This window comes from Microbacterium sp. CSI-V, from assembly GCF_001984105.1.
In the GTDB taxonomy this organism is placed as follows: domain Bacteria; phylum Actinomycetota; class Actinomycetes; order Actinomycetales; family Microbacteriaceae; genus Microbacterium.
Genome location: NZ_MTQM01000007.1, coordinates 169,808 through 394,988 on the forward strand (window position 1 = coordinate 169,808; position 225,181 = coordinate 394,988).

Sequence of the window (225,181 nt, forward strand, 5' to 3'; positions counted from 1 at the left end):
CCGCACGCGCGCGGCATCCGCCGGATCGGCGCCGTCGCCGATCATCACCTTCAGCGCGACGGTACGCCCGAGGGACGTGTCGACGGCCTCGTAGACGCGCGCGTATCCTCCCGTTCCCAGCACACGGCCGAGGCGGTAGCGCCCATCGAAGAGGTCGGCGGCGGCCGGATCGGCCGGTTGCGTCGTATCGGTGTCGGTCATAGGGGTCCTCAGGGGTCGTACGCCCCCCGCGGAGAAGTCAGACGAGGTCGTCGTTCGACGACCGGGTGGTCGAACGGGTGACCTGCGCGCCGCCGACGCCCTCGGTGCGCGTCACCGTGTCGGTCTGCCGACGGCGGACGAGGAGCACCAGTCCGATGATGAAGACGACGGCCCCCGCGCCCATCATGATGTAGCCGATCGTCGTGAGGTCGACGTAGTCGTTCGGAAGATCCACGGCGAACGCGAGGATGGCGCCGATGACGATCAGCGCGATTCCGGCTCCGATGCTCATGACAGTCCTTTCGGGAGGGTGAAGTCAGGATGCCAGTCCCCCGCCGATCGGGCGGAAGGTCTTGACAACGGAGAGCGCGGCGGTCGGAGGCCCGACCCGCTGTCACACGGAAGCGTCGTAGTCGGCCCGGTCATGCGAGCCGACTACGACGCAGCCTTGCGGTGTTCTCGAAGCGCGCTAGCGGGCGATGAACGCGAGGATGTCGGAATCGAGTTCGTCCCGGAAGACGCCGTAGATGCCGTGCGGTGCCCCCGGGTAGACCTTCAGGCTCCCCTTCGCGACCAGGTCCACCGACTTCAGCGCCGCAGCGGCGATCGGGACGATCTGGTCGTCATCGCCGTGGGCGATGAAGATCGGCACGTCGAGCGCCCGGAGATCGTCGGTGAAGTCGGTCTCGGAGAACGCCGCGATGCAGTCGTAGGCGGCCGCGAGGTTCACGAGCATGCCCTGACGCCAGAAGTCGTCCTTGGCGCCCTGCGATACGGAGGAACCCTCGCGGTTCGCGCCGAAGAAGGGCTCGGTGAGGTCCTTGTAGAACTGCGAGGCGTCCTCGAGAACCCCGGCACGGATGCCGTCGAAGACCTCCCGCGGTAGACCACCCGGGTTGTTCTCGCTCTGGATCATCACCGGCGGCACGGCCCCGATCGTGATGACCTTCGCGACGCGGCCGACGCCGTGTCGGGCGGCGTAGCGCACGACCTCTCCGCCGCCCGTGGAGTGGCCGATCACCACGAGGTTCGTGAGATCGAGGTGGTCGACGAGTTGCGCGAGGTCATGGGCGTACGTGTCCATGTCGTTGCCGGTGAACGTCTTCGCAGACCGCCCGTGGCCCCGACGATCGTGAGCGATCGCGCGGTAGCCGGCGTCGGCGAGGAGCTTGACCTCGACCTGCCACGCGTCGGAGCTGAGCGGCCACCCGTGGCTGAGCACGACGGGCTGACCCTCCCCCTGGTCCGTGTAGTAGAGCTCGGTTCCGTCAGCGGTGGTGAAGTAGGGCATCGTGATCTCCTGGGTGTCTATCTGCGGGGTGTGGGAGGGAACGGAAGGGTCGTCGAACCGATCACGGCAGGTCCGCGAGCGCCTCGACGATCAGGTCTGCCACCGCACCGGGGTGCGACACCATCACCGAGTGGGAAGCGCCGTCGATCTCGACGGTCTTGCGCGATCCGCCCCGGTCCGCCATGAAGCGAAGCCCCTCGACCGGGATGTTCTTGTCGCCCGTGCCGAAGATGAACCAGGAGGGAAGGGTCTTCCACGCGGGGACCGCCGCCGGCTGGGGCTCGCTCAGCGCGAAATCACGGATCGCGCGTTGCGTGGCCGCGGCGAGCCTGGCGTCTTCGGCATCCACGTCTCCGGCGAACTGGTTCGGGAAGAGCTCCCGGTCGACGATCAGGTCGTTGGTCCCGTCGCCGAGGGGGTAAGAGCGGACGGTGTCGCCGAGCGTGCTGCCCGGAAATCGACCGGTCAGTCCGAGGGAGGTCTCGCCGTGTTCCGGCGCGAACGCCGCGACGTAGACGAGCCCCTTCACGACATCGCTGTCGACGGCCGCCTCCGAGATGACGGCGCCGCCGTACGAGTGGCCGACGAGGAGCACGGGCCCGCCGACGGAATCGACGGCGCGTCGGACGTTGTCGGCGTCGGTCGTGACGCTGCGCAGGGGGTTGGGGGTGGCGATCGCGGTCACGCCTTTCTGGTGCAGGGCCGCGATGACGCCGTTCCAGCTGGCGGACTCGGCGAAGGCGCCGTGGACGAGGACGACGGTGGTGTGAGTCATGTTCGTGCTTCTTTCTGTTTCGGGTGGGGGCGGAACGGGTGGGGTCAGGCGAACTCGACGACGAGTTCGACCTCGACGGGCGAGTTGAGGGGCAGAACGGCGACGCCCACGGCGCTTCGGGCGTGGACGCCCGCCGGTCCGAAGATCGCGCCGATGAGCTCGGAGGCGCCGTTGAGCACGGCGGGTTGGCCGAAGAACTCCGGATCGGAGGCGACGTATCCGACCACCTTGACCACGCGCGTGACGCGGTCCAGAGAGCCGATGACGGCCGCGACGGCCGCGAGCGCGTTGATCGCGGCGGTGCGGGCACACTCCTGAGCGTGTTCGAGGGTGATGTCGGCACCGACCTTGCCCGACCCGGTCAGTGCTCCGTCGATGAGCGGAAGCTGGCCGGCCGTGTGGACGAGGCTCCCCGTGGCGACCGCGGGAACGTAGATTCCCGCGGGGGCGGCGGCGCGATCCGGGATGGCCACGCCGAGTTCGGCGAGACGGTCGTCGATGAGGGACATGCGGTGGTCCTTTCGGTGGAAACGGGTGGGGAGCGGGAGTCGTGGAGATGGTCGGGACGCAGTGGCCGTCGGCCGGATCAGCGCGCGATGGCCAGGAGGATGCTTTGCACGACGGCTTCCGGCTCGGACACGGAGATGGCATGCGACGCCCCCTCGACGCGCGTGGTGCCACGCGAACGCGCTCGTTCCGCGCAGAAGGCGAGCGTGGCATCCGGGATGTTCCGGTCTTCGGTGCCGTACACGAACCACGACGGGATGCCGCGCCAACCCGGCGTGGTCGCCCGGAGTCCCTCGTTCACGGCCCGGCTGGAGATCGCTCGTTGCGTGGCAGCCATGATCGCCGCGGTCGAGTCGTTCACATCCGCACAGAACTGTCGCCGGAAGTGGTCGGGGCGAATGGTGAGATCGAGCTCGCCCGAACTGAGCGGGGTGCCGACCACGCTCTCGCAGAGCGTGCTGCCGGGGTGAAGGGTCGTGAGCTGCGCCGGGGACTCGCCCGTGTCCGGCGCGAAGGCCGAGACGTAGACGAGCGCCTCCACGTTGCTGACGAGTGCCGCGGCCTGGGTGTTGACGAATCCGCCGTACGAGTGGCCGACCAGAACCACAGGGCCGTCGATGCCGCGCACCACGTCGGCGATGTACTGCGCGTCGTCGGACACGCTGCGCAACGGGTTGGAGGCCGCGCACGCCCGAACTCCGTTCCGGTTCAGTCGCTCGACCACGCCGGTCCAACTGGAGTTGTCGGCGAATGCCCCGTGGACCAAGACCGCAGTGGTGTTGCTGAACGGTGACATGATCGCTTCTTCCTCTCGATCCGTGGAGGTGTGGGGACGGTGCGTCCATGAAGCGATCGTCATCCAGGCCATCGACTGACGGCATGAGTCGATCGACTCGTCCGAGTCATCGACGGGACACCGGCGCCCCGCGTGCTCAGCGGGAACCCGCGCGTCACACCGGATCGAGTCCTGACCCGGGGGGATCGCCGGTGATCGGGAATCTTCGTATGCTGGGGGCCCCGAACCCCAACGCGCCTGGAGGACGAGATGCCGGTGCCGTCGGCCCTCATCCTGCGACATGTCGAGGACCTGTACGGCGACCTCGAGGTGCCAGCGGAGGTCATCGCGCGCCTGTCGCGTCACGATCGCTGGCCCGACGTCCTCCCCAAACTCGGCGACCTCCCACCGGAGGGCCGCGACATCGTCACCGGCTTCCGTGCCCTGACTCCCGCCCTTCGCGGTCAGCTGCTCGCCCTCGCGCTGCAACGCGATGCGGGCGTTCTCGCTCTGGACCCCGCGACGGCAACCGCCAGCGGCTTCGTGGACGTCGAGCGGGGTGGGCTCATCACCTGGAATTCCGACGTGCACCGCCTCTCCGTCCTGGCCGGCGCCGAACGCGAGGACCATCTGCTCGCCGCGGAGGCGTGTTCGACGAGCCCGTCAGGTCGACACGGTGGCGCACTGCACCTGCTGCTGGCCGGGGAGCCGGTGGAGAGCACGGAGCTCGGCGCTGCGGCGGAGTTCTTCGTGGCCTCGGACCGCCCGTCGTGGGCCATGGCCTGTCTGGTTCGCGCGGGCGAGGCCGCCCCCACTCCCGACTACGCGGCGATGTACGCTTCGACCGCTGCCAATGTCGCCGCCTTCGAGGGGGACTTCACCGAGGCGGAGCGAGTCCTGCAGTACTTCACGCTCAGCGACACGAGAGTTCTCATTCGTGAGAGCGCCCCGACCAGAGCGCTCCGACAGGCCATCGTGGACAACAACACCGGGGCCGCACGCGCCACCATCGCGGCGCGCCTGGAGCAGCGGGATCTGACGCCGACCGCGGTGGGCGAAGCGCTCTCGGTGTATGCGCTCGCGAACATGATCGACGGCGACCCGACCGCGTGGGGCGATTTCCTCGGCGCGTGCTCGGCCGCGACGGTGGACCTGCACCCGTCGATCGCCGCGATCACCGCAACGATCGGAGCCCCGAACGCCGTCCTCGAAGCGCACTTGGACCCCGCACCCGGCGACGACAAGCGCGGGTGGGTGCAACTCGCCGGTTGCGTGGCGTCGGTCGTGCTCGCCTATCGCGATATGCGGCTGGCATCCATCTCATCGTCGGCCGAACTCGCGAGGCGCTCAGGCAACCGACTGATCCGGACCGTAGCGGCGACGTGGCTGTCCGTGATGCTCGCTCACAACCAGCACTGGGAGATGCTCGAATCGGTCACCGCCCTTGCGATCGAGACCACGCGGATCGTTCCGGCGCCCCTCATGCGACTCAACGCGGAGGCGTTGATCGCTTTGAGGGACGCTTTCCGAGGCGAGACCGAGAGCGCCCGCGTCCGGCTGGACCGCGTTCGGGCGGACCCGGTTCTGCGTCGGGCCTACCGGCTCCGGCTGGTGCTGGATTCCGTCGAAGTACTCATCGAGGGACCCCAGGGGAACTACGAGCATGCTCTGGCGCTCCTGTCCACGCGCGAACCGGACATCCTCGATCTCACCGTCGGCCCGTGCGGTCCGGTGGAACTGTTCGACTTCGTCGACTACGCGATTCTGCTGGGCCAGATCGAGGATGCCGCGGCGCGGGTGGAGCTCACGCGGGAGATCCTGCCCCCGTACGGATCCGAGCGCGCCGCCTTCGTCCTCTCGGCGTGCGATGCCGCCATCGCGGTCCGGACGTCTCTCGCGCCCGCCGAGGCGTTGCTCGCTCGTTCGCAGGCCGTCCCGTTCGTCTACGAAGCGGCTCGACTCCGGCTCGTCTATGCCGAGCGTCTGCGCCGGCTCGGGCGAACCGCCGAAGCGCGGCGCCACCTCCACCGTGTCGAAATCGATCTGAAGAGCGTCGACGCCGGCGCGTGGTTGGAGAGGGTGCGTCGGGAGCTTCGCGCCTGTCAGCGCGACGTGGTGGTGCGCGTCGCCGAGCTCACCGAGCAAGAGGCTCGGATCGCGGAGCTCGCCGCCGGTGGGCTGTCCAACAAGGAGATCGGGCACCAGCTCTATCTCTCGCCGCGTACCGTCGGCGGGCATCTCTACAAGGTCTTCCCCAAGCTGGGGATCACCACGCGGGCGCAACTACGGGACGCCCTCGCTGCCCACGCCGCGGGGAACGACGCGCAACCGTAGGTCTCGGATCGTCCCCGAAAACGACGAAGGACCGCGTGCCGTGCAGACCCGCGATCCTTCATCTGTATTGGTGCCCCCGACAGGAATCGAACCTGCGACCTTTGGTACCGGAAACCACGCAGATGTTCTTTCCTGACTTGCGATGGGTCACATCTGGACTGTAGCCTACCACTGTGAGCCACTACGGCCCACTGCGGGCAATCGAAATGGTTGCACCAGATGGTTGCACTCCAGAAGGGACCAAGCGGTGGCATACGTCGAACGCGCGAGAAGAAGAGAAGCGGTCAATGGAGCCCGCGCCCCCTTCTTCATCACCCTCTGACCACCGCCCCAGGAGTCTCCGCATGCCCGAGATTTTCAAGGACAGCCGCGGGTACTGGGCGGTCGCCATCGAGCTTCCCGCTGGGCCCGATGGGGGACGACGTCGCAAGTACATCCGGCGGAGGTCGAAGACGGACCTCGTAGAGGAACGTGATCGAGTGCTCGCCGCCCTGGATCGGAAAGGCGACCTGCGTACCTCGTCCCCATCTGTCGAGGCATGGGCGGACTACTGGATGACGGAGATCGTCGCGAAGACCCGCCGACCGAAGACCGTCGCCTCCTACCGATCCGTCATCGAGAACCACATCGTCCCCGTGATCGGGGGAACGAGGCTCGACAAGCTGAATGCGGCCGCGGTCCGGAAGGTACTCGCCCGGATGGAATCGGCCGGGCTGTCATCCACGTACCGCCGGAACGCCCATGGCGTCATGGCGGCGATGTTCGCCGACGCGGAGCGTGAGGAGAAGATCGACCGGAACCCCGTCGACCTCGTCCTCCGCCCCAGGAAGGCGGTAGCCGACCTCGAGGTGCTGTCCGTCGAGGAGGCGCAGCGTCTGCTCGAGGCGTTCAGCGCGTCACCCGACGCGTACATGTGGGCGACGTTCATCCTCACCGGCGCCCGCCGCGGCGAGGTCATCGGCCTCGAATGGGACCGCATCGGGGAAGACATCGACCTGTCCTGGCAGTTGCAGCGTCTGGAGTACGCGCACGGATGCCGCGGGCGGTGTGGACTTCCGCGGCCGTCTGAGTGCCCGAAGCGGCGGTTCATCGTGCCCGAGGGGTTCGAGCACCGCCACCTGCAGGGTGGCCTGCACCTGACCCGACCGAAGTCCCGCGCAGGGTGGCGCATCATCCCCCTCGTCGATCCGCTCCGGTCGATCCTCAACACGGCCCGGGAGGCCGCGACGGAGAACCCGTGGGGTCTCGCGTTCGTATCCGCGCGGGCCGGTGTGCCGGCCCCCATCGACCCGGATGAAGCGACGACACGGTGGAACGCGACCAGGGACGCCGCCGGCATCGAACGGCCAGTCCGGCTCCACGACCTTCGGCATACCACGGTCGACCTTCTCGATGCGGCCGGGGTGGACATGGACACGATCATGGACATCGTCGGTCACTCGACGCGGGCGATGTCTCGGGAGTACCGGTCGAAGGCGAACCGGGAGCGCATGCGTCAGGCTCTCCTCGCTATGTCCGGAAGCCTGGGCTACGACGCCTACTGAAAGAGAGGATTTGAGAGATGGGGGCATCATCCCGTGGCCGTACCGCAAAGACTCGCGGCGTCAACGATCACCTTCTCAAGAGTGATTCGCGCACGAAGCACGGTAACGCCGGTTCTGCGGGGACGCGAGTTTCAGCACCTACGCCGGAGGCGATGCGCAGCTATTTGGAAGCTCTGCTCTGCCCTTTCTGCGGATTGGGGCCGTACAAGATGCCTCTTGGTCACATCTCGCTGACGCACGGCCTTTCGGGTCCTGAGGTGAGAGAGATGGCTGGCCTTTCCCTCAAGGCCACGTTGACGGATGCCGAGTCCCACGCGAAGCGATCCGAGTGGTCTCGCGCGCAGGACTCCCCAGAGAAAGCCCGCGCACGTGCCCGGGCTGCCGTCGAGCGGCGGGCCGCGCATGGCCGCCGCCAGACGACTGCACTCAAGAAGGCTTCGACTGCTAGCCGGAATCTGGCCCGCGCCGCTCAAAGCGCACGTGCCAACGAGCTGAAGGCCGAGGTGAGGGAATTCTGGGAGGGAAGTTCGCAGACATGGTCCGCGATAGCGGAACTCGCGGAGAAGTTCGGGTTGACCCGCAAGTCTGCCCGGAGCTATGTCACCGGCCTGGGGTATGCCGTGGAGGACGGTCGGACGAATACCGACCTGAAGCGTAAGCCGAACGAGGAGAAGCGCTCCTGTGAAGTAGCCGGTTGCGAACGAGTCCATACGGCTCTTGGCCTTTGTCGATACCACTGGCAGCAGAAGCGCATCCAAGAGGGCAAGGTGCCGACATGCTCGGCAGAACTCTGCGCCCGCCCGATCGTTGCCAGGGGTCTATGCTCTCGCCACTATGACCAGCAACGTGCTGCGAGCAGGCCTATGAAGCCGGACGATCGTCCCTGACTAATCGTGAATGCGTCACCCTCCGGCAGAGAATCGGGTCGAGCTGCACACCTTCGAGCGAACCCGCGGCGTGGTTGAGCAGCTGGTAGTACCGGGCCGGTGCTAGTCCGAGCTCGTCGACGATCAGCATCTCTTTGTGGGACGTGTGTCTGGGGTGCTGGTTCTCGAAGGCGAACAGTTCGGGGACGGTGGGCATATGGATAGTGTTCGCCGGGGTTCCGACATCCGGCCTGCCGTCCCCGACCGGTGGCGGATAGGGTGCTGGTCATGAGCGACACGACGCCCTTCCTCACCTACATCGTCGGGTACCTGATCGGTGGGGGCATCTTCTTCGCGGTCCTGTTCTTCGTGGTGAGGTCGGCGGTCACGGAGGGGTTGAAGTACTACGTGTACTGGCGTGAGCGCACCGGCCGTGACACCCCGCCCTCGGACGGTCGCTGATCCCCAGCCTGGCGTGACTCTCCCGCCTCCGATCGCGTGCCCACGGTGCGGGACGGTGATCGCCGCGACGTGGTGCCACGTCTGCCGGGTCCACGTGATAACCCACCAGCGGCGGTGTGCGCCTCACTGACGCACGAAACGCCCCTCCCAGCACACGCAGTGCGGGAGGGGCAGTGATCGTGCCGGAGGGGGCGTCTACGGTTCGGGTTCATGGGTTCGACGAAGGTCACGGACGAGAAGCTCGAGCGGACGCTCACGCGGGTGGCGCCGTGCACACTGCCGCAGCAGGCGTTCGGACCTACCCCGGTCGAGTGGTTCACCGTGCCGCGGCCGGTGTGGGTGTGGGTGCAGTGGCGTGACCGGCCCGCGGAACGAGTCCCGGGTGTCGCGCGTGGTGCGAATGACAGGGTCGTGATTGTCGCGGTTGATGTGAACGGATACCACTGGGAACCGGTCGTGTGGCGCAACGCGGTGACCGTGCGCGAGTAGGAACGACGAAAACGCCCCCAGCATCCCCGTCATGGGGACGCCAGGGGCGTTTCGTTCAGATGGTCGAGAGTATCCATCCCAGCAGGTGTACGGCACCGCTGACCGATAGAGCTGTGACGCAGCCCACACCCAGCCAGTAGTCCAGCGCCGGCACCTCGTACGTCCTTCTCAGCAGACGTCTCATCAGACGGTGTTCTCGACGTCGTAGACCGAGAGGTCTTCCAACTCGACCGGTTCCGGGACAGCACCGGTCAGGCTCTTGGCTTCGTACTCCGCAGGAGCGACCTCGTAGACAGGATCTTCGCCGCCGAGCTGGTACGTGTCCGAGTGGATCGGAACGGTCGCCCCGTCGCCGTGACGCAGCTCCCAGTCGATGACGTACTCCCCGGCACCGTCGCTGTTCATGAGGGCACCGTAGGCGCCGACATCCCACTCGTTGCCGTAGTCGACCGTGACGACCGTCTCGAAGCCGTTCGGTCCGGTCACCACGCCGATGATGTCCCACCCGTCCGGGCGCTCGTCACCCTCGACCGTCCAGGACGCCATGACGCGCACATTCGGTCGGTCGAAGTCGGGCGCGTTCAGGCGCTCGATCTCGTACGTCGCCTGGAAGCCCTTGACGACTTCCTCCGCGGTGATGCTCATGCTCATGCTCCTATCAGGCGCTCGGGGTGAACGAGAGGGTCTTGAGCGATTCGCCGCGGGCCACAGCCGACGACACCAGCAGGATGCCGTGCTTCGTGACCGACGTGTGTTCCGCGATCGTCTGAGCGCCACCGAACAGGCTGGCCCCGTTGACGCGCACGTCGACGCTGCTGCCCAGCGGAACGACCTGGATCACGTCGTTCGCCGCGAGGGTGACGGACGGTGTGTACGCCACCTCGGACAGCGTCGTCGACACACGCTTCGACAGGCGAACCGTGCTGACCGTGGACGACCGGCGGAAGTCCACCGCGACGAAGTTGTTCGCATCGGTCACCCGCAGCACCAGGCTGAGCCAGAACTCCGACGGGTTACCCACCGTGGCCTCGAACAAGCCGTTCGAGCCGTCACCTTCACGCACCCACACGGTGCGAGGCGAGTTGCCGCCGGTGCCGTACGTGAGCACGCCACCGGACACGACCGCCGGGATCGCCGTCCCGGAGGAAACGATCGACGCCCACGGCGAGGGCAGGGCACCGTCCGCCATCGAAGCGAATTTGTACGAGAACCCGGGGACAGCGACCGGGACGGGGATCGTGAGGGTGGATGCCGACGCACCCGCCGTGCCGTCCCACGCACAGTTCGCCTGAGACCCGTCGATGTACGACCAGAGCTGACCGCCGCGCGTCGCGTTTGCCTTCGTCGCACGGAGCACGTCTCCCGCACCCCATGCCGACGTCCCCGACGCGCCGATCACCGCGGAACCCATGACCGTCTGACCGGCCGGGACCTGCACGGTGAACGACAGGCGCTGCACCGAACCCGTCGCACGGGAGATCGGGCCGGCGACCCACACTGCGGAACCACCGGTTCCGAAGCGTGCCGCGGGCTGGATCGACTTGCCTTGCGGGCCGATCGCGTAGATCGAGACGGTCCAGTTCTGCCCCGCCGTCACCGCGACGCCCGTGGACACGATGCGGGGGCTGCTGCCCGTCGCCGTGGCCGCAGCGTGCGGACCAAGATCCACACTGTCGACACCCGTGAACGACGCCGCGTACGCCAGCGTCGACGACGTCGGAACCCAGTTCGTCAGCGACGAATCCGGCACCGGGCGGGTCAACGGCATGTTCACCGTCGTCGGGTTGCCGGTGATCGCGATGCCCGTCTGGTCCGTGATCGTGTGCTCCTTGAGGAACGCACCACCGGACGAACCGTGCACGTCCAGCGTCATCGTCGGCGACTCGGTCTCCGCCGACCCGCGCAGCGCGAGCGCCCACCCCGTGTTGCCGAACACACGGCCCGTGATCTTGGGGCGCGTCAACGGCGAGTAGAACGACAGGCCGTCGCCGGCGTTGTCGTGGATGAGCGCGTCACGGATCTCGAGGCCGACGATCGGGTTCGTCGTGGATCCGAGGATGCCGGCGCCGCCATTCTCGTGAATGTGGGGGCCGCGGAACCGGATGTGGCGGCCAGGCCACGCGTTCGTGGTCGACCGGAACTCGACGCCCGGGCCCGTGTTGTCGTAGAGCTCGACGCCGTCGAACAGGTACGTGCCCTCGGCGTTGCCTTCGAGCGCGACACCCACCTTGTTGCCGTACGCGGTGAGGCCCTTCACCTGCCCGTCGATGCCGCCCTGCTCGGACGCGTTCGAGATACCCACCCGGTAGCCCGCGTACGTGTTGTACCGGGCGACAACACCGGTCGCCTGCGTGCCGCGGGTGCCGGTGTCGTTCATGCCGATCGCGTTGTTCTCGAGGAGCACGTTCGACACGAACAGGCCGGCGGCCTTGTACTGCGCTTCGGGCTGCCCAAGCTGCTCGCCGAAGATCCCCGATGCCCCGTTGTTCCGGGCGATGGAGTTGATGATGTAGATCGCTTCGGACCGCTTCTGCCCGAAGCCGATACCGAACCCGGAACCGGACCCGAAGCGGGTCTCCGGGTCGGGCTGGAACGTGGCCCGCGCGCGACCGCACGAGTCCGCGATGCACTCGATGAACCACACGTTGTCGGAGTAGTCGATGCCGAACCCGGTCGCGTGGGTGTTGAACACCTTCACGCGACGGAAGTACGTGTCACGGAAGTTGTGCATGATGAAGCCCTTGAGGCCCGCCACGTACGACGATCCGATCGGCTGCGCGGTCCCGTCGATCGTGAAGTCCTCGAAGAACATGTCCGACCACTGGAAGTCCGGGTCGCCCACGTTGAACTGGTTCATGCCCAGCCACGAGTTCGACGCGGACGTGAGGAACCGGGTGCGCCCCATGCCCTCACCGCGGACACCGAACTTGCCACCTGTGGGCGGTGTCAGACGCGCCGAGAACGCGTAGCGCCCAGCCGGCGCGAACGCCGTGTACACGCGTCCGTCGGAGGCGTACATCGTCGCGAGGTCGGTGAGCACCTGATCGAAAAGGGGCTTGGCGTCGCCGTTCTCACGGTTGGGGAGGCTGCTTGAGCTCACCCACTCGAGCAGGTTCACGGATCCGGTCGCCCGTGACGTTGCCGCAGGTGCCGCCGCGGCCGCGAGGAACTTCGCGTCAGCACCGGGCTTGCTGTAGATGCTCGTAGCCATCGGGGTCAACCTCCGAGGGTCAGGGTGCCGTCACCGTTGTCGATGAAGGCACCAGGGTTGAGGGTGAGCGTGCCGTCACCGTTGTCCACGAATCCGCCGCCGGCGCCCGCGGCGACGATCGCGCGCGTGACAGCCGCTCCGACTGGCGTGTCGGGGTTGTCCGCGTCAGCGGCCACCTCGGCGTACTGCTGGCCGAGGGTGTCGAGCTTGTCGGCGGTGACGGCCTTGGACGGGTCGCCATCGCGCCACTGCGGTGGAGTGAACGGCATGGACGCCTCCTACGCGGGGTGATGCCGACAGGGTGACGGCGAAGGTGAGGACGGGGTGGTGCGGGGTGACGCGTAGATCGTGAAGGCGGCGGCCGCGGTGATCAGGGTGATCGCGACCGCCGCCAGGAACCGGATCACTCGTTGTGCGCGCCAGGCGCCCGGTAGCGGGCCGTGTGCGGGTCGACCGCGTCCTGATACTCGGACCGCGTCACAGTCGACGGGTCGGGCGCGTACGCCGGCTGACGGGCGATCCCGAGCAGCCACCCGAACCGGGGGGCCACGTACAGCTCGAGCAGCCGCACCGCGACGTAGTACACGCCCTGGAACGCGGCCGTGATGACGAGGGTCAGCGCCACCTCGAACTGGTCGTCGAGGGTGATGCCGCTGGTCACCGCCCAGCCAATGACCGCGCCGACGATGATCGGCACGAGAGTGCGGACGATGGAGTCGAACAGAGCCTTCATGACGGGGTGTCCTTTCGTTCGCCGCGGCGGATCCACTGCGGCGGGATGGTGTCTTCGATCTCCGCGATGTCCACGGGATCCAGGTCGGGTCCGTGCGAACCCGGCCACTGGTCAGCGATCGCACGGAGAATGCGGGCGAACGCGGCCGACCGGCGCACGGCGAGCTTCTCCACCGAGTCGAGGCGTGCCCAGACCCGCTCGAGTTCGGTCTTCACTCGGGCGTCGATGCGGGCGTCGAGCGCGGTCTTCGCGTCGCTCTTCGTCTTCCCGCGGGTGCCGTAGTAGGTGACGACGATGCCGACCAGGCCGATCACGGCGACGGCGATGGTCACGATCTGCTGTGGTTCCATCAGATCTCGCTCTCGTCGTCGCGGCGGTCCTTGATCTCCTCGCCGAGGAGGTTCAGCCGGAACAGCGGGAGCGGGAGCGCGGTCAGAAGGACGAACACGATGAACCCGGCCGACGGATCGGGGTTCGTGCGGAACAGCATCACCGCGATCGCGTACCCGCCGAGGAGAGCAACGAGGATCACCTTCCCGGCGATCTCCACCTGCCACAGGCGAGGGAACGCGACGCCGAGGAGGCACACCACCGCCGCGACTGTGAGAGTCATGCCCATCGTGTCGATCGTGTTCTCGTCGAACAGCCGGTGCAGGATCGGCGAACCGAACGCTGTAGCCCAGATGCCCGCGAGGACCACGATCACGTCGTACGCGGGCAGCCAGACCCGTTTCAGGGATCGGAACTTCCACTCGTCCGGGGGGATCGCGTCGGGGTGCCAGATGCTCGCCCGCCACAGGCGAAGCCACACGGTCACTTCATCCGGTCGATCTGGTCACGCGCGAGGAACACCGTGCGCGCGCCCGTGTCCAGCAGCTTCTGCAGCTGGTCGCCGTTGATCCACTCGACCCGGTCACCGACGACCTGGTAACGGTCGCTCGCGCCGTCGAGAGGAACGACGATCTGCGCGGCCGCCCCGGTCGAGGTGTCGAACGCGGGGGCGGTGATCTGCCCGTACCGCTGCAGGACCTGCTGCAGCTCGTCGTTCTTCACCCGGGCGGCCTCTGCTCCGGTGGCCGCCGCGATACCCGCCCACTCCCGCGGGTCAGTCAGCAGGGTGACCTTCCCGCCAGGGACGGCCTGCACGGCGATCGTGCCGTTCTCGTCCTGCCATGCTGCGTTGATCATGGTGCGCTTCTTCCTCTTGGGAGGCTCGACAGGAGCCGGGGTGAAAGGGGTCGAACCGCCCACAGACGCGGGCTGGTTGCGGTGGTTGTCGCGGTCGCGGTCGTACTCGAGGTGCCAGCGCTCGACGAGCTGCCCGTTGCGGTAGACCGTCCAGAACCAGCCGTGGTCGTTCCAGACGCGCATCTGCCAGTCGGCGGTGTCGTCGGTGTCGACGGCGTATCCGACGCAGTGCACGGACTGGTCGGCGGGAAGCGCGATCGGCGCCCACGGGTTGTTGCGCGGGTCGCGGAGGTAGGCGAGGTACCGGGCGTAGTTCGCGTTCGCCTGCTCCGGCGACCGCCACGCCTCGTTGATGTCCGCCGGTCGACCGAGCGCCGCGTCCACTCGGGACAGTGACTCCGCGGCCTCCCGAGCGAGGCGACCACGGCCGTAGCCGATATCAACGGCGTCGTTCCAGGACAGCACCATGCGACGCCTCCTCAGACCAGCCGCTTGTCAGGCCAGGAGCCCGCGAGCCACAGCGCCAGCGTCCCCGTGAACGACTTCGACAACCGCGCCACCAGAACCCCGGACGGCTGCACCGTCAACTCGACGAGACCGTCGATGTTCGTGATCGCCGGTTGGATCAACGCGACCTTCGGAGCGAACGCCGCAGGGATCGAACCGATCGTGTACGGGTCGCCCGCGGTGAACGTCGCCGATGTTGACACGATGTTCCCCTCGGCGTAGATCCGCCCGCCCATGCCGAGCACCCGCGGGATGGTCCCGCCGGCGGAGTAGATCGTCGACCCGGTGTACGCGCCGATCTCCGGCTTCCCGGACACGTGGACCCACCCGATCGTCGACCCGAGGTACTGGTACCCGTTCGACGTGTCGAGACGCCACGCGAGCGCACCCACGTCCGGCACCCACGCCGCCATCTCCGATGCGTTCCGGAGCCACACGACACCACCCGGGGCGGCCGTGTACGGCACCGTCTGCGTGATCACGGCGGTCTGCGTCGCCAGATCCGACGACGTGACCCGCGCGGTCGCGAGCTCGAGCGCACCGGCCGGGATCGACGGCTTCGACGGGGACGCGTTCGCGACACCCTGCGTCACCCCGAACAGCGGTGCCGTGCCCGTGTCGCCGGCGAGGGGAAACAGGCACCGCACCCAGATCACGTCGATGCGGGAGTTCGACCCCGGCGCAGCGCTCGTGCTGACGGTCACCGCGGAGTCGTTCGCGACTCGCTCGGCGCCCGCACTGTTCCGCGCGGTGACCGCGACGAACGGGGCGATCTGGTACGTCATCGCGAGATCCGTCGTGCCCGTCACGATCGGGTCCGTCGTCCACGCGACGACACCCACACGGGGCACGCCCGCGGCGGAGCGGACAACCGAGCTCGCCTCGATGCGGCGATGCGCGGCCGCCGACAGCCCGGTGGGCGCCTCGGTGGGGAGGGAAGGGGTGAGCATGACGCCTCCTACGTGTGGCCGATGCGGTTGTCACCGCCGATCCAGGCAACGAACCGCCCGGACGTGCTGGTGAGGTCGGTGGTGAGCGCGGCGGGGATCTTGACCGTGCCGCCGGCCTGACCGATCGTGATGTCGGATCCAGCGAGAGCAGCTGCGACCTGGGCGGCGACGATGTCGTCGATGTTCTCGTCGATGAAGTCAGTGATCCGCTCGTCTAGGTCGCTGACGAGGATCGTGATCTGCTCCTGCTGGGCGATGATCGTGGTCTGCTGCTCCTGGAGTAGCGCGACAGCGGCCTGCAGCGCGGGCACTGCGTTGTACTGCTGCGTCCCGGACGGGGATTCGAGCGCATCCAACCGGCGAGACAGACGCGCGATCTCGTCGGCGAGCTGCTCCAGCCCACCCCGAGGAGGTGACGGGTCAGCCATCACGCCTCCTCGTCGTACGTCGCCCCGCAGGTCACCTCGATGAAGTCCGACCGCGACGACCCGGACAAGCCGACGATCCGGCGACGGTACGAGCCCGCGGGCAGGTAGTCGTAGATCGGGTCGAGTCGGGTGTCACCCGTCACTACACCCGGTCCGGTGAGCGTGCCAGGGCCCGTGAGGAGCCCGAGCTTGATCTGCTGCTGCTCCGACAGGAAGAGTTCCGCCAGGTCACCGCAGCCGTACTCGTACGGGAACGGCGACTGGTCACCGGACGCGTCGAAAGACCAGAACTCCCACGGCTTCCGCGCGGTGCGGAGGGTCTCTACGTTCGCCGAGTCGAGGGTGACAGCGTCCTTCGTCGTCGTGGACACGTCCGCGTCGAGATGCAGCAGCGGGAACCCGTTGTCGATGAGGTAGGGGTCGTACTGCATCCGCAGCAGCGTCGTGTCCGACGACCGGCCCGCTGACGCCCACGACACAGAACCCATCCGGGTCGGGTCGAGCTGCACGCCCACACCGGTCACGTCGTTCGGTTCCCACGTCAACGGGGCCTCACCCTGCAGACGGGGCTGTTCCTCCGTCCCGGACTCGTACACCCAGCCGAACGAGTCGGAGCTGGTGCGTTCGAGCCGGATCCGAATGTCGGGCCCGTTTTCCTGGTTCGACAGGTCCGTGAGTGCCGCGCCGATCTTCTTCCGCTCCACGGCGGTGTACGACTGCTGACGGGTGCCGGGACGGTCCGCGTGGAACCGGATGGGGATGTCCGCCCACCCGGGCCACAGGCACCCCTGCTGCACAAGCCGTTTACCGATCGTGCCGTGATCCACCCCGTCGATGATCGTGTCGAAACCCTCGGCGGGCTTCCCGTCCGGGGCTAGCCAGTCCGGAGCCGCAGCGGACAGCAGCCCCGGAGGAGGCGGCAGAACCGGCACCAGGTTGAGCATGTGACGGAACCCGCGTGCGGTGACCTTGAGCTTGCTCTCGTCCCGGTCGAAGTCCTGAGGGATGATCGGCCCGCCCAGCAGGTGCCCGCCGACGTCGACCGCGATCGAGTGCTTCCACGGGGTGAACAGGTTCCGCCAACCCCGCACACCGTCGACGAAGTGCGCGTTGATGGTCTCGGCGGTGTTCGACTGCTCCTGCCAGTCTTGCTCGCTCGGCTCGATCTCCTCGAGCAGCGCGCCCCCGCGCGTCTCGAAGACGTAGAACCGGGTCACCACCATGCGTGATCCACCTTCCCCGCCATGCGCGGCTCACCGACCGGCTCGGTCACGTCGAACTGGAACGTGCGCGAGAACCCGCCGGGGATCTCCGTCCACTCCCGGTATCGCAACCAGCGGGACACGTCCTGCCCGTCGAGCGTCGCCCGACCGTTCTCGATCACGACCGACGCGCCAACCGGGATCGGGCGGGCGAACCCGACCCGCGCGCCCGTCTCCACGCAGGTGATCAGCGCGGTCGAGAACCCGCCCGACAGCACGAACGACGGCGACGACGGGGCCTTCCCGTCATTCGGGAGCGTGATTCGCCCGCTCGACCCGCCACCGGGCCACACGGCCGGCCAGATGACCGGCCACACCAGACCCTGCCCCGCCGATGGTGGGGATGTCTCCACCCATTCCCCGGTCGCGTATCGACGGGGATCGGCAGCACGAAATCGCACCTGGTAGGCGGCCGTCTGACCGAAGACCAAGATCTTCGTGTCAGGTTCACCCACTCGGCGAACCCACGCCCACCTCGGACCGTCCGCTTCCGTAACCACCAACAGTCCGAGCTCCCCGCCGGCAAGAGCGCCGGAGAGAGCGTTGAGGTCAGCTGCTTGATCGCCGGACGAGTGGATCATCCCCTCGATGGTGATCAGCCGGCCGTTGAGACGCCCCTCGCCCTGGAACTCGCCGTGAGACTGGGGGCGCTTGGTGGTCGGGACCTCGGAGGAGACTCCCGACCACCAGCCCTTCAGCCCGTCCTCGCCGATCGTGTACGTCGCAGGACTGTCGGTGCCGTCCAGGACCAGCCCGCCCACGTAGACATGGACCATCAGCTGCTCCTCAACGCGAAGCTGATCCGCTCACCAGCGATCCGCCCCACCTCTTCCTCAGACATACCCGGAGTGGGGTAGATCTTCATGTCGATCGGACGCTGATCCGCGACCACTGCAGCAGCCGGAGCTCCACTGGACATGTAGGAGGCGATGTACTGCGGCCGGTGGTCTACGTACCCACCGCCCGCGTACCCACGGAGCGGGGGCATGTCGCCGCCCGCGTTCATGTGCTCCAACCACGCCCGGTTGCGGGGCTTCGCCACCACCCGGGAACGGGTCACGAACTCACCAGTCGCGAGGGCGTACACGACGTTGTCCCGATCCGACGGTGCGCCAGGGATGATGCCACCACCAGCACGCCCACCACGGATGCTCGTCGCGTCGAGCGAATCCGTCTGCGTGTTCAGCCGGATCGTCGTCCCGTTCCACTGGTTGTAGATCGCGGTGAGCTGAGCATTGACTCCCGAGGTGTCCACCTTCAGGTACGGCGTGACGTTCTCGATGCGGAGCTTGTACTCCCTCATGATCTGCTCGACCGTGGCCTGACCGCTGGCCAACTTGCCAGCGATCTCAGATGCGGCGCCCTGGCCGAGTTGCGCCGCCGCCGCCGCCACAATCGGTGACGCATTCGTCAGGGCGCTAGTGAAAGCATCCGTACCGCTCTTCGACCGCTCACCGAAAGCTTGCTCCATCACGGCCAGCTGTTCATCGCTGGCATTTACCAGCTCCGCGACTAGAGGAGCACCCTCCGGGCCGAGAGATGCCAGCTCAGAAAGGACACCTTCCGATACGCGGCCGGAAAGCAGAATCATGTTCTGCTCCCACGAGGTCTGAGCATCGATCTGTGTCTGCAACTCAGTGATGTAGTCGGCCAGATTGACCGAGAATCCGTCGTAGTAGTCCTTCCAGGAGTCAGAGGAATCCTCGGTCTTGGACGCGGTGTCCTCAGCCCACTCCCGCTGCTTGTCCTGCATTTTGGTTAGCGCGTCGCCGAAATTGATGAACTGCGAGTCCCCCCCGGAGAGGGTCTCCAGGTACTTCTTCTGCGCGTCGGTCAGCTCCTCGGTCGCCCCTGCCGCGGTCTCGGCCGCGCCAGCGATACCGCTCAACGAATCTGCACCCGTGTCGCTGGTTGAGGAAAGGTCAGACGTCGCGATCTCCAGGAGAGCAGATGCCCGCGCTGCGTCGTCCATCCCGGCCGTGTTCAGCCCCAGCTCGGTAGCCCGCTTGGTGAGCACACCCTCGAACTCGGGTCCCAAGGCAGCGAGCAGCCGGGACAGCGATTTCTGCGAACCGTCGGTCTCGGCCGCGAGCTCGTTGAACGCCCTCTGCGCCGCCGGAGCGTCGGAAGCCGCGAGCGTCGACAGCTCCTTACCGATCCGCTGGAGCGAGTCGATGGGGGCCGCCAGAGCGGCATTCTTCTGCAGGTTGAAGATGCCGCGCGCGAAGATGTTGTTGTTGAACTCGTCGATGTCGGCGAGCAGCTGATCCAGGTCCTGGAGCTGAGCCTTCGCGTCCTTGAAGAACAGGTTGAACTGGCCCGGTGCGGCGGTGTCCAGCACCTGCCGGCCGGATGCCGTCTGCAGGGAATTCTGCATCGATTCCGAGGTCGCCTCGGTCTCCTTCATGATGCGCTGGAACTCGCCCAGACCGATGCCGGCGACGATCAGTGCCGCACCCCACGGACCGTTCAGGAACGCCGCTGTGGCGCTCAGGGCCCTTCCTGTGCGGTTGATCCCGTTCGTGGTGAGTTCCGCCGCCCGAGCCACCCCCGGCATCTCGGATGCGCGGAGGATCGTGAGTTGCGCGTTGAAGGCCGCGATCTTCGGCACCGCGATCAGGAACGCCCCGCCCGCCAGTGCAGCCCCACCAGCGACGGTAGCGAGCAACGCCACCCCGAACTGGATACCCTCGGGAAGGTCGGAGAACCCCTTCGAAAGCGTGGTGACTGCCTCGGCCACAGCCTGAACGGCCGGGAGGAATGCCGACCCGTAGTCGATCGCGGCGTCCCGTGCGGCGTTCGCTGCGATCTGCAGCTTCGCCTCGGTCGTCTCGTACCGCTTGTTGGCCTCATCGGTCAGCGCGGAGTTCTCCTCCCACGCCTTCGACTGCAGGTCGAGCGAGTCGGTGAGGAGGTCCCCGGCACCCTTGAGCTGCAGCAGCACACGCTGCTCCTCGGTCGACTTGAACCCGAGGTCGGTGAGCGTCTTCACGACGTTCCCGCCCGACGCCTCGACCCCGTTCAGTCCCTTCGTGAACGTGTCGAGCGCGCGCACCGGGTCGTTCCGGAACTGGTCCGCGAACTCCTTCGACGTGACCCCGGAGACCTTCGCGAACGCGGCGAGCTGGTCGCCTCCCGTCTGCACGGCCGAGTACAGGTCCTGGAGCACCCGGGAAGCGACGCCACCACCGAGCTCCGCTGTGATGCCCATCGAGGCGAGGGCGTTCGCGAGACCGAGGACTTCACCCTCGGTAGCGCCGACCAGCTTCCCGGAACCCGAGATGCGCTGCGCCATCTGGACGATGTCGCGCTCCGTTGAAGCCCCCGCGTTACCGAGCGCCACGAGGGTCGCGCCGAGCCGGCCGACGTCCTCGGGCGCGGTCTGCATGACGTTCATCAGCTGCGCGATGCTCGTAGCGGCTTCGTCAGCGGAGAGGTTCGTCGTCTCCGACAGGTCGATCATCGTCTTCGTGAACGAGGCGATGTCCTGCCGCTTCACACCGAGCTGACCGGCAGCTTCCGCGACTCCCGCGATCTCCTCATGGGTGGCGGGGAGCACACCGGTCAGCGACCGGAGCTGCTCCTCGAGCGCGCCCATCTCCTCGGCGTTCCCGTCGACGGTCTTCGTGACCCCAGCCCACGCCGACTCCCAGTCGATCGCGGCCTTCACCGACAGAGCCGTCGCAGCCGTCGCGATCGCACCGGTCGCGAGGAGCTTGGTGCCGACCTGCTCCATCGCCTGGTGCTGCCGCTCGTAGGCGGCCATGGCGTCCTCGCCGGACTCCTTCAGCTTGACGTTCGCCTGGCGAGCCTTCTCGTAGTTCGCGAGGTAGTTGTTCACCTCGGCGGCGAGGACGACTTTGACGATGCGCTCCACAGTGGGCACCTCCGTCCTGATCGACGGCGGCGGTGATGCCTACCGTGTGACTCGCTGGACGTCGAAGAAGACGCCGTTGAGGTTGGCCCCGTCGCCGGATGCCTTCTTGTGCGCGTCCATCGCGTCGAGAGCGGCTCTGCGGGCGTAGTTCGTGTGCGGCCCGGTCGCGGCGTACGCGTAGTCGCTGCCGTAGCTGCTCGGCGCCGCGTCGTCCGACGTCGCCTCGGGAAGCCATTCGCCGAACTCGCCCGTGTTGCGCTCGACGATGATGAGCGCCTGCACGAGGTCTCGGGACTCGTCGTCCCACTCGCTCTCCGTCGTCGACGACACGACGCGGCCGTGCTCGTCGTGGACGTAGACGGTGGTGGGCTGCCAGCCCCAGTACCTCCGCGGGGAGATGCCGGCGCGAACGGCGGCAGCTACTTCGTTGCGGAGCGCCGCGCTGCCCCGAAGTCTTTTACCAGTGCGTCCAGTCGGCTCGCGGGCTCTGCTTCGTTGAGGGACCAGACGGCGTTCTGGACGTCGGTGACCTCGGACCCGGAGAGAACTGCGAACAGGCGTGCCCACTGCTCGAGCGTGAGGCGGTGTTCCTCGTCATCTTCGATTCGGAAGCCGTACGCGGTGTCGGTGTCCTGGTCGACGTACGCGGCGGCCGCGAGGGAGAGGGTGGAGATGTTGTACCCGTAGTGACGGTCGACGGGCACGTCAGCGCGGACCGGGTGGTGGAGGCTAAGCTCGCTCCACGCGTGGCCGGGGATGCGGTAGAACCGCAGCGTCACGAGAGACTCCATGGCACGCTCACGGAGGTCTTCGATCTGCGTCTTCAGTTCGGTGACCTTCGGGTTCTCCCCCGATGCGAGCCGCTGGTCCGTGGCCGCCTCGGCAGCGAAGTCGGTGATCTGCGCGCGGAGGCTGCTGATGCGCTCCGCGATGTCGCCGTCGAGGCAGACGTGGACGTCCTTGAACGCGCGGGGGCGTTGTTCGGATCGGGTGAGGAGCTCGTCGAAGTTCATGGTGTCCGCCGTTCTCCGCCGTGAAGGGGTGGACCGTGGGGGCGTCCGGCGGAGAACGCCCCCACGGGGTTGTGTCACGCCAGGGCGTGCTCGGCCGAGATGTAGTTCACGGCCACGGCCTGCTTCTTCGTGAACTTGCCGTCCTGGATGGGACCGGGGAGCTGCGCACCGAGGGTCACCGAGTAGGCGCGGACCTTCTGCGCCGCGGCGGCCAGGGTCGTCTGCGGCACGTTGCGACGCTCGACGAAGATCCAGTCGCCCGGGGTGAGGATGACCGAAGCCGACGACGCGTCCGTGGAGTCCACGTACGACAGGTCGGGGATCTCCTGCGTCACGGCCTGCAGCGACTGGCGCGACTGCGGCGACGTGAGGCGGGTGTCGGCGTTCTTGCCCTGCGAGGGGTTGGGGTTCCATCCACCCTGCATGAACGAGTACGTGATCCGCTTCGCGCTGGTCGCGGCGAGGTTGGCCGCGGTGATCGCGTCGGGGTTGACACCCGCGGTCGCGGCGGGGATGGCCCAGATGGTGAGGTTCCCGGTCTGGTCCACGGCGGGAGGTCCGCCGAATGCTTCTGCCACATCGGGCATGAGCGTTCTCCTTTCATCTCCCCGGCAACCGGGGGTTTCGGTTGACCCTCGGGGAGACCGAGGGGGTCGCTGAGACGATCAGGCCGAGCGGCTGCTGACCGTCTCGAAGTAGATGTCCTGGTAGAACAGGCGCGCGTTGGAGTCGTGGCGGGCTTCGTCCATGTCGCTCGTGAACGGGGAGCACGCGCGGCCGGCGACCTCGAGCCTCTGCCCGACGAACTGGGTGCGCAGCGCATCGACGAGGTCGACGAGCCCACCCGCGTCGACGGTGACGACCCGCCACTTGACCTCGACGCTGTAGTCACCTGCGACGTCCTCGGGGGCGGTGTTGCGTTCCCCGGCGTACCCGCGGATGGTGACGGTCAGCACGAGGTAGTTCCCAGCGACGGCCGTGGCGCCGCTGTCACGAAACACCTCGTAGACGTCGCCGGGGTCGATGTACTCGTGTCCGGCAGCGAGTGCCTTCGCGGCGTCGATGTGCGCGCGGAGCATCAGATGTCCGCGGCGTCGGTGCCGGCCATGAGGATGCCGCGGATGAACCCATCCTGGTTCGCCTTCGCGGCGAGGCGGGCAGCGTGTTGCGGCGACGTGCCGCGACTCGCGACGCCCTCTTCAAGGAACCCGAGCGCACCCTGACCCTTGGACGGGTCGGGACCGACCTCTGCGATCACACCGTCACCGGAAGATTCGATGTCGTAGCTCATGGAAGCGGGGTACCCGCGCGCATGCCGGCCGGATGAGGCCCGCGCGACAGCGCGCATGTCGTCGCGCACGTCCTGAGCTGACACCTGCACGGCTTTGCGGACGTTCTGGTGCAGGTGACGCGGCACGTCGCCCATGTCGGCGATCAGGCCGTTCACGTCAGTGAAGTCGAACGAAGCGCTCACGTCTGCTCCTTCACGGGGTAACGGTGGGCGGTCACCTGCCCCATGTCTGGGATGCCGGTCACCTCGAACGTGAGGCCAACGAGGGCAGGGTCCGACGTCGACCCGGTGACGTCGATCTCGTCTCCGTCGGTCAGCATCGGCGCGGCCACGGGAAGGTCGACGCGGAGGTCCTGTGTGGCGACGGCCTGGCTCGCGGAGTCGCGGTCGGAGACGGCGCGGCTGGCACCGTTCGCGACGCGGGCGATGCCCGAATACTTCTCGGTCACCAACACGCGAGTCGCCTTCCCAGAGACCGTGCGCATCGCCCACGTGCCGGCGACGACCGTCTCCGTCATCCGCTGCTCCGCACGCTCACGGCCACGCTGGAGCACGGTCGGGTCGTACGGCATCAGCTGCGCCCCAACCGGATCGTGAACGCCCCTGTGCGGCGCTTCACCAGTGGAACGAGCGCGTCAGCCTCCGCGTCGCTGATGAACAGCACACCCTCCTCCGACTCGCGTGCCCGCCGGCGGGTGAGGGACCAGTCGTCGAGCTGCTCCCGCTCCTCAGCCCACCCATCGGTGTTCTTGAGGAACCGTGCGACAGCGTCAGCGATCGTCGAGACGTACCGGCGCTCCCAGTCAGCGGACTCTTCCTCGGTGGGGAGCGACGGCGGCTGGTGGATGCCGCGGAGGCGCAGCGCTGTCCGGAGCTGCGCCCCCGCGTCCTCGATGCGAGCCTCGGCCACCGGGACCTCCGCAGTGGTGAGCGGTCGCCACCGTCCCACGATGTCGGCCGCGGTGACTTCAGGCCACGCCATTGTCACTCCACCGGGATGCCGGCGCCCTTGAGCGCGTCGATGATGTCGGTCTTCGTCGCGTCCGAGGGGATGTCGATCTCGAGACCCTGCGCCTTCGCGGCTTCGACGCCGTACGCCCGCCAGGCGTCCGCACCCGACCCGGCACCACCACGAGGGGGCAGCGACGGTGCGGGGGCGTCAGGCGAGCCGGTGTCGCCGCCTGCGGGCGGTTCCTCGGCCTTCGAGGACTTGGTGTCTTCGCTCTTGTTCGCGAGGACGTGGTCCCCCAGGTCGACGCCGTCGGGAACCTTGTCGCCCGCGACGAGGACGATGGGGTCGCCACCATCCGGGTCGTTGACGAGCACGGACCCGATGAGGTCCTTGCGGATCTTCGCCATGATGATCTCCTTGGTTCGGAGGTGCCGGCCCGACGTGAGCCGAGCCGGCACGCTCGAATGGGTCAGGCCAGCACCTTCGCCGCGAGGCTCAGGTCGGCGTTGGCGAGGACGGGCATCGCGATCGCGTCCGCGATGACCTCGGCGATCATCGGCGGCTTCTCGCCCCGGTACGCGCCAGCGACGATGCCGGGCTGCTCCGACTCCTCGATGCCGTAGCGCTCGTCGGTCGACGTGAGGGTCTGACCCCAGAACGTCGCGCCGAGCTCCGTGCCCTCCCAGTCGTCGGTGTTCTCGACCGGCGCGGGGAGCAGGAACAGCTTCGAGTCGTCGAGGACCTTGCCGGCCTTCGTACGACGGTCGTACTTGTAGATGGGCGGGAGTCCCGCTCCCTCGACGATGCCGCGGACGTCCGCCTCGGTGGCGGGACGCGAGGCGCCGTTGTTGAGCTGGATGCGGAACTGGTCCCCGGAGGCGAGCGCCGTGAACACCCGCGAGGAGAGCAGGATGGAGCCGGGCTCGACACCGTTCGTCGCGATGTACTGCTGCCGGATCGTCTCGAGGAACGCGAGGCGGTCGACGCTCGACGAAGCCCACAGCGATCCAGCGGTGACGTCGTGCGAGACGGAGCGGCCGAAAGAGTCGGCCGCGCCGATCTCCGGGATCGTAGCGATGCCGGTGCCGATGACGATGCCACGGAGGCGCTCGACACGGTCGGCGACCGCGCGGACGACCGTGCGGGTCGTCGCGAGGATCGACTTCTCCACCGCGTCGTCGGCGGCGTTGCGGTTGCGCAGCTGCTCGTACTCGGTGACGGGGATCTCGGTACCGACCGGCGGCAGCTCGAGGGTCGTGCGCTTGCGCGGCAGGCCCTTCGAGACCTCAATCTCGGCGTCGAACGCGCGGTAACGCGCCTCGTCGACGAGACCGGTCTGTCCCGCCATGAACCGCACGACGATGTCGGCGACCTCACGGTTGGGGAGCCAGCGGGCGAGGGTGCCGCGAGCCTGCTCGATCTCCTCGAGCGAGCGGCGGGCGTATCCGGTCAGTGTGGCCGGGTCGATGACGTCAGTCCAGAGTGCCATGTGTCAGCTCTCCTCTCTCGCTCAGACGAAGACGATGGTCGTGGCGGCGCGCTTGGCCGCGGCGGCGGGTGCCGCGAAACCGCCCGAGTAGGGCACCTTCGCGACGTTGACGCGACCGTGGTCGAGGATGGGCGCACCGAAGTCCGCCGTGCCCACGACCTTCTGGTCGGTGAGGAGGAACCCGGCGAGCACACCAGCGCCCGTCGTGGTTCCCTCGGTCTTGTCGTAGGGGACGTAGAGTCCGCCGACGAGAGCGACCGGGGTGCCGGAGGGGATGTACCCGTCCGGGTAGTGCGTGCTCTGGGTGAACGCCGAGATGTCGATGATCCCGGTCCGCGCGTTGCGGATGCCGTGAGTCGAACCGAGCCACGACATGTCACCGGAGCCGAAGGTCTCCTGCTGGAGCTTGGGCATGATGTCAGTCCTTTCCAGACTTCTTCTTGTGGGTTTCGTCGTAGAGGTCACGACCCGCCGAGACGCTTCCGCCGTTCGCTTCGCCGCTTCGCTGCCCCTGTCCGGGGATGGGACGGCGGCGCGGGTCGGGGGTCTCGATCTCCTTCGAGTTCTCCTCGACCCACTTCTTCAGCGCGTCCGCGTTGACGGTCTTGCCGTCGTCGTTCACGAACTGCTTCCGGTCCAGGTCGAACAGCTTCGATGCGGAGACCGTCCGGCCATCGAGCGCCTTGTCGAGCTGATCGCTGACACGCTCGAGAGCGAGTTCGAGGCGGTCCGCTGCGCGCGCCTCCTCGATGCGCTTGTCAACGTCCGCCTGCGAGAGCGGGGTCGACTTGCCGTCGTCGTCCTTCGGCTTCGGCTGCGTCACAGCACGGAACTTCTCCGCGTCGGACTTCAGGTCCTCGTAGTCGGCGAACTTCGCGCGCTCCTCCTCGCGAGCCTTCTGCTCGGCACGGCGGGCACGCTCAGACACGATCCGGTCGAGCTCTTCCTGCGACTCGACCGGCTTGAACTCCTTGCCGCCGCCCTTGTCGTCGTCGCCATCGGCGAACCGGAGGTAGGGGCTGCGGATGAGCTGGCCGAATGCGTTGCGCTTCATGGTGGGGTGTGACCTTCCGTTTATCGGGCCCGTCGGCCGCCGTTTATGGCCCGTCGGCCGTACCGCGACACGCTCGCGTAGCGCCTCCACCCGGGCGGGTGGGAAGTTCGTGTGGGCGGCGCCCGTAGACCGGGGAAGATATCGGCGGACGCCGCCCTGTCAGATGAGCCCGAGAGCCCGCGCCAGACGCCGCACAGACTCGGGTGTGCCGCGCTCCCCCAGCCGCCGTAACTCGCGCGCCAGATCACGCTCCAGCTCCGCGACCTTCGCCGCAGATGCCGGCAACGGTGAGGCGTACACGTCGGCGCTGCTGAGCCCGACACCGCGGGGGACGTTCCCGGTCGCCCGGACGTACTGGAGCCGGTAGTTCGCGTCGTACAGTCGCCGCTCCGCCGCGGTCATCGTCGCCCGGTTCAGCGGATCCCGCTGCCCGGATGCCGCAGCATCGAAGCGTGCGGCTCGGTTCGTGACGACCGTGCGTCCGCCGATCGTGACCGTCCCACGCCCTCGACCCGCGGCGAGGATCTGCTGGTCAGTGCGGACACCCGGCGCCAGCGACACCGCAGTCTGGCCGCGGTCGAGGATGTACCCCTCCTGACGCATCAGCCGGATCGCGTTCGTCCGTGTCCCAGCCCGCCGGTAGATGTCATCCACCGTCAGCCGGGAAGGCGCCCCGTACCGTCGCGCGCCGGCCGCAGTCGCGAGGCCACGCTGCGAGACGTTCACGACACGGTAGATGTCGGCACCGTCCCGGATGGCACGCGCCTCACTGCGACCGAAGACCTTCTCCTGCTGCTGCTCCGACATCGCCTGGAACGTCGCGTACGGGTCTGTGCGCTCATCGCCGACGACGTTCTCCGCACCGGGGATGTGCATACAGTCGCAGTTAGATACAATGAGACTGTTAGCTACGTGCCACCCTTCGGACGAATTGAGGCTGTACACATGCCCGGACCACTGAACGCTGCGCGCCTTGACCACGCGATCGAGCTCTACCTGGCCGGTGAGCCGTTCGAGAAGATCACGACCGACGCTGGCGTATCCGCTAGCCGTCTCCACCGTGAACGAGTCGCCCGGGGCATCCCACCGCGACGGGAGAGGGTTCTGCCCGCCGAAACCATCGTCCGGCAGTACGTCGAAGGAGCCTCCGAGTACGGCTTGGCGCGACAGTATGGCGTCTCCCGAGGCCCCATCACGCGCATCCTCACCGAGGCTGGAGTGCGGCGCCGCGGCATGAGCGAAGCGGGGAAGATCCGAAACGAATCGCTTACCGCTGACGAGAAACGCGCGCAGGTCCAGGCCGCCAACGCTGCCGCCCGCAAGCGTCGCATCCCGACGATCGAGAAGCTGCGCCGAGCGCTGACCGTCGAGCAGCAGGGTCGCACCGGGAGTCGCGGTGAGGAAGTGCTCCTGTCGATGCTGCGCGAGCGCGGACTCCAGCCCACCATCGAACGAGCCGTCGGCCCGTACAACGTCGACCTGGCCGTGCTGCCCGTCGCCGTGGAAGTCCTCGGAGGAGGATTCCACGCGAGCAAGGCCTCGCACGCTGAGCGCATCCCACACATCCTCGATGCGGGCTGGCACCTGGTCATGGTCTGGGACCACGACAGCGGCGGCGCCCTCGGAGCGGGTGCTGCGGACTACATAGTCACCTTCCTGGATGAGGTTCGCCGGAACCCACCCGCGACGTGTCAGTATCGGGTGATTTCCGGTGACGGGCAGCTCCTCGCCGCTCGCGGTCGTGAGGATCACGAGTTCCCCGTCGTACCAGCGTCGCGTAGCGCCCTCGGTAGCGGGACCTGAAACCACAACCCCAGCGGGGAAACAGCGCGGGTGACGCTGGAAGCCCGTGTTCCACCGGTACCAACGGCCCGCGAGGATCACGCACCGTCGGCACGAGGGCGGGTTCAGCATCCGCACGTACCCGGTGATGTCCGGGCGTTGCACGATGTCCGCGGAGTACACCTCACGCCGCGTGTCGGCCATGACCGTCAGCGACGTCATCGTGAGCCACCGGCGCCCGACCTGCAGGGCATCTACGGCGGAGGCCCCGCGGCTGACCGCGACCTTCGTCGTGATGACCGCCTCGTCCAGAAGCGTGCTCATCGACCGGCCGTCGGGAGCCGAAGACAGGAACACTGCCGGATCGAGCTCCCCCACCGGGCTGTCCGGCTGATTCGTCTCGGCGAGCACCGCGGCCGTGTACCCGACCGCGACGCCCACGGCTTCCGCTCGAGCGCCTTCGAGCGTCGACAGGATCCTCGGCTTCACCCGCGCCCAGGACGCGTCGAAGTCATCCCCCATCCGCGACCACTGCCGGCCCACGTCCGAAGCGGCCGCGACCGACAGCGCCTGCTGCTCGCGGTACTGGTCAGTTGCCGCCTGCAGCACCCTGGACCGGCCTTCCCGCGGCCGCGATCTGCGGGTCCAGGGTCACGTTCTCATCCCAGTCCCGCATGCGGCCCTGCTCGATGTCCGTGTAGCCGAGGTCCTTCCGTGCCTGCTCGATCGGGAGGATCGAACGGCCCGTGGTGTCCTTCGTCGTGACGAGCTTCATGATCGCGTCGGCTTTCTGCGCCACCGTCGGGGTCGACGGGTCACGCCAGATCGTCTCGATCTGCTTCGGGCGGGCGTCGACCTCTCGGCCCATGTTCATGAGCACGAGACGCTGCACCTGCTCCCACCGGGTTGACAGGGTCCGCTGCTTCCGCTCCGCACGCTTGACCAGCTGCGCCTCCGACGCGCGGATCGCGTCCGCCGAGGGCGGGTTGTCGCCCTTGAACAGCAGGTAGTCCGCGGGGATACCGAGTTGCATCGCGACGATCTGCATGAGCAGCTTGATGGACTCGTGGAAGTTAGACAGCGAAGCCTCGGGGAACTGCCCGAACGTGGCCTTGTCGTTCTCCGTCGACCACATGCGGCCGGCGATCATCGAGTACGTGTCGAGCGCCTGACCGGCCTCGTCGGTGAAGTCTTCCTCCTTGAGCCCGGTCGCGAAGCGCCGCGGCAGGGCATGGAACTCGGCCGACACCATCATGTCCGAGGCGAGCTTGTTCAGCGCGTCCAGAGGGCTGACGATCGGGTGGAACACGGAACGTCCGAGCCGCTGGTCGAACTTCCCCGGCCGGTTACGACCCAGGATCCGCGGGTCGTTCATCAGGGGGACGAGCGAGCACAGGTTGTTCCCGTTGTCGTCCTCACGGTCATCCTCGACCCACCCGCGGCCCTGCTGGAACCGCCAGGTGACCCACCCGTTCTGGTGGTGGAACGTCATCCACCGGGTCTTGTCGAGATCGGTCCACCGCTTCACGCCGTGCTTCACACGCTTCGTCTTCGGGTCGTCCTCGTGGATCGCGTCGAACGCGGACTCGAGCGTGATCACCGGAACGTCATCCGCGGCCTCACCGGGCCCCACGGTGGCGTAAGCGCGCCCCAGAGCGAGGCTCTCCCGGTGACCCTGCTGCGACAGGTCCGGGCCGTCGTTCTCCTGCCACACGTCCCACAGCTCGTCGTCGGCCTCGGCACCACGACCGATACGGAACCCTTCGACGTCGAGCCGGTTGTCGTACACGTCGACGGCGAACAGCGCCAGGTTCAGCACGATCGGCGACAGACGGTAGCCGAGCTCCTGCTGCAGCACCGGGGCGAGGAACTTCAACGGCTGCTCACCCTCGAAGTACAGGTCGTTCTTCTCGAGCATCGGCTTCTGCCGGCTGATCGCGCGGGACAGCCGCAGCGCCTCGTCGAGTTCCGTCACGGCAGCTCTCCTATCTGCTGCGCCAGACGCGCACCTTCGCTCTCGGTTTCGGGGGCGACCAGCCAGCGGCGAGCGAGTCGCGCACCGCGGCGTTCGCGAGGATCGAGCACATCGCGAGGTCGATCTTCTGCGTCTCGTTCGGCTTCCCGAGGATGTACTTCTGACCGGGCTTCGCGACCTTCTTCGCGTTGCCCATGTGCAGCTCCGTGATGGGGCACCCGTCGTTCGTGATGCGCCCGTTCGCGAGGTCCGCCTCGAACCGGCGGATCTCGTCGTACATGCGGCTGACGGAGTTGGTGGGCCACTCGATCACGTGCTCATCGCCATGACGCAGCGCCCACGTCTCGATGTCGGTGTTCCAGTCCTCCGGGTCGCAGTACATGCGCACCACCACGAACCGGTCGAACAGCTCGTCGACGGCAACATCGACCTCGCTGTGCGGGATACGGTCGCCGTGCTCCTTCGGATCCCAGAACGTGGGGGTCTCGAGGTCCGGTCCCCACCGCGGGGTGAACGCATACCCGGTCATCGTCTGGGCGCGGATGCCGGTCCAGTCGTTGTTGATGCTGCCGTCTAACTAGAACCCGATGCAGATGGCAGTGCCATCCGGCGGGTTCGGCAACCACGGTCGCTTCGTCGCCTGCATCGGGAACCTCCTCACCTGCCCGCAGGGGCACTCATGCAACTACGCGCCCCAGCGAGGCGTACGCGCCTTCCCACACCCCTTCGGGCAGCCACGTGCCCATACCGCGCACGAGCTTGTTCCCGTAGAACCGTTCCGCCTGCGCCGGGTCTTGCTCCAGCAACTCCGCGGCCTCAGCCTCGATCGAATCGAGGTCGACGTGCGCGGCACCGAAGTACACGAATGCGTGGATCTTCCGGCGGTCGCGCTTGTTCTTGTAGCTGAGGTTCTTCGGCGGCTGCCGGTAGAACTTGAACAGGTCAGCCGCGCGCGACTCGTACGTCGACCGTGCGGTGGACTCCTCAGCGGGGTCCCACGTGTTCGTCAGCTCGATACCGCGGCCACCCATGCCAGACGTGCCACGACGCATCGTCTGCGCCGTACCCATCAGCCCGTTCGACTTCGTGTAGATCCCCGTCTCGTCCTGAACGAATCCGGTGGTGGGGTTGCCCAGTCGGGACGACTCCGCAGAGGTGACCTTCTCGATCACGCCGTCATCGCCGATGCGCATGAATTTCTCACCCACACGGATGCGTTCGCTCAGCGGTCCCCGGAGGACCATCTGCTGCAGCGGACGCCACGTGTTGTTCACCTGATCCTCGGACGTCGCCATGAGCTGGATCAGCGGAGTCGGCCAGGGCATGCCCATCGGCTCGCCCGGCTCGTACTCGTACACGAACCCGCACTGACAGCCGTACCGCGCGCAGTCGTAGACGTCATCGTCGCCCGCCCACCCGGCGAACAGGTCCGGGCCAAGCGCCATCACCGCAGTCTCGGCCGCAGCCCACGGGCTCTTCCCGTACTTCTGCGGACCCACCACGAGAGAACGCCGGTACGCGAACGCCTGGTTCTTGATCGGGTCCTCGGGGCGCCACGGCGTCTCCGGGCGCACTCGACCGTGGTTCGCGGTGCACCACAGCTGCCAGTCCGACAGGATGAACGGCTGCCCCTTCCGGAACCCATCAGGGATCGGAAGATGCCACGCCATCCAGTCCGCCTGCAGGTAACCCAGCGTCGGCCACGTGACCTCGAACTCAGCGATCTGCTCCGACATCTGGCGACGCCTTCAGCCTTCCTCGCGATGACGGCACCTGACGCTTCGCAACCGCCGGTCGAGACGCCGACACCGTCGGGGCCTGCACCGGGTTCGTCGAGATCCGCAGCCCCGCGCTCAGCAGGACCCGGTAGTTGAGCAGCAGTTCGTTCTCCTGCCGCATCAGCACGCTCAAGATCGCCGACTTCGAATCCGGATCCTCAGCCTTCACCGACGTCCGCACATGGAACGCGACCGGCCGGAACAGAAGCTGCTCCTCCCACACGATCGCCTGCGGTTTCCGCCACATATCCGCCCACACCTCGAGCTCACGCTCCGACGCCTCCGACAACGGCCACTCCGGAACCGGGCCCGTCCGCTCCTTCGGCAGCGTCCGGATCGCACCTGCCTCGATACGCACTGCCTCCGACAGAGACGACGTATCAGGGGTACGCCCAGCACCCGCACGAGGACCACCACGAGGCATCCGGCACCCCCTCAGAAAACTCTTTGATTCCGGAAAGTTTGCGAGCCACCTCCCCGGCGGTCCTGGCTGAGGGGGGCCTTGGGGGGCCTCCCCCCACCCCCTTTGGGGTCGTCTCGGGGGCTGGTCTGGGGTGGTCGTGGGTGGGGCTGTGCGGCTGTCTCAGGCCGTGTCGCTCGTGGTGTGTGTGATGTGGTGTTCGAGGTCCTTCACGCGTTGTGTCCAGTGCGTGTGGCCTTGGTGGAGGCCGGGGAGTCGTTGGGTGAGGTCTTGGCCGCGTTCGGTGTTTTCGCGGTCGTGGTCGCTCATGTCGGCGTACTCGGTGAGCTGGGCTTCGAACATGGCGACGAGCATCTTCGCGGTGACGAGCTGCTTCGCGGGGTCGCGTTCGGGCTGGGCGTTCATCGGTGTGATTCTCTCTGCTGGTGAGCGGTGCGGCCGCCTTCGCTGCGGTTGCAGGCTTCGTGTTCGGGTCCGCGGTATCCGGTGCGGTCGGGGGTGTGGCCGAGGTCCCACGGCTCGCCGGGGTGGATGAACGGGTCGTCGGGTCGGGGGCAGTTCGGATTCGCGCATCGGACGCGTCCGGTTCGCACTTCGATTTCCCACGCGGCCCGGGTGCGTTCGTGTTCGGGCCCGTACCCGCGTTGCTGTCTCGTGCCGCGGCGGCGTTCCTGCTCGCGTTGGTGGAGTGTGCAGCGTGTGCCGGTGGTGAGGTTCGGGCAGCCGGGGTGCGCGCAGACCTTTCGGGCCATCAGGGGCGCACCTGGTACCCGGCGCGCATCAGGCGGGCGGTGATCTGACCGGTGAGGTCGCCGATGGCGTAGGCGAGGGGTTCGTGGTCGCCGAGGAGGTAGGTCCGTGCTCGAGAGTTCCATCCCGTCACGTTGTCGGTGAGGAAGAACAGTGCGGCAGCGTGCGTGGATTCGTGCGCGATCGTGCGAGTGGTGAGCTGCTCGGTCCAGAGCCGCATGACGACGATCGGGTACGGGTCGGGCTTCGGCCACCACCACCCGCCACGGAAAGCGACGCCGCCTGCTGTGTCCTCCTGGACCGGTATGCCCCTGTGCGCGGCGTGCGCGGCGGCGAGCTCTTGGCGGTCGGAGTAAATCAGGACCTGCACCTGTCGACGGTGGCCGGTCTGGGATGTCGCGACCCGGAAGCGGTGCTCGAACAAATCGCGGCACCTCCGGGGTTAGTCGTAGGAGCGGACGATCGACGGGAGGTCGTACTCGTCGCGGCAGCAGAACACGAGCGCCTTCTCGGATTCCCACGTGCGCTTGCAGTGGGGGCACTGGTACAGGCCGAATGCTTCGAGCTCGTCGGCGGTCATCAGCCCTCCAGCATGTGGGTGAGGTCGACGACAGTCGCGCCGGCGGCATGGAGGGTGGGGGTGTGCTGGTGACCGTGGTGGGCGCAGTACGAGAGTGTCCCGCCGTTGGGGAGTTGGACGTGGATGTAGGCGCGGGCGTTGCACTGGTCGCAGGACACGAACGGGTCAGTCATCGTCGTCACTGAGGTAGGCGGAGACGATGTCGCAGCACACGCCGATCGACACCTCACCGCAGACGGGGCAGGTGATCCAGGAGAACATCAGCGCTTCGGCTCGATGAACCAGAACTGGCGGGCTTCGATGCCTGCCCCGGACGGGTGCGGGTCGTGGATAAGTCCGTCCGGTCCCCACACGACGACGTGCTCGACACCGCGGGGTGACATGCCGATCGCGAGGCAGAGCCCGTCGACGTCGGCGGCACGCCGCGGGCGCACGATCAGGTCGCGGCCACCCAGCCAGAGCATGAACGCCTGATACCAGGCCCCCGGTGCGTCGAACAGGGCGAAGTGCGGGACGGCTTCGGTCGGCAGGTCGAGGAGTGACGCGACGGCGGAGCGCATGCAGTCGCCCGGGATGCCGCGCGGGTCGTTGACGAAGATCGTCTGCGTGTGGCGGATCATCAGTCGTCCCCTCGGGAGAACAGCCAGACGAGCGCGTACGGTGCCCACCGCTGCACGGTGATGGTGAGAGCAACCCCAGCGGCCAGGCCGGTCAGGGTGAGGATGGTGCGCATGTCGACTCCGTCGTCGAAGGGTGTGAGAGGCGCCGCCTGTAGGCCTGAGGCCAGGGGTCGGCGCCTCTCGTGGGTCGGTGCAGTTGCCCCTCCGCGAGATGAGACGCGGTCCTGGGGGCACTTGAGGCCGGGAATCACGGCCCGTGAACACCGAGCGTTCGCCCGCCGGCCTGACTCGGCCCCGTGCAAAAACTCCTGCGCCGGGTCGCGCTCCAGTACCAGGCCGCACCTTTGAGTGACTCGGTGGCGGCGGACGTTCATGGACCCAGCGGTGGGGACGAGCGGCACGGGCGGCTGTTCCAAGGCGCGCCAGGTGCATCGTCGGCTCGAACTCCCCACCGTGGGAGCGGGTGGCACGACAAAGGCCCCGGCGACCTGGTCAGGGTCTCTCTCGGGGCCTTTGTCGTGTTCCTGTCCTGTTCGACAGGTTTCTCTGATCTTGAAGTTAGGGGCGGCAAACGGGAAAGAGAGTCTAGGGCCGGTAAACGCGGCGTGTCGGGGTGTCAGGTTGCCCCTGGCGTGTCGTGTGCGGCTTCCTCGCGGCGTTTCTCGGCGCGGATGCGTTGCTGGACGATGGGGTCGTTCTTGAGCTTCTGACGCCACCAGGAGAGCAGCACCCGAAGCTCCACCACCCGCACCCGTTGCCCGTCCCGGAGCGCCCACATCATCGGCATGCCCTGCATCCTCCAATGGCGGATGGTTCGGCGCGACCGGTGGACGCGTTTCGCCGCTTCCCTGTAGGTGAGGAGAGGCACTGGCTACCCGCTCGGTTCTGGAGACGGATGCACGGGGCATTCGCGTGGGCGGACCCCGCAGACGCAGACGACAGCCGTGTGAGCCTGGCAGCCGCACCACTCGTGCGAGCAATCCCAGACGCAGGTGCATCGCGTACTCATCGTCACGACGTACCCCCAGACGACGGAACACTCGATTCGGTCGTGACGATGCCAGACCTACCTCCGTGGTGCTCCATGCGGTGGGCGTCGGCGGCATCCAGGGCCTCACGCATCGTGGCGTAGTCCGGTTGTTCGGTCTCCGAGTCGTTCCACCAGCAACGTTCGACGGGGCAGGTGAATCCGAATACTTCGGGTTCGGTCGGCGCGGGAGCAACCGGGGCGTCGAACCCGAACGCGAAGTAGTCGCATGCCTCTCTCGCGAGGCTGTGGATCCGGTTGAAGTGCGCCTGCGGCGATTTCGCTTTCTTCGCCATGAACACCTCCGTTGAGATCTCACTTGCGATCGCGGTGAGGCGCTCCTTGGTCTGCGGCTTCATCGCCGGATCCCTTCCGCTTGCTCGGGCTCCTGCACACTCGATCCGGTGCCCGACGTGACTCGCATCGACGGGCGGTCCGGGTCGGCCGTCGGACGCGGTGGGCGCGCGTCGTACGCCTGGATGTCCTCCCACGCCTGATCGAGGTCGGCCTCGGCGTGCCAGCCCAGGTCACCCGCGATGCTCGCGAGCGCCGCCAAACGACTGTCGGCGTCGCGGGCGTTCAGCACGAGCTGGTGCGTGTCTGCCGGATTGAACGGCGAAACGTTGGCCAGGTTGTAGAGGCGGCTCGACAGCCAGTTGCACATCTTGGCGCGAGAAGGTCGCTTGCTCATGCCGTGCTCCCGTTCGTGTGGTTCCACCCCATGCGGTCCTGGGTGCGGGACAGGGCACCCAAAGCCACCGGGTCGGGGGTGGGCTCCTGCGCACTCGACTCGAATGCGGCGATGCACGCGGCGATCGCCACGACGAGTTCACCCATGACGTCCTCGACGTCGGGGCGGACTCCTTCTCGGATCATGTGCGCGGGTATCTCCACCGATCCGTTCCGGTAGAAGGCCGTCAGGTCGTCGCTCCGCAGCACACGCCCCCACGAGTGCGAGTCGTCGGCGTACACGGTGACGTCGTACGGCTTCACGTGGTGTGCACCGTCCTTCCCGCCGTGTACGACGAATGTCCCGCTGATCCGCCCGTGCTGGTAGGTGAAGATCCGCCAGAAGCTGCTCATGTCCTGCGCTACGCCGCTCATCGCGTGCCCCGTTCTTCGTGGTTGGTGAGTTCGGTCATTCCGTTGGGTGTGCGGAGCATGCCGGCCATCCCCGCCTCGATCTGGTCGGCGAGGTCGTCGTACTCCGCAGCCCAAACGAGGTACGTGTCGGCCATGCGCATCGCGACGCTCTGACGGACCTCGCTGTTCCCGTAGTGGTATCCGGTGAACCGGCTGGGAAGCCCGCACGTCGCAATGCGATGCAACTCCCGTAGGTAGGCCGCCTCGTCGCGGGCGGCGCGCGCACGCTCTCGCTCGAGCTCGTAGGTGTGGATCGTCATCGGTTCTCTCCTTCGTCCTGTCTCTCGATGAACGTCTCCCCGCACGACCGGCACAGGCCCACACGAAGCACTCCCCCGCCCTTCACGTCCGTGTAGTCCCACTCGACCCGCCGGCGCCCGCACGTGTCACACAGCGTCGGACGCGGGTGCGGGTGGATGCCGTGAACCGCTTTGAGGCGGCGGACGGTGGAGAACAGTTCCCGTTCGTCCTCGACAAGCTGCAGGGTGTACGCGGCCGGGGTGTGGTGGATGAGCCAGCCGACAGTGAGCAACGCCGCGTCCTTCGCCGCCCCGGCGGTCGTGAGCGCCCCACCAGCGAGGTCCGGGGCATCCTCCCGGGACTCGGGTGCCTGCTCCCACACGGTCGCCGCGTACCCCGTCAACAACCCCCACAGGTACTGGGCGTCCCTCGTGAGGGTTTCGTCGATCGTGTCGCCCAGATCCCGGTGCTCATTCCCACCCGTGATCTGCAGGCGGTCGAACCTCGACCCACCCCTGGACACCCCGATCGTCGGCTGAGCAAGAGTGACGAGCATGGCGAGGACGTCGGGGATCTGCCCCAGGTGGTGCTCGAACTGGTGCACCCACCGGCGGTAATCGCGATCCGCCTGCTGCTCCGACGTAATACCCAGATCGGTCACGTCAGCACCTCGCATCCGCAGGCACCGTTCAACGCCCGCTCCATGAAGCACACGCCACACACGGGACGGGGTTGCGGGCACTGCACATGCCCCCACCCACCCTCACGCTTCATCACCCTCGTACCGGCCGGGAACGTCTCCTCACACTCGGGGCAGAACCCCGGATGCTGAGCCTCGATCACCGCGCTCATGCTGCGGGTCCTTCGAGGTCGAGGAGGTCGAGCAGGCCACCATCCACAGGCGTCTGCGCGATCGGGTGGAATGTGGGCACGGAGTGGAGCCACGTGACGGTGTGCGTCGGCTGCACGTCGCCGCCGGTGAAGAACACCGGGAACAGCGCCAGGACGTGCTCTACCCACGCGGGCGGGCAGCTGCGCTTGATCGTGAGCCAGTTCGGGGCGTACGCGTCGCCGTCGAGCATCTCCGCCCGGCAGAACGCGACGTCGCGGCCCGCGATCTTCTCCGACTCGGTCCAGAACTGCACGTACCGGGTCCCGCTGTCGGTGACGCCGGCGAGGATGATCGGCTGCTCGGTGGTGTTCATGCTCGTGCCGCCTTCCGCAGCTTCCGCAGTTCTCGTTCGGACTGGCCACCCCACACGCCGTACCGTTGGCCGGTGCGGAGGGCGTAGCCGAGGCAGTCGGCGATGACGGGGCAGTCGTTGCAGACCTGCTTCGCCGCGACGGCCCGGTCGCCGTGGCCTTTCTCGGGGAAGAACAGGTCGGCGTCGACCTGGGCGCAAAGGCTGTCCTGCATCCACGGTTCGGGGGTGATGAGGGATGCGGTGCCGGACCATTGCACGTGCGGGTGCACGTGGGTCACAGGGATCAATCTGGTCCATCGGTCTGTTTCTCCTGCTGCTTGATCTGCTCGATACGCGGCCTGACAGTCCTCGCAGTGAACGTCGGGCCAGTCGGCGGGTTTCGTGGTCTTCCGGCCGCAGTAGCCGCGGCCAGGGGCACCGGGCGCGCACACCCGGGATGACTCCGTGGTCACGTGCGCTCATGGGACCGGCTGTCCGGGCTGGAGGTGGCGTTGGCGGCGCGCCATGCGGCGATCACCCGGTCCACCTCGGACGGCATGAACCCCGGCACCGCGATCTGACCGAACTCCGTGATCGGCGCCGACGAGAACCCCAGCCCCCGGAAGTGCTCCAGGTCCTTTGCTGCCTCGGGTGCGGTGAGGTCGCGTTCCTCGTACTCGACGCCCGCGGCTTCGAGACGGAACTTCACCATGCGGCACTGCTGGCAGGCGGGCTTCGTCCACACGATCACGGCGCTCATGACCGCACCCCCGGTGCTTCGAGCGGGCCAGGGCAGGCGGACACCCGAACCGCGTTGCTCGTCGCCCGGGTCCCGCAGCGCGAGCACACGGGATCTCCGATCTGCTCGCTCCATCGCCAGTTGTGACTGAGCACGTTCGAGATGGATTCCTCAACTTGACGGCCGAGGGCATCGACCCGCTGGTCGATGTCGAACGCGTGTTGTGCGGTCCTGTGCGCCCGCTGCACGCCCGATTCCCCCGCAGCCTTCTCCGCATCCGCCGCGGCCTGGATGAGCTGCTGTGCGAGCGCACGCGCCGTCTCAGGCAGCATGTGGGTGCAGTGACCGTCCGGGGTGGGGAACGTGAGCAGTTCCACCTCCCCGTCATCCGTCCAATCCGCCTCAGCGATCGGAACCGTCTTCGACTCCTGGAGGATCATGCGGACGCCTCCCCGGAGTAGACGGGGGTCGCGACGAAAGCCTCGGACTGTTCGAGCCCCAGACCTTCCGAGACGTCAGCGCGCAGTGCACCGGTCTCCGGGTTGAACACCCAGAGCGCGATCGTGCCGCCGTTCTTGAACGGCTGGGGCTGGGACATGGCGATGAGGTTGGCGATGCGCTGCTGCTCGACGAGGGCGAGCGTCGCGTGTATCTGAGCCGCTCCGATGTACAGCGCGCCGACCGCCGGATCACCGGTGTTCGGGTGCTGGCTGAGGTCGGCGAGGCGAAGAGCCTCGGTGGCGTGGTCGATTCGTTCGGTCATTCCTTCGTCTCCTCGATGTCGATCCCGGCGCGCACAAAGGCACGGACGGCATTGCGGCGGTCGGCGCGGATCTGCGTCGCCGGGTTCTTGTACTCCGTGCTGTCGTGCTCCAGCGCACTCGCGCCAAGCGACAGAGCAGCGATGTGGTTCGCCAACCGGAGTTGCGCGGTGAGGTCGTCGATCGCGTCGACCTGCGTGCGCCTCGTGTTCGTTCCCATATCCCCTGATCCCTCTCCTAGAACTCGCCGGCCGGTTCCCACGGCCACTGCTGACCGCGCACCAGACGCGGCCACGATCGGGCGTCGCGGTCACCGCGCCACCTCACGAGCGAGTAGTGCGCCCGCCCGTTCACGAACCCGTCCTTGTCGCGACGAAGACCCAGACCGAACTCCGGCCACCCGAGAAGTGCCGAGGACCCACGGGGCCGCAGCTCGCGCTCCCCCGACGTCGACCGGGCATGGCCGGCGTGGACCTCGATGAGCATCGCCACGTCCCGCTCCCGCAGGCTGTCCAGCGCACGGAGCACCGGCTGCACGTCGTCGTCGTTGTTCAACGACCCTCGCGCCATGCGGTAGAGCGGTCCGAGCACGAGGAGGTCGGGCTGCGCCTCGTCCATCCACTTGTGCACCCGGCCGAGGTCGGATGCCGTGGTCAGGTCCATGACGTTCACGCAATGGAGCGCGACGTTCCCCCGCGGATCCCGCACACCTCGTTCCAGCGCGCGCTGCGCGAGGTCGCGAGTCGCGCGCCGCCACTGCCGCTCGCTGTTCTCCGCATCGACCACCAGCACCCGAGTCGGCTTCATCGGCTTGAACGCGAACGGGTGAATGCCAGCCGCCGAGAGAACCGCGAACTGCCGCATGAACGTCGACTTCCCGACACCCTCCGCGGCCGACAGCATCAGCCGGTCCTGCCGCTCGAGCACCCCGGGGATCACCCAGTCGTACGCGTCGTCCTCCTCGGGCACGTCGAGCACGTCCTGCAACCAGCGGACGTGGGCGTCCTCAGCGCCAACCGCAGCACGGTCGCGGAGCTCGTGAAGCTCGTTCAGAGCGGAAGCCAGGCGGACACCCGGCTCCCCTCCCCCGACCTGCAGGCGGTGCCCGATCTCCGTCAACCCGCGCACGGTCGACGCATCCTTCACGATCGCGGCGTAGTAGCCAGAGCTCGCCGCAGTCGGGACGACCGACGTGAGCAGGTGCACGTAGTCGGCGCCGCCGGCACGGGACACCTCACCCGTCTTGATCAGCTCATCGGAGACGGAGATCACGTCGACCGGCTCACCACGCCGGTGCAGTTCGGTGATCGCGTCGAAGATCAACTCGTGCTTGGGGACGTTGAAGTCCCCCGGCCGCAGCATCGTCAGCACCTCGGCGCACGCCTTCGGAGAAAGCATCATCCCGCCGAGCACCGACTGCTCCGCGAGCAGACCCGGATCTACATGGGCGGGCCCGTCGGCGTACGGATCCTCCGGCGGCATCTCGTCGAACTCGCTCACGCGGTCACCGCCCGCGTAGCCCGCGCAGCGAGTCGGCGCTGGGCGTCGAGCGCCGCACCGTCCACTGGCAGCGCGTTGCCGAACTCATCCGTCGGTGCGGCCAGCGCGGCACGGATCCGGTCGACGTTCGCGCGCACGTGCCCCGGCTCGAGATACACGCCGGGACGCTCACGGCGGTGCATTACGACCGCCTCGGACGCCTCCGCGTAGCCGAGGTCACCGATCAGCCCGTGCCAGTACCGCAGCGTCGCCTCGTCGACCCGGCGGTTGTCAATGACCTGCACCTCAGCGAGGAGCGTGCCCGTCTCCGTGACGTTCACGACGCACGCCCCGCGGCTTCGTCCTCAGCCTGCAGCCGACGACCTAGCTCGATCACCGAGGCCGCGCGCTCCGCCGGCGCCGGCGCCCGGGAGGCTTTCCGCTTCGCCTGAGCGACGAGGGTCGAGAACTTGTCTCGCAGGGTGGACATCGACCGGATGTTCGCCGACCAGAACTCGTCCGACGTCGACCAGCGGATCATCCACTCGATCTGCTCGGCGGAGTACCCGTCGAGACGCATCAGCCGGTCGCATGCCGACCACCACGTCTGGCCGACGACACTGACCTTGTGGCCGTTCGCGCGGACAGCGTCGGCGAGCATGTTGCTCAGCCGAACGACTTCACTCTCAGACGTCGGGAGGACGTCGACGACGTCCGACGTTGTTACGTCTGTTACGTCTATACGTCTATAAGAGGAGTGGTCGTCGCTGATGCCACCTTTCGACGGCTCGGATGCCACCTTTCGCGTCGCTGATGCCACCTTTTCGACAGGTGGCAAATCGCCACCCTTGCGCCACGGGACGACGATCGCGAACTCGTTCGGCCTCGCCCGCGACCCCTTCACCTGCTCGACCAGACCCCGAGCCCGAAGCCGAGCGATCACCCGGATCGCGGTGCTCCGATCGACACGCGCCTTCCGGGCGAGACCCGAGTAGGTGAGGTCGTCGTCGTCGGTCATGAACCGGCAGCGACCCATGTCATCGGCGACGTCGGCCAACGCGAGCATCAGGATCATGTCGTTGCCCGACAGGTCTGCCGTCTCGTCACCGTGCCATACCCAGCTCGACACCTTGACGCTCATGAACGACCACCGCCGACGCGGTTGTAGACGGGATTCTCATCGCGGATCGCGGTGTCCTCCGCGTCGAGCGCGAGTCGCTCATTCGCGAACCACTCGACTTCCTGCCGGTGGACGTCGCTCCACCAGATCCGCTTCTCATGCTGCTTGCGCCTGGCGTCCGGGTCGATCGCCTTACCGACGTACAGCAGCCGACCGTCTTCGTCGAAGAACCGGTAGACAGCGCAGCGGCGGGCGCGTGCCACGAGCCGATCGTTGGGAATGTCAGCCGGGATCGGCTCGTCGGGCAGGTCACGCACGCGCTGCGCCTCACGCAGAGCGGCGGCCATGTCGAAGTCGCTGTCGATCAAGTCGATCGCGACCATGATGTAGTCACGACGGTCGAAGCCGCGGCACCAGCCGATGCCGTTCTCCCCGAATCGTCCACCACTCATTCGTGCGTTCCTCTCGTTGTGGCTGCCGACAGCAGCCCGATCTCTTCCGCCCACTGGTCCCACTCGGGGCCGTAGACCTCCCGCATCCGCGCGTACGCGGCATCCGCGGTGATGGGGATGAACCCGCCCGTCGACGTGAGCAGGCACCACTGGCCGCGCGCCGCGTTGAACAGCGGCACGAGCCCCGGGTCCTTCACCCACGCGCGGACCTTCCAGCCGAAGACGAGCGCCCGCGTCTGGAGGTCGCGCTCGAACCGGCGGTTGCAGGTCGAGCACGCTGTCGCGAGCTCGTGCGGCGCCGGGCGGCGCTTGTCCCCACCCATGCCGACCCGCTGCCGGTGCTGCATCTCCAGCGGTGACGTCCGGGTCGTGCATGACACGCACTGCGACCCGTCCCGCAGGAGCACCTGACCGCGGACCCGCGGCGTCGGCGCGGCCATCAGGACCGCCCCATCTCGGCGCGGTAGGTCAGTTCGACCTGCTTCCCGATCGACTGCAGGCGACCGGTGTAATCCGCGAGGAGGTTGCCGACCCTGCGCGCCTCCTCCGCCGCGACGGTCGCACGGTCGTACGCGCGCCGCTCTTCGACGACAGCCAGCGTGACTCGCGCACTGTGCTCCCGCGAAGGATGCCCAGCGACATCGAGCACCGCCTGAGCCCGCGCCTCGTCCAGCTCACGCTTCCGCTCTCGCTTCAATGCCTCCGCCATCGCTGTGACCTTCGGCATCCGAGCTGCCCACCGTGACACCTCGACGAGCTGACCGATCACCCAGTCCGGAGTGCGGATGACCGCGTCATCCAGGGGGTGCGCGATCACACGGGCGTCCTCGGTGTAACCCTCGATGGACTCGACGTCGACGACCTCACCGTTCGGCCATGTCAGCGTCTCCACCTCAGCGAGATCGGTCATGCCGTCTTCCCCTTCCGCGCTTCAAGCGCGATCTGCAACTGCCGGTCCGGGCTGACCAGCCCCGACCACTTCTCCGGCCACAGCACCCCGCCGAACGTGTCCGTCCGCCGGTGCAGCCGCACCTCGTACGACCGCAGGTACTGGGCGAACCCCGCCGCCCACCCGTTCACCCGTCTCGCCTTACATCGAGGACCAGGACGGCCTCCATCTCCGGGCGCTGGTACTTGATCCGCTTGCCCGCGTCGGTCTCGACGGTGAAGCGGACGCGACCCTGATCGCCGGCGATCTCGACGACGCGGCCCTCCACGTCGGACACGCTCACTCGATCGCCGAGGCGCATCCGGCCGACGAAGATCCGACCGGGTACCGAACCGGCGAGGACCCGCCAGTCGACGTGATGCAACGCTCAGTGAGCGCCCGCTTCGAACGCGGTCCGTGCCCCGTCCGCATCCGAGACGACCCGCGGACCGTACGCGTAATCGACGGACGCGTCGTCGAGCGATGCGGTCAGAGCGTTCACGACGGCACCACCACGGGCGCGAGCTGCACCGCGAACAGGCGCGCCTGCTCGATCGACTCGAACACGTCCGACCGGGCACGATGCGGATTCGGATTCACCGGCTTCGAGTACGGCACACCGACCGCGTCGAACAGCATCTTCACCGCGGACAGGTCCAGGTGCCGGTGGTGGATCCGCTCGAGCGCCGCCTCGAACCCGGCAGCGTCGAGGAAGCCCCGGTCGAAGTGGACGCTGAACCCCGCGAGGTGCAGCGAATCGTGGTCCGGGAGCTCGTCAATGTCGGCCGCGAGGACATCGACGACACGGTGGATGTGCACCGGGGTCCCGTACGTCATCGCGGACAGCAGCCCGCTCTTCGTGTGCATGTCCCGCAGGAACACGTCGTCGCGGACCGCGGCGAACAGGTCACCCCACGTCTTCGGCTCGACGAGGAACGACCGCGGCGTGCCGATCACGTTGAACGCCTCGTCGGTGAACGCCCACGCCGCCTCGATGATCGAGTCGGACCCGGCATCCAGACCCGTGGTCTCGAGGTCGAGGAACAGGAACAGTCGCCCGCTCATCGCCCGGCCTCCGCTTCGATCTCGTCCTCGCACGACGGGCAGATCCCACCGTTCGGGTCGGTAGCTCCCGGCTGGCCGCACTGCACGCAGTCGTAGAGCGTCACCTCCGGCGTCACCGGCTCATTTGCCGCGCTCTCCCCGCCCTCCTGAGGTTCCGGGAGGGGGTCACGCTGAGCGGACCGCGTGCCGGGCTGCAGCGTCGGCGAGGCGCTGCCACGCGACCCGCGAGGAGCCGACTCGATGTCGAGGTGCTCCATCTCCTCCGTCACGTACAGACCCGACAGGTCCATCGGGAACGCCTTCCGCAGCGCCAGCGCCTCCGCACACTTCGCGAGCATGTTGTCGCCGCCCTTCTCCCACTGGGCGCCGAGGGTCTTCCGGCCGGTCTTCGACCCGTTCTGCCACTCGTCGTTCTCGACCTTGTAGGTGTCCCAGCGGGCGACCGCCGTCAGCGGCTCGTCGAAGTCCGCGCGGTACACCGTGACGCGGGCGGCCACGGGGTGCCCCGGTCCCACCCACACGTCGAACCACTGGTAGTCCTCGACCCAGACGATCGACCCGTCGCCCTCACGGACGATCGACCCGTCGATGTCACGCATCGGAGTGCGCGCCTTCGTCCCGTCCGTCCACTGCGCCTTGCTCTGCCCGCGGTACAGGCCCGAGCGCTGCGCGACGAGACGCATCCCGTCGATGGACACCTGGATGGTCCACTTCCCGCCGCGCTCGATCGCGTAGATCTGACGCGCGATCGGGTCCAGCCCGGTGCGCTCGCACTGCTGCAGGAACGCGACGACCGTCGACCGCGGCGCCGGCACGGGGTCGGCGTTCCGCTTGCGGATCACCAGCCCCGCGAAGTCGAGCAGCGCCTTCTGGTCTGCGGTCCATCCCGCCGGGTCGGCCGTCGTCGGCAGGGAGATCGCCTGCGCGGGGTTCAGCACCTCCACCGCGGCGCTCACAGCCACGCCTCCCCGGGTCGGTACATCTCGCCGATGACGAGCGCGTCCATCTCGGACTCACCCCGGGGCCCGTCCATCGCCTTCGCGACACCGACCGCGTGGAGGAACGTCGACCACACGTCATCCCCGCGCTCCATCTCGAGCACGTGATACCGCTCCTCCTCCAGATGGATCACCACGTGATCCGTGATCCCCAGGGACGACATCGGCACCTCACCCCCGGCGCCGTCGACGTAGAAGTCGGCACGCGCGTAGCCCTCGAGCTGCAGCGCCGTCTCCCCGTAGATCGCCTTCGACGTCTTGATGTCCGCGAGGAACACCCGCCCGGGGAACAGAGGGGACGTGAAGATCAGGTCGAACGTCCCCCCGTACGGCACTCCGAGGTTGCAGATCGCGGCCTCCGTGACGACCGGGACGACCTGCCACTCGTTCAAGAAGTCGACGTACCGGTCGACCTTCTTCGCGACCTCGTCGGGGATCCCCTCGACACGCTCCCCGTGCGCGAGCTTCTGCCCGAACGCGTGGACCGCGGTGCCCTTCACCGCAGCGGTGTTCCGGGTGCGCTCGTGCGCTCTCGACACCGTCTGGATGAAGTCCGAGTAGTTCGCCGTGGCGAGCTCGTCCTTCCGCTCCCACGCTGCCTTCGCAGCCTCCGAAGCGGCCCAGTTGATCAGCGCCGGCTTCGGCAGCCCGAGGCTGAGAACCTTCGTGACGGAGATGATCTTCTGCCCGTCGAGGAGGTAGCCGTGGTTCCGGCCGTAGTTCCGGCGGCGGAAGCGTCCAGCGCTGACACCGGCGATCGTCGCCGCCGAGGCGCGGCCGTCGAGCTCGTCGAGCATGTCCTGCGTTGCCTCGCCCATCAGTCCTCGTCCTCCATGTCGCCGAAGTCGAGCGCGCCCTCACCGGTCCGCGCCTTGTACTCCGCCGCCTGCAGCGCACGCGCCGCCTCCGCACGATCCGCGTCGAACAACGGCTCGATGTGCACCGGCGCGACGATCGGGTACTTCTCGTCCGCGACCTCGTCGTGCAGCACCTTCGGCACCTCGTACGTGACGATCGCGGTAATCCGCTCCCCCGCCTTCGCCGCGTCGATGAGACGCTCCTCACTGCCGAACATCCCGTTGCGTTCCGCCTTCGGCACCCCGTTCTTGAACGCGGTCGGCTTCAGTTCAGTGGTCATCGCTCTGATCCCTTCGTGGTTGGGTCGCTCGAGGTGCGACCAGTGCGTGCCACAGCGGATGCCGGACACGAGGCTTTGCGAGATGTGGAAGCGGGCCGCGATGGTCCGCTGATGGACGCCGGCGGCGAGGAGCTCGAGCACCGAGAGTGCGTCCGACTCGGTCAACCGGCTTCGTGGGTGAGCGGCGCCGCGAACATGGCGGCCGCGCGTGACTCGGTCCGCGGAGTTGTCCGCGTGCGTTCCGACGCGGAGGTGCGCGGGGTTGACACAGGGTGGGTTGTCACACGAGTGCAGGACGATGAGACCCGGCGGGACAGGCGAGCCCGTCGCCAGCTCCCACGCCACGTGCGTCGCGATGAGCGTCCGGCCCTTAGACCCGCCTTCGCTGATTGCGCCGTAGCCGCGGCGTCGACGAGGCCCTTCCCACTCCCAGCACTCGTCGGGCGCGCCGACCGTGAACATCTCGGCGAAGCGCTCGGCCAGCGGCAGACGGACGATGGTCATGACGCACCCCCGACCGGGGTGACGGTGACGTGCACGCCGGGCGCCTCGCCGTAGACCTTCGACGTCTGCACCTGCACGACCTGCGAGTCGTCGCCCCACACCTCACCCGAGTCGGTGATCCCGTCGAGCAGGGCACGTAGCAGCTTGTCCAGGTCTGGTCGGACGTGCGGGAACTCCCGCTTCACCGACGCCGGCCGGGCGAGCACGAACGACGCCTCCACCCGCACCGGACCCGCCAGCGCAGGTCGGTGCACCCACGTCGCCGCCGCCGCCTGTGCCACGGCCTCACGCCACGGCTTCAACAGCGCCGGGTTCTTGTCGACGATCACCGCACGCCCACCACGGACGTACGCCGTCTTCGACCCCTGCGGCTGCGGGACACCCGCAACGAAGAACACCCCGCTCACGGCCGCACCTCCCCGATGGGGCGGCGTCCGCGTCCCTGCTGCTCCTCACACATGTCACGAGCGAGCTGGTCCCGTTCATCCGCGATACGGAGCAGCAGGTCGAACTCGTCGGCGGTTACGCATACGAGAGAAGACCGAGCGGCCTGGTTCCGGACGCCACGTTCGCGCAGTTCCGCGAGGGTGCGGGCGTCGCTCTCGGCGCTCACGACCGGGCCTCCCAAGCGGCGTCATAGCCCGCATCGAACGCGGCGCGCAGGTCGTCCTCTTCCATCTCGGGATTGCGCCAGAACACTTCCCAAGCAGTGTTCTTCTCCGCGTCGGTCGGTTCGGTGAAGCGCGTGGGCTCGTAGTTCATGCCGTGCCCTTCGCGTCCACACGACGGGAGCGCCAGCCCATCGCCCTGCCACTCCGCGAAGCCGGTGTGCTGCTCAGGGCACCACTCGCACGGTTCGGTGACCGTCCCGCGCGGGTGGACCACGGCAGCGGCCGTGAGTGCGGCGCGCGTGCGGGTGCGCCAGAACTCGGCGTCGGTGGTTTCGGTGACCGTCCCGCGTAGGCGAACCTCGAGCCGGGGATCGGACAGAAGTGCTTTCCGGAATTCGCCCGGGGTTGCCACCCAGTGCCGCCGAATCACGTCGTCCAGTGCTTCGCGTACGTCGTCGGCGGGCGGGGAAGACAGGGCCACCATGAGGCCGTAGTCCGCCAGCTCAGCGATCAGCCGCTCAGCCTCGTACCGATGCCGCGTCCACCGCTGAATGCCCGCCTGAACCTCCTCAAGCGTCGCTGCCTTCGATCGCGTCTCGACTGCGCACATCGCCTGCGCCATCCGGTCACGCACGTCCTCGACGGCGCTCACAGGGTCACCGCCACGGCCACACCCAGCTCCACGACCACCAGGAACCCGAGAACCCCGACGAGGAAGATCAGACCCTTCGGTGCCGGAGACTCCACCACCTCGGTAACGGCATCGTCGCGGCGGACATCGTCCACCTTCACGGGGTTCACGACCGGCCACCCTTCGGCAGCACCACGAACAGGAACACGAACGGCGCCAGCAGGACCAGCAGGTCCGCACCGTTGAACCCCGGCACCGCAGCAGCCGGCGCGAGGACCACGGCAACCGCGATCACGGACAACCCACCGACCACACGGCGGATGGGGTGAGAACGAACTCTCATGAGGGATTCCTTCGAACAGCGGGCGCGACGAATAACGCCCAGAACAGGCAGGGAAGATCGGGGGGATCTACAGGTGAATCAGCGGGCGGACGTCATACGGCCGGCTCCGGCCAGATGCGGCGCGCGGACTCGATCGCGTCGTAGGTGATCGGGTAGGCGACGCCGTCGTTGTAGTAGAACTCGTCGCCGTACACCTGCACGGCACGCTCGTCGCCGACGTTGCGAGTGACGATCACCCACACTTCGCCGGGCTTGGCGTCGTGCCACGGCTTCGGCTCCGGGTGAGCATCGAAATACGCTTCGGCTGCTGCCCGCGCGTAGGGCCAGGTGTCGCCCCCACGGTCCAGACGGAAGCTCCCGTACTGCGGCTCGTCCTCGTTGAAGACGACGACCTCGTACGTGTTCTCCGTCGGGTAGCAGGTCCAGTTCGGGCTACCAGGGACACGCCACCGTCCCAGGCGGGCATCCTCCTCAGCCCGGAAGAACTCACGCAACGCCTGTGCGTAAACGTTCTCCGCCCGGCACGTGTCGCCGATGTAGAAGCCCCCAGCAGGCTGCTGGCACACGGTAATGCCATTGGATGCGGTGAAGTCGTTCACGACGCCACCGCCTCAAGCTCGAGCCCAACAATTTCCGGTGCCGCACCAAGCAGCTCACGCAGCGCATGGAGACCATCGACCGTTACTCGCACCTGCGGGGCGTCGAGGACCTCCTCGGCGGTACGAGGGTGACGGTGCGATCCCGCGACCTCTACCAGCAGACCGGCGTTGATCTTGTCCTGATAGCCCGTCCACACCCCGGCGCGGCGGAAGATCCACCCGGCCTCGTGCAGCTGGCCGAAAATGATCCGTGGTCCGGTCGCGGCACCACCCGATGCGAGCAGCTTCCCGGCCTCCGAGACGGTGTACGTGCCGGACGCATTCGCGAGCACATCCCACGAACGCGCCTTCGGAGCGACGATCGCTAGCTGCGCCCGAGCAGCATCCCGAGCCTCCACAGCATCCGCAGCCATCCGAAGCACGCTCGCGTGCGGCAACGCAGCGAGCATGTCCACGTCCGACCCGTACCGGCCCGTCTTGCGGATCGTGGGGAGCACGTCGTGCGTCAGCCACCACCGGAACTGCTTCGCCTCCGGACGGTCTGAGCGGAGGACGACCTGGTACATGCCCGGCTCGCTGACGATCGTCACGTTCGGGTTGCCGCGCTGATTACCCTCGGTCAGCCGTAGGGTATTCCGCTCGTCCTCGTCGAGCCGGGCAGCGACCCCGGACGGGTTCGCGATCTCGAGCACGCGGCACAGGTCCGCGAGGACGAACCAGGGCTCGCCGTCCACGAGCACGGTGCGCACCTGGTGTTCGCCGTACTGGAACACGTCGAGGGCAGTCATGATCTGAACCCCTGCACGCGCTCTTCCGGAAGCGACCGCAGGAACCGCTCGCCCTCCGTCACGGTGATCAGCGGCTTCGTGCCCGAGTAGCGAGGCACGAGTTCGTTCCGCTTGATGTGGTACCGGATCTGCTCGTCGGACAGCGACACTGCCTCCGCGAACTCCTGCAGGGTGTACGCGAGCTTCTCGAGCTTGGGAGGGTTCTTCACGCCGTCACCCCCGGGAACATGTCGGCGACGGTCAGACCACGAAGGCCGCCGGCGGTCAGGGCCTCTCGCACCGACACGTCCCCATCGCCGGGGAGTGACTGTGCGGAGTCGCCCTGACGGCCGGCGGCCGAGGGGGAGATCGGAGCATCTGCTCTTCTGAAAGTGTCCATGGATGGACGGTAACACTCCACCAGTGGGCGTTGCAACCATCTGAGGGCAATTGATGCCCACTGATGAACACCGAAATACCTAGACTGGTGTGCATGCCTCGCGACAAGAAGAGCCCCCACCCGTTCGACGTTGCCCTTGGGAGCGCGATTCGGTCGGCGCGCGTTCGACGACGTGTGACGCGCGAAGTGCTCGCTCAGCGCACGGCGATTCCCCTCTCGAATCTGCGTCGACGCGAAGACGGTCTGAACGAGACCACAGTCTCGGAGCTCGCTCGCATTGCCGCGGTTCTCGACATCCCGACGCGCGAGATCGTCGATATGGCGCTTGCGGATTTCAACGGCGGAGGAACCGCGGAGGACGGATTGCGCAAGCTCGTCGCATCGGTGTCGGAGCCCCCTCGTACGGTCGACCCCGAGGATGAGATCCCCTACATCGGACCCGTGGTGGCCGACCGCCGGCATGCGGCTTACACCGAGACCGAAGAGGCAGATCCGAGCACCGAGGACTGAACGGAACCCATGCGCGAGACCTTGCGGGCACTACTTGCTCACGCTGCCGGCCTAGGCGTCAGCGTCCACGTCGCCCACGTAGCTCCACCCGATCGCGGCTTCTACGACCACGAGCACCGGCGCGTGGTCTACGACTTCGACCTCCCCCCGATCGAGCGAGATTGCGTTCTGGCGCACGAACTCGGACACGCCTTCCATGGGCATGTCGGCCGGGGGAATCAGGCCGCCGAAGACGAAGCGAACGCCTACGCGGCGGCGCTGCTGGTCGACCCGGCCCGGTATGCGCGGCTCGAGCAGATCGGCCTGAACCCGGACGAGATCGCGGAGGAACTCGGGGTGAGCGAAAAGCTCCTCTGCGTGTTCGTCGAGACGCAGGTGACACGGATCCGGGGCGCCGCGTATTCGACGTCACGGATGGGTCAGGGGCAGTTTCGGCATGCCGCGTGGTGGGCGGTCTGATCGGGATGGTTGCACCGATGGTTGCACCAGAACGCTCGGAGGATCATCGATAGAACGAGAGAAGGGGCCGCGATCCCAGTGCGTGACTGGTGATCGCGGCCCCTTCTAGCTGTGCCCCCGACACGAATCGAACGTGCGACCTCTGGTACCGGAAACCAACGCTCTATCCCCTGAGCTACGGAGGCGGACCGGTCAAGGTTAGCATCGTGGCAGACGCGCCCCCGACCGGGGAGACGGGGTCACTCGTCGCCGATGACCCCGATGCCGGTGGCCTGGTGGTCGGCGTCCGGGTCGTCGCCGGAGGGCGCCTTCGACTGCTCGTCCACGTCGTTCGTCTGGCTGGGCGCCACCGTCTGGTCGTCGCCGAGGTCTTCGGCGTCGTCGGCCGGGCCGGTGTTCTGCGGATCGCTCATGGTCGTTCCCTTCGTAGACGGATCCCCAGAGTCGCAGGGTCGGCCGCACCGGCGCAGAGGCTTGACCCACCGGTGGAAGACCGTTCAGCGCCCGCCGCGCACCCACCCGTGGAGTCGGTCGGCGATCGGGCGGACCAACGACACGCGGCGCCCCGCGGCGGTGACGGTCAGCCGGTCGCCGTCGCTCACGGCCTCGCCGCGCACGAAGGCCGCGCCGACCGCGACGTAGGTCCGCAGCAGCATCGCCGCCTCCGCGCGCGTGGAGGTGGCGTCGTCGAGGCGCGCTCGGTGCCCGGAATCCACACGCACCGAGAACCACCGGGTGCCCGGGGTCGAGACGATCGCCCACCGTTGCCCCGCCGAAAGCCGCACGAACGCCTCTCCGTCGGACAGCCCCGTCTCCGGAGACAGGTCGGCGTACTCCGCGACCAGTTCTTCGAGAGCCGTCAGTGCCTCGGCGGCCGTGACGAAGTCCTCTCGCCCGGCGCTGAGCCCGCCCCATTCGAACTTGCGGTCGCGGGTCATGGCATCCCCCGAGAGTCGACGGTGATCGGCATGACGCGAGCGTAACCTCCGCCGCACCCCGGCGGACGCGGTCGTGCCCCTACGATGAGCGGCATGCTGACCTCCTCGCCGAACACCATTTTCGACCAGACGTCGATCTTCGCGCTGAACACCACCAACTCGCTCATCGGGCTGGCGATCTACGTCCTCGCGGTCGTCGCGCTGTGGCGCATCTTCACGAAGGCCGGATACCCGGGCTGGCTCGCGATCATCCCGATCGTCAACGCGATCTTCCTCGTGAAGATCGCCGGGTTCTCGGGCTGGATGTCGCTGCTCTACCTGATCCCGATCGTGAACATCGTCTTCCACATCATCGTCGCCATCCGCCTCGGGCGGGCCTTCGGCCACGGCGGGTTCTTCTCGTTCTTCCTCCTGGTGGTGTTCTGGGTCATCGGCTACCTCATCGTCGGGTTCAGCGACGACAAGTACCGTCCCGAGCGCATCTGATCGCCCGGCATCACCCGGCGGCCGCCGCCTTCTCGCGCGCTGACGCGCGCAGTCCCGCCGCCAGGCGTGCCGCCCGGGCGACGGTCAGCCCGGGCGCGTAGCAGCGCATCAGAGCGAGTCCGACGGCCGGGAGCTGCGCGGGGTCGGGGTACACCATCCACATCGGGGCGAACTCCGGCTGGAACTTCTTCTTGAAGTTCGCCAGCGACCGGAAGCCGTACGCGGGCTCCAGCAGGACGCTCAGCTGACGGAGGAAGCGCTCGACGGCATCCGACTCGGCATCCGCCCCGCCCCGGTGGAAAGCGAGGGGCGAACCCGACAGGCTCAGCACGGCGCACCCCTCGCCGCGAAGGCGTTCGACCACGGCGCCGATGACGAACTCCATCACGCCGTTCATCGCGTCGTGCCGGCGACGCATGACGTCCAGGGCATATCCCTGCACGAGGGATGCCGCATACACGGGGATCCAACTCGTCACCGCGACCACGCGGTGCTGCGCGTCGCGCGCGATCATGAGGCGGACCGCGGGATCGGTCATCTGCTCGACGCCGCCGAGGGTGAACTCCATCTCGGGAATGGTCTTGTCCGCGACCCACGCCTCCGAGATCTCGCGGATCTGCGCCCGGTCCCGGAACGAGAGCTCGGACCACCGGGTCCATTCCGCCCGCACGCCCTCCCGTGCGGCGCGGTGGGTGGCGGTGCGCACGTCCTGTCGCTTCTTGCCCGCGGGCGTCCAGGTCGCCGGGTCGAGGCGGGCCTCCTCGGCCACCTGGGTCCTCCTCCACCCGAGCTCGTCGAGGGTGGCGCTCTCGGCGTCGTCGACGCTGTAGAAGACCGGTGTCCAGCCGCGTTCGCCGCAGAAGTCCACGAACGCGCGGGCGACCCCCGGCTCGGTGCGGTCACGGCCGAACGCGCCGCCGAGCGTCACCGCGATACGGCCGCGGACGCGGTAGGCGATCGCGGCGTCGACGCCGGGGGCGAACCAGTAGGCATTGCCGGTCCACGTCGTCATGAACGACAGCGCCCCGCCACCGCCCCGCTCGAGCACCGCGCGCGCCCGCGCGCGATCACCCGCATGCGCCGCCGACCCGGGGCTCAGGACGAACCGCACGGAGGCGACGACGCAGACGGCCCAGAAGACCGCGGACGGCAGGTACCAGAGCGCCTGCGCCCACCCCGTCACGGGAACGAAGGCGATCGACTCGCTCGGCAGGAGCGACGGAGGGAGCAGCCGCAGGACGGTGGCGCGGAGCACGGCCCCGGCCCCGGGCTCAGGGCTGAAGTGGTGCGAGAACGCCATCGTCCCGACGAGCGACGTGACGAAGGTGCCGACACCGGCGAGACCGACGGTCCCCCGGAACAACGACCGTGCCCCGGGAGCGGACCCGATCCGCGCGGCCCGGCGGAAGACGAAGAGCGTCACCGCGACCGCGAGCGGCACGAGCGCGCCCACCGCCACCCCGACCAGGATCTGCCACACCGCCGACGCGGCATCCGCGTCGCGAGTGACCGCGAGCGCCGCCAGCGTGTCGGGCTCGGTGACGGCGAAGACGTACATCATTCCCGCGAACACCAGCAGGTTCACCGCGATCGCGATGCCCAGCGCGCCCCGGCGCCCACGGAGGATGCCCCAGGATGCCACGAGCAGCACCGCCAGCGGGAGCGCGGCGATCCATCCGGCGTTCGCCTGCAGCGGGCCGGTCGACCATCCCGCCGGGGAGCACGCGAGGAGCTCCGACCCCACGACGCACACCTGTCCGTCCACCACGGTGAGCGGGTCGTAGGACAGCCACCCGTAGACGGACAGCAGACCCGCCCCGCTCCCCCACAGCGTCGCGACCACCGGGCCGACGGCGGTCACCGCGGTCAGCGCGGCCAGAAGGACGCGCGTCTCGTGGTGCGAGCTGCGGTGGACGCGCAGCGTGACCGGGCGACCGCCGAGGAGGAGGCCCAGCGCGAGGCCGACCGGGAGGGCGAGGAGCGTGTACAGGTCGCTCGCCGACGCCGCGTACAGGAACAGGGTGAGGGCGATCACGGCGCTGGCCCACCGCACGCGCCGGCGCCACAGCGCGCCGACGAAGCCGCTCGCGGTCATCGCGACGACCAGGAGCGCCGCGATCGGAGGCGCTCCCGTGAACACCTCCGAGTTCAGCGGCAGGCCCGGAAGGACAGCGCTCTCGACGGCGCCGATCAGCAACCCCACCACGGACGTCGCCAGACCGCCGCCCACGAAGGCCACGAGCAGACGACGGGCCCCCAGGACACGCTCAGCGACACCTCCACCGACGAGGACGGCGACCAGCACGACCGGCAGCAGCACCGGCTGGTCGACCGTGAACAGACTCCGCACCAACTCCCGGACGTCGAACGGCCCGTCTCCGAGCAGGACGCTGCCGCGGAACTGCACCAGACTGACCAGCAGGATGACGGCCGCGAGCGCGGCACTGGCCCGTGGCATCCGGATGATCCGTCGCGGAGAGGGCGGCGCGCCGGCGGGAGAGGACGCCGACGCGCGGGACGTCGAGGGCGTCGCGATGACGGGCGGTGGTGAGGCGACGGCGGTCGGCGGCATGGGGCTCCGATCGGATGAGCGTCGATCGCGGGAGACGACCGGACGACTCATCGTCTCTTCGGCACCGGGCGGGCGTCATCCACCCCGGGGTGTATCCGCCCCCGCTGAGCGGCGGGGGCCTGTCGACGGGAGCGTCAGGAGGAGCGGAACACCTCGACGCCCGGCGCGCGATCGGTCGCGGCGGCCAGAAGCGCGACGACGCCGAGCCCGAGCGTGGGCGCGAGGGCGCTGACCCACCCGATCATCCCCACCGCCACGAGGACCCCCTGGTCGGCACCCGCGGCGCGAAGCGCCACCCACACGACCTGCACGAGCACGGCACCGCCCACGCTGATTCCGAGCGCCCACATCGGGGCCCAGCGCCAGCGCGCAGGCACGGCGCCCAGGCGCGCGATCTGGGTCGCTGCGATCAGACCGGCGGCGATGGACACCGCCGATCCCGTCCAGCTCACGGCAAGGGCCAGCCACCCGGTCGACGGCTCGGACGACATGACCTGCACCGGAGCGAGGTTGTAGGAGAGGTTCACGACGAGCGGCGCGAGGGCCAGCACGATCAGAGCGGTCAGTCCCAGTGGCCGCCGCGCGACGACGCTCCCGGCCCTGCGGAACCCGAAGGCGAACACCAGGATGCCGAGGGCCCACGCGACATCGATCAGGGTCTGGGTCAGCACCGGCGAGCCGGCCATCTGCGCGCCCCCGAGGCGCAGGACACCGCACACCCCGAGCAGGATTCCCCCGACGCGCCACGACGCGCTCCGCTTCCCCATGCCCTCCACCCTACGGGGAGCGTCGGGGACCGTTCGCGGCGTGCGTCAGGCCTGCGTGGGCTGGTCGAAGTCCCAGTCCACGGGTTCGTCCTCGTCCGATGAGACCGGCTCCACCGCGCGCAGCGCCGACCGCGGGAACAGCCGGTGGTTACGGAGATCCTCCGACCACGCCGCGAAGTCGGGCTCCTCGCCCGCCCATTCCACCGGAGCGGACAACACGTCGTTGCCGACCCCGATGACGAGTTCCGCCTGCGCGACCTTCTTGTCGTCCGTGACGATGGGGATGCTGACGGCCTCGGCCTGCCCCTCCTTCGCCACCGCGGCGGTCAGCTCCACGAGGGACGACGCCACATCGTCGGTGGTGATCACGGTCTCGCCGGCGTAGGTCACACATCTCATGCGTCCAGCGTCGCCGTTCGCGTCGCCGCGTGGAGGCGGGTTGCGCGAGGCGCGGCGAGTGGGATACGCACCTGTCAGTCGCGCCGCTGCGCGGAGCGGAACATCGCGGAATCGAGCTCGAACCACACCGCACGCACGGTGTCGAACTCGGCGAACCGCTCGGGAGCCGGTTCGTCGAGACTGAGGCGGTATCCGCGTGGGAGGTCATCCACGTGCTGTCCGTCGCGCGGTCCGCCGACGAGCACGTAGATCACGGCGCAGCTGCGGATCCGGCGTCGACAGCGACCCCGTCGACCGCGTCGCTCATACGGTGCAGGAAGTCCACGACGACCGCGGACTCTTCGGCCGACATGTCGATCACGGCCGAGAGCATACGGTCGTGCATGTTGCCGAGGGTCTGACGCACCTCGGCATGGGCGCGGTCGGTCGCCTGGATGAAGATGCTGCGACGGTCGTCGGGATTGGCCGTCCGCGTGATGTGACCCGATCGCTCGAGGCGGTCGAGGATCGCCGTCGTCGACGCGGTGGAGAGGCCGAGGTAGCGAGTGAGTTCGCCGGGACGCACCCGGCGGCCGGGCTCTCGCAGCAGATAGCGCAGGACGAGGAGTTCGTTCTCACCCATCGACATCGACTCGCGCGTGCGCCGACGCATCGCGAGTTCCGCCGCCCGGTAGACGCGCAGCGCCTCGAGCACGGCCTTGCTCCGAACCCGGCGGTCGGCGGGCTCGCCTCCGTACCAGTAGGTGCCCGAGTCACGGTCTCCGCCAGGAGAGAGGCTCTGCGACACCGCACGCATGTCCGTCATGGTGTACGCCCCTTGCTGTCGATCCCGTCATAGTACATCGAAACAAATAGTTCGACAAACTAGTTACTAAGCGAGTATGTTCTTCATGCAGCTAAACCAACGAAGGGAGTCCCCCATGGGTCACCTCTACTACGGCACGACGCCCGAGCCCATCCGGATCCCGGATCGCCTCCTGTCGCACCTCAAGGTGGTCGTCGCCACCAAGCTCCGTCGCAGCGAGAGCTTCACCCTGAGCTGGACCCACGTCGACGGCGCCCCCGGTCGTTCCACCCTGTGGCTGCAGCCGGCCATCCCCCTGCGCTTCGTCTTCGACAGCGCGGAACCGGAGCAGCTGAACGCGCAGACGCTCAAGGACATGGCCGACATGGCCAACTCCTCGGCCGGCCTCATGGTCGCCCTCGACGCCGAGATCCCCGCGGCGGCCGCGCCGGTGCGCACCCCCGCCCCCGCGCCCCGCCGCTCGACACTGCGAACGGCGGCCTGAGGATGGAGACACCCATGACGACAGTCGTCGCCCCGCGCACGGGCGTGCGGGTTCTCTGGGCCAAGGTCGACTCCGGCTTCTGGGTCGCTCACCGCGGCGGCGAGTACTTCGGGTGTGTGGACAGCGTGTCCGGGGGGTTCGTCTCGCGGGACGCTCACGGTGTCCCGATCGGTCGCTATGACACGCTCGACGGCGCCAAGGCGTCGCTGCGATCGACCACCGACCCGGTCAACACGGCGCGACGGCTCCGCGCCGAGCGCGCCACCGTCGTCCTGGCCACCGCCGCCGGCAGCGCCGCGCTCGCCTTCGCCCTCACCGCCGGCGCGCTCGCGCCGTACCTGTGAGCGCCGCACCGATCGTCGACCTCCGCGACGAGGCCGACGACGTCGAGGATGCCGCTCGCGCCGAGTTCGCGGAACGCTACGGCGTCTCCCCCATCTGATGCGACCCGGTCGCGACGCCACGCGCGACCTCTGCTCCACCACCCCCTGGACACCGCGCCGCACGTGTGGCACCGTCGCGCGAGTCGCCGAACTCCGGCGCTGACGAGGGGAGTCACCATGACCGACCACACCGCATCCGATCGTCCCGAGGACGACGCCGCGCCCGACACAGGATCCTCCGGCGCCGGATCGGAATCGCCGGAAGAGGGCGCCGCGGCCCAGCACGACGCCGACGACGCGGCGGACACCGACGCCTCGCCCACGGGCGAGATCGGCTGACCCGCCGGCGCGCGACCCCGCCGCGCGAGCACAGCCTCCGCTCGCGCCCGCCTAGGCGGGTGCGAGCTGGTCGGGGCGCGGGGCGAGGTCGGGGCGCAGGCGCGTGCCGAACTCGTGGCGGAGCGCACTGAGCGCCGCCTGCCACCCGGCGAGGCCGTGCACACCGGGGCCGGGGCTCGTCGAGGACGAGCACAGGTAGACCCCCGGAATCGGAGTGCGCCACGGTTCGGGGCTGTACACGGGACGGCCGACCAGCTGCAGCAGCGACGGCGCACCGGCCGAGATGTCGCCGCCCGGGAAGTTGGGGTTCCACGACGCGATGTCGACGGCGGTGCGCGAGGACGTCGCGAGGATCGTGTCGCGGAAGCCCGGCGCGAAGCGCTCGATCTGAGCGACGACCGCCGCCTCGCGGTCGGCCGTGCTGCCGGCCGGCACGTGCGTGTACGCCCACAGCACGTGGCGCCCCTCGGGCGCACGCGTCGAGTCGAACAGCGAGGGCTGCGACACCAGAACGTACGGGGCGTCCGGGAGCTCCCCCCGCACGACCGCGTTCTCCGCGGCGGCGATCTCCGATCGCGTCCCGCCGACATGCACCGTTCCCGCCAGCGCGACGTCCGGGTCGGCCCACGGCACGGGTTCCGACAGGGCGAAGTCGATCTTCGCCACTCCCCCGCCGTAGCGGAATCGCTCGAGCGCGCGGCGGTAGCCGGCCGGCATCCGTTCTCCGGCGAGGCCCACCAGGGCGCGCGGCGTGATGTCCAGGAGAACCGCCCGCGCGGCCGGAAGCTGACGGAGGTCGGTGATGTCGACGCCCGTGTGCACGACACCGCCATGCGCACGGAGGTCGGCGATCATGGCGTCGGCGATCGCCTGGCTGCCCCCGACGGGGATCGGCCATCCGCGGCCGTGCGCGTAGGTCTGCAGCACCAGGCCGGCACCGCCGGCCGGGAGGCTCGGCTGCGCGAGGATCGAGTGCGCGGACACCCCGGAGATCAGCGCGGGCGCGACCTCCTCGCGGAATCGCGCGTTCCACCACGGCCCACCCTGTTCGAGCGAGCGGATGGCGAAGAGGAAGGCCGCGAGGGGATCGCCCGGGATGCGGAGCAGAGCGTTGCCGGTGAAGTCGGCGACTCCGCGGAGGTGCGCGACGAGCGGTCCCATGAGGCGGGCGTAGGCCGCCCCGTCGCGGCCGATGGCCTCCGCCGCGCGGTCCAGGTCACGGTAGGCGAGGCCCGCTCGCCCGCCGTCCAGCGGGTGGGCGAACGAGACCTCCGGGACGACCAACGGCACGCGTCGCTCCAGACCGAACTCGCGGAAGAACCACGACTCGAGAGCGAGCGGGTGCACCGCCGATCCGAGGTCGTGATGGAAGCCGGGCAGCGTGAGCTCGCCGGTCGACGACGCGCCGCCGAGCGACGTCTGCCGCTCGTACAGGGCCACCGACAGACCGGACCGCGCCAGGGTGACGGCGGCCGCGAGGCCGTTGGGCCCCGATCCGACCACGATCGCGTCGTATCGCTCGCTCATCGCCGGACCGGTTCCTTCTCGGCGGTGGAGGCGTGGCCGATGGCGGCCGCTCCCCCGGCGGTCCCCGGCGCGCCACCCTCGGCGAGGTAGGCGAGACGGTGCAGGGTCTCGGCGTTGCGCCAGCGCGTGATGGCGTCGAACACCACGTCGGGGAGGAGCGTGGTGGGCCCGGTCACGGGCTCCTCCTGGAGTCGGACGACGCACGCATCGCCGCGCAGCTTGACGTCGACGGCCACGCGCGCGACGCCGATCGGCCCGCCGTGCGGCTCGAGCACCGCGCGTCGAGGCGGATCCCAGACGCGCATCACCGTCGTGTCGTTGACGAGTGCCGGCCACGAGCCGAAGGAGTGGTGGAGTTCCGCCCCCTCGTTCGGCCACTCGTCCGACACGTCGCGCATGCGCGACGCCCCGACCACCCACAGCGGATACAGCCACCCGTTCGCGAGCACACGGAAGACGTCGTCGGGCGTGCAGTGCAGCAGTCGCACGTTACGGGCCATCGGGGAGCACCTCCTGGTCGTCGGCCGGGGGGTGTTCGGCCGGGGCCCGGACTCCCGACCGGATGCCGACAACGCTACGGGTCGCCGCCCCCGCCGGTCACGGTGGTTGCGCGGGCGCACCGCGACCATTAGGCGCACCCGGCCCGCCGGTCAGGCCGCGACGTCGGAAGGGAGCACGACCCAGGCCCGCGTCCCCCCGGCGGGTGACCGGTCGAGTCCGATGTGTCCGCCGTGGGCGTGCGCGATCCGCCGGCAGGTCGCCAACCCGATACCCAACCCCGGGACCTCCGCGTCGTGTCCGCGCTGCATCGGCTCGAACATGCGGTCGCGGAGCGCCGGGTCGACCGCGTCGCCGTTGTCGTCCACCAGCAGGCGCCACCCGTCCGGCAGCTCCTGCACGGTGACGAAGACGCGCGGCTCGCGGCCCGCCGCGACCGTGAATTTCACGGCGTTCGCGATGAGGTTCTGCAGGAGGACGCGCAGAAGCGTGTCGTCGGCGCGGATGAGCGTCGACGCGTCGACGACGACCTCGGCGCCCGCACCCACCACCGCACCGTCCAGGTCCTCCAGCACCTCGTCGACGATCTCGCCGACGTCGACGCTGCCGAAGTGCGGTCGCGCTCCCCCCATGCGGGCGAAGTCGAGCAGATCGGTCACCATCGAGGTCATCCTCGAGGCCGCGGCCTCGGCGCGGGCGAGAGAGCGCGACGCTCGCGGGGCGTCGATCATCTCGGGGCTGTCCGCCGCGAGCTCCAGGAATCCCGACAGCGCGGTCAGCGGGTTGCGCAGATCGTGGCTCACCTGGGTCGCGAACTGCTCGAGCCGCGTGTTCGACTCCGCGAGACCACGCGTGAGGCGCCGGAGCTCGAGGACGTCGATGACCTGGTGCGCCAGCAGGTCGAGCGCGCGCGCGTCGGCATCCGTCAGGTCGCCGACCTCGTCGTCGAACACGCACAGCGTGCCGATCGCCACGCCCGACGGGGTGATGAGCGGACTGGACGCGTAGAAGCGCACGGATGCGATCACGCCGGTGACGAACGCGTTGTCGCGGAACCGCGGGTCTTCGCGCGCATCGGGTACGACCACGCGACCCGGGTCGACGAGCACCGCGGCGCACATCGAGTCCTCGACGGAACAGGATGCCGCCTGCACCCCCACGGCGGCGACCTGGTGCTGGGCGCGGTCGTCGATGATGTTGATGACGGCGGTCGACACGCCGCAGATGGTCGCCGCCAACTCGACCAGCCCCTGGAGATCCGGTTCGGGCAGCGCCCCCACGATGCGGTACTGGTCGATGGCTTCGCGGCGCGTCACCTCGTGGGCTGTGGACACGGCATCCCCTTGCGATCGGCTCCCCGAACGAGCCTATCCCGGCCGCTACACCCTGGCGCCGCGGATCGGTAGGCCCTCGCGGGACACGCGCACACCGCGAACCCTGGTCCCATGTCTCTCCCCACGCCTGAACCCATGGACCCGCCCACCGCCCCCGGCACGCCGGACCTCCCCACCATCCCGGGGGAACCGTCGCCCGACTTCCCGGCAGAACCCCTGGCCCCGGCCCCGGACGAGCCGATGGTGCCTCTCCCGCCCGAGCCCTCCCCCGACCCCTCCGGCGCCGACGAGGTCGACGGGCCGACGGGGACCGCCGAGCTCGAGGCGGACAACGACGTCGAACAGGACATGGTGGATGCCGTCGACCCGGGCGGTCGTCCCGACTGAGGTCGCCGCGACCGGACGACGAAGGGGCGGGCACACGTGTGCCCGCCCCTTCGTCATGCCCGTCGGATCACGGGTTGCCGCGCGTCCAGAGCAGCAGGATCGCGACGGCCTGTAGGACCAGGCATCCGACGAGGATCGCCGTGCGACGGCGGGGGGTCGACGACAGCCGGTCGTCGCCGAGGATCGGCGCCATCGGCATGAGCAGGCGGAACGTGCTCTGCTGCGGGAGGAAGACGGCGAAGATGTACACGCCGTAGCTGAAGGTGTAGGCGACGACCATGAGGCCGAGTCGGCGCACCGGACGCGACCACAACAGGGCCGCGAACGCCACGATCAGGGCGACGACCAGGATGATCCCCACCACACCGAGGTGTGTGCCCGCCTGACGGAACCACGGGGTGAACGGCGTGAACTCGTCGTTGCCGACGTAGTCCAGCCACCAGCCGAGTTCGGTGCGGATGTACGCGTTCTTGGTTCCGGTGACGTCCTGGGCGATGTGGCTCCACGACAGACCGGCGACCGCGATGGTGAGCCCGGTCGCCATGAGGGACGCCCACTCGCGCACCGGGAAGGGATCGACCCGCCGGCGGAAGAACCGCACCAGGAACAGGATGCCGAGCGCGAGGCCGAAGGCCAGCACGCCGGGGCGCGTGTACGCCGCGATCAGCCCGAGCGGCAGGATCCACAGGTACTTCCGCTGGATGGCCAGGAGCATGCCGCTGAACACCAGCAGCATGAACAGACCCTCGCTGTAGCCGAGCGCGAAGAGGAACGACATCGGCGCGAACGAGAAGAACACGACGGACCACCACGCGGCGCGCGGCTTCGTGACGGTGCGCATCAGGCGGAACAGCACCCACGTGGCGCCCAGGCTCGCGGCGAGGCTGATCAGGACGGCGACCGGCTGCCACCCGAGCCCCGTCGCCCCCGAGAGGGTGCGCACGAGGAACGGGAAGACGGGGAGGAACGCCCAGTTGTTGGGGAGGATGTCGCCCGACACGTTCATCGGCAACGACATCGGATAGCCCTGCGCCGCGATCTGACCGTAGCGGTCGGCATCCCAGCCCGTGAGGTAGTCGAAGAACGTCCCGAGCCGCTCGCTGTCGGGTCCGAAGCCCCAGCGCGCGGCCTTCGCGATCGAGTAGAAGCCCCAGAGCAGGCCGAAGTTCACCACGCGCGCGATCGCCCACATCAGCAGCACGCGCGTGAACGCGCCGCGCTCGATCGGCTCGACGCCCTGCGGGGCGCGCAGCACATCCTCGCCGTAGCGGCGCAGGGCCTGCCCGAGACGGGAGTCGAGCACACGACGTCCCCCCGCCCGCAGCGGCGCGAGGCGATCGTCGGTGGGGGCGGGTCGTACCGTGGGGACCAGCTCGCTCGGCGGTGCGCTCACTCGGAACCTTTCACACAGGGAGGAAGTGGGCTGCTGACGACGGTGTCCGGCCCGGACAAGTGCATTCGCCCAGAGCGTACCGGATGGATGCCAACGGCCTTCACGGTTGACATTCAGGAAATGCCCTGATCAGTGGGTGTCACTGACGATCTTCAGTCCCACCACGCAGCCGACGAGACCCAGGATCAGCAGGATCTTCACCACCGATACCGGCTCCGCTCCCCCGACCATGGCGACGACCACGGTGAGCGCCGCTCCGATCCCGACCCAGACCGCGTACGCCGTCCCCGTCGGGATCTCTCTCATCGCCCACGCGAGCCCGCCCATGCTGGCCACCAGCGCGACAGCGAACACGACGCTCGGCCAGAGCTTCGTGAAGCCCTCCGACCGGCCGAGCGCGGTGGCCCACACCGCTTCCAGGACGCCGGAGACGGCCAGAACGATCCACGACATGACGAACTCCTCGGCCAGTCTTGTCGCAGTCCGGGTACTGATCCCTCGTCCGGTGGTGCCGTTCGCACGCGTTCCACACGGTAGCAATCGCCCCTGTGCAGCGGCCGTGCACGGCATCCGTCCGTCCGGTCAGACGAGGAAGATCGACACCAGGCCGGGGTTGTGGGCGTGGACGAGGACGCCGAAGACGACGGCGTCGAAGAGCAGGTGCACGGTGACGATGTACCAGAGCGAGCGCGTGCGCAGGAAGAGGAAGCCCTGCACGAGCGCGAACGGGATCGTCAGCACGGGTCCCCACGCCTGATAGCCGAGCTCCCACAGGAACGAGACGAAGACGATCGCCTGCAGCACGTTCGCCGTCAGGTCGGGGAGGTGGCGCCGCAGCAGCACGAACACCGTGCACACGAAGAACAACTCGTCCCAGATCCCCACCGCGCCCACACCGACGAACAGGCGACCGATCAGCTCCGGAGTGTCCACGACGGGCCAGTTCATGTAGACGCCCGAGGTCACGAAGTAGAACGGCAGGATCAGCCATCCCAGCACGATGACGCCCGCGAGCCAGGCCCACTGCCACCACGCCCATCGCCCACCGCCGCGCCAGGGGAATCGGATCGCCCGATCCCGGAAGACGAACCGCGACAGGACGTAGGGCAGGACCACGGCCCCGCCGAGGCCGAGGGTGAACCGGACGAAGGCGGCGTCGTCGAGCTCGGCGTGGAGGGGGATGAGGCTCACGACGAACTGACCGAGCGCCACCAGGAAGACGTCGCGGGCGAGGCTCGGGACGGGTGCCGAGCGCGGCGCCGGAACGATCGGCGTCCCCGCGCGGAGGTCGACCAGGACCGCGGATGCCACGGCCACCGCCAGCACGATCCAGCCGAGCCACACGACCTGCGCGACGAACAGCACGGGCGCGGCCAGGCACACCAGCGCCGCCGGCACGAGCGCGGGCGTCCACGTGCGGCGGACGCGCTCGGGTGCGGCGGCGTGGGCGGTCATGGAGTGGCGCGGGTGTAGGTGAGGTCGCGGATGTCGCGACCGACGCGGATGCCCTTGCGCTCGAAGGCGGTGAGGACGCGACCGTCGAACCGCTCGGCCCACTCCCCCGCGAAGGCCCGTTCGAAGGCGGGCGCGGCGTCGAGCACGGCGCGCATCTGATCGGCGTAGTCCTGCCAGTCGGTGGCAAGGCGGAGGGTCCCCCCGGGCCGCAGCGCCTGCGCGGCGACGCGCGCGAACTCGGGCGCGACGAGTCGACGCTTGGTGTGCTTCTTCTTGTGCCAGGGATCGGGGAAGAACACCCACAGCTCGTCGACGGATGCCGCCGGCAGCAGGTGCTCCAGCACTTCGGGGGCGTTGGCCTCGACCAGACGCAGGTTGCGGACGCCGGCGCGGTCCGCGTCGAGCATGGTGCGCGCGAGTCCCGCGGAGAACACCTCCACGGCGAGGAAATCGGTGTCGGGATGCGCGGCGGCCGCCGACACGATCTGGTGGCCCTGGCCCGAGCCGATCTCGACGATCAGGGGCGCGCGACGCCCGTAGACCTCGGCCGGGTCGACCGCCGTTCCGGGCCGGACGCTGGTGGCCGCGGCATCCCGCTCCACCGACAGAAGGTAGAACGGCGACAGCTCGGCCCACGCGCGGTCCTGCGCCTCCGACATCCGGCCGCTGCGCCGGACGAACGACACCGGGCGATCGCGGTAGACGGGGGTCTCCATGGCATCCAGGGTAGGCGAGCCGTCCTCGGGCTCGCTCTGCCCGTCACGCGACTGGTCGCGGGGCTTCCGGCCGCTCACGGGACGGTCACGAAGTCGATCAGTTCCTCGACGCGGCCGAGCAGGGCCGGTTCGAGGTCGCGGAAGGTCGTCACGCGCGACAGGATGTGCTGCCACGCGCGGGCGAGGTCGGCCTGCTCCTCGGCCGGCCAGCCGAGCGCGCGACAGACGCCGACCTTCCATTCGATGTCGCGCGGAACCTGGGGCCACGCGGCGATCCCGAGCGCGCGCGGTGTGACGCACTGCCAGACGTCGACGAAGGGATGGCCGACGATCCGGACGTGGGCGCCGTGGCGGCCCCGCGCGATCTTCTCGGCGATCCGCGACTCCTTCGAGTGCGGCACGAGGTGGTCGACGAGGACGCCGTACCGGCGCTCGGACGTCGGAGGCTCGGCATCCAGGGTCTGTTCGAGGAGGTCGACGCCCTCGAGGAACTCGACGACGACGCCCTCGGCGCGGAGGTCGGCCCCCCACACCTTCTCGACCAGTTCGGCGTCGTGCTTGCCCTCGACGAGGATGCGGCTCGCCCGCGCCGTGCGGGCCCGCTGGTCAGGGGCGGCGAACGACCCGGACGCCGTCCGGGTGCGCCCCTTCGGCGCCGCCGCGGGCGCGACGAGCACGACGGGCTCACCGTCGACGAGGAACCCGCCCCCGAGGGGGAACAGGCGGCGTCGGCCGAGGCGGTCCTCGAGCTCGACGTGCATGCCGTCGAGGCGGGTCACCGCTCCGCAGAATCCGTCGCCGGCGACCTCGACGACGAGATCGACGGATGCCGCGACCTCCGCCGCCTTCTTGCGCCCGGCGTCGCGCCAGCCGCGGGCGAGCACATCGGTGCCGTAGCGATCGTCCATGGGGGTACCTCCGAACGCCCGAGCCTATGCGCCGCGCGCGTGCGCTCAGGGCGGACGCGCCGAGCCTTCCCGCGTGTCCGGGGGCCTTTATAGAGTGGGGACCTCAGCGCCGAAGGGGTATGCATGCGAAAGCCGAAGACGGCTGCGATCATGGCGGGTCTCGTGGTCGCGGCGGTGTCCGTCCTCGGTCTGGCGGCACCGGCGTGGGCCGTGCCGCCTCCGCCGCTCGGATCGAGCTACGTTCTCGACCAGGCCGACGTGCTGACCAACGCGCAAGAGGCCGAGGTGCAGTCGCGACTGCTGCGACTCTCGGAGCAGACCGGGCTCGACCTGTGGGTCGTCTTCGTCGACGACTTCACCGAGCCGACCTCCGCCGCGGACTGGGCCAACGAGACCGCCAACCGCAACAGCCTCGGCCCCCACCAGTACCTCCTCGCGGTGTCGGTCGACGGTCACGCCTACTACCTCTCGGGCGATGTCGACGACGGGACGCTGACCGCCGATCAACTGGCCGCGATCGAGCAGGAGCGCGTGCAGCCCGCGCTGTCGGCGGGCGACTGGGCCGGAGCCGCCGACGCCGCGGCCACCGGGATCACGGCCGCGGCGCAGGGCACGAAGCCCACTCCGCCCACCCCGGCCGGAGGGGGACCCGACATCGCGCTCATCGCGCTCGTGGTCTTCCTCGTGCTCGCGCTCGGCGGCGGACTGCTGTGGCTGTGGCTGCGCCGTCGACGCTCCGCCACGGCCGGTGCACCGGCGGCGGGCGAAAGCCTCGACGACCTCTCGCGCCGCGCCGGATCGGCGCTCGTCGCCACCGACGACGCGATCAAGGCCAGCGAGCAGGAGCTCGGGTTCGCGCGCGCCCAGTTCGGCGACGAAGCCGCCGCTCCGTTCGCCGAGGCGCTCGCGCAGTCGAAAGCCGACCTCGACCGCGCCTTCACCATCTCGCAGCAGCTCGACGACGATGTGCCCGAGACCCCGGAACAGCGGCGGGCGGGCTACGTCGAGATCCTGCGCCTGTGCGCGACGGCGGACGAGTCGCTGGATGCGAGGGCCGCCGCGTTCGATCAGCTCCGCGCCCTCGAATCCGACGCGCCCGGGGCCGTGGCCCGAGCCCGTGAGCGGCACTCCGCCGCGGTCGCAGCACTGGACGGGACCGCACGCGATCTCGCGGCCCTCCGCGAACGCTACGCCGACGAGGCGCTCGCCACCGTGGCCGACAACGTGGCGCAGGCGCGCGACCGGCTCGACCTCGCCGCCCGGCAGTTCTCGGCGGCGGATCAGGCGGTCGCGTCGGGATCGACCGGGGAGGCGGCCGTCGCGATCCGCGCCGGCGAAGCCGCGGTCGCCCAGGCCGAGGGCCTGGAAAAAGCCGTCGCCTCGCTGGCCGCCGACCTCTCGACCGCCGAGCGCCGTGCCGCCGACCTCATCGCCGAGATCGAGGGCGACCTGGTCGCCGCGGCAGCCCTGCCCGATCCCGACGGGCGCATCGCGGGCGCCGTCGCCACCGCGCGCGCCCATCTCGACGCCGGGCGCGCCGCCCTCGCTCCCCCGCGCACCGCACCCCTCCGCGCACTCGCCGCGCTCGAGCAGGGCAACACCGCGATCGACGCGGTCCTCAGCGCCGCGCACGACGAGGCCGAGAGGCGCCGCCGCGCCTCCTCGCAGCTGGACAGCGTCCTCGTGCAGGCGCGCGCCCAGGTCTCGGCGACGGAGGACTTCATCTCCGCGCGCCGCGGCGCGGTCGGACCGACCGCACGCACCCGACTGGCAGAGGCCGGCGCCGCCCTCGTCCAGGCCGAGCAGCTGCGCGCGGCCGACCCGGCATCCGCCCTCCAGGCCGCTCAGCGCGCCGCCGACCTCGCCGGCCAAGCCTCCTCGCTCGCCCAGAACGACGTCGGAGCCTTCGGCGGGAACCGCGGCGGGGGCGGCGGGGGCGACATGATGGGCGCGATCCTCGGGGGCATCGCCGTCAACGCGATCCTCGGCGGCGGCTCACGCTCGCGCGGAGGGTTCGGCGGAGGCGGACTCGGCGGCCTCGGCGGCATGCTCGGAGGAATGGGCGGACTCGGGGGCGGCGGGGGCGGCGGCTCGCGCTCCGGCGTGTCCCGAGGCCGTTCGGGCGGATCCTCGGCGGGATCGCGTTCGCGACGCGGAGGGGGCCGCTTCTGACGCCCCGCACCCGGCCCCCGAGGGCCGTCACAGAAAACTCGTAGAAACCGGCACCAGACTCGACAGGGTCGCCTCAGGAAGGAAATCCCGCATGGCCAAGCAGTCCATCTTCGGTCGGATCTCGACCCTCGTCCGCGCGAACATCAATGCGCTCCTCGACCAGGCCGAGGACCCGCAGAAGATGCTCGATCAGCTCGTCCGCGACTACTCCAACTCGATCGCCGACGCCGAGTCCGCGATCGCCGAGACCATCGGCAACCTGCGCCTGCTCGAGCGCGACCACCAGGAAGACGTCCAGGCCGCGGCGGAGTGGGGCAACAAGGCCCTCGCCGCCAGCCGCAAGGGCGACGAGCTGCGCGCCGCCGGCAACGTCGGCGAGGCCGACAAGTTCGACAACCTCGCCAAGATCGCGCTGCAGCGGCAGATCACCGCCGAAAGCGAAGCCAAGGCCGCCGAGCCCACGATCGCCTCGCAGACCGAGGTCGTCGACAAGCTCAAGGACGGCCTGAACGGCATGAAGACCAAGCTCGAGCAGCTGAAGTCCAAGCGCAGCGAGCTGCTCGCCCGCGCCAAGGTCGCCGAAGCCCAGAACAAGGTCCACGACGCGGTCAAGTCGATCGACGTGCTCGACCCGACCAGCGAGCTCGGTCGTTTCGAAGACAAGATCCGTCGCGAGGAAGCTCTCGCCGCCGGCAAGCAGGAGCTGGCGGCATCGAGCATCGACGCGCAGTTCAACGCGCTCGAAGACGTGGGCGAGCTGACCGAGGTCGAAGCGCGCCTGGCCGCGCTCAAGACCGGCGGCCCCCAGCGCGCCGCGATCGACGCCCCGAGCCCCGACCTCTGATCGACCCGGGAGCGCACCGTCCCCGCGGGCGGTGCGCTCCCCGACCCGACAGGCATGTCATGACGCGTTTCGTCATCGCCCCGCAGTGGCAGGGATCGTCGTCGTCCCGCGCGATGCAACTCATCGACGGCGCCGAAGCGATCGCGGGCGACCTGCCCCGGGCGGCCACGATCGCCCTCGACGCCCCGACCGAGGCGGGCGACGCGCAGGGGACGGCGGTGCTCCGGGCGAGCGCGCTCGCGCGCATGCGCGAGCGCATCTCCGACGCCGTCGCGTCGGCGGCACCCGGCGAGCACGCCGTCACCGTCGGCGGCGACTGCGGTGTCGCGCTCGGCGCGGTGTCCGCGGTCTCAGGCGACGACCTCGCGATCGTCTGGATCGACGCGCACGCCGACCTCAACACCCCCGAGTCCTCGCCGAGCGGCGCCTTCCACGGCATGGTCCTGCGCGCGATCCTCGGCGACGGCGTCGACCCTCTCCGGCTCGACCCCGGCATCCCTGCGTCCCGTGTCGTGCTCGCCGCCACCCGTTCTCTGGATGCCGAGGAGCAACGGTTCATCGACGAGCACGGCATCCGCGTGATCCCGGCATCCGCGCTGTCCGACCCCGATGCCCTCGCTGAAGCGGTCGTGTCGACCGGCGCCGCGCGCGTCCACGTGCACGTCGACCTCGATGCGCTGGACCCCTCCGAGATCACGGGGGTGTCCTTCGCCGAGCCCTTCGGTGCGGCCGCAGCCGATGTCGCGGCATCCATCCGCCGGCTGCGCGAACGGGTACCCCTCGCGGGTGCCACGATCGCCGAGTTCTCGCCCTCGTCGCCCGCGGCGGCCGTCGACGACCTCGGCACCATCCTGCGGCTGGTCGGAGCGCTCGCGTGAGCCCGCTCCCCCGCCCGCCGGCGGGCTGGCGCGAACGCGCCGACCGGGCGGTCGCCCGGGGCCGCCGGATCGACCGCCTCATCCCGCCGGTGCTCCTGGACTCGCCGATCAGCCGTGCCGGATTCTGGTACGGCCGCACGGTGGGCTGGGTATGGGGGTCGCTGTGGAGCACGGGCCGCATCGAGCGCCGGAGCGGGCTCTGGGTGTTCCGCGGGCTCCCGCCGTGGGCGTTCCCGCGCGGCGGCGTGTGCGTGGGCGACTGCTTCCTCACCGGCGACGTCCCGCCCACCGACGCCGTCCTCGGACACGAAGCCGTCCACGTGCGCCAATGGCGCCGCTACGGCTTCCTCATGCCACTGCTGTACTTCCTCGCGGGCCGCGACCCGCTGCGCAACCGATTCGAGATCGAGGCCGGTCTCGTCGAGGGGAACTACGTCCCGCGCGGAGCGTGACCGCCGCGTCAGCGGGCGGTGGTGATCCCGAAGCGTTCGGGCGTGTGGATGGCCGCCGCCTCCACGCCGTGGCGCGAGGTCAGTTCGTCGACGATTTCGGCGGTGCCGAGGTAGCCGCCCAGCAGGAAGATGCGCGTGGTGTCGTCGTCGCAGCACAGCATCTCGCCGGCCCACCCGGCGACCGCGCGCGTCAGGGCCTCGCCCGGCGCACACGCGCGACCGGTGCCGGGAGCACCGCCGCGCCGGGAGCGGTCGAGCCACGTCACCGTCATCCGGGCGGGAGCGGCGATCGGCGTGATCCACGACGCGTCGGGAACCTCGACGAAGAGGCGTCCGGTGGAGCAGATCGGCAACGTCGACAGCAACGCCTCCAGCTCGGCGAGGGAGGTCTCGTCGGCCGTGATGAGGTGCTGCACGCGCGTGTGGCGCGAGGCGCGGCAGGCGGCGTCGTTGTGCTCGGCGGGCGTGGACATGATGGCATCCACTATACCCGCGATGAAGGGTTGCCTAACCTGTGTAGCGCCCCAGGATGAGCCGAGCATCACTCGATGAGGGCCGCCCGCAGACGATCGAGCTCGGCGTCGGTGAGGCCGTGGGACAGGAGGAAGCCGGCCGGCGATCCGTACTCCGTGTCGAGCCGTTCGAGCAGGCCGCGCATCACGGGGGCCGGCGAGCGGGTGGCGAGCTCCTCCGCGTGCCGATTCTCGGGGTGCAGCGCCCGGATGCCGGCGAGCACCTGGCGGTTGCGCTCGGCGGGGAGCAGCCCCTCGGTGCGCGCGTAGTCGTCGATCACGGCGTCGCGGTCGACCCCCGCTGCGGCGAGCGCGATGGCGACGGTGACCCCCGTGCGGTCCTTGCCGACGGTGCAGTGGATGAGGACCGGCTGGGTGTCGATGATTCCCCGTACCGCCTCGACGATGCGCGCGGCCGAGCCCTCGACCAGTTCGCCGTACAGCTCGCCGAGGCTGACGTCGCGCTCGAAGAACGACTCCACCGACCCGAGGAAGAGCGGAACGCGCTGCACCTCGAGGTCGAGCCCGTCGATGCGGCTCGGCGCGTGGCGCACCTCGGCATCGTCGCGGAGGTCGATGATGCGGCGCAGCCCCAGGTCGTCCATCGTCCGCAGACCGTCGTCGTCGACGTGCACGAGATTGCCCGAGCGGTAGAGCACCCCGGGGCGGCTGCGCCCGGCACCGGCGGGGAGACCGCCGACATCGCGGAAGTTGGTCGCACCCGACACGAGCGAGCTCACGCGGCGCCTCCGTGGTCGTGCCCGGCCGTGGTCGGCGGCGGAGCGCCGTCGCCCGGCGTCGCCCCCGAGCCACGGGGAGGCACCGGATAGCGTCCGGCGATCGCCACGCGGTTGAACGCGTTGATGGCGACGAGGATCCAGCTGAGGGCGACGTACTCGTCCTGGCTCAGGATGCCGCCCGCGCGGTCGTAGACCTCGTCGGCGATGCCCTCCTCGTGGATGAACGTGAACGACTCGGTCAGCTCCAGCGCCGCGCGCTCGCGTTCGTCGAAGACGCCGGACTCGCGCCAGGTCGCGATCTGCGCGATGACATCGGCATCGACCCCGGCCTTGACCGCCCCGTCCACGTGCACGCGGACGCAGTAGGCGCAGCCGTTCAGCTGAGAAGCGTGGATCTGCACGATCTCGCGCAGGCGCGCATCGATCCCGGCAGCGGCCGCGATCCCGCCCACGACCTTCGAGAAGGACCGCAGCGCGGCGTACGCCTCGGGAGCACTCTTCGACAGGTGCACGCGTCGTTCTTCGCCCATGGCGACAGCCTACGGCGGACCCCGAATGCCGGGTCGGGCGGGGCGACATGTGACCGTCGGAGTCCGCCCGCTGGCGACCCCGAGGCGGCCGGTGACAGGCTGGCGTCATGCCCGAGACCGACGAGTTCTCCTTCCTGCCCGCTCAGGCCGCCGCCGCCGGCGTCGACGTCCCGCGCGTCGAGCGCGTCGGGCTGACCCTCCCGGACGGGCGCGCGCTCAGCGGCCTGCGCTGGGGCGAGGGATCCCCCCGCGTGACGCTCCTCCACGGGGCGGGGTTGAACGCCCACACCTGGGACACCACGCTGCTGCACCTGGGGGTGCCGGCGCTCGCACTCGACCTCGCCGGCCACGGGGACTCGTCGTGGCGAGAGGACGCGGCGTACGTGGGCCGAGTCCTCGCACCCGACGTCGCCACCGCTCTCGAGGCGTGGACGGATGGGCCGCAGGTCCTCGTCGGGCACTCGCTGGGCGGCCTCACGGCCGCGGCCCTCGCGGCATCCCGCCCCGACCTCGTGGACATGGTCGTGATCGTCGACATCACGCCCGGGATCGACCCGAGCGGCGGCCCGGCACAGCTGCGCGCGTTCTTCGCGGGTCCGACCGACTGGGCGAGCCGCGACGAACTGGTCGACAAGGCCCTGGCGTTCGGCCTGGGCGGTGCGCGTCCCGCCGCCGAGCGCGGGGTGTTCCTCAACACCCGGGTCCGCCCCGACGGTCGCATCGAGTGGAAGCACCACTTCGCCCACCTCGCTGCTGCCGCAGCCGCGGCGGGGGCGGACACGGCGACGCCGGATGCCGTGCGCGCGGTGCTCGCGTCGACCGGGTGGGACGACATCGCCGCCGTCCGCGCGCCGATCGTGTTGGTCCGCGCGGATCGCGGTTTCGTCAGCGCCGACGACGCGGACGAGCTCGTCCGTCGCGCCTCGGATGCGCGGGTACGGGTCGTCCCGACGGCGCACAACGTGCAGGAGGAAGACCCCGCGGGCCTCGCCTCGCTCCTGCGCGAGACCCTCGCGGCGGCGTGACGCCTCACGGCCGGGCGGTGTCGCCCGATGTCATGGTCGGCATCCCGCGCGCCGGGTGAAAGTAGGCTTTCCTCACCCCACTCCACGGCAGCACCGCACCCGGATGCCGTGGGCCTTGCGAAAGGACAACCCCGCAATGCTGCGCCGAACCGCCGTCGCCACGAGCGCGCTCCTCCTCGGAGCACTCCTGTTCACCTCGTGCACCGGCACATCGACCACGCCCGGCCCGACCGGCGCGCCCGACCCGAACGCCACGCTGACCGTCGGTCTCTCCCTCGAACCGTCGAACCTCGACATCCGGCGCACCAGCGGCGCCGCCCTCGAGCAGGCGCTCATCGACAACGTCTACCAGGGCCTCGTGACCCGCAACGGCGACGACGGAAACGCCATCGTCCCCGAACTCGCCACCGACTGGACCATCTCCCCCGACGGGCTCACCTACACCTTCACGCTCCGCCAGGGCGTCACGTTCCACGACGGCACAGCGATGACCGCCGACGACGTCGTGACCTCGCTGCAGACCGCCAAGGACGACGCCACCATCCAGAACAGTGCCGACCTGGCCGGAGTGGCATCCATTTCCTCGCCCGACCCGACCACGGTCGTCGTGACGCTCAGTCAGCCCAACATCGACTTCCTGTTCGCCCTCACGGGCCGCGCGGGTCTGATCTTCAAGAACAACGACACGACGAACTTCGAGACGACGACCAACGGGACCGGCCCCTTCACCGTGTCGGCGTGGAACACCGGCCAGAGCCTCACCCTCGCCCGCAACGACTCCTACTGGGGCGACAAGGCCGGCGTGGCCGAGGTCGTGATCGACTACATCCCCGATCGCACCGCCGCGGTCAACGCCGCCGTCAACGGCGATCTGGACGCGGCGCTCGAGGTCGATCCCGAGCTCCAGGGGCAGATCACCGGCACGGGCCGCTTCCAGATCGAATCGGGTCTGACCACCGACAAGGGCACGCTCGCGTTCAACAACGCCCGCGCACCCCTGAACGATCAGCGCGTCCGCGAGGCGTTGCGCCTGGCGATCGACCACCAGGCGCTCATCGACACCCTCGGCGGAGGGCAGCCGCTCTACGGCCCGATTCCGCCCCTCGACCCGGGGTACGAAGACCTCTCCGGCAGCATCTCGTACAACCCCGACCGCGCGCGCGAACTCCTCGCCGAGGCCGGAGCGGAGAACCTGACCCTCACCCTCACCATCCCGAGCGTGTACCCGTCCTCGATCGCCACGTTCCTCGTGTCGTCCTTCGCCGATGTGGGGGTGACGCTGAAGGTCTCGTCGGTGGACTTCCCGACCTGGCTGACGAGCGTCTACACCAACCACGACTACGACCTCAGCTTCGTCCGGCACGTGGAGGCGCGCGACTTCGGCAACTTCGCCAACCCGTCGTACTACTTCGGCTACGACAACCCGAAGGTGCAGAGCCTGTACGCGCAGTCCCTCGCGACCACCGACGAGCAGCAGTCGTCCGACTACCTCGCCGAGGCCGCGCGCATCGTCTCCGACGAGGATGCCGCCGACTGGCTGTTCCTCTCGACCCCGCTCACGGCCGTCGCGAACAACGTCGCGAACTTCCCGAAGAACTCCCTCAACGTGCGCCTGCCGCTGGCCGGTGTGACGGTCTCGTCGGAGTGATCCGCTACACGCTGACACGGCTGGGCCTTCTCGTTCTGGGCCTGGCCGTGTCGAGCGTGCTGATCTTCGCCTCCCTGCGCGTGCTGCCGGGTGACGTCGCCCTGCTCATCGGCGGCACGCAGGCCTCGCCGGAGCAGATCGCGGCCCTGCGCGAGAGCCTCGGGCTGACCCGACCGCTGTGGCAGCAGTACCTCGACTGGATCGGCGGGGTCCTGCGGGGCGACCTCGGCACGTCCCTGGTCACGGGCGTCCCCGTGGCGACCGAGCTGGCCGACAAGGCGCGGGTCACGGTTCCGTTGGCCGCGATGTCGCTGACGGTCGCCCTGGCGATCGGTCTGCCGTTCGGCGTGCTGTCGGCGCTCCGACGCGGTCGGGCCGACGGGACGGCGCTGAGCGTCGGGTCCCAGGCCCTCGCCGCCGTCCCCGTGGTGTGGGCGGGCATGATGCTCGTCGTCGTGTTCGCCGTGTGGCTCGGTTGGCTCCCCCCGCAGGGCTTCCCGCGCGGGGGGTGGCAGGATCCGTCGGCCGCGTTCCGGGCGCTCGTGCTCCCCGCCGTCACGATCGGCGTCGTCGAGGGCGCCATGCTCCTGCGATTCGTCCGGAGCGCCACCCTGCAGGCCGTGGGACAGGACTACGTCCGCACGGCGGCCGCGAAGGGCCTCACCCGCACACGGGCGCTCCTCTCTCACGGGCTCCCCAACGTCGGCCTCTCGGTCGTCACCGTCCTGGGGCTGCAGATCGCCGGCATCATCGTCGGTGCGGTCGTGATCGAGCAGCTCTTCACCCTCCCCGGGATCGGTCGGATGCTGGTCGCCGACGTCTCCGCCCGGGACCTCCCGAAGGTCCAGGGCGAACTGCTCGCCCTCACCGGCTTCGTGCTCGTCGTCGGGTTCCTGGTCGATCTGGTGCACCGCTTCCTGGACCCCCGCCAGAGGGAGGCCGCGTGAGAGCCCTGCGCCGGTTGTGGAGCATCGGCACGGGACGCTTCGGCATCCTGGTCGTCGCCGTCATCGCGCTCACCGCGCTCGTGTCGCTGTTCTGGACGCCGTTCGATCCCGCGAGCGTCGACGCCCGCGCACGCTGGAGCGACCCCTCCTGGCCGCACCTCCTCGGCACGGACGGGAACGGCCGCGACATCCTGAGCCTGCTCATGGCGGGCGCCCGCACGACCGTCGTGGTCGCCGTGGGCGCGGGGATCGTCGCCTCGCTGCTCGGGCTCGCGCTCGCGGCGCTCGGGGCCCTGACGACGCGCTGGGTGCGCGAGAGCGTCGCGGTGCTCGTCGACATCCTCGTCGCGTTCCCGGTGCTGATCATCGCCATGATGATCACCGCGGTCTGGGGCGGCTCCCTCGCCGTCGTGATCTGGTCGGTCGGCATCGGCTTCGGCGTGAACATCGCCCGCGTGACCCGGCCGGAACTCCGACGGGTGCTGCAGAGCGACTTCGTCGTGGCGGGTCGGGCGAGCGGCCTGAGCCCCGTGCAGAACCTGGTGCGCCACCTCCTGCCCAACGTGGCGCCGGTTTTCATCGTGCAGCTGTCGTGGGGCATGGCCGTGGCGGTCCTCGCGGAGGCGGGTCTGTCGTACCTCGGGTTCGGCGCCCCGATCACCCAACCCTCCTGGGGCGTGCTCCTCGGCGATCTGCAGGCCTACATCTCCGTCCACCCCCTCGCCGTGGTGTGGCCGGGCCTGGCGATCACGGTCACGGTGCTGGGCCTGAATCTCCTCGGCGACGCGCTGCGCGAGGCCGCCGATCCCACGCTCGCCGAGCGCACCCCGCGCGCGCGCACGCACCTGCCGGAGGTGGTCGCGTGAGCCTCGAGGTCGACGATCTGCGCATCGAGATCGGCGGACGGACGGTCGTCGACGGCGTGAGCTTCGCCGTTCCCGACGGCGCCCGCGTCGGCCTCATCGGCGAATCCGGCTCGGGCAAATCGCTGACCGCCCTCGCCGTGCTCGGCCTGCTCCCGGATGCCGCGACCGCCACGGGCAGCATCCGCTGGAACGGCCGCGAGATCCTCGGACTCCCCGACCGCGAGCTCGCACGCCTGCGCGGCGACGACATCGGCATCGTCTTCCAGGAACCGCGGACCGCCCTGAACCCCATCCGAACCGTCGGTCGACAGATCGGCGAGTCCATCCGCATCCACGAGGGCGTCCCGCGACGCGAGGCGCTGCGTCGGGCCGTGGCGGAGGCGGAGCGCGTCGCCCTCCCCGACCCCGCGCGCATCGTCGCGCGCTACCCGCATCAGCTCTCGGGCGGCCAACGCCAGCGCGTGGCGATCGCGATGGCGCTCGCGTGCCGCCCGCAGCTGTTGATCGCCGATGAGCCGACCACCGCCCTCGACGTGACGATCCAGGCCGGCATCCTGACGCTCCTGCGATCCCTGGTCCAGGATGCCGGGATGTCGCTGGTCTTCATCACCCACGACCTCGCGGTCCTCGCGCAGGTCGCGACGCACGCGGTGGTCCTCGAGCACGGACGCGTCGTCGAGCGGGGCGCCGTCGAGGATCTGCTGCGCTCGCCCTCCTCCCCGGTGACCCGGGCGCTGCTGCGGGACGCGACCGCGACGCTGTGGCATCCGGAGATCGGTCGCGACGAGGGGGACGCATCGTGAGCGACGTGATCGTGCACGCCCGGGGCCTCTCCCGCACGTACCTGACGCCGCGCTCCCGCGGGTTCGGCGGCCCCGAACGCACCGCGGGACTTCAGGACGTCGACCTCTCGGTCCGCACGGGCTCCGCCGTCGGGATCATCGGCGAATCGGGGTCGGGGAAGTCCACGCTCGTGCGACTGCTGCTCGGGTTGGACTCGCCGACCTCCGGCACCGTCGAGGTCGAGGGACGCGCCGTCGACGCCCGCGGCTCGGCCCGGTCGCTGCACTGGCTGCGGCGCAGCACCGGGATCGTGTTCCAGGATCCGTACGCGTCGCTGGATCCGCGGATGAGCGTCGGGCGCATCGTCGGCGAACCGCTGTGGGCGCTCGGGATCGAGGGCGACCGGCGCGCGCGGGTGCGTGACGTGCTCGCGCAGGTCGGCCTGGGCCCGGATGCCGCGGACCGCTTCCCGCATCAGTTCTCGGGCGGTCAGCGTCAGCGGATCGCGCTGGCGCGCGCGATCGTGCACCGCCCCCGCATCCTCGTCGGCGACGAGCCGCTGTCGGCCCTCGACGTCACGGTGCGCGCGCAGATCCTGCGGCTCCTCGCCGACCTCCGCGCCGAGCAGCAGCTCACCCTCGTGCTCGTCTCGCACGACATCGGGGTCGTCCAGAACGTGTGCGACGAGGTCGTGGTCATGAAGGACGGGCGCGTCGTCGAGCAGGGGCCGACCGAGAAGGTGCTCCTGCAACCCCAGGCCGCGTACACGCGGCAACTGCTGGCCTCGGTGCCGACGCTCCCCTGAAACGCGTTCTCCACAAGGGATTTCCCGTGTCGGTGGCCCGCGTTAGCCTCGCCCCATGACCCCCGGCATCGTTCCCCCCTTCCTTCTCGATCGGCTCGCCTCGACCGACGATCCGCGCCTCGCGCGCGCGGCCGCCGCGGCGCGCAAGACCCTCACCGTTCCGCGCCCGGCGCGCCACGTCCGCACGCGCCTGCGCCTCTCGATCGACGAAGGGGCGCTCGTGGCCGAGGCCGTCCCCGCGCCCGACCGGGTGATCTCCGACGCCGGGAACACCGAACGGCTGCCCGGCCGCCGCGTCCGGACCGAAGACGACGGCCCCACCGGCGACCGGTCCGTCGATGAGGCGTACGACGGGCTGGGAGCGACCTTCGACTTCTTCTGGGACGCCTTCTCGCGCGACGGCATCGACGGAGCGGGCGGTTCGCTGCTGGCGACCGTCCACTTCGGAGAGGACTACGACAACGCGTTCTGGAACGGCGAGCGCATGGTCTTCGGCGACGGCGACGGCGACGTGTTCATCGGGTTCACCCGGTCGCTCAGCGTCATCGCGCACGAGTTGGGTCACGGTGTGACCGAGGCCGCCGGGGGCCTGGAGTACCAGGGGCAGTCGGGTGCGCTGAACGAATCGCTGTCCGACGTGTTCGGGGCGTTGGCCGAACAGCACGCGCTCGGCCAGACGGCCGACGAGGCCACGTGGCTCGTGGGCGCGGGCATCTTCACGGATGCCGTCCAAGGCACGGCCCTGCGCTCGATGTCGGCGCCGGGCACCGCCTACGACGACGACGTGCTCGGCAAAGACCCGCAACCGGGTCACATGCGCGACTACGTCGAGACCTCCGACGACAACGGCGGCGTGCACATCAACTCCGGCATCCCGAACCGCGCGTTCTTCCTCGTCGCCACGCGGCTGGGTGGGTTCGCGTGGGAGCGGGCGGGACTCGTCTGGTACCGCACCCTCACCTCGGGAACGCTGTCCCCGACGGCCGACTTCGCCGCGTTCGCCGCGGCCACGCGCGCCACCGCGGCCGCGGAGTACGGTGAGAAGTCGGAGGAGGTCGACGCCGTCCGCGCCGCGTGGGCCGGGGTGGGCGTCGCAGAGGATGCCACAGCCTGAGACCGCGGACGACCGGTTGGTCATCGTCGTGGTGCGCTCGGGCGGCATCGCCGGTCTGACGAAGCAGTGGCGCACCGAGCCCGAGCCCGACCGCCGACCGCATTGGCGGAACCTCGTGGAGAAGTGTCCGTGGGACGCGTCGCCGTCGGCCTCGAGTGGCGCCGACCGGTTCCAGTGGCGCATCGAGGTGCTCGAGGGAGACTCCGCCGTGCACCGCGCGCAATTGACCGATGGCCAGGTGGCGGGTCCGTGGCGCGCGCTCGTCGACGAGGTACGCCAGTCCGCCGTACCGTCGCGCCCACGCTGACGGGATCGCGCCGACAGGCCCGCGCCGCGCGTCAGCCGAAGAGCTTCCGCTTCTTCTTCTTCGACGGGATGCTCTTCTGCAGGTACACCACGCCGAGCCAACGCCCGAACTTGAAACCGACCCGCCCCATCCGGCCGACCTCGGTGAACCCGAGCTTCTCGTGCAGCGCGATCGACGCCTCCGCACCCTTGTCGCTGATCGCCGCGACCATCTCGCGGATCCCCTTCTCCGCGCACGCGTCGATGAGCGCCTCGAGGAGGGCGCGCCCGAGCCCCTTGCCGGAGGCCGCCTGGCCCAGATAGATCGAGTTCTCGACGGTGTACCGGTAGGCCGACTTGGACTGCCACGGCTGCACCAGCGCATAGCCGAGGATCTGCCCGCTGGGTGCCTGGGCGACGAGGAACGGCAGGTCGATCTGCTTCAGCTTCGCGAACTTCTCGCGCCACTTCGCGATGGTCCACGGCTTCTCGTCGAACGTCACGACGGAGTTGCGAACGTAGTAGTTGTAGATCTCGCGGATGTCGGGGATGTCGCCCTCGGTCGCCGGGCGGATCTCGTACGAGAACGGCCGCTCGGGCTCGGGGGCCCGCCGCAGATGCATCGGCATCCGACGGCGGCTCTTCTCGTACTCCTCTTCCAGCACGGACGCCACTCTACGGGGACGCCGGTTTCCGGCGCGTAACCGCACCGGGGCCCCGGCCGGACGACGGCGAGACACCCGGGGCCGGGAGCGGACCCGTCGGCGGCTCAGTCGGGCAGACGCCAATCGACGGCGGCCGCGCCCTGCTCCTCGAGCAGCGCGTTCACGCGCGAGAACGGGCGGGAGCCGAAGAAGCCGCGACTCGCCGACAGCGGGGACGGGTGCGCGGAGGAGACGATGGCGGTGTCGCCGAGCAGCGGGGCGAGGTTCGCGGCATCCCTCCCCCACAACACCGCGACCAGGGGCGTTCCGCGCGCGACGAGGCTGCGGATGGCGTGCTCGGTGACGCGTTCCCATCCCCAGCCGCGGTGCGAGGCGGGAGCGCCCGGGGCGACGGTGAGAACCCGGTTCAGCAGCATGACGCCCTGCTCGGCCCACGGCGACAGGTCGCCGTGAGGAGCGGGCGGGATGCCGAGATCGTCCGTCAGCTCGCGGTAGATGTTGGACAGGCTCCGCGGCAGGGGGCGCACGTGCGGGTCGACGGCGAAGGACAACCCGATCGGGTGGCCCGGTGTCGGGTACGGGTCCTGGCCGACGATGAGCACGCGTACCACGTCGATCGGGGTGCGGAAGGCCCGCAGCACGAGGTCGCCCGCGGGGAGGTAGGGCTGACCCTCCGTCCGCAGCCGCTCACCGATCGCGGCGATGTCGCCCGCCACCGGCGCGAGCGGTTCCACCCATGACGCATCGATGAGGCCCGCGGCGGCGAGCTCGGCGAGCGACTTCGCCGTCACGCCGCGTCTTCCTCGTGCACCGACCCCTGGAACGACCACGGGAAGTCGATCCAGAGCGAGGTGTCCTTCCACGAGTAGTCCGGGGCGATGATCGTCGTGGGCTTCGTGTAGATCACGGCGGAGCGCGCGTCGGCTCCGTGGCGGTCGAGCAGCTTCACCGCGAGGTCGAGCGTGCGCCCACTGTCGGCGACGTCGTCGACGAGCAGGACCCGCCGCCCCTGCAGGTAGGACAGGTCGAGCGCGGGGGGCAGCACCTCGGGGGCGTCGAGCACGGTGCCGATGCCGGTGTAGAACTCGACGTTCAACGCGCCGCAGTTCTTCACGCCCAGGCCGTAGGCGATCGCGCCTCCCGGTAGCAGCCCTCCGCGGGCGATCGCGACGACCACCTCGGGGTGGAATCCGTCGGCGACGATCGCGCGGGAGATGTCGCGCGTCGCGTCCCCGAAATCGTCCCAGGTCAGTCGCTCGCGCTCGCCGGTCGTCTCCGCCACGCGGATCCCCTCTCTTCGTGTGCCTTTCACCCTAGGGTGTCTCCCGGATGCCGCCCCACGCGGTGCTAGCCTCGCGCCATGTCGCGCGTCTCGGGCGCGGTCGGCCGGGTGCGCGGGTCCGCACTCGGGGTGACCGCGGGACTCATCGGGTGGTTCGTGCTGGTCGAGCTGGCCAGCGGCATCCTGCAGGGGTACTACGTGCCGTTGCTGCCCGACATCGTCGTGCACCTCGGCATCCGGGATGCCGACGTCAACTGGTTCGAGGCGGCGCAGCTGCTGCTCTCCGCGCTGGTGCTGCCCATCCTGGCCAAGCTCGGCGACGTGTTCGGGCACAAGCGCATCCTGCTCGGCTCGGCGATCGCCACGGCGGCCGCGAGCTGGTGGCTCGTGTTCGCCGACTCCTTCCCGACGTTCCTCCTCGCGTGGGCGCTCCAGGGTTTCTACGTCGTGTGGCTCCCGTTGGAGATCGCCCTCATCTTCGACCGCGGCCGCCGGCAGAGCCGTGGCGTCTCGCAGACCCGCCGCGCGGCGGGGCTGCTCGTCGTCGGCCTCCAGGTCGGCGCCATCGCGGGCGCCCTCGCCGCCGGGCGCCTGTTCGCCGCCACCGGTGGCGATCTGCGTCTGGCCCTCACGGTCCCCGCGATCGCGGTCACCCTGGTGTGCGTCGTGATCTGGTTCGGGGTGCCGGAGTCGGAGCGGATGCCGGGGTCCCGCCGCCTCGACATCGGCGGGTTCGTCCTCCTCGCCGCCGCACTGCTGTGTCTGACGGGCGCGCTGTCGTTCGTGCGTCTCCCGGCGGGCCCGGGGCCCGCGGTCATCGTCCCGCTGCTCGTGATCGGCGCGGCTCTGCTCGTCGTGTTCGCGCGCTACGAGCTCCGCCGCCCCGACCCGGCGGTCGACATCCGCGTGCTGCGCCGGCCGGAGATGTGGCCGGTCCAGGTCACGTCGTTCCTCGTGGGCATCAGCCTGCTCGGCGCCCAGGGGCCGCTCGCGACCTACGCCGGCACCGATCCCTCGCTCGGCTACGGGCTGGGCCTGGATGCCACCGACCGTTCCAACGTCATCGGCGTGTACCTCGTCTCCCTGATCGTCGGCGCGATCCTGTTCGCCGTCACGTCGCGACGCGCGAGTCCCCGGGCGGTCCTCATCGGCGCGGCCGCTCTCGTCGGCGTCGGCTACCTGCTCCTGGTCCCCCTCCACACCGAGCTGTGGGAGGTGCTCCTGTGCCTCACGATCGCCGGCCTCGGCTCGGGCGCACTCGTCGCCGCGATGCCCGCCGCGGCCGCGGCGGCCGCTCCGCGGGGGCAGACGGGCGTGGCATCCGCGCTGACGAACACGACCAAGACCATCGGCGGCACGATGTCGTCCGCGGTGTTCGGGGTGGTCCTCGCCGGTGGCGCGGGCGCAGCGGTGGCGGCGACGGCCGCGCCGCTCGCCGGCTACATCACGGTGTGGTCGATCTGCGCGGCGGGCGGATTCGTCGCGGCGGTCCTGCTGCTGTTCGTCCCGAAGGTCGCGTTCGCCGACACCGCCGAGGCGGAGGCGGCGGCCGGCGCCGCCCGCGGCGACGTCGCCTGAGCCGCCCGCTCAGTCCCGCGCGTCGCGGACGCGCAACGGTCCGCGCGCGAGAAGGTGCTGCGCGGACTGGGCCACGGGACGCACCGTCACCAGGTCGAGGTTGACGTGGCCGGGCGCGTCGACGGCGTACGCGATGACGTCCGCGACGTCCTCCGCCAGGAGCGGGGCCTCGACGCCCTCGTACAGCTTGTCGACGCCGGACTGGTCTCCGCCCAGACGGTTCAGGGTGAACTCCTCGGTGCGGACCATGCCCGGCGCGATCTCGATGACCCGCAGAGGCTCGCCGTTCAGCTCCTGACGGAGGGCGGCCACGAGCATCGACTCGCCCGCCTTGGCGGCGTTGTAGCCGGCGCCTCCGGGGTACGCCGTCTGCGCCGCCGTCGACGTGACGAACAGGAGGTCGGCGTGTCCGACGCGTTCGGCCGCCCGCCGCAGAAGCGGGAGGAGGGATGCCACGAGCCGCTGAGACGACAGGACGTTCGCCTCGAACATCCACCGCCACTGCTCCGGGTCGCCGTCCTCGACGCGATCGGTACCGCGCGCACCCCCGGCGACGTGCACGAGCGCATCGACACCGCCGGTCTCTTCCAGCCACGCGGCGAGGGTCGCCACCGCGTCGCCGTCGGTGAGGTCGGCGACGTGCGCCACGACCCCGGTCTCGGCCTCGAGGGCGGTGAGGCGCTCGGCTCGGCGGGCCACGCCGACCACGTCCCATCCGCGCGCGCGCAGCTCCCGCGCCGTCGCCTCACCGATCCCCGAACTGGCCCCGGTCACCACCGCACGTCTCGTCATGGCATCCACGCTACCGGCGGGCGGCGACGGCGGCCGCGGTCGACGTTACGGCGCGTGTCCCCCCTGTTGTCGGTGCGACCGGGCATCCGTACGCTCGCTGCAGGCCGTGGCATCCGTCGCGGTCCCCGAAGATTTGAGGAGCAGCCGTGTCCGCACCCGAGAACTGGCGTTTCGAGACCAAGCAGATCCACACCGGGGCGCAGCCCGACCCGGTGACGAAGGCTCGCGCGACGCCGATCTACCAGACCACGTCGTACGTGTTCGACAACGCCGACCACGCCGCGAACCTGTTCGCGCTGGCCGAGTTCGGAAACATCTACACCCGCATCCAGAACCCCACGCAGGACGTCGTCGAGCAGCGCATCGCCGCGCTGGAGGGGGGCACCGGAGCCCTCCTGGTCGCGAGCGGTCAGGCGGCGGAGACGTTCGCGGTGCTCAACATCGCGCAGGCGGGCGACCACATCGTCTCGTCGAGCTCGATCTACGGCGGCACGTACAACCTCTTGAAGTACACCCTCGCCAAGCTCGGCATCGAGACGACGTTCGTCGAGAACCAGGACGACCCCGAGGCGTGGCGCGCGGCCGTCCGCCCCAACACGAAGCTCTTCTTCGCCGAGACCATCGGCAACCCGAAGATCAACGTGCTCGACATCCGCACGGTGGCCGACGTCGCGCACGAGAGCGGTGTGCCGCTCATCGTCGACAACACCATCGCGACGCCGTACCTCATCCGTCCCTTCGAGCACGGTGCCGACATCGTCATCCACTCGGCGACGAAGTTCATCGGCGGTCACGGCACGACCATCGGCGGCGTCATCGTCGACGGCGGCACGTTCGCGTGGTCCGAGAACGTGGACAAGTTCCCCGGCCTCACCGAGCCCGACCCGTCGTACCACGGCGCGAGCTACACCACCGCGGTCGGCGACGGCCTCGCCTACATCATCAAGGCGCGCGTGCAGCTGCTGCGCGACCTGGGTGCCGCCATCTCGCCGCACAGCGCGTGGCTGCTCATCCAGGGCCTCGAGACGCTGTCGCTGCGCATCGAGCGCCACGTGCAGAACGCGCAGGAGATCGCCGAGTGGCTCGAGGCGCACGACGACGTCGCGAGCGTGAACTACTCGGGGCTCCCCACCTCGCCCTGGTACGCCGCGGCGAACAACTACGCCCCCAAGGGCGTCGGTGCGGTGCTGTCGTTCGAGCTCAAGGGCGGTGTGGAGGCCGGCCGCGAGTTCGTCAACTCGCTCGACCTGTTCAGCCACCTCGCGAACATCGGCGACGTGCGCTCGCTGGTCATCCACCCCGCCTCGACCACGCACTCCCAGCTCACCCCCGAGCAGCAGCTCACCTCGGGTGTGACGCCGGGCCTCGTGCGCCTGTCGGTGGGTCTGGAGAACATCGACGACCTCAAGGCCGACCTCGACCAGGCCCTCGCCGCCGCGCGGCGCCTGTCCGAGGCCGCTCGCGCCTGACCCGCCCGTCCACGACGCCCCGCCCCGGTCCGCCGGGTCGGGGCGTCGTCGGGTTCGCTCGCGGGGTACGCACGGGAGGAGATCCGGCGACCGGAGGATGCCGCGCGGCCCAGGCATCCTCCCCTCCGCGTTTCTCCTCCGCTCGCCACCGGTCTCGCGCGGTCAGACCCGCTGCCGGGGGCGGAGGCTGCCGAGACCGCCGTCGACGCCGAGCACCTGGCCGGTGATCCAGGCGTTGGCCGGGTCGAGGAGGAACTCCACCGCGCGTGCGACGTCGTCGGGCTCGCCGAGCCGGCCGAGAGGATGCATCGCCTCGGACACCTTGCGCGACGTTTCACTCGCCGTGAGGCCCTCGGTCAGCCGCGTCTGCACCAGTCCCGGCGCGACGGCGTTGATGCGCAGGTCGCGCGCGGCGTAGCTCGCCGCCGCCGAGAGAGTCAGGCCGATGACCCCGGCCTTCGCCGCCGCGATGGCGTCGTGGTTCGACAGCCCCGCCAGCGCCGCGGCCGACGATGTAAGGACGACGGACCCTCCGCGGAGGTGCTTCCCCGCCGCCCGCACTGCCGCGAAGGACGTCGTGAGCGAGGCGGCGACGATGTCGTCGTACTGCTCCCGCGAGGTCAGGTGCGCGGGCTTGAGCAGCATCGAGCCCGCGAACACCGCGATGCCGTCGAGCTCCCCCGCGTCGGACACGGCCCGGTCGACGGCGTCGAAGTCGGTGGCATCCAGGATCATGTCGGGCTCGATCACCGACGTGTCGCGGGCGGTGGTGATCACGCGGTGGCCGGCGTCGCGCAGACGCCGAGCGGTTGCGGCGCCGATGTCGCTCGAGGCCGCGATGAGGAGGAAGTTCGCCATGCTCCGATCCTCGCCGCCGACGCCATCCCCGCGCCGGGGCTGGACAACGACGTCAGACGCCGGTGAGCGCCGTGATGAGCTGTTCGTTCTCCGCGAGCCAACCGGGGTCGTCCTCCCAGAGTTCCGCCAGCTCCCCCTCGGGTGATGTCGCGACGGCGATCGCCGACACCGCGAGCGCCACGACCCCGGCCGACGGCCGCGGGACACGGGCGAGGAAGGGCACGACCTCGTCCGAGAAGACCGGTCCGTCGATGCGGCCGAGGCCGCGGGCGACGACGTCTCCGGCGGCGATCGCGATCGCCGCCTGGTCCGCCTCGAGTTCCGACGGCGCGGCCTCGACCGCGACGCGCAGCGCGTCGCTGACGACATCCCAGCTCTCGGCGTCTTCGAGCTCGAAAGCCCAGTCCGCGGCATTGTCGTTGTCGAACGGCTTGGTGCCCCATGTCCCCATGCTGTGCATGCTAGACCGCGCCGCCGAGATCGCCGTAACAGTCCCTCCGGCCGCGCCCCGACCCGGGAGAATGGATGCCATGGACTGGCAGATCTCCGAAGACACGGTGCCCTCGGCGCCGATCACGGAGGCCGATGCGCGGTCCCTCCTCGGCCGACCGCCGACCACCGGCGCGTGGCGCGACGGCGACCCGGTCGGCGACCGGCGCTTCGCGGCGTTCGGCGAGTTCCGCACCGAGAACGGCGAACGCCTCCCCGGCTTCCGCTTGGCCTACGAGACGTGGGGCGAACTCTCCCCCGCGCGCGACAACGCGGTCCTGATCCTCCACGCCCTCACCGGCGACAGCCACGTCCGCGGCTCCGCGGGTCCGGGACACCCCACCGCCGGCTGGTGGGGCGACCTCGTGGGCCCGGGCGCCGCGATCGACACCGACCGCTGGTTCGTGGTCGCGCCGAACATGCTGGGCGGATGCCAGGGTTCGACGGGACCGGCCAGCATCGCGCCCGACGGCTACGAGTGGGCCGCGCGCTTCCCGTACCTCACGATCCGCGATCAGGTGGGCGCGCAGGCGCTGCTGGCCGATGCGCTGGGGATCGACCGCTGGGCGGCGGTCGTCGGCGGCTCGATGGGCGGGATGCACGCCCTGGAATGGGCGGTCGGGCACCCCGACCGGGTCCAGCGCGCCGCCATCCTGTCGTCGCCGCCGATCACGACCGCAGACCAGATCGCGCTCAACACCGTCCAGGCCGACACCATCCGGATGGACCCGCGTTTCGCGGGCGGGGCGTTCTACGACGCCGCCGACGGCGACGGCCCGCACCGCGGACTCGCTCTCGCCCGTCGAATGGCGATGCTGAGCTACCGCAGCCCGACCGAGCTGAACCAGCGGTTCCAGCGGTCGTGGCAGTCCGGTGTCAGCCCCCTGGGCCGCGGCGGGCGCTTCGCGGTGGAGTCGTACCTCGACTTCCACGGCAACAAGTTCACCCGCCGCTTCGACGCCAACAGCTACCTGACGCTCGTCGAGGCCATGAACTCCCACGACGTGGGCCGCGACCGCGACGGCGTCGAGGACGCGCTGCGACGGGTGACGGCGACGACCCTCGTGCTCGGGGTCGACACCGACCGGCTCTTCCCGGTGGACGGGCAGCACCGCATCGCCCGCGGCATCCCGAACACCCTCGATGGGGATCAGGCGGTGGTGCTCACGAGCGACTTCGGCCACGACGGGTTCCTCATCGAGACCGCGGCCGTCGACCACCACCTGCGGCGGTTGTTCGCCGTCTGACCCAGACGCCGGTTCCCGCGGCGCCACACCCGGAGTCGGCCGCGCGGAACCGGTGCGTCCGTCGAGTGTCCAGGACACGCGGACGCGAGCCCGCGGCATCCGCGTGTCTTGGACACTGAGGAGGGAACGCGAGCCGCGCGGAACCGATGCGTCCGTCGAGTGTCCAGGACACGCCGACGCGCGCCCGCGGCATCCGCGTGTCTTGGACACTGAATTCCGAGCGCGCGCGTCGGAAACGGCGGCGGACGCGTGCGACCGCGGGGATCAGCCCTGCGTCGGGATCGAACCGGTGATCGCCGTGGTCGCGGCCTCGGCGGCCGGCATCCGGTGGGCGGGGTGGTGTCCGCTGCGATCCTCCACACGGTAGGCGACGACCGCGACGACGAGACCGGCGAGGGCCAGTACCGCGCCCACCCAGGCCGGAGCGACCAGCCCGAGGCCCGCGGCGATGACCAGCCCGCCGAGGAGCGCACCCAGGCTGTTGCCCATGTTCAACGCCGAGTGGTTCAGCGCCGCGGCGATGGACTGGTTGTCCTCCGCGACGTCCATGAGCCGCGTCTGGATCGCGGGGCTGAGCGCCGCACCGCAGAAGGCGACGAGGAACGCGAACAACGCGAGGCTGAAGATCCAGCCGGCGGTAAGAGCCAGACCGATGGATGCCGCGGCCAGGGCGACCAGCCCGACGTGCAACCAGAATCGCAGGTCTTTGTCGGCGAGGCCACCGCCCACGATGTTGCCGATCGTCATCCCGACGCCCACCAGCACCAGGACGACCGACACCACCCACTCGGGCTGACCCGCGACGTCGGTGATCATGGGTGCGATGTAGCTGTACATCGCGAAGAAGCCGCCGAACCCGATCGCGCCGATGCCGAGCGCGAACCAGACCTGACCGAGGCGGAAGACCCGCAGCTCGTCGCGGAGGCGGCGTCCGGGCATCCCCGGATGGGCGGGCACGAAGAACGCGATGCAGACGGTGGCGAGCAGGAAGATTCCGGCCACGACGGCGAACGCGGCGCGCCAGCCGACCTGCTGGCCCAGCAGCGTGCCGAGCGGCACGCCGACGACGTTCGCGATGGTGAGCCCGGTGAGGACGAACGCGACGCCCTTCGCGCGATTGCCGGGGCCGAGCGCGTCGGCGGCGACGAGCGCACCGATGCCGAAGTACGCGCCGTGCGGGAGACCCGCGAGGAACCGGGAGGCCGCGACCAGCTCGAACGTCGGCGCGATCACGGTCAGCAGGGTGAAGAACGCGAGGGCCGCGGCGAGCACGATCATCACCCGGTGCCGAGGGAACCGGGCCACCGATCCCGCGATCGTCGGCGCACCGACGACGACGCCGAGGGCGTAGAGCGAGACGAGCCAGCCCGCCTGGGCGATGGCGTCGTCGGGGGAAGCGGCCCAGGCCGACGGGAGGAGGTCGCGCGCGATGTTGGGCAGAAGGCCCATCACGACGAACTCGGTCATGCCGATGCCGAAGCTGCCGATGGCGAGAGAAAGGAGCGCCCGCTTCGCCGCACCCTTCGAGGTCTTCGAAGAGGTCACCCGCTGATGCTAGTGGCCCGTACCCGGCGGTGTCGAATCGATTCGGCGCCCCGCGTGTCGGGATGCCCTACACGCGGAGCGCGCCGCGACGACGCAGCCCCGGCGCGATAAACGCGGTTCGCGCGCATAAACGCGAGGAGAACGCGTTTCTCGTCGTGAATCGTGTTTATCGCGGGATGCCACGGCTGGACGCCGCGGCCGGACGCCGCGGCTGGACGCCGCGCGCGACGCGAGACGCCGGGCCGCGCCGGACGCGGGACGCCGCGCCGCGGCGCCGCACTCAGCCCGCGTCGTCGATCGCGCGCTCGAGGCGCTCGATCTTGCCGTCGATCTCGCCCGTGCGGCCGGGGCGGATGTCGGCCTTCAGCACCAGCGAGACGCGCGAGCCGTACGGCAGCACGGCATCCGTCGCCCGCTTGACGACGTCGAAGACCTCGTCCCACTCCCCCTCGATCTCGGTGAACATCGAGGTCGTACGGTGGGGCAGCCCCGACGCGCGGACGACGGCCACCGCGGCGGCGACGGCGTCGTGGACGGATCCGTCGGCGTTCTCCGCGGAAGCGGTACCGACACCGGATGGGGCGACCGAGAACGCGATGAGCATGGTCCGAGCCTAGGTCGTCGTCTGCCGTGCCGGCACGGAACGTCGACCGAGCACCCACTCGCGCAGGTCGGCGGGGCGCGCGACGCGGTGCGTGGGCGCCTGCACGACGCGGACGATGGCCCAGACCATCAGCACGAGGCCGAGGAGGTTCCGCAGCTCCAGCAGGAACACCGGGAAGGGCGCCGGGTGGGTGGCCATGAGCCCGTCGTACACGAGCGGGTACACCCACTGCGTCACCCCCGCGATCGCGAGGGTCAGGGCGGCGAAGCCGTACCAGCGGCGCCGGTCGAGCAGCAGACCGATCACCACCGGCGGGAACAGCCAGACGTAGTACTGGGGCGAGCCGACCTTGTTGAGCGCGATGAAGGCGGTGACCAGCGCGAGCGCCAGCGGCGGGAAGACGCGGAGGAAGGTCGCGCCGAGCCACATCTTCCGGGCGCCGACGATCAGCACCGCCAGCATGACCAGCAGCATGATCGGCGTCATCGCGGCGATGACGACGTCGGCGCCGGGCCCGGTCACCTGGAAGGTGAGGACGCCGCCGTCGTAGTAGACCTCGGAGCCGGGCACGTAGAACGCGGCGAGGAACATGTAGAGCCCGCCGACGGGCGCTTCCATCTGGATGCCGCGGGAGGTCTGGTCCCCGACGAATCCGAAGACGTAGGGCGCACCGCCGAGAGCGACGACCGGGATGATCGTCGCGAGCGACACGGCGACCGCTCCCCACACGAGGGCGAGGCGTCGGCGGATGGCGACGAAACCGGCGGCCAGGATCGCCGCGGGCCACACCTTCATCCAGATCGCGACCGACAGGAGCACGGATGCCACGAACGGCCGCCGCACGAGCCAGAGCGCGCCGAGGATCGCGAACGGCACGGTGATGCCGTCGATGCGGTAGAGCCCGACCGGCCCGATGAGGAGGATCGCGGCGAGCCAGAACCAGGCGGCGAGGACGCGGCCGCGCGAACGACCGGAGCCGACGAGCACCACGAAGGCGACCAGGTTGAACAGCGACACCGTGATCGCCCAGGCCGGCGTGTACCCCACGGCCCACGCGAACACCCACGCGAACGTCATCGGCAGGAAGGCGAGCTGCGGGTAGATCCACTTCTCGGTGATCCCCGGCCACGCCCACGCGTCCGACCGCGTGCAGGAGGAGACGTCGATGCCGCCGAAGAGGGCGCAGCGCGACCACGGTTCGTACACCAGATACACGTCACCCATGGGCTCGTTGGGCTGCTGATAGCCCAGGATCCCCACCGTGACGTGGACGGCGACGAACGCCAGCAACAGAACGACGACACGCCTCACCACCGGATCATCCTAAGCGGGCGTCCCTGAGCGCCCCGGACGACGGGATGCCACGGGTGCCGACTCGACGCGACCTGGCGGGCTTCGCGACGGGCAACCGTTATGCGATCGAGTCCGTCATCCGGCGGTGAGCACCTCCGCGACCACCCTCGGCAGCGCCTCGGCGACGTCGAGAGCGGTGAGGGGGCCTCCCGCCCCTCCGTGACGGGCGGCGGCGACCGTGCCCGCGGCGCCGTGCAGCCACGCGGCCGTCGCGGCGCACGCCGCGAGCTCGTCGGGGGACGTGCGCCCCGCCGCGGTCGCGCCCGCGGCGACCGCCCCGAGTACCCCGCCGAGGACGTCGCCGGTGCCGGCGGTCGCCAGCCACGGCGTCCCGCTCCGGACGCGGCGCACCCAGCCGCCCGGCGCGGCCACGATCGTCACGGCACCTTTGGACAGGACGACTCCGCCGAGTGCCGCGGCGGTTTCGACCGCCTCCCGCTCGCGCTCGTCGTCGTCGGCCGCGTCCGAGGGACCGAGCCCCAACGCCGCGCGCAGCCGCGCCAGCTCACGCGCGTGCGGCGTCACGATCACCGGGGCCGACGCGGCCGACACCAGGTCCAGGGCTCCCGCATCCGCCACGACGGGCACCTCGCCCGACAGGATGCCGCGCAGCGCCGCGGTCTCCGCGGCGTCACGCTCGGCGGCATCCGTGCCCGATCCGATGACCCAAGCCTGCACGCGGCCGTCGGCCGTCACGGTCTCGGGCCGTCGCTGCAGCACGAGGTCCTGCGCCCGCGCGGGTCCGAGGTAGCGCACCATGCCCGTCCCCGTGCGCCACGCGGCTTCGACACCGAGCACCGCGGCGCCCGGGTACCGCGTCGATCCGGTGCGCAGTCCCACGACCCCGCGGGAATACTTGTCGTCGGCGTCCGTTGGCCTCCGAAGTGTGCGGGCCGCATCGTGCCCCGTCCAGTCCCTCGCCGTCATGGCGTCACCCTAGAACGAGAGAGGCCGACGTGAGCACCCTCTTCACGCCCCTGACCGTCCGCGGTATCGAGATGCGCAACCGCCTGTGGGTCTCGCCCATGTGCCAGTACAGCGCCGTCGACGGCATCCCGAACGACTGGCACCACGTGCATCTCGCGCAGTTCGCCGCCGGGGGCGCCGGCCTCGTGATCGCCGAGGCCACCGCGGTCTCGCCGGAGGCCCGCATCTCCCCCGACGACGTCGGACTGTGGAACAACGCGCAGGTCGAGGCCTGGACGCCGATCGTGGCCGCGATCCGGGCACGCGGCGCCGTCCCGGGCGTCCAGCTCGGCCACGCGGGGCGCAAGGCCTCGACGACGTCGCCGCTGACCGGCGGCCGCGGGTCCGTGCCCACGGCGGACGGTGGCTGGGAGACCGTCGCCCCCTCGGCGATCGCGTACCCCGGTTTCGCCGAGCCGCCTGAGCTCGACGCCGCGGGCATCGAGAAGGTCGTCGCCGATTTCGCGGATGCCGCCCGCCGGGCCGTCGCGGCCGGCTTCGAGGTCCTCGAGGTGCACGCGGCGCACGGCTACCTGCTGCACCAGTTCCTGTCGCCGCTGAGCAACCACCGCGACGACGAGTACGGCGGGTCGTTCGACGGACGCGTGCGCCTGCTCGAGCGGGTGACCGCCGCGGTGCGCGCAGCCGCTCCCGACGCGGCGGTGTTCGTCCGGTTCTCGGGAACGGATGCCGCCGACGGCGGCTGGGACATCGACGACACCGTCCGAGCCGCCGAGCGCGTCGCCGCCGCGGGCGCCGACCTCATCGACGTCTCCAGCGGTGGGCTGGTGCCGCACCAGAGCATCCAGCCGGGCCCCGGATACCAGGTGCCCCTCGCCGAGAAGGTGCGTCGCAAGACCGGCCTCCTCGTCGCCGCCGTCGGCATGATCGACGACGCTCACCTGGCGGAGTCGGTCGTCGCCGAGGGGCGCGCCGACGCGGTGCTCTCCGCGCGCGAGTGGCTCCGCGACCCGCACTACGCCCTCCGCGCGGCGGTCGAGCTCGGCGCCGAGCTCCCCGCGCCGGCCCAGTACCTGCGGGCCTACTGAGCGCGGGCCGGATGCCACTCCCCGCCGTCAGACGAACCGACGGCGGGCCGTGGCATCCTGCACTTCGCCCACGAGCTCTTCGATGACGTCCTCGAGGAACAGCACCGCGCGCACCTCGCCGGCCTCGTCGCGCACCTGGGCGAGGTGACGACCCGAGCGTCGCATGAGGGCCAGCGCGTCTTCGAGATCGGTCGACTCCAGCACCGACACCATGTGGTGGATGCGCTTGGTCGGGATCGGCCGCGCCATGTCGGCCTCGTCGTCGGGCCCCTCCGCCACCCGCAGGACGTCCTTGAGGTGGACGTACCCGGTCGGATGCCCGTGCGCGTCGACGATCACGTACCGCGAGTACCCGTGGACCGCCACCGCCCGCTCGATCTCGGCGGGCGTGGTCGTCTCGGGGAGTGTGACGAGATCGGCCATCGGGACGGCGATGTCGGCCGCTTTCTTCTCGGTGAACTCCACCACGGCGGTCACCGTGCCGGCCGCGTCGTCGAGGACCCCCTCGCGGCGGGACTGGTTCACGATCGTCGCGACCTCGTCGAGGGTGAAGGTGGAGGCCGCCTCGTCCTTCGGCTCGACGCGGAAGAGCCGCACGATGTGGTTCGCGGTCCAGTTGAGCGCCACGATGACGGGGTAGAACGCCTTCGACACCGCCACGAGCGGCGGGGCGAGCATCAGCACGGCCCGGTCGGGCAGCGAGAACGCGAGGTTCTTCGGCACCATCTCGCCGAAGACGACGTGCAGGTACGACACCACCAGCAGCGCCACGACGAACCCGGCGACGTCGACCGCCGTCTCGGAGAGTCCCGTCAGCCCGAGCGGCCCGGCGAGGAGGTGATGGATCGCGGGCTCCGACACGTTCAGGATCAGCAGCGAGCAGATCGTGATGCCGAGCTGGCAGGTCGCGAGCATCAGCGTCGCGTGCTCCATGGCGTACAGCGCGGTCTTCGCCGACCGCGACCCGCGCTCGGCGAGCGGCTCGACCTGCGAGCGTCGGGCGGAGATCACGGCGAACTCGGAGCCGACGAAGAAGGCGTTGGCGGCCAGCAGGACCACCAGCCAGGCGATTCCGGCCCAGTCGCTCATCGCTGGTCACCCCCCTTGGCCGCGCGGACGAGGTCGGCGACCCCCTCCTCGGACGGGGCGGGGGTGAACTGCACCCGGTCGACGCGACGACCGTCCATGCGGTGGACGGTGAGGACGCCGTCCTCGACCTCGACGGTGTCGCCCACCTTCGGGATGCGTTCGAGCTCGGCCATCAGGAATCCGCCCACGGTGTCGTAGACCTCTCCCTCGGGGACGCGCACGCCGGCGCGGTCGAGGAGCTCGTCGGGGCGGAGGTCGCCCGGGAAGGTGAGGGATGCCGCGGTGCGCACGACACCGGCGCGGGATCGATCATGCTCGTCGAGGACCTCGCCGACGATCTCTTCCACCAGGTCTTCCAGCGTCACCACACCCGCGGTGCCGCCGTACTCGTCGACGACGATCGCCATCTGGTAGCCGCGCGAACGCAGCTCGGAGACGAGGGTGTCGAGGTGGACGGTCTCGGGGACCCGCAGCGGCTCGGTGGCGAGGGCGGCGACGGGGACGTCGCCGCGTCGGTCGCGGGGCACCCCGACGGCCGCCTTCAAGTGCACGACGCCGATGATGTCGTCCATCGACTCGTCGTAGACGGGGAAGCGGCTGTGCCCGGTCCGGCGCGCGAGCTGGATGACGGCGTCGGTGGGCTCACCGGCGGCGAGCGCGTGCACGCTCGGTCGCGGGGTCATGACGTCGGCCGCGCTCAACCGGGCGAAGGTGAGGCTCCGGTCCAGAAGCGAGGCGGTGTCCTTCTCGAGCATGCCGGCGCTGGCGGAGCGGCGGACGAGGCTCGAGAGCTCCTCCGCCGTCCGCGCACCGGACAGCTCCTCCTTGGGCTCCACCCCCACCGCGCGCAGCACGCCGTTGGCGCTGCCGTTGAGGACGGCGACGGCGGGACGGAACACCGTGGTGAAGGCCACCTGGAACGGAATGACGAGCTTGGCCGCCTGACGCGGGACCGCGAGGGCGAAGTTCTTGGGGACGAGTTCGCCCAGGATCATCGACAGGATCGTGGCGATGGCGATGCCGAGCACGGCCGAGACCGGGCCGACGACCGCCTCGGGGATCGACCACGAGAGGAAGACGGGGCGCAGCAGGTTCGAGATCGCCGGTTCCATCGTGTAACCGGTGAGCAGCGTCGTGAGGGTGATGCCCAGCTGGGCGCTCGAGAGGTGGGTCGAGGTGATCCGCAGCGCGTCGATCGTCAGCGACAGTCGCGTCTCGCCCGCCGCGCGGCGCGATTCGAGATCGGCTCGGTCCAGATTGACCAGCGCGAATTCGCTCGCGACGAAGAGTCCCGTGCCCACCGTGAGAAGCAGCCCCACGCCCAACATGACGTAATCCATCACGCGTCACCCCCGCTCGGCGCGGGAGAGGGTCGTCGGGGCTCGGGTCTACAACTGGGAGGGTCGTCCATCGTGCCCCCGATTCTAGGGCCTCGCACGCCCGCCGGCACCGGGCCGACGGCATCCGTTCCGACCCTCCAGGATGGGGGCATGGATGCCACCCCTTCGACGCAGCAGCGCGCCGCAGCCGCCGAGGACGCGGTCATCACCGCGTACGTGCACCGGTACGGGCCCGTCGCGTGGGCCCACGCGGCGACGGCCGGCGACGGCGCCCGCACCTGGCACTACTGGTGGCATGCCCATCTGGTCCATGTGCTGGCCGAGGCCGAGCGGCACCGCCCGTCGGCCGCCCGACGACGACTGATCGGCGACCTCCTTCGCGGTATCACCGTGCGCACGGCCGGGACCTGGATCACCCCGTTCTACGACGACATCGCGTGGATGGGACTCGCGCTCGCCGAGACCCGCCCTCACGGTCGTGCCCGCGCGCGCATCGCGCGACTGCTCGCCGGGGCATTCGACCCCGCCGTCGGGGCGCTGCCCTGGCGCACGCGCAGCGTCCTCTACAACGCCCCCGCCAACGGACCGGCCGCCATGGTGCTCGCGCCCAGCCGTCACCGCGCCCTCGCCGAGCGGATGACGGCGTGGATGGCCGCGGTCCTCGACGATCCCGCGACAGGGCTCGTCCGCGACGGCATCGAGCACGGCGGCGTGCGTCCCGACCTGTGGACGTACAACCAGGGCGTCGCGATCGGGGCCGCCCTCGCCCTCGGCGACGGCACCCGCGCCGGCACCGTCCTGGAGGCCGTGGACCGGTGGTGCGCCGCCGAGGAGGGCCTGTTCCCCGCGGCCGGGGGCGGCGACGGCGGCCTGTTCGCCGGCATCCTGGCCCGCTACCTCGGGGTGGCCGCCTCCCGGATGGACGGCGAGGACGCGGACCGCGCGCGCCGCCTCCTCCGTCGCAACGCCGATGCACTGTGGGCGATGCGCCGCGACGGGGCGTTCCCGGCCGATCCGCGCCGACCCGCGCTCCCGACGGGCGATGACCGGGATCTCTCCGTCCAGCTGGGCGCCTGGATCACGCTCGAGGCCGACGTCACGGCGTCGGCGTCGGTCACCAGCTGACCGGCAGGGCCTTGCCCTCCTCGTAGCCGGCGGCCGACTGCAGTCCGACCCGGGCACGGTCGTGGAACTGGGCGACCGTCGCCGCTCCCGCGTAGGTGAAGGACGATCGCACCCCGGAGGTGATCATGTCGAGCAGGTCCTCCACCCCGGGCCGCTGCGGGTCGAGGTAGATGCGCGACGAGGAGATCCCCTCCGCGAAGAGCTCCTTGCGGGCGCGTTCGAACGGATCGAGGCCGCCGAACCGCCCCTGCACGGCCTTGGTCGAAGCCATGCCCCACGACTCCTTGTAGATCCGCCCATCGGCATCCCGCAGGAGTTGCCCGGGCGACTCGATCGTCCCGGCGAACCACGAGCCGATCATGACGGATGCCGCGCCCGCGGCGAGCGCGAGGGCGACATCGCGCGGATAGCGCACCCCGCCGTCCGCCCACACGTGCGCCCCGGCCGCCCGCGCGGCCTCGGCCGTCTCGAGCACGGCGGAGAACTGGGGCCGCCCGACCGCGGTCATCATGCGCGTGGTGCACATCGCCCCGGGGCCCACGCCGACCTTGAGGATCGAGGCTCCCGCCGCGGTCAGGTCGCGCACGCCGTCGGCGGTGACGATGTTGCCGGCCGCGATCGGGATGCCGAGGTCGAGCGCCGCGACCTCGCGGAGCGCGCGCAGCATCTGCTCCTGGTGGCCGTGCGCGGTGTCGACGACGAGGACGTCGACCCCGGCCGCGGCGAGCGCGCGAGCCTTCCCGGCGACGTCGCCGTTGATCCCCACCGCGGCCGCGACGATGAGCCGGCCGTCGGCGTCGACCGCGGGGCGGTAGACGGACGCGCGCAGGGCGCTGCGCGCCGAGAGCGTTCCGACGACGCGATCGCCGTCGATGACCGGGACGATGTCCACGGCCGCTTCGCTGATGAGCGCGAACACGGCCCGCGGATCGCCCACCTCGCCGACGCCGACCGCGGGGGCGTCGTGCCGCGCGATGTCGCCGAGGGTGGCATCCGGGAGGGCCGTCGCCAGGCGTGGAGCGGGAACAATGCCGTGCACGCGCGAGATGTCGATCGCGCCGTCCGGGCGCACCTCGGCCACCACGATGCCGCGCCCGGCGATGGGCGGAAGGATGCGGCGGGCATCGGCCACGGTCGCCTCGGGCGGGAGGACGAGCGGGGTGTCCCAGGCCACCGGTTGCGCCTTCACCCGGCCGACGGCGGCGACCAGGTCGGGGAGCGCCAGGTCCTGCGGCAGCACGCCGAGACCGCCGCGTCGCGCGAGCGTCGCCGCGAGCCGCGGTCCGGTCACCGAGTTCATGTTCGACGCGACCAGGGGAAGAGTCGCCCCGCTCCCGTCCCCCGGCGCGAGGTCCACGGCGAGGCGGCTGCCCACCTCGGAATGGCGCGGGACCAGGAAGACGTCCGAGTAGGTGAGGTCGACATCGGGCTGTGCACCGGAGAACTCCATGGCATCCACCTCACCACATCCGATCAATGGCAAGACCCCGGAAGGAGCCAGGAATCCTCGGCTAGGCTGGAACGAGTGCGCAACGAAGACGACTGCGTGCATCCACAGGAATCTTCATCGAGGAAAGCAGGCGATCGACTGTGTCGAGCCAGGTGACGGGCGTCGGTACTTCGAGCGAGGGCGAGTTCGGCGCGAACGAGTGGCTCGTAGACGAGCTCTACGAACAGTTCAAGGTCGACAAGCACTCCGTAGACAAGGCCTGGTGGCCGATCCTGGAGGCGTACCACCCGGTCGTCGACGGATCCGCCGCAGCCGCCCCGCCTCCCGCGGCGGCCCCGACGGAGCCCAAGCCCGTGACCGCGCCGATCCCGGTGGTCGGGCAGGCGCCTGTGGCCCGCACCACGGCCAAGCCCGCCGCACCGCAGCCGATCCCCGCGCAGGCCCCCAACGCCGTGCCGTCCGCGGGCTCGGAGAGCACCGAGGAAGACCGGGTCACCGTCCTCAAGGGCATGCCGAAGGCCCTCGCGAGCAACATGGACGACTCGCTCACGGTCCCCACCGCGACGAGCGTGCGCACGATCCCGGCGAAGCTGATGATCGACAACCGCATCGTCATCAACAACCACATGTCCCGCACGCGCGGCGGCAAGGTCAGCTTCACGCACCTCATCGGCTGGGCGCTCATCCAGGCGCTCAAGGAGTTCCCGAGCCAGAACGTCTACTACGCCGAGATCGACGGGAAGCCCTCCGTCGTGGCTCCCGCGCACATCAACCTGGGCATCGCGATCGACATGCCCAAGCCCGACGGCACGCGCGCGCTCCTGGTCCCCAGCATCAAGCGCGCCGACACGCTGTCGTTCGGCGAGTTCCTCGCGTCCTACGAAGACCTCGTGCGTCGCGCCCGCTCGAACAAGCTCACCCCCGGCGATTTCCAGGGCACGACGATCTCCCTCACCAACCCCGGCGGCATCGGCACCGTGCACTCGGTCCCCCGCCTCATGCGCGGGCAGGGCGCGATCATCGGGGCCGGAGCGCTGGAGTACCCCGCGGAGTTCCAGGGCGCGAGCGAGAAGACGCTCAACGAACTGGCCATCGGCAAGACCATCACGCTCACCAGCACCTACGACCACCGTGTCATCCAGGGCGCCGGCTCGGGCGAGTTCCTGAAGAAGGTCCACGAGCTGCTGATCGGTCAGCGCGGCTTCTACGACGACATCTTCGCGGCGCTGCGCATCCCGTACGCCCCGATCCACTGGGCCGCCGACATCAGCGTCGACCTGTCCGAGCGGATCGACAAGAGCGCGCGCGTGCAGGAGCTCATCAACTCGTACCGCGTGCGCGGCCACCTCATGGCCGACATCGACCCGCTCGAGTACGTCCAGCGCACCCACCCCGACCTCGAGATCGAATCGCACGGCCTGACCTTCTGGGACCTGGACCGCGAGTTCGTCACCGGTGGGCTCGGCGCCAAGCGCGTGGCGAAGCTCCGCGACATCCTCGGCGTGCTGCGCGACTCTTACTGCCGCACGCTCGGTGTCGAGTACATGCACATCCAGGACCCCGGCCAGCGCCAGTGGTTCCAGCGCAACGTCGAGGTCAAGTACACCAAGCCCGGCCACGACGAACAGCTGCGCATCCTGTCGAAGTTGAACCAGGCCGAGGCCTTCGAGACGTTCCTGCAGACGAAGTTCGTCGGGCAGAAGCGGTTCAGCCTCGAAGGTGGCGAGTCCCTCATCCCGCTGCTCGACCAGATCCTGCAGGGCGCCGCCTCCGCGGGCATGGACGGTGCGGCGATCGGCATGGCGCACCGTGGCCGACTCAACGTGCTCACCAACATCGCCGGCAAGACGTACGGCCAGGTGTTCCGCGAGTTCGAGGGCGCCGTCGCCGTCGGCAGCAAGCGCGGCTCGGGCGACGTGAAGTACCACCTCGGCACCGAGGGGACCTTCGTCGGCGATGCCGGCGACGAGCTGCCCGTCTACCTCGCCGCGAACCCCTCCCACCTCGAGACCGTCGACGGCGTGCTCGAGGGCATCGTCCGCGCGAAGCAGGACCGCAAGCCCATCGGCACGTTCTCGTGGCTGCCGATCCTCGTGCACGGCGACGCCGCCTTCGCCGGTCAGGGCGTGGTCGTCGAGACGCTGCAGATGTCGCAGCTGCGCGGTTACCGCACCGGCGGCACGATCCACGTCGTGGTGAACAACCAGGTCGGCTTCACGACCACCCCGACCGATGCCCGCACGTCGGTGTACGCCACCGACGTCGCGAAGACCATCCAGGCTCCGATCCTGCATGTCAACGGCGACGACCCCGAGGCCGTCGTCCGCGCCGCCGACCTGGCGTTCCTCTACCGCGAGGAGTTCCACCGCGACATCGTCATCGACCTCGTCTGCTACCGCCGCCGCGGCCACAACGAGGGCGACGACCCCTCGATGACGCAGCCGCTGATGACGAACCTCATCGAGGCGAAGCGCTCGGTGCGGCGTCTGTACACCGAGTCGCTCGTCGGTCGTGGCGACATCACCGAAGACGAGTACGAGCAGGCGAAGCAGGACTTCCAGAACCGCCTCGAGGTCGCCTTCGCCGACACGCACGCCGCCGAGACCGGGGCCAACCCGGTCGTCACGGCCGACGCGTCCGACGAGCCGGTCGTGGGCGCACCCGAGACCACGGGCGTCTCCCGCGAGGTCGTGCACCACATCGGCGACGCCTTCGTGAACAAGCCCGACGGCTTCACGGTCCACAACAAGCTGCAGCAGTTGCTCGACAAGCGTTTCGACATGAGCCGCAACGGCAACATCGACTGGGCCTTCGGCGAGCTGCTCGCCTTCGGTTCGGTGCTGATGGAGGGCACCCCGGTGCGCTTCGCCGGACAGGACTCGCGCCGTGGCACGTTCGTGCAGCGCCACGCGGTGCTGCACGACCGCGACAACGGCCAGGAATGGCTGCCGCTGGCCAACCTCAGCGAGAACCAGGGACGCTTCTGGATCTACGACTCGCTGCTCAGCGAATACGCGGCGATGGCCTTCGAGTACGGCTACTCGGTCGAGCGCGCCGACGCCCTGGTGCTGTGGGAGGCGCAGTTCGGCGACTTCGCCAACGGCGCCCAGTCGGTCATCGACGAGTTCATCTCGTCGGCCGACCAGAAGTGGGCACAGCAGTCCAGCGTGGTCCTGCTCCTCCCCCACGGCTACGAGGGTCAGGGACCCGACCACTCGTCCGCGCGCATCGAGCGCTACCTGCAGATGTGCGCGCAAGACAACATGATCGTGGCTCGTCCGTCGACGCCGGCGTCGTACTTCCACCTCCTGCGCCGCCAGGCGTACCAGCGCCCCCGCCGTCCGCTCATCGTCTTCACCCCGAAGGCGATGCTGCGACTGCGCGGCGCGACGAGCCCCGTCGAGGACTTCCTCGAGGGCAAGTTCGAGCCGGTGCTGGCCGACGACCGCGGCCTGGACGGCGGCGCCGTGAAGCGCGTGCTCCTGCACGCCGGGAAGATCCACTGGGATCTGCGGGCCGAACTCGACAAGAACCCGAACCCCGAGATCGCGCTCGTGCGTCTCGAGCAGTACTACCCGGCTCCCGTCGAGGAACTGAACAAGGTCCTCGAGCGCTACCCGAACGCCGAGCTGGTGTGGGTGCAGGACGAGCCGGAGAACCAGGGCGCGTGGCCGTTCATCGCGCTCGAGGTCGCCGATCAGCTGGGCGGACGCGGCATCCGTGTCATCTCGCGCGCCTCCGCGGCGTCGACGGCGACGGGCTCGCCCAAGGTGCACGCGAACGAGCACGCCGAGATCATGAAGGCGGCGCTCGCGCGCTGACGCGATACGACGGAGGGGCCCGGTCATCGCGACCGGGCCCCTCCGTCGTACGGGATCGGGTGCGGAAGGGCCTCAGGATGCCGGGGCGGCGAGCCCGAGCACGGGAGCCAGTGCCGGGATCGCGTAGGCCAGGCTGCCGTCGAGGGCCTCGCCGGTGTGCCCGGCTCCGTCGACGATGTGGGTGAGGACCGTGAATCCCGCCGCTTCCGCCGCCTGGGAGTTCGCGAGCTGGCCGGGACCGTAGGTGGTGTCGAGGCTGCCCCACGTGAAGACGGCGGTGTGCCCGGCATAGGTGCCCGGCACCGCAGCCGCCATGATGACCGACGGCTTGTTCGCCTGGAAGGCGCCGGCGTCGCCGCCGTACACGTCCGCCACGGTCTGGTCCACGTGTTCCGAACCGGGGAACTCGTTGCCCATGACGTCGAGCAACTGCCCCCACGTCTCGGGATACTTCGTGCCGTAGACGGCCGCGCAGGAGCCGCCGTTGGAGAAGCCGCCGATGATCCAGTACTTGTGGTCCTTGACGATGTTGAGGTTCTGCTCCGCCCATTGCGGAACCAGCTGGTTGATGTACGTCGCGACGGCACCGTACTTGCTGGAGTCGACGCACGCGGGGTCGCGGTCCGGGGCGGTGAGCTGATCGACGACGATCGCGATGGGAGCGAGACCCTTGTTCGTCGCCGCGAACGCGTCGAGCGCCTTCGCGAGCGAGGTCGGGTCGGGCGACCCGGGCTGCCCCATCATGAACACCAGGAGCGGCAATGCCGGCGGATTCGCGACCTGGGCCGCGGGGGGAAGGTAGAGCGAGGCGTCTCGCGCCGCATACTGCCCCGTCGGGATCCTGGTGCTGCCGGTGAGGGCGCTGACCGTCCCCTTCGCGGGCATGTCGGCCGGGGGTTCCCAGGTCTGGTAGAGCGTCGCGGGGTCACCCGCCGCGGCGTCCGGTTGCGGGAGGGATGCCGGGTCGAGAGCCTGCACGCCGAGGATGGCGGCGAGGTTGTGCGTCACCCCGTAGGACGCGTTCACGCCCAGCGCCGCGGCCAGCAGGGCCGCGAGGACGGTGACGACACCGCCGATCCGGCGCGCCCACGGCCGGCGGCAGATCCCGACGACGCCCACCGCGGCCGCGGCGACACCGCCGGCGGCCCAGAAGTCGGCCCCGGCGGGCAACGGTCCCTGGAAGACGTCGAAGTGCTCCAGCACGCGGGCCAGGACGTACATCACGACCCCGGCGCCCAGACCGACGAGGATCGTCCGGAGGATCCGTCTGGGCGGCCAGAGGACGACGACGAGGATGCCGAGCGCGGCCACGACGACGCAGATGACGAGCAGCGGCGAGTCGATGAGTTCGAACGACAGGAAGAAACGGTTCATCGGCGACCTCCCCAGGCCGAGCGGGCGAGGGCGACGATCTCCCGACGTGACGCATCGGGCAGGTAGGCCCGTCCGACCGCCGCCCCGATCGCCGGGAGATGCAGCGGATCGCGGTACGCGAGCGTCAGCTCCCGGTACCGGGGGCGGAACTTGCCCTTGAACCGGAAGAGCGAGGCGAAGCCGTAGGCGGGTTCCAGCACCTCCGCGAGCCAGCGCAGCAACGCCCGCAGCGCCGACGGGTCACCGTCGGCGGCGGCGTCCGGAGCCTCGGCGAGCGGTGCGCCGGACAGGCTGAGAACGGACGCGCCCTCCTCCTGCAACTGCAGGGCTGCTTTGGCGATGAGGAACTCCATCATCCCGTTCGGGCCGTCGGTCCGCCGCCGCATGAAGTCGAGCGTCCAGCCGGTGACCGCGCCGTCGGTCCAGCTCGGCATCCAGCTCGTGACGGCCTCGATGCGACCGTCCGGGCCGACCGCGAGCAGCAGACGGACATCCCGGTCGCGCAGTTCGTCGAGTGACCCCAGGGTGAAACCCATCTCGGGGAGGGCGCGGTCGGCGACCCACTCCTCGTCGATCGCGACGACCTGCGAGGCCTGCAGGACGGTGAGCTCGCGCCATCGGGTCCACACCGCGGTGTAGCCCTCGCGCTCCGCCCGCGTGAGCGGCTGCCGGACCTTCTGCCAGGCTTTGCCGGCGAACGAGAGGTCGGCCAGATCCATCACGGTCTCCACCCCGACGGGCACACGGCGCCACCCGAGGGCCTCGAGGTCGGCGGCGGTGTCCTCGTGCACGCTGTAGAACGCCGGTATCCAGCCGTGTTCGACGCAGAAGTCGGAGAACGCCCGCAGCGCCTCCGGTCGTCTCCCCTCGGGCGCGAGCGGGTCCGCCACCGCCAGCGCCACGTCGCCCACCAGCCGGTACGCCACCGCGCAGTCCCGGTCGTCGGAGTACCAGTGCCGGTTGCCGGCCCACGTGCCGAGGAATCCGAGGGTGTCGCTCCCCCGCCGCAGAAGCTCGCGGTAGACGCGCGCGTCACCGGCGTCGGGGCGCTGCACGCGGCGGAACAGCCAGAGGATCGCGGCGATCACGACGGCCCAGAAGAGAACGCCCACCCATTGGTAGGCGAAGAGCGCCGGCCCGTGGTGCGGGAAGTTCGCCGCCCCCGCGGGGTTGGTGTAAGCCGGTGGCAGGAACCGCCGGAGAGTGAGGAGAACGAGATCGCCCACCGAGGGGTCGCGTTCGAAGGATCGGCGGCCCAACGCCTCGACGGCGAAGAACGTGGTCGCGCACGCGACGAAGGCCACACCGATGACGACGGCCACGGTGCGGGCCGCGCGTCGTGTCGCCCGCACCGGGAAACGCCCCCGTGCGGCCACGAGGACCGCGGCGAGCACAAGCGGGATGACCACCGTCGCCACCGCCCACAGCACGTACTCGGCGCCGCTGCCGTCGACCCAGGGGTCGATGAGCAGGCGGCCGTCGAGCAACGAGATCACCGGGATGACGGCGGAGGCCACGAGGGTGAACACCGCGAGGAAGAGGGCGGAACGACGCCCGAGCCGCAGCCCCCACGCGGCCACGAGCATGAGCACGAGGGGGGTCACGGCCAGGAGGGCCGGACCCAGCCCGCGGGTCATGAGGAGCGCCAGCTGCTCGTCGCACACGGACGAGGACACCCGGGCGCATCGCGCCAGCAGCTCGTCGTCGTACTGCGTGTACGCGTCGACCACGAGCGACAGAGGACCGCGTCCCCCGCCGCTGATGAGCGCGACGAGCGGCCCGCTGCCGACGACGGCGACGACCAGCGCGAGCAGGGTTCGCGTCTCGCGCGTGGAGCTGCGATGCCAGGCGCGGCGCTCGCGGCCTCGGGCCAGTACCTCGCCGACGCCGAGACCGATCACGGCAGCGCTCAGGCGGTACCACGAGTCGGCGTCGCCGGCGTACAGCGCGAACAGCGCGAGGGCGGCGAAGCCCACGAGTCGCACGCGCCGGCGCCACAGCGTCGGCGCGAAGGCCGTCGCCGCCATCACGACGCCGGCGATCGGGGTCGTCGGGTCGAGGACGGGCACCTCGGCGGCCACGACCGGGCGGAGGTCGGTCACGGCCCAGGCGGCCGCGTGGAATCCGATGCCCGTCAGCAGACCCGCGAGACCCAGCGCGCCGAGGAGCACCGCCGTCCGACGCGAACCGAGCAACCGCTCCGCATACGCCAGCACCGAGACGGCCAGAGCCGCCGAGACGACCGCGTCGACCGTGGAGTCGGGGATCACGAGGGCCGTCACCAGCGTCCACCATCGCCCCGCGGCGAAGGTCGCGAGGGGTCCGGTGCCCCAGATCGAGGCGTCCTCTCCCCAGAGGGTGCCGGTGAGAGCGGCGGTCGAGAGGATCACGACCACCAGCGCGACCGACACCGGGTGCGTCGCGACGAAGCGACGAGCGGCCCGCGACAGCGCGGCGAGCCTTTCGCGGGCACGCCACGCGCGCCGCGGGGCGGCGGGGGCGGGTGCGGCGTCGGACATCGGCGGGATGCTACTCGGCGACTCTGTGGACGGCACTCAGTACCAGATGTCCAGGAGCGGCGCCGCGGCCGGTGCGAACGCGCCGTCCACCGCGCCGAGGTGCGCGGCGTCCCCGTGCACGAGTCCCGCCGTGGCGAGCTCGGTCGCACGCACGCCCCCGAGGAGGAGAGACGCGAGGGAGCCCACCGGCATCCGCACGTCCGGTTCGGCGTCGCTGCGCTCGACGGTGGCCTCCCCCGAGCCGTCGACGCGGACGCGCCACGCGCCGTCGGCGAACCCGAGCGGGTCGCTCACACCGAGGACCAGGTCGAGCGGGCCGGAATAGCGACGGGATGCCAGTGCGCCCGGCACATCGAGGACCCGCAGCCAGTGGTGGTCGGTGAGCGTCGCGGTGACCGCGCGACGGTCGGAGACCATCCACTGCACCGGCGGCACCGCCGGCTGGAGCTCGGCGGTCACGCGGCCGACCAGGTCGTGTTCGAGGGCGAACCGCCAGAGCGCGGCGAGCGCTTCATCGCCGTCGGCGAAGAGCGCCCGGATCTGGAGCTCGTGCTCCGTGTACTCCTCGCGCTCGGCGATCGTGTAGACCAGGATGCCGCGCTCCACCCCCTCGGGATCGCGGTACGCCACGGCACGGACCTTCTTGGCATCCGGCGCCTCCGGGGTGAGGCCCGCGATGCCGCGCCAGCGCCCTTCCCAACCGGGGACGGCACCGGGGCGGCGCACCCGCATCCGCTCGTGCACGGCGATGAGGCGCTCCGGCAGGCTCTCGCGCGGGACGAAGTCGAGACGGCCGGGGGCGACCGGACCCGTCCACCGCGCGCGACGCGTGTCCACGACCACGTGGGACGCCCAGGCGGCCGGGGAGAAGCCCCAGCGCCCGTAGATCGTGGCCTCGGTCACCGTGAGTCCCGCGAGCGCGTAGCCGGCGGCTGCCGCGGTCCGCAGCTCGCCCGTGAGCATCGCCGTCGCGATCCCACGGCGACGATGGGTGGGGGCGACCGTGACGGCGCTGATCGACCAGATCGGGAGGGTGCGCTCCGGCGACACCGTCAGCTCGCTGATCCAGGAGTCCACGGTCGCGACCGGGGCGTCCGGCTGCTCGCCGGCGCGGTCGAACACACCCGTCAGTCGTCGGGTCCGAAGCGCCGAACGCGAACTCTCGATCTGCTCGGGCGTCGGCTCCTCACCGAGGAACCCGCGCGCGACGGACGTCAGGAACGGAGGGAAACCGTCACCGTCCGGGTCGACGAGGACGTACTCGAGTCCGGTCCGGGCCAGCGCCGCCGAGGATTCGGCATCCAGAGGAAGTGTCGAGGTCTGCGATGGGGCCATGCCCCCAGCCTACGGACGGCGGGGCCTCCGGCGCCGGATGACGCGGGATCAGTGGGTGGCTTGCACCGAACGGAGGCGAGCCAGCACCTGATCGCGCAGCTCGTCGGGCGCCGTCTCCTTGCACGCCCGGGCCACGACCTCGGTCAGCGTGCGTGCCACGAGCGCCTCGTCCTGGCACCCGGGGCAGTTCTCGAGGTGCTCACGGATGTCGTTGTGCTCGGTCTTGCACACCTCGTTGCGGAGGTACTCCTCGAGGTCGCGTCGTGCCTGCTCGCAGCCGCAGTCGCTCATTTCTTCACTCCCGTCGCGGCCTGGATGCCGCGCTCCTTCGCGTAGTCCGACAGCAGGTCGCGCAGCAGCCGCCTGCCGCGGTGCAGACGGCTCATGACCGTGCCGATCGGTGTCTTCATGATGTCGGCGATCTCCTGGTAGGCGAAGCCCTCGACGTCGGCGAGGTACACCGCCATCCGGAAATCTTCGGGGATCGACTGCAGCGCGTCCTTGACGACGGACGCGGGCATGTGGTCGATCGCTTCGGCCTCGGCCGAGCGGGCGCTCGTGGCCGTGGTGGACTCGGCTCCGCCGAGCTGCCAGTCCTCGAGGTCGTCGATGGCGCTCTGGTACGGCTCGCGCTGCTTCTTGCGATACGTGTTGATGTACGTGTTCGTCAGGATGCGGTACAGCCACGCCTTGAGGTTGGTGCCCTGCGTGAACGACGACCAGGATCCGAAGGCCTTGACGAAGGTCTCCTGCACGAGGTCGGCCGCGTCGGCCGGGTTGCGCGTCATACGCATCGCCGCCGCATAGAGCTGGTCCATGAAGGGCAGCGCCTGCTGTTCGAACTGCGCGCGAGGCTCCGTCGCATCTGCCGTGTCATCCATCGACGGCAAGTCTACGTCGAGGGTATGTTCGGGCCATCGCAGCGCCGGGCGCTCGAGAAGTGCGGTCACGTGTCGTCCCCTTTCAGTAGGGTAGAAACCGATGAGCGACCACGGGTATTCCCCCCTTTCCCCGACCGCCGCGCCGCGCGGCGAATGGGGTGCGCCCGTGGCGCGCACCGCGGTGGATGCCACGGTCACGGTGCCCGGGTCGAAGTCCCTCACCAACCGCGAACTGGTGCTCGCGGCCCTTGCCGACGGCCCGGGCGTGCTGCACGCCCCCCTGCACTCCGACGACTCCGCCCGCATGATCGACGCCCTGCGGACGCTCGGCGTCGGGATCGAGGAGGTCGACGAGGGGTCCTCGTTCGGCCCCGACCTGCGGGTCACCCCGCCGTCCTCGTTCACGGGCGCCGCGACGGTCGACTGCGGCCAGGCCGGCACCGTCATGCGGTTCGTGACGCCGGTGGCCGGACTCGCGCGCGGCGACGTCTTCGTCACAGCCCACGAGAGCGCGCTGCACCGCCCCATGGGCGCCATGGTCTCCGCCCTCCGCGAGGTGGGCGTCGACATCGACGACGGCGGCAGCTGGACCCTCCCCTTCACCGTCCGCGGACACGGGCACGTCCGCGGCGGAGAAGTCGAGATCGACGCCAGCCAGTCGAGCCAGTTCGTGTCGGGGCTGCTCCTGGCCGCTCCCCGTTTCGACGTCGGACTCCACCTGCGCCACGTCGGATCGCGGCTGCCGAGCATCCCTCACATCGACATGACGGTGGAGTCCCTCGCGCACCGCGGCGTCCACGTCGAACGCCCCGCGGTCGGCGAATGGATCGTGCCGGCCGGACCGATCCGCGCGAAGGACGTCGCGATCGAGCCCGACCTCTCCAACGCGGCGCCGTTCCTGGCCGCGGCCATGGTCACCGGGGGCTCCGTGTCCGTGACGGGGTGGCCCGCCCACAGCACCCAGCCGGGCGCGCTGCTCCCCGAGATCCTGAGCGAGATGGGCGCACGCGTCAGCCGCCGCGGTGGCACGCTCACCGTGACGGCGGGCGACACCATCCTGGGCGCCGAACTCGACCTCTCGGCCGCCGGAGAACTGGCCCCGACGATCTTCGGCCTCGCGGCCTTCGCCGACGGCCCGACGACGCTCCACGGCATCGGGCACATCCGCGGGCACGAGACCGATCGGATCGCAGCCCTCGTCGGCAACCTGCGCGGGATCGGCGGCGAGGCGCACGAGCTCGAGGACGGCATCCGCATCGTGCCCGTCCCGCTCCACGGCGGCGGGTGGAAGGCGCACCATGACCACCGCATGGCCACCACCGGCGCCCTGATCGGTCTGCGCGTCCCCGGCGTCGTCATCGACGACATCGGCACGACCGCGAAGACCCTGCCGCAGTTCGCAGCACTCTGGCAGACGATGCTGGGCACGGATGCCACGGACTGACGCGTGAGCTGGCTCGACGACGCAGCCGATGACGACGACGACCTCGAATTCGACGAGTCGTCGGTCCGGGTCCGCCCGAACCCCAAGGCGAACCGGCCGCGGACCAAGCGCCGCCCCGCGCACGCCGACGCGCAGATCGCCCGGGTGCTGGGCGTGGACCGCGGACGCTACACGGTGCTCGTCGACGAGGACGGTCCCGACGAACGCCGCGTCCTCGCCACCCGCGCGCGCGAACTGCGCAAGCAGCCCATCGTCAACGGCGACCGCGCCCGGGTCGTCGGCGACCTCTCCGGCGACGACGGGACGCTCGCGCGCATCATCGGGATCGAGGAGCGCACGTCGCTGCTGCGCCGCAGCGCCGACGACACCGACCAGGTCGAGCGCGTCATCGTGGCCAACGCCGACCAGATGCTCATCGTCGTCGCCGCCGCCGACCCCGAGCCCCGCGAGCGCCTCGTCGACCGTTACCTCGTCGCGGCGCTGGATGCCGGCATCCGCCCGATGCTCGTCGTGACCAAGACCGACCTCGCCGACCCGAGCGAGTTCCTCTCGCACTTCGCCGGCGTCGACCTCCGGGTCTTCACGAGCGGCCACGAGGCGATGCCGCTCGACCGGATCGGCGAGGCGCTCGCCGGCCATTCGACCGTGTTCGTCGGCCACTCCGGCGTCGGCAAATCGACGCTCGTGAACGCCCTCACCGGCTCGGAGCGCGCCATCGGACACGTCAACGAGGTGACGGGGCGCGGGCGCCACACGTCGTCCTCGGCGGTGTCGCTGCGGTATCGGGGTCCCGCCGGATCCGGCTGGGTCATCGACACCCCCGGCGTCCGTTCGTTCGGGCTCGGGCACGTCGACCCCGCGAACGTGCTGGCGGCCTTCACCGACCTCGCCGAGATCGCCGAGGAATGCCCGCGCGGGTGCACGCACCTTCCCGACGCCCCCGACTGCGCGATCGTCGAGGCCGTGGCATCCGGTCGCCTGGGTCCGGGCGGTGCGGCCCGGCTGGACTCGCTGCAGCGGCTCCTCACGACGTTCCAGTCGATCGAGCGTTCTAGGCTGGAGGGGTGACGACCCTCGAAGCCGGCCAGGCCGCTCCCGATTTCACCCTGCTCGACCAGGACGAGCACCCCGTCTCGCTCAGCGACTTCCGCGGTCGCCGGGTGATCGTGTACTTCTATCCCGCGGCGCAGACGCCCGGGTGCACGACGCAGGCGTGCGACTTCCGCGACAGCCTCGCCTCGCTCCAGGGTGCGGGGTACACCGTCCTCGGCGTCTCGCGCGACACCCCCGAGAAGCTTCGGGCGTTCCGCGACAGCGACGGGCTGACGTTCCCGCTGCTGAGCGACCCCGACCACGCCGTGCACGAGGCGTACGGCGCGTGGGGCGAGAAGCAGAACTACGGCAAGACGATCACCGGCGTCCTGCGCTCGACCTTCGTGATCGACGAAGACGGCCGCGTCGTCGAGGCGCAGTACAACGTCAAGGCGACCGGTCACGTCGCGCGCCTGCGCAAGACGCTCGGTCTCGCGACCGCCTGATCCGGTCCGCGCGCCCGCGACGGCGCTCAGTCGTCGTCGCGGCGGCGCGGCGCGGACGCCCGCACGGCGAGGACGAGCAGGATCAGCCCCACGACGGCGGGCGCCGCGATGAGGAGGGCGATCCCGGGAGCCGCCCACTCCCCCGTCACCGCGCCGATCGCCACCGACAGGATCAGCAGCTGGGTGACGATGCCGCCCGATCGACCGGCGGAGACGTCCCGTGCGGTCGCGACGGCGAACGCTCCGATGATCGCCGCGCCGATCACGGTGAGCACGATGAGGGCGACCGAGCTGACGACCGAGTCGGTGTCTCCTCCGATGAGGGCGACGACCTGCCACCCGGCGAGCGCCAGCACGCCGATCGCCTCGAGCCCGACGACGAGCGCGGCCAGAAGACGAACCGGCATGACCCGCGATCCTTCCCGACGCATGTTTCCCCGGCGTTGCAACCTGGAAACCTGCCGGTTACCTCTTGATCGGCCGGAAGCGCTGTGGGAGCATGGAAAAAGCCGTGTGCTCCCACAGCGAAGTGGGGCGAGCAATCGCTCGCGTATCCCACAAGGGTACCGGACCCGAACCCCGGTGCCCGCCAACGAATATTTTTCTGCAACAAGGAGCACCCCTATGGATTGGCGCGACAAAGCAGCCTGCCTGACCGTCGACCCCGAACTGTTCTTCCCCGTGGGCAACACCGGCCCCGCGGTCGACCAGATCGAGAAGGCCAAGTCGGTCTGCGCACGTTGCACCGTCACCGAGGTCTGCCTGCAGTACGCCCTCGAGTCCGGCCAGGATTCGGGCGTGTGGGGCGGCCTCTCCGAGGATGAGCGCCGCGCCCTCAAGCGCCGCGCCGCGCGCGCCCGCCGCGCGTCCTGACGCCGCAGCGACGTCGAGGAGCCCACCCCTTTCGGGGGGTGGGCTCCTTCCGTTTCCGGGCACAGGCGCGCGCGCTCCGCGATCCGCGCCGGCTCAGTGATCCGCGTCGGATCAGCGCGCAGCCGCCGAGAATGGCTGAGGGTCCGCGGATCGCTGACGCTGCGCCGCGGTCAGGCGGTGACGCGGTCGATGTAGCGCAGCGGGATCTCGATCGTGACCTCGGTACCGCTGCCCATCAGGGTGTGCCAGTCGATGGTCCCGCCCAGTTCGCCCTGGATGAGCGTGCGCACGATCTGCGTGCCCAGGCCCCGGCCCACCTGTCCCTCGGGGAGGCCGACGCCGGTGTCGCGCACCCGCACCTCGAGCATCTCGTCGCCGCGTTCGGCGGCGATCTCCACGTCGCCCTCCTGACCCGCGAGCCCGTGCTCGACGGCGTTGGTGACGAGCTCGGTCAGCGCGAGCGCGAGCGGCGTGGCGTATTCGCTCGGAAGAGTGCCGAACCGCCCGGTGCTGCGGGTGCGCGCCCGGGTGTTGGGGGCGGCGGCGACCTCGGCGACGAGCTTCAGCACGCGCGCGAACACGTCGTCGAAGTCGACGTTCTGGGCCAGCCCCTCGGACAGCGTGTCGTGGACCACCGCGATCGCCGAGACGCGTCGCATGGCCTGGGTCAAGGCATCCCGGGCTTCGTCGGAGTGCGTGCGCCGCGCCTGGATGCGGAGGAGGGAGGCCACGGTCTGCAGGTTGTTCTTGACCCGGTGGTGGATCTCGCGGATCGTGGCGTCCTTGGTGATGAGCTCCTGCTCCTGGTGGCGGATCTCGGTGACGTCGCGGCTGAGCACGATCGCGCCGATGCGCGTCCCCCGGTCGCGGAGCGGGATGGTCCGCAGCGACACCTGCACACCGCGCGCCTCGATGTCCGCCCGCCACGGAGCGCGCCCCGTCACCACGATGGGCAGCGACTCGTCGACATCCTGACGCTTGGCGGGGAGGATGCGCTCGGTGACCTCGGCGAGAGACTCCCCCTCGAGCTCGTCGTCGAAGCCCATGCGGTTGAAGGCCGACAGCGCGTTCGGGCTCGCGAACGTCGTGATGCCGTCGACATCGAGACGGATGAGGCCGTCCGAGGCGCGCGGAGCGCCGCGGCGCGGGGAGGTCGGGGCCTTCAGGTCGGGGAATTCACCCGAGGAGATCATGCCGAACAGGTCGTCGGCGCAGTCGTTGAAGGTGATCTGCTGGCGCGAGGGCGTGCGCGTCTCGCCCAGGTTGGTGTGGCGGGTGAGCACGCCCACCGTCGTCACGGCGTGGCCGTCGCGCGAGAGCTCGCGGACGATGGGCACCGCGCGCACGCGCGTCGGCGTCTCCTCGAACCAGTCGGGGGATGCCGAGTCGACGATGCGTCCGCTCTGGAACGCCTCGCGCACCTGCGTGCGCCACTGGGGCCGCACCCGGTCGCCGACGATGTCGCGGTAGAACAGTGTCGCCGCTCCCCCGGGACGCGTGTGCGCGACGGCGACGAACGAGTCGTCCGGGGTCGGCACCCAGATCACGATGTCGGCGAAGGCCAGGTCGGCGAGCAGCTGGCCGTCGCCGGCGAGCCGGTGCAACCACTCGACGTCGGCCTCGCTGGAGCGGCCCTGGGCGTAGACGAGTTCGCTGAGTGTCGACACCCTCTCACCCTACGGGCACCGAGTCCGTCGGGAACGCCGTCGCCCCGGGTGCATGCACCCGGGGCGACAGCGTTCGGATCTCAGGCCTGCGTCACGCCCACCACGTAACTGACCTGCGAGGAGCGGTACGCGACGGCGCCGGTGGTCGTGCCGAAGGCACGCACCAGCACGATCGCGTTGGCCACCCCGCCGGTGATCGGCACGCTGGCGATCGTCGAGGTGACGAAGCCGTCCGCGTCGGGATCGAATTCGAGCACGGCGTTGTCGGTGAGGCTCACCGTGACGACCGTGCCGTCGGCCAGCGGCTTGCCTCCTTCGGCGACGTCGATCGACAGCGGGAAGGAGTCACCCGCTTCGACGTCGGAGATGTCGTAGGCACTGGCCGAGAGAGCTCCGGACGCGGACGCCGCGGGGGCGGCGACCGCGACCGCGATCACCGGAACGCTCCACGCGGCGGCCCTGGTGAACGAACGTCGCGTGACGCCGTGTGCAGGAGTGAGGTTGTCCATGATCAGCTGTTCCGTTCTGAGAGAGAGTCGATACCGGTGACGACGGTCATCGCGTCGCCGTGTAGGGCAGCTCGACGGTGTTCGCCCCCGAGGCGCCGGTGATCTCGACCGTCGCCGAACCCGCGGGGAGCGAGGTCAGCGCCGTCTTGAAGACGGCCTCGGTCGAGGCTCCGGGAGCCAGCGTCGCGACGGTCTTCGAGCCGTAGACGGTCTTGATCTTGATGGCGACGGTCTCGGTCGCGGTGTTCGTGACGCGGACCGTGAGGCGCGCCTTGCCGCTGACGATGCTCGTCGTGGCCGTACCGTCGATCGTCAGCGCGGGCGCCTTGGCCACCACCGTGATCGCGGGGAGCGACACCTTGGTGGCGAGCGGAGCACTGGCCGTGACCTTCACCGCACCCGCCGCCGAGGTCGTCACCGACGGTGCGGTGGCGAGTCCCAGTGCGTCGGAGACGACACGCACGCTCGTCTTGCCACCGGCGAAGGTGGCGGGACCCGAGACCTTGAACGTCACCGCGACCCCCGACAGTGCGGAACCGCTCGCATCCGCGACGGACACCGAGCCCGGCGCGACGGAGTCGCCCACGGTGACGGTGCGAGCCGTGCCGCGCGCGGTCAGGACCGGCGTCTGCGTGGTGTCGACCGACGCCAGCGACGTCGAAGCGACCGTCGAGACGTTGCCGGCCTTGTCGGTGGCGCGGGCCTCGACCGTGTGCGCCTTGTCGTCGAGCACCAGGGCGGCGGAGTAGGCCGTCCAGGCACCCCCGTCCAGGCGGTATTCGACCGAGGCGACACCCGCACCGGCGTCGGTCGCCGAGACGGTGACGGTGCGGCCGCTCACCGAGAGGCTGACGCGGGGAGCGTCGTGATCGACCGCGACCGTCACCGGGATGCGCACGATCGTCCCGCTCGGCTGCGCCCGCACGACGATCTCGCTGGCGGCCACGGCATCCGTGGGCACCGTCAGGGAGAGGCTCGCCGAACCGCCCGACACCGTCACCGGCGCGAACGACGCCGAGCTGCCGGTCCACTCGACCGACACCGTTGTGTTGGCGGGGCTGCCGAGCGACGTCAGGTCGAGACCCGAGACCGTGAGCGCGAGCGAGGAGGTGGCCGTGACGGGCGTCGACGGGACGCCCGTGACCTGGGCCGACCGTCGGGCGAAGTCGGGCGCGAGGCCCGGGTTCGCCTTGAGGTAGTCGATCCAGGCGTCGCGGTCGATCAGACCCGAGTCCTTCGTGCCCGTGCCCTGCGTGAAGACGCGGAAGTTGTCGCCGCCCTGCACGAGGAAGCTGAACGAACCGATCCGGTACGACGCGGTGGGGTTGATCGCGACGCCGTCGACCGTGATCGAGGTGATCCGGTCACCGGCCGCGCGGCTCGCGTCGAACGTGTACGCGACGTTCTTCGACAGGCCGAGCTTGAGGAACGGACGCGACGGCACGGTGCCGTCGGCGTTGGTCTGCCACTGCTGCTCGAGAAGAGTCTTGAACTGCGCGCCCGTGAGCGAGGTCGTCCAGAGGTTGTTCACGAAGGGCAGGACAGCGTTCGCCTCGGAGTAGGACACGACACCGTCGGGGGCGTAGAACAGCTCGGCGCGCAGGCCGCCCGGGTTCACGACACCGATCTGCGCCCCACCGCGGTCCGCTGCGCCGAGGCTGGTCACGAGCGAGTCCGCGACGAGGTTGCCGAGGGTCGACTCCTTCGAGCGGTCGTCGCGCGACCCACCGGTGTACACGCCGTTGGTGTAGGAGCCACCCGCGTACGCCGTGGTGATGTCCTTGGTCACCGATCCGACCGGCTGGTTGCCGATCTGAGCTGCGGCGGCCAGGGCGGCATCCGTGATGCTCTTGACCTGCGCGACGCGGGGGTAGGTGGCGACCAGGGTGTTCGTCGCGGTCTTGGTGCGCGCGACGTTGGCGCCCGTGTAGGACAGCACGTCACCGGTGGTGTCGGAGACCGTCAGGACGACGTTGCCGATGTTCTCGCCGTAGTTGCCCGTCTGGATGACGGGGCGCGTGCGGCCGTCGGTGGCGCCGGGGACGGGGGCGTCCCACGCGTAGGTCTTGTGCGTGTGACCGGTGAAGATCGCGTCGACCTTCGCCGAGGTCTGCGTCACGATCTTGGCGAACGGTCCGCCCGCGGCGATCTCCTGAGCGAGCGTCGCGCCGTCGGGAGTTCCGGCACCCGCGCCCTCGTGGTAGGCCGCGACGATGACATCCGCTTCACCGTTGGCGGGGTCGCCGTCGGTGAGCTGGGCGGCCACGCGGTTGGTCGCCTCGACGGGGTCGCCGAAGTCCACGCCGCTCACACCACCGGGCGAGACGAGCGCCGGGGTCTCCTGCGTGACGGTGCCGATGACGCCGACCCGCAGTCCCGCCACCGTGGTGATGGCGTACTCGGGCAGGGCAGGGGTCGTCGTGCCCTTGCGGTACACGTTGGCGCCGAGGTAGGCGAACTTCGCGTTGGGGCCGGTGCCGACCACGCGGTTCACGAGGTCGTCGAAGCCCTTGTCGAGCTCGTGGTTTCCGATGGCCGACGCCTTCAGGTCGAGCGCGTTGAGCACGTCGATCGTGGGCTGGTCGTTCTGCGACGCCGACGCGAACGGCGAGGCGCCGATGTTGTCACCGCTGGAGAGGAACAGCGTGTTGGCCTCCCCGTACTGCGCGCGCAGCTGCTCGATCGTTCCCGCGAACTGCGGGGTGTTGGCGTCGATACGACCGTGGAAGTCGTTGATGTCGACCAGGTTCACCGTCGCCGTGGGGGTGAGGTCCACGCCGACGAGCACCGGGTCGTGGTCGCTGGAGCGGAACGCCGAGGTGTCGTAGAAGTTGGTCGCGTTGTAGTTGTAACGGCTGTACTCCAGGGCGATGGACTCGCCGGAGTTGATGTTCCAGATGTCGGCACCGCGCACGCGCTGGTCCGCGGCGGACGACGCGAAGACGTGGTCGAGCGAGCCGCTCTGACCGCTGAACGAGTACGAGTACTTGCCCGACTTGGAACCCTGGTCGATGTAACCCGCGTCGGTGAGGACCTTGATCGGGTCCTCCTTCGAGTAGGCGTTGAAGTCGCCCATGAGGAACACCCGGTCGGTTCCCCACTCGCTCTTCAGCCCGTTCGCGAACGACACCAGGTCGCCGGCCTGGGCGACGCGCGACGCGTTCGAGGCGCCCTGCCCGTCACCCTGATCGGCGTTGGCGCCGGTGCCCGATCCCTTCGACTTGAAGTGGTTGGCGATCGCGATGAACGTGGAGTCGTCGCCCTTGCCCACGAGGCCGAACTTCTGGGCCAGCGGGCGGCGGGCGTTGTCGAAGGCCGAACCGGTCGTCAGGATGCGCGAGTCGCCCTCGGTGCGCACGGTCGCCTTCTTGTAGATGAAGGCGGTGCGGATGACGTCCTCGGACGCCGGCAGGGTCGACGGGGATGCCACGAAGGCCCACACGTCACTACCGGCAGCGGTGTTCAGCGCAGCGGTGAGGGTGCTGAGCGCGGAGTCGCGGTTCTTGCCGAAGACGGCCGAGTTCTCGATCTCCTCGAGGCTCACGACGTCCGCGCCCAGGGTGGTGATCGCCGTGACGATCTTGTCCTGCTGACGCTGGAGGCTCGTGGCGTTGGCGGCACCGCGGGCGTCGCAGCCGGTGTTGACCGTGATGGGGGTGCCGGCGCGGTCGGTGTAGAAGGAGCAGCCGGTGAGGGTGTCACCGGTCGTGGTGAAGTAGTTCAGGACGTTGAACGTCGCGACCTTGATGTCGCCGCCGACGGCGGCGGGCGCCGCCTGACGGACGTTGGAGAACGTGGCGGGCGAGACCTGTGCGTCGTTGTCCGCGGTCAGCTGCGCGGTGGGCTGGAGCTTCCAGGTGTTGTTGCGGTAGTCCAGCACGACGGGGCGCGTGAAGGTGGCCGCGGCGCCGACGGAGACCGTGGTCGTGGTCAGGTACGGCAGCGGGATGGCCTTGTTGGTGGCGCTGCCGAGGAAGTTGATCGAGGCGCCGTCGTCGAGCGTGATCCCGCGCGCGGCGTTGTCGGCGACCGCGGCGGTGTACTCGGCCGTGCCGGGGCGCGCGATCTCGGTCGGGGTGATCAGCGGAGTGGTGCCGGTGGCCAGTCCGATCTCGGCGTACTGGTTGGTCGAGTAGGTGTTGCTGACCGTGTACGCACCCTGCGGGGCGATCAGCATGCCCTCCAGCGACTCGCGCTGGGCGGCGTCACGCGGAACCGCGACGGTCGCGGGGGCGATGCTGCCGGTCCCCACCTTCGTCACGCCGCCCGAGGCCACGGTGAGCTGGGTCAGGCCGAAGTACTCGCCGACGGTTCCGGTGACCTGGACGACGTCGCCGACGGCCACCTGGCCGACGGTGCTGGGCGAGTAGACGAACAGGCCATCCGACGCGGTGTGGGAGGCGAAGTCGATCGCGCCGCCGGTGTTCTCGGTCTGCACGTAGTAGCCGGCGAAGCCCCCCGAGGGGTACGCGGCGGTGACCACACCGCGCGTGGTGGCGGTCTGGCCGTTCAGGGGCGACGCGTCGCCGGTTCCCTGGATCGCCGCGATGGCCGTGACGGATGCCGCGGGCGTCGTCGGCGACGGGCTCGGCGAGGCCGTGGGCGAGGTGGTCGGCGAGGTCGTCGGCGACGGGGAGGGCGACGGCGACGACGACGCGGAGTTCTGCGGCGTGATGGAGGCCGGGTGCGTGAAGTCGGTGCGGTTGTCGTCGGTGTCGGAGAAGCCCGTCCGTGCCAGCGAGTTCGGGGTGTCGTTCCCCCCGGTGACCGGCACCACACGGCCCTCGTAGGTGTTCGATGCGCCGTACCCGAGCAGGTCGGCGATGTTCTGGTTGCCCGTGACACTGCCGGTCGGCGAAGTGATCGCGCTCGTGGTCTTGGCCAGGATGAGCGTGCCCGTCGTGCCCGACGGCGTCACCTTGCCGGCAAGGTCGAGGTCGGGGGTCGGAAGCGCCGCGCCGGTCGAGCCGTTGCCGTTGAGCTGCACGAGGAAGTACGAGTGGGCCTTGATCGTCCCGCTGAGGGCGCCGACGCCGTTGGAGGCGCTCGTGCCGGTCGCCGACCGGTACTGCAGCGACCACGTGGACAGGTCGACGTCGGTGCCGCCCTGGTTGTACAGCTCGACGAACTTCTTCGAGTACGGGGCGTTCGCGCTCCCGCCCTTCAGGTACGCCTCGTTGATGATCACGCCGGTGCCGGCGGTGTCGGCCTGCGCCGGCGCGACCGCCGCGAGAGGGATCAGGGCGCCGACGATCACGGCGGCGAGGGCGCTGGACAGCGCCGACATGGACAACGGGCGCGCAGACATACGGATCTCCTTGGTAGACATGAGGAATCACCTGGGAACGTACGCATCCCCCGCCACTTCCCGCGGAGCGCGAGGTTAGCGAGGGGGAAACGGAGCGGCTCACGTCGATGTCCTCGCCGGCGCGTCGTCCCCCTCGGGCGCGACCACGCGACGCGGGGGTCTGCGGGTGAAGAAGGCGGGTGAACCGCCCACCCCGGCAACTCGGGGGACATGATGATCGCCCGCTCTAGGCACCGTCACCCCCTGACCGGTTCGTCCGCCGTCCTCCCCCGCACGGATGCCAGGGGCGGCGGCACGGTCGTCGTGACGGGCAATGCGATGGACCCGCGTCTCACCCCCGCGACCCCTGGTCTCCGGGGCGGCGCGCGGTTCGCTTCACCGCCTGTGCCGTCCTAGCGTCGTGCCACAGTCCCCCGGCACACACGAAACACGGAAGTTCCCCATGCCCGCTCCCCTCCTCCGCGGCTCGGAGCACGCCTCCGCCGCCGTCCGACCCGACGCGTTCTTCGCCCCGCAGCGCACCTCGACCGCGCACCTCCCCTCGGCGGAGGTCTTCACCCGCAACGTCGTCCGGGGTGTGCTCGAGGTCTTCGCGGGCGTTCGCGAGGCGGAGCAGCTCGCCCGATGGACGACGGAGGACGTCTACCGGGCCGTCGTCGTCCGCGCGGGCCTCGCTGCGCGGGCCCGCAGCGCCCGACGCATGCCGGCGCCCCGCGACGTGCACGAGATCCGGTCGGTGCACCTCTCCTCGCCCGCCGACGGCGTCGTCGAGGCCACGGTGATCGCCGCGGCGCGGACGCGCACGCGCGCCATCGCCCTCCGCATCGAGGGTCTCGACGGCCGGTGGCGGGTCACCGCCCTGGCGCTGCTGTGACGCCCTCTCAGGGTCGCCAGGACGCCAGGAAGTTGCCCAGCCGCTCCACGGCATCCGAGATCACCCGGGCCTCGGGGAGCGTGACGATGCGCACGTGGTCGGTGGCCGGCCAGTTGAAGCCCGATCCCTGGACGATGAGCACGTGCTCGGCGATCAGGAAGTCGTGCACGAACTTGGCGTCGTCGGGGATCTCGTAGACCTCGGGGTCGAACCGCGGGAAGGCGTACAACGCACCGCGCGGCAGGACGCACGAGACACCCGGGATCGCTTCGAGACCCTTCCACGCGGCATCCCGCTGCTCGTGGAGACGCCCCGTCGGCGCGACGAGCGCGTTGATGGACTGCACCCCCGACAGCGCCGCCTGAACCGCGAACTGCGCCGGCACGTTCGGGCACAGACGAGTGGATGCCAGCAGCGTGATGCCGTGCAGGAACCCCTCGGCGTGATCCTTGGGTCCCGTGATCACGAGCCACCCCGACCGGTACCCCGCCACGCGATACGTCTTGGACAGGCCGTTGAACGTCAGCACGAGCAGATCGGGCGCGACCGTGGCCATCGGAATGTGCACCGCGTCGTCGAACAGGATGCGGTCGTAGATCTCGTCCGACAGCACGAGCAGCGAGTGCTCGCGGGCGATGTCGGCGATGCCCTCGAGCACCTCGCGCGAGTACACCGCACCGGTCGGGTTGTTCGGGTTGATCACGACGATCGCCTTGGTGCGCGGCGTGATCTTCGCCCGGATGTCCTCGAGGTCGGGCTGCCACTCGCGCGATTCGTCGCAGAGGTAGTGCACCGGGGTGCCGCCCCCCAGGCTCGTCATCGCCGTCCACAGCGGGTAGTCCGGGGCCGGGATGAGGACCTCGTCGCCTTCATCGAGCAGCGCCTGCATCGTCATGGTGATCAGCTCGGACACCCCGTTGCCGAGGTACACGTGGTCGGGGTCGACGTGGGGGAAGCCGGGCTCCTGCTCGTAGCGCGACACGACCGCGCGGCGGGCCGACAGGATGCCGCGACTGTCGCTGTACCCGTGCGCGTGGGGCACCGACGCGATCATGTCGCGGACGATCTGGTGCGGCGCCTCGAAGCCGAACGTCGCCGGGTTGCCCGTGTTGAGCTTGAGGATCGAGTGCCCCTCGGCCTCGAGTCGATCGGCCTCGACGAGGGCCTCCCCGCGGATCTCGTAGAGGACGTCCTTCAGCTTCGACGACTGATCGAGGGGGCGCAGCGGGCTCATCGCCTCAGGATATCCCCGGGCCGAACCGGCCAATCGACCACCCGTGGCCTGTCCCGACGCACGGATGCCGTGCTCCCGCGCATCGGCGGGGGCACGGCATCCGTGAGGCGGGGTTACTTCTTCTTGCCGGCGGCGCGACGATCGGCGCGGTTGTTCGCCGCGGGCTCGGGGGCCGCCGTCCGCTGCCCGAAGGCGCCGCGCGGGCCCGAGGGGGCGGCCTCGGCCGCGGGGGCCGTCGCCTGGCCCGCCTGGCGCAGACGGTTCGTCGCCGCCTGCTGCACCTGGCCGCGCTCGTTGCGCACCTCGACCTCGCCGGCGTCGTTCGCGGCGGAGTACTCCAGGCGCTGACCCTCGACGGCCGCGGGGGCGAGGCCCTTCGCCTCGACCTGAGCGCCCTCGTCGCCGTCGCCCTTACGGACTTCGACCTCGAGGTTGTAGAGGAAGCCGGCCGACTCCTCCTTGATCTGCCCCATCATCGACTGGAACATCTGGTAGCCCTCGCGCTGATACTCGATCAGCGGGTCGCGCTGGGCCATCGCGCGCAGGCCGATGCCGTCCTTGAGGTAGTCCATCTCGTACAGGTGCTCGCGCCAGCGGCGATCGAGCACCTGCAGCACGACGCGACGCTCGAGTTCGCGCAGCGCCGGGGCGCCGAGCGTCTGCTCGCGGTTCTCGTAGGCGATGCGGGCGTCGGAGATGATCTCGCGCTTCAGGCCCTCGGGGGTGATACGGCCCTTGTTCCCCCCGGCCTCGGCGACGACCTCGTCGATCGTGACGCTCACCGGGTAGAGGGTCTTCAGCTCGGTCCACAGCGCGTCGAAGTCCCACGACTCGGTGTGACCGCTGCCGGTGTGGTCGTCGATGATGGCCGTGATGGCATCCTCGATGAAGTGCTGCACGCGGTCGGCGATGTCGTCGCCCTGGAGCATGTGGCGACGGTCGGCGTAGATCGCCTCGCGCTGGCGGTTGAGGACGTCGTCGTACTTGAGGACGTTCTTGCGCATCTCGGCGTTGCGGGCCTCGACCTGCGACTGCGCGCTCTTGATCGCGCGCGACACGAGGCCCGACTCGATCGCGACGTCGTCGGGGAAGTTCGTGCGGGCCAGGATCGCCTCGGCGGCCCCCGACTGGAACAGGCGCATGAGGTCGTCGGTGAGCGAGAGGTAGAAGCGGCTCTCGCCCGGGTCGCCCTGACGCCCGGAGCGACCGCGCAGCTGGTTGTCGATACGACGCGACTCGTGGCGCTCGGTACCGAGCACGTACAGCCCGCCGGCCTCGGTGACCTTCGCCGCCTCTTCGGCGACCGTGTCGCGGACGGCCTGGTAGACCGAGTCCCACTCGGACTCGTAGGCGTCGGGCGTCTCGACGGGGTCGAGGCCCTTCGCCTTCATCTCGGACACGGCGAGGAACTCGGCGTTCCCGCCGAGCATGATGTCGGTACCGCGACCGGCCATGTTCGTGGCGACCGTGACGGCGCCCAGGCGACCCGCGCGGGCGACGATCTCGGCCTCGCGCGCGTGGTTCTTGGCGTTGAGCACCTCGTGGCGGACGCCCTTCTTCGACAGCAGCCGCGAGAGGTACTCGCTCTTCTCGACGCTGGTCGTTCCGACGAGGACGGGCTGCCCCTTCTCGTGCCGCTCGGCGATGTCCTCCACGACCTGCGCGAACTTTGCCGTCTCGTTCTTGTACACGAGGTCGGGCTGGTCCTTGCGGATCATCGGCTTGTTCGTGGGGATGGGCACCACGCCGAGCTTGTAGGTCGACATGAACTCGGCCGCCTCGGTCTCGGCGGTACCGGTCATGCCCGAGAGCTTCTCGTACAGGCGGAAGTAGTTCTGCAGGGTGACCGTGGCGAGGGTCTGGTTCTCGGCCTTGACCGGGACACCCTCCTTCGCCTCGATCGCCTGGTGGATGCCTTCGTTGTAGCGGCGTCCGACGAGGATGCGGCCGGTGTGCTCGTCGACGATCATGACCTCGTCGTTCATGACGACGTAGTCGGTGTCGCGCTTGAAGAGCGCGATCGCCTTGATCGAGTTGTTGAGGAACGAAATGAGCGGGGTGTTGGCCGACTCGTACAGGTTGTCGATGCCGAGGTAGTCCTCGACCTTCTCGATGCCGGGCTCGAGCACTCCGATCGTGCGCTTCTTCTCGTCGACCTCGTAGTCGACGCCCGCCTCGAGGGTGCGCGCCAGCTTGGCGAACTCGGTGAACCAGCGGTTCGCCTCGCCCGACGCGGGGCCCGAGATGATGAGCGGGGTGCGCGCCTCGTCGATGAGGATCGAGTCGACCTCGTCCACGATGGCGAAGAAGTGGCCGCGCTGGACGAGGTCTTCCTTGCGCCAGGCCATGTTGTCGCGCAAATAGTCGAAGCCGAACTCGTTGTTCGTGCCGTAGCTGATGTCGGCCTCGTACTGCTCGCGGCGCACCTCGGGCGTCTGGCCCGAGACGACGGTGCCCGTCGTCATGCCGAGCGCGCGGTACACGCGTCCCATGAGTTCGGACTGGTAGCTCGCGAGGAAGTCGTTGACCGTGATGACGTGGACGCCCTTGCCCGCGATCGCGTTGAGGTAGGCCGGGAGCGCCGCGGTCAGGGTCTTGCCCTCACCGGTCTTCATCTCGGCGATGTTGCCGAGGTGGAGGGCCGCGCCGCCCATGATCTGCACGTCGTACGGACGCTGGCCGAGCGTGCGCTTGGCGGCCTCGCGGACGGCGGCGAAGGCCTCGGGCATGAGCTGGTCGAGGGTCTCGCCGGCTTCGTACCGCGCGCGCAGTTCGACCGTCTCGTTGCGCAACTCTTCGTCGGTGAGCTGCTCGTAGTCCTCTTCGAGGGCACCGGTCGCCTTCACGACGCCCTGCAGTCGGCGGAGGATGCGCCCCTCTCCGGCGCGCAGCAGTTTCTCGAGCGGATTGGCCACGAAGCATCTCCATCTATCGGGTGCGGCGCCCTCGTGGACGCCGGCCTGCGTACAGGCATACACGGTCATGCTATCCGTGTTATCCGTTCGTGACCTGCGAGCCCGCTGGCTTTCGTGCTCGCCGTGCGCGCCCGTAGCGAACACCCGGCCCGCTCCGAACAGCCCCGCTTAGGATCGAGCCATGGCCGGTTTCTGGGGTAAGAGGAAGCGCGAAGAGCAGGATGCCGCGGATGCCGATCTGGCACGCCGCGCCGAACTCGCCATCGTCGCCGCCGACGAGCGCGTGCGGCTCACCTCCGACGAACTGGACTTCGCCCGCGCCGAGCTCGGCGACAAGGCCACGGAAGACCTCGCGGCCGCCCTGGATTCGGTCAAGGTGCACCTCGCCGAGGCGTTCCAGCTGCACCAGCTGAACCACGACGAGATCCCCGACACCAAAGAAGAGCTGCGGACGCGGAACGCGCGCATCATCCAGCTCTCGAAGTGGGCCGAGGACCTCCTCGAGGAGCGCACGCTCGTCCTGCAGCCCAAGATCGACGCGGTACGCCGGGCGCCCGAGACGCTGGCCCGCGTCCGCGCCGATCGCGACCGGCTGGCCGAAAGGGTCCCGCACGCCCGCGAGATCGTCGAGCGTCTCGCCCAGCGCTACAGCCCGTCCGCGCTCCAGCAGGTATCGGGCAACCCCGACGAGATCCAGCAGCTCCTCGACTTCGCCGTCCACACCGCCGGGGTCTCCGAGCGCCGTCGCGAGGCCGGTCAGCGCGAGCAGGCGTCGGTGGCGCTGGAAGCGGCGACCGAGGCCGTGCGCCGCGCCGAGTCGCTCCTGGATGCCGTCGACACCTTCGAGATCGAGGCCCTGCGCGCCGAATCGACCCTCGCGGCCGTCATCGACGACTCCCGCGGCGATCTGGTGGACGCGCGGCGGGGCGCGCAGACGCCGGCCGTGCTCCAGGCCATGGCGACGCTCGAGCGGGAGCTCCACGCGCTGCCCACCGCGGGCGCCCGCACCGACCCGTTCAGCGCGCTCTCCTCGCTCCGTCAGGCCAACGCCGACCTGGATCTCGCTCGCGAGCGCGCGGCGCGACCCGTGCCCTCGCAGGAACAGGTCGAGCACGCCATCGACGACGCCGACCGTCAGCTCGCCGTCGCCCGCGGGCTCATCACGGGCCACCGCGGGTGGATCGGCGCCGACGCGCGCACGCGCTTCGTCGAGGCCGAGCGGCTGCGCGCCGGACTCCCCCTGGGCCCCATCGCGGAGGATCAGCGCGAGACGGCGCTCGCCACGGCACGACGCGCCGGCGGCCTGGCATCCGAGTCCCTCCAGCTGGCCCAGCGCGATATCGAGCAGTCCCGCCCCGACGACTGGGGCGGCAACGGCTACGGCCGCGGCGGTTACGGTCGCGGAGGCGGGATGGGCGGCGGGAACATGGTGGGCGGAATGCTCGGCGGCCTCGTCATCGGCTCGCTGCTGGGCGACATCTTCGACGGCTGAGTCGTCGGCGCACGAGAGCGGGGCCCCGTCCGATGGACGGGGCCACGCTCTCGTCGACGGTCAGGAAGCGACCGCGACCTCGGGCGAAGCCTGGGTGCCCAGGGCGATGACGCCGTAGTCCCAGCCCTTGCGGCGGTAGACGACACTCGGGTGGTCGGTGCGCGCGTCGATGAACAGGAAGAAGTCATGGCCGACCAGTTCCATCCGGTCGACGGCGTCTTCGACCGTCATCCACTCGGCGCCGAACTCCTTCTGCCGGATGACGACCGGGCAGTACTCCTCTTCTTCGGCGGCCTCCGCCTGCACGGGCACGGAACCCGTCGCCACCGCGCGGAGGACGTCCACCGAGGCGGGTTCGACGTCGATGCCGGCGAGCTCGCCGGTTCCCTTCTCGAACTTGGCACCGCGCGGGTGGTTGCGGGCGTCCACGCGCTTCTGCTTCGCGCGGCGCACCTGCTCCGAGATCTTGTCGACCGCCAGGTCGAGGGCGGCGAACTTGTCGGTGTCGGTCGCCTCCGCGCGGACCACGGGACCCTTCCCGTCGAGGGTGAGCTCGACCGTATCGTCCTCCATCCGGCCGTTGCGATAGGAGCGATGCGTCACCTTGACTTCGAGCGTGTTCGCGCGGGGCGCGAGGTGCTCGATCCGGCTGACCTTCTCTTCGACCACCGAGCGGAAACGGTCGGTGATACCGACTCCCACGCCCACGATGCTGGTGTCCATCCGTGACCTCCTTGTTCCGGGTTCCGCCGGTCTAAGGGCGGAACAGCCGTCGCCTTCAGTCCCCCTCACGGTAGTCGGGTGGACACCCCGATGTCACGTAATAATCACCTCCGATTCGCGTGTGGATCCGCCGCGTCTCGGCGTGTACGCGAGCGTGACGGCGACGATGCGGTCGACCCCCGCGTCCCGGAGCGCCGACACCGCATCCCGAAGGGTGGCGCCGGTGGTGACGACGTCGTCCACCACGACGACGGAGCCCGCGAGCGGGGCGCGCGCGGCGAAGAGACCCGCGACGTTGGCCCGGCGCGCGGCGCGGCCGAGACCACGCTGATCGGCGGAGGCGCGGCGCACCCGCACCAGCGGAACGGTCCGGGCCCCGGCCCTGCGCACGAGGAGGTCGACGGGACGGTAGCCGCGGCGCCGGTCGGCCGCGCGTGAGGCCGGGATGGTCGTGACGGTCGCCCCGGCCGGGGCGGCGGCGAGCGCCGCGGCGAGCGCCGGCCCCAGGGCGCCGGCGAGGCCCGTCCGGCCGTCGGACTTCATCGCGCGGATGACACGCGCGGCGACGCCGTCGAACTCGAGCGCGCTGATCACCTCGACATCGGGGAGCAGCGGGCGCCGGACGACCCGCGGGGCCAGGGCGGCGCGGCATCCCTCGCACACGTCGACGTCGAGCGCGCCGCACCCCGCGCACGCCACCGGGAACCAGAACGCCAGCGCGTCGACCACGGCCTCGCGAATGGCGCGCGTCCACACCGCCGGAAGAGGAGAGCCCATGTCTGCAGGATGGCGCCTCACCGCGTGCTCCCGCGGGGGCGGGGACCCCTTCCGGGGAGGGATCCGTCCCGACCCCGCCCGGGGAGGACGGGTCAAGACGTGGTGCCCTGCTGCACCGCGAGGACGCGGATGTCACTGGCGACGAGGGTCCACGAGCTACCGCGGCGACTGAAGAGGCGACCGGAGTCGTCGAGGATGCGCACGGTCGCACTGCCTCCGGCGATCGCCTTCGCGCTCTCGGGGACGGGCCCCACGGTCCCCCGTCCCCCGACGTTGAGCTCGTCGAGCCGCGCCGCGCCGTCGACCGACGTCAACACGCCGACGACGGTGTCGTCCAGCCACGCGAGATCGAACGCGCCCGGTTCCGAGAACGACAGCACGTGCGGCGGCCCGAGGCTGACCGCGTTCCCCTCGCGCACGATGCCCGCCAGCCACACCTCCCGGACCCCCGCGACGGTCACGATCGCCGCGACGCGCGTGCCGTCGCGCGAGATCTGGAAGGACACCACCTCGGAGGCATCCGGCCAGGCGTTGCCGATGTCGCGCGGAACCCCCTGCGGTGTGTACGCGCGCAGCTGCGAGGGAGCAGACCGCGGAACGCTCCAGATCTCGCCCGTCGCGTCGATGGACGGGGGCAGCAGACCCGCGCGGTCGTCGAGGAGGAACGTGCCGCCGTCGGCGAGCGCGCTCGCGACCGCCCCCTGCTGCGTGAGCACGGCGGCGAGGCTGCGGTCGGCCTCGAGTTCGACGCTCGTCGGGGCGAGCGACTCCACCGCGTCGGAGAGGGTGGGGATCGTCTCGACCGTCTCGCCGCTGAGCACCCCGAACGTCCCGTCCGTGGTCAGCACGGCCGGCGACGGGTCGACCCGGGTGACCTTCACCGGCAGCTCGGTCGCGGCGATCGGCGTCCCGTCGACCGTCATCTGCACCTCGCTGATCCCGGCCGTGGCGAGACTGCGGGTCAACTGCGTCTGCATGCGGTCGAGGGTGGTGCGATCCAGACTCAGCGCCGCCTGGGGCAGTTGCACCTGCGCGACGCCGCTCGAGGAGAGCGTCACCGAACGCCCCACCAGGGACAGCCCATCGGGGAAGGCGTTCTTCACGGCGCCCGAGAGCCAGGCGCTGGGCTGCCCGTCGACCAGGGCGGTCGTGACCCGGCTGGCCACGAGCGGGCGCGGGAACCACCGGACGTCGGGGACGATGAAACTCCACGTGGGGTCGAAGTACGCCACCGATGCCGCCTGATAGACGGTCGGGAAGACCTCCTCGTAGAGCACGACGCCGTCGGGGGCCGACGTGATCCGCCACTGGTCGTCGACACGCGCGAGGGTGAACGACAGGGTCTCGGTGGCCCCGCTCACCGCCGGAGAATAGGCGCCGTCGGCATCCACGCCGGCGATCGTCGAGAGTTGCACGCCCACGGACGTCCCGTCCGGAACGGCCGTCGCACGACGGTCGGCGAGGCGGTCGATCGTCACCCGGGCGCGCGGGTCCCACTGGGTGCCGGGCGCGAGGAAGAGCTTGGCCGTGGCCCAATCGTCGGCGGGGCCGGACCCCGCGCGCAGGAAGCCCTCGACGATCTCGGCGGGCGAGGCGTCTTCGAGGGGACCGTCCGGGACGAAGGCGAACTGCTGCGTCTGGTCGCCCTCCGGTCCGCGACCCGGGTTGACGTAACCCGTCGTGGGCAGACCGGTGCACGCGGAGAGGACCAGGACGAGCAGCAGGCTCAGGCCCGCGAATGCGCGCTTCATGAAGGCGTCCTCCCCGTCCGTCCGAGCGAGATCGGCTGCGTCAGTCCGAGCGCTTCGAGCGCGCCGCCCTGCTCGTCGTCCGGGACCAGGGGCAGCGGCGACCCGCCGAGCGGACGCCCGTCGCGCGGAAGTGTGAGCAGGAAGTTCGAGCCGTGGCCGAGTTCCGACCACACCGACAGCGTGCCGCCGTGGAGCCGCGCGTCGCCCAGGGCGATGGAGAGCCCGAGACCCGTCCCGCCGATCGTCCGCACGCGCGAGGGATCCGCGCGCCAGAAGCGGTCGAACACGCGCTCCACATCTTCGGTTCGCATGCCGAGGCCGAAATCGCGGACGCTGAGGGCGACGGCATCCCGGTCGCTGTCGACGGAGACGACGATCGGACGCCCCTCCCCGTGCTCGATCGCGTTGCCGAGGAGGTTGCGCACGATCCTGCGCACCCGCCTCCCGTCCATGTCGATGGGGGTGTAGCCGCCGGGCGCGACCAGGCGGACGTCGCTGCCGTGCTGGTGGGCGAGCTGCTCCATCGACGCGATGACGTCCTCCGCCAGGTGGGCCATGCTCGTGGGCTCGAGTTCGAGCTGCACCGATCCGGCGTCGTAGCGGCTGATCTCGAGGAGGTCGGTCAGGAGCACCTCGAAGCGCTGCACCTGCGCGTGCAGCAGCTCAGCGGCACGGGCCGTGGTCGGCTCGAACTCCGCGCGCTGGTCGTTGATCATGTCGGCGGCGAGGCGGATCGTCGTCAGCGGCGTCCGCAGCTCGTGCGACACGTCCGAGACGAACCTCTGCTGCACGAGCGAGAGGTCGGCCAGCTCCTTGATCTGGGATTCGATGCTGTCGGCCATCGCGTTGAACGAGCGGTTCAGGGTGGCCAGCTCGTCCTCGCCGCGGACGGGCAGGCGCACCCCCAGGTCGCCCGCCGCGAGCTTGGCGCTGGTCTCGGCGGCATCCGCGATCGGAGTCGTCACCGATCGGAGCACGACCCAGGCGATGGCCCCGATGAGCACGACGAGCACCAACCCGACCACCCACAGCAGCACCTGGACGAACGCGAGCGTCTGAGAGGCGCTGGAGAGGTCGTACCCCATGTAGAGCTCGTAGTAGTCGACCCCGTCCTGGGCGGGGAAACGCAACTGGTGACCGACCAGGATGCCGGGCACCTCGCGCCCGGTGTCGGAGGGCAACGCCACCGACTGCCACCACTGCAGGTCGGGGTTGGACTGCACCTGGGTCCGCAGGGCGTCGGTGACGATCCCCGAGTCGAACGCCGGCGAGATGAACGGTTGCGGCGCCAGAGGAGAAGCGGGACCGATGCGGTACAGGGCGATCAGGTCGCTCGAGGACTGCTGCGACAGGCGCGTGGCGATGCCGTTCATCAGCGTCTGCGCCGCCGCCGGATCGGTCGAGTCCACCGCGGCATCCAGAGTCGCCTGGGCCGCCGCCGTCGCGCGCTGGGCCTCGAGGAGCACCTGGTCCTTCCGGGCGGTGAAGAGCTCGTTCTGGATGACGAGCGCCATCGCCACGCAGGTGACGAGGATCGTCGCGGCCGTCAGCGCGACGGTGATGACGATCGTGCGGAACCGCAGCGATCGACGCCACAGGGTCGCCAGACGGTCGCGGATGCCACGCCAGTCGATGGGCCGCCTCACCCGGGAGATCGGGATCGTGCGCACCGCGCCCGTCATGAGGGTCTCAAGCCACCGCGCCGGCGCGATAGCCCACCCCGCGCACGGTGGTCACGATGCGGGGGTTGTCGGGGTCGGCCTCGACCTTGGCGCGCAGGCGCTGGACGTGCACGTTGACCAGGCGCGTGTCGGCCTTGTAGTGGTATCCCCAGACCTGTTCGAGCAGCATCTCGCGCGAGAAGACCTGCTGCGGTTTCTCGGCGAGGGCCACGAGGAGCTCGAACTCGAGCGGGGTCAGCGCGATCGGGCTCTCGCCGCGGCGGACCTCGTGCGCGGCGACGTCGACGACGAGGTCGCCGATCCGCAGCGTCTCGTCTACCGCCGCCGCGGCCGGACGCAGGCGCGTGCGGATGCGGGCGACGAGCTCTTTGGGGTTGAACGGCTTGACGATGTAGTCGTCGGCCCCGGATTCCAACCCCTTCACGACGTCGGCGGTGTCGGTGCGGGCGGTGAGCATGATGATCGGGATGCCGGACTCCGCGCGCACGCGCGTGCAGATCTCGATGCCGTCGACGCCGGGCAGCATGAGGTCGAGGAGGATCAGATCGGGACGCTCGGTGCGCCACGCGTCGACCGCCTGCGCGCCGTCCGCGCAGAACACGGTCTCGAATCCCTCGGTGCGCAGCACGATGCCGATCATCTCGGCGAGCGCGGTGTCGTCGTCGACAACCAGGATCCGTGAAGTCATCGGGTGTACGTCTTCCGTCTCGGCCCCGTTCGGGAACGGGTAACGCGCCGCGGGTGGGGCGCATCACCCCGAGCGTAGTCGACGTGTCCGGGATGAGGCCGAGCGTGTCCGGGGTGTGTGACACGATGAGGACACAGCCGACCGCCGAGGAGGCGTCATCGTGACCGCGTACCCCGCCTGGACGCCGGCCTCGCGCGCCGGGATCGTTCCGCTGCATCCGTACGGGTTCGGCACCATCCTGGGCCGCTCGTTCGTGGCGCTGCGCCACAACCCGCGCGTGCTGCTGGGCTTCGCCCTCGTCGTGCAGACCGTCGCCTACGTCATCGTCACGGCGGCCATCGCCGGGGTGGCGGTCGCGAGCTTCTCGCGCCTGGACACCCTCGTCGAGGGCAGCGACGCGTTCGATGCCGTCCTGACCGGGTCCATCGCCCTGACGGGCGTCGCCGCCCTGGTGCTCGGGGCTCTCGCCGGCGCTCTCGGCATCCTCGTCCAGGCCGTCGTCGTCACCGAGGTCGCCTCCGCGGTCGTCGCCGAGAAGCCGACGCTGCGCGAGGCGTGGCTGCGGGTGCGCCCCGTCTTCTTCCGCCTCCTCGGCTACGCCCTGCTGACCCTCCTGGCCTCGGTCGTCGTCCTCGCGATCCTCGGCGGGATCGCGGTCCTCGCGGGCTTGGCGGTCCTCCCGCTCGGGATCGTGCTGGGCGTCCTGTTCGCCCTCGGACTCATCCCCCTCTACGCCTGGCTGTCGACCAAGCTCTTCCTCGTCCCCTCCGCGATGATCCTCGAGGGCGTCGGCATCCGGCGCGCCATCGCGCGGTCCTGGGTGCTGACGCGACGGCGCTTCTGGTCGACGTTCGGCGTGATCGTCGTCATCTCCCTCGCCTTCGGCTTCGTCGCACAGGTCATCTCGATCCCGCTGAGCCTGCTCTCGGGTGGGATCTCCGCGATCATCGCGCCGACCGCAGCCGAGAACCCCAGCGCGATCGTGGCGTTCGTGGTGATCCAGTTCGTCGGGCAGATCGGCATCCTGCTGGTCCAGTGCATCGCGGTCGTGGTCCAGTCGACCTCGGCGGTCCTGGTGTACGTGGACGCGCGGATGCGCGTCGAGGGTCTCGACCACGACCTCTCCGTCTACGTCGAGGCGCGCGACGCGGGGGCGGCCGCACTGCCCGACCCCTACCGCGCCGGCATCGGCCGCACGATCGCGCCCGCTCCGGCGTGGGGGACGCCGCCTGCTCCGGGGTGGCCCGCGCCACCCGCCGGCGGCGCGGCCTGGCCCGCGCCGACCCCGACGACGGCGGCGCCGCCGACCGCGTCGCCCGCCACCACGCCCGCACCCCCCGCGGCCGCACCGCCGCACCCGCCCGTCCCGCCGTCCGATCCGACCGCATGGGCGGCCCCCGGCGGCCCGCCCGCGGGTTCGTGATCACGGCCCTCCGGGCGCTGGTGAGCGCCGTCCCGCTGCTCCCCGACCCGGACGAGGCCCGGGAGTGGGCCGAGCGCGAGCTCGCCGACCCGGTCTACCGCGCCGCCGAGCCGACGCCCTTCGACCGGGCGGCGCGGGCGGTCCTGGACTTCCTGGAGCGGCTGTTCACCGCCCCGGTGTCGGGCGACTGGGGCCCGTGGGCGTTCGTCGTGCTGGCCGTCCTCGTCATCGCCGCGATCATCGTGGCGCTGCTGATCTGGGGCCGTCCGCGCGTCACCGCCCGGGCCCGCCCGGCCGCGCGCGCCCTCTTCGACGAGGACGACGGACGGTCCGCCGCCGAGCTCCGCGCCGACGCCGCGGCGGCGGCCGAGCGCGACGATTGGGACGCCGCGACCGTGCTCCGGTTCCGCGCGTTCGCACGCGGACTCACCGAGCGCGGCATCGTGGACCCGCCGCCCGGCGCCACGGCGCGCGCGTTCGCCCGGTCCGCCGGCGACGCGCTCCCCGCGCTCGGCTCGTCCGGGCTCGCCGCGGCGGCGGTGTTCGACGACGTGCGGTATCTCGGACGCCCCGGCACGGCCGACGCCTATGCCCTCGTCCGTCGCCTCGACGAGACCGCCGTGGCATCCCGCGTCGGAATCCCGGATGCCGGGGCGGTCGCGCCGTGACGTCTGTCGCCGCAGCTCCCCTCCGGCGTCGCCGAACGGCGATCGGGTGGATCGCGCTCGTCGCCGTCCTGGCCGTCGTCGCACTCTTCGGCACGACCCTGGTGTTCGGCGGGTGGACGCAGCGCGATGCGCTCGACCCCGACTCCCCGGCGCCCGACGGCACCCGCGCCGTCGTGCGCCTCCTCGAGCAGCAGGGCGTCTCGGTCACCGTCGTCCGCGATCTCGCCGCCGCCGAACGCGCGCTCGACGCCGCGCCGAGCACGCTCGTGATGCGCGATGCACCGATGCTCAGCGACGCGGCACTGCGCCGCCTCACCGCGGACGCGGGCGACGTCGTGCTCGTCGAACCGCGCTCCCGCAGCCTGGACGTCCTGCTGAACGGTTCCGCGCTCGGACACGTCCTCGAGGATCGTTCGACCCCTCCGGCGTGCGACGTTCCCGCCGCCCGGGCCGCGGGCTCGGCGCACGTGGGCGAGCTGTACGTGCCCGGCGACGGCGTGACCGGCTGCTACCCGACGGACGGCGGGTTCGGCGTCCTCGTCCACGACCAGGGAGACAGGACGGTCGCGGCGGTGGACGGACTGTCCGTCCTCACCAACCGGGCCCTCCCCCTCGACGGCGACGCCGCCCTCGCCCTCGGTCTCCTCGGGCGCGCGCCGGCGCTCGTCTGGTACGTGCCCTCCCTCGCCGACGCCGACACCGGCACCGCCGTCCCCACGATCGGCGAGCTGACCCCCGGGTGGGTGACGCCGGCGATGGTGCTGCTGCTGATCGCCGGGCTCACGGCCGCGGTGTGGCGCGGACGCCGGTTCGGGCCGCTGGTGACCGAGCGCCTGCCGGTGACGGTCCGGGCGAACGAGACGACCGAGGGACGAGCCCGGCTCTACGCCGCCTCCGGGGACGCCGCCCACGCCCTCGACGAACTGCGCCGTGCCGCCCGTCGCCGGCTGGTGCGGCTGCTCGGCCTGTCGGCCCGGACGCCCGCGGAACAACTCGCGGACGCGGTGGCCGAGCGGCTCGGGACCGACCGCGCGATCGTGCGCGGCATCCTGATCGACGACCTCCCCCGCACCGACCGCGAGCTCGTCGCGGCCAGCGACCGACTGCGCGATCTCGAGACGAGCGTCCGCGCGACACTCCGAACGGAAAGGACCCCCCGATGACCGACAGTCCTCTCGGCTCCCCCGACCACGCCGCTCCCGCACCCGCGTCGGACGCGCCGCGAACGGGGGCCGACGACGCGGCCCTGCGTCAGGCGATGCACCGTGTGCGCACCGAGGTCGGCAAGGCCGTCGTCGGCCAGGACGGCACGATCACCGGACTGCTCATCGCTCTCCTCTCGCGCGGCCATGTGCTCCTCGAGGGCGTGCCGGGCGTCGCCAAGACCCTGCTCGTGCGGTCCTTCAGCCGGGCGCTCGGCCTCGACACGCGACGCGTGCAGTTCACCCCCGACCTCATGCCCGGAGACGTCACCGGTTCGCTCGTCTACGACGCCCGCTCGGGGGAGTTCGAATTCCGCGCCGGACCCGTGTTCACGCACGTGCTCCTCGCTGACGAGATCAACCGCACGCCCCCGAAGACGCAGGCGGCCCTGTTGGAGGCGATGGAGGAACGCCAGGTCTCGTCCGACGGCGTCAGCCGTCCGCTTCCCGACCCGTTCCTGGTCGCCGCGACCCAGAACCCGGTCGAACACGAGGGCACCTACACGCTCCCCGAGGCTCAACTCGACCGCTTCCTCCTCAAGCTCGTGGTCGATCTGCCGGATAGGGATGCCGAAGTCGACGTCCTCCGCCGCCACGCGGGCGGGTTCGATCCGCGGCGCCTGGGCGAGGCCGGAGTGGATGCCGTCGTCACGGCGCCGGAGATCCTCGCGGCGCAGCGCGCGGCGGCATCCGTCGCCGTCGCCGACGACGTGCTCGGTTACCTCGTCGATCTCGCCCGGGCCACGCGGCAGAGCCCGTCCGTGCTGCTCGGGGTGAGTCCGCGCGCGTCGACCGGACTCCTCGCCGCGGCGAAGGCGTGGGCGTGGCTCGGGGGCTACCCCGCCATCACGCCCGACCACGTGCAGACGATGCTCGTGCCCGTGTGGCGCCACCGTATCCGGCTGCGACCCGAAGCCGAGATCGAGGGCGTGTCGGTGGATGCCGTCCTCACCTCGGTCCTGCAGCAGACGCGCGTTCCGCTCTGATGCACGTCACCGGTCGTCTAGCCCTGCTCGTCGCCCTCGGCGTCCTCCCGCTGATCCTGCTCACCTCCGCGGGGGCCGGACCCTGGACCGTCGTCGGTGGCTGGCTCGCGGGGTGCGCGGGACTGACGGCGGCCGACGTCCTGCTCGCCGCGAGCCCCCGCGCGATCGAGATCACCCGGCGGCTCCCCGAACGCGCTCTGCGGGATGAACCGGTCGCGGGAGAAGTGCGGGTCCGCAACCTGGGCCGACGGATGCTGCGCGCCCGCGTGCGCGACGCATGGCAGCCCACGGCAGGGGCCCCACCCGAGCGGCTGCGATTCGTCGTGCCGCCGGGCGAGCGTCGAGGTGCCCCGCTGCCGCTGCGTCCCCGGCGTCGCGGCGAGCTGCGGAGCGAGTTCGTCGTCGTGCGGTCGGACGGGCCGTTGCGCCTGGCCGGGCGGCAGGCGACGATCCCGGCACCGGCGAGGCTGCGCGTGCTCCCGCCCTTCACGTCGCGGCGGCATCTGCCCTCGCGTCTGGCGCGTCTGCGCGAGCTCGACGGCAACACGACCCTCCAGGTGCGCGGTGCCGGAACGGAGTTCGACAGCCTGCGCGAGTACGTCCGCGGCGACTATGTGCGCTCGATCGACTGGCGCGCCACGGCGCGCGCGGGAACGACGATGCTGCGCACCTGGCGGCCGGAGCGCGACCGGCACGTCGTGATCGTCATCGACACCGGCCGAACGGCTGCGGCGCGGGTGGGCGACGGCACCCGGCTGGACGCCGCGATGGAGGCGGCACTGCTCCTCTCCGCCCTCGCGGTGCGGGCGGGCGACCACGTGCACCTGCTGATGTTCGACCGGGTGACCCGGGCCCGCGTCACCCGCGTCGACGGCTCGGGACTGCTTCCCGCACTCGTGGACGCGATGGCGCCCGTCGAACCGCAGCTCATCGACACCGACTGGGATGCCGCCTTCACCCAGGTGCGCGGTCTCACGCAGCGCCCGGCTCTCGTCGTGCTGGTGACAGCCGCCGACGATCCGGAGGCGGCGCGCGCGTTCCTCGCGTCCCTCCCCGCCGTGGCGGCGCGGTCGCGCCTGCTCGTGGCGACGGCCACGGACGGCCCCGGCGAGGCACCCGAGCTCGACGACGCCGCCGCCGTGTACGCCGCCGCGGCGGTGGAGCGTGCGCGGTCCGACGCCGATCGCGTGCGCGAGGCCGTCGTGAGGGCGGGCGGCGATGCCGTCTCGGCCTCGGCCGACGAGCTGCCCCCGCTCGTGGCCGACCGGTATCTCGCGCTCAAGGCGGCCGGGCGACTCTGATGACGCCGGTTCCCCGCCGCGGGTCGAGCCGCGCAGCGCGCGACGACACCGTCGCGGCCCCGTCGGGACGGCGACGAACTCGGCATCCGCTGGCGTAGCACACACTCCCCATGCAGCCGGTCGCATACGTCGCGGCTTATCCTGGGGGGTACCCTTCCAGCCGCCGGCGTGTCCCTCCGCGCGCGGCTCGGCCGTCTACGCACAGGATGCGGGAGCTCTCTTGCCAGGAAACGCCACCACTCGCTTCGACGATGTGGCCCTCGTCTCGGTGGCCAGCGTGCTGCCCAGCCGCGTGACCACCTCCGACGACATCGAAGAGAGGCTGGCGCCGGCCCTGTCGCGACTGAAGCTCAAGCCCGGACTTCTGCGACGCGTCGCGGGAGTGGTGGAGCGGCGCAACTGGGCCGAGGGAGAGTCATCCGACGAGGCGACGATCGCCGCGGGCAAGCAGGCGCTCGCCGAGGCGGGAGTCGATCCGAGCGAGATCGGCCTCATCATCAACACCTCGGTCACCCGCAAGCACCTCGAGCCGTCGGTGGCGGTGCGACTGCACCACGGGCTCGGGCTGCCGAGCTCGGCGATCAACTTCGACGTCGCCAACGCCTGCCTCGGATTCATCAACGGGATGAGCCTGGCCGCCGGGATGATCCAGTCCGGCCAGGTCAAGTACGCCCTCATCGTCAACGGCGAGGATGCCGACGAGATCCAGGTCAACACGATCAACCGCCTCGTGCGGGAGGACCTCGACCGGGATGCGTTCATGCAGGAGTTCGCGTCGTTGACGCTCGGCTCCGGCGCGGCCGCCGCGGTGCTCGGCCGCGCGAGCGACCACCCCGAGGGCCACCGGATCGTCGGGGGCGTGACGCGCGCCGCGACCCAGTTCTACGACCTCTGCGTCGGCAGTGTCGACGGCATGTTCACCGACGCGAAGGCTCTGCTCAAGGGCGGTCTCGACCTCGTCGTCTCGGCGTGGAAGGAAGCCCGGGGAGAGTTCGCCTGGACGGGCATGGACCGGTACATCACGCATCAGGTGTCGTCGGTGCACACCTCCGCGATCGTCCGGGCCGCCAAGCTCGACCGGGGCCGCGTCCCCGTCACCTACCCGCACCTGGGGAACGTGGGGCCCGCCTCCATCCCGATCACCCTGGCCGAGGAGCAGAAGACCCTGCGCCGCGGCGACCGCGTGCTGCTGATGGGAGTGGGCTCCGGGCTGAACACCGGGATGCTGGAGCTGGCCTGGTGACGGTCACCGGCCTGTCCGCGACCCTTCCCCCGGCCGGGCTCCCCGGCCTCGACCCCGCCCTGTCGCGCCTCGTCGAGGTGGAGGGCACCGCGGCCGACGTCGGCCACCGTCGCACGTGGCACATCCTCGACACCGGCGACGCGCTCGCCGATCGCGGGATCGTCGCGCAGGGAACGATCGTCGCGGTGCACGGCAACCCGACCTGGTCGTACCTGTGGCGCGCGCTCGTGAACGCGTCCCTCGCGCGGGCCGAGGCGGGGGCTCCCGCGTGGCGCGTCGTCGCCGTGGACCAGCTGGAGATGGGCTTCTCCGACCGGACCGATCTGCGGCGTACGCTCGCTCAGCGCATCGCCGACCTCTCCGGCCTGATCGAGGCCCTCGGCATCCCGGGTCCGATCGTGACCATCGGCCACGACTGGGGCGGGCCGGTGTCGCTCGGCTGGGCCGTGCGCAATCCCGCGCGCCTGGCCGCCGTCATCGCGCTCAACACCGCCGTGCACCACGCGGAGGACGCGCCGCTGCCGTTCCCGCTGCGAGTCGCGACCGCGCGCGGCGTGCTCGCCGCGGGCACGACGGGGACGACGGCGTTCCTCGACACGACGCTCGCCCTTGCCGACCTCGACCCCGCGGTGCGCGCCGCGTTCCGCGCACCATACGCCACCGTGGCGCGCCGACGGGGCGTCGGGGGATTCGTCGCCGACATCCCGGCCACGGCGGACGACGAGAGCACCCCGGCGCTGCGGAGCCTTTCGGCAGGGCTGCGCGACCTCGACGTCCCCGCCCTTCTGCTGCGCGGCCCGAAGGACCCGGTGTTCCTCGAGGCGCACCTCGACGACCTCGTCGACCGGCTGCCGCACGCCGACGTCCACCGCTTCGAGGGCGCGGGTCACCTGATGGCCGAGGAGCGCCCCTACGCCGACGCGGTGCTCGACTGGCTCGATCACCGCGTCTCGGCCGGCGTGGATGCCGCGTCCCCGGCGCCCGTCGACGACACCCCGGCGCCCGCGCCCCTGTGGGCGGCCCTCCAGGCGCGCCGCGCGGACGACGACGTCGCGGTCATCGACATGGCCACCGGCTCCGCCGACGCCCCGCTGCGGGTGAGCTGGCGACAGCTCGCCGCCCGCGTGGACGAGCTCGCCGCGGGTCTCGACGTCCTCGGCGTCCGCGCGGGCGACCGCGTCTCGCTGCTCGTCCCCCCGGGCCCCACGCTCACCGCCGTGCTGTACGCGTGCCTGCGCATCGGCGCCGTCGTCGTCGTGGCCGACCGGGGTCTCGGCATCCGGGGACTGTCCCGTGCGGTGCGCGGCGCCGTGCCCGACGTGGTGATCGGCGAGGTCGCGGGGCTCGCGGCCGCGCGCGCTCTCGGCTGGCCGGGACGCCGCATCGCGGCCGCGGCCCTCCCCGCCGCCGCGATGCGCACCCTCGGGGTCGAGGCGAGTCTCGCCGACATCGCCCGGGCGGGCCGCGGTCGGACGCTCCCCGTCCCACCGGACGCCGACGCGGATGCCGCGATCCTCTTCACGTCCGGGTCCACGGGACCCGCGAAGGGCGTCGTGTACACGCATCGCCAGCTCTCGTCGCTGCGGGACGCGCTCGCGGAGCACTTCGACGTCGGCCCCGACACCGGACTCGTGACGGGCTTCGCCCCCTTCGCGCTGTTGGGCCCGGCCCTCGGCACGCGTTCGGCGACCCCCGACATGGACGTGTCCGCGCCGCGCACGCTCACGGCATCCGCGGTCGCCGCCGCCGTCCGAGCCTCGGACGCGGGCATCGTCTTCCTCTCCCCCGCCGCCGTCCGCAACGTCGTCGCGACCGCCGACGCGCTGGGGTCGGACGAACGGGCGGCGCTCGACCGCGTGCGCACGTTCCTGTCCACGGGGGCGCCGGTCGGGACCCCCCTGCTGCGCCAGGCGCAGCGCCTCATGCCGAACGCGACCGCCCACACGCCGTACGGGATGACGGAGTGCCTGCTCGTCGCGGACGTCACGCTGCCCGAGATCGAGGAGGCCGACGCCTCCGCCGATCGCGGCGTGTGCGTGGGGGCGCCCATCGGTCGGGGCCGCGTCCGCATCGCGGCGCTCGACGCCCGGGGGCGCGCCACCGGAACCCCCACGACCGACGCCGGGGTCACGGGCGAGGTCGTGATCAGCGCGCCGCACCTCAAGCGCGGCTACTTCCGGCTCCACCTCACCGACCGCGAGGCAACACGCGACCTCGACGACCTCCGGGGCCGGTGGCATCGCACGGGCGACGTCGGCCACCTCGACGGGGCCGGACGGCTCTGGATCGAAGGGCGGCTCCCCCACGTCATCACGACGGCCGAGGGCCCGGTCACGCCGGTCGGCATCGAGCAGGACGTCGAGGCGGCACCCGGTGTCGTCCGCGCCGCCGCCGTCGGGGTCGGTCCGGTCGGACGCCAGGTGATCGCCGTGGTGATCGAACGGGACCCGGCCGTGCGGCGCCCGGGCGTGGCATCCGCGGGTCTGACCGAGGTCGTGCGGGCCGCGACCGCGCTGCCGATCGCGGCCGTGCTCGCCGTGCCCGCGCTGCCGACGGACATCCGCCATAACTCCAAGATCGACCGCTCGCGCCTCGCGCGGTGGGCCGAGCGCGTGCTCGCCGGCGAGAAGCCGACGGCGCCGTGAGAGTCCTCGCCACCGGCGCGTCCGGCTTCCTCGGTCGCGCCGTCGTCCGCGCGCTGCAGGACGCCGGCCACGAGGTCCGGACGCTGCAGCGGCGCCCGTCGGGGGTGCCCGGCGCCGAGGACCGCCTCGGCTCGGTGACCGACCCGGATGCCACGGCCGCCGCCGTCGACGGCGTCGACGCCGTCGTCCACCTGGCGGCGAAGGTGTCGCTCGCGGGCGACCCGGGCCAGTTCCACGCCGTCAACGTCGAGGGGACGCGGACGCTCCTCGACGCCGCCGCAGCCGCCGGGGTCACGCGCATCGTGCACGTCTCGTCGCCGTCCGTCGCCCACGCCGGGCACGCGCTGGCCGGCGTGGGCGCCGAACCCGCCGACCCGCTCGGCGCCCGCGGCGAGTACGCCCGCACCAAGGCCCGGGCCGAGCTGCTCGCCCTCTCGCGCGCCGGCGACTCGGCATCCCTCGTCGCGATCCGCCCGCACCTCGTCTGGGGTCCCGGCGACACGCAGCTCATCGCGCGCGTCGTCGACCGCGCCCGTCGCGGCCGGCTGCCGCTGCTCAACGGCGGCACCGCCCTGATCGACTCCACCTACGTCGACAACGCCGCGTCCGGGATCGTCGCGGCCCTCGAACACGTCGACGACGTCAGCGGACGCGCGTACGTGCTGACCAACGGCGAACCGCGACCCGTGGGCGACCTGCTCGCCGGGATCTGTCTCGCCTCCGGCGTGCGCCCGCCGCGGTTCAGCATCCCCGCCGGGCTGGCGCGCGCGGCCGGCGGTCTCGTCGAGCGCGTGTGGGCCGTCCGCCCCGGCGCCGATGAACCGCCGATGACCCGGTTCCTCGCCGAGCAGCTCTCCACGGCGCACTGGTTCGATCAGACAGAGATCCGGCGCGACCTCCGGTGGACGCCCGCCGTCTCGATCGACGAGGGCCTGCGCCGTCTCTCCCGCGCGTAGCCTCCCTGCGCGCCGCACTCTGCTGCGCGCCGCACCCCCCTCTCCCCGATAAACGCGATCCACGACGAGAAACGCCACGGCATCCCGTTTCTCGCCGCCAATCGCGTTTATCGCGCTGGTGCGGCGTCGCTCCGGCAACGGCAGCACCGGAACAGCGGCCGAGACAACGGCGGAAGGCCCGCCCCACGGGGGACGGGCCTTCCGGCGGATGTTGCGGGCACAGGGCCGCGCGGCGCGGGACTCAGACCAGGTCGAACCGGTCGAGCTCGGTGACCTTGCGCCACGCGGCGACGAAGTCGTGCACGAACTTCACCTTCGCGTCGTCGGAGGCGTAGACCTCGGCGAGCGCACGGAGCTCCGAGTTCGAGCCGAACACGAGGTCGACGCGCGTGCCGATGCCGACCTTCTCGCCCGAGCCGTCCTTCGTGCCCTCGAACGCGTGCTTGCCGGAGTCCAGCGGCTTCCACGTCGTGCCGAGGTCGAGGAGGTTCACGAACACGTCGTTGGTCAGCGCACCGGGGGTCGCGGTGAACACGCCCCAGTCCGAGCCGTCCCAGTTCGCGCCGATCGCGCGGAGGCCACCGACGAGGACCGTCGTCTCGGGCGCCGTGAGCGTCAGCAGGTTCGCCTTGTCGAGCAGCAGGTACTCGGCGGGGAGCCGCGTCTCGCGCGAGGCGTAGTTGCGGAAGCCGTCGGCGATCGGCTCGAGCCAGCGGAACGAGTCGACGTCGGTCTGCTCCTGCGTCGCGTCGGTGCGGCCCGGGGTGAAGGGCACCTCGACCTCGACGCCACCGGCCCGCGCGGCCTGCTCGACGCCGGCGTTGCCGGCGAGCACGATCAGGTCGGCGATCGAGACCTTCTTGCCGTCCGCCGCCTGCGCGTCGAACTCGGCCTTGATGTTCTCCAGGACCGAGAGCACGGATGCCAGCTGCTCCGGGTTGTTGACCGTCCAGCTCTTCTGCGGCTCGAGGCGGATGCGCGCGCCGTTGACGCCGCCGCGCTTGTCGCTGCCGCGGAAGGTCGAGGCCGCAGCCCACGTCGTGGTGACCAGCTGCTGCACCGACAGGCCGCTGTCGAGGATCCGCTGCTTCAGCGCCGCGGCGTCGGCCGCGTCGATGAGCGGGTGGTCGACCGCGGGCACGGGGTCCTGCCAGTCGAGCACCTCGGCCGGGACCTCGGAGCCGAGGTACCGGGCGCGGGGTCCCATGTCGCGGTGGGTCAGCTTGAACCACGCGCGGGCGAAGGCATCCTGGAACGCCGCCGGGTCCTCGGCGAAGCGACGCGAGATCTTCTCGTACGCCGGGTCGACGCGCAGCGCGAGGTCGCTCGTGAGCATGCGCGGCTCGCGGCGGCCCTCGGAGTGGGCGAGAGGAACGAGGCCCTCGCCCCCGCCGTTGACGGGACGCCACTGGTGCGCGCCGGCGGGGCTCTGGAAGAGCTCCCACTCGTAGGCGAACAGGATGTGGAAGAACTCGTTGTCCCAGCGGGTGGGGTGGTAGGTCCACGTGACCTCGAGTCCGCTCGAGATCGTGTCGTCGCCCTTGCCGGAACCGAAGTCGCTCTTCCAGCCGAAGCCCTGGTCCTCGATGTCACCGGCCTCGGGGTTGGGGCCGACGTGGCTGTCGCTGGCCGCACCGTGCGTCTTGCCGAAGGTGTGTCCGCCGGCGATGAGGGCGACCGTCTCTTCGTCGTTCATGGCCATGCGGCCGAACGTCTCGCGGATGTCGTGCGCCGAGAGCTGCGGGTCGGGGGTGCCGTTGGGGCCTTCGGGGTTGACGTAGATGAGACCCATCTGCACGGCGGCGAGAGGCTTCTCGAGGTCGCGGTCACCCGCGTAGCGCTCGTCGCCGAGCCAGGTGGTCTCGGGACCCCAGTACACGTCGTCGTCCGGCTCCCAGACGTCGGCGCGTCCACCGGCGAAGCCGAAGGTCGGGAAGCCCATGTCCTCCAGCGCGACGTTGCCGGCGAGGATCATGAGGTCGGCCCACGAGATCGACTGCCCGTACTTCTTCTTGATGGGCCAGAGGAGGCGGCGGGCCTTGTCGAGGTTGACGTTGTCGGGCCAGCTGTTCAGCGGCGCGAACCGCTGCATGCCTGCACCGGCTCCGCCGCGGCCGTCGGTGACGCGGTACGTGCCGGCGCTGTGCCACGCCATGCGGATGATGAGGGGGCCGTAGTGACCGAAGTCGGCGGGCCACCAGTCCTGCGACGTCGTGAGCGCCTGCTGGATGTCCTCCTTCACGGCATCCAGGTCGAGGGCTTCGAACGCGGCGGCGTAGTCGAAGTCGGCCCCCAGCGGGTCGCGCTTCTCGTTGTTCTTCGCGAGGATCTTCACGTTCAGGCTGTCGGGCCACCACACACGGTTGGCCGACCCGCGGGTCGGGTGGGGCAGGGCGCCGGCCGGCTCGCTGTCGGCGGGGGCTTCGCCCACCGGCAGCCGGTTGTCGTCGGGGGCGGCACCGTCGTGGAAGACGGGGCACCCGTTCAGAGCGTCGCTCATCGGGATCCTCTCGGTTTTTCGGCTTCGTTCGATGCTCGACAGTCGGGACAGACGCCCCAGAACGTCACCTCGGCGGTCTCGATGAGGAAACCGCTCCCCTCCGGCACGTGCAGGCACGGTGCGGCACCCACGACGCAGTCCACGTCGTCGACCCGACCGCAGCCGGTGCAGACGACGTGATGGTGGTTGTCCCCGACCCGCAGCTCGAACATGCCGGGGTGTCCGGCGGGCTCGATGCGCCGCGCCAACCCCGCGTCGGCGAAGTCGCCGAGGGCGTTGTAGACCGACTGCATGCTGGTTCCGGGCAGGGTCTCCCGGATGGTGTCGAAGACGTCGTCGGCGGTGGCGTGCGGGCGGGAGCGCAGGGCCCCCAGGACCGCGACGCGGGTCGCGGTGACCCGCAGCCCCGCGCCGCGCAACAGCGCGTCCGCGGTGGCATCCGTCCGATCATCGAGCATGCTTCCACCCTACGTAGTTTTGAGTGAATCAAAAATGACGCGCCGGGGAACGTCGAGAATCGCGGATGCCTCAGCCCGACGTCAGCGTCGGGGTGCCGGCCTCGTACTCGGTGACGTCGCCCGTCTCGCCCGCACGGTGAGCCCGGCGCCCGAGCACGAGCATGTAGGCGAGGAACACGCCGAGCGCGGCGGCACCGATCGCGATCTTCACCTGCCACGGCAGCGTGGACGGCGTCACGAACCCCTCGACCAGCCCCGAGAGTCCGAGCGCGAACACGAGCCCCACCGCCACGGTCGCCAACGACCGGCCACCGGCGGCGAGCGCCGCGGATCGCGTCCGGCGCCCCGGGGCGACCCAGGCCCAGAAGATGTGCAGACCCGCCGCGCCGGCGACGAAGATCGCCGTCAGCTCGAGCAGACCGTGCGGGAGGATGAACTGGAAGAACACGTCCGCCCGGTCGAAGGCGATCATGATGGCCGCCGACGACCCCACCCCGACGGCGTTCTGCATCAGCACCATCAACGGCCAGAACCCGGTCACCCCGAACAGCACGCACTGCGCCGCGATCCACGCGTTGTTCGTCCACACGGTGCCGGCGAAGATCGCGTTCGGGTTCTCGCGGTAGTACTGCACGAACTGTTCGTCGGCGTAGTTCTGCAGCTCGCTGCGCGTGCCGAGGGCGGCGACCGCGCGGGGATCGGACGAGATCCACAGCCCGACCAGCGTCGCCACCACCACGAAGGCCACCGCGACGGCGAGCGTCGTCCACCGGACGCGGTACAGCGCCGCGGGGAGCTGCAGGAGGAAGAACCGCGGCGCCTGTCGCAGGACGTTCTCGCGGACACCGGTGAGCCGCAGCCGGGTGCGGGCGAGCAGGATCGAGACGTAGTCGCCCTGCGGCGTGCGACCCGCGGACGTCTTGATGTCGGCGAGGTCCGCCGATGCCGCACGGTAGCGGGTGACGAGCTCGTCCACCTCCGGGCCCGTCAGGCGGCGCGTGCGCCCCAGTTCGTCGAGCCGAGCCCACTCCTGCCGTCGCGCGGCCGTGAGGGCGTCGAGGTCCATGTGGTCAACTGTACGCATGGCCTCCCCCGCGACCCCCTCTCCCCCCGGGGTCTCGCGCGCGCACCTCGACGCGGACGAGACGCTGACCGGAGAAGCCGTCGCGCTGGACGTCCAGCCGCTCGGCTTCTTCCTGCGGGCGGTGGGATGCCTCATCGACATGGTCGCGGGGATCATCCTGCTGATCGCAGGGTCGGTGTTCCTGTCCGTGCTCGTCGCCGGCGGCACCATCCCCGACAGCGCCTTCCGCATCGGCCTGATCACGCTCCTCGTCGTCGTCATGGTCGTGATCCCGGCGGCCGTCGAGACGCTTTCGCGGGGGCGGAGCCTCGGCCGGTGGGCGGTCGGTGGACGCATCGTGCGCGTCGACGGTGGTGCGGCCGGTTTCCGGCAGGCCTTCATCCGCGCCCTGGTGGGCGTGCTCGAACTGTGGTTCACGCTCGGCGGGATCGCCGCGATCGTCGGCATGTTCACTCCGCGCGCCCAGCGCCTGGGCGACCTGCTGGCCGGGACCGCGTCCGAGCGGACCCGCACCCGTCCGCTTCCCGCGGCGGCACCCGGCGTCCCGCCGGGGATGGAGGACTGGGCCGCGGTCGCCGACGTCTCGCGCCTGCCCGACCGTCTCGCGGCGCGCATGGCGCAGTTCGTCCGCGGCGCCGACGCCCTGGAGCCGGGCGCGCGGGCGCGCGTGGCCGCGGGTCTCGCGGAGGCGGTGGCGCCCTACGTGGCGCCGATCCCGGCCGCCGACCCCGAGACCCTGGTGCGCGCGGCTGCGGCGGTGCGTCGCGAGCGCGAGTACCGCGCGTTGATGATCGAGAACGAGCGCGCGGCCTCCCTCACCGAACGGGCGTGAGTCGCCAACATGTGTCGCCTCGCCACGGGATCAGGCGACAGATCGTGGCGACTCGCGCCTCTCGGCCGGAGTCAGGCGCGCAGCGTCTCGTGGCGCACGACGACCCACCCGCGCGGAACCGACAGGCGGTCGGCGTGCAGCGCGCACAGATCATGGGCGTGCGGGTCGCCCGCACGGCCGAGGGGTCCGAGGGCGGCCATCTGGTCGCCGTAGTCGTAGGTGAGGGTGCTCATCGCCTCGCGGGCGCATCCCACCTTCGAGCAGAGTCTGTCGCGCATCGCGGGTCAGCCTAGGCCGATGCCGTCGCCGGCCGGCGACGCCGCGCCGCGCGGCGCGCGAGCGCCGCGCAGGGTGCAGCGATGGGATGCCACGGCGGACCCGGCACGCGGGCCGAACGTAGGATGGGCCCATGCGTCGTCGAACCCGTGAGGCCCGTCCGGTCGCGCGCCCCTCGCGCCACGGCCGTCACGGCCGAGAGAACCGCAGTCCCGTGGTCCGACCGCCGCTCCCGCCGCTGGACACGCGCATCGAGCGCTTCGACATCGCGGTGAGCACCGCTGCAGAGTTCCTGCGCTCGGCCTGGAGCGATCTGCGCGACGTGTCGTTCGAGATCGGCATCATGCCGCCCGCAGCCACCGGCGCGATCCCCCGGTGGCAGGTGCTGCGCGAGCAGAAGCGCATCATCCTCTACCGCGTGCCCATCGAGCGTCTCGGACACCCTCACATCGACGACGACCTGCACCGCCGCATGATGATCGAAGGGGCCGTGTTCCGCGCGGCCGCCGAGTATCTCGACCGCGATCCGTGGGACCTCGGCCCCGAGCGCTTCCGGTTCCTCTGAGCCCCGGTCGCGCGGCTCAGGGCAGGACCGTGATCGCTCCCGCGGCGGCATCCGCCGGCCACAGCGGGTAACCGGCGAGCGCTCCCGGCGCCGAGTAGGAGACCGCGGCGGTGACGGGGCGATCCGGGCTCAGCTCGTAGACGCCCGCGTCGACCGGGACAGCCGCGGACCCGCCCGCAGGCACCGAGACGGTCACCGGGTCGCCGCCGGCCTGCGGCGTCAGCGTCACCGAGGCGGGCTCTCCGTCGGCATCCGCCGCCACCACGAGGGTCGCCCCCGCTCCGGGCGCGACCGCCACGAGACCGGATGCCGCGAAGGTCGGTGCGGGTGAATACCAGGCGAAGTCCGCGCCCTCGCCGAAGCCCGTCGTCGACCACGCGCCCCCGACGACGGGTTGGGTGGCGGCGATCGAGACGGTGTAGGCCCCGGGCGTCAGGTTCGAAAGGTCGAGGGACGTGGGGGTTCCGGCGGGGAGCTCCAGGGTCCGTGGATCCTCCGCGGGCGTGCCGCTTCCCACCGCGGTGATGGTCACGGTCGCGGACGCGGTCGTCCCGGGCGCGAGCAGACGGAGGACCGTACCGGCATCCCCGCCCGATCCGGCGACGACCTGGATGCCGGGGATCACGAGCGACGTCGACGCTTGCGCGAGCGGCGCGGCCTGGTCGCTCCCGCCGGGCAGGAGCACGCGCGTGAGGCTCGCCTGCAGGGACGCCCGCACGGGAGCACCCGTGGCGACCACGCGGACCACCGGGCTCTCTTCGCCCAGGAGCAGTCCCGCGAGGGGGATGACGCGCTGGCCGCCGGCGGGGACGACGATGCCGGTGCCCGAGGCGGGCGTGGCCACGCCCTGTGCGCCGTACACCGACAACTGCACGGTCGCGGCGACGTCGCCCGGGTTGCCGAGCACCACGAGGTCGTTCGCGCCGGTCGTGCTCGCGCCGGCCACGAGCCACGACTCGGCGAGCGGCGGTCGGCAGGCCGAGGCGCTGAAGCCGATCAGGTCGGGCGACGCGGCGGTCGCCGACCCGGCGGCGGCGTACGGGGCGGCGGTGCGGTCGACCGGCTGCGCGCGGAACACCGTGGCATCCCCCGATCCGTCCGAGGTCGCGCCGGACAGCGTCGACGTCTCCGCCTCGGTGGAGTCCGGACCGGAAACGGTGGTCTGAGGGGCGGCGACGCTCAGCGCACCGGCCGATTCGGCGGTGCGGCCGAGCGCGAAGACCGGCCCGTCGCACGCGAGCACGGTGTCGGAGGGCGCGGGCGTGACCTTCACGCGGACCGGCTCGGCGACGAGACTCGGCCACGGGGCGGCGATCCCGGCGACGGCGCCGACGACGACCGCCGCGGCCACGGCACCCCCCACGAGGACGCGGGCGCCGGTGGTGGCCACGCGGACCAGACGACGATCGCTCATCGGTTACCTCCCCGGACGAGGCCGACGGTGCGCGGGGTGCGCCGGGCGACGCGTCGCGACGCGGCCGTCGGGACGGCCAGGAGCAGCGCGATGACGAGCACCGCGATCCATGCGGCCGCCACGAGTTGCTGCAGGCGGGTCTGGTTGGCGTCCAGCGCCGCGCGGGGCTCGACGCCGGACGTGACGCGCCACAGGTCGCCGCGGGCGGTGGCCCCCACGGCGTCGAGCGAGTCGCGCTGGTCGAGCGATGTCGCCGCCGTCAGTCGCGCTCCGCGGATCACGTCGTCCTCGCCCCCGGGTCCGGGCTCCAGCAGCACGAAGCCGATGCCTCGCGCCGCGAGGGCGGCCACGGCATCCTCCGACGACGGCGTGACGAGGTCGGCGGCGAGGGCTGCCAGCTCCTCGTCGGCGGGTCGCGCCTGCGTGCGCGTGGCATCGAGGGTGCTCTGGCCGCCGAGCGTCGCACTCCCACCCCACACGACGTCGACGCGGAGGCCGTCCGCGCGGGGGTCGAGCACGATCGTCGCGACGGACGTCGAACCCCGCCCCTCCGCGGCGACGAAGGCGGGAAGGGTCGACACGGGGCCGTTGGTGAGCACGGCGCGCGAGGGGTCGGACGTCATCGCGGTGAGCGAGGGGGCCACGGCGACCGCGAGCGCCGCGAGGGTCAGCACGGCGGCGATCGGGCGCAGCACGCGGACGCGCTCGACGATCCCGGAGTCCAGCGCGGTGACGGCCGCCCCGACCACCCCGAGCCAGGCCAGGCTCAGCCCGGCCCCGGGCCAGAGAGGCACGGGTGTCGCATGGTCGAACGAGACGGCGACGCCGACGGCCGCGAACGCCGTGGCCAGGCCCGTCGCGGCGATGAGGAGCAGCCCGGTCGCGGTGAGCCATCGCGGCGTGAGGACGGCGAGCAGTGCCAGGACCGCGAGCGGCGCAGCGAGCAGGGCGATCCACCACACCGGTCCTCCGGTGAGCGCCGCCCATCCCCCGGGGTCGGACGTGGGGAAGCCGGCCGCGAGGAGGGCGCGACCGAGCGGGTCGGCGGTGGCTTCGTCCCCCGCGAACGGGACGCCCGGGTCGGCCAGGAGTCCCCACGGATTGCCGAGTCTCACCTGCGTCCACACGAGCGGTGCGAACACCACGATCGAGGGCACCAGGAGCCACACGACCCGGGCGATGCCCCGCGGCGCGACCAGTGCCACCACGACGAGCGCGGCCGACCACAGCACCACGACCGCCGGCGCGAGGGACGGGGCGCACGCGAGGACGGCGACGAGGAGGATGGATGCCGCCCCGGCGGGCGCCCATGATCGGTGCGCGACACTCGCGGCGAAGAAGAGCCAGGGCAGGAGCAGATGCAGGAGGAGCGGCGCGGGACGCCCCTCGACGAGGGCGGCCAGGAACGTGGGGGCGAGTGCCCAGGCGAGTGCGGCGGTGATGCGCAGCAGCGAGGACTCGGTCACGCGCGTCGCCGCGAACCACCCGCCCAGCACCGCGAGCGGCAGCGCCAGGATCCACAGCACGACGAGCGCGCGGGACGGTTCGGCCGGCGACAGCGAGCCGATGAGGGCGATCAGCGCCGAGAACGGGTCGGCGGGTCCCACGACGTCGAGACCGAGGGGACGGGCGCCCCACGCGGCGTCCTGCCACAGGCCCGCGACGGTCGCCCGCAGGGGCGCGAGGCCACCGCCTCCGAGCACCGGCCACGCGAGCAGCGGCGCGAACAGCAGCGCCGAAACCGCCAGCGCGCCGAGGACCACCCAGGCGCCGCCGCCGACGAAGAAGCGCAACTCCGACCGGACTGGCGCGTCGCTCTCGGCCGCATCGCCCTCCCACCGCAGCCGCATCTCCGATCGGGAGACGCGCAGCGGGGCGATGCGGGACCATCCCACCGAGCGGACCGCCCGGATGCGGCGTCGCGCACGGGCGACCGCGGCCATCCGCGCCATCACCAGGAGGGTCGCGCCCCACTCGGGGGCGACCTTGTGCGGGACCTTCCCCACGAGGTGGACGATGGTGCGCCACAGCGCCAACGGCAGGAACGAGAGCCAGTGCAGGACGACCGCGGCGGCCGGCGCGTACGCCAGACGGCGATGCAGCTGCGCGGTGCGCTCGGCGAACGCGCGGCGCCGTGCGCGCTTGCGCCCGCGGGCCATGGCGGCCACGCCGTCGCCGGCGACGGCGACACGGGCCGCGGGGACGAGAGACACGCGGTCGGCGGCGAGGCGGGCGCGGACGGCGAGGTCGAGCCCCTCGTCGGCACCCCCGAGCGCCGGGTCGAGGCCGCCGAGCGCCCGCCAGGAGTCACGATGGACGAGCATGCCGCGGACGTCGGCGCCCAGCACGTCCGCGTCCCCGTCGCGCTGACCCTGGTCCAGTTCGCCGGCGGCGAGCTCGACGGTGCGGCCGTACCGGGTCATGCTGACGCCGAGCGAGACGATCTCGGCCGGGTCGTCCCACGCGACGAGCTTGGGGGCCGCCACGGCGAGCGAGGACGAGAGTTCCAGCGCGCCGGCGAGACGCAGGAGGGCGTCCGGATCGGGAGCGGTGTCCTGCGCGAGGAGCCAGACCGCGTCTCCGGTCAGTCGGGGCGTCGCGAGGGCCGTGGCCGCGGCGAAGGTCGTGCCGGCGGAGGCCGTGATGACGCCCTCGGCACCGGATGCCGCGGCGATGCGCGTCAGTGCGGGGTCGTTCCCGCACAGCACGATCGTGAGCGCGTCCACGGGGCGCGTCTGAGCGGCCAACGCTTCGAGGGTGCGCGTGAGGTGGGGGGCGGCGGGGATGCGGCCCTCGGGGCGGACCACGAGGACGGCGTGTACACGGGCGGGCATGGCGTGGTCAGCCTAGGCGGGGCGCTCCGCGTTCGCGGACGCCGCGCCGATTCGCAGCGGATCCCTCAGGAAGCGGACCGAGGATGCCGGAGGTCAGGCGCGACGCTTGAGCTTGCGGCGCTCGCGCTCGCTGAGACCGCCCCAGATTCCGAAGCGCTCGTCGTTCTGCAGGGCGTACTCGAGGCACTCGGACTTCACGTCGCACGAGGTGCAGATGCGCTTGGCGTCGCGGGTCGAGCCGCCCTTCTCCGGGAAGAAGGCCTCGGGGTCCGTCTGAGAGCACAGGGCGTCGGTCTGCCAGGCGAGGGTGTTCTCTTCGACGGAGTCGATGTCGCGTCGGACACCCGGGACCCCCAGGTCGACCGGATCGACGAACCAGTTGTCCGGGACACCGGACCGGTACTGCGATGTCGCCATCTCGCCCTCCCCCTCGTTCGATCCCCTGACGCTGGCGCGTACCAGTAATTACACCCGTGTCATTCGGATTGGTCAAGTCGCGGATCGTAAACCCTCAACGGCGAGGTGAACCTTCACGACGCCCCATCGGCGTGTCGCGTCACTCCCCGGGCATCGCGACGAAGACCTCGCCGTGCTCGACCGACAGGGGCGACTCGTCGGGCGTGATCACCGCAGCGTGTCCCGGGCTCAGAGTGACGCTCGCCCCGGAGGCACCGGTGACGACGGCCTCTCCCCCCACCGCGAGGGCGATCGAGACGCCCGCGAGGGCCACCCTGCCCGACGCGTCGCCGGGCACGTGGGCGAGGGCGAAATCGGGGATGCCGGGGGCGAAGATCTCCGCGCCCGCCTCGCCGGGGCGGGGAGCGAGCACGGGGGGAGCGGCGGGACGGAATTCCACGAGCCCGAGGAGCTCCGGCACGTCGATGTGCTTGGGCGTCAGTCCACCGCGCAGCACGTTGTCGCTGGCGGCCATGATCTCCACACCGAGGCCGGCGACGTAGGCGTGCAGCACGCCCGCGGGGACGAAGATCGCCTCGCCGCGGCGCAGCTCGACGAGGTTCATCAGCAGGGCGACGACGATGCCCGGATCCCCGGGGTAGGCGGCATCCAGATCGCGGACGAGGCGGAGCTCCCCCGAGAACTCCTCGGACTCCACGGATGCCGCGGCCGAGACGATCTGCTCGATCGCCGAGGCATCGGCCTCACCGAGCGCCCACGCGATCGCCGCGCGGAGAGCGGCGGCCGGGTCGTCGGCATCCAGCAACCCGCTGAGGGTCCGCACACCGTCGCCCGTCCCGAGCGCGGCGACCAGACGACGCGTCGCGTCGATGTCGCGGAGCCCCGCGAGCGCGGTGAACGTGTCGCTCAGGGCGACGATGACCTCGGGCTTGTGGTTGTCGTCCTTGTAGTTGCGGTGACCGGCGTCGCGCGGCACGCCCGCTGCCTCTTCGCGGGCGAAGCCCGCGACGGCCTGATCCTTCGACGGGTGCACCTGGATCGACAGCGGCGCCCCCGCCGCCAGGAGCTTCAGCAGATACGGCAGCCGCGCCGGCACGCCCGCGGCGCCCGCGTGGGCGCCCAGCCACGCATCGAGGGTCCGATCGGAGCCGTCGTGCACGAGCGCCGGCGACCCGGGGTGGTCGCCGAACCACACTTCGGCCTCCGGGGAGCCGGACGGCGCCCGTCCCTCGAGGCCGGCGATGAGCGTGGAGCTGCCCCAGGCGTAGTCGCGGGGGGTGTTCGAGATCTCGATCAGCACGGGCGTCAGCCTAGCGTCGGCACCCTGGGCGCCCGTATCCGCGAAGGGTAGCCTGAGGACACCATGGCGATGTACACCAGTCACCCGGTCTCGGCCCTGCCGACGGCTCCGCCGCGCGAGACCACCGGGCACCTCCTCCTCCGCGCCTGGTGCGTCTTCGTGCTCTTCCTCGCCCTTGGCGGAGTCGGCGTGATCAACGCCGTCGGCCCGACCGTGGCGGGCGTCGTCGTGGTCGCGTCGGCGCTGGTGTCGGCCGTCGTCTGGACCGTCGTCCGCCCCCCGGTCGCCGTGCGGCGCCTGCCGTTCCTCGCGTTCGGGTACGTCGCGTGGGCCGGGCTCTCGATCCTGTGGAGCGCGTGGCCGGCGGCATCCGTGCTCACCTGGCTGCTGCTCGCCGTCACCACGTTCCAGGGCCTCTTCGTCGGCGCCGTCCTGACCTGGCGCGATGTGGTGGGGGCGGTGGCCTCGGCCGCCAAGTGGGTCGTGGGGCTCTCGCTGCTGTTCGAGCTGGCCGTGTCGATCTTCGTCCAGGGCCCGATCCTGCCCGGTTTCGTACGGCCCGAAGGCCGGATGGACCCCATCGTCTACTGGTCGCGCGACAACCTCTTCGACGGCGGTCGGATCCAGGGCATCTTCGGCAACGCCAACCTGCTGGGCGCGGCGATGCTCCTCGCGATCATCGTCTTCGCCATCCGCTACGCCGCGCGGGCCCCCCGCCGGTCGCTGCTGTGGGGCTGGATCGCGATCGCCGCATTCCTCCTCGTCCGGGCCGGCTCCGCCACGACCGTCGTCGCCGCGGCGTTCGTCGTGCTGGTGCTCGCGACGGTCCTGGTCATGCGCACGGCACGCCGCCCCGGCGAGCGCACGCGGTGGTACGTCCTCTACGCGCTCGTGGGTGTCGGCGGCGGGGCGGCTCTGTGGTTCGGTCGCGACAGCGTGTTCGGCGCGCTCGGGAGGGATGCCGATCTCACCGGGCGTGAAGGGATCTGGGCCGACGTGCTGGCGCGGGCCGATCAGCATCCGTTCATCGGGTGGGGGTTCTCCACGCCCTGGATCTCGTCCGAACCGCTCATCGACGGGTGGATCGTGGATCACGGGCAGACCGTGGTTCAGGCGCACAGCATGTGGCTCGACGCGTACTTCCAACTCGGCGGGGTCGGCGTCGTGCTCCTGGCTCTGGTGTTCCTCGCCTACGTGTGGAGATCGTGGTTCTTCGCGATCGACCGCCCCCGCTGGGATCTGCGCGCCGACCGGCCCTACTCCCCCCTCACCCTGCTCCCGACGCTCGTCGGCGCCCTCCTCGTCGTCCAGGGCCTCACCGAGTCGACCCCGCTGCTGTTGTGGGGCTGGATGCTGGTGGTGCTCTTCGGGTCGAAGATCAAGCAGTCGCCCCTGCTGGGCGTCGGACCTGCCGAGCAGAGCATCGCGATCGAACGCGGCGAACCCCAGAGATCGGGGACGTGAGCGACGCACGGCCCGCGATGCGTCCGGACCCCCGGACCCTCCTGGCCTCGGCGGAGCTCGCACGGGCGTTCACCCTCACGGTGTTCGCCGCGACGTTCGGCGCCCCGGCGATCCGCGGTGCCGCGGGCGACGTCACGTACGCGACGATCCTCGCGGCCCTCTGTCTGCTCGGCGGCGCGATGCTCGTCACCCGACGCCGCGAGATCGAGGTGCTTCATCTGGCACCGACCACGCTCGTCTTCCTCATCCTCTGGGCCGGCGCGAGCGTCCTGTGGAGCACAGACGCGCTCCGCAGCCTCGCCGGCTGGGCAGCGCTCCTGGGTGTCTCGTTCCTCGGCGTCGTCGTGGGGCACGTGCGCGACGCGCACCAGAGCGTGCGGGCGCTGGGCGACGTGCTGCGCTGGCTGCTCGCGGCATCCCTGGTGCTCGAGGTGCTCAGCGGCATCCTGTGGGACACCCCCATCCCGTTCCTCGGCATCCAGGGCGACATCGCCGAGCTCGGCCCCGTGCAGGGGCTCTTCGGCAGCCGCAACGATCTGGGCGTCGTGACCGTCGTGGCGCTGCTGACCTTCCTGGTGGAGTGGCGCACGCGTTCGGTCCGTCCCGCGACGGCGGTGTCCTCGGTGATCCTCGCGGCGCTGCTGGCCGTCTTGAGCGGCTCACCGACCGTCGTCGTCGTCGCTGCGGCGACGGCGATCGCCGCCGCGGCGCTCACGTCCGTCCGCGCGCTCCCCGCGCGCCGCCGCCGGGCCGTGCAGATCGGCCTCGGACTCGCACTCGTCGTCCTGTCCGCCCTCGCCTGGGCGCAACGCTTCGCGATCGCCGCCGCGCTGGACGGCCGCGCCGATCTGTCCGTGCGCACCGACCTGTGGGGCGAGATCCTCCGCCTCTCCGACGATCGGCCCGTGGTGGGTTTCGGCTGGTTCGGCCCGTGGGACCCCGCCGACGCTCCCTTCAGCACCCTCAACTTCACCCTCGGCCAGCAGCACGCTTCGGCATTGAACGCCTTCCTCGACGTCCTCCTGCAGCTGGGGTGGGTCGGCCTCCTCGTCTTCCTCGTCCTGTGCGCCCTCGCTCTCGCGCGGAGCTGGCTCGTCGCCGGCGAGCGGCGTTCGGTGGTCCACACGTGGGCACCGCTGACCCTCGTGGTCCTGCTGACGGTGTCCGTGTTCGAGAGCTCGGTGCTCTCGGGTGCGGGGCTGCTGCTGCTCGTCCTGTGCGCCGTCCGCGCCGGCCAGTCGCGCTCGTGGCGCGAGCGTCTGGAGCGCGTCCCCGAACCCCCGGACGGCCCGGCCCGCACTCAGGGGGGTCGGGAGAGCGCCGGGTAGACTGCGGGCTGGCCGCGACGGCCTGCGCCTCCGACGAAAGATCCCTTCGTGACGTACACCCTGCAGAACGCGGTGCTTCCGCTCGACCGCGATCCCGATCTCCTCCCCCTGTACGTCGACCCCGAGACGTGGTCGACCATCGACGAGGAGCCGGTCCGGGTCACCAACGTCGCGCAGCTGAGCAACGTGCTCGACCGCCACCGCGCCCGCATCGTCGCGGGCCGACGCGTCTCGTTCGGCACCTACTTCAACGCCTTCCCCGCGTCGTACTGGCAGCACTGGACGGCCGTGCGCGATGTACGCCTGACCGTTCGCACGTCGGGGGATGCCACGATCCTGGTGTACCGCTCCAACGGCGGGGGGACCAGGCAGCGGATCGAGACGCGCGAGGTCCGCGGCGAGGCCGCGACCTCGTTCGATCTGGTTCTCGACCAGTACAGCGACGGCGGGTGGATCTGGTTCGACGTGGCCGCCGACCGCACGGACGCGATGTTCGAGGGCGCGGAGTGGACCACCGAGCAGGAGCCCGTCCGCGCGGGCAAGGCCAGCATCGGGATCACCACGTACAACAAGCCCGACTACTGCGTGACGACGCTCGCGGCCCTCGCGGACGCGCCGGACGTCCTCGACGTGGTCGATCGCGTCTTCCTGATCGACCAGGGCACCGACCTCGTCACCGACCAGGCCGCGTACCCCGAGGTCGCGGAGCGGCTGGGCGAGACCCTGCAGATCGTGCGGCAGCCCAACCTCGGCGGGTCCGGCGGGTTCGCCCGCGCGATGGTCGAGACCCTCGCGCGCCCCGAGAGCGAATTCGTCCAGCTCCTCGACGACGACGTGCGCATCGAGCCCGAGTCGATCCGCCGCTCGGTCGTGTTCGGTCGCTACGCCTCGGTTCCCACGATCGTCGGCGCGCACATGTTCGACCTGCTCGACCGCCCCAAGCTCCACGCGTGGGCCGAGGTCGTCGACGACGAGCCGTTCATGTGGCGCGCCCTGTTCCAGGAGCGCCTGCCCCACGACTTCAGTGTCGCGAACCTGCGGCAGTCGCCCATGCTGCACATGCGCCTCGACGCCGACTACAACGGCTGGTGGATGTGCCTGATCCCGACCAGCATCCTGCGCGAGATCGGCCTGTCGCTCCCGGCGTTCATCAAGTGGGACGACGCCGAGTTCTGCGTCCGGGCACGGGATGCCGGCTACCCGACGGTCTCCATGCCCGGCGTGGCCCTGTGGCACGTCTCGTGGGTCGGCAAGGACGACTCGATCGACTGGCAGGCCTACTTCCACGCCCGCAACCGGATCGTCGCCGCGCTCCTGCACTCGCGGTCCCCCCTCGGAGGCACCCTGATCCGCCACAGCCGACGGGTCGACCTCAAGCACCTCATGATGATGCAGTACTACCCCGTCGAGCTGCGCCACCGGGCGTTGCGTGACGTGCTGTCCGGCCCTGCGCACATGCGCGAGACTCTCGCCCGCGCCATGCCCGAGGCCCGTCTCATCGCGCAGAAGCACCCCGAGACGCGCATCCACAAGGATTCAGGCGTCCCGCTGCGCTCCCGCCGCGGGCGCCAGGTCTTCAAGCGGCTCAAGAAGAACCAGTTCGACAGCCCCACGGGCCTGGCCCTGCGCACCTTCACGCTGCGCACCCTCGTGTCGCACTGGTTCCATACGCCCCGTCCCGAGAACGTCGCACAGCCCGAGGTGGAGTTCGGCAAGGGCGACGCCCACTGGTGGCGTATCCCGCTGTACGACAGCGCCCTCGTCAGCGCCGCCGACGGCTCCGGCAAGAACATCTACACGCGCGACCGCGCGCAGTTCCGCCGAATGCTGCTGGACTCCGTGCGCCTGCACCGACGGCTGCAGCGGGAGTGGCCGCGGCTCTCGCGCCAGTACCGTGACGCCCTCCCCGACCTCACGTCCGAGGCGCAGTGGCGCGCGACCTTCGAGGAGCGTGCGTGAGCGTGGCATCCTTCGATCCGGCGTCCGCGACCATCGTCGTCGTCACCTACAACCGCACCCCGCTCCTGACCCGACTGCTCGAGAGTATCGAGCGGATGTCGCCCGCACCGGGCCACCTCGTCATCGTCGACAACGCGTCGACGGATGACACCACCGCGGTCGTCGAATCGTTTCGCGACCGGCTTCCCACCGAGCTCGTGTACCGACGGCTCGAGACGAACACCGGCGGCTCGGGTGGGTTCAGCGAGGGCATGCGCGTGGCGTACGAGCTGGGTTCCGAGTGGATCTGGCTCATGGACGACGACGTGGAAGTGGTCTCCGACGGTCTGTCGCGCATGGGCCGCTGGGCCCCGCGGTTCCAGAGCATCCAGGGACGCCGCTACGACTACGACGGCAGCGAGTTCTACTGGCAGTACCGCGTCGCCGAGTCGATGGCGATCCCGATTCCCTTCGCCCCCGCGAGCTTCGACGACTCCGGCTTCAAGCCGATGAACTCCGGATGCTTCGAGGGCATGTTCATCCACCGTGACGTGGTCGCCAAGATCGGCCTGCCCGACCCCCGCTTCTTCATCTACTGGGACGACCAGCTCTACGGGTGGCTCGCCTCGCGGGTGACGGACTCCGTCATCGTGAACGAGTTCGTCCTGCGCCGCACGCGCGAGATCAAGCAGTGGGACATGGGCATCCGCCACATGAACGCCTCCAGCGACGCCTACCGCTTCTACATCATGCGCAATCGGGCATATCTCGCGAAGTACTACCGCGAACTCGGCGTCTACCGCGCGCTCCCGTTCACCGCCGGCACCGCGCTGACCTTCGTCAAGGAGCTCATCCGACTGGTCGTGGTCGAGAGGAAGCTGCGCGGCACGAGCCACCTGTTCCGCGGGCTGCGCGAGGGCCGGAAGATCTCGCGCGACGCGTCCTGGCGGCCGATGCCGCCGCTGGCGCCCACTCAGCCCGTCGCGTAGTCGGCGTTGTAGCGATCCAGAACCTGGGCGATCGGGGCGTCGAGCTTCAGCGCGCCCCCGTCGAGGTAGAGCCCGCGGGCGCAGAAGCGCCGCAGGTCCTTCTCGTTGTGGCTGACGAAGAAGAGCGTCCGACCGTCGGCGAGGAGTTCGTCGATCCGGCGGTAGCACTTCTCCCGGAAGGAGCGATCGCCGACGGCGAGCACTTCGTCCACGAGGAGGATGGGCTCGTCCAGCTGCGACACGACCGAGAAGGCCAGACGCACCTTCATCCCGTTCGACAGGTGCTTGTAGGGCGTGTCCACGAAGTCGCCGATCTCCGCGAAATCGATCATGTCGTCGAATCGGCGTGTGACCTCGGCGCGCGGCATCCCGTGCAATCCCGCCGTCAGCCGCACGTTCTCGCGCACCGTCAGGTCGCCGACGAACCCGCCCGTGATCTCGATGAGCGGCGCGACTCCCCCGTCGACCGCGACCCGACCCTCGTCGGGCAGCAACACGCCCGCGACGAGCTTGAGGAGCGTTGACTTGCCCTGACCGTTGCGTCCGACGACCCCGATCGCCTCCCCCGGCCGCACCGAGAAGGACACCCCCCGCAACGCCCAGAACTCGTCGGGTCGTGTCCGGCGGGCCGCGCCGCCGAAGAGGTCCTTGAGGGAGCGCCCACCGCGGCGGTTGCGGCGGAACCGGACGCCGAGGTCGTCCACCTCGATCGCAGCGCGCTCCATCACAGCTCCTTCAGGACCGGACGCTCGAGCCGCGGGAACACCGTGACGCCGATCACGAGGATGCCGACGCTCAGCGCCGCTCCCACGAGGACCGTGAGCGCGTCCCACTGATCGGGGAAGAACCCCACCCGGTAGAGCGTGATGATGCCGGCGAGCGGGTTGAAAGCGGCGAGGTCCGCGAACACGCCGGGGAGGTTGCCGACCCCGTAGATGATCGGCGAGGCGTAGAACAGGGCGCGCAGCACGAGGCGCGTGGTGCGCTCGAGGTCGCCGAACATCACGCACAGCGGCGCCACGATGAGCCCGAGGCCGACCAGTAGCGCGCTCTGCAGGAGGACGGCGACGGGGAACAGCAGCAGGCCCCAGGACACCTGTGCGCCCCCGAAGACCGCGAAGAGCACCAGCACGGGGAGCGAGAAGAGGAACTCGATGCCTTTGCTCAGCACGATGCGCGTGACCCAGATGGTGCGCGGGATCGACGTCGATCGCACCAGGCGCGCATCCTTCTTGAACGCCCTCGTGAAGTCGGTCACGGCGGAGTTGAACCACACCCAGGGCAGGAGCGCCGTGATGAGGAACACGATGTACGGTTCCTCGCCGACCGAGCGGTGGAACACCTGCGTGAAGACGAACCAGTAGATGCCGCTCATCACCAGCGGATCGAGCACCGACCACAGGTATCCCAGCGCGCTCGTGGAGTACCGGACGCGCAGGTCGCGCGCCGACAGCAGCCACAGCGAGTGGAGGGAGCGCCGCACCGATCCGGGGGCGCCGACGGCGGCGGGGGTCACCGGAGAATCCTATGCGCCCGCCCTCAGCCGAGGCTGGGGGGCAGCTGCTCGGCGAGCGAGGGGGCGAGCGTCGTGGCGTAGGTGCGGGAGAGGTGGTTGTCGTCGCGGTAGACGGCGACGTTCCCGACGACACCGGGGCAGAAGTCCTCGGGACAGATCCAGGGGGTGAGATCGACGAGGCGCACCCCCGGGCCGGCGAGTTCGCGCGCGGGGTTGACCTCGGCGAGGGAACTCGATCGCGGCACGGCGCAGTCGAGCGGGCTCTCGGTGTCCACGATGCACCCGAACATGTCGAACGCGAACCGCGGGTTGTCCCGCACGGCGATGACGTCCAGGTCGGCATCGGCCATGCGCTGGAGGAACCCCTCGATGCCGGGGCGCAGCGCCTCGTCGTCCTCGCCGGGATCGGAACGGGTGACCACCGTCATCACCGCCGCCGGCGCCAGCCGCTCGGCGTGGGCGATCGCGGTCTCGCGCCACTCGGGGCAGGAGGGATCCATGCCGGGCTCCTCGAGCCCCATCGAGCAACCGCCCTTGATGAGGAACACGACGCCCCAGCCGTTCTGCGCGGCGACCGGCAGGAGGGCTCCGGTCATCTGCTGGGCGTGCGAGTCGCCGATCACGACGATGGTCTGGTCGGCCCGCGGGGTGCCGCGCGTCTCGGAGCACGTGCCCTGGAGGATCTCGACCGCAACGGCCCGATCCCCCGAGCAGTCCTGGTCGAGGTACACCCACTCGTCCTCGAGCTGCGTGGGCAGCGGAAGGAGCACGGCGTCCGCGGGGGGTTCGGGGAGCGCGGGATCACGGAGCACGGCCGCGCCGGGGTTGTCGAGCAGCGCCCGCGCCTCGAGCTCGCGGTCCTGGATGGCGCTGGACACCTGCCACCCGGCGAGCGGGATGACGACGACGGCGGTGGCCACCACGAGCACCGCGACGGGCACGAGGGGCGAGGAGTCGGATCTCCGCCACGCGCGCACCGGTGCGTCCACCAGGGCCGTCAGGCCCCGAGCCAGCACCAGGGAAGCGGCGATCACCAAGGCTCCCCCGACCAGGCCGGCATCCGATCGCCCGGTCACCACGAGCAGGGTGATCAGGATCGGCCAGTGCACGAGGTAGAGCGCGTAGGCGTCGCGTCCGAGTGCCCCCAGGGGCCGGGATGCCAGCAGCCGGGCGGGTCCGACCGGGCGCGGCCCCGACCCGGAGAACACCACGGCGGCGGCGCAGAGGATCGGCCACAGCGCGAGGAAGCCGGGGAAGCCGCCCTGGACGTCCACGAGCATGCCGAGCGCGAGAAGCCCCACCAGGCCCGCCCACCCGAGCACGGCGCGCATCCTCTCACCCGCACGGACGGAGGGCAGGACGACGACCAGGAGCGAGCCGGCGGCGAACTCCCACAGTCGCGCGCCCGTGTCGAAGTACGCGGCCCGCTGGTCGGCGGCGGTGAGGATGACCGAGTACACGAAGGAGATCGCGAAGACCGCGCCGAACGCGACGCCCACGACACGGTCGGGAGACCAGCCGCGTCGGCGGACCAGGATCTGGCAGATCGCCAGGATCACCACCCACAGCAGGAACGCCTGCCCCTGAACCGACAGGGACCAGAAGTGCTGCAGCGGGCTGGGCGTCTCCGTGCGCGCGTAGTAGTCGACGGCATCCGCGGCCAGGACCCGGTTCTGGACGTACAGCAGGGACGCCCACGTCTGCTCCCAGACCGAGTTCCACACCGTCGGCGGATACACCGTGCGCACGAGCGCGAGCACGGCGACCAGGGTGATCGCCGCGGCCGGCAGGAGTCGGCGGAAGATCCCCAGCAGGTGCCGGAGCGGTCGCACCGGGTGCGGGCCCGGCATGCGGCGGACGAACCCGCGCGTCAGGAAGAACGCGGACAGCATGAGGAAGACGTCGACCCCGCCCGACACCCGCCCGAACCACACGTGGTACGTCACCACCAGCAGGACGGCGACGGCACGGAGCCCGTCGATGTCCGCCCGATACCCCCAGCGAGCGTCGTCCACCCCACCGGCGGAGGGCCGTGAGGTGCGGGACGCGGGGAGGGTCGCTCTCACGCCAGCTGGTTGTTCCACATGGACAGGGCCGAACCGATCGCCATGTGCATGTCGAGGTACTGGTAGGTCCCGAGACGCCCGCCGAAGAAAACGTCCTTCTCCCCCTTGGCCAGCTCGCGGTAGGCCAGCAGGCCCGCACGGTCATCCGCGGTGTTCACGGGGTAGTACGGCTCGTCCGCCCGTGTCGCGAACCGCGAGTACTCGCGCACGACGACGGTCTTGTCGGTCGGATACCGGTCCGCCCGCTCGGGGTGGAAGTGCTTGAACTCGTGGATGCGCGTGTAGGGGACGTCGGCGTCGGCGTAGTTCATCACGCTGGTGCCCTGGAAGTCGCCGATCGGCAGGACCTCCTGCTCGAAGTCGAGCGTGCGCCAGGACAGTTCGCCCTCGGCGTAGTCGAAGTAGCGGTCGACCGGGCCGGTGTAGACGACCGGCACCTGTCCGACGGTCGACTTCCGGTTCAGCGGCTGCGACTCGTCGAAGTAGTCGGTCGACAGCTTCACCTGGATGTTCGGGTGGTCGGCCATCCGCTCCAGCCACGCCGTGTATCCGTCGACGGGCAGGCCCTCCCACGTGTCGTTGAAGTACCGGTTGTCGTAGGTGTAGCGGACGGGCAGGCGGGAGATGACCTCGGCGGGCAGATCCTTCGGGTCGGTCTGCCACTGCTTGGCGGTGTAGTCGCGGATGAACGCCTCGTAGAGGGGCCGCCCGATCAGGGCGATCCCCTTCTCCTCGAGGTTGGCGGCGTCCTTCGCGTCGAACTCGCCCGCGAGCTCGTGCACGAGCGCCTTCGCCTGGTCGGGCGTGTACGCCGCCTGGAAGAACTGATTGATCGTGCCGAGGTTGATCGGCAGCGGGAAGACCACGCCCTTGTGCGTCGTGTAGACGCGGTGGACGTACGACGTGAAGTCGGTGAAGCGGTTGACGTACTCCCACACCGTCGGGTTGGAGGTGTGGAAGAGGTGCGCTCCGTACTGGTGCACCTCGATGCCCGTCTCGGGCTCGTTCGCGGAATACGCGTTGCCGCCGATGTGATGACGACGGTCGATGACCGTCACCTTCCGACCCGACGCAGCCGCGCGCTCCGCGATCGTGAGACCGAAGAAGCCCGAGCCGACGATGAGAAGATCCATGTGATGAGGCTTTCGTGTCGAGAGAGAGGGCACGAACCCGAGGGCAGACGCCCGCACGATACTACCCGGGGGCCACTCAGCCGGTAGCGTCACTCAGCGGCCGTGAAGAGACCGTCCGATACGATGGCATGTCGAATCGGCCGCGGACGGAGACGAAACTGCATGGGTGACTGGGTCAGCGCGATTCCGCCGTACCTCGTCGTCGCCGCCATTCTGGTGATACCCGGAGTAGCCGTGGTGGCCGCCGGATGGGGTTTCCGCAATCCACAGCGGCTTCTGCTGGCACCCGCGATCTCCGTGACGATCGCGGCATCGGCTGCCTGCCTCGCCCCGCTGGTCGGCCTGCGCTGGAACCTGATCCCGGTCCTCCTGGTCACCTTGCTCATCGTGGGGATCGCTCTGATCCTGCGCCGTTCGGCCGGGCCCGATGCCGCCCCGGCGCACCGGCGAACCGGAATTGTCGCCGCCGGCGCACTGGTTCTGGCCGCGACGGTGATGACGGTCCTCTACGCCCGCGCCTTCGGCTCCCCCGACAACATCGCGCAACGGTTCGACAACATCGTCCATCTGAACGCCATTGCCTCTGCGCTGCAGAACGGGAGCGCCTCACCGTTCCAGATCGGGTCGACCTCCGACATCGGGTTCTATCCCAACGGCTGGCACGCACTCACCACCCTGGCCGCCGAACTGACCGGATCCTCCGTTCCGATCGCGGTCAACGGAGCCAACCTCGCGATCGTGGCGATCCTGTGGCCGGCATCGACGATGGCGCTCGCCGGCGCGCTGTTCGCACAGCGGCGCACCGCGTACGTTGTCTCCGCGGCCCTGTCGACGGGCTTCGGAGCTTTCCCCGCGCTCTTCTTCAACTGGGGGGTGCTCTACCCGAATATCGTCGGCTATGCGATGCTCCCCGCCGCACTCGCCGCCATCGTCACCGCCCTCTCGGATCGCACTCGGACCGATCTCATTCGCTCCGCCCTGCTCGTCGCCCTGCTCGCGGGTGGGACGTTCCTCGGACACCCCAACGCATTCCTCAGCCTGCTCTTCTTCGCCGCGGCGGCAGTCGTCACGACCTTTGCCGTCCGGGCCGCAGCGGCTCGCGACCGCCGCTCCGCCCTGACCCTCCTCCTGTGGACCGCGGCCTTCACCGTGGCCGTGATCGCCACGGTGGCGGTCTTCCGCACGCCCGCCGACCACTCCGGTTGGGCGCCCTGGCAGAACATGGCGCAATCGTTCGGCGAGGCCGCGCTCGCCTCCCCGCGCGGATATGCGCCGACCCTACTGGTGTCGGCGCTCCTCCTCATCGCATTCATCGCGGTCGCGCGCCGACCGAAGCTCCTCCCGGCCATCGCTCCCTTCGCGGTCGCCGTCCTCCTCTTCGTCGTGTCGTCGGGGCTGCGCGCCGACCACCCGCTGCGTCAGCTGCTGACCAACCCCTGGTACAACGACTCGAACCGTCTTGCTGCGCTGCTGCCAGTGGCTGCCATTCCCGCCGCCACCCTCGGAGCCGTCGTGGTGGTCGACCTCGTTCGCCGGTGGGCTCGCACGCGCAGCCTGCCCGCGTGGTTCCCCGGTCTCGCATCAGCCGTCGGTGTGGTCGTGATCTTCTCGGTCGCCATCGGACCCAACGTCCGCATCGCGCTCGGGCAGGTGCAGGAGGCGTACGCCTACACCGACGCTTCCCTCATCCTCTCCTCCGACGAACGTGCCCTCCTGGACCGGCTCGACGACGAAACCCCGCCCGATGCGGTGATCGCCGGCAGCCCACGGACCGGCACATCGCTGGCTCTCGCCCTCGCCGACCGCACGGTGATGCAGAAGCACGTGTTCGGTTCCCCGTCCCCTGAGCTGCAGTACCTCAACGGTCACCTCCGCGACATCGAGAGCGACCCAGCCGTGTGCTCTGCGATCGATGACCTCGGCATCGACTACGTGCTCGACTTCGGAAGGCAAGACGTCATCGACCCGTCTGGCGCGGCGGCCTACGATGGCATCCAGAATCTGATGCCGTCCGAGCACCTGGTCCTCGTGGACTCGCAGGGACCCGCCGCCCGCCTGTTCCGCATCGAAGGGTGCTGACCGTGGCCGCGCCGGCGACCGTGGCGGTCGCGTACGACTGCCTGTTCCCGTACTCCACCGGGGGCGGGGAGCGGCAGTACCGCGCGTTCGCCGACGAGATCGGGGCGCGGGGGCTCGACGTCGACTACCTCACGTCCGTCCAGTGGGACGGGGCGGTGCCGTCGGAGGACAACTTCCGGATCGTCCCGGTCAGCGGACGCTTGTCCCTGTACTCCGCCGACGGAGTCCGCCGCATCCCCGCCGCCCTCGCGTACGCCGCCGGCCTGTTCCGGGCGTTGCGGCGCAGCCGCGGGCGGTACGACGCCCTCATCGTCAGCGGTCTGCCGATCTTCAACGTCTTCGCCGCACGGCTCGCGCTCCTCGGCACACGGACGCGCGTCGTGGTCGACTACCTCGAGGTCTGGCACCGCCGCCAGTGGGTGGAGTACTCCGGCGCGCTCACGGGCACGATCGCCTGGATTCTGCAGCGGTGCGCGATCGCCGTCACCCCTCTCGCGACGTGCCATTCGCAGCTGAGCGCGACGCGCCTCCGCCGGGAAGGGCTGCGACGCCCGCCGCTCGTGAGCCCCGGACTCATCGACGGTGCCGTGGATGCCGCCCCCACCTCATCGGCATCCCAGCCCCCGTACGTCCTCTACGCGGGGCGGCACATCCCCGACAAGCGCGTCGAGGCGCTCCCCGCCGCGGTCGCGGAGGCCCGCGCCGTCATCCCCGATCTGCGGCTGGTCGTGCTCGGCTCAGGTCCCACCTCGGCTCGGATCCGCGGCGAGGTCGACCGGGTCGGCGGCACGGACTGGACCGACTTCCCGGGCTTCGTCGACGACGACGAACTCGACTCCCTCATGCACGGCGCGCTGGCCCTGATCAACCCGTCCCGCCGCGAGGGCTACGGACTCGTGGTGGTCGAGGCGAACGCCCACGGCACGCCCGTCGTCCTCGTCGCCGACGAGGGCAACGCCGCCACCGAGCTGATCGACGAGGGCGTCAACGGCGTCGTCGCGCCCCGCACCTCCCCCACCGACCTCGCCCGGGCGATCCGGGCCGTCGCCGACGGCGGTGACGACCTGCGCCGCTCCGCGCGCGCCTGGTACGACACCGCCGTGGGCACCCGTACCATCCGACGCACCGTGGAGGGGATCCTGTCGGCGCTGCAGCTGCCGACAGCCCCCGCACCGCGGAACACGAAAGAAGACACGCCGTGACCTCTCCTTCCCCGAACGACGCCGTCGAACTGACGATCCTCATGCCCTGTCTCAACGAGGCGGAGACCCTCGAGGTGTGCATCCGCAAGGCGCAGGGCTTCCTCCAGCGCAGCGGCATCAGCGGTGAGGTCCTCATCTCCGACAACGGCAGCACCGACGGCTCGCAGGCGATCGCCGAGCGTCTCGGCGCCCGCGTCTCGCACGCCCCGCGCCGTGGCTACGGCGCCGCGCTCATCAACGGCATCGACCAGGCCCGCGGCGAGTACGTGATCATGGCGGACGCCGACGACAGCTACGACTTCGAGAACCTCGAGCCGTTCGTCGAGCGGCTCCGGGCCGGGGCCGACCTCGTCATGGGCAACCGCTTCAAGGGCGGGATCGCCCCCGGCGCGATGCCGCCGCTGCACAAGTACCTGGGCAACCCGGTGCTGTCGTTCATCGGAGAGCTGTTCTTCCGCCCCGGCATCCGCGACTTCCACTGCGGACTCCGCGGCTTCAACCGTGCCCGCATCCGCGAGCTCGACCTGCAGACCACGGGCATGGAGTTCGCCTCCGAGATGGTCGTGCGCGCTTCGCTCGCCCGCTACCGGATCGAAGAGGTCCCCACGACTCTCAAGAAGGACGGCCGCTCGCGCCCGCCGCACCTGCGCAGCTGGCACGACGGCTGGCGCCACCTGCGCTTCCTCCTGCTCTTCGCGCCCCGGTGGCTCTTCGTCTACCCCGGGCTCGTGGCGTTCTTCCTGGGGGCGATCACGGTGGGCGTCCTCGCCTTCGGCGGGGTCAACATCGGCGGCGTCGGCTTCGACGTCACCACGATGGTCTACGCCAGCGCCCTCTGCGTCATCGGCTTCCAATCGCTGCTCTTCTTCTGGCTGACCAAGCTCTACGCGACGCAGGAGGGCTTCCTCCCCACGAGCGAGAGATATCGGCGGATCGTGGCGAAGTGGTCGGCCGAACGCGGTCTGCTGATCGGTGTCGGGCTGTTCCTCCTCGGCGTCATCATCGGCATCGTGCAGGTCGCGATCTGGGGCAGCACCGACTTCGGCGCGCAGAACGCCGCCCAGGCGGTGCGCATCGCGGTCCCCAGCGCGCTGCTGATCATCCTGGGCTTCCAGACCGCCATGATGAGCTTCTTCTCGGGCGTGCTCACCACGCCCCGGCGCGAGCAGCGCCCCGAAGCCGTCATCGAGAGCTAGGACCGGCCATCGCCGAGTCCGCGCCCGACAGCCGTGCCACGCGCCGGAGGCTCCTGGGCTTCACGGTCCTTCCCGCCCTGGCCGCCGTCTCGCCCCTCGTCGTCCTGCCGTTCGTGTCGCGGGTGTCGGGGCCGAGCGGATGGTCGAGCGCGCTCGCGGGCGAGGCCGTCGGGACGTTCGCGGCGATCGCCCTGGCTTTCGGATGGACGACGGTGGGGCCCGCCCTGGTCTCGGTGGCATCCGAGGCCCGCCGGGGGCGGATCTATCGGGAAGCCCTGATCGTCCGCTCCCTCACCGCACTGATCGCCCTTCCGATCACGGCCGTGATCAGTGCCTCCCTCGCCTCCGAGGAGTATGTGCTGCTGGCGGTGCTGATGGGGCTGCAGGGCGCCCTCATCTCGCTGTCGTACACGTGGTTCGCCGTGGGTCTCGGCGATCCGTGGTCCATCGCCCTCTACGACGCGGTCCCCCGCGTGATCGCGGCCGTGTGCGTCGCCGCCGCGATCGGTCTCCTCGGCGCCCCGGTCGAGCTGTACCCGCTCTCCGGCATCGCCGTGACGGTGATCGGCACGACGCTCTACACCGTTCGGATCCTCCGGCGCTTCCCCGCGGCGTGGCCCGCGCGGCGGGAGGTTCCGGGACTGTTCCGCATCACCGCACCGGTCGCCGTCAACGAGGGCGCTCTCGGGCTGTACTCGTCCGTCCCCGTGCCGCTGGTCCAGGTCGCCGCGCCCGCCGAGGCGGCCGGGTACGCGTCGGGCGACAAGATGCTCAAGCTGGGGCAGTTCCTCCCGATCACGCTCGCCAACGCCCTCCAGTACTGGACGGCCGAGGTGAGCGGCGAGGCACGCGCGCGACGGCTGCGGCGGGCGCTCGGCCTGCACATCGCGATGGGGCTCCTCGGCTGGGCCGCCCTCGGATCCCTGGGGTCGTTCGTGAGCCTCGTGCTGTTCGGCGAGAGCACGGTCGCCCCGGTCGGAGTGGTGGTCGTGCTCGGTTTCGCGTTCGCGTGCTACTCGACGCGGATGTCGATGATCCGGCACTTCCTCTTCCCGGCGCACGCCGCCACCACGGTCATGATCGCCACCCTCGTCGCCAGCGCCGTCGGCCTTCCGCTCATGATCGCCCTCACCTACGCCATCGGCCCCGTCGGCACCGCGATCGGCTACGGCGCGACCGAACTGATCGCGACCGTCTGGATGATCCGCCGCACCCGGCGCGCCTACCGCGAGCTCGTCGCGGCGCCGGCCGCGACGGACGTCCCGGCCCGAGGCTTCATCGACCCCGACGATAGGATCGTTCCGTGACCCGTGTACTCGTCGATCTGCTGTTCTTCACGGGCAAGCAGGGCGGCACCGAGACCGTGGCGCGTCAGGTCTACTCGCGGCTCGCGGAGCGACCCGGCTGGGAGTTCGTGGGCTATGCGAGCAGCGAACTCGTCGCCGCCGGTGCGGAGTGGTTCCCCGGTCGCCTCATCGACTCGGGACTCCAGTGCGACAAGCGACCGCAGTGGGCGTGGGGAGAAGTGTTCGGGGTGTCCCGGGCCGCGCGGTCGGTCGGCGCCGACCTCATCCACTCCCCCGCGAACTTCGGGCCGCCGCGTCCCGGCGTGCCCCTCGTCCTCACCCTGCACGACATGCTGGCGTTCAAGCGCCCCGAGTTCCTGCCCAGCAAGGCCGGTGTGCTGCCGACGAAGCTCCTGATCTCCGGCGCCGCGCGCGCCGCATCCCGCATCGTCACGGACTCCGAGGCCGCGCGGGCCGACATCCTCGAGATCACCGGCCGGGATGCCGCGGACGTCACCGTCGTCTTCCCCGGGGGATCGGGCGTCCGTCGCGACGTCGACGAGCAGCCGCGTTCCGGGCTGTTCAGCCTCGGCAACCGCATGCCGCACAAGAACTTCCCCCGCCTGCTGGAGGCTCTCGCGCTCCTCCCCGAAGCGAGTCGTCCAGTCCTGACGATCTCCGGCAGCCACGGCGACGACCCGCTGCGCGCGGTCGCGGCCGACCTCGGCATCGAGAAGTGGGTGGATCTGCGCGGCTGGCTCACCCAGGACGAGGTCGAGAACCTCTACCGCACGTCCGCCGCGGTCGTGTTCCCCACGCTCTTCGAAGGCTTCGGGCTGCCCGTGCTGGAAGGCATGGAGCGCGGCTGCCCCGTCATCTGCTCGGACATCCCCGTGCTCCGCGAGGTCGGCGGCGACGCGGTGCGCTACTTCGACCCGCTCGATCCGGCCGACATCGCCCGGCAGATCGAGCGGACGCTCGCCGATCCCGCCGCCCGGGCGGCCATGGTGGAAGACGGCCGCGAGCGCGCCGGGCTGTTCACCTGGGATGCCACGGCCGAGGGCATGCTCGAGGCGTTCGGGCGCGTCACGCGCTGAGGTCGGGCGAAGTCAGGCGGCGCGATTCTCGCGCGCGGCGCGGCGCACCCGTGCGAGACGCTGCCAGATGGTGAGAAGCAGAACGGCGCAGAGCACGGCCCCGAGGACACCGAAGCCGATCAGCGCGGGCCCTATGGCCGGAAGGAAGGCGAAGAACACGGCCGCCTGAACCCCCACCGCGATGACGAGCACCACCGCCGCCGCTCGCGAGGCGTCCGAGATCAGCTGGATCAGGAGCCCCTGCAAGACGATCCAGGGCACATACGCGATCGCGACCGGCAGCAGCAGCGACTTCGCCTCCGCGTACGCAGACCCGTAGAGGACATCGACGAGGGGGCCGCCGATGAGGAGGAACACGACGACCACCGCCACGGCGGCCGCGGCGGAGGCCAGGAGCGAAACCAGGACCCCCAGGCGGGTCAGGTCCGCCTCGCCGCGGTTGCGCGCGAAACGCGGCAGGAGATACAGCGAGAGCGTCGACGGAAGAATGAACGACGACTTCACCAGCACCGCGACGGACGCGTAGGCACCGGCGAAATCAGGGGGTGTGAGCATCCGCATGAAGAAGACGTCGGAACTGGTGAGCCAGGCCAACGCGACGGTGATCACCATGATCGTCACGCCGTCCGCGGTGAAGATCGAGCGCGACGGCGCCGGGGCTCGACGTGCGGACACGGCTGCGCCGATCACGGCCAGCCCCGTCCCGGCGACGACCGCACCCGCAGCTCCCCCCACCCCGGCGCCGAGCACGAGAGCGGGGACCGCCAGCACGACCCGGAAGACGAGCGAGGCGGTGGACCATCCGACGGTCGCGGCAGCCCGGCCCGTTCCCTGAATACGTCCCAGGTAGGCGGCGAAGAGGAAGCTCAGCGGGACGGTGACGGCAGCCGTGAGGACGATGGCGGTGTTGGCATCCAGAGCACTCGCCAACAGCGGAGAGAGGACCGACACGAGCACACCGCCCGCGAGTCCGACCACCACCGCATCGAGTGGCAGGCGAAACCTCGACGGAGCGGCGCGAACGGCGCCGAGACGAGCGGTCTCGACGGCGACGGAGTTCTGCAGCGCGGAGCTCCCGATCGCGGCGACGTTGACGATGGACCAGAACGCCGCGAGGATGCTGAAATCCGCCGCCCCCAGGAACCGGGCGGTGACGACGTGGAATGCGAACGCCGCGATCGCGCCTATCGCGCTGGCCACTCCCACCGCGGCGAGCGCGACCGCGTGCGCGCGGACGTGTCCGCCGCGGCCGACCGCAGGCGTCATGCGTCCACCGGCGCGATACCGGTGGCGTCGGAGGAACGGCGCTCTCGCGCGGGGGGCCAGGCGACGGTGAGGAGGACGGCGATGGCCGCGGCGAACGCGAGCGTGCCGAACACCCAGACGCCCATCGGCGAGATGGGCGCGTTCCACCACCACTCGATGTCACGGTCGAGGTTGATGCCGACACGGTCGAGACCGGTCACGTACCGGCGCAAATTCACGTGGAGCGCGACGCTGTTGGCGACGATCAGTCCCACACCGGCCACGATCAACTGCGCGCGCCCGAGACCCAGCGATGCTCCCCGGAGGCCGATGAGGACGACCCCCGCGAACATGATCACGAGCGGGAAGCCGTACCGCGGCTGCACGCCGTTTCCGACGACGACACCGTCGTGCATGAGGAGGAAGAGAGGAACGGCGACGACTCCTGCTCCGACGGCCGCGACGACCAGCCACTTGCGCCACGACCCGACGCGCAGACCCCAGAAGACGACTCCCCCGAAGATCAGCATCGTCGTCACCCAGACGATCCCGGGCATGTAGGTGTCCAACCACCCGAGCCCCCACGTCCCCGTGAAGCCGGTGATCAGCTGCGGCAGTTGCTTGACGTTGATGAAGAGCAGCTCGCTGAACGTGTACGTCTGATTCTTCACGACCGTCGCGCCGCCGACCACCGCCGACTGCCCCGCGCTGAGGAACAGCGCGGCGGAGACGAGGACCAGCGCCACCGGAAGGAGCGACTCCAGAGCGAATCGCCGGTCGCGGCGGAAGGAGAGCGCGGCACCGACGAAGAGCGCGAGCATCGCGTAGGCCGCGGCATCACCGCGCGATCCCGCACCGACGACGACGAGCAGGACCGTCAGGACCGCGAGCGCAGCCTTCCGCCATCCTCGTTGCTGGAAGTACCCCCAGGTCGCCGCCCACAGCGCGGTCGCAGAGATGACGGCCCACGAACTCGGATTGACGCTGGCGACGAGGAACGCTCCGAGCGGGACCGCGGTGATCAGTGCCCCCCAGATCAGCGGCGCCCGCCCGGACCGCGGCAGCAGGAAGAACACGACCGCGATCAGCCCCACGTAGAGAAGGGCGTTCACAGAACGGATGAGGACGATGGATGCCGAGAGGTCGTCGCCCGCGAACAGGTGCATCGTCGCGTAGTAGACCGGCGGGTAAGCCTCGCCGTTCCAGTTGCCCCGCGTGCTGACGCGCGTTCCGGTCTCGTCGCGGGGGCAGGACGCCGCGGCGGTGGAATCGAACGCGAAGCAGCTCGCCGCGTCCAGCACGTCGGCGTGCAGCGTCCGCTCCTCGGACTGAGGAGTGGAGGAGCAGAGGTCCGTCGGGGCGGTCGTCGCGCACCAGATGGATGCCATGTGGTAATCGTCGTCCGGGCTGGAACCGGGGGGAGACGAGACCGCCCACGCCAGCAACGCCAGGAGCACAGCGGCGATGATCGCCGCCGGTCGAAGTCGTCGGACGGCGGATGGGAATCTCATCGGGCGCGGGCTCCTTCGTAGGATCAGCTGACGTCCACAGCGGCAAGAGGCTCTGCTTCGCCACGGACTAGGCTTGTCGGGTGTCCCGCAGCCCCGCTCCATGCTATCCGGCGCCGAGATCGCCCCATGCCGTGACGGCTGGGGCGCGCCGTCGGCCGGGGCTGCGATGAGCGCGTCGCCGATGCCGGTTCTGAGCGTGGTGATCCCCGCGTACAACTCGGCTCCCTGGATCTCTTCGACCGTCGCCGCCCTGTCGGAGGCGGTGCAGCGCGCGGGGCTCGACGTGGAGCTGATCGTGGTCGACGACGGCTCGATCGACGACACTGCCGGGGCCACCCGCTCGGCCACCGCGACCTTCCCCGGCCGCTCGGAGGTGATCACGCAGCCGAACGCCGGGCGCTTCGCCGCACGGCGTCGGGGCCTCGAGTCCGCGAGGGCAGACATGGTCCTCCTGTTGGATTCGAGAGTCCTCATCGGGCCCGACAGCCTCCGCGACGTCTGGCCGCGGGTCGCGAACGACGACCTCCGCGTGTGGAACGGGCACATCGTCATCGATCCGTCCACGCCGCTCGTCGGGCTCTTCTGGGAAGTGCCGACCCACTTGTTCTGGTCCCATTACCTCGCCGACCCGCGCCCCATGGTCCTGACCCCGGAGAACTTCGATCGGGCACCGAAGGGGACGACGATGTTCCTGGCTCCGCGGACGGTGCTGGACGAGGCGTTCCGTTTCGCCGCTCCGACAGTCGAATCCCCCCTCGTGTCCGACGACACCAAGGTGCTCCGTTGGATCGCCGGGCACGGCGGCATCCGGCTCGACCCCGTATTCCGGGCGACCTATCGCCCCCGTACGACCGTACGGGGCTTCCTCGCTCACTCCTTCGACCGCGGGACGCTGTTCGTCGACTCGTACGCCGGGACGACCCCACTGCGGTCGGTCGTCCTCCTCCTCCTCGCCGTCGCCCCCCTCGCCCTCGGCGCGATCTTCCTGTCGGCGGTTATCGGCGGACGCGCGCGGAGACTCCTCCCGATCGGCGGCTTGTTCGCCGCCGCCGTCGCCGCCGTGAGCGGAACCGCCGCGTCCCGGCGGTGTCCGCCCCGGTCGATCCGAGCCTTCCTGACATACCTGCTGCCGTTCGCGGCGCCGTTCTGGGCGGGGATCGTCCGGGGCATCGGAATCCATCGCGCCGCTTTCCTCTCGCGCGCACCGAAGGAGCACACGCCATGATCGTCTTCATCTACGGCACGACCGCAGAAGCCATCAAACTCGCCCCGATCATGCGCCGACTCGACGACCGCGGGGTGGCCTACCAGCAGTGGGTGACGTTCCAGCACACCGACGCCCTGCGGGCCGCCATGCCCGAACTGGGCCTGCGGGGTCCCGATCGGGTCATCGCCGACGGGTGGCGGGGTCGTCCGCTCAAGCGCCCCATCCAGATGGTCGGCTGGATGGCGACCGTGGGCGGGTGGGCGATCCGCCACTTGGGCGCTCTTCGCCGCGCTCCCCGCGGGGGCGTCGTGATCGTCCACGGCGACACGATGACGACGGTGCTCGGGACGTTCATCGGCCGTCTTGCCGGCGTTCCCGTCGCCCACGTCGAGGCCGGCCTGCGGTCGGGCGACTGGCGGCATCCCTTCCCCGAGGAGTTGGACCGGCGCATCGTCGGTCGCCTCGCCGCCATCCACTACGCCCCCACACCCGAGACTGCAGCCAACCTCGCCGGGCGGTCGAACGTCATCGTGACCCAGGGCAACACCGTGAAGGATGCCGTCCGCGACAGTGCCGCGCGCGGGCTCCGCACCGACGCGTCGTCATCCCCCTACGGACTCGTGCTGCTGCACCGGTTCGAGTTCATCTCGAACCCTCAACTCGTCGTCGAAACGCTGCGAACCCTGAACGACCACACCCCGGTCGACCTCAGGGTCGTCGTCGACTCATACTCGCGCGACGCGATCGAACGCGTCATCGGCGAACACGGGCTGTCGCGGTTGACCCCGACGGCCAAGCAGGAGCACGCGGCCTTCGTAGCCAGCTTGCAGGGCGCGCAGCTCGTCGTCACCGATTCGGGCGGTGTGCAGGAGGAGTCGGCCGTGTTCGGCATCCCGACCCTCATCCACCGCATGGCCACTGAACGCTCGGAAGGCCTCGGCACCAGCGCCCTGTTGTCCCACTGGGACCAGGACGTCGTCCGTCGATTCCTCGCCGATGCGGACACCCGGCGGGCTGCGGCCGATGCGGAGTCCGCCTCACCCTCCGACATCATCGTCGAAGACCTCATCGCCCGCGGGTTCGCCGGAACCGTCTGAGCGTCGCGTCCGCGGACACCGACTCAGTCGGAACGGTCGCCGGAGTTGTTCGCTCGCAAGTCGTCGACCTCGGCGCGGAGGATCGCGACCTCTTCGGCGACGCGGCGAATCTCTTCCTCGGCGCGCGAGAGTTCCCACGACAGATGGAGCGTCACTCCGGTCAGCAAGGCAACCGCGAGCGCGAAGAAGAGGTTCGCGGGAACGAGCACGCCCAGCAGCCCGGCCAACCCGCTGAGGAGGTCGGGGAAGAACGCGAGAACGAGCATCGCCGCTCCGATGAGCAGCCACATGACGGCGTACTTCTCTCGCAGATGGCGACGCATGAGCAGCACGACGATGATCGTGAGGATCACGAGCGCGAACGCGATGCCGACCGGAACGATCATGCGTGGGGCCTCCGGCGTAGGGCGCCTCGCATGAGCGCGAGCGAGATGGCGAACACGGAGCGCACGAGATACACCGTCGACCCCACGACGTTCTGACTCGGCTTGCCGTGCATGCGCGGCCGCATCGCCACCGGGACCTGCGTCACCGTCAGACCGGAGTGCAGAGCCTCCACGAGTGAGTCGAGGGTGTCGCCGAGGTACTCGGCCGGGTAGTAGCGCACGTACTGCTCGATGGCGCGCCGGTTCGCGGCGCGGAATCCGCTCGTGACATCGGTCAGCCGGACGCCGGAAACCCGCGAGACGATGGCAGCGAGGAACACCATCGCCCATCGTCGTGGACCGCTCACCTGATAGTCGCCGACGTCCGCGAACCGGGCGCCGATCGAGATGTCGGCCCGCTCGAGCCCGTCCAGGACCAGGCGGATGTGATCGGGGTTGTGCTGTCCGTCGGCATCCACCTGAATCGCCCGGGAGTATCCCCGGCGCGCGGCGAACGTGAAGCCCGTCCGCATCGCGCCGCCCACCCCGAGGTTGAAGGGCAGCACGAGAACTTCCGCTCCGGCGGAACGGGCAGCCTCGCTCGTCCCGTCCCAGGATCCGTCGTCGATCACGATGACGTCGTATCGGTCGTCCGCGGCTCGGATCTCACGAACGGTGTGGCCGACATTACGGACCTCGTTCCACGCCGGCACGAGCACGGCGACGCGATCACCCAGGTCCGTCATAACCAGGACAGTCTACTGCCCCGCCTGTGGCTCCTGCGGCAGCGGCGACGGCGGCGGATCGGGAAGTTCCTATACTTGACGGGTGCGGAGACGAGCCCGAGCGATTCTGCGTCGGGCGCGGTCGTCCTCAGTCCTGGCGCCCCTGGTCGTGGCGGCCGATCGATGGTGGTGGGCGCGCACGATCCGCCGTGCGGACGTCGTCGACCTCGAGTTCGTCGTCGCCCAGGGCGGACCCCCGACCGCGAGTCGCGCCGTCCGCGCCTATGTGCGGGGCGGCTTCCGATCCGGATTCGCGCTGAACCCGTTGTTCATGGAGCGACTGGTGTCATCGCAACTCCCGGACGCCGGGCGCGTGCCCGCACTCTACGCATATCTGGCGAACGACGTGCGCGGAATCGAAGCGAGCGTCGTGTGGGACGCGCCCGCCTACGCGACCCGCAACCCCGATTCCCCCGACGATCGCGGCAGCGTGCTGGGGCACGCGTGGCGCCGCGCCCGGCAGGAGGGCGTCCTCGAAGTCTCCGACGGCGAGCGGACGTCCTGGGACGTCCTGCATGCCTCCGCATGCGCGGCGGTGGCGGGAGCTCGAGGGGTCATTCCCCGCGTCCTCGACGCCCCCGCGGCCGTCGTGGCCCGTTTCGCCGATGACGAAGGGCTCCCGGCCACCCCTCTCCGGGAGACGAGGGACGCCGCCGATCGAATCGGCGCCGCACTGGTGCTGGCGCTCGGCGGTCCGGGGAGCGAAGTGGCCGCCGCGGCGGCCCAGATCGCCGCGACCCGGCCGCACACCGTCCTGGTCCGGGACACCGAGGACGTGGCGAGCCGCGTGGCGGCGACCCTCCCCACGGACGCGGTCGTCGTCGTGCGCGGCCCGCACGCCGAGATCTCCGCCGACGATCTCCTCGTGCTCGCACGGTCCGCCTCGGACGGCCCGGTCGCCCCGCTCTGGCTCGGATGGGATGGATCGGTGGCCTCCGCCGGCACGGGTGTGCGAAACGGACGTTCATACCGTCTTCTCGCCGGATTCCCTCGAGAGGACGCGATGGCGCTCGGGCCCGTCGTCCTCTCCTCGGAGGTGGATGGCACGACCTACGCGCGCCCTGTGGCGCCTTCGGACCGAGCGGCTCGTACCCTGACGGACGCGGTCGTGCGGGCCCCGGCTCTCCCGCGCGCGTCCTCGAGGCCCGTCGCGGGCCCCGACACGGACATCGCCGAGCTCGTGGCACCGCTCGGCTGGGTGGTCGAAGGCTGGACCTCCTCCGGTCCACGCTTCCGGCGTCTGGCCCGTGATACCGCGCTTCCGGGAGGACGACGCTCCCCCTCGCTTCGATGGGCGATCAAGATCGCCGCGCCCCCCGGACGTCCCGGCGAGGCCTGGGGCGACACCCACTTCGCACGCGGGATCGCCGACGCGCTGCGCCGACTCGGACAGGAGGTGGTGATCGACGCGTATGCGGCGCGGGATCGCTCGTCCTCCGCGCTCGATGAGGTCGTGCTGGCCCTTCGCGGCCCGGAGCCGCTCCTGCCTCAGCCCGGGGCGGTTTCGTTGCTGTGGGTGATCAGCCACCCGGACGAGCTGGACCGCGACGATGTCGCGGGCTTCGACGCGGTGTTCGCCGCGTCGGAGAGTTGGGCGCGCGCCAAGACGCGCGAGTGGGAGCGCGACGTTCATCCGCTCCTTCAGTGCACGGACACAGAACGATTCCGCCCGCACGGCACCCCCCGGGGCGACCGGTACGTGTTCGTCGGGACGTCGCGGGGAATAGCGCGGCCTTCGGCCGTCGAGCCGATCCGCGCGGGACTCCCCGTCGATGTCTACGGTCCGGATTGGCGCGGCTACATTCCGCCCTCGACGATCGTCGCCACACACGTCCCCAACAGCGAACTCCCGCGCTTGTATGAGGGTGCGCGCGCCGTGCTCAACGACCACTGGCCCGCTATGCAGCGCCACGGCTTCGTGTCGAACCGACTGTTCGATGTCGTGGCCGCTGGGGGCCGGGCCGTCAGCGACCAGGTGGACGGGATCGACGCGCTCTTCTCCGGTGCCGTCGCTACCTATGAGACGGTGCCGGAACTCCTCCAGACGCTGTCGAGCGATCCCGACGAAATGTTCCCCGACCCAGAGACGCTCTCCCTGATCTCCGAACGGGTGAGGCGCGAACACTCGTTCGACGCCCGCGCTCGGACCTTGCTCGACGCCGCACTCCAGCTCCGCGGCTGAGGTCGGGGATCGCGGTCAGCCCACGGTCACCGCGACGTCGGCGGTCGCCGTGCCCAGCGTGGGCTCGGGGGTCCGGACGCTGAAGGTCGCACCATGTGCGATCCCGTGCACCCCGCCCTCCTCGGGTGCTACGGCGTTCGCATGCACGTGATAGGTCCCCTCGCCCAGGTGCAGCGCGCCGACCCGGAAGTCGATCGAGAGCTCTCCGTCGATGGGGGGCAGGGGCGTGTGCAGAAGATCGGTGTTGGACGCGAACACCATGTGCCCCATCGGGGTGTTGATGCTGAACCCTGCAGCCCAGGGCGTGATCGGCCGCGCCGAGCGCAAGCCGAGTCGGATCGTGAGCGGCTCACCGGAGTCGAACGTGCGGTTTCGTTCGCCATCGACACCGAGGATCTCGACGCTCGCGACATTGATGGGTGCGGCACCGGCCGTCTCGCTGACCGTGGCGTCGTCGCGGCCTTCGAGAACGTCGCGGAGGACCCCGATTGCCTCATCGACGTCGCCGTCGTGCACGACCTCGCCCTTGCGAAGAACGATTCCACGGTCGCAGAGTTCCGCCACCTGCTGAGCCGAGTGGCTGACCAGAATGATCGTGCAGCCCTCCGCCCGGAACCTGGCGATCCGATCCATGCACTTGCGCTGGAACGCCTCATCGCCCACCGCGAGCACCTCGTCGACGAGCAGGATGTCGGGATTCGTGTGGATGGCGACCGAGAAGGCCAGGCGCACGTACATCCCCGAGGAGTAGAACTTCACGGCGGTGTCGATGAAGTCGGCGATCCCACTGAACTCCACGATGTCCTCGAACCGCGCGTCGACCTCCGCGCGGCTCAGCCCGAGGATCGCGGCATTGAGATAGATGTTCTCGCGCCCACTCAGATCGGGGTGGAATCCGGCACCGAGCTCGAGGAGCGCTGCCATCCGCCCGCGTGTCTGCACGGTTCCGGACGTGGGCGAGACGATTCCGCCGATGAGCTTGAGCAGCGTGCTCTTGCCCGAGCCGTTCGCTCCCATGAGGGCGACCGTCGTCCCGGCCCCGATCTCGATGCTGACGTCCTTGACGGCGACGAAATCCTCCCGGTGCGTCTTCCCCTGACGTCCCAGGTGCACGATGCGGTCTTTGAGGCTGTTGTCCTTGCGGACGCGGAAACGCTTGCGCACCTCGTTCAGGCGCACAACCACAGGGCCGAAAGCGTCGTCCATCACAGCTCCTGAGCGAAATTTCCTTGCAGGCGGGTGAAGACCCGGTGGGACACGAAGAGAAGCACCAGCCCGACGATCCCGGCGACGAGCATGCGGAGCTCGAGACCCGGAGGGTAGTCCTGCGGTGATCCCGCCCCCCAGAACGCCTTGTGGAAGCCGAGGATGGCGAGGGTGAGCGGGTTGGCGAGGTACACCTCGAGAATCCACGACGGGAGCGAGAATCGCGCGATCACGTCGCTCACCATCCGCCACGAGTAGACGATGGGAGACGCCCACATCGCGAGCATCAGCACGACCTCGGTGAGGTACTGGATGTCGCGCAAGTAGACGTTGACGGCGCTCAGAAGAAGCCCCACCGCCGTCCCGTACACGAGGACGAGGGCGAGCGAGGGGAAGAACCACAGCATCTCGACCGGGGTCGGAAGCGCCTGGAAGACCAGAGCGGCGATCACCAGCACGGAGAGCTGGACCAGGAACATGAACCCGGCGCCGCCGACGCTGGCGAAGGGGAATATCTCACGAGGGAGATAGATCTTCTTCACCAATCCCGAGTTCATCAGGATCGAGCCGGTCGCACCCGACACGGTGTCGTTAAAGAACTGGTACAGCGTCAGGCCGGCGAACAGGTAGATCGCGAAGTTCGGGATGCCCTCGGCGGCGCGCAGAAACTGACCGAGGACGATGAAATACATCAGGAACTGGATCAGCGGTCGAATGACCGTCCACAAGAACCCGAGGAAGCTGTCGCGATACCGCGCCTGCAGGTCCCGCCGGATCAGAAGGAACAGCAGGTCGCGACGAGACAAAAGTTCTCGGAGCTTGCCCCCGCGTCCGGGGAAGGACATGCCACGTGCATCCACCGTCGCGAACGGTAGAAGCGCGAGCGCGGCGAATCTCTCTGATTTTTCCAAGCCTGACCATCGTTCTTCGGGAATCATGATTCTAACGGGCGAGATCGACGGATCGCTCTGACGCGCCTCGACGCCCCCTGTGCGTTCAGCGGCGGGAGCGACGCAGGACCATGTCCCGCATGCGGCGCGGGGCGCTCACCAGTGCACGCACGCGTTCGAAGCGCGGGACCAGATCCGGTCGGTTGAAGCGCAGGTACATCCAGAAGAAGTCGGTCGCGCGCCCTGTGCCCATCCAGCCCGCACGGTGCAGGAAGAGCGTCTTGTCCCGGAGCGACCCGGGCAGGGTCGCGGCCATCTCATCGACCTTGAACTCCAGCGAGGTGTGGCTCAGCGCGGCGTACTCCGCGGTGAGGATCGTGCGGGTGTGAAAACCGTCCTCGGCCGCCGCGTACGACGGCATCCGTTCGAGCACGTGAGCCAGCCCGCCGTCCTTGTAGGCGTCCTTCCCCCCGAATTCCTCGTATCGCCAATCGCGTGCCGCGAGGATGCGCAGCGCACGCGGCCGCGCCGCGTACATCGAGCCGAAGGGCGCGAGCGGCGAGACGTTGTCGATGGGCACCGCGATCCCCAACTCCTCGGCGACCCGCTCGAATCGGGGGCGGTTCCCCCACCACGCATGCCCCAGCGTGCCGTGGCCGATATGGATCATCGGCGGGTAGGCAAGCCCGAGAGACTCGTCCCGTTGGAAGAGCGCCACCAGGTTGGCGACGTACCCGGCGTCCGGAAGCAGATTGTCGAGCTGCTGCCCCTTGAAGTGCTGCCCCACCGCGAACCCCTGCTGGGGAGTGCGCTTCGTGTGGACCTTGACGATGAGATCGTATTCGTCGCCGAGAATCACGTCGCGGCATCCGATCAGGAAGGCGCTCTGATCGCGTCCGTCGTTCGATGGGAGTACGCGGACCTCCGTGGTCCGCCCGGGGCGGGCTCGGGCCGCGAGGATCTCCTCGATCGCCCGCGCCCGTTCGGCGTCGGGCGTCGTGATGATCAGGTCGTAGTCGCAGGGCAACAGGTCCGCACGGTCGACCATCTCGTCGGTCATGTCCACGTAGAAGATGTGTGCGATGACGGCGATCCGCAACGGTCGATCCGCGTCGTAGGACACATCCACGCTCGGCAGGATCTCGAGCAGGCCGAGATCGGCGGTGAGGTCCCGCGGCGGAGCGTTACGTGTCAGATGGCTCCAGATCAGATCGGCGCTGTACCCGTAGGATTCGACCTTCTCGAGCAGCCATTTGCCGATCGACGCCTCGTGGTCCATCGTCACGGGCCAGAAGTAGAAGGGCTTCCGCTTGACGATGGGGCATCCGTCGTCGAGCATCTGCGAAGCATTGAAGACGGAGGGGTTCTCGGTGTCGTAACGGTCGTGAGCGAATCCGACGCGATGCGTGAACCCTCGTTCGGCGAAGTGCTCGGTGAAGGTCACCTCGTGCCGCGTGACGGCCTCCGTCCAGTCATCCAGGAGGGGCAGCTCGTCCCAGTACGTTCGCCACGCGGGCGAGGTGAACATCCGTTTCCGCACGGCGATCCAGAACGATTGCAGGTGATACGGGATCACCTCGCCGGTCCAGGACGCGCCCTGCTCGACCCGCGGGTGGTCGGTGAGCCCCCAGAAATCGATCTCGGCCTGTTCCATCGACTCGAAGACCGGCGCGAAGGGTCGCACCGGGCCGTACCAGGTGTCGTTGGTGAGGATGATCTCGTCGAAGGCGTCGAGTTGCCCCGCGAGGAGGTCGAGCCCCGCCTTGTGGCCCCAGATGTCCAACCCGACGTTCTCCCGCTGGAGAACGTCATCGGCGACCTCGGCGAGCCTCGCACGGCCCTCGGGAAGAAGTTCTCCGTTGACCACCGCGACGATCCGATCGGCGTGCTCTCGCAGGCCGCGCAGGGCGTGCAGCACGAAGTCTTCGATCCGGCCCCGGCGGTCGTAGATCACGTAGACGACGGCCCGCGAGCCGCCATCGGGGAAACGAGACGGGTGCGTCATGTCAACGCCTCCTTCCGGTGAGTCGGCCTTGCAGCCGTCGGGCGACTCTGACGGCGCTCGCGGCCCGCGCCACGACGGACCAGACCCGGGGATGCCGGTAGCGGAGCCACATGCGGGTGAAGTCCACGGCGCGGCCCGATCCGACGGGTCCGGCGCGGTGGAGAAGGTTGGTGTAACCGGCGGGATACCCGTACGACGTCATCGCCATGTGATCCCCGATGTACTCCAGGGAAGCGTGGCTCAGGCCCGCGTGCTCGCTCGTTGCGACGGTCCTGCTGACGAAGCCCGCCTCGCCCGCCGCGTACGCGGGCAGCCGCATGCACAGCTCGCCCGCCGCCACGTCGTGCGTCCACCTCACTGAAGAAAGTGCGCGTACCGCCTGCGGCCGCGCCATCCACATCCCCCCGATCGGCGCATGCGGGCTGGCCCAGTCGACGGGCACCGTGATCCCCAGCCGATCGAGGACGGTGAGAGCGGCGTCTCGATGCCCTGCCCACCCCTCGCCGAGGCTCGACATGCCGATATGCGGCGTCGGCGGGAAGACGAGACCGAGCGATGGGTCGCGGTCGAACAGGTCCACGATCTGCGCGAGGTGGGCCGGGCCGTGCCCCAGCAGGCAGTCGATCTGCTGGCGCCGGAAGTAATCGCGGGCGTTGCGCGTCAACCCCGAGGGCGTACCCGTGTGCAACGCGAGAACCAGGTCGACGTCGTCCGCGAGGAGCAGGTCCCGACATTCGTCGAACGCCACGACGGTGTCCGCTCCGACGCGAGACCTCGCCGGCCGGATTTCGTAGGGGAGATCGGTCGGCCCGGCAGCGTCCCAGATGTCGGTGACCACGTCTTCCGTCACGCCGTCCGAAAGGGTGAGAACAACGCGCTGGAGCGAGCGCACGCCGCTCAACCGGGCGACGACGTCCGTCAGCGCGTCGAGGTCTACGACGTGGATGATCGCGAGGATGCGGGCCGCGCGGGTATCGACTGCGGCACGCACCGGAGGGATGACTTCGAGCATGGCACCGGTGGTGTGCAGCCGCTTGGGCGCACATCGCTGTGCCAGGTCGGACCACATCGACGCGACGGGGTACCCGTGTTCGGCCATCGCCGCCGCGAGTCGGCGACCGATGATCGCGTGCTGGTCGAAGAACAGCGGGTATCCGTCGAATACGGCGCGAGGGACGGATGGACACCCGTCCTCGATGAGGAGATCCACGTTGAACATGTCGGCGTGTTCCGCGGGGTAGTCGTCGCTGGAGAATGCCGCCGAGAGACGGAACCCGTCCGCGGTCAGGACATCGCTGAAGCGGTTCTCGATCTCGCGCACGCGCCAGTCCTGGTCTGGTCGGGCCGGCAGCGATGACCAGAATTGCTTCCACGCCTGGGACTGCCGGACCCGGCGACGCGCGGCGAGCCAGTATGCACTGAGCCGGACGACGCCGTCACGCCCCTCGGAACGGTCGCCCCGCACGACGTCACGGCGATCGGTGAGCGACCACACATCCACGTAACGCGACTCGAGACGCTGGAGTACCGGACCCAGCGGCGACACCGGCCCGAACCACGCGTCGGAGGTCAGAACGATCTCATCGAAGGCTTCAGCCCGGGGACCCCACACCCGCAGAGCGTGGGCGTACGCCCACAATCCCTGGGTCTCCGGCCCGACCGTGACGATCTCGTCGGCGAGCGCAGACACCTGAGCGCGTCCCGTCGCGTCGAGCGGACCCGCGACCACGAGGACGTGATCCATTTCGGCTCTCAGACCGGCGAGGGTGTGCAGGGCGGCACCGCTCATCCGTCCGGATCGGGTCTGCACCGCGTACGCGACAGCGCGTGTGCCGCCGAGCGGGAATCGCGGCGGCACGCCGGGGTCAGCGGCCACGCGACTGTCCCTGGTCGAGGGCCTTGAGAAGGTACGCGCCGTACCCGCTCTTGACCAGAGGCTCCGCCAGTGCGCGCAACTCGTCGTCCGTGAGGAAGCCCATCCGCCACGCGACCTCTTCGGGGCAGCCGATGGACAGGCCTTGACGCTTCTCGACGGTGCGGATGAAGTCCGTCGCTTCGGCGAGGGAATCGAAGGTGCCCGTGTCCAACCAGGCGGTACCGCGTGGCAGGAGTTCTACGCGCAGCCGACCCTGCTCCAGATACGTGCGGTTGACGTCCGTGATCTCGAGCTCACCGCGTGGAGACGGCGTGAGCGCACGGGCGATCTCGATCACGTCGTTGTCGTAGAAGTACAGACCCGGAACGGCGTAGTCGCTCTTGGGGGATGCCGGCTTCTCCTCGAGCGAGACCACCCGCCCGTCGGCGTCGAATTCCACGACACCGTATGCGGTCGGGTCCGCCACACGGTATCCGAAGACGACGCCGCCATCGAGCTGCGTGTACTGGCGCAGCCGGGTGCCCATGCCCTGCCCGTAGAAGATGTTGTCGCCGAGCACGAGGGCGACCGGTTCGGACCCGATGTGCTCCTCACCGAGGAGGAATGCCTGGGCGAGTCCGTCGGGCGACGGCTGCACCTTGTAGGTGAGGGAGATACCGAAACGCGACCCGTCTCCGAGCAGCCGCTGGAACTGGTCGGAGTCCTGTGGAGTCGTGATGATGAGGATGTCGCGGATGCCGGCCAGGATCAGCGTCGACAGTGGGTAGTAGATCATCGGCTTGTCGTACACCGGGACGAGCTGCTTGGAGACGCCGAGCGTGATGGGGTGCAGTCGCGACCCCGTTCCGCCCGCAAGGATGATGCCACGCATTCCTCGATTCTCCCCGACCCACCCGGTCCCCGCCAATCCGTCGGCCGCCGTACGTCCCAGGTGAGCCCGGTTAGTCTGGCCGCATGGGTCGTCTTCTTGTCACCGGCGGTGCCGGGTTCATCGGTTCGAACTTCGTCCACCATGTGACCGCGCACACGGATCACTCGGTGACGGTGTTGGACAAGTTGACGTATGCCGGGAATCGGGGGTCGTTGGCGGGGTTGCCGGAGGATCGTGTGCGACTGGTCGTGGGCGACATCGCCGACGCCGCGGTGGTTGATCCGCTGGTCGCCGAGGCCGACGCGGTCGTTCATTACGCTGCGGAGTCCCACAACGACAACTCGCTGCACGACCCGCGGCCGTTCCTGGACACCAACATCGTCGGCACGTACACGCTGCTCGAGGCCGCGCGGAAGCATGACGTGAGGTTCCACCACATCTCCACCGACGAGGTCTACGGCGACCTCGAGCTCGATGACCCGGCCCGATTCACCGAGTCCACGCCCTACAACCCCTCCTCGCCGTACTCCTCGACGAAGGCGGGGTCGGATCTGCTCGTGCGCGCGTGGGTGCGGTCGTTCGGGGTGCGCGCGACGATCAGCAACTGCTCGAACAACTACGGCCCCTACCAGCACGTGGAGAAGTTCATCCCCCGTCAGATCACGAACGTGATCCGTGGCATCCGTCCGAAGCTCTACGGCACCGGGGAGAACGTGCGGGACTGGATCCACGCGGACGACCACTCCTCCGCCGTGCTGACGATCCTCGACAGGGGCGAGATCGGGCAGACCTACCTCATCGGCGCGGACGGCGAGAAGGACAACAAGACCGTGGTCGAGTTGATCCTGCAGACCATGGGCCAGCCCGCCGACGCGTACGACCTGGTCACCGACCGTCCCGGGCACGACCTGCGGTACGCGATCGATTCCACCAAGCTGCGCACCGAGCTCGGCTGGACCCCCACATACGGCGAATTCGAATCGGGCCTGGCCGCGACCATCGACTGGTACCGGCAGAACGAGGCCTGGTGGGCACCGGCGAAGGACGGCGTGGAAGCGTTCTACGCCAGCAAGGGACAGTGAGCGGCATGGCCACCGCGTTCGGCAAGACCCTCGCCACCGCCGAAACCCCCATCCCGGGCCTGATCCTGCTGGACCTGCCCGTGCACGGGGATTCCCGCGGCTGGTTCAAGGAGAACTGGCAGCGGGAGAAGATGACCGCCGAAGGGGTCGACCTGCCCGATTTCGGGCCGGTGCAGAACAACATCTCCTTCAACGACGCCGTCGGCACCACCCGCGGCATCCATGCCGAGCCCTGGGACAAGTACGTCTCCGTCGCCACCGGACGCATCTTCGGCGCCTGGGTCGACCTCCGCGAAGGCGACACCTTCGGCGCCGTGTACACCACCGAGATCGACCCGTCGAAAGCGATCTTCGTGCCGCGAGGCGTCGGCAACTCGTACCAGACCCTGGAACCCGACACCGCCTACACCTACCTCGTCAACGACCACTGGTCCCCCGCCGCGAGCTACACCTTCCTCAATCTCGCGGACGAGACCGTCGGCATCCAGTGGCCGATTCCCCTGGACAGCGTCGAAATCAGCGACAAGGACAAGAATCACCCGCGGCTCGCCGACGTCGTCCCGATGCCGCCGAAGCGGATCCTCGTCACCGGCGCGAACGGGCAACTCGGCCGTGCCCTCCGCGCAGAGTTCGGCGACCACCCCTGGATCGACTACACCACCCGCGACGACCTCGACCTGACCTCCGCCGACCTCGCGACCGCCCGCCGCTGGCGCGACTACGCCACCATCATCAACGCCGCCGCCTACACCAAGGTCGACGCCGCCGAAACACCCGAAGGCCGTACCCACGCCTGGGCCGCGAACGTCACCGCCGTCGCCGCCCTCGCCCGCATCGCCACCGACAACGGCATCACCCTCGTCCACGTGTCGAGCGACTACGTCTTCGACGGGACCAAGGACGGCGCCTACACCCCCGCCGACCCCGTCTCCCCCCTCGGTGTGTACGGGCAGACCAAGGCCGCCGGCGACGCCATCGTCTCCAGCGTCCCCCGCCACTACATCCTCCGCACCAGCTGGGTCATCGGCGACGGCGACAACTTCGTGCGCACCATGGCCTCCCTCGCCGAACGCGGCATCAACCCCCGCGTCGTCAACGACCAAACCGGACGCCTCACCTTCACCACCGACATCGCAGCCACCATCCGCACGCTGCTGGAGACCCGCGCCGCTCACGGCGTCTACAACGTCACCTCGGCGGGCGACCCGGTCTCCTGGTACGACATCGCGCGCGAGGTATACCGCATGACGGGTCACGACCCGGCACGCGTAACCGGGGTCACCACCGAGGAGTACTTCGCCGACGCGGCGGGACCGGTCGCACCGCGGCCCCGGAACAGCGTCCTCGAACTCGGCGATGGCACGTACGTGTGCGCGCCCCTCGGCCCGGACCGACTCCGAGCGTACGTGACAGCCTGATCGGGGAGGGCGTCGACGCAGGATCTCCGACGCCCTCCCCCATTCATCCGACCGTGACGGTCTGACAACCCAGGAACGTGTTCGGCCCCTCGACGTCATTGATCGGATAGACGCAGACGGTGTGCGAACCCTTCGCCGCGGGGACGCGCGCGGAGAACCCGTGACGGTCACCCATGCCGGGGAAAGCTGCCGCGATGTCCGCACGCGAAACGTTCGCGAGGATCGCCGTTCCGATCCCGTCCACGTAGACGTGAACGGCGATCGGATCGCTCGTGTCGGGGTCGAGAGCCCACCCGCCGACCGTGACGGCGCCCGCGGTCGCCCCGACCGCCTCCAGGTTGCCGATCGGGGGCCGCGAATGGTCGGCCACATCGACCGTCCGGCATCCGAGCGAGCTGTTACCCCCGGCGCCGTTGTTGATCACGTAGACACAGATCGAGGACGTGCCTGCGGGAACGGTGATGCGCTCGGCGAAACCGTGCCGCGATCCGACGAGGGGGTAGGCCGCCCCGACGTCGGGGCGATCCGAATCGGCCGTGTAGGCCGCTCCCCTGCTTCCGACGTAGATATGAACGGACACAGGCGAGGTCGTGTCCAGGTCGAGCGCCCATCCGCTGACGGTGGCCGTCATCCCGCTGACGCTCACGCCCTCGAGCATGCCGATGGGTGCCCGCCCGAGGTCGGGCACAGGGATGGTGATCGTCCGGCATCCCAGAGCGCCGTCACCGCCCTTCCCGTTGTTGACGGCGAAGACGCAGACGTCGTGCTTGCCCCCCATGAGGGTGAGGGAGGTCGCAAAGCCGTGATTCGGGCCGAAGGCCGGGTATGCCGCTCCGACGTCGGAACGCGGGAGGTCGGCAGACGAGGACGAGGACGCGCCCGAGGCCTCGATGCGGACCTGGATGGGCAGCGAAGTGTCCGGGTCGATGGCCCACCCGCTCGCTGTCACCCTCGTGCCTTGGACGACCACGGCGTCGAGGGCGCCGAAAGGCACGCGCCCCTGATCGACCGGTTGGCCGACGGTCACCGTGCGACAACCGAGCTGGACGTTCCCGCCGAGGCCCGTGTTGATCCCGTACGCGCAGACGGTGCGCGCCCCCGGTGCGGCCGGGAGGACGGCGCCGAATCCGTGCTTGGCTCCGTAGGCGGGGTAGGCGCCTGCGACGTCCGTGCGGGACGAGTCCGCCAGCAGGGCCGTGCCCACCCCGTCGACGTACACGTGCACGGCAATCGGCTGCGTGGTGTCGGGATCGATGGCCCAGCCGCCGACGGCGACGGCGCCCGCCTGCGCCGTCACCCCCTCGAGATTGCCGAACGGCGAGCCTGCCATGGCCGCGAGACGGTCGCACTTGAGCTGGGAGTCCCGCCCCTGGCCGACGTTGATCCCGATGACGCAGACGGTGTTGTCGCCCTCCTGCGCCGCGGGGACGGTGAGGGAGAAGGCGTGATTTCCGCCGAGCGTCGGATAGGCCGCGGCGACGTCTGCGCGATAGCCGTCAGCGGTCACGGTGCGTGTGGTCCCCTCCACCCGTACCTGGACACTGATGGAATTGGAGGTCTCGGGATCCGCGGTCCATCCCGACACCTGGAAACCGCCCGGTACCCGGGTGATGGCATCGACGGACCCGATCGGCCCATAAGGGTTCCCCATGTCCCGGGTCGACCCGAACCAGTCCGTATAGATGCGCCAGAAGTTGCGGTTGCCGTACGCCGAGCAGCCGTCACCCTCGCCGTAGAGGTTGCGGAGCGCCGCCGCGTTCGGCACGTACGGCGTGTAGATGTACAGCCCGGCCGTGGCGGCGTTCTCGATGTAGACGCGTTGCGTGCCGCAGCTGGTCGTGGGGTTGTAGAGGATGTTGTTCCAGCGCCCCGCCTGGTAGCCCCACCACGTCGGGTTCAGCCGGTAGATCTCGAACTGTCGCGCGGCGTAGTAGACCTGATAGAAGAACCCGGCCGTGGACGCATCGCACGGCGCGGTGTCGGGGCATCCCTGTCCGGTGGCGGCCTTGTACTGGAAGTCTTCGGGCCACGTCGAGGAGACCAGCCGCTGCTCCTTCTCGAGCAGCACGAGCATGGCCTTCTGGCTGATCCCGCAGGAGAGGCCCACCTTGGCGATGATCGTCGCGGCGCTCTCGTTCGCCGCGCCCGCGTATCCGTTGCAGTACTTGTCGGCCGGCCGGTCGTCGGTGTTCTGGCGGTAGTCCTTGAGACAGGTGTACCCGCTCCGGCAGTTCGGCACCTGCTTCTGCAGGAAGGCCTGGATGTCCGACGCGCTCAGCGCCGAGCCGTCGTAGAACAACGCGTCGTCGATGATGTTGCCGGGGTTCCAGTCGGCCGCATTCGCCGCGGAGGCGGATGCCACCGGCGCCACCGTGGCGGGGAGTGCCACCGGCAGCGCGACCAGGAGGGCTGCCGCGCACACCCAGGCGGCGAGGACGGCGAGGGCGGCGCGAGGGCGGGACCGTGCGGTCACGGCGCCGGCTCGACCGTGGAGACGGCCGACTCGGCGCGCGTGGAGGGAGATTCGTACCGCACCCGGAACTGCGGTGCGGTCGACGAATCGTCGACGGGGATCGACATGACTCCGCAGTAGGTCACGTCCTTGCCCTCCGTGCCAGTCACCGAGACCGTGCGGTCGGTGCCCACGAGTTCGAGCGTGCAGGTGCCGTCGTCTTCGGAAACCTTCGGCACCATCGCCGTGACTTCGAGGTTGCCGCCGACGATCTCGGAGGTGATGACGAGAACGTCTCCCGAGAACGGGGTGACGGAGGGCGTCGGCACCGCGGTCGGTGTCGAGGAGGCGCTCGGCTCGGGCGTCGACGAGATGGATGTCGACGGGGTGGGCGTTCCGGTGGACACCGCGCCTCCGACGGGTGTCGCGCAGCCGGCGAGGGCGAGAAGCGCGACGACGCCGACGGGCACGGCCCAGCGGCGACTCCTCTTCCCTGAGGGGGACGTCCGGGGGTGGTTCACGGGGATCACGCGATCATTGTGCGGGCTGCGCGCCGCGAACGGCGGCTGCCACGCCGCGGGCGGTCAGCCGCGGCCGACCCGGCGCCGGAGGCGTCGCAGGCGCGACCACAGCGGCTGGTGCGCATCGATCTCGCGTCGCAGGTCGTCGCGGATCTCGGCGCGCAGCCGCTCCGACTGCCGCGTCGACAGCTCTTCGAGGTGGGCGATGAGCTGCTGCTGCTGGGCGGCGAGGTAGAGCGGCAGCCCGTCTCCCTCCCGCCGCGTCCACTGCTCGAGCGCCCGATCGCGCACCAGCGCATCGTCGCGAGCGTGCGCGTCGGCGAGCGCGAACATGCTGTTGGCGGCGATGCCCGTGGCATCCGGTCGCTGTGTCCAGTAGGCGAGGGGCTCGCCCGCGACGAAGCCGAATCCGGCCCGGGCGAGCACGCGGAGATAGAAGTCCCAGTCCTCGACGGCCTCCAGCGACTCGTCGTACCAGCCCGCTTCCTCGTGGACCGCCGCCCGATAGAGGACGGAGATGGGCACCGCGCGATTGACGCTCAGCATCTCGCCCAGCGAGATCCGCTGCATCCCCGCCCAGAACGGGGCGCGACCGACCTCGACCCACCGCCCCTCGCGCTCCTCCTCGTAGACGATCTCGGTGCTCACCGACACCGCGGCATCCCCGGGGTGCGTATCGAGCCACTCCACGGTGCGGGCGAGGAAGTCCGGATGCCACCGGTCGTCGTCGTCGTGGAGGACCACCAGCTCGGTGGCCGCCGCGCGCACGCCGGCGTTCGCGGCGATGCACCGCCCGCCCTCCCCCGGCGGGATGTGCAGGACATCGGCGGTGAGGCCCGCCTCCGCCACGACCGACTCGACCTCGGGCGGATCGCCCCCGTCGTTCACGACGACGACGCGCCGGTCGGAGAACGACTGGGCGGCGATGTCGGCCAGGGCCCGACGGAGGAAGGCGGGACGTCGTCGGGTGCGGACGACGATTCCGACGCGCGCGGTCATGGGTTCGAGCATAGGTCCCGCCTAGAGTTCGGCGTGCAGAGCCCAGACGCGGTCGGCGGACGCCGCCCACGCGAACCCCTTCGCGCGATCACCGGCGAGCACGCGCAGGCGCTCGGCATCCTCTCCGAGAGCGCGCGCGACGGCGGCGGCGAGTCCGCTCTCCGTGGCGAAGGCGGCCGCGTCAGCGAGCACCTCGCGGTGGACCGCGGTGTCTCTCGCGACGATCGGGACGGAGAGGGCAAGGGCGTCCACGGCCCGCCACGGCCAGTCGGTCCGGGTGCTCGCCGCGATGAACGCGACCGCGTGGGAGAGCACCGCGGCGCGGTCCCACTGGTCGAGTGCACCGCGCGCGTGGACGCGCGCCTCGGGGACCCCCGCGGCGGACGCGAGCTCGACGACGGCCGGCTCCTCCCCCTCCGGCACGTCCAGCACCACGACGTCGCCGTCCCACGCCGACGCAAGGGCCGCGAAGGCGTCCGCGAGGCCGTCCGAGGCGGCGGAGCCGCCGGCCAGGGCGACGAACGACGAGGGCAGGTCGAGCGCGCGGAGACGGCCGACGGCATCGGAGGGCGCACGGAACCCGGCCGCCGGTGCCCCGCCGATCACGCGCACCTTGGCGACGAGCTTGGCCTTGGCCACCTCCGCCAGGCGCTCGGCCATGGCGTGCGAGGGCACGACGACGGCATCGGCGTGCTTGCCGATGCGCGACAGCAGCGCTCGGGTGCCGAGGACCTCGGCCCGGGGCAGCTCGTCCGGTGTCTCCCACGCGCGGAGGTCCCACAGCGTGACGACGATCTGGTGCGTCTCGTTGACACGGTCGTGCCGGACGAGCGGGGCGAGCGCGGTCGGCGAGTGGATGAGCCCGCGACCGATGCCGGGCGCCACCCCGAGCTGCCAGGATGCCGCCAGCTCGCGTCGGCGCATCGACAGGCGCGTCTCGGCGCTGAGACCCGTGACGCCCGCGTCGTCGGGGAGACCCGGCGCGGGAGTGATGGCCGCGACGTCGCAGCCGCGCGGGGCGGTGTCGACGAGAGCCTGGGCGAGCGACGCCGAGGCTTCCGCGAGGTCGCGGGAGGTCGGCGCGACGAGCTGGTCGAGGACGACGCGAAGGGTGACGGTCACGGCGCGGGGCTCTCCGTTTCGGTCGGGGGGTGGAGCTTGTCGCGCACGATCTGCTGCACCTGCGCGTAGTCCGGGTCGAACTCGTCGACGCCACCCTCGGGGGTCAATTCGATCGTCGTGACCGGCTGGCCCTTTGCCTTCAGCGCGAGGTCGACCAGCGTCGGGGCGATGAGACCCTGCGGGAGGTCGGTCTCGAGGATGTTCGTCCCCGCGGCGGCCACCTGCTGGAAGTGCTGGAGGACGTTCTGCGGGGTGAACTGCGCGAGGATCGCCTCCTGCAACTCGCGCTGGCGGCGCATGCGGTCGAAATCGCTCGTGGTGTACCGCGAACGGGCGTACCACTGGGCGGTGTCTCCGTCCATGTGCTGCTGACCGGGCTCGATCCAGCCGAAGGCCCAGTCGTCCACCGGCTGGCCGTCGTACGCAGGCCCGCCCTTGGGGAGGCGCTCCTGGACGTTGATGTCGACGCCGCCGAGCGCGTCGACGACGTCGGCGAAGCCCTTCATGTCGATCAGCACGTAGTACGGGATCTGGATGCCGAGGATGCCCTCGGCGGCATCCTTGGTCGCCTCGATGCCCGGTTCGGAGCCGTTGGCCTTGGCGTCGGGGTAGAGGGCGTTTCCGTCCTGGCACACCTCGACTTCGGTGCGGAGCTGGTTGATGCCGCTGCCCCAGCCGCAGGTCGGGTCGTACTTGCCCTGGTGTCCGTTCGGGTACAGGTCCTGCATGGGCCCGGGGGCGAAGGGGAAATTCGGCATGTCGCGCGGGATCCCGGTGATGGTCACCGCTCCCGTGGAGGCGTTGATCGAGACCACGGAGATGGAGTCGAACCGCATCGAGTCGCGCCCCTCACCCGAGTCGGCACCCAGGAGGAGGATGTTGTAGTAGCCGTCGGACGGCGGGACGACGGGTGCCGATTCGGCGAAGATCGACGCGAAGGCGTCCCTTGTCGTCCCGGCGGCCTGGGCGGCCCACGCGGCACCCGAGCCGGTGAGGACGAGCAGCCCCACCGACACGACCGTCATGATCCACCGGGCCACGGGCCCCGTCCGCACGAGTCGCACCAGCCGCAGGGTGTCGATCGTGAGCACGATCCACAGCACGATGTAGCCGACGAGGACGACCTGCACCAGGGTGAGCGGAACCCACCGGAACCACGACAGGAAGTCGGGGATGAACGAGCCCGTCGCGAGGGCGAAGAGACCGCTCGGCCAGAGCAACGCCGCCACCGCCGTGAGGACGAGGGCCGTCCAGAGGAAGAGCGTGGCGCCCAGGCCGAATCGGCCCAGGCGACGGTTGCCCGCGAGGATCTGCGCCGACCCGGGGATGAGCACGTTGAGCACGACGAGCCACCACCCGCGCCGCGTCATGACCTCGCGCGACGACGCGTCCGGATGACGCAGGGGCCGGGACTCCGTCAGCGACGGGCGGGCGCGCGGCCGCGGCGGGGCGGCGACGCTCACAACGACTCCTTGAGGCGGCGGTTCTTCTCCTCCACCTGGGACTCGAGATCGGCGGCGTAGCCCTCGACGCGGTCGCCGAGGGCGACGTCGGCGGCACCGAGGATGCGCGCGGCGAGGAGCCCTGCGTTCTTCGCCCCGTTGATCGACACCGTCGCGACGGGGATCCCGGCGGGCATCTGCACGATGCTGAGCAGCGAGTCGAGACCGTCGAGCGTGGCCAGCTGGACGGGGACGCCGATGACCGGGAGCGCGGTGACGGAGGCGAGCATTCCGGGGAGGTGGGCGGCCCCACCGGCTCCGGCGATGATGGCGCGCAGCCCCCGCGCCCGCGCCTCGCGGCCGTACCGGATGAGCTTGTCGGGCGTGCGGTGAGCCGAGACGACCTCCACCTCGTGGGGGATGCCGAATTCGGTGAGCACCTGCGAGGCGTCGCTCATCACGCGCCAGTCGGAGTCGGAGCCCATGACGACGCCGACCAGCGGCGTCTCGGAGGAATGCAGCGGCCGGGTCACCGGTCCAGGCTAGGGCGGGTCGCTGGAAGATCCCGGAACGGCACGCTCAGTCGAAGAATGCCGCCGCCGCGCGGCCCTCGTAGACGACGTCGTCCAGGTCGTCGCCGGCGACGTTGACGTGCCCGACCTTGCGCCCCGGACGCGGGTCCTTGCCGTACGTGTGGATCTTCGCCGTCGGGTGCGCGGCCATCGCGGGTGCGAAGCGCTCGGTCAGCCCGCCCTCGGCGGGCCCGCCGAGGATGTTGACCATGACGGTCCACGGAGCCGTGGCATCCGTCGATCCGAGCGGAAGGTCGAGCACGGCGCGCAGATGCTGCTCGAACTGGCTGGTGACGGCGCCGTCCTGCGTCCAGTGGCCGCTGTTGTGCGGCCGCATGGCGAGTTCGTTGATGAGGACGCGCTCGTCGGTCGTCTCGAACAGCTCGACGGCGAGCATGCCGGTCACCCCGAGCCCTTCGGCGACGGCGACGCCGATCGCGGCGGCCGCGCGCTCGAGCCGGTCCCCCGCACGCGGAGCGGGCGCGATCACCTCGGCGCACACCCCGTCGCGCTGCGTCGTCGCCACGAGAGGATACGCCCGCACCTCGCCGGACGGACGACGCGCGACCTGCTGCGCCAGTTCGCGCGTGAAGTCGACGAGTTCTTCGACCAGGAGCGCCCCGCCGTGGGCGTCCTCGGCAAGCGCGGCGAACCAATCGTCGGCTTCGGTCGCGGCCGAGACCACGCGCACGCCCTTGCCGTCGTACCCGCCGCGGGGGGTCTTCACGACGGCGCGTCCGCCGTGGGCGTCGAGGAAGTCCTGGAGCTGCGCGGCATCCGAGACGGCGGCCCAGTCGGGCTGCGGCATCCCGAGCTCGGCCATGCGCGCGCGCATGACGAGCTTGTCCTGGGCGACGGCCAGCGGGGCCGGGCCCGGGTGGACCGCGACGCCGGCGTCGACGAGCGCGGCCAGGACGTCCTGAGGCACGTGCTCGTGGTCGAACGTGAGCACGTCCACCTCACGCGCGAAGCGGAGCACGGTCTCGGCGTCGCGGTAGTCGCCCACGGCGGTGGCGGCGAGCCCCGCCGACATGCCCTCGGTCTCGGCGAGGACACGGATGTCGATCCCGAGCTCCTCGGCCGGCGCGATCATCATCCGCGCCAGCTGTCCTCCACCGACCACTCCGACTCGCAGCGCCATGCCGCTCCTTCCGTCCCGTCCATTGTGCTCCACACCGCCGCCGCACTTCCCGACCCCGGCGAGAGGCACGACGTCCGCGTCAGAACTCGACGGCGCCGGAGCCGTGCGCCTGCGAGTCGCGATGCGCGAGGATCTGGTTCACCTCGACCTGGTCGACCAGCGTCTCGTGCACGAGCACCGCGTGGGGGACGTTCTTCAGACGAAGGGGAGGTTCCACTCCGTTGGACAGCGTGAGGGTCCCCGCTCCCCACAGCCGTTGGAGGATGCCGCGCCTCATCTGGATCGCGTACCCGCGCACGTGCGAGATCTCGCGGCTGCTCGACCCGAAGAAGCCGGAGCGCTCGATGACGCGGCGGGTGGTGATCGTCCACGACCGGGAGAGCCACACGAAGTACGGCACGATCACCAGCAGCACCAGCGCGGCACCGGCCGCGGTCAACAGCATCCAGTTCTCGAACGGAGCCGGGAGATTGTCGTAGTAGTACGCGGTCGCACCGGCCACGGCGATCAGCACGAGGGCCGACCAGAACAACCGCCGGGCGTGACCGCGCAGGCGCGCGATGCGGCGCTCGGGCGCAGCCGCGCCAGGGGCCGGCGTGCGGGGACGGCCTCCGTAGGTGTCGGGCGGGGTCACGTACTCATTGTGGGGGCGGGAGCCGCCGGCGTCGCCCGCACACGCGGGACGGGCGCGGGTCAGCGCACGTGGACGACATCCCCGGCGGCGACCACCGTCTGGATCGTGCCCGATTCGACTACCAGGCGTCCCTCGGTGTCGAGCCGTTCCGCCCGGCCCTGGACGGTGGTGCCGTCGGGGAGGGACACCGACACCTCACGGCCCACGGTCGAACACAGCTTCTCGACGTCGCGGTGCACGCGGGCGACATCGCCCTCCGAGAGCGCGGCGAGCAGCGCGGCGAGGGACTCGAGGTAATCGGCGAGCAGGCGATCCTCGTCGACCTCGACGCCGAGGGCTGTGAACGAGGTGGCCGTCGACACCGGCAGATCCGCCCGGGTCATGCGCGTGTTGATCCCCGATCCGATCACGACCGTGTCGAGGGTGCCCGGAACGGCCTCGGCGAGGATGCCGCAGATCTTCCCCCCGTCCACGAGTACGTCGTTCGGCCACTTCAGCTGCGCGCTCGGACCGTGACCGGTCAGGCGGGAAGCGACGGCGCGCGTCATGGCCGCACCCGCGGCGAGGGGGATCCACCCGCGCATCCCCATCGGGATGCGCCCGGCGTCCACGACGACCGACACGGCGAGGGCGGTCCCGGCCGGAGCGGTCCACGTGCGGTCGAGTCGGCCCCGCCCGGCGCGCTGGTCGTCCGTGACGAGCAACGACAGATGCGGCCATCCGGCGGGGTCCGCTGCGACGGCGGCGACGACGTCGGCGTTGGTGGAGTCGGTGGTCTCGACGACCTGGAGGCGCGGGCTGAGCGCGGCGGTGAGCGGGTATCCGGCAGCGGGGATCGGCATGTGCACACCCTAGGCACGACCCGGGGGAATCGGCATCCCCGGGCCGTCCCCCGGCCTCGCACTCTCGCGCACGAATGGATGGATGCCACAGCGTCCCGACGAGGTGCTTGTGCGCACCCTCCAACATCGGCGTCGAACCGGTCGATAGGGTGGAAAGCGTGACCGACCAGCCCGATCTCTTCACCACCGCCGGCAAGATCGCGGACCTGCGCGCCAGGTTCCAGGACGCGGTCGTCGACGCCGAAGCCGCCGCGCGCACGAAACAGCACGCGAAGGGCAAGCTCACCGCCCGCGAGCGCATCGAGATGCTGGTCGACCCCGGCTCGTTCGTCGAGCTCGACGAGTACGTCCGCCACCGCACCACGGCGTTCGGCATGGACAAGTCGCGCCCCTACGGTGACTCCGTCGTCACGGGCACGGGCACGATCCACGGGCGCACGGTCGCCGTCTACGCGCAGGACTTCTCCACCTTCGGCGGCTCGCTCGGCGAGGTCGCCGGCGACAAGATCATCAAGGTCATGGAGCTGGCGCTCCGCAGCGGCATCCCGATCATCGGCATGCTCGACTCGGGCGGCGCGCGCATCCAGGAGGGTGTCGTCGCGCTCGGCAAGTACGGCGAGATCTTCCGCTTGAACACCGCCGCCTCGGGGGTCATCCCGCAGATCTCGATCATCATGGGACCCGCCGCCGGCGGCGCCGTGTACTCGCCCGCGCTCACCGACTTCGTCATCATGGTCGACAAGACGAGCCAGATGTTCGTCACCGGCCCCGACGTCATCAAGACCGTCACCGGCGAAGACGTCGGCATGGAGGATCTCGGCGGCGCCCACACCCACAACACCCGGTCTGGCGTGGCGCACTACCTCGCCGAGGACGAGGACGACGCGCTCGACTACGCCCGCACCCTCGTCGGATTCCTCCCCGACAACAACCTCGCCGAGATCCCGGTCTACGAGACGCCGTTCGAATTCGAGACGACGGATGCCGATCGAGCGCTCAACACCGTCATCCCCGACTCGCCGAACCAGCCCTACGACATCCACACCGTGATCGACGGCATCGTGGACGGGGCCGACTTCCTCGAGGTCCAGCCGCTGTTCGCCCCGAACATCGTCATCGGCTTCGGCCGTATCGAGGGCCGGACCGTCGGCATCATCGCCAACCAGCCCTCGCAGATGGCCGGCACGCTGAACATCGACGCGGGAGAGAAGGCCTCCCGCTTCGTGCGGTTCTGCGACGCGTTCTCCGTGCCGATCGTGACGCTCGTCGACGTGCCCGGCTACCTGCCCGGCACCGACCAGGAGTGGACCGGTGTCATCCGCCGCGGCGCGAAGCTCCTCTACGCCTACGCCGAGGCCACCGTGCCGCTGGTCACGGTGATCCTGCGCAAGGCCTACGGCGGCGCCTACATCGTGATGGGGTCGAAGCAGCTCGGTGCCGACATCAACCTCGCGTGGCCGACCGCCGAGATCGCCGTGATGGGCGGTCAGGGCGCGGTGAACATCCTCTACCGCGGTGAGATCAAGCGCGCCGAGGAAGCGGGCGAGGACGTCGCGGCGGTGCGCACCCGCCTCGCGAACGAGTACACCTATAACGTGGCATCCCCGTTCCTCGCGGCCGAGCGCGGCGAGCTCGACGGCATCATCGAGCCCGCGCAGACGCGCGTGTCGATCGCCAAGGCGCTGCGGGCACTGCGCAACAAGCGGGCGAGTCTGCCGGCGAAGAAGCACGGGAACATCCCGCTGTGAGCGAGACCGGTGACGGATCGCCCGAGACCGTCGGACGCATCGTGCGCGGCACCCCCACGCCCGAGGAACTCGCCGCGGCGATCGTCGTCGTGAGCGAGGCGTACGCCCGGGAGTCCGCCGATGCCACGGCACCGGAGACGTCGGCGCGCTCGCGCTGGGAGTTGTCCGCTCGCGGACTGCGGGCCCCGCTCGACCGCGACGCCGGCTGGAACGGATTCACGGGCTGACTGTCCCCCGAAATACCTACAGACGCCGCGAGAACGTTCGCGAATACTGGAGGAGCTGGAACGCATCACGCGTTCGGTCGGGCCGCTCCATCGAGCCGGTTCCGGCCACCGCGGACGGTTTTCGGGTAGCCGTTCGCATGGGTGAGGGGCAGGCGACATCGCCGCCCCTCACCCCTCACTTTTCGCACTCTTCCCCGGATGCAGATACCCGTTCTGGCCCCCGTCGGCGTTCGCGCCACGGGGGCCTCTCCTTCGCCGTCCGTGCGGGCGGCGCATCCTTCGCGTCAGTGCGGGCGGCGGATCTCGCGCCAGAGATCGACGTCGTCGTCGTCGGCCCCGGCGCCCGCAGCCGCCGTGCGACCCACGACGGTGACCGCCACCTCGTGGTGGGGCGAGGTCCGGATGATCAGACGCTCGGACGCGGCCTCCTCGACGATGCCCGCCAGCTCGGACCGAATGTCGCGCAGCGCCGACGCCGGCAGGTCTTCCAGGCCCCCCTCGTCAAAGAGCATGACGATCGTCCCGCGGCGACGCGCCGCGTCGATCTGTGCGCGCACCGCCTCGTCGAGGAGACGGGGGCTGCGCAACTCGTCGCGCAGGCTCTGCTCGGCGAGGCGCGCCGCGTTCTTCTCGCTCGGACGCAGGTTCCCACCCGTCTCGATCGTGCGACCGAGCACCGGACCGGCGACGTGAAGCGCCCGCTGCACGTGCAGCCGACGCTCGCGCTGACGCCCGCTCTGCGAGGCCTGCCAGGCGGATGCCGCCTGCTGCAGCTCCGACAGCTGCTCCGCATCGCGGGCGACCCGGTCGAGAGCGGTGGTGATGAGCTGGGCCACCGCCACCCAGACGAGCGAACCCACGAGCCCCAGGCTGAGCGCGGCGAGCGGGCCCAGCCAGACCGCCGCCGACACGGCCAGGAGGCCCGTGCCGATCCAGGCGACGACGGGTCGCCGCCGCACCATGACGACGGTCATGAGCGCGCCGATTCCGCCGATGACCCACGTGACGAACGGCTGCGACCGTCCGGCCTCGTTCACCGCCGCGAAGGCGGCGTTCGGGACGACCGCGGCGGCCAGCAGCGCGAGGCCGACGGCCCATCGCGGAGGCGCGAGCCGCGTGTCCGTGTCCGCGTCGTCCGGAGCCGCGACGCGGCGACGCGTCGGCAGGAGGATCCAGAGCCAGGTGATCGGGAGGTACAGCACGAGCGCAGCGATCAGCAGCCAGCCGCGTTCGACCGTGTCGGGCAGCGTCCACAGGAGGCTGCGCGCGGAGAGGTAGGCCGTGAAGGCCAGGCCGATGCCCGAGAGGATGGAGCGGACGGTCACCAGCGGTCCCCGCTCTCCCACTCGAGGGTCACCGTCGTGCCCGCGGGCGAGGAGTCCAGGGTCGAGCGTCCGCCGACCGCCGTGACGCGCGCGATGATGGAGCCGCGGATGCCGAGCCGATCGGCGGGGATCGCATTCACGTCGAAGCCGCGACCGGCATCCCGCACCCGGATCGTCACTCCCCCGGGCTCGGCGGAGCCGGTGACCTCGACGGTCAGGGCTCGCGCTTCGGCATGCTGCACCGCGTTGGCGACGGCCTGCATCGCGGCGAGCACGAGCGCCCGGGCCACCCGCCCGGGAACGCGGGGCGTGCCCTCCTGCACCCGTCGGGTCACCGCCAGTTCCACCCCGAAGTCGCGGGCCGAGGTCTCGATGTCGTCGGCGAGGGCCGCGGCATCCATCGGCTCGTCGCTGCCCTCGAGGGCGTCCTTCTCGGCGTTGGCCAGCCGCGTGAGGGCCTCGCGCGCCATGCTCACGGCGAGGGTGCGCTCCCGCGGGGTCGAGGCGCGTTCGGCCGCGAGCAGGGCGCCCAGGACGCTGTCGTGCATGAGTGCCGCGACGGCGACCCGCTCGTGCTCGGTCGCGGCGGTGGCCGCAGCCTGCGCGTAGCTGGCGACGGCCCGGGCGCGCGTCTCGTCGACGTTCGCCGCGATCGAGCGGTACATCCAGGTGAGAGTCACCAGGACCGCGCCCAGCATCAGCGCGAACGAGACGTCGAGCGCGACGGGCAGCAGGAACTCCGACCGTCCGCCCGCCTGGATGAGACGGACCACACCGAACAGCAGCGGCGCGGCCACCGTCCAGGCGATCTGCAGGGACAGCGGGAAGGCCACGACCGTGGCCACCGTGGCCACGTTGATGAGGTAGAAGATCCAGGGGTTCTCGGTGGGCGACGGGGACTGCTCGCCGCCGACGGTGGCGATCGGCCAGAGGGCGAGGGCGACCATGAACAGCACCGCGAACACGCCCGAGAACACCCTCGCGAACCGGTTGACGGCGCACGCCACGACCATCGCGACCAGCGGAACGAAGACGCCGATGACCAGGGGCAGATGCCACCCCGGGGCTTCGTCGCTCGGCCCGAAGGCGGCGACGAAGGCCTGCACCCCGAGGACGAGACAGGCCGGCCCGACCAGCAGGGTGATGACGCGCTCGATGCGCTTCTGCGTGAACGAACCGGGGTCGTCGCTCGTCTCGCGCGTGTGCGGGATCCGCCCCCACGCCTCGTCGAGGACCGACCGATCGACGTCAGGCATCTCGGGGCGTCTCGGGCGTCTCGTGGAGGATGCCGTCCTCCATCGCCCGTCGCAGCAGATCGACCTTGGTCGGGGCGGGGCGCCCCACCTCGACGTACTTCACGCGCACGCGCGTGATGTTCTCCTTGGCCGTGGAGTAGGCCACGCCCAGGCGCTCGGCGACGGCCTTGAGAGGGAGCCCGGCGGCGTACAGCCGGAGCACTTCGCGCTCGCGCGCGGACAGCTGCGCATCGGCGAACTCGCGGTCGCCCTCGACCGCGCTGGCCCACTCGACGTTGTCGAGCAGCTCGCCGCGGGCGACGGTCCCGATGGCCGCGAGTACCTCGTGCGTGGGAGACGACTTGCTCACGATGCCCGCGGCGCCGGCGGCGAGCGCCTCGCGCACGGCGGCCGGGCGGTCGGCGACGCTGTGGATGATGACGCTGGAACCGTCCCGCACGACACGGTCGACGTTCTCGGAGACGGTGGTGCCGTCACCGAGCGTGAGGTCGAGGACCACCACATCGGCGGGGGCCTCACCCGCGGTGCGGCGCCAATCGAGGTAGGCGGCGACGTTCGCGCCCGACAGGACCACCTGGAACGACTCGGTCTGCGCCAACGCCGCCTCGAGGCCGAGCCGGACCGATTCATGGTCATCGATGAGGGCGACGCGCGTCATCCCCACATCGTATCGGCGCGACCCCTCCCCCGCCGGGAGTGCACACCCGCCGATCGGCGGGTCATCGCCGGAGGGCGACGACCGCCTCGACGTGATGGGAATGGGGGAAGAGGTCGAGACCGTGCACGCCGCCCTCGACGCGGTACCCGTTCACGGCGAATGTCGCCAGGTCTCGCGCGAGCGCGACGGGGTCGCAGGCCACGTAGATCACGACCCGGGGATCGAGGCCCGCGATCCCCTCCACGACCTCCCGCCCGGCGCCCGAGCGCGGAGGATCGAGGACGACGACGCCGCGGGACAGGCGCTCGCGCTCGCGCGCGGAGGCGTCCGCCCGCAGCCGCGCGACGTACCGGTCGACCCGCGCCGTCTCGGCGCGGGCACCGACCCACTCGGCGAGGTTCTCCCCCGCGTGCTCGGTCGCGCGGGCGTCGCTCTCGACGCTGACGACCCGGGTGGACGCGCCGCCGATGTCGGCCAGCGTGGCGGCGAAGAGGCCCACGCCTCCGTAGAGGTCGAGGTGGACGGCATCCGGGTCCAGGTCGCCCGCGGCCTCACGGACGCGATCGCCGACCGCCTCCGTCAGGGCTCCGGCCGCGAGGCGGTGCACCTGCCAGAAGCCGCCCGCGTCGACGCGGAACACGCGATCGCCGACGCGTTCCTCGACGACTTCGGCGGTCCCGGTCGCGCGGGATCCGTCGGGACGCGGGAGGACGCGCACCCGCCCGTCGGCCGGCTGGACGAGGTCGATCCGGCCGGGAGCCGCGCCGCGCAGCTCCGCGGCCGCACGGGCGATCGCGTCCGTCGCGAGCGGGAGATCGGGCGTCTCGATCACCCGGTGCGAGCGCGGAGCGAACGGACCGACGCGTCCGGCCTCGTCCACGTGCAGGCTCACGCGCGTCCGCCAACGGGTGCCGTCCGGTGTCTCGTCGACCCCGGCCGGACCCACCGAGACGGGGAGTTCGAGGCGTCCGACGCGCTCGAGCGACTCGCGGATCACCCGCTCCTTCAGCGCGCGCTGGTGACTGAGTTCGATGTGACCGAACTCGGCTCCGCCCACGCGCTCGTCGGGCGAACGGTCGATGGCGGCCGAGGGCCACACGTGCGCGCGCCGCTCGGGCGCGGCCTCGAGGACCTCGACGGTTTCTGCACGCCAGAACGCCTTCTTGCGCGTATCGGTGAGCCGCACGCGCACGCGCTCCCCGGGGAGGGTGTCCGGGACGAAGACCACGCGGCCCTCGTGCCGCCCGACGAAGATGCCGCCGTGGGCGACTCCGGTGATGTCGAGATCGATGAGGTCGCCGTTCTGCATCCTCCGAGCCTGTCACACGGCGGTCCCGGCGGGTCGCGTCGTCGGTAGCGTGGACGCATGCGCGTGTGCCTGGCATCCACTTCCCCCGCTCGACTCATGCTGCTGCGGCAGGCCGGAATCGAGCCCGAGGCCCGGGCACCCCGGGTCGACGAGGAGGCGGTGATCGCCGAGGTCGAGGCGGCGGAGGGGCGCACGCTGCCGGCGCCGGAGCACGTCCTTCTGCTCGCGCGGCGGAAGGCCGAGGACGTGGCGCTCCGCCTGGCCTCCGACGGGTCCGGGTTCGACGGATTCGTGATCGGCGGCGACTCGATGTTCGCGCTCGGCGACGAGATCCTCGGCAAGCCCTACACCGCCGAGGCGGCGACCGCGCGCTGGCGCGACATGCGCGGGCGCACGGGCGTGCTGCATTCGGGGCACAGCGTCTTCCGGGTCGCCCCCGGCCACGAGCCCCGGGAGGCGTTCGCCGTGGCCGAGGCGTCGGTGACCTTCGCCGCCGACGTCGCCGATGAGGAGATCGCGGCGTATGTCGCCAGCGGCGAACCGCTGCTCGTCGCGGGCGCGTTCACCGTCGATTCCCTGGGCGGCGCGTTCATCGAGCGCGTCGAGGGCGACCCCTCCACGGTGGTGGGGATGTCGCTGTCGACCGTGCGTCGCCTCGTCCGCGATCTCGGCGGATCGTGGACCGATCTGTGGAACCGTTCGTAGACTCCCCCACACGTTTTTCGGCGTTTCTTGTGGAGGAGGGTCAAAAGACCCGCACGACCCCTCGCTAGGCTGGGAGGATGCCGAAGATCGCCAAGGTACTCGTCGCCAACCGCGGCGAGATCGCCGTCCGTGTCATCCGCGCCGCACGCGATTCGGGCAAAGCCTCCGTCGCGGTCTACGCCGACCAGGACCGGGACGCCCTGCACACCCGCCTCGCCGACGAGGCGTACGCGCTCGAGGGCGCCACCAGCGCCGACACCTACCTCTCGATCGAGAAGATCCTCTCGGTCGCCCGCCGTTCCGGCGCGGACGCCGTCCACCCCGGATACGGATTCCTCGCCGAGAACGCCGACTTCGCCCGCGCCGTCATCGACGCGGGCCTCGTCTGGATCGGCCCGTCGCCCGCGGCGATCGAAGCGCTCGGCGACAAGGTCACCGCGCGCCACGTCGCCGAGAAGGTCGGGGCCCCCCTCGCCCCCGGCACCCCCGGGCCGGTGGCCGGCGCCGACGAGGTCATCGCCTTCGCCGAGCAGGTGGGCCTGCCCATCGCGATCAAGGCGGCGTACGGCGGCGGCGGACGCGGCCTCAAGGTCGCGCGCGAATTCGACGAGGTCGCCGAGATGTTCGAGTCGGCGACCCGCGAGGCCGTCGCAGCCTTCGGTCGCGGCGAGTGCTTCGTCGAGAAGTACCTCGACAAGCCCCGCCACGTCGAGACCCAGTGCCTGGCGGATGCCGCGGGGAACGTCGTCGTCGTCTCCACGCGCGACTGCTCTCTGCAGCGCCGTCACCAGAAGCTCGTCGAGGAGGCCCCGGCGCCGTTCCTCAGCGACGAGCAGAACGCGATCCTCTACTCGGCATCCAAGGCCATCCTCCGCGAGGTCGGCTACGTCGGGGCCGGGACGTGCGAGTTCCTCATCGGCGCCGACGGCACGATCTCGTTCCTCGAGGTCAACACCCGCCTGCAGGTGGAGCACCCGGTGTCGGAAGAGGTCACCGGAATCGACCTGGTGCGCGAGCAGTTCCGCATCGCCGAGGGCGAGGAGCTCGGCTACGACGACCCCGCGCCCACCGGCCACTCGATCGAGTTCCGCATCAACGGCGAAGACCCCGGCCGGAACTTCCTCCCGCAGCCGGGCCCGATCCACGTCTTCAAGACCTTCGGCGGCCCGGGGCTGCGCCTCGACTCCGGCGTGACGGCGGGCGACAGCGTCTCCGGCGCCTTCGACTCGCTGCTGGCGAAGATCATCGTGACCGGGCGCGACCGCGCCGAGGCTCTGGAGCGTTCGCGCCGCGCGCTCGACGAGTTCGAGGTCGCCGGACTCCCCACCGTTCTCCCGTTCCACCGCAAGGTCGTCCGCGACCCCGCGTTCACGGCCGAGGACGGCACGTTCGGCGTCTACACCCGCTGGATCGAGACCGAGTTCGCAGGCGGCATCCCCGCCTGGGACGGCGAGCTCGAGCCCCCCGTCGAGGCGCCCGGTCGACACACGGTCGTGGTCGAGGTCGGCGGCAAGCGACTCGAGGTGAGCCTCCCCGACCGCATCGCCGCGCCCGCAGCGAAGCCGGGCCGACCGGCCGTCGCACCGCCGTCGCGTCGGTCGCACGCCGCATCGCCGACCGCCGGGGCCACCGGTGACGCGGTGAAGTCGCCGATGCAGGCCACGGTCGTCAAGATCGCCGTCGAGGAGGGCCAGCAGGTCGTCAAGGGCGACCTCGTCGTCGTGCTCGAGGCGATGAAGATGGAGCAGCCCATCCAGGCGCACAAGGACGGCACCGTCGCCGGCATCGACGCCAGTCCCGGCACCACCGTCTCGGCGGGTCACCAGCTGCTGCTCATCAGCTGAGGCACCCTCCTCGCCTCCGGCGCCGCGTCCCTCCGGGGGCGCGGCGCCGTCGCGTTACGGCGGGTGCGCGCTGCGGCGGGTGCGCGCTGCGGCGGTGCGGCGGTGCGGCGGTGCCAGCCACGCATAAACGCGATCCGCACGCATAAACGCGAGCACACCGCGTTTCCACGCGCCGGAAGCGTTTATGCGTGAACGCACACCCCACGGAACCACCGAGCAGGATGGATGCCGCTCACCCGCGGCATCCCGAAGCTCAGTCCTCGCCGGGATCGTCGCGGTCGACGATGTGCATCGCGCGCGCGGCATCCGTGATGCTCGACGTGAGCGACGGGTACACCGCGAACACGCGGGCGACCTGATCGACGGTGAGGCGGCGCTCGACGGCGATCGCGATCGGGTAGATGAGCTCCGAGGCGCGGGGAGCGACGATCACGCCGCCCATGACGGTTCCGCTGCCCTGACGGGCGATGAGCTTGACGAAGCCGTCGGTGATGCCCTGCATCTTGGCGCGCGGATTGGCCGACAGCGGCAGCTTCTTCACGACGCCGGCGATCTTGCCGTCCGCGATGTCCTGCTCGCTGAAACCGACGGTGGCGATCTCGGGCGCGGTGAAGATGTTCGCGGTGATCCGGCGGGTCTCCAGCGGGATCACGACGTCGCCCAGCGCGTGGAACACGGCCTGACGACCCTGCATGGATGCCACGGACGCCAGCGGGAAGAAGTTCGTGCAGTCGCCCGCGGCGTAGATGTTCGGCACCGATGTGCGGGCGACGCGGTTCACGCGGATGTGGCCCGACGGCGTCATCTGCACGCCCGCCTGCTCCAGGCCGATCCCGGCGGTGTTGGGGATGGACCCCACCGCCATGAGGCAGTGGCTGCCCTCGATCGTGCGTCCGTCGGCGAGCGTCACCACGACGCCCTCTCCGGTGTTCACGACGGAGTCGGCGCGCGCCTTCGACAGCAGCGTCATGCCGCCGCGCTGGAAGACGCGCTCCAGGACGGCCGCGGCATCCTGGTCTTCGCCCGGGAGCACCTGGTCGCGGCTGGAGACCAGTGTGACCTTCGCGCCGAGGTTCATGTACGCCGAGGCGAACTCCGCGCCGGTGACACCCGAGCCGACGACGACGAGGTGCTGCGGCACCGACTTCATGTTGTAGAGCTGCGTCCACGTCAGGATGCGCTCGCCGTCGGGCTGCGCGGACGGCAGCTCGCGCGGCGACGCGCCCACGGAGACGACGAGCGTCTCGGCCTCGATGCGGTCGAAATCGGTGCCGCCCGCCTCGGTCGAGACGACCACGGCGCCGGAACCGTCGAGGCGGCCGTGACCGGAGATGATGCGGACGCCCGCGTCGAGGAGCGACGAGCGCATGTCGTCGGACTGCTGCCGCGCGAGCGAAAGGAGCCGCTGATTCACCGCCGCGAGGTTGATCGCGACCTCGGGGGTCAGCGGCTTGCCACGGTCGTCCTTGGCGAACAGCTGCACACCCAGCTCGCTGGCGCTGCGAATCGCCACGGCCGCGTCGGCGGTCGCGATGAGCGTCTTCGAGGGGACGACGTCGGTGATGACGGCCGAGCCGCCCACGCCCGCCCGCTCCACGAGAGTCACGTCGGCGCCCAGCTGGGCGGCGGAGAGAGCCGCTTCGTAGCCGCCGGGGCCACCGCCGACGATCGCGACGGACTGCTTGCGCTCGAAGCTCTGCACCATGGCATCCATTCTTCCCTAGTGCGACGCGCGGCCCGTGCGCCTGGCCCCGGATGCCGCGGCTTTCTAGAGTGGGTTCATGGCACACAGCAACTCTCACCCGCTCGACGACCCGGCGGCCGACCCGTTCGAGATCGCCGCAGCGGCGGCCTCCGACATCGCGCGCCTGTCCGGTGTCGAGCATCACGACATCGCGGTCACCCTCGGCAGCGGCTGGGGCCGCGCCGCCGAGCTCATCGGCGAGGAGACCGCGTCGTTCCCCGCGACCGAGGTCACCGGCTTCTCCAAGCCCGCCCTCGAGGGGCACGTCGGAACCCTCCGCAGCGTCCGCACCCCCGGCGGCAAGAACGTCCTCGTGATCGGCGCGCGCACGCACTACTACGAAGGCCACGGCGTCCGCCGGGTCGTGCACAGCGTCCGCACCGCCGCGGCCACCGGCGCGACCACGATGATCCTCACCAACGGCGCGGGCGGCATCCGCGAGACGTGGAAGCCCGGCCAGCCCGTCCTCATCAGCGACCACATCAACCTCACCGCCGACTCGCCCCTCGAGGGCGCGACCTTCATCGACCTCACCGACCTGTACTCGCAGCGCCTGCGCGACCTCGCCCGGTCGATCGATCCGACCCTCGACGAGGGCGTCTACACGCAGTTCCGCGGTCCGCACTACGAGACCCCGGCCGAGGTGCAGATGGCCAAGACCATCGGCGGCCACATCGTGGGCATGTCCACCGCGCTGGAGGCCATCGCCGCCCGGCAGGCCGGCATGGAGATCCTCGGCTTCTCGCTCATCACGAACCTGGCCGCCGGCATCCAGAAGACGCCCCTCAGCCACGCAGAGGTGCTCGAGGCCGGGCGCGAGGCCGAGCCGGTGATCTCCGCACTGCTGGCCCGTGTGATCGGCGCGCTGTGAGCGAGTACGTCGCCGCCGCGCGCGCCTGGCTCGCCCAGGACCCGGATGCCACGACCCGCGAAGAGCTCACGTCGCTCATCGAACGCGTCGAGGACGGGGATGCCGAGGCGGCCGCCGACCTGGAAGACCGTTTCGCCACCCGTCTCGCCTTCGGTACCGCGGGGCTCCGCGGCACACTCGGGGCCGGGTCGAACCGCATGAACCGGGTGCTCGTGGCGCAGGCCGCAGCGGGCTTCGCCGCGTACCTGCGCGAGAAGCAGCCCGCCGGGACGCCGACCGTGGTCGTCGGGTACGACGGACGCCGCAACTCCGACGTCTTCGCGCGCGACTCGGTCGAGATCTTCGCCGGGGCGGGGCTGCGCGCCATCCTGCTCCCCCGGATGCTGCCCACGCCCGTGCTCGCGTTCGCGGTGCGGCACCTCGGCGCCGACGCGGGTGTCATGGTCACCGCGAGCCACAACCCGCCGGACGACAACGGGTACAAGGTCTACCTCGGCGGCGCCGACGACGGCGCGCAGATCGTCTCGCCGGCGGATGCCGAGATCGCCGCGCACATCCAGCGCGTGGCCGATGCGGGTGACGTCACCGTCCTCCCCCGCTCCGTCGGGTTCGAGAACGCCCCGGAGGCGCTCGTCGAGGCGTACGTCGCCGCGACCGCCGCCGTGGCCCCCGCGCCTGCCGGCGCCGACGGGCTGCGGTGGGTCTACACCGCGATGCACGGCGTCGGGTGGGAGACGGTGTCCCGCGTGCTCGCCGAAGCCGGGTATCCCGCGCCGACGGTCGTCGAGGCGCAGATCCACCCGGACGGCCGCTTCCCCACTGTGGCGTTCCCCAACCCGGAGGAGCCGGGGGCGATGGACCTCGCCTTCGAGACCGCCCGCTCCGCCGACGCCGAGCTCGTCATCGCCAACGACCCGGATGCCGACCGCCTCGCCGTCGCGATCCCCGACCCCGAGGTCGAGGGCGGCTGGCGTCGCCTGACCGGCAACGAGATCGGCCTGCTCCTCGGCTGGCGCGCCGCGCGCACGGCATCCGGTGGCTCCCTCGCCTGCTCTCTGGTGTCGTCGCCCGGGCTGCAGGCCGTGGCCGAGCACTACGGCCTGGACTTCCACGCGACCCTCACGGGCTTCAAGTGGATCTCTCGCGCGCCGGGCATCGTCTACGGCTTCGAGGAGGCCCTGGGCTACCTCGTGAACCCCGAGACCGTGCGCGACAAGGACGGCGTCTCCGCCGCCGTCGCGTTCCTCGGGCTCGCCACCGCCGCACGCGCCGAGGGCCGCACCGTGGCCGACCTGCTGCAGGAGTTCCGCGACACCTTCGGCGCGTTCGCGAGCGACCAGATCTCGGTGCGCGTCACCGACCTGAGCGAGATCGGCGCGATCATGGCATCCCTCCGCGCCCAGCCGCCGTCCGCGGTGGGCGAGGTCGCGGTGTCGAGGATCGACGACCTGCTCGAGGGCGTCGACGGGCTGCCCCCGGGCGACGTGCTGCGCATCTGGCTCGAGGACGGCTCGCGCCTCATCGTTCGGCCCAGCGGCACCGAGCCGAAGCTGAAGCTGTACCTCGACGTGCGCGGCTCGTCGGCGAAGAAGGCCCGTCGCCGCCTCGAGGCGCTGCACGCCGGTGCCGAGGATCTGCTCGCGACGGTGCGCTGACGCGGGGCCGGGGCGCCGGTGCGCCGGGGTTTGGGGCGGATTCGGTGCAATGGGGCGGTCATCGTCCGCCCCATTGCACGAACTCAGCCCCGATGTCGCACGTCGAACCGTTGCTCCCCCGGACGATGGATCGTGATGCCATCCACAGAGGGGGCGGGGACGGCGCCCGTGCCCCGAACTCCCGCGACACAGTGGGGTGATGAACACCGCTGCCGTCGCTCTGATCCGGCGTTCGCAACTCGCGGAACACGGGTGGCACTCCCGCCGTGTCCGTCTCGAGGTGGAGAGGGGGTATCTTCGCCACATCCGCCCGGGTGTCTACGCCCGGGGTGCGGACGTCGACGGGCTCAGCCCCGAGCACAGGATCGTCGTGCGCGCGAAGGCACTGGTTCTCGTGAGCGCGAACCGTCCGACGTTCTGCGGCGTGACCGCCGCTGCGATCCAAGGACTTCCGTGCCTTCGCGATGACGGCCTGCTGCACGTGCTCTGCCCGGAGGCCCGACCGAGCGGTGCATCAGGCGTTGTACGTCATCGCGACCTTGCACGCGACCCGCACTACGTGGAACTCGACGGCCTTCGATGCACACCCCTCTCCCGAACGGTCGCCGACGTCGCCCGGATGGAGTCGCGCGATGTGGCGGTGACCGTCGCGGATGCCGCCCTTCGTGAGCGCGCGTTCACCCCTCCGGGCAGCTATGACCTCGACGAGGCAGAACGGTTCCGCGAGGAAGCGATGAACTGGACGCGACTCGCCACACGCGGACGCCACGCGGCGGAACGGGCGCTGACACTCGCGGACGGCCGGGCACAACTCCCCGGCGAGAGTGTGAGCCGATTGCGCCTGTTGGACTTGGGGTTCGCACCTCCGGCCCTGCAGGTTCCCGTCGCCGGCCCCCGGGGCAACACGTACTGGATCGACTTCGGGCTCGACGATGTCGGGGCGTGGGGCGAGTTCGACGGGATGCTGAAGTATCGGAGACTCGCGACGGACGCGGGCAGAAGCCCGCAGACGGTCGTCGAGGAGGAGAAGCGCCGTGAGGATTGGATTCGCGGCACCACCCAACGACGATTCGCCCGGTGGGGCTGGGAGCACCTGACCGATGCTGCGACGCTGGGTCGCCGCCTCTCCGCCTTCGGCATCACTCCCGGGTGAGCCGCCGCGCCGGGGCGCGATCCGTCCTCTCAAGCGCCGGGGCGCGATCCGTGCACCGGGGCGCGCAAGGACCGCCCCGCTGCACATCCTCCGCCCCAAAGCACGGGATGGGCGCACGCCCACAGAGCGTCAGCCGTCGATCACCGCGACCAACTCATCGAGGAACGCCGCGAAGTCCGTGCCACGCCGGACGATGCGCTGCACGCTGTCGCGCTCGCTGAACACCTCGACGAACTGCTCGAACACGGTCTGGAACGCCTCGCGGTCGGTCTCGCTGAACGCCACGAGCGCCACCACCTGCACGCGCCCCTCGCCCCACGCGATCGAGGGATCGGCGATGCCGATCGCGATGCGGGTCTGGGTCGCGGTCATGCCCATCGCGTGCGGCACGGCGAGCGCGTCGGTGAACGCCGTGGACGAGATCGCCTCTCGCTCCACCGCCCGAACGACGTAGTCGTCGTCGATGACGCCCTCGTCCACCAGCAGCCCGCCGAGGCGCCGGATGACACCGGCCTCGCCGCCGTCGGCATCCAGCCCGCGCACGAACGCATCGGGCGAGAAGTACGTCTCGAGTTCGGCGCGCAGCCGCGCGAGGCGCCGTCCGCGGCGCACCCGCGACGCCGCCGCCTGGACGCGCTCGACGTCGGCGTCGGTCAGGAACGGCTGGATGCGGACGAACCGGTCGCCGGGACGCGGCGGGTCGATCGTGGTGAGCACGAGGTCGGTGTCGATCGAGTCCCACGCCGGATCGATGCGCGTCTCGACGCCGACGACCTCGATGGCTTGACCGAGGGACCGGTCGACGCTCGAGCGCAGGAGCTCGTGCAACTCGTAGTACCCCGGGCACACGATCGTCGCGGTCAGCAGCTGGTCGGAGCGTCGGCTGCGCTCGAGCCGGCCGCCGACGTGCATCGCGATGTAGGCGATCTCGTCGTCGAGGATCGGGATGCCGAGGGCGTCCTGCAGGCCGCTGGCGATGTACACGGCGACCTCGAAGATCATCGGGTACGTGGACTTGAGCGAGCGGGTCAGCGGGTTGCGGGACCACGCCTGTTCGCGCGAGCGATGCAGCAGGTTCTGCACGTGGAGCGCCAGGCGCAGGACGAAGTCGTCGTGCGCGATGTCCACCAGATACTGGGATGCCGCAGCCTCCACGACCGCGCGCACCGCCGCCTCGACCGCGGGGTCGAGGCGCGAGCGCACGTCGTCGGCTGCGGGTGCACCGGGCGCGACGATACGGGTGAGGACCAGCGTGGCGAGGTGCCGCAGGTCGCCCGCACCCAACTGCACTCCGATGTGCTTGAGGGTCAGCCGGTCCAGCAGCTCGGCGACGGCGTCCGCGGCATCCGAGGACTCCCCCGCGGCGGCGCCGAGGCCCCGGTCGCGCGTGACCCGGTCGGCGGCGATCGCGATGTGCATGACCACGTCGCCGATGCCGATCTCGTTCACGAAGTAGCCGAGCGACCCGAGTTCGGCGACGAGCTCGGCCTTGAACGGTCCGAACGCGCGCGCGCCGACCGACCTCTCGCCGAGCGTGCGCCGGAGAGCGTCGAGGTCGAACATCCCGGCATCCATCTCGTCGTGCGCGAGCTTGGACAGCAGCCTCCGCTGAGCGACCTCGGTTCCGCGGAGGCGGGCGGTGGATGCCGAGCGCTCCAGGGTCAGTTCGGTCCCGCCGAGCAGCCCGCGCACGCGCGCGAGGTCGGCCTCGAGGGTCGCGGCGCTGACGTGCAGCGAGTCGGCGGTCTCGTAGACGTCGATGCCGTCGGCCGCGTCGAGGAGCCGCCGCACGAGCGTGTGCAGGCGATCGCGCGGGGTGCCGGTGTCGGCCGGCGAACCGGCGCGCAGCGCGAGGGCCGCGTCCGTGCCCGCGCGGTATCCGAGCGGGCCGGACTCGATCGCCCCGCCGCCGGCGACGCGGGCGTTCACCGCGGTGACGTACGAACGCACGCTGCGGGGGGTCACGCCCAGCGCATCCGCCAGCGACGCGGCCGTGGACCACTCCGCGTCCCGCAGCAGCAGGGCCAGCAGGCGGTCTTGGCGAGCTTTCGTCGTCACGATCCGTCCTCCGCGCCGCCCCCGGAATGGCAGCGCTCCCTCCATCCAACCACGCGCTTCCGCCCGCGGCGCCGGGGCGCGGCATCCGCGTTCCGGGGGGTGGGAAACGAACCTGGTTGTCCGCTGTGAACGCGGTGCCGAGAATCGAGGAGAAGGAGGCGGGTCGATGAGGATCCTCGTGGTGTGCGGCGCTGGTGCGTCCAGCACGTTCGTCGCACAGCGTGTTCAACGCGCCGCCCATGATCGCGGCCTCCCCTACTCCGCTTCGGCGGGGACCGCGAGGTCGCTCCCGATCGACCTCGATCAGGCCGACGTCGTGCTCGTCGGCCCGCACCTGGCCCCCGACCTGGAGCGGATCCGACAGGATGCCGCGACACGGGGAGTGCGGGTCGCGCTGCTGCCTGAGGACGTCTTCACCGACCTGACCGGAACCCGCACCCTCGCTCTCGTGGAAGAGGCGATGGGTGCGCGGGAATCCGCGGACACCGTCTGACCCGCCGCCGGAAAGGAACACCCATGCCCCAGATCACCCGGACGGTCCGTATCGGCTCGTCGCACGGCCTCCACGCCCGCCCCGCGAAGCTCTTCGCCCAGGCGGCGAAGGAGTCCGGCATCCCGGTCACCATCGCCAAGGACGCCGGCAGCCCGGTGAACGCCGCGAGCATCCTGGGGATCATCGCCCTCGGCCTGGAGCAGGGCGACTACGTCACCCTCACCGCCGACGGCGACAACGCCGAGGCGACGCTGGAGCGCCTCGCCGAGCTTCTGACCACCGACCACGACGCCGAGTAAAGGAATCACAGGAACATGACGGAACTTCGCGGAGTCGGAATCGGACTGGGCGTCGCCCAGGGACCCATCGCGCGCATGGCCGAGCCCCTGCCCGCTCCGAAGGACACGCCGAGCGACCGGTCGGTCGAGGACGAGACGGCCCGCGTGCGCGAGGCCGTATCGGCCGTCGCCCGCGAGCTCGAGGCGCGCGGGGCTCAGGCCGGCGGCGCCGCCCGCGACGTGCTCGAAGCCCAGGCGATGATCGCCGAGGACCCGACCCTCGAGGCCGAGGTGGACTCCCGCCTGGCCGCCGGCAAGAACGGCGAGTTCGCCGTCCACGACGCCTTCGCGTCGTTCCGCGAGCAGCTCGTCGCCCTCGGCGGCTACCTCGGCGAACGCGCCGCCGACCTCGACGACGTCGCCCAGCGTGTGATCGCGCGTCTCCGCGGCGTCGCCGCCCCCGGCATCCCCGACCCCGGTCACCCGTTCGTGCTGGTCGCGAAGGACCTCGCCCCCGCCGACACCGCGCTGCTCGACCTGGACAAGGTCCTCGCGCTGGTCACCACCGAGGGCGGCCCGACGTCGCACACCGCGATCCTCGCGCGGGAGAAGTCGATCGTCGCCGTCGTCGGCGCGAGCGGAGCGAAGGACCTCGTCGACGGTCAGACGGTGATCGTGGATGCCGCCGCCGGCGTCGTCACGGTCGACCCGAGCGACGACGACCTGGCGCGGGCCAAGAACCGCGCCGATGCGCGCGCGGCGGCCTCCTCCGCCCCGATCACCGACGGCGCCCTGTCGGACGGCACGAAGATTCCGCTGCTGGCCAACCTCGGCAAGCCCGGCGGTGCCGCCGAGGCCGTCGAGCTCGGCGCCGAGGGCGTCGGCCTCTTCCGCACCGAGTTCCTCTTCCTCAGCTCCAGCTCCGCCCCCACGGTCGAGGAGCAGCGCACCGCCTACATCGAGCTGCTCAGCGCCTTCCCCGGCAAGAAGGTGGTCGTGCGCGTGCTCGACGCCGGTGCCGACAAGCCGCTCCCCTTCCTCAACGACGCGCACGAGGAGAACCCCGCGCTGGGTCTCCGGGGCCTGCGCGCCCTCCGCGCGAGCGAGGACATCCTGCGCGAACAGCTCACGGCCCTCGCCGAGGCGGATGCCGAGACACGGAAGTCCGAAGCCGGCCCCGCCGATCTCTGGGTGATGGCACCCATGGTGTCGACCGTCGAGGAGACGCGGTACTTCACCGCCCTGGCCAAGGACTACGGGCTGAAGACCACGGGCGTCATGGTGGAGGTGCCCTCCTCGGCACTTCTCGCCGATCGCATCCTGCAGATCGCCGACTTCGCATCGATCGGCACCAACGACCTGACGCAGTACACGCTCGCCGCCGACCGGCTGCTCGGTTCGGTCGCGTCGTTCCAGGACCCGTGGCATCCGGCCGTCCTGCGCCTCATCCGCGAGGTCGGCGCCGCAGGCCGGGCGAACGGAAAGCCCGTCGGCATCTGCGGCGAGGCCGCCGCCGACCCGCTTCTCGCGATCGTCCTCGTCGGACTCGGCGCGACCACGCTGTCGATGGCGCCCACCGCGCTCGCCGACGTCCGCGCCTCGCTCCTCACCCACTCTCTCGACGATGCCTGCCGCATCGCCGAGGCAGCCCTGGCCGCGGACGACGCGGCCTCCGCCCGAGAGGCCGCGCAGGCAGCCTCCGCCACCACCGCGGCCTGAGCCGCGCGACACCCCGCGGCCCCGGTCGCATCCACAACAAGGAGACACAGCAATGACGACGGCGTCTACAGCCAAGAAGCCGGGAGGTGCACGGGTCGCGGTCCAGCGGTTCGGCACGTTCCTCTCCGGCATGATCATGCCCAACATCGCGGCGTTCATCGCGTGGGGCTTCATCACCATGCTCTTCATCCCCGCCGGATTCTTCGGCGCGAAGAGCCCCTTCGGGTGGCACTGGGCCCCTGTGGCCGAGATCATCGGCGGCGGCGGCGACGCGGCCACGATCGGGTGGCCGGGGGCCGCGACGGCGCTCACCGCCAACGCGGACGGCAGCACCTACCAGGGCTACGTCGGCCTGGTCAGCGTCATGATCACCTACCTCCTGCCCCTCCTCATCGCCAACACCGGCGGCCGCATGGTCTATGGCGCGCGCGGTGGCGTGGTGGCGACCATCGCCGTGATGGGTGTCATCGTCGGAACCAACATCCCGATGTTCCTCGGCGCGATGATCATGGGTCCGCTCGCGGCCTGGATCACCAAGCAGATGGACAAGCTGTGGGACGGCAAGATCCGCCCCGGCTTCGAGATGCTGGTCAACAACTTCTCCGCCGGCATCCTCGGCATGATCCTCGCGATCGTCGGCTTCTTCGCCTTCGGTCCCGTCTTCCTCGGCATCAGCGCGGTCCTCGGCAGCATCGTCGCGTTCCTCGTGCAGTTCAACCTGCTGCCCGTGCTGTCGATCATCGTCGAGCCGGCGAAGGTGCTGTTCCTCAACAACGCCATCAACCACGGCGTCTTCACCCCGCTCGGCATCGAGCAGGCTGCGGAGTCGGGCAAGTCGATCCTGTTCCTCATCGAGGCCAACCCCGGCCCCGGCCTGGGTCTGCTCCTCGCCTTCACCTTCTTCGGTGTCGGCGCGGCGAAGGCCTCGGCGCCCGGTGCCATCGTCATCCAGTTCCTCGGTGGCATCCACGAGATCTACTTCCCGTACGCGCTGGCCAAGCCCATGACGATCCTCGCGCTCATCGCGGGTGGCGCCGCGGGCGTCACGACGAACATGATCTTCAGCGGCGGCCTGGTGTTCCCGGCGGCCCCCGGCAGCATCATCGCCGTCACCGCCGCGGCGATCGGCGCCGGCCCCGGCAACCTCCTGGTCGTGTACCTCTCGGTGGCCGTCGCCGCCGTGGTCACGTTCCTGATCGCCGGTGTGATCCTGCGTGCCTCGCGCAAGCGCGACCTCGCGGCCGAGGGCGGCGACGACGCGTTCGCCGCGGCGATCGACCAGACCGAGGCCAACAAGGGCAAGGAGTCCTCGGCCCTGGGCGGCCTGCGTTCGCGCACGTCGAGCGACGTGACCGCGTCCGCCGACCACGACGTCGAGGGTGCCCTCGGCGGCCTCGGGGGCGCCGTCGCCACGAAGCAGCTGAACAACATCGTGTTCGCCTGCGACGCCGGCATGGGCTCCTCGGCGATGGGCGCGAGCGTCCTGCGCAACAAGATCAAGAAGGCCGGCATCGAAGGGGTCACGGTCACCAACCAGGCGATCGCGAATCTCGACGGTACCGCCGACCTGGTCATCACGCAGAACCAGCTGACCGACCGCGCGAAGGCGCAGAACCCCGACGCGATCCACGTCTCGGTGGACAACTTCATGAACTCGCCGAAGTACGACGAGGTCGTGGAGATGGTCCGCAGCCAGCACGAGGCGAAGTAACCCCCGCACGCCAGGGGCTGGGGCACAACCCCGGCCCCTGGCGTCTTCCCGTTCGGCCCGCGTTTTGCCAGGCTGGACAGTACGACGAGAAAGGCGAGAACCATGTCGGACGTCCTCCGCATCGAATCCGTTCGCATCCACCCCGGAAGCGCCACCCGCGAGGAGGCGATGAAGGAAGCCGCCGATCTGCTCGAAGCCGCCGGCTCCGTCACCGGCGAGTACTTCGCCGCCATGCAGCAGCGCGAGGAGACCGTGTCCACCTACATGGGCAACGAGCTCGCCATCCCGCACGGCACCAACGAGACCAAGCAGGCCATCCTCACCTCCGGCCTGTCGGTCGTCCGCTACGACGGGGGCGTCGACTGGGGCGGGGAGCCCGTCACCTTCGTCATCGGCATCGCCGGCAAGGGCGATGAGCACCTCGAGATCCTGTCGCAGATCGCCATCCTCTTCTCCGAGGAGGACGACGTCGCACGTCTGAAGGCCGCCTCCTCCCCCGAGGAGCTCTTCGAGGCCCTGTCGGGTTCCGTCAACGCATGAAGGCCGTCCATTTCGGCGCCGGCAACATCGGTCGCGGCTTCGTCGGTCTGCTGCTCCACGAGGGCGGCTACGAGCTCGTCTTCTCGGACGTGTCCGCTCCGCTCGTCGCGGCGATCAACGCGGCATCCGAGTACACCGTCCACGAGGTGGGCGAAGGCGGCGTCGACAAGACGGTGACCGGTTTCCGTGCCATCGACAGCTCGACGGATGCCGAGACCCTCGTCGACGAGATCGCGACCGCCGACGTCGTGACGACCGCCGTGGGACCCACGATCCTGAAGTTCGTCGCGCCGCACATCGTCGCGGGCCTCGCGCTGCGCGACCCCTCGCTCGCGCCCCTGCAGATCATGGCGTGCGAGAACGCGATCGGAGCGACCGACCAACTGCGCGAGCACGTGGTCGACATCGCCGGCGATTCCTGGGACGCCCTCGAAGCGCGCGCCGTCTTCGCGAACACCGCCGTCGACCGGATCGTCCCGGCCCAGGCCGTCGGCGGCGTCGACGTCACGGTCGAACCGTTCTACGAGTGGGCGATCGAGCGGGGGCCGTTCGGCGACACCCCGCCGCACATCCCGGGCGCGCACTTCGTCGACGACCTCGAGCCGTACATCGAGCGCAAGCTCTTCACGGTCAACACCGGACACGCCACCACCGCGTACTTCGGCGCGCAGGCCGGCATCGAGCGCATCTCCGACGCGCTGGCCGATCCGGCGATCGCGGCGAAGGTCGAGGCGGCGCTGCAGGAGACGAGCGCCCTCCTCGTGCAGAAGCACGAGCTGGACCCCGAGGTGCAGGGGCAGTACCGCGAGACGATCCTGCGGCGCTTCCGCAACCCCGCGCTCCCCGACACCGTGTGGCGCGTCGGCCGGCAGCCGCTGCGCAAGCTCTCCCGTCACGAGCGCTTCGTCGGCCCCGCCGCCGAGGCGATCGAGCGGGGCCTGCCCGTCGACGCACTCGTGGCCGCGATGGCCGCCGCCCTGGAGTTCCAGGATGCCGAGGACGCACAGGCCGTGGAGTTGCAGCGGTTGCTCGGAGAGCTCGACGCCGCCGCCTTCACCGGCCAGGTGACCGGTCTCCCGCCCGAGCACCCGCTGTTCGCGCCGATCGCGGAGATCGTCTCCGCACGTCAGGCCGCATTACGCTCGTGAGGTGACCGACACCAGCCCGTCCGCCGACGGGGCGCCCCGAGCGCCCCGTCGGCGTTTTCGTGTCCTGCGCTGGATCCTCGCGGGCCTCGGCGCCCTCGTGCTGCTCCTCGTCGCCGGCACCCTGATCTACAGCCAGGTCGGGGTCATGGGCGCGGAACCCGACCCGCTCGCCGAGGCACGCGCGAATCCCGGGCTCACCATCACCGAGGACTCCACCGCGGTGATCCTGACGCCGGTCGCCGGTGACACCGGCCGCGGACTCGTGTTCATCCCGGGCGCGAAGGTCGACGCCCTCGGCTACGTCGCGACGTTCGAAGACACCGTGGTCGACGACGGCGTGACGGTGGTGATCACCCGGCCGTGGCTGAACCTCGCGTTCTTCGACCCGCGCCGCCTCTCGACCTTCACCGACCTCGCACCGGATGTCTCGGCGTGGGCCGTCGGCGGACACTCGCTGGGCGGCGTCCGCGCCTGCCAGCTCGCCGGCGACGCCGACGCCCTCGTGCTGTTCGCGTCGTACTGCGCGAACGACCTCTCCGGGTCGGGGCTGCCGGTGCTCAGCCTCTCCGGCTTCGAGGACGGTCTCTCCACACCGCAGAAGATCGCCGACGCGGCGAAGGAGCTCCCCGCCGACGCGGTGTTCGTCGAGATCCCCGGCGCCTCGCACGCCTCTTTCGGCGCCTATGGTCCGCAGGCCGGCGACGGCACCCCGACCGCCGATCCCGCCGAGGTCGACCGCGTCATCGCCGAGCAGCTCGCGGCGTTCCTGCCGACGCCCTGACGCTGTGCCGTAGCCGTGGCCCCACGCGGCCGGGTTCGGCGTCCAAGACACGCGGATGCGACGACCGTGCATCCGCGTGTCCTGGACACTCGCGGCGCAAACAGCGCGGAATCGTCGCCCCGCGCCCCGTGCGGCGCGTCAGCGCTGGAAGCCCTCGGCGATGATCTCGATGAGCTCCTCGCGCTCCTCGACCGGCAGGAACGCACCGGCCGCGGCGTTGAGCTGGAAGGCCTCGAGGTCGTCGAGGTCGTAGTCGAACGCCTGCGCCAGCAGCCCGAGTTCTCGGGTCAGCGTCGTGCGGCTCATGAGGCGGTTGTCGACGTTCACCGTGACGGAGAAACCCAGCTGGTAGAGCAGATCGAACGGGTGGGCGTCCATCGTGTCGCCCCAGGCCGTGACCGCGCCGCTCTGCAGGTTCGACGTCGGCGACAGCTCGAGCGTGATCTCGCGGTCGCGCACCCAGCGCGCCATGTCGCCGAAAGTGACGAGCACCTCCTCGCCCTCGCGCGACACGACGTCGAGGTCGTTCGCGATCCGCACACCGTGGCCGAGGCGCACGGCCCGGCCGTCGATGAGAGCGGAGCGGATGGATGCCAGCCCCGCGCCCTCACCGGCGTGCACCGTCGTGGGGAAGAACTGCTCGGCCAGGTAGTCGAACGCCGCGCGATGGTTCGACGGAGGGAAGCCGTCCTCGGGACCGGCGAGGTCGAACCCGACCACGCCGCGCCCGCGCCACGCCACCGCCAGTTCGGCGATCTCGCGGGAGCGCGACCCCTGGCGCATGGCCGTGAGCAACTGCCCCACCCGGATGTCCTTGCCGCGGGCGTCCGCGGCATCCTCGCCCTCTTCGATGCCCTCCTGCACGGCATCCACGACGTCGTCCAGGCTCAGGCCGCGCGTGAGGTGCTGCTCGGGAGCCCACCGCACCTCGGCGTACACGACGCCGTCGTCGGCGAGGTCCTCGACGAACTCCTTCGCAACGCGCACGAGCCCCTCGCGCGTCTGCATCACGCCGATCGTCGCGTCGAACTTCTCGAGGTAGTCCTCGAGCGATCCTCCGTCGATGTGGTCCGAGAACCACGCCTCGAGACCCTTCGCGTCATCGGCGGGGAGGTCGAGGTCGATCTCATCGGCCAGTTCCAGGACGGTCTGCGGACGGAGCCCGCCGTCGAGGTGGTCGTGCAACGACACCTTCGGCAGATTCTTCAGCTTCTTGCCCTGGATGCGGACGTCGTCGGTGGCCATGGTGCTCCTCGGGTCGGATGCCATCACGCGGTGATGCGCTCGCGCACGAGCGGGGTGCGCGCGGGAGCGCTGTCGCCGATCTCCCACGCGCCCTCGACCGCAGCGAGGGCGCGATCGAAGCGCGTCTCATCATCGGCCGAGAGGGTGAACAGCGGCTGACCGGCCGCGACGGAGTCGCCGACGGTGACGTGGAGGTCGATCCCGGCTGCGTGCACCACGGCGTCCTCGGCGCGGGCGCGTCCGGCGCCCAGGCGCCACGCCCCGATGCCGAAGGGCAGCGCCTCGACGAGGGTGACGACGCCGGAGCGATCCGCGACGACCGTGTGGGTCTCGCGCGGGGTCGGGAGCG

Annotated in this window: 230 protein-coding genes, 1 tRNA gene and 1 riboswitch (2 of these 232 cut by a window edge); of the genes, 73 read left to right on the forward strand and 158 right to left on the reverse strand. The window is 70.4% G+C overall.

Features of this window, described 5'->3' with window-relative positions; translation table 11 throughout:
- From CSIV_RS04810 to CSIV_RS04835, 6 genes are all read right to left on the reverse strand, one after another.
- Positions 1–201 carry the start of a serine/threonine-protein kinase gene (locus CSIV_RS04810; protein WP_077050274.1) on the reverse strand. 936 nt of this gene lie to the left of the window's left edge, so only the first 201 of its 1,137 coding nucleotides appear in the window; it begins with the start codon at positions 199–201; its stop codon lies off the left edge, out of view.
- Positions 202–238: 37 nt separating this feature from the next.
- Positions 239–493 carry a DUF6458 family protein gene (locus tag CSIV_RS04815; protein WP_077050275.1) on the reverse strand — a complete coding sequence of 85 codons (255 nt, stop codon included), beginning with the start codon at positions 491–493 and terminating at the stop codon, positions 239–241.
- 177 nt (positions 494–670) lie between these two features.
- Positions 671–1,492, reverse strand: a complete 822-nt coding sequence (locus tag CSIV_RS04820; RefSeq protein WP_077050276.1) for an alpha/beta fold hydrolase — start codon at positions 1,490–1,492, stop codon at positions 671–673.
- A gap of 61 nt (positions 1,493–1,553) precedes the next feature.
- On the reverse strand, positions 1,554–2,267 hold the full coding sequence (locus CSIV_RS04825; RefSeq protein WP_077050277.1) for an alpha/beta fold hydrolase: 714 nt from the start codon (positions 2,265–2,267) through the stop codon (positions 1,554–1,556).
- A 44-nt stretch (positions 2,268–2,311) separates the two neighbouring features.
- Complete coding sequence (locus CSIV_RS04830) at positions 2,312–2,776, reverse strand: RidA family protein (protein WP_077050278.1); 465 nt, start codon at positions 2,774–2,776, stop codon at positions 2,312–2,314.
- 77 nt (positions 2,777–2,853) lie between these two features.
- Entirely contained in the window at positions 2,854–3,570 is a 717-nt protein-coding gene (locus tag CSIV_RS04835; RefSeq protein WP_083735026.1) for an alpha/beta fold hydrolase, read from the reverse strand.
- Between the two features lie 255 nt (positions 3,571–3,825).
- On the opposite strand from CSIV_RS04835, the gene CSIV_RS04840 reads away from it, so the two are divergent.
- Together CSIV_RS04840 and CSIV_RS04845 are read left to right on the forward strand one after the other, a co-directional pair.
- On the forward strand, positions 3,826–5,883 hold the full coding sequence (locus CSIV_RS04840; protein ID WP_175627554.1) for a helix-turn-helix transcriptional regulator: 2,058 nt from the start codon (positions 3,826–3,828) through the stop codon (positions 5,881–5,883).
- A gap of 344 nt (positions 5,884–6,227) precedes the next feature.
- Positions 6,228–7,427, forward strand: a complete 1,200-nt coding sequence (locus tag CSIV_RS04845; RefSeq protein WP_274519540.1) for a tyrosine-type recombinase/integrase — start codon at positions 6,228–6,230, stop codon at positions 7,425–7,427.
- An 861-nt stretch (positions 7,428–8,288) separates the two neighbouring features.
- On the opposite strand, the gene CSIV_RS04850 is transcribed toward CSIV_RS04845, so the two are convergent.
- Positions 8,289–8,510: a DUF3263 domain-containing protein gene (locus CSIV_RS04850; RefSeq protein WP_077050282.1), complete on the reverse strand. Its 222-nt coding sequence runs from the start codon at positions 8,508–8,510 to the stop codon at positions 8,289–8,291.
- 71 nt (positions 8,511–8,581) lie between these two features.
- On the opposite strand from CSIV_RS04850, the gene CSIV_RS18240 reads away from it, so the two are divergent.
- A complete protein-coding gene (locus CSIV_RS18240) occupies positions 8,582–8,755 on the forward strand; it encodes a hypothetical protein (protein ID WP_175627556.1) in 174 nt (57 codons plus the stop codon).
- Between the two features lie 210 nt (positions 8,756–8,965).
- Positions 8,966–9,244: a hypothetical protein gene (locus CSIV_RS04860; protein ID WP_077050284.1), complete on the forward strand. Its 279-nt coding sequence runs from the start codon at positions 8,966–8,968 to the stop codon at positions 9,242–9,244.
- 183 nt (positions 9,245–9,427) lie between these two features.
- Here CSIV_RS04860 and CSIV_RS04865 read toward each other — a convergent pair whose 3' ends face one another.
- From CSIV_RS04865 to CSIV_RS18300, 65 genes are all read right to left on the reverse strand, one after another.
- The gene (locus tag CSIV_RS04865) at positions 9,428–9,889 is read right to left on the reverse strand and encodes a hypothetical protein (protein WP_077050285.1); all 462 of its coding nucleotides are present in this window, start codon (positions 9,887–9,889) and stop codon (positions 9,428–9,430) included.
- Between the two features lie 13 nt (positions 9,890–9,902).
- A complete protein-coding gene (locus tag CSIV_RS04870; protein ID WP_077050286.1) occupies positions 9,903–12,455 on the reverse strand; it encodes a right-handed parallel beta-helix repeat-containing protein in 2,553 nt (850 codons plus the stop codon).
- A 5-nt stretch (positions 12,456–12,460) separates the two neighbouring features.
- Entirely contained in the window at positions 12,461–12,724 is a 264-nt protein-coding gene (locus tag CSIV_RS04875) for a hypothetical protein (protein WP_077050287.1), read from the reverse strand.
- A 134-nt stretch (positions 12,725–12,858) separates the two neighbouring features.
- Entirely contained in the window at positions 12,859–13,188 is a 330-nt protein-coding gene (locus CSIV_RS04880) for a hypothetical protein (RefSeq protein WP_077050288.1), read from the reverse strand.
- On the reverse strand, positions 13,185–13,538 hold the full coding sequence (locus CSIV_RS04885; protein WP_077050289.1) for a hypothetical protein: 354 nt from the start codon (positions 13,536–13,538) through the stop codon (positions 13,185–13,187). Before CSIV_RS04885 ends, CSIV_RS04880 begins: the two co-directional genes overlap by 4 nt.
- Positions 13,538–14,005: a hypothetical protein gene (locus CSIV_RS04890; RefSeq protein ID WP_077050290.1), complete on the reverse strand. Its 468-nt coding sequence runs from the start codon at positions 14,003–14,005 to the stop codon at positions 13,538–13,540. Before CSIV_RS04890 ends, CSIV_RS04885 begins: the two co-directional genes overlap by 1 nt.
- Entirely contained in the window at positions 14,002–14,844 is an 843-nt protein-coding gene (locus CSIV_RS04895) for a hypothetical protein (RefSeq protein WP_077050291.1), read from the reverse strand. The genes CSIV_RS04890 and CSIV_RS04895 overlap by 4 nt, the downstream gene beginning before the upstream one ends.
- Before the next feature lie 11 nt (positions 14,845–14,855).
- Complete coding sequence (locus tag CSIV_RS04900) at positions 14,856–15,833, reverse strand: hypothetical protein (protein WP_077050292.1); 978 nt, start codon at positions 15,831–15,833, stop codon at positions 14,856–14,858.
- Positions 15,834–15,841: 8 nt separating this feature from the next.
- A complete protein-coding gene (locus tag CSIV_RS04905; RefSeq protein WP_077050293.1) occupies positions 15,842–16,261 on the reverse strand; it encodes a hypothetical protein in 420 nt (139 codons plus the stop codon).
- Complete coding sequence (locus CSIV_RS04910; RefSeq protein ID WP_077050294.1) at positions 16,261–17,484, reverse strand: hypothetical protein; 1,224 nt, start codon at positions 17,482–17,484, stop codon at positions 16,261–16,263. The genes CSIV_RS04905 and CSIV_RS04910 overlap by 1 nt, the downstream gene beginning before the upstream one ends.
- A complete protein-coding gene (locus CSIV_RS04915; protein WP_077050295.1) occupies positions 17,475–18,299 on the reverse strand; it encodes a hypothetical protein in 825 nt (274 codons plus the stop codon). The genes CSIV_RS04910 and CSIV_RS04915 overlap by 10 nt, the downstream gene beginning before the upstream one ends.
- Complete coding sequence (locus tag CSIV_RS04920; RefSeq protein ID WP_077050296.1) at positions 18,299–21,400, reverse strand: phage tail tape measure protein; 3,102 nt, start codon at positions 21,398–21,400, stop codon at positions 18,299–18,301. The genes CSIV_RS04915 and CSIV_RS04920 overlap by 1 nt, the downstream gene beginning before the upstream one ends.
- A 39-nt stretch (positions 21,401–21,439) precedes the next feature.
- Positions 21,440–21,730 carry a hypothetical protein gene (locus CSIV_RS04925; protein WP_077050297.1) on the reverse strand — a complete coding sequence of 97 codons (291 nt, stop codon included), beginning with the start codon at positions 21,728–21,730 and terminating at the stop codon, positions 21,440–21,442.
- Positions 21,731–21,819: 89 nt separating this feature from the next.
- Complete coding sequence (locus CSIV_RS04930; protein ID WP_077050298.1) at positions 21,820–22,413, reverse strand: hypothetical protein; 594 nt, start codon at positions 22,411–22,413, stop codon at positions 21,820–21,822.
- 74 nt (positions 22,414–22,487) lie between these two features.
- The gene (locus CSIV_RS04935) at positions 22,488–23,000 is read right to left on the reverse strand and encodes a phage tail tube protein (protein ID WP_077050299.1); all 513 of its coding nucleotides are present in this window, start codon (positions 22,998–23,000) and stop codon (positions 22,488–22,490) included.
- A 78-nt stretch (positions 23,001–23,078) separates the two neighbouring features.
- Complete coding sequence (locus tag CSIV_RS04940) at positions 23,079–23,492, reverse strand: hypothetical protein (RefSeq protein WP_077050300.1); 414 nt, start codon at positions 23,490–23,492, stop codon at positions 23,079–23,081.
- Positions 23,492–23,887, reverse strand: coding sequence for a hypothetical protein (locus CSIV_RS04945; protein ID WP_077050301.1), 396 nt, complete (start codon positions 23,885–23,887; stop codon positions 23,492–23,494). The genes CSIV_RS04940 and CSIV_RS04945 overlap by 1 nt, the downstream gene beginning before the upstream one ends.
- On the reverse strand, positions 23,884–24,276 hold the full coding sequence (locus CSIV_RS04950) for a DUF6093 family protein (RefSeq protein ID WP_077050302.1): 393 nt from the start codon (positions 24,274–24,276) through the stop codon (positions 23,884–23,886). The genes CSIV_RS04945 and CSIV_RS04950 overlap by 4 nt, the downstream gene beginning before the upstream one ends.
- Positions 24,276–24,686, reverse strand: coding sequence for a hypothetical protein (locus CSIV_RS04955; protein WP_077050303.1), 411 nt, complete (start codon positions 24,684–24,686; stop codon positions 24,276–24,278). The genes CSIV_RS04950 and CSIV_RS04955 overlap by 1 nt, the downstream gene beginning before the upstream one ends.
- 2 nt (positions 24,687–24,688) lie before the next feature.
- Entirely contained in the window at positions 24,689–25,063 is a 375-nt protein-coding gene (locus CSIV_RS04960; protein WP_077050304.1) for a hypothetical protein, read from the reverse strand.
- Positions 25,064–25,125: 62 nt separating this feature from the next.
- Positions 25,126–26,145 carry a major capsid protein gene (locus CSIV_RS04965; RefSeq protein WP_077050305.1) on the reverse strand — a complete coding sequence of 340 codons (1,020 nt, stop codon included), beginning with the start codon at positions 26,143–26,145 and terminating at the stop codon, positions 25,126–25,128.
- A gap of 21 nt (positions 26,146–26,166) precedes the next feature.
- Positions 26,167–26,559 carry a hypothetical protein gene (locus CSIV_RS04970; RefSeq protein ID WP_077050306.1) on the reverse strand — a complete coding sequence of 131 codons (393 nt, stop codon included), beginning with the start codon at positions 26,557–26,559 and terminating at the stop codon, positions 26,167–26,169.
- A 4-nt stretch (positions 26,560–26,563) separates the two neighbouring features.
- Entirely contained in the window at positions 26,564–27,199 is a 636-nt protein-coding gene (locus tag CSIV_RS04975) for a hypothetical protein (RefSeq protein WP_077050307.1), read from the reverse strand.
- A 159-nt stretch (positions 27,200–27,358) separates the two neighbouring features.
- Positions 27,359–29,590: a Hint domain-containing protein gene (locus CSIV_RS04980; protein ID WP_077050308.1), complete on the reverse strand. Its 2,232-nt coding sequence runs from the start codon at positions 29,588–29,590 to the stop codon at positions 27,359–27,361.
- Positions 29,571–30,956 carry a phage portal protein gene (locus tag CSIV_RS04985; protein WP_077050309.1) on the reverse strand — a complete coding sequence of 462 codons (1,386 nt, stop codon included), beginning with the start codon at positions 30,954–30,956 and terminating at the stop codon, positions 29,571–29,573. The genes CSIV_RS04980 and CSIV_RS04985 overlap by 20 nt, the downstream gene beginning before the upstream one ends.
- A gap of 10 nt (positions 30,957–30,966) precedes the next feature.
- Complete coding sequence (locus CSIV_RS18245) at positions 30,967–31,485, reverse strand: terminase (protein ID WP_202969666.1); 519 nt, start codon at positions 31,483–31,485, stop codon at positions 30,967–30,969.
- A gap of 148 nt (positions 31,486–31,633) precedes the next feature.
- On the reverse strand, positions 31,634–32,692 hold the full coding sequence (locus CSIV_RS18250) for a terminase (RefSeq protein WP_077050310.1): 1,059 nt from the start codon (positions 32,690–32,692) through the stop codon (positions 31,634–31,636).
- A complete protein-coding gene (locus tag CSIV_RS05000; RefSeq protein WP_175627558.1) occupies positions 32,673–33,158 on the reverse strand; it encodes a hypothetical protein in 486 nt (161 codons plus the stop codon). The genes CSIV_RS18250 and CSIV_RS05000 overlap by 20 nt, the downstream gene beginning before the upstream one ends.
- A gap of 159 nt (positions 33,159–33,317) precedes the next feature.
- Positions 33,318–33,560, reverse strand: a complete 243-nt coding sequence (locus tag CSIV_RS05005) for a hypothetical protein (protein WP_077050312.1) — start codon at positions 33,558–33,560, stop codon at positions 33,318–33,320.
- A gap of 346 nt (positions 33,561–33,906) precedes the next feature.
- Complete coding sequence (locus CSIV_RS05015; protein ID WP_139340601.1) at positions 33,907–34,275, reverse strand: hypothetical protein; 369 nt, start codon at positions 34,273–34,275, stop codon at positions 33,907–33,909.
- 72 nt (positions 34,276–34,347) lie between these two features.
- Positions 34,348–34,485, reverse strand: a complete 138-nt coding sequence (locus tag CSIV_RS18255) for a hypothetical protein (RefSeq protein WP_175627559.1) — start codon at positions 34,483–34,485, stop codon at positions 34,348–34,350.
- Entirely contained in the window at positions 34,485–34,658 is a 174-nt protein-coding gene (locus tag CSIV_RS18260; RefSeq protein WP_175627560.1) for a DUF7455 domain-containing protein, read from the reverse strand. The genes CSIV_RS18255 and CSIV_RS18260 overlap by 1 nt, the downstream gene beginning before the upstream one ends.
- A gap of 87 nt (positions 34,659–34,745) precedes the next feature.
- A complete protein-coding gene (locus CSIV_RS05020; RefSeq protein WP_077050314.1) occupies positions 34,746–35,105 on the reverse strand; it encodes a hypothetical protein in 360 nt (119 codons plus the stop codon).
- Between the two features lie 616 nt (positions 35,106–35,721).
- Positions 35,722–35,892, reverse strand: coding sequence for a hypothetical protein (locus CSIV_RS05025; protein WP_238592333.1), 171 nt, complete (start codon positions 35,890–35,892; stop codon positions 35,722–35,724).
- A gap of 224 nt (positions 35,893–36,116) precedes the next feature.
- The gene (locus CSIV_RS05030; RefSeq protein WP_077050316.1) at positions 36,117–36,491 is read right to left on the reverse strand and encodes a hypothetical protein; all 375 of its coding nucleotides are present in this window, start codon (positions 36,489–36,491) and stop codon (positions 36,117–36,119) included.
- Complete coding sequence (locus CSIV_RS05035) at positions 36,488–36,823, reverse strand: hypothetical protein (protein WP_077050317.1); 336 nt, start codon at positions 36,821–36,823, stop codon at positions 36,488–36,490. The genes CSIV_RS05030 and CSIV_RS05035 overlap by 4 nt, the downstream gene beginning before the upstream one ends.
- A complete protein-coding gene (locus CSIV_RS05040; protein WP_077050318.1) occupies positions 36,820–37,236 on the reverse strand; it encodes a hypothetical protein in 417 nt (138 codons plus the stop codon). Before CSIV_RS05040 ends, CSIV_RS05035 begins: the two co-directional genes overlap by 4 nt.
- Positions 37,233–37,535, reverse strand: coding sequence for a hypothetical protein (locus CSIV_RS05045; protein WP_077050319.1), 303 nt, complete (start codon positions 37,533–37,535; stop codon positions 37,233–37,235). Before CSIV_RS05045 ends, CSIV_RS05040 begins: the two co-directional genes overlap by 4 nt.
- On the reverse strand, positions 37,532–38,119 hold the full coding sequence (locus CSIV_RS05050; protein WP_139340602.1) for a hypothetical protein: 588 nt from the start codon (positions 38,117–38,119) through the stop codon (positions 37,532–37,534). The genes CSIV_RS05045 and CSIV_RS05050 overlap by 4 nt, the downstream gene beginning before the upstream one ends.
- A gap of 244 nt (positions 38,120–38,363) precedes the next feature.
- Positions 38,364–38,720 carry a hypothetical protein gene (locus tag CSIV_RS05060; RefSeq protein WP_077050322.1) on the reverse strand — a complete coding sequence of 119 codons (357 nt, stop codon included), beginning with the start codon at positions 38,718–38,720 and terminating at the stop codon, positions 38,364–38,366.
- Complete coding sequence (locus tag CSIV_RS05065) at positions 38,717–38,998, reverse strand: WhiB family transcriptional regulator (RefSeq protein ID WP_274519541.1); 282 nt, start codon at positions 38,996–38,998, stop codon at positions 38,717–38,719. Before CSIV_RS05065 ends, CSIV_RS05060 begins: the two co-directional genes overlap by 4 nt.
- A 170-nt stretch (positions 38,999–39,168) precedes the next feature.
- Complete coding sequence (locus CSIV_RS05070) at positions 39,169–39,459, reverse strand: glutaredoxin family protein (RefSeq protein WP_077050323.1); 291 nt, start codon at positions 39,457–39,459, stop codon at positions 39,169–39,171.
- Entirely contained in the window at positions 39,456–39,878 is a 423-nt protein-coding gene (locus tag CSIV_RS18265) for a hypothetical protein (protein WP_077050324.1), read from the reverse strand. Before CSIV_RS18265 ends, CSIV_RS05070 begins: the two co-directional genes overlap by 4 nt.
- Positions 39,875–40,201: a hypothetical protein gene (locus tag CSIV_RS05080; protein ID WP_077050325.1), complete on the reverse strand. Its 327-nt coding sequence runs from the start codon at positions 40,199–40,201 to the stop codon at positions 39,875–39,877. Before CSIV_RS05080 ends, CSIV_RS18265 begins: the two co-directional genes overlap by 4 nt.
- Positions 40,198–40,419, reverse strand: a complete 222-nt coding sequence (locus tag CSIV_RS05085; RefSeq protein WP_077050326.1) for a hypothetical protein — start codon at positions 40,417–40,419, stop codon at positions 40,198–40,200. The genes CSIV_RS05080 and CSIV_RS05085 overlap by 4 nt, the downstream gene beginning before the upstream one ends.
- Positions 40,420–40,436: 17 nt before the next feature.
- Positions 40,437–41,699, reverse strand: a complete 1,263-nt coding sequence (locus CSIV_RS05090; RefSeq protein WP_077050327.1) for a DnaB-like helicase N-terminal domain-containing protein — start codon at positions 41,697–41,699, stop codon at positions 40,437–40,439.
- On the reverse strand, positions 41,696–42,019 hold the full coding sequence (locus tag CSIV_RS05095; RefSeq protein WP_077050328.1) for a hypothetical protein: 324 nt from the start codon (positions 42,017–42,019) through the stop codon (positions 41,696–41,698). Before CSIV_RS05095 ends, CSIV_RS05090 begins: the two co-directional genes overlap by 4 nt.
- A complete protein-coding gene (locus CSIV_RS05100; protein ID WP_077050329.1) occupies positions 42,016–42,819 on the reverse strand; it encodes a MarR family transcriptional regulator in 804 nt (267 codons plus the stop codon). The genes CSIV_RS05095 and CSIV_RS05100 overlap by 4 nt, the downstream gene beginning before the upstream one ends.
- Entirely contained in the window at positions 42,816–43,181 is a 366-nt protein-coding gene (locus CSIV_RS18270) for a GIY-YIG nuclease family protein (RefSeq protein ID WP_175627561.1), read from the reverse strand. The genes CSIV_RS05100 and CSIV_RS18270 overlap by 4 nt, the downstream gene beginning before the upstream one ends.
- Positions 43,182–43,246: 65 nt before the next feature.
- Positions 43,247–43,690, reverse strand: coding sequence for a hypothetical protein (locus CSIV_RS18275; RefSeq protein WP_077050331.1), 444 nt, complete (start codon positions 43,688–43,690; stop codon positions 43,247–43,249).
- Positions 43,690–44,160: a hypothetical protein gene (locus CSIV_RS05115; RefSeq protein WP_077050332.1), complete on the reverse strand. Its 471-nt coding sequence runs from the start codon at positions 44,158–44,160 to the stop codon at positions 43,690–43,692. The genes CSIV_RS18275 and CSIV_RS05115 overlap by 1 nt, the downstream gene beginning before the upstream one ends.
- Entirely contained in the window at positions 44,157–44,330 is a 174-nt protein-coding gene (locus CSIV_RS18280) for a hypothetical protein (protein WP_175627562.1), read from the reverse strand. The genes CSIV_RS05115 and CSIV_RS18280 overlap by 4 nt, the downstream gene beginning before the upstream one ends.
- Positions 44,327–44,476, reverse strand: a complete 150-nt coding sequence (locus CSIV_RS18285) for a hypothetical protein (protein ID WP_175627563.1) — start codon at positions 44,474–44,476, stop codon at positions 44,327–44,329. The genes CSIV_RS18280 and CSIV_RS18285 overlap by 4 nt, the downstream gene beginning before the upstream one ends.
- A gap of 200 nt (positions 44,477–44,676) precedes the next feature.
- Positions 44,677–45,243, reverse strand: coding sequence for a hypothetical protein (locus CSIV_RS05125; protein WP_077050334.1), 567 nt, complete (start codon positions 45,241–45,243; stop codon positions 44,677–44,679).
- On the reverse strand, positions 45,240–46,199 hold the full coding sequence (locus CSIV_RS05130; RefSeq protein WP_077050335.1) for a RecT family recombinase: 960 nt from the start codon (positions 46,197–46,199) through the stop codon (positions 45,240–45,242). The genes CSIV_RS05125 and CSIV_RS05130 overlap by 4 nt, the downstream gene beginning before the upstream one ends.
- Positions 46,196–47,059: a hypothetical protein gene (locus tag CSIV_RS05135; RefSeq protein WP_077050336.1), complete on the reverse strand. Its 864-nt coding sequence runs from the start codon at positions 47,057–47,059 to the stop codon at positions 46,196–46,198. The genes CSIV_RS05130 and CSIV_RS05135 overlap by 4 nt, the downstream gene beginning before the upstream one ends.
- Entirely contained in the window at positions 47,059–47,883 is an 825-nt protein-coding gene (locus CSIV_RS05140; RefSeq protein ID WP_077050337.1) for an HNH endonuclease signature motif containing protein, read from the reverse strand. Before CSIV_RS05140 ends, CSIV_RS05135 begins: the two co-directional genes overlap by 1 nt.
- On the reverse strand, positions 47,880–48,290 hold the full coding sequence (locus tag CSIV_RS05145; protein ID WP_077050338.1) for a RusA family crossover junction endodeoxyribonuclease: 411 nt from the start codon (positions 48,288–48,290) through the stop codon (positions 47,880–47,882). Before CSIV_RS05145 ends, CSIV_RS05140 begins: the two co-directional genes overlap by 4 nt.
- A 202-nt stretch (positions 48,291–48,492) precedes the next feature.
- On the reverse strand, positions 48,493–49,146 hold the full coding sequence (locus CSIV_RS05155) for a hypothetical protein (RefSeq protein WP_077050340.1): 654 nt from the start codon (positions 49,144–49,146) through the stop codon (positions 48,493–48,495).
- Complete coding sequence (locus CSIV_RS18290) at positions 49,143–49,295, reverse strand: hypothetical protein (protein ID WP_175627564.1); 153 nt, start codon at positions 49,293–49,295, stop codon at positions 49,143–49,145. The genes CSIV_RS05155 and CSIV_RS18290 overlap by 4 nt, the downstream gene beginning before the upstream one ends.
- Positions 49,292–49,468: a hypothetical protein gene (locus tag CSIV_RS18295; RefSeq protein WP_175627565.1), complete on the reverse strand. Its 177-nt coding sequence runs from the start codon at positions 49,466–49,468 to the stop codon at positions 49,292–49,294. Before CSIV_RS18295 ends, CSIV_RS18290 begins: the two co-directional genes overlap by 4 nt.
- Positions 49,469–49,560: 92 nt before the next feature.
- A complete protein-coding gene (locus CSIV_RS05160) occupies positions 49,561–50,067 on the reverse strand; it encodes a hypothetical protein (protein WP_139340604.1) in 507 nt (168 codons plus the stop codon).
- Positions 50,064–50,840 (reverse strand): BRO family protein, encoded by a 777-nt coding sequence (locus CSIV_RS05165; protein WP_175627566.1) that lies wholly within the window; start codon positions 50,838–50,840, stop codon positions 50,064–50,066. The genes CSIV_RS05160 and CSIV_RS05165 overlap by 4 nt, the downstream gene beginning before the upstream one ends.
- 11 nt (positions 50,841–50,851) lie before the next feature.
- The gene (locus tag CSIV_RS05170) at positions 50,852–51,064 is read right to left on the reverse strand and encodes a hypothetical protein (RefSeq protein WP_077050343.1); all 213 of its coding nucleotides are present in this window, start codon (positions 51,062–51,064) and stop codon (positions 50,852–50,854) included.
- Positions 51,061–51,234: a hypothetical protein gene (locus CSIV_RS18300; RefSeq protein ID WP_175627567.1), complete on the reverse strand. Its 174-nt coding sequence runs from the start codon at positions 51,232–51,234 to the stop codon at positions 51,061–51,063. The genes CSIV_RS05170 and CSIV_RS18300 overlap by 4 nt, the downstream gene beginning before the upstream one ends.
- A 93-nt stretch (positions 51,235–51,327) precedes the next feature.
- On the opposite strand from CSIV_RS18300, the gene CSIV_RS05175 reads away from it, so the two are divergent.
- Both CSIV_RS05175 and CSIV_RS05180 read left to right on the forward strand, forming a co-directional pair.
- Positions 51,328–51,744 (forward strand): helix-turn-helix domain-containing protein, encoded by a 417-nt coding sequence (locus tag CSIV_RS05175; RefSeq protein WP_077050344.1) that lies wholly within the window; start codon positions 51,328–51,330, stop codon positions 51,742–51,744.
- 9 nt (positions 51,745–51,753) lie between these two features.
- Positions 51,754–52,203, forward strand: a complete 450-nt coding sequence (locus CSIV_RS05180; protein WP_077050345.1) for an ImmA/IrrE family metallo-endopeptidase — start codon at positions 51,754–51,756, stop codon at positions 52,201–52,203.
- 112 nt (positions 52,204–52,315) lie between these two features.
- Here CSIV_RS05180 and CSIV_RS05185 read toward each other — a convergent pair.
- The 3 genes from CSIV_RS05185 to CSIV_RS05190 form a co-directional block, all read right to left on the reverse strand.
- A tRNA-Arg gene (locus tag CSIV_RS05185) sits at positions 52,316–52,388 on the reverse strand.
- 54 nt (positions 52,389–52,442) lie between these two features.
- A complete protein-coding gene (locus CSIV_RS18305; protein ID WP_160897472.1) occupies positions 52,443–52,616 on the reverse strand; it encodes a hypothetical protein in 174 nt (57 codons plus the stop codon).
- A gap of 84 nt (positions 52,617–52,700) precedes the next feature.
- Positions 52,701–53,141, reverse strand: coding sequence for a hypothetical protein (locus CSIV_RS05190; RefSeq protein WP_077050346.1), 441 nt, complete (start codon positions 53,139–53,141; stop codon positions 52,701–52,703).
- A gap of 93 nt (positions 53,142–53,234) precedes the next feature.
- Here CSIV_RS05190 and CSIV_RS05195 point away from each other — a divergent pair, with 93 nt between their 5' ends.
- On the forward strand, positions 53,235–53,627 hold the full coding sequence (locus tag CSIV_RS05195; RefSeq protein WP_175627568.1) for a DUF5684 domain-containing protein: 393 nt from the start codon (positions 53,235–53,237) through the stop codon (positions 53,625–53,627).
- A 10-nt stretch (positions 53,628–53,637) separates the two neighbouring features.
- Here the strand turns inward: CSIV_RS05195 and CSIV_RS05200 are convergent, their stop codons facing one another.
- The 5 genes from CSIV_RS05200 to CSIV_RS05220 all read right to left on the reverse strand — a co-directional run bounded on the left by CSIV_RS05200 (position 53,638) and on the right by CSIV_RS05220 (position 58,170).
- Positions 53,638–56,085, reverse strand: coding sequence for a bifunctional lysylphosphatidylglycerol flippase/synthetase MprF (locus tag CSIV_RS05200; protein WP_077050347.1), 2,448 nt, complete (start codon positions 56,083–56,085; stop codon positions 53,638–53,640).
- Between the two features lie 248 nt (positions 56,086–56,333).
- Positions 56,334–56,966, reverse strand: a complete 633-nt coding sequence (locus CSIV_RS05205) for a hypothetical protein (RefSeq protein ID WP_077050348.1) — start codon at positions 56,964–56,966, stop codon at positions 56,334–56,336.
- A gap of 45 nt (positions 56,967–57,011) precedes the next feature.
- Positions 57,012–57,365: a hypothetical protein gene (locus CSIV_RS05210; protein ID WP_238592334.1), complete on the reverse strand. Its 354-nt coding sequence runs from the start codon at positions 57,363–57,365 to the stop codon at positions 57,012–57,014.
- A gap of 74 nt (positions 57,366–57,439) precedes the next feature.
- Positions 57,440–57,577 carry a hypothetical protein gene (locus tag CSIV_RS18310; protein WP_175627569.1) on the reverse strand — a complete coding sequence of 46 codons (138 nt, stop codon included), beginning with the start codon at positions 57,575–57,577 and terminating at the stop codon, positions 57,440–57,442.
- 38 nt (positions 57,578–57,615) lie between these two features.
- The gene (locus tag CSIV_RS05220) at positions 57,616–58,170 is read right to left on the reverse strand and encodes a MarR family transcriptional regulator (RefSeq protein ID WP_083734996.1); all 555 of its coding nucleotides are present in this window, start codon (positions 58,168–58,170) and stop codon (positions 57,616–57,618) included.
- A gap of 115 nt (positions 58,171–58,285) precedes the next feature.
- On the opposite strand from CSIV_RS05220, the gene CSIV_RS05225 reads away from it, so the two are divergent.
- From CSIV_RS05225 to CSIV_RS18315, 3 genes are all read left to right on the forward strand, one after another.
- Entirely contained in the window at positions 58,286–58,654 is a 369-nt protein-coding gene (locus CSIV_RS05225) for a DUF7882 family protein (RefSeq protein ID WP_077050351.1), read from the forward strand.
- A gap of 14 nt (positions 58,655–58,668) precedes the next feature.
- The gene (locus tag CSIV_RS05230) at positions 58,669–58,998 is read left to right on the forward strand and encodes a hypothetical protein (protein ID WP_077050352.1); all 330 of its coding nucleotides are present in this window, start codon (positions 58,669–58,671) and stop codon (positions 58,996–58,998) included.
- 216 nt (positions 58,999–59,214) lie between these two features.
- Positions 59,215–59,376 (forward strand): hypothetical protein, encoded by a 162-nt coding sequence (locus CSIV_RS18315; RefSeq protein WP_160897473.1) that lies wholly within the window; start codon positions 59,215–59,217, stop codon positions 59,374–59,376.
- A gap of 51 nt (positions 59,377–59,427) precedes the next feature.
- Here the strand turns inward: CSIV_RS18315 and CSIV_RS05235 are convergent, their stop codons facing one another.
- The 3 genes from CSIV_RS05235 to CSIV_RS05245 all read right to left on the reverse strand — a co-directional run bounded on the left by CSIV_RS05235 (position 59,428) and on the right by CSIV_RS05245 (position 62,735).
- On the reverse strand, positions 59,428–60,903 hold the full coding sequence (locus CSIV_RS05235; protein WP_077050353.1) for a phytoene desaturase family protein: 1,476 nt from the start codon (positions 60,901–60,903) through the stop codon (positions 59,428–59,430).
- On the reverse strand, positions 60,900–61,403 hold the full coding sequence (locus CSIV_RS05240; RefSeq protein WP_077050354.1) for an SRPBCC family protein: 504 nt from the start codon (positions 61,401–61,403) through the stop codon (positions 60,900–60,902). Before CSIV_RS05240 ends, CSIV_RS05235 begins: the two co-directional genes overlap by 4 nt.
- A 150-nt stretch (positions 61,404–61,553) precedes the next feature.
- A complete protein-coding gene (locus CSIV_RS05245) occupies positions 61,554–62,735 on the reverse strand; it encodes a sensor histidine kinase (RefSeq protein ID WP_077050355.1) in 1,182 nt (393 codons plus the stop codon).
- A gap of 135 nt (positions 62,736–62,870) precedes the next feature.
- Between CSIV_RS05245 and CSIV_RS05250 the strand changes: the two genes are divergently transcribed.
- Positions 62,871–63,122: a hypothetical protein gene (locus CSIV_RS05250; protein ID WP_077050356.1), complete on the forward strand. Its 252-nt coding sequence runs from the start codon at positions 62,871–62,873 to the stop codon at positions 63,120–63,122.
- A 67-nt stretch (positions 63,123–63,189) separates the two neighbouring features.
- Here CSIV_RS05250 and CSIV_RS05255 read toward each other — a convergent pair whose 3' ends face one another.
- The 5 genes from CSIV_RS05255 to CSIV_RS05275 form a co-directional block, all read right to left on the reverse strand.
- Complete coding sequence (locus CSIV_RS05255; RefSeq protein ID WP_139340607.1) at positions 63,190–64,515, reverse strand: mannosyltransferase family protein; 1,326 nt, start codon at positions 64,513–64,515, stop codon at positions 63,190–63,192.
- A 129-nt stretch (positions 64,516–64,644) separates the two neighbouring features.
- Complete coding sequence (locus CSIV_RS05260; RefSeq protein ID WP_077050357.1) at positions 64,645–64,968, reverse strand: DMT family transporter; 324 nt, start codon at positions 64,966–64,968, stop codon at positions 64,645–64,647.
- 9 nt (positions 64,969–64,977) lie between these two features.
- Positions 64,978–65,041: riboswitch (guanidine-III (ykkC-III) riboswitch) on the reverse strand.
- Between the two features lie 56 nt (positions 65,042–65,097).
- Positions 65,098–65,970 carry a CPBP family intramembrane glutamic endopeptidase gene (locus CSIV_RS05265; protein ID WP_077050358.1) on the reverse strand — a complete coding sequence of 291 codons (873 nt, stop codon included), beginning with the start codon at positions 65,968–65,970 and terminating at the stop codon, positions 65,098–65,100.
- A complete protein-coding gene (gene trmB, locus CSIV_RS05270; RefSeq protein WP_077050359.1) occupies positions 65,967–66,686 on the reverse strand; it encodes a tRNA (guanosine(46)-N7)-methyltransferase TrmB in 720 nt (239 codons plus the stop codon). The genes CSIV_RS05265 and trmB overlap by 4 nt, the downstream gene beginning before the upstream one ends.
- 74 nt (positions 66,687–66,760) lie before the next feature.
- Positions 66,761–67,594 (reverse strand): DUF3097 domain-containing protein, encoded by an 834-nt coding sequence (locus CSIV_RS05275; RefSeq protein ID WP_077050360.1) that lies wholly within the window; start codon positions 67,592–67,594, stop codon positions 66,761–66,763.
- A gap of 123 nt (positions 67,595–67,717) precedes the next feature.
- On the opposite strand from CSIV_RS05275, the gene CSIV_RS05280 reads away from it, so the two are divergent.
- The 4 genes from CSIV_RS05280 to CSIV_RS05295 all read left to right on the forward strand — a co-directional run bounded on the left by CSIV_RS05280 (position 67,718) and on the right by CSIV_RS05295 (position 71,940).
- Positions 67,718–69,766: a TPM domain-containing protein gene (locus CSIV_RS05280; protein WP_077050361.1), complete on the forward strand. Its 2,049-nt coding sequence runs from the start codon at positions 67,718–67,720 to the stop codon at positions 69,764–69,766.
- Positions 69,767–69,857: 91 nt separating this feature from the next.
- Positions 69,858–70,610 carry a PspA/IM30 family protein gene (locus tag CSIV_RS05285; RefSeq protein ID WP_077050362.1) on the forward strand — a complete coding sequence of 251 codons (753 nt, stop codon included), beginning with the start codon at positions 69,858–69,860 and terminating at the stop codon, positions 70,608–70,610.
- Positions 70,611–70,669: 59 nt separating this feature from the next.
- A complete protein-coding gene (locus CSIV_RS05290) occupies positions 70,670–71,488 on the forward strand; it encodes an arginase family protein (protein WP_077050363.1) in 819 nt (272 codons plus the stop codon).
- The gene (locus CSIV_RS05295) at positions 71,485–71,940 is read left to right on the forward strand and encodes a Fe-S oxidoreductase (RefSeq protein ID WP_077050364.1); all 456 of its coding nucleotides are present in this window, start codon (positions 71,485–71,487) and stop codon (positions 71,938–71,940) included. Before CSIV_RS05290 ends, CSIV_RS05295 begins: the two co-directional genes overlap by 4 nt.
- An 8-nt stretch (positions 71,941–71,948) precedes the next feature.
- Here the strand turns inward: CSIV_RS05295 and CSIV_RS05300 are convergent, their stop codons facing one another.
- From CSIV_RS05300 to CSIV_RS05310, 3 genes are all read right to left on the reverse strand, one after another.
- Positions 71,949–72,413 (reverse strand): SIP domain-containing protein, encoded by a 465-nt coding sequence (locus CSIV_RS05300; protein WP_077050365.1) that lies wholly within the window; start codon positions 72,411–72,413, stop codon positions 71,949–71,951.
- Positions 72,414–72,481: 68 nt separating this feature from the next.
- Positions 72,482–73,192, reverse strand: coding sequence for a tyrosine-protein phosphatase (locus CSIV_RS05305; protein ID WP_077050366.1), 711 nt, complete (start codon positions 73,190–73,192; stop codon positions 72,482–72,484).
- The gene (locus tag CSIV_RS05310; RefSeq protein WP_083734998.1) at positions 73,189–73,722 is read right to left on the reverse strand and encodes a carboxymuconolactone decarboxylase family protein; all 534 of its coding nucleotides are present in this window, start codon (positions 73,720–73,722) and stop codon (positions 73,189–73,191) included. Before CSIV_RS05310 ends, CSIV_RS05305 begins: the two co-directional genes overlap by 4 nt.
- Positions 73,723–73,829: 107 nt before the next feature.
- On the opposite strand from CSIV_RS05310, the gene CSIV_RS05315 reads away from it, so the two are divergent.
- From CSIV_RS05315 to CSIV_RS05350, 8 genes are all read left to right on the forward strand, one after another.
- Positions 73,830–74,747, forward strand: coding sequence for an alpha/beta fold hydrolase (locus CSIV_RS05315; RefSeq protein ID WP_077050367.1), 918 nt, complete (start codon positions 73,830–73,832; stop codon positions 74,745–74,747).
- A gap of 136 nt (positions 74,748–74,883) precedes the next feature.
- Positions 74,884–76,395: an ABC transporter substrate-binding protein gene (locus tag CSIV_RS05320; protein ID WP_077050368.1), complete on the forward strand. Its 1,512-nt coding sequence runs from the start codon at positions 74,884–74,886 to the stop codon at positions 76,393–76,395.
- Positions 76,392–77,342 carry an ABC transporter permease gene (locus tag CSIV_RS05325; protein ID WP_077050369.1) on the forward strand — a complete coding sequence of 317 codons (951 nt, stop codon included), beginning with the start codon at positions 76,392–76,394 and terminating at the stop codon, positions 77,340–77,342. Before CSIV_RS05320 ends, CSIV_RS05325 begins: the two co-directional genes overlap by 4 nt.
- Positions 77,339–78,208, forward strand: coding sequence for an ABC transporter permease (locus CSIV_RS05330; protein ID WP_077050370.1), 870 nt, complete (start codon positions 77,339–77,341; stop codon positions 78,206–78,208). The genes CSIV_RS05325 and CSIV_RS05330 overlap by 4 nt, the downstream gene beginning before the upstream one ends.
- The gene (locus CSIV_RS05335) at positions 78,205–79,011 is read left to right on the forward strand and encodes an ATP-binding cassette domain-containing protein (protein WP_077050371.1); all 807 of its coding nucleotides are present in this window, start codon (positions 78,205–78,207) and stop codon (positions 79,009–79,011) included. Before CSIV_RS05330 ends, CSIV_RS05335 begins: the two co-directional genes overlap by 4 nt.
- Positions 79,008–79,796: an ABC transporter ATP-binding protein gene (locus CSIV_RS05340; protein WP_139340608.1), complete on the forward strand. Its 789-nt coding sequence runs from the start codon at positions 79,008–79,010 to the stop codon at positions 79,794–79,796. Before CSIV_RS05335 ends, CSIV_RS05340 begins: the two co-directional genes overlap by 4 nt.
- Before the next feature lie 55 nt (positions 79,797–79,851).
- Positions 79,852–80,910 carry a M4 family metallopeptidase gene (locus tag CSIV_RS05345; RefSeq protein ID WP_077050372.1) on the forward strand — a complete coding sequence of 353 codons (1,059 nt, stop codon included), beginning with the start codon at positions 79,852–79,854 and terminating at the stop codon, positions 80,908–80,910.
- Entirely contained in the window at positions 80,897–81,217 is a 321-nt protein-coding gene (locus CSIV_RS05350) for a protealysin inhibitor emfourin (RefSeq protein WP_139340609.1), read from the forward strand. Before CSIV_RS05345 ends, CSIV_RS05350 begins: the two co-directional genes overlap by 14 nt.
- 31 nt (positions 81,218–81,248) lie before the next feature.
- Here the strand turns inward: CSIV_RS05350 and CSIV_RS05355 are convergent, their stop codons facing one another.
- The 3 genes from CSIV_RS05355 to CSIV_RS05365 form a co-directional block, all read right to left on the reverse strand.
- Positions 81,249–81,860 carry a GNAT family N-acetyltransferase gene (locus tag CSIV_RS05355; RefSeq protein WP_077050630.1) on the reverse strand — a complete coding sequence of 204 codons (612 nt, stop codon included), beginning with the start codon at positions 81,858–81,860 and terminating at the stop codon, positions 81,249–81,251.
- 104 nt (positions 81,861–81,964) lie between these two features.
- Complete coding sequence (locus CSIV_RS05360) at positions 81,965–82,651, reverse strand: uracil-DNA glycosylase (RefSeq protein WP_077050374.1); 687 nt, start codon at positions 82,649–82,651, stop codon at positions 81,965–81,967.
- Positions 82,648–83,142 (reverse strand): phosphoribosyltransferase, encoded by a 495-nt coding sequence (locus tag CSIV_RS05365; protein WP_077050375.1) that lies wholly within the window; start codon positions 83,140–83,142, stop codon positions 82,648–82,650. The genes CSIV_RS05360 and CSIV_RS05365 overlap by 4 nt, the downstream gene beginning before the upstream one ends.
- Before the next feature lie 78 nt (positions 83,143–83,220).
- On the opposite strand from CSIV_RS05365, the gene CSIV_RS05370 reads away from it, so the two are divergent.
- Entirely contained in the window at positions 83,221–84,720 is a 1,500-nt protein-coding gene (locus CSIV_RS05370; RefSeq protein ID WP_077050376.1) for an MFS transporter, read from the forward strand.
- A gap of 9 nt (positions 84,721–84,729) precedes the next feature.
- On the opposite strand, the gene CSIV_RS05375 is transcribed toward CSIV_RS05370, so the two are convergent.
- Positions 84,730–85,512: an SDR family oxidoreductase gene (locus CSIV_RS05375; RefSeq protein ID WP_175627570.1), complete on the reverse strand. Its 783-nt coding sequence runs from the start codon at positions 85,510–85,512 to the stop codon at positions 84,730–84,732.
- Between the two features lie 146 nt (positions 85,513–85,658).
- Between CSIV_RS05375 and CSIV_RS05380 the strand changes: the two genes are divergently transcribed.
- A complete protein-coding gene (locus CSIV_RS05380; protein WP_077050377.1) occupies positions 85,659–86,981 on the forward strand; it encodes a bifunctional o-acetylhomoserine/o-acetylserine sulfhydrylase in 1,323 nt (440 codons plus the stop codon).
- Positions 86,982–87,143: 162 nt separating this feature from the next.
- Here CSIV_RS05380 and CSIV_RS05385 read toward each other — a convergent pair whose 3' ends face one another.
- Positions 87,144–87,839 carry an SDR family NAD(P)-dependent oxidoreductase gene (locus tag CSIV_RS05385; RefSeq protein ID WP_077050378.1) on the reverse strand — a complete coding sequence of 232 codons (696 nt, stop codon included), beginning with the start codon at positions 87,837–87,839 and terminating at the stop codon, positions 87,144–87,146.
- A 52-nt stretch (positions 87,840–87,891) separates the two neighbouring features.
- Complete coding sequence (locus CSIV_RS05390) at positions 87,892–88,290, reverse strand: DUF4259 domain-containing protein (protein WP_077050379.1); 399 nt, start codon at positions 88,288–88,290, stop codon at positions 87,892–87,894.
- Between the two features lie 79 nt (positions 88,291–88,369).
- Between CSIV_RS05390 and metX the strand changes: the two genes are divergently transcribed.
- Complete coding sequence (metX, locus tag CSIV_RS05395; RefSeq protein WP_077050380.1) at positions 88,370–89,575, forward strand: homoserine O-acetyltransferase MetX; 1,206 nt, start codon at positions 88,370–88,372, stop codon at positions 89,573–89,575.
- Positions 89,576–89,839: 264 nt separating this feature from the next.
- Here metX and CSIV_RS05400 read toward each other — a convergent pair whose 3' ends face one another.
- The 4 genes from CSIV_RS05400 to CSIV_RS05415 all read right to left on the reverse strand — a co-directional run bounded on the left by CSIV_RS05400 (position 89,840) and on the right by CSIV_RS05415 (position 94,004).
- The gene (locus CSIV_RS05400) at positions 89,840–91,120 is read right to left on the reverse strand and encodes an MFS transporter (RefSeq protein WP_077050381.1); all 1,281 of its coding nucleotides are present in this window, start codon (positions 91,118–91,120) and stop codon (positions 89,840–89,842) included.
- Positions 91,121–91,400: 280 nt separating this feature from the next.
- Positions 91,401–91,724 carry a thiamine-binding protein gene (locus CSIV_RS05405; RefSeq protein WP_077050382.1) on the reverse strand — a complete coding sequence of 108 codons (324 nt, stop codon included), beginning with the start codon at positions 91,722–91,724 and terminating at the stop codon, positions 91,401–91,403.
- 9 nt (positions 91,725–91,733) lie between these two features.
- Positions 91,734–93,038, reverse strand: a complete 1,305-nt coding sequence (locus CSIV_RS05410) for a glycosyltransferase family 87 protein (protein ID WP_077050383.1) — start codon at positions 93,036–93,038, stop codon at positions 91,734–91,736.
- A gap of 114 nt (positions 93,039–93,152) precedes the next feature.
- Complete coding sequence (locus tag CSIV_RS05415; protein ID WP_077050384.1) at positions 93,153–94,004, reverse strand: ADP-dependent NAD(P)H-hydrate dehydratase; 852 nt, start codon at positions 94,002–94,004, stop codon at positions 93,153–93,155.
- A 29-nt stretch (positions 94,005–94,033) separates the two neighbouring features.
- Here CSIV_RS05415 and CSIV_RS05420 point away from each other — a divergent pair, with 29 nt between their 5' ends.
- Positions 94,034–95,092 (forward strand): NADH:flavin oxidoreductase/NADH oxidase, encoded by a 1,059-nt coding sequence (locus tag CSIV_RS05420; protein ID WP_077050385.1) that lies wholly within the window; start codon positions 94,034–94,036, stop codon positions 95,090–95,092.
- Between the two features lie 27 nt (positions 95,093–95,119).
- Here the strand turns inward: CSIV_RS05420 and CSIV_RS05425 are convergent, their stop codons facing one another.
- Positions 95,120–96,181 carry a hemolysin family protein gene (locus CSIV_RS05425; protein ID WP_077050386.1) on the reverse strand — a complete coding sequence of 354 codons (1,062 nt, stop codon included), beginning with the start codon at positions 96,179–96,181 and terminating at the stop codon, positions 95,120–95,122.
- Positions 96,178–97,521 (reverse strand): hemolysin family protein, encoded by a 1,344-nt coding sequence (locus tag CSIV_RS05430; protein ID WP_077050387.1) that lies wholly within the window; start codon positions 97,519–97,521, stop codon positions 96,178–96,180. Before CSIV_RS05430 ends, CSIV_RS05425 begins: the two co-directional genes overlap by 4 nt.
- A gap of 150 nt (positions 97,522–97,671) precedes the next feature.
- On the opposite strand from CSIV_RS05430, the gene CSIV_RS05435 reads away from it, so the two are divergent.
- Positions 97,672–98,646 (forward strand): glycoside hydrolase family 76 protein, encoded by a 975-nt coding sequence (locus CSIV_RS05435; protein WP_077050388.1) that lies wholly within the window; start codon positions 97,672–97,674, stop codon positions 98,644–98,646.
- On the opposite strand, the gene CSIV_RS05440 is transcribed toward CSIV_RS05435, so the two are convergent.
- The gene (locus CSIV_RS05440) at positions 98,636–100,096 is read right to left on the reverse strand and encodes a GuaB1 family IMP dehydrogenase-related protein (protein WP_077050389.1); all 1,461 of its coding nucleotides are present in this window, start codon (positions 100,094–100,096) and stop codon (positions 98,636–98,638) included. The two genes, CSIV_RS05435 and CSIV_RS05440, sit on opposite strands and share 11 nt — an antisense overlap.
- Positions 100,097–100,236: 140 nt before the next feature.
- Between CSIV_RS05440 and CSIV_RS05445 the strand changes: the two genes are divergently transcribed.
- Complete coding sequence (locus CSIV_RS05445) at positions 100,237–103,917, forward strand: multifunctional oxoglutarate decarboxylase/oxoglutarate dehydrogenase thiamine pyrophosphate-binding subunit/dihydrolipoyllysine-residue succinyltransferase subunit (protein WP_083735000.1); 3,681 nt, start codon at positions 100,237–100,239, stop codon at positions 103,915–103,917.
- A gap of 72 nt (positions 103,918–103,989) precedes the next feature.
- Here CSIV_RS05445 and CSIV_RS05450 read toward each other — a convergent pair whose 3' ends face one another.
- Genes CSIV_RS05450 through CSIV_RS05470 form a run of 5 tightly spaced genes read right to left on the reverse strand, consistent with a single transcriptional unit; the run spans position 103,990 to position 110,026 of the window.
- Positions 103,990–105,291, reverse strand: coding sequence for an alpha/beta hydrolase (locus tag CSIV_RS05450; RefSeq protein WP_077050391.1), 1,302 nt, complete (start codon positions 105,289–105,291; stop codon positions 103,990–103,992).
- Complete coding sequence (locus CSIV_RS05455; protein WP_077050392.1) at positions 105,288–107,810, reverse strand: bifunctional lysylphosphatidylglycerol flippase/synthetase MprF; 2,523 nt, start codon at positions 107,808–107,810, stop codon at positions 105,288–105,290. Before CSIV_RS05455 ends, CSIV_RS05450 begins: the two co-directional genes overlap by 4 nt.
- Before the next feature lie 36 nt (positions 107,811–107,846).
- Positions 107,847–109,145 (reverse strand): GNAT family N-acetyltransferase, encoded by a 1,299-nt coding sequence (locus CSIV_RS05460; RefSeq protein ID WP_077050393.1) that lies wholly within the window; start codon positions 109,143–109,145, stop codon positions 107,847–107,849.
- A 48-nt stretch (positions 109,146–109,193) separates the two neighbouring features.
- A complete protein-coding gene (locus CSIV_RS05465) occupies positions 109,194–109,436 on the reverse strand; it encodes a zf-HC2 domain-containing protein (protein WP_077050394.1) in 243 nt (80 codons plus the stop codon).
- Positions 109,433–110,026, reverse strand: coding sequence for a sigma-70 family RNA polymerase sigma factor (locus tag CSIV_RS05470; RefSeq protein WP_077050395.1), 594 nt, complete (start codon positions 110,024–110,026; stop codon positions 109,433–109,435). Before CSIV_RS05470 ends, CSIV_RS05465 begins: the two co-directional genes overlap by 4 nt.
- Positions 110,027–110,126: 100 nt before the next feature.
- Here CSIV_RS05470 and aroA point away from each other — a divergent pair, with 100 nt between their 5' ends.
- The 3 genes from aroA to bcp are packed head-to-tail and all read left to right on the forward strand — an operon-like array spanning position 110,127 to position 113,008.
- Complete coding sequence (gene aroA / locus CSIV_RS05475; protein WP_077050396.1) at positions 110,127–111,470, forward strand: 3-phosphoshikimate 1-carboxyvinyltransferase; 1,344 nt, start codon at positions 110,127–110,129, stop codon at positions 111,468–111,470.
- A gap of 3 nt (positions 111,471–111,473) precedes the next feature.
- Positions 111,474–112,538, forward strand: a complete 1,065-nt coding sequence (gene rsgA, locus CSIV_RS05480; RefSeq protein WP_077050397.1) for a ribosome small subunit-dependent GTPase A — start codon at positions 111,474–111,476, stop codon at positions 112,536–112,538.
- Positions 112,535–113,008 carry a thioredoxin-dependent thiol peroxidase gene (bcp, locus tag CSIV_RS05485; protein ID WP_077050398.1) on the forward strand — a complete coding sequence of 158 codons (474 nt, stop codon included), beginning with the start codon at positions 112,535–112,537 and terminating at the stop codon, positions 113,006–113,008. Before rsgA ends, bcp begins: the two co-directional genes overlap by 4 nt.
- Before the next feature lie 26 nt (positions 113,009–113,034).
- Here bcp and CSIV_RS05490 read toward each other — a convergent pair whose 3' ends face one another.
- Positions 113,035–113,415 carry a histidine kinase gene (locus CSIV_RS05490; RefSeq protein ID WP_077050399.1) on the reverse strand — a complete coding sequence of 127 codons (381 nt, stop codon included), beginning with the start codon at positions 113,413–113,415 and terminating at the stop codon, positions 113,035–113,037.
- A 217-nt stretch (positions 113,416–113,632) separates the two neighbouring features.
- On the opposite strand from CSIV_RS05490, the gene CSIV_RS05495 reads away from it, so the two are divergent.
- Positions 113,633–113,881, forward strand: a complete 249-nt coding sequence (locus CSIV_RS05495) for a WhiB family transcriptional regulator (RefSeq protein ID WP_013583608.1) — start codon at positions 113,633–113,635, stop codon at positions 113,879–113,881.
- Positions 113,882–114,051: 170 nt separating this feature from the next.
- Here the strand turns inward: CSIV_RS05495 and CSIV_RS05500 are convergent, their stop codons facing one another.
- The 3 genes from CSIV_RS05500 to CSIV_RS05510 all read right to left on the reverse strand — a co-directional run bounded on the left by CSIV_RS05500 (position 114,052) and on the right by CSIV_RS05510 (position 121,365).
- Complete coding sequence (locus CSIV_RS05500; RefSeq protein ID WP_077050400.1) at positions 114,052–115,548, reverse strand: sensor histidine kinase; 1,497 nt, start codon at positions 115,546–115,548, stop codon at positions 114,052–114,054.
- 80 nt (positions 115,549–115,628) lie between these two features.
- A complete protein-coding gene (locus CSIV_RS05505) occupies positions 115,629–116,057 on the reverse strand; it encodes a hypothetical protein (protein ID WP_077050401.1) in 429 nt (142 codons plus the stop codon).
- Between the two features lie 46 nt (positions 116,058–116,103).
- Positions 116,104–121,365: an ExeM/NucH family extracellular endonuclease gene (locus CSIV_RS05510; protein ID WP_238592335.1), complete on the reverse strand. Its 5,262-nt coding sequence runs from the start codon at positions 121,363–121,365 to the stop codon at positions 116,104–116,106.
- A gap of 442 nt (positions 121,366–121,807) precedes the next feature.
- Here CSIV_RS05510 and CSIV_RS05515 point away from each other — a divergent pair, with 442 nt between their 5' ends.
- Positions 121,808–122,239 carry an Rv3235 family protein gene (locus CSIV_RS05515; RefSeq protein ID WP_077050403.1) on the forward strand — a complete coding sequence of 144 codons (432 nt, stop codon included), beginning with the start codon at positions 121,808–121,810 and terminating at the stop codon, positions 122,237–122,239.
- A gap of 7 nt (positions 122,240–122,246) precedes the next feature.
- Here CSIV_RS05515 and CSIV_RS05520 read toward each other — a convergent pair whose 3' ends face one another.
- The gene (locus CSIV_RS05520; RefSeq protein ID WP_077050404.1) at positions 122,247–123,473 is read right to left on the reverse strand and encodes a pyridoxal phosphate-dependent aminotransferase; all 1,227 of its coding nucleotides are present in this window, start codon (positions 123,471–123,473) and stop codon (positions 122,247–122,249) included.
- 113 nt (positions 123,474–123,586) lie between these two features.
- Positions 123,587–126,388 (reverse strand): preprotein translocase subunit SecA, encoded by a 2,802-nt coding sequence (gene secA, locus CSIV_RS05525; protein WP_077050405.1) that lies wholly within the window; start codon positions 126,386–126,388, stop codon positions 123,587–123,589.
- A gap of 181 nt (positions 126,389–126,569) precedes the next feature.
- Here secA and CSIV_RS05530 point away from each other — a divergent pair, with 181 nt between their 5' ends.
- Positions 126,570–127,880: a hypothetical protein gene (locus tag CSIV_RS05530; RefSeq protein WP_077050406.1), complete on the forward strand. Its 1,311-nt coding sequence runs from the start codon at positions 126,570–126,572 to the stop codon at positions 127,878–127,880.
- 60 nt (positions 127,881–127,940) lie between these two features.
- Here CSIV_RS05530 and hpf read toward each other — a convergent pair whose 3' ends face one another.
- The 5 genes from hpf to mtrA form a co-directional block, all read right to left on the reverse strand.
- Positions 127,941–128,603, reverse strand: a complete 663-nt coding sequence (gene hpf, locus CSIV_RS05535; protein ID WP_077050407.1) for a ribosome hibernation-promoting factor, HPF/YfiA family — start codon at positions 128,601–128,603, stop codon at positions 127,941–127,943.
- Positions 128,604–128,696: 93 nt separating this feature from the next.
- Positions 128,697–129,380: a ComF family protein gene (locus tag CSIV_RS05540; RefSeq protein ID WP_077050408.1), complete on the reverse strand. Its 684-nt coding sequence runs from the start codon at positions 129,378–129,380 to the stop codon at positions 128,697–128,699.
- 92 nt (positions 129,381–129,472) lie between these two features.
- Positions 129,473–131,131, reverse strand: coding sequence for an LpqB family beta-propeller domain-containing protein (locus CSIV_RS05545; protein WP_077050409.1), 1,659 nt, complete (start codon positions 131,129–131,131; stop codon positions 129,473–129,475).
- Positions 131,128–132,813, reverse strand: coding sequence for an MtrAB system histidine kinase MtrB (gene mtrB / locus CSIV_RS05550; protein ID WP_077050410.1), 1,686 nt, complete (start codon positions 132,811–132,813; stop codon positions 131,128–131,130). The genes CSIV_RS05545 and mtrB overlap by 4 nt, the downstream gene beginning before the upstream one ends.
- A gap of 7 nt (positions 132,814–132,820) precedes the next feature.
- Positions 132,821–133,501, reverse strand: coding sequence for an MtrAB system response regulator MtrA (gene mtrA / locus CSIV_RS05555; protein WP_077050411.1), 681 nt, complete (start codon positions 133,499–133,501; stop codon positions 132,821–132,823).
- 160 nt (positions 133,502–133,661) lie between these two features.
- Between mtrA and CSIV_RS05560 the strand changes: the two genes are divergently transcribed.
- From CSIV_RS05560 to CSIV_RS05595, 8 genes are all read left to right on the forward strand, one after another.
- Positions 133,662–134,924, forward strand: coding sequence for a glycerophosphoryl diester phosphodiesterase membrane domain-containing protein (locus CSIV_RS05560; RefSeq protein ID WP_077050412.1), 1,263 nt, complete (start codon positions 133,662–133,664; stop codon positions 134,922–134,924).
- Positions 134,888–135,592: a DUF4129 domain-containing protein gene (locus tag CSIV_RS17995; protein WP_139340610.1), complete on the forward strand. Its 705-nt coding sequence runs from the start codon at positions 134,888–134,890 to the stop codon at positions 135,590–135,592. Before CSIV_RS05560 ends, CSIV_RS17995 begins: the two co-directional genes overlap by 37 nt.
- Complete coding sequence (locus tag CSIV_RS05570; protein WP_077050413.1) at positions 135,589–136,755, forward strand: DUF4350 domain-containing protein; 1,167 nt, start codon at positions 135,589–135,591, stop codon at positions 136,753–136,755. Before CSIV_RS17995 ends, CSIV_RS05570 begins: the two co-directional genes overlap by 4 nt.
- Complete coding sequence (locus tag CSIV_RS05575; protein ID WP_442922940.1) at positions 136,752–137,780, forward strand: AAA family ATPase; 1,029 nt, start codon at positions 136,752–136,754, stop codon at positions 137,778–137,780. The genes CSIV_RS05570 and CSIV_RS05575 overlap by 4 nt, the downstream gene beginning before the upstream one ends.
- On the forward strand, positions 137,780–139,081 hold the full coding sequence (locus tag CSIV_RS05580) for a DUF58 domain-containing protein (protein WP_077050414.1): 1,302 nt from the start codon (positions 137,780–137,782) through the stop codon (positions 139,079–139,081). The genes CSIV_RS05575 and CSIV_RS05580 overlap by 1 nt, the downstream gene beginning before the upstream one ends.
- Before the next feature lie 220 nt (positions 139,082–139,301).
- Positions 139,302–140,324: a 3-oxoacyl-ACP synthase III gene (locus tag CSIV_RS05585; protein ID WP_077050415.1), complete on the forward strand. Its 1,023-nt coding sequence runs from the start codon at positions 139,302–139,304 to the stop codon at positions 140,322–140,324.
- Positions 140,321–142,969, forward strand: coding sequence for an alpha/beta fold hydrolase (locus CSIV_RS05590; RefSeq protein ID WP_077050416.1), 2,649 nt, complete (start codon positions 140,321–140,323; stop codon positions 142,967–142,969). Before CSIV_RS05585 ends, CSIV_RS05590 begins: the two co-directional genes overlap by 4 nt.
- Complete coding sequence (locus CSIV_RS05595) at positions 142,966–143,925, forward strand: NAD-dependent epimerase/dehydratase family protein (RefSeq protein WP_077050634.1); 960 nt, start codon at positions 142,966–142,968, stop codon at positions 143,923–143,925. The genes CSIV_RS05590 and CSIV_RS05595 overlap by 4 nt, the downstream gene beginning before the upstream one ends.
- A gap of 241 nt (positions 143,926–144,166) precedes the next feature.
- On the opposite strand, the gene katG is transcribed toward CSIV_RS05595, so the two are convergent.
- From katG to CSIV_RS05610, 3 genes are all read right to left on the reverse strand, one after another.
- Positions 144,167–146,425: a catalase/peroxidase HPI gene (gene katG / locus CSIV_RS05600; RefSeq protein ID WP_139340611.1), complete on the reverse strand. Its 2,259-nt coding sequence runs from the start codon at positions 146,423–146,425 to the stop codon at positions 144,167–144,169.
- The gene (locus CSIV_RS05605) at positions 146,422–146,883 is read right to left on the reverse strand and encodes a Fur family transcriptional regulator (protein WP_077050417.1); all 462 of its coding nucleotides are present in this window, start codon (positions 146,881–146,883) and stop codon (positions 146,422–146,424) included. Before CSIV_RS05605 ends, katG begins: the two co-directional genes overlap by 4 nt.
- Before the next feature lie 70 nt (positions 146,884–146,953).
- Positions 146,954–147,949 (reverse strand): stage II sporulation protein M, encoded by a 996-nt coding sequence (locus CSIV_RS05610; protein WP_077050418.1) that lies wholly within the window; start codon positions 147,947–147,949, stop codon positions 146,954–146,956.
- Between the two features lie 16 nt (positions 147,950–147,965).
- On the opposite strand from CSIV_RS05610, the gene CSIV_RS05615 reads away from it, so the two are divergent.
- Positions 147,966–148,799 (forward strand): RDD family protein, encoded by an 834-nt coding sequence (locus tag CSIV_RS05615; protein WP_077050419.1) that lies wholly within the window; start codon positions 147,966–147,968, stop codon positions 148,797–148,799.
- A gap of 71 nt (positions 148,800–148,870) precedes the next feature.
- On the opposite strand, the gene CSIV_RS05620 is transcribed toward CSIV_RS05615, so the two are convergent.
- Positions 148,871–149,077: a DUF3499 family protein gene (locus CSIV_RS05620; protein WP_022878762.1), complete on the reverse strand. Its 207-nt coding sequence runs from the start codon at positions 149,075–149,077 to the stop codon at positions 148,871–148,873.
- Between the two features lie 131 nt (positions 149,078–149,208).
- On the opposite strand from CSIV_RS05620, the gene CSIV_RS05625 reads away from it, so the two are divergent.
- The gene (locus tag CSIV_RS05625) at positions 149,209–149,640 is read left to right on the forward strand and encodes a hypothetical protein (RefSeq protein WP_202400981.1); all 432 of its coding nucleotides are present in this window, start codon (positions 149,209–149,211) and stop codon (positions 149,638–149,640) included.
- Positions 149,641–149,656: 16 nt separating this feature from the next.
- Here CSIV_RS05625 and CSIV_RS05630 read toward each other — a convergent pair whose 3' ends face one another.
- The 4 genes from CSIV_RS05630 to manA all read right to left on the reverse strand — a co-directional run bounded on the left by CSIV_RS05630 (position 149,657) and on the right by manA (position 155,605).
- The gene (locus CSIV_RS05630) at positions 149,657–151,054 is read right to left on the reverse strand and encodes a DUF5719 family protein (RefSeq protein ID WP_077050420.1); all 1,398 of its coding nucleotides are present in this window, start codon (positions 151,052–151,054) and stop codon (positions 149,657–149,659) included.
- The gene (locus CSIV_RS05635) at positions 151,051–153,888 is read right to left on the reverse strand and encodes a glycosyltransferase (RefSeq protein ID WP_077050421.1); all 2,838 of its coding nucleotides are present in this window, start codon (positions 153,886–153,888) and stop codon (positions 151,051–151,053) included. The genes CSIV_RS05630 and CSIV_RS05635 overlap by 4 nt, the downstream gene beginning before the upstream one ends.
- Before the next feature lie 93 nt (positions 153,889–153,981).
- Complete coding sequence (locus CSIV_RS05640) at positions 153,982–154,305, reverse strand: WhiB family transcriptional regulator (RefSeq protein ID WP_077050422.1); 324 nt, start codon at positions 154,303–154,305, stop codon at positions 153,982–153,984.
- A gap of 139 nt (positions 154,306–154,444) precedes the next feature.
- Positions 154,445–155,605, reverse strand: a complete 1,161-nt coding sequence (manA, locus tag CSIV_RS05645) for a mannose-6-phosphate isomerase, class I (RefSeq protein ID WP_077050423.1) — start codon at positions 155,603–155,605, stop codon at positions 154,445–154,447.
- A gap of 63 nt (positions 155,606–155,668) precedes the next feature.
- On the opposite strand from manA, the gene CSIV_RS05650 reads away from it, so the two are divergent.
- The 4 genes from CSIV_RS05650 to CSIV_RS05665 are packed head-to-tail and all read left to right on the forward strand — an operon-like array spanning position 155,669 to position 161,324.
- A complete protein-coding gene (locus CSIV_RS05650) occupies positions 155,669–157,069 on the forward strand; it encodes an O-antigen ligase family protein (protein ID WP_077050424.1) in 1,401 nt (466 codons plus the stop codon).
- Positions 157,066–158,397: an O-antigen ligase family protein gene (locus CSIV_RS05655; protein WP_238592336.1), complete on the forward strand. Its 1,332-nt coding sequence runs from the start codon at positions 157,066–157,068 to the stop codon at positions 158,395–158,397. The genes CSIV_RS05650 and CSIV_RS05655 overlap by 4 nt, the downstream gene beginning before the upstream one ends.
- Positions 158,398–158,445: 48 nt before the next feature.
- A complete protein-coding gene (locus CSIV_RS05660; protein ID WP_077050425.1) occupies positions 158,446–160,356 on the forward strand; it encodes a glycosyltransferase in 1,911 nt (636 codons plus the stop codon).
- A 2-nt stretch (positions 160,357–160,358) separates the two neighbouring features.
- Entirely contained in the window at positions 160,359–161,324 is a 966-nt protein-coding gene (locus tag CSIV_RS05665; protein ID WP_077050638.1) for a glycosyltransferase family 2 protein, read from the forward strand.
- Here CSIV_RS05665 and CSIV_RS05670 read toward each other — a convergent pair.
- Genes CSIV_RS05670 through glf form a run of 4 tightly spaced genes read right to left on the reverse strand, consistent with a single transcriptional unit; the run spans position 161,309 to position 166,039 of the window.
- The gene (locus CSIV_RS05670; protein WP_077050426.1) at positions 161,309–162,049 is read right to left on the reverse strand and encodes an ABC transporter ATP-binding protein; all 741 of its coding nucleotides are present in this window, start codon (positions 162,047–162,049) and stop codon (positions 161,309–161,311) included. The two genes, CSIV_RS05665 and CSIV_RS05670, sit on opposite strands and share 16 nt — an antisense overlap.
- Complete coding sequence (locus tag CSIV_RS05675) at positions 162,049–162,840, reverse strand: ABC transporter permease (RefSeq protein ID WP_077050427.1); 792 nt, start codon at positions 162,838–162,840, stop codon at positions 162,049–162,051. The genes CSIV_RS05670 and CSIV_RS05675 overlap by 1 nt, the downstream gene beginning before the upstream one ends.
- Before the next feature lie 23 nt (positions 162,841–162,863).
- Positions 162,864–164,906 (reverse strand): acyltransferase family protein, encoded by a 2,043-nt coding sequence (locus CSIV_RS05680; RefSeq protein ID WP_077050428.1) that lies wholly within the window; start codon positions 164,904–164,906, stop codon positions 162,864–162,866.
- A complete protein-coding gene (gene glf, locus CSIV_RS05685; RefSeq protein WP_077050429.1) occupies positions 164,903–166,039 on the reverse strand; it encodes a UDP-galactopyranose mutase in 1,137 nt (378 codons plus the stop codon). The genes CSIV_RS05680 and glf overlap by 4 nt, the downstream gene beginning before the upstream one ends.
- Before the next feature lie 162 nt (positions 166,040–166,201).
- Between glf and CSIV_RS05690 the strand changes: the two genes are divergently transcribed.
- From CSIV_RS05690 to CSIV_RS05710, 5 genes are all read left to right on the forward strand, one after another.
- On the forward strand, positions 166,202–168,118 hold the full coding sequence (locus CSIV_RS05690; RefSeq protein ID WP_077050430.1) for a DUF6541 family protein: 1,917 nt from the start codon (positions 166,202–166,204) through the stop codon (positions 168,116–168,118).
- A gap of 2 nt (positions 168,119–168,120) precedes the next feature.
- Complete coding sequence (locus tag CSIV_RS05695) at positions 168,121–169,320, forward strand: glycosyltransferase family 4 protein (protein WP_160897480.1); 1,200 nt, start codon at positions 168,121–168,123, stop codon at positions 169,318–169,320.
- Entirely contained in the window at positions 169,317–170,516 is a 1,200-nt protein-coding gene (locus tag CSIV_RS05700; protein ID WP_238592337.1) for a glycosyltransferase family 2 protein, read from the forward strand. Before CSIV_RS05695 ends, CSIV_RS05700 begins: the two co-directional genes overlap by 4 nt.
- A gap of 122 nt (positions 170,517–170,638) precedes the next feature.
- Positions 170,639–171,823, forward strand: coding sequence for a hypothetical protein (locus tag CSIV_RS05705; protein ID WP_077050432.1), 1,185 nt, complete (start codon positions 170,639–170,641; stop codon positions 171,821–171,823).
- Positions 171,820–172,899, forward strand: a complete 1,080-nt coding sequence (locus tag CSIV_RS05710; RefSeq protein ID WP_077050433.1) for a glycosyltransferase family 4 protein — start codon at positions 171,820–171,822, stop codon at positions 172,897–172,899. Before CSIV_RS05705 ends, CSIV_RS05710 begins: the two co-directional genes overlap by 4 nt.
- A gap of 12 nt (positions 172,900–172,911) precedes the next feature.
- Here the strand turns inward: CSIV_RS05710 and CSIV_RS05715 are convergent, their stop codons facing one another.
- Both CSIV_RS05715 and CSIV_RS05720 read right to left on the reverse strand, forming a co-directional pair.
- A complete protein-coding gene (locus tag CSIV_RS05715; protein ID WP_077050434.1) occupies positions 172,912–174,165 on the reverse strand; it encodes a hypothetical protein in 1,254 nt (417 codons plus the stop codon).
- Positions 174,162–175,655, reverse strand: a complete 1,494-nt coding sequence (locus CSIV_RS05720) for a DUF2142 domain-containing protein (RefSeq protein WP_077050435.1) — start codon at positions 175,653–175,655, stop codon at positions 174,162–174,164. Before CSIV_RS05720 ends, CSIV_RS05715 begins: the two co-directional genes overlap by 4 nt.
- A 166-nt stretch (positions 175,656–175,821) precedes the next feature.
- On the opposite strand from CSIV_RS05720, the gene CSIV_RS05725 reads away from it, so the two are divergent.
- A complete protein-coding gene (locus tag CSIV_RS05725) occupies positions 175,822–176,880 on the forward strand; it encodes a glycosyltransferase family 2 protein (RefSeq protein WP_175627571.1) in 1,059 nt (352 codons plus the stop codon).
- Positions 176,877–177,959, forward strand: coding sequence for a UDP-N-acetylglucosamine 2-epimerase (locus CSIV_RS05730; RefSeq protein ID WP_077050437.1), 1,083 nt, complete (start codon positions 176,877–176,879; stop codon positions 177,957–177,959). The genes CSIV_RS05725 and CSIV_RS05730 overlap by 4 nt, the downstream gene beginning before the upstream one ends.
- A 23-nt stretch (positions 177,960–177,982) precedes the next feature.
- Here CSIV_RS05730 and CSIV_RS05735 read toward each other — a convergent pair whose 3' ends face one another.
- Complete coding sequence (locus tag CSIV_RS05735) at positions 177,983–178,345, reverse strand: DUF2304 domain-containing protein (RefSeq protein WP_077050438.1); 363 nt, start codon at positions 178,343–178,345, stop codon at positions 177,983–177,985.
- A complete protein-coding gene (locus tag CSIV_RS05740) occupies positions 178,342–179,070 on the reverse strand; it encodes a glycosyltransferase family 2 protein (protein ID WP_077050439.1) in 729 nt (242 codons plus the stop codon). Before CSIV_RS05740 ends, CSIV_RS05735 begins: the two co-directional genes overlap by 4 nt.
- Before the next feature lie 82 nt (positions 179,071–179,152).
- Here CSIV_RS05740 and CSIV_RS05745 point away from each other — a divergent pair, with 82 nt between their 5' ends.
- Positions 179,153–181,291: a glycosyltransferase family protein gene (locus CSIV_RS05745; RefSeq protein ID WP_139340612.1), complete on the forward strand. Its 2,139-nt coding sequence runs from the start codon at positions 179,153–179,155 to the stop codon at positions 181,289–181,291.
- A 15-nt stretch (positions 181,292–181,306) separates the two neighbouring features.
- Here the strand turns inward: CSIV_RS05745 and CSIV_RS05750 are convergent, their stop codons facing one another.
- The 5 genes from CSIV_RS05750 to rfbA all read right to left on the reverse strand — a co-directional run bounded on the left by CSIV_RS05750 (position 181,307) and on the right by rfbA (position 188,139).
- Positions 181,307–182,497 carry an ABC transporter ATP-binding protein gene (locus CSIV_RS05750; protein ID WP_077050441.1) on the reverse strand — a complete coding sequence of 397 codons (1,191 nt, stop codon included), beginning with the start codon at positions 182,495–182,497 and terminating at the stop codon, positions 181,307–181,309.
- Complete coding sequence (locus CSIV_RS05755; RefSeq protein WP_238592338.1) at positions 182,497–183,357, reverse strand: ABC transporter permease; 861 nt, start codon at positions 183,355–183,357, stop codon at positions 182,497–182,499. The genes CSIV_RS05750 and CSIV_RS05755 overlap by 1 nt, the downstream gene beginning before the upstream one ends.
- A gap of 136 nt (positions 183,358–183,493) precedes the next feature.
- Positions 183,494–185,392, reverse strand: coding sequence for a rhamnan synthesis F family protein (locus CSIV_RS05760; RefSeq protein WP_077050443.1), 1,899 nt, complete (start codon positions 185,390–185,392; stop codon positions 183,494–183,496).
- 1 nt (position 185,393) lies between these two features.
- Entirely contained in the window at positions 185,394–187,268 is a 1,875-nt protein-coding gene (locus tag CSIV_RS05765; RefSeq protein WP_077050444.1) for a rhamnan synthesis F family protein, read from the reverse strand.
- Positions 187,258–188,139: a glucose-1-phosphate thymidylyltransferase RfbA gene (gene rfbA, locus CSIV_RS05770; protein ID WP_077050445.1), complete on the reverse strand. Its 882-nt coding sequence runs from the start codon at positions 188,137–188,139 to the stop codon at positions 187,258–187,260. Before rfbA ends, CSIV_RS05765 begins: the two co-directional genes overlap by 11 nt.
- An 83-nt stretch (positions 188,140–188,222) precedes the next feature.
- On the opposite strand from rfbA, the gene rfbB reads away from it, so the two are divergent.
- Positions 188,223–189,221, forward strand: coding sequence for a dTDP-glucose 4,6-dehydratase (gene rfbB, locus CSIV_RS05775; RefSeq protein WP_077050446.1), 999 nt, complete (start codon positions 188,223–188,225; stop codon positions 189,219–189,221).
- A gap of 5 nt (positions 189,222–189,226) precedes the next feature.
- Complete coding sequence (locus CSIV_RS05780; protein ID WP_077050447.1) at positions 189,227–190,639, forward strand: sugar nucleotide-binding protein; 1,413 nt, start codon at positions 189,227–189,229, stop codon at positions 190,637–190,639.
- Between the two features lie 43 nt (positions 190,640–190,682).
- Here the strand turns inward: CSIV_RS05780 and CSIV_RS05785 are convergent, their stop codons facing one another.
- The 9 genes from CSIV_RS05785 to CSIV_RS05825 form a co-directional block, all read right to left on the reverse strand.
- Positions 190,683–193,112, reverse strand: a complete 2,430-nt coding sequence (locus CSIV_RS05785; RefSeq protein WP_077050448.1) for a hypothetical protein — start codon at positions 193,110–193,112, stop codon at positions 190,683–190,685.
- Entirely contained in the window at positions 193,109–193,621 is a 513-nt protein-coding gene (locus tag CSIV_RS05790) for a hypothetical protein (protein ID WP_139340613.1), read from the reverse strand. Before CSIV_RS05790 ends, CSIV_RS05785 begins: the two co-directional genes overlap by 4 nt.
- A 54-nt stretch (positions 193,622–193,675) precedes the next feature.
- Entirely contained in the window at positions 193,676–194,611 is a 936-nt protein-coding gene (locus CSIV_RS05795; RefSeq protein WP_077050640.1) for a glycosyltransferase family A protein, read from the reverse strand.
- Between the two features lie 21 nt (positions 194,612–194,632).
- On the reverse strand, positions 194,633–195,733 hold the full coding sequence (locus CSIV_RS05800) for a glycosyltransferase (protein WP_077050450.1): 1,101 nt from the start codon (positions 195,731–195,733) through the stop codon (positions 194,633–194,635).
- On the reverse strand, positions 195,730–197,196 hold the full coding sequence (locus CSIV_RS05805) for an LCP family glycopolymer transferase (RefSeq protein ID WP_083735008.1): 1,467 nt from the start codon (positions 197,194–197,196) through the stop codon (positions 195,730–195,732). The genes CSIV_RS05800 and CSIV_RS05805 overlap by 4 nt, the downstream gene beginning before the upstream one ends.
- Positions 197,193–197,660, reverse strand: coding sequence for a 5-(carboxyamino)imidazole ribonucleotide mutase (purE, locus tag CSIV_RS05810; protein WP_077050642.1), 468 nt, complete (start codon positions 197,658–197,660; stop codon positions 197,193–197,195). Before purE ends, CSIV_RS05805 begins: the two co-directional genes overlap by 4 nt.
- A 94-nt stretch (positions 197,661–197,754) precedes the next feature.
- The gene (locus CSIV_RS05815; protein ID WP_077050451.1) at positions 197,755–198,888 is read right to left on the reverse strand and encodes a 5-(carboxyamino)imidazole ribonucleotide synthase; all 1,134 of its coding nucleotides are present in this window, start codon (positions 198,886–198,888) and stop codon (positions 197,755–197,757) included.
- 79 nt (positions 198,889–198,967) lie between these two features.
- On the reverse strand, positions 198,968–199,522 hold the full coding sequence (locus tag CSIV_RS05820) for a PH domain-containing protein (RefSeq protein ID WP_077050452.1): 555 nt from the start codon (positions 199,520–199,522) through the stop codon (positions 198,968–198,970).
- Positions 199,523–199,581: 59 nt separating this feature from the next.
- The gene (locus tag CSIV_RS05825; protein ID WP_077050453.1) at positions 199,582–200,364 is read right to left on the reverse strand and encodes a biotin--[acetyl-CoA-carboxylase] ligase; all 783 of its coding nucleotides are present in this window, start codon (positions 200,362–200,364) and stop codon (positions 199,582–199,584) included.
- A gap of 158 nt (positions 200,365–200,522) precedes the next feature.
- On the opposite strand from CSIV_RS05825, the gene CSIV_RS05830 reads away from it, so the two are divergent.
- Both CSIV_RS05830 and CSIV_RS05835 read left to right on the forward strand, forming a co-directional pair.
- Positions 200,523–202,112 carry an acyl-CoA carboxylase subunit beta gene (locus CSIV_RS05830; protein ID WP_283287906.1) on the forward strand — a complete coding sequence of 530 codons (1,590 nt, stop codon included), beginning with the start codon at positions 200,523–200,525 and terminating at the stop codon, positions 202,110–202,112.
- Entirely contained in the window at positions 202,109–202,339 is a 231-nt protein-coding gene (locus CSIV_RS05835) for an acyl-CoA carboxylase subunit epsilon (RefSeq protein WP_077050455.1), read from the forward strand. The genes CSIV_RS05830 and CSIV_RS05835 overlap by 4 nt, the downstream gene beginning before the upstream one ends.
- 284 nt (positions 202,340–202,623) lie before the next feature.
- On the opposite strand, the gene CSIV_RS05840 is transcribed toward CSIV_RS05835, so the two are convergent.
- The 4 genes from CSIV_RS05840 to CSIV_RS05855 all read right to left on the reverse strand — a co-directional run bounded on the left by CSIV_RS05840 (position 202,624) and on the right by CSIV_RS05855 (position 206,887).
- Entirely contained in the window at positions 202,624–203,664 is a 1,041-nt protein-coding gene (locus tag CSIV_RS05840) for a hypothetical protein (protein WP_083735027.1), read from the reverse strand.
- On the reverse strand, positions 203,661–204,920 hold the full coding sequence (locus tag CSIV_RS05845; protein WP_139340614.1) for a sensor histidine kinase: 1,260 nt from the start codon (positions 204,918–204,920) through the stop codon (positions 203,661–203,663). Before CSIV_RS05845 ends, CSIV_RS05840 begins: the two co-directional genes overlap by 4 nt.
- On the reverse strand, positions 204,913–205,578 hold the full coding sequence (locus tag CSIV_RS05850) for a response regulator transcription factor (protein WP_077050456.1): 666 nt from the start codon (positions 205,576–205,578) through the stop codon (positions 204,913–204,915). The genes CSIV_RS05845 and CSIV_RS05850 overlap by 8 nt, the downstream gene beginning before the upstream one ends.
- Positions 205,579–205,639: 61 nt before the next feature.
- Positions 205,640–206,887 (reverse strand): class I SAM-dependent RNA methyltransferase, encoded by a 1,248-nt coding sequence (locus CSIV_RS05855; RefSeq protein WP_077050457.1) that lies wholly within the window; start codon positions 206,885–206,887, stop codon positions 205,640–205,642.
- A 57-nt stretch (positions 206,888–206,944) separates the two neighbouring features.
- Between CSIV_RS05855 and CSIV_RS05860 the strand changes: the two genes are divergently transcribed.
- Positions 206,945–207,592 carry a Maf family protein gene (locus tag CSIV_RS05860; protein WP_077050458.1) on the forward strand — a complete coding sequence of 216 codons (648 nt, stop codon included), beginning with the start codon at positions 206,945–206,947 and terminating at the stop codon, positions 207,590–207,592.
- Positions 207,593–207,669: 77 nt separating this feature from the next.
- A complete protein-coding gene (locus CSIV_RS05865; RefSeq protein ID WP_077050459.1) occupies positions 207,670–209,436 on the forward strand; it encodes an ATP-binding protein in 1,767 nt (588 codons plus the stop codon).
- 253 nt (positions 209,437–209,689) lie between these two features.
- On the opposite strand, the gene CSIV_RS05870 is transcribed toward CSIV_RS05865, so the two are convergent.
- A complete protein-coding gene (locus CSIV_RS05870) occupies positions 209,690–211,150 on the reverse strand; it encodes an NAD(P)H-quinone dehydrogenase (RefSeq protein WP_077050460.1) in 1,461 nt (486 codons plus the stop codon).
- A gap of 67 nt (positions 211,151–211,217) precedes the next feature.
- On the opposite strand from CSIV_RS05870, the gene CSIV_RS05875 reads away from it, so the two are divergent.
- The 3 genes from CSIV_RS05875 (at position 211,218) to CSIV_RS05885 (ending at position 214,859) form a co-directional block, all read left to right on the forward strand.
- Positions 211,218–212,051: a purine-nucleoside phosphorylase gene (locus tag CSIV_RS05875; protein WP_077050461.1), complete on the forward strand. Its 834-nt coding sequence runs from the start codon at positions 211,218–211,220 to the stop codon at positions 212,049–212,051.
- Positions 212,048–213,706: a phospho-sugar mutase gene (locus tag CSIV_RS05880; RefSeq protein ID WP_077050462.1), complete on the forward strand. Its 1,659-nt coding sequence runs from the start codon at positions 212,048–212,050 to the stop codon at positions 213,704–213,706. The genes CSIV_RS05875 and CSIV_RS05880 overlap by 4 nt, the downstream gene beginning before the upstream one ends.
- Before the next feature lie 199 nt (positions 213,707–213,905).
- A complete protein-coding gene (locus tag CSIV_RS05885; RefSeq protein WP_077050463.1) occupies positions 213,906–214,859 on the forward strand; it encodes a type IV toxin-antitoxin system AbiEi family antitoxin domain-containing protein in 954 nt (317 codons plus the stop codon).
- Positions 214,860–214,988: 129 nt separating this feature from the next.
- Here the strand turns inward: CSIV_RS05885 and CSIV_RS05890 are convergent, their stop codons facing one another.
- Positions 214,989–216,917, reverse strand: coding sequence for a BglG family transcription antiterminator (locus tag CSIV_RS05890; RefSeq protein ID WP_175627572.1), 1,929 nt, complete (start codon positions 216,915–216,917; stop codon positions 214,989–214,991).
- A 166-nt stretch (positions 216,918–217,083) separates the two neighbouring features.
- Here CSIV_RS05890 and CSIV_RS05895 point away from each other — a divergent pair, with 166 nt between their 5' ends.
- The 7 genes from CSIV_RS05895 (at position 217,084) to CSIV_RS05925 (ending at position 223,587) form a co-directional block, all read left to right on the forward strand.
- The gene (locus CSIV_RS05895) at positions 217,084–217,410 is read left to right on the forward strand and encodes a PTS sugar transporter subunit IIB (RefSeq protein WP_077050464.1); all 327 of its coding nucleotides are present in this window, start codon (positions 217,084–217,086) and stop codon (positions 217,408–217,410) included.
- A gap of 23 nt (positions 217,411–217,433) precedes the next feature.
- The gene (locus CSIV_RS05900; RefSeq protein WP_077050465.1) at positions 217,434–217,709 is read left to right on the forward strand and encodes an HPr family phosphocarrier protein; all 276 of its coding nucleotides are present in this window, start codon (positions 217,434–217,436) and stop codon (positions 217,707–217,709) included.
- Positions 217,710–217,724: 15 nt separating this feature from the next.
- Positions 217,725–219,407, forward strand: coding sequence for a phosphoenolpyruvate--protein phosphotransferase (ptsP, locus tag CSIV_RS05905; RefSeq protein ID WP_077050466.1), 1,683 nt, complete (start codon positions 217,725–217,727; stop codon positions 219,405–219,407).
- Between the two features lie 52 nt (positions 219,408–219,459).
- Positions 219,460–221,118 carry a PTS mannitol transporter subunit IICB gene (locus tag CSIV_RS05910; protein ID WP_077050467.1) on the forward strand — a complete coding sequence of 553 codons (1,659 nt, stop codon included), beginning with the start codon at positions 219,460–219,462 and terminating at the stop codon, positions 221,116–221,118.
- Positions 221,119–221,220: 102 nt separating this feature from the next.
- Positions 221,221–221,658 carry a PTS sugar transporter subunit IIA gene (locus CSIV_RS05915; protein ID WP_077050468.1) on the forward strand — a complete coding sequence of 146 codons (438 nt, stop codon included), beginning with the start codon at positions 221,221–221,223 and terminating at the stop codon, positions 221,656–221,658.
- A complete protein-coding gene (locus CSIV_RS05920) occupies positions 221,655–222,806 on the forward strand; it encodes a mannitol-1-phosphate 5-dehydrogenase (RefSeq protein ID WP_077050469.1) in 1,152 nt (383 codons plus the stop codon). Before CSIV_RS05915 ends, CSIV_RS05920 begins: the two co-directional genes overlap by 4 nt.
- 1 nt (position 222,807) lies before the next feature.
- Complete coding sequence (locus CSIV_RS05925) at positions 222,808–223,587, forward strand: alpha/beta hydrolase (RefSeq protein ID WP_077050470.1); 780 nt, start codon at positions 222,808–222,810, stop codon at positions 223,585–223,587.
- 138 nt (positions 223,588–223,725) lie between these two features.
- On the opposite strand, the gene CSIV_RS05930 is transcribed toward CSIV_RS05925, so the two are convergent.
- Both CSIV_RS05930 and CSIV_RS05935 read right to left on the reverse strand, forming a co-directional pair.
- Positions 223,726–224,832, reverse strand: a complete 1,107-nt coding sequence (locus tag CSIV_RS05930; protein WP_077050471.1) for an adenosine deaminase — start codon at positions 224,830–224,832, stop codon at positions 223,726–223,728.
- A 23-nt stretch (positions 224,833–224,855) separates the two neighbouring features.
- Positions 224,856–225,181, reverse strand: the final stretch of a protein-coding gene (locus CSIV_RS05935; RefSeq protein WP_077050472.1) for a thymidine phosphorylase. Its footprint extends 964 nt past the window's final position; the window shows 326 of its 1,290 coding nt (coding positions 965–1,290); the start codon falls outside the window, past its right edge; it ends in the stop codon at positions 224,856–224,858.

Bases quoted from the DNA above. Each gene is read 5' to 3' on its own strand.
- CSIV_RS05030 (WP_077050316.1), bottom strand. From the start codon at position 36,491: ATGAAGCCGCAGACCAAGGAGCGCCTCACCGCGATCGCAAGTGAGATC.
- CSIV_RS05115 (WP_077050332.1), bottom strand. From the start codon at position 44,160: ATGACCGATCTCGCTGAGGTGGAGACGCTGACATGGCCGAACGGTGAG.
- CSIV_RS04970 (WP_077050306.1), bottom strand. From the start codon at position 26,559: ATGCCCAAGCTCCAGCAGGAGACCTTCGGCTCCGGTGACATGTCGTGG.
- CSIV_RS05750 (WP_077050441.1), bottom strand. From the start codon at position 182,497: ATGGACGACGCTTTCGGCCCTGTGGTTGTGCGCCTGAACGAGGTGCGC.
- CSIV_RS05290 (WP_077050363.1), top strand. From the start codon at position 70,670: ATGACGCGTTTCGTCATCGCCCCGCAGTGGCAGGGATCGTCGTCGTCC.
- CSIV_RS05520 (WP_077050404.1), bottom strand. From the start codon at position 123,473: ATGAGCCCGCTGCGCCCCCTCGATCAGTCGTCGAAGCTGAAGGACGTC.
- CSIV_RS05450 (WP_077050391.1), bottom strand. From the start codon at position 105,291: ATGAACCGTTTCTTCCTGTCGTTCGAACTCATCGACTCGCCGCTGCTC.
- CSIV_RS05530 (WP_077050406.1), top strand. From the start codon at position 126,570: ATGGCCGGTTTCTGGGGTAAGAGGAAGCGCGAAGAGCAGGATGCCGCG.
- CSIV_RS04830 (WP_077050278.1), bottom strand. From the start codon at position 2,776: ATGTCCCTCATCGACGACCGTCTCGCCGAACTCGGCGTGGCCATCCCG.
- CSIV_RS18240 (WP_175627556.1), top strand. From the start codon at position 8,582: ATGAGCGACACGACGCCCTTCCTCACCTACATCGTCGGGTACCTGATC.
- CSIV_RS05610 (WP_077050418.1), bottom strand. From the start codon at position 147,949: ATGGACCTCGACGCCCTCACGGCCGCGCGACGGCAGGAGTGGGCTCGG.
- CSIV_RS05900 (WP_077050465.1), top strand. From the start codon at position 217,434: ATGCCCCAGATCACCCGGACGGTCCGTATCGGCTCGTCGCACGGCCTC.
- CSIV_RS05615 (WP_077050419.1), top strand. From the start codon at position 147,966: ATGGCCTCCCCCGCGACCCCCTCTCCCCCCGGGGTCTCGCGCGCGCAC.
- CSIV_RS05635 (WP_077050421.1), bottom strand. From the start codon at position 153,888: ATGCCCGCCCGTGTACACGCCGTCCTCGTGGTCCGCCCCGAGGGCCGC.
- CSIV_RS18300 (WP_175627567.1), bottom strand. From the start codon at position 51,234: ATGGACACTTTCAGAAGAGCAGATGCTCCGATCTCCCCCTCGGCCGCC.
- CSIV_RS05865 (WP_077050459.1), top strand. From the start codon at position 207,670: ATGCCGAAGATCGCCAAGGTACTCGTCGCCAACCGCGGCGAGATCGCC.
- mtrB (WP_077050410.1), bottom strand. From the start codon at position 132,813: ATGACGGGCGCGGTGCGCACGATCCCGATCTCCCGGGTGAGGCGGCCC.
- CSIV_RS05140 (WP_077050337.1), bottom strand. From the start codon at position 47,883: ATGACCATCGTCCGTCTGCCGCTGGCCGAGCGCTTCGCCGAGATGTTC.
- CSIV_RS05280 (WP_077050361.1), top strand. From the start codon at position 67,718: ATGCGAAAGCCGAAGACGGCTGCGATCATGGCGGGTCTCGTGGTCGCG.
- CSIV_RS05605 (WP_077050417.1), bottom strand. From the start codon at position 146,883: ATGCTCGATGATCGGACGGATGCCACCGCGGACGCGCTGTTGCGCGGC.
- hpf (WP_077050407.1), bottom strand. From the start codon at position 128,603: ATGGACACCAGCATCGTGGGCGTGGGAGTCGGTATCACCGACCGTTTC.
- CSIV_RS18275 (WP_077050331.1), bottom strand. From the start codon at position 43,690: ATGGCCGCGCCGACGCCGCGGGTCCGCGGTCAGGTGCTCCTGCGGGAC.
- CSIV_RS05390 (WP_077050379.1), bottom strand. From the start codon at position 88,290: ATGGGGACATGGGGCACCAAGCCGTTCGACAACGACAATGCCGCGGAC.
- CSIV_RS04935 (WP_077050299.1), bottom strand. From the start codon at position 23,000: ATGCCCGATGTGGCAGAAGCATTCGGCGGACCTCCCGCCGTGGACCAG.
- CSIV_RS05080 (WP_077050325.1), bottom strand. From the start codon at position 40,201: ATGACCGAACGAATCGACCACGCCACCGAGGCTCTTCGCCTCGCCGAC.
- CSIV_RS05495 (WP_013583608.1), top strand. From the start codon at position 113,633: ATGGATTGGCGCGACAAAGCAGCCTGCCTGACCGTCGACCCCGAACTG.
- CSIV_RS18270 (WP_175627561.1), bottom strand. From the start codon at position 43,181: ATGGTCGCGATCGACTTGATCGACAGCGACTTCGACATGGCCGCCGCT.
- CSIV_RS05425 (WP_077050386.1), bottom strand. From the start codon at position 96,181: ATGAGCGACTGGGCCGGAATCGCCTGGCTGGTGGTCCTGCTGGCCGCC.
- CSIV_RS05505 (WP_077050401.1), bottom strand. From the start codon at position 116,057: ATGGACAACCTCACTCCTGCACACGGCGTCACGCGACGTTCGTTCACC.
- CSIV_RS05460 (WP_077050393.1), bottom strand. From the start codon at position 109,145: ATGGCCCCATCGCAGACCTCGACACTTCCTCTGGATGCCGAATCCTCG.
- CSIV_RS18265 (WP_077050324.1), bottom strand. From the start codon at position 39,878: ATGATCCTCCAGGAGTCGAAGACGGTTCCGATCGCTGAGGCGGATTGG.
- CSIV_RS05085 (WP_077050326.1), bottom strand. From the start codon at position 40,419: ATGGGAACGAACACGAGGCGCACGCAGGTCGACGCGATCGACGACCTC.
- CSIV_RS04865 (WP_077050285.1), bottom strand. From the start codon at position 9,889: ATGAGCATCACCGCGGAGGAAGTCGTCAAGGGCTTCCAGGCGACGTAC.
- CSIV_RS05180 (WP_077050345.1), top strand. From the start codon at position 51,754: ATGCGCGAGACCTTGCGGGCACTACTTGCTCACGCTGCCGGCCTAGGC.
- CSIV_RS05760 (WP_077050443.1), bottom strand. From the start codon at position 185,392: ATGACGCACCCGTCTCGTTTCCCCGATGGCGGCTCGCGGGCCGTCGTC.
- CSIV_RS18255 (WP_175627559.1), bottom strand. From the start codon at position 34,485: ATGACCGCCGACGAGCTCGAAGCATTCGGCCTGTACCAGTGCCCCCAC.
- CSIV_RS05235 (WP_077050353.1), bottom strand. From the start codon at position 60,903: ATGAGCGAGCGATACGACGCGATCGTGGTCGGATCGGGGCCCAACGGC.
- CSIV_RS05630 (WP_077050420.1), bottom strand. From the start codon at position 151,054: ATGAGCGATCGTCGTCTGGTCCGCGTGGCCACCACCGGCGCCCGCGTC.
- CSIV_RS05515 (WP_077050403.1), top strand. From the start codon at position 121,808: ATGCCCGCTCCCCTCCTCCGCGGCTCGGAGCACGCCTCCGCCGCCGTC.
- CSIV_RS04965 (WP_077050305.1), bottom strand. From the start codon at position 26,145: ATGGCACTCTGGACTGACGTCATCGACCCGGCCACACTGACCGGATAC.
- glf (WP_077050429.1), bottom strand. From the start codon at position 166,039: ATGGATCTTCTCATCGTCGGCTCGGGCTTCTTCGGTCTCACGATCGCG.
- CSIV_RS18295 (WP_175627565.1), bottom strand. From the start codon at position 49,468: ATGAGAGTTCGTTCTCACCCCATCCGCCGTGTGGTCGGTGGGTTGTCC.
- purE (WP_077050642.1), bottom strand. From the start codon at position 197,660: ATGGGCTCCGACTCCGACTGGCGCGTGATGAGCGACGCCTCGCAGGTG.
- CSIV_RS04900 (WP_077050292.1), bottom strand. From the start codon at position 15,833: ATGCTCACCCCTTCCCTCCCCACCGAGGCGCCCACCGGGCTGTCGGCG.
- CSIV_RS04955 (WP_077050303.1), bottom strand. From the start codon at position 24,686: ATGGCGTGGCCTGAAGTCACCGCGGCCGACATCGTGGGACGGTGGCGA.
- CSIV_RS05345 (WP_077050372.1), top strand. From the start codon at position 79,852: ATGACCCCCGGCATCGTTCCCCCCTTCCTTCTCGATCGGCTCGCCTCG.
- CSIV_RS05195 (WP_175627568.1), top strand. From the start codon at position 53,235: ATGCTGACCTCCTCGCCGAACACCATTTTCGACCAGACGTCGATCTTC.
- CSIV_RS05825 (WP_077050453.1), bottom strand. From the start codon at position 200,364: ATGCCGATCCCCGCTGCCGGATACCCGCTCACCGCCGCGCTCAGCCCG.
- CSIV_RS05465 (WP_077050394.1), bottom strand. From the start codon at position 109,436: ATGAGCGACTGCGGCTGCGAGCAGGCACGACGCGACCTCGAGGAGTAC.
- CSIV_RS04815 (WP_077050275.1), bottom strand. From the start codon at position 493: ATGAGCATCGGAGCCGGAATCGCGCTGATCGTCATCGGCGCCATCCTC.
- CSIV_RS05210 (WP_238592334.1), bottom strand. From the start codon at position 57,365: ATGAGATGTGTGACCTACGCCGGCGAGACCGTGATCACCACCGACGAT.
- CSIV_RS05580 (WP_077050414.1), top strand. From the start codon at position 137,780: ATGCACGTCACCGGTCGTCTAGCCCTGCTCGTCGCCCTCGGCGTCCTC.
- CSIV_RS05025 (WP_238592333.1), bottom strand. From the start codon at position 35,892: ATGCCGATGATGTGGGCGCTCCGGGACGGGCAACGGGTGCGGGTGGTG.
- CSIV_RS05855 (WP_077050457.1), bottom strand. From the start codon at position 206,887: ATGCAGAACGGCGACCTCATCGATCTCGACATCACCGGAGTCGCCCAC.
- CSIV_RS04895 (WP_077050291.1), bottom strand. From the start codon at position 14,844: ATGGTGCTGTCCTGGAACGACGCCGTTGATATCGGCTACGGCCGTGGT.
- CSIV_RS05650 (WP_077050424.1), top strand. From the start codon at position 155,669: ATGGCGATGTACACCAGTCACCCGGTCTCGGCCCTGCCGACGGCTCCG.
- CSIV_RS05735 (WP_077050438.1), bottom strand. From the start codon at position 178,345: ATGATCGTTCCGGTCGGCATCGCGTTCGCGCTCGTGATCCTCACGATC.
- CSIV_RS05200 (WP_077050347.1), bottom strand. From the start codon at position 56,085: ATGCCACGGGCCAGTGCCGCGCTCGCGGCCGTCATCCTGCTGGTCAGT.
- CSIV_RS05020 (WP_077050314.1), bottom strand. From the start codon at position 35,105: ATGATCCGCCACACGCAGACGATCTTCGTCAACGACCCGCGCGGCATC.
- CSIV_RS04975 (WP_077050307.1), bottom strand. From the start codon at position 27,199: ATGAAGCGCAACGCATTCGGCCAGCTCATCCGCAGCCCCTACCTCCGG.
- CSIV_RS05930 (WP_077050471.1), bottom strand. From the start codon at position 224,832: ATGGCCACCGACGACGTCCGCATCCAGGGCAAGAAGCTGAAGAATCTG.
- CSIV_RS05440 (WP_077050389.1), bottom strand. From the start codon at position 100,096: ATGGAGTTCTCCGGTGCACAGCCCGATGTCGACCTCACCTACTCGGAC.
- CSIV_RS05690 (WP_077050430.1), top strand. From the start codon at position 166,202: ATGGGTGACTGGGTCAGCGCGATTCCGCCGTACCTCGTCGTCGCCGCC.
- CSIV_RS18245 (WP_202969666.1), bottom strand. From the start codon at position 31,485: ATGACCGGGTATGCGTTCACCCCGCGGTGGGGACCGGACCTCGAGACC.
- CSIV_RS05190 (WP_077050346.1), bottom strand. From the start codon at position 53,141: ATGACCCGCGACCGCAAGTTCGAATGGGGCGGGCTCAGCGCCGGGCGA.
- CSIV_RS05310 (WP_083734998.1), bottom strand. From the start codon at position 73,722: ATGGGCGAAGAACGACGCGTGCACCTGTCGAAGAGTGCTCCCGAGGCG.
- CSIV_RS05430 (WP_077050387.1), bottom strand. From the start codon at position 97,521: ATGGATTACGTCATGTTGGGCGTGGGGCTGCTTCTCACGGTGGGCACG.
- CSIV_RS05100 (WP_077050329.1), bottom strand. From the start codon at position 42,819: ATGAGCGTCAAGGTGTCGAGCTGGGTATGGCACGGTGACGAGACGGCA.
- CSIV_RS05415 (WP_077050384.1), bottom strand. From the start codon at position 94,004: ATGACGGCGAGGGACTGGACGGGGCACGATGCGGCCCGCACACTTCGG.
- CSIV_RS05005 (WP_077050312.1), bottom strand. From the start codon at position 33,560: ATGAACGCCCAGCCCGAACGCGACCCCGCGAAGCAGCTCGTCACCGCG.
- mtrA (WP_077050411.1), bottom strand. From the start codon at position 133,501: ATGACTTCACGGATCCTGGTTGTCGACGACGACACCGCGCTCGCCGAG.
- CSIV_RS05045 (WP_077050319.1), bottom strand. From the start codon at position 37,535: ATGACGATCCACACCTACGAGCTCGAGCGAGAGCGTGCGCGCGCCGCC.
- CSIV_RS05320 (WP_077050368.1), top strand. From the start codon at position 74,884: ATGCTGCGCCGAACCGCCGTCGCCACGAGCGCGCTCCTCCTCGGAGCA.
- CSIV_RS04910 (WP_077050294.1), bottom strand. From the start codon at position 17,484: ATGGTGGTGACCCGGTTCTACGTCTTCGAGACGCGCGGGGGCGCGCTG.
- CSIV_RS05240 (WP_077050354.1), bottom strand. From the start codon at position 61,403: ATGGCCCGTAACGTGCGACTGCTGCACTGCACGCCCGACGACGTCTTC.
- CSIV_RS04850 (WP_077050282.1), bottom strand. From the start codon at position 8,510: ATGCCCACCGTCCCCGAACTGTTCGCCTTCGAGAACCAGCACCCCAGA.
- CSIV_RS04870 (WP_077050286.1), bottom strand. From the start codon at position 12,455: ATGGCTACGAGCATCTACAGCAAGCCCGGTGCTGACGCGAAGTTCCTC.
- CSIV_RS05850 (WP_077050456.1), bottom strand. From the start codon at position 205,578: ATGACGCGCGTCGCCCTCATCGATGACCATGAATCGGTCCGGCTCGGC.
- metX (WP_077050380.1), top strand. From the start codon at position 88,370: ATGGACTGGCAGATCTCCGAAGACACGGTGCCCTCGGCGCCGATCACG.
- CSIV_RS04880 (WP_077050288.1), bottom strand. From the start codon at position 13,188: ATGAAGGCTCTGTTCGACTCCATCGTCCGCACTCTCGTGCCGATCATC.
- CSIV_RS05375 (WP_175627570.1), bottom strand. From the start codon at position 85,512: ATGACGAGACGTGCGGTGGTGACCGGGGCCAGTTCGGGGATCGGTGAG.
- CSIV_RS05260 (WP_077050357.1), bottom strand. From the start codon at position 64,968: ATGTCGTGGATCGTTCTGGCCGTCTCCGGCGTCCTGGAAGCGGTGTGG.
- CSIV_RS05795 (WP_077050640.1), bottom strand. From the start codon at position 194,611: ATGACCGCGCGCGTCGGAATCGTCGTCCGCACCCGACGACGTCCCGCC.
- CSIV_RS05640 (WP_077050422.1), bottom strand. From the start codon at position 154,305: ATGGCGACATCGCAGTACCGGTCCGGTGTCCCGGACAACTGGTTCGTC.
- ptsP (WP_077050466.1), top strand. From the start codon at position 217,725: ATGACGGAACTTCGCGGAGTCGGAATCGGACTGGGCGTCGCCCAGGGA.
- CSIV_RS05470 (WP_077050395.1), bottom strand. From the start codon at position 110,026: ATGGATGACACGGCAGATGCGACGGAGCCTCGCGCGCAGTTCGAACAG.
- CSIV_RS05060 (WP_077050322.1), bottom strand. From the start codon at position 38,720: ATGAACACCACCGAGCAGCCGATCATCCTCGCCGGCGTCACCGACAGC.
- CSIV_RS05300 (WP_077050365.1), bottom strand. From the start codon at position 72,413: ATGTCCACGCCCGCCGAGCACAACGACGCCGCCTGCCGCGCCTCGCGC.
- CSIV_RS05815 (WP_077050451.1), bottom strand. From the start codon at position 198,888: ATGGCGCTGCGAGTCGGAGTGGTCGGTGGAGGACAGCTGGCGCGGATG.
- CSIV_RS05070 (WP_077050323.1), bottom strand. From the start codon at position 39,459: ATGAGCGCCGTGATCGTGTGGACGAAGCCCGCCTGCCAGCAGTGCCGC.
- CSIV_RS04885 (WP_077050289.1), bottom strand. From the start codon at position 13,538: ATGGAACCACAGCAGATCGTGACCATCGCCGTCGCCGTGATCGGCCTG.
- CSIV_RS04915 (WP_077050295.1), bottom strand. From the start codon at position 18,299: ATGGTCCATGTCTACGTGGGCGGGCTGGTCCTGGACGGCACCGACAGT.
- CSIV_RS04950 (WP_077050302.1), bottom strand. From the start codon at position 24,276: ATGCCGTACGACCCGACCGTGCTCCAGCGTGGCCGTGAGCGTGCGGAG.
- CSIV_RS05250 (WP_077050356.1), top strand. From the start codon at position 62,871: ATGGACCCGCCCACCGCCCCCGGCACGCCGGACCTCCCCACCATCCCG.
- CSIV_RS18305 (WP_160897472.1), bottom strand. From the start codon at position 52,616: ATGAGCGATCCGCAGAACACCGGCCCGGCCGACGACGCCGAAGACCTC.
- CSIV_RS04930 (WP_077050298.1), bottom strand. From the start codon at position 22,413: ATGAACTTCGACGAGCTCCTCACCCGATCCGAACAACGCCCCCGCGCG.
- CSIV_RS04905 (WP_077050293.1), bottom strand. From the start codon at position 16,261: ATGGCTGACCCGTCACCTCCTCGGGGTGGGCTGGAGCAGCTCGCCGAC.
- CSIV_RS05220 (WP_083734996.1), bottom strand. From the start codon at position 58,170: ATGACGGACATGCGTGCGGTGTCGCAGAGCCTCTCTCCTGGCGGAGAC.
- CSIV_RS05670 (WP_077050426.1), bottom strand. From the start codon at position 162,049: ATGGAGCGCGCTGCGATCGAGGTGGACGACCTCGGCGTCCGGTTCCGC.
- CSIV_RS18260 (WP_175627560.1), bottom strand. From the start codon at position 34,658: ATGACTGACCCGTTCGTGTCCTGCGACCAGTGCAACGCCCGCGCCTAC.
- CSIV_RS04940 (WP_077050300.1), bottom strand. From the start codon at position 23,492: ATGCTCCGCGCGCACATCGACGCCGCGAAGGCACTCGCTGCCGGACAC.
- CSIV_RS05370 (WP_077050376.1), top strand. From the start codon at position 83,221: ATGTCGCGCGTCTCGGGCGCGGTCGGCCGGGTGCGCGGGTCCGCACTC.
- CSIV_RS04960 (WP_077050304.1), bottom strand. From the start codon at position 25,063: ATGGCGAAGATCCGCAAGGACCTCATCGGGTCCGTGCTCGTCAACGAC.
- CSIV_RS05315 (WP_077050367.1), top strand. From the start codon at position 73,830: ATGCCCGAGACCGACGAGTTCTCCTTCCTGCCCGCTCAGGCCGCCGCC.
- CSIV_RS05540 (WP_077050408.1), bottom strand. From the start codon at position 129,380: ATGGGCTCTCCTCTTCCGGCGGTGTGGACGCGCGCCATTCGCGAGGCC.
- CSIV_RS05780 (WP_077050447.1), top strand. From the start codon at position 189,227: ATGGCCACCGCGTTCGGCAAGACCCTCGCCACCGCCGAAACCCCCATC.
- CSIV_RS17995 (WP_139340610.1), top strand. From the start codon at position 134,888: ATGGGCGGCCCCCGGCGGCCCGCCCGCGGGTTCGTGATCACGGCCCTC.
- trmB (WP_077050359.1), bottom strand. From the start codon at position 66,686: ATGGAGACCCCCGTCTACCGCGATCGCCCGGTGTCGTTCGTCCGGCGC.
- CSIV_RS05175 (WP_077050344.1), top strand. From the start codon at position 51,328: ATGCCTCGCGACAAGAAGAGCCCCCACCCGTTCGACGTTGCCCTTGGG.
- CSIV_RS05405 (WP_077050382.1), bottom strand. From the start codon at position 91,724: ATGCTCATCGCGTTCTCGGTCGCCCCATCCGGTGTCGGTACCGCTTCC.
- CSIV_RS05875 (WP_077050461.1), top strand. From the start codon at position 211,218: ATGGCACACAGCAACTCTCACCCGCTCGACGACCCGGCGGCCGACCCG.
- CSIV_RS05490 (WP_077050399.1), bottom strand. From the start codon at position 113,415: ATGCCGGTTCGTCTTCTGGCCGCGCTCGTCGTCGGGCTCGAGGCGATC.
- CSIV_RS04860 (WP_077050284.1), top strand. From the start codon at position 8,966: ATGGGTTCGACGAAGGTCACGGACGAGAAGCTCGAGCGGACGCTCACG.
- CSIV_RS18250 (WP_077050310.1), bottom strand. From the start codon at position 32,692: ATGTCGGAGCAGATCGCTGAGTTCGAGGTCACGTGGCCGACGCTGGGT.
- CSIV_RS05625 (WP_202400981.1), top strand. From the start codon at position 149,209: ATGCGTCGTCGAACCCGTGAGGCCCGTCCGGTCGCGCGCCCCTCGCGC.
- CSIV_RS05920 (WP_077050469.1), top strand. From the start codon at position 221,655: ATGAAGGCCGTCCATTTCGGCGCCGGCAACATCGGTCGCGGCTTCGTC.
- CSIV_RS18315 (WP_160897473.1), top strand. From the start codon at position 59,215: ATGACCGACCACACCGCATCCGATCGTCCCGAGGACGACGCCGCGCCC.
- CSIV_RS05730 (WP_077050437.1), top strand. From the start codon at position 176,877: ATGATCGTCTTCATCTACGGCACGACCGCAGAAGCCATCAAACTCGCC.
- CSIV_RS05870 (WP_077050460.1), bottom strand. From the start codon at position 211,150: ATGGATGCCATGGTGCAGAGCTTCGAGCGCAAGCAGTCCGTCGCGATC.
- CSIV_RS04820 (WP_077050276.1), bottom strand. From the start codon at position 1,492: ATGCCCTACTTCACCACCGCTGACGGAACCGAGCTCTACTACACGGAC.
- CSIV_RS04875 (WP_077050287.1), bottom strand. From the start codon at position 12,724: ATGCCGTTCACTCCACCGCAGTGGCGCGATGGCGACCCGTCCAAGGCC.
- CSIV_RS05910 (WP_077050467.1), top strand. From the start codon at position 219,460: ATGACGACGGCGTCTACAGCCAAGAAGCCGGGAGGTGCACGGGTCGCG.
- CSIV_RS05740 (WP_077050439.1), bottom strand. From the start codon at position 179,070: ATGACGGACCTGGGTGATCGCGTCGCCGTGCTCGTGCCGGCGTGGAAC.
- CSIV_RS05720 (WP_077050435.1), bottom strand. From the start codon at position 175,655: ATGAGATTCCCATCCGCCGTCCGACGACTTCGACCGGCGGCGATCATC.
- CSIV_RS05205 (WP_077050348.1), bottom strand. From the start codon at position 56,966: ATGGGGAAGCGGAGCGCGTCGTGGCGCGTCGGGGGAATCCTGCTCGGG.
- CSIV_RS05275 (WP_077050360.1), bottom strand. From the start codon at position 67,594: ATGGACGATCGCTACGGCACCGATGTGCTCGCCCGCGGCTGGCGCGAC.
- CSIV_RS05725 (WP_175627571.1), top strand. From the start codon at position 175,822: ATGAGCGCGTCGCCGATGCCGGTTCTGAGCGTGGTGATCCCCGCGTAC.
- CSIV_RS05265 (WP_077050358.1), bottom strand. From the start codon at position 65,970: ATGACCGCCCACGCCGCCGCACCCGAGCGCGTCCGCCGCACGTGGACG.
- CSIV_RS05035 (WP_077050317.1), bottom strand. From the start codon at position 36,823: ATGAGCAAGCGACCTTCTCGCGCCAAGATGTGCAACTGGCTGTCGAGC.
- rfbB (WP_077050446.1), top strand. From the start codon at position 188,223: ATGGGTCGTCTTCTTGTCACCGGCGGTGCCGGGTTCATCGGTTCGAAC.
- CSIV_RS04835 (WP_083735026.1), bottom strand. From the start codon at position 3,570: ATGTCACCGTTCAGCAACACCACTGCGGTCTTGGTCCACGGGGCATTC.
- CSIV_RS05885 (WP_077050463.1), top strand. From the start codon at position 213,906: ATGAACACCGCTGCCGTCGCTCTGATCCGGCGTTCGCAACTCGCGGAA.
- katG (WP_139340611.1), bottom strand. From the start codon at position 146,425: ATGAGCGACGCTCTGAACGGGTGCCCCGTCTTCCACGACGGTGCCGCC.
- CSIV_RS05455 (WP_077050392.1), bottom strand. From the start codon at position 107,810: ATGTCCGACGCCGCACCCGCCCCCGCCGCCCCGCGGCGCGCGTGGCGT.
- CSIV_RS05915 (WP_077050468.1), top strand. From the start codon at position 221,221: ATGTCGGACGTCCTCCGCATCGAATCCGTTCGCATCCACCCCGGAAGC.
- CSIV_RS05860 (WP_077050458.1), top strand. From the start codon at position 206,945: ATGCGCGTGTGCCTGGCATCCACTTCCCCCGCTCGACTCATGCTGCTG.
- CSIV_RS05125 (WP_077050334.1), bottom strand. From the start codon at position 45,243: ATGAGCGGGCGACTGTTCCTGTTCCTCGACCTCGAGACCACGGGTCTG.
- CSIV_RS05285 (WP_077050362.1), top strand. From the start codon at position 69,858: ATGGCCAAGCAGTCCATCTTCGGTCGGATCTCGACCCTCGTCCGCGCG.
- CSIV_RS05845 (WP_139340614.1), bottom strand. From the start codon at position 204,920: ATGCCTGACGTCGATCGGTCGGTCCTCGACGAGGCGTGGGGGCGGATC.
- CSIV_RS05385 (WP_077050378.1), bottom strand. From the start codon at position 87,839: ATGGCGAACTTCCTCCTCATCGCGGCCTCGAGCGACATCGGCGCCGCA.
- CSIV_RS04825 (WP_077050277.1), bottom strand. From the start codon at position 2,267: ATGACTCACACCACCGTCGTCCTCGTCCACGGCGCCTTCGCCGAGTCC.
- rfbA (WP_077050445.1), bottom strand. From the start codon at position 188,139: ATGCGTGGCATCATCCTTGCGGGCGGAACGGGGTCGCGACTGCACCCC.
- CSIV_RS05895 (WP_077050464.1), top strand. From the start codon at position 217,084: ATGAGGATCCTCGTGGTGTGCGGCGCTGGTGCGTCCAGCACGTTCGTC.
- CSIV_RS05435 (WP_077050388.1), top strand. From the start codon at position 97,672: ATGGATGCCACCCCTTCGACGCAGCAGCGCGCCGCAGCCGCCGAGGAC.
- CSIV_RS05225 (WP_077050351.1), top strand. From the start codon at position 58,286: ATGGGTCACCTCTACTACGGCACGACGCCCGAGCCCATCCGGATCCCG.
- CSIV_RS05000 (WP_175627558.1), bottom strand. From the start codon at position 33,158: ATGCCTCGTGGTGGTCCTCGTGCGGGTGCTGGGCGTACCCCTGATACG.
- aroA (WP_077050396.1), top strand. From the start codon at position 110,127: ATGAGCGACCACGGGTATTCCCCCCTTTCCCCGACCGCCGCGCCGCGC.
- CSIV_RS05230 (WP_077050352.1), top strand. From the start codon at position 58,669: ATGACGACAGTCGTCGCCCCGCGCACGGGCGTGCGGGTTCTCTGGGCC.
- CSIV_RS05135 (WP_077050336.1), bottom strand. From the start codon at position 47,059: ATGGGCGAGGCAACGCAGGACATGCTCGACGAGCTCGACGGCCGCGCC.
- CSIV_RS05510 (WP_238592335.1), bottom strand. From the start codon at position 121,365: ATGTCTGCGCGCCCGTTGTCCATGTCGGCGCTGTCCAGCGCCCTCGCC.
- CSIV_RS04845 (WP_274519540.1), top strand. From the start codon at position 6,228: ATGCCCGAGATTTTCAAGGACAGCCGCGGGTACTGGGCGGTCGCCATC.
- CSIV_RS05620 (WP_022878762.1), bottom strand. From the start codon at position 149,077: ATGCGCGACAGACTCTGCTCGAAGGTGGGATGCGCCCGCGAGGCGATG.
- CSIV_RS05040 (WP_077050318.1), bottom strand. From the start codon at position 37,236: ATGAGCGGCGTAGCGCAGGACATGAGCAGCTTCTGGCGGATCTTCACC.
- CSIV_RS05715 (WP_077050434.1), bottom strand. From the start codon at position 174,165: ATGACGCCTGCGGTCGGCCGCGGCGGACACGTCCGCGCGCACGCGGTC.
- CSIV_RS05350 (WP_139340609.1), top strand. From the start codon at position 80,897: ATGCCACAGCCTGAGACCGCGGACGACCGGTTGGTCATCGTCGTGGTG.
- CSIV_RS05575 (WP_442922940.1), top strand. From the start codon at position 136,752: ATGACCGACAGTCCTCTCGGCTCCCCCGACCACGCCGCTCCCGCACCC.
- CSIV_RS05545 (WP_077050409.1), bottom strand. From the start codon at position 131,131: ATGAAGCGCGCATTCGCGGGCCTGAGCCTGCTGCTCGTCCTGGTCCTC.